The organism is Agrobacterium sp. B1(2019), from assembly GCF_008274755.1.
Taxonomy (GTDB): Bacteria; Pseudomonadota; Alphaproteobacteria; order Rhizobiales; family Rhizobiaceae; genus Agrobacterium; species Agrobacterium salinitolerans.
The window spans coordinates 2369796-2597967 of record NZ_VTPB01000001.1; the positions used below are offsets into that span (position 1 = coordinate 2369796).

The 228172-nt window shown below is 59.0% G+C and carries 226 protein-coding genes, 2 tRNA genes, 1 other RNA gene and 1 riboswitch (2 of these 230 only partly in view); of the genes, 127 read left to right on the top strand and 102 right to left on the bottom strand.

What is annotated here, in order from left to right; genetic code table 11:
• The 7 genes from AGR1_RS11850 to rsmI form a co-directional block, all read right to left on the bottom strand.
• On the bottom strand, positions 1-756 hold the 5' portion of the coding sequence (locus AGR1_RS11850; RefSeq protein WP_080791513.1) for a sn-glycerol-3-phosphate import ATP-binding protein UgpC. The gene continues 345 nt to the left of window position 1, outside the view; the window shows 756 of its 1101 coding nt (coding positions 1-756); the start codon lies at positions 754-756; its stop codon lies beyond the left edge, outside the window.
• A 10-nt stretch (positions 757-766) separates the two neighbouring features.
• Complete coding sequence (gene ugpE, locus AGR1_RS11855; protein WP_080791514.1) at positions 767-1609, bottom strand: sn-glycerol-3-phosphate ABC transporter permease UgpE; 843 nt, start codon at positions 1607-1609, stop codon at positions 767-769.
• Between the two features lie 11 nt (positions 1610-1620).
• Positions 1621-2589: an ABC transporter permease subunit gene (locus tag AGR1_RS11860; RefSeq protein WP_169538604.1), complete on the bottom strand. Its 969-nt coding sequence runs from the start codon at positions 2587-2589 to the stop codon at positions 1621-1623.
• An 82-nt stretch (positions 2590-2671) separates the two neighbouring features.
• Entirely contained in the window at positions 2672-3970 is a 1299-nt protein-coding gene (locus tag AGR1_RS11865; RefSeq protein ID WP_080791515.1) for an extracellular solute-binding protein, read from the bottom strand.
• A gap of 108 nt (positions 3971-4078) precedes the next feature.
• Positions 4079-4639, bottom strand: a complete 561-nt coding sequence (locus AGR1_RS11870) for a sugar O-acetyltransferase (RefSeq protein ID WP_149146982.1) — start codon at positions 4637-4639, stop codon at positions 4079-4081.
• A gap of 13 nt (positions 4640-4652) precedes the next feature.
• The gene (locus AGR1_RS11875) at positions 4653-5021 is read right to left on the bottom strand and encodes a YraN family protein (RefSeq protein ID WP_080791517.1); all 369 of its coding nucleotides are present in this window, start codon (positions 5019-5021) and stop codon (positions 4653-4655) included.
• Entirely contained in the window at positions 5011-5949 is a 939-nt protein-coding gene (rsmI, locus tag AGR1_RS11880; protein WP_080791518.1) for a 16S rRNA (cytidine(1402)-2'-O)-methyltransferase, read from the bottom strand. Before rsmI ends, AGR1_RS11875 begins: the two co-directional genes overlap by 11 nt.
• 267 nt (positions 5950-6216) lie before the next feature.
• On the opposite strand from rsmI, the gene dnaN reads away from it, so the two are divergent.
• From dnaN to AGR1_RS11910, 6 genes are all read left to right on the top strand, one after another.
• Complete coding sequence (gene dnaN, locus AGR1_RS11885; RefSeq protein WP_065654600.1) at positions 6217-7335, top strand: DNA polymerase III subunit beta; 1119 nt, start codon at positions 6217-6219, stop codon at positions 7333-7335.
• Between the two features lie 189 nt (positions 7336-7524).
• Positions 7525-8118, top strand: a complete 594-nt coding sequence (gene pmtA, locus AGR1_RS11890) for a phospholipid N-methyltransferase PmtA (protein ID WP_080791519.1) — start codon at positions 7525-7527, stop codon at positions 8116-8118.
• 95 nt (positions 8119-8213) lie between these two features.
• Positions 8214-8810: a histidine phosphatase family protein gene (locus AGR1_RS11895; RefSeq protein ID WP_149146983.1), complete on the top strand. Its 597-nt coding sequence runs from the start codon at positions 8214-8216 to the stop codon at positions 8808-8810.
• 4 nt (positions 8811-8814) lie between these two features.
• Complete coding sequence (gene pyrF, locus AGR1_RS11900; RefSeq protein ID WP_003503850.1) at positions 8815-9522, top strand: orotidine-5'-phosphate decarboxylase; 708 nt, start codon at positions 8815-8817, stop codon at positions 9520-9522.
• Between the two features lie 20 nt (positions 9523-9542).
• Positions 9543-9830, top strand: a complete 288-nt coding sequence (locus AGR1_RS11905; protein WP_080791521.1) for a DUF1330 domain-containing protein — start codon at positions 9543-9545, stop codon at positions 9828-9830.
• 121 nt (positions 9831-9951) lie between these two features.
• Positions 9952-10932, top strand: coding sequence for a complex I NDUFA9 subunit family protein (locus AGR1_RS11910; RefSeq protein WP_149146984.1), 981 nt, complete (start codon positions 9952-9954; stop codon positions 10930-10932).
• Between the two features lie 597 nt (positions 10933-11529).
• Here AGR1_RS11910 and AGR1_RS11925 read toward each other — a convergent pair.
• Positions 11530-12336, bottom strand: coding sequence for an undecaprenyl-diphosphate phosphatase (locus AGR1_RS11925; protein WP_149146985.1), 807 nt, complete (start codon positions 12334-12336; stop codon positions 11530-11532).
• 262 nt (positions 12337-12598) lie between these two features.
• On the opposite strand from AGR1_RS11925, the gene AGR1_RS11935 reads away from it, so the two are divergent.
• The 14 genes from AGR1_RS11935 (at position 12599) to AGR1_RS12000 (ending at position 27026) form a co-directional block, all read left to right on the top strand.
• Positions 12599-13291, top strand: a complete 693-nt coding sequence (locus AGR1_RS11935) for a glutathione S-transferase family protein (protein WP_003520121.1) — start codon at positions 12599-12601, stop codon at positions 13289-13291.
• A gap of 130 nt (positions 13292-13421) precedes the next feature.
• Positions 13422-14573 (top strand): tRNA epoxyqueuosine(34) reductase QueG, encoded by a 1152-nt coding sequence (queG, locus tag AGR1_RS11940; protein WP_149146986.1) that lies wholly within the window; start codon positions 13422-13424, stop codon positions 14571-14573.
• Positions 14574-14576: 3 nt separating this feature from the next.
• Entirely contained in the window at positions 14577-15449 is an 873-nt protein-coding gene (locus AGR1_RS11945; RefSeq protein WP_080791527.1) for an SDR family oxidoreductase, read from the top strand.
• Positions 15450-15876: 427 nt separating this feature from the next.
• A complete protein-coding gene (locus AGR1_RS11950) occupies positions 15877-16245 on the top strand; it encodes a septal ring lytic transglycosylase RlpA family protein (protein ID WP_077983751.1) in 369 nt (122 codons plus the stop codon).
• A gap of 61 nt (positions 16246-16306) precedes the next feature.
• Positions 16307-17596, top strand: a complete 1290-nt coding sequence (locus AGR1_RS11955; RefSeq protein ID WP_080791529.1) for an RsmB/NOP family class I SAM-dependent RNA methyltransferase — start codon at positions 16307-16309, stop codon at positions 17594-17596.
• A 155-nt stretch (positions 17597-17751) separates the two neighbouring features.
• Positions 17752-19029, top strand: coding sequence for an imelysin family protein (locus AGR1_RS11960; protein WP_149146987.1), 1278 nt, complete (start codon positions 17752-17754; stop codon positions 19027-19029).
• Between the two features lie 129 nt (positions 19030-19158).
• Positions 19159-20613, top strand: a complete 1455-nt coding sequence (locus AGR1_RS11965; protein WP_246669656.1) for a di-heme oxidoredictase family protein — start codon at positions 19159-19161, stop codon at positions 20611-20613.
• Positions 20613-21734, top strand: coding sequence for an imelysin family protein (locus tag AGR1_RS11970; RefSeq protein WP_149146989.1), 1122 nt, complete (start codon positions 20613-20615; stop codon positions 21732-21734). Before AGR1_RS11965 ends, AGR1_RS11970 begins: the two co-directional genes overlap by 1 nt.
• A gap of 4 nt (positions 21735-21738) precedes the next feature.
• The gene (locus tag AGR1_RS11975) at positions 21739-22833 is read left to right on the top strand and encodes a DUF1513 domain-containing protein (protein WP_149146990.1); all 1095 of its coding nucleotides are present in this window, start codon (positions 21739-21741) and stop codon (positions 22831-22833) included.
• A gap of 51 nt (positions 22834-22884) precedes the next feature.
• Entirely contained in the window at positions 22885-23337 is a 453-nt protein-coding gene (locus AGR1_RS11980) for a TspO/MBR family protein (protein WP_080791537.1), read from the top strand.
• A gap of 135 nt (positions 23338-23472) precedes the next feature.
• Entirely contained in the window at positions 23473-23922 is a 450-nt protein-coding gene (locus tag AGR1_RS11985; protein WP_080791540.1) for a PaaI family thioesterase, read from the top strand.
• Positions 23919-24557: a 5'-methylthioadenosine/S-adenosylhomocysteine nucleosidase gene (locus AGR1_RS11990; RefSeq protein ID WP_080791543.1), complete on the top strand. Its 639-nt coding sequence runs from the start codon at positions 23919-23921 to the stop codon at positions 24555-24557. The genes AGR1_RS11985 and AGR1_RS11990 overlap by 4 nt, the downstream gene beginning before the upstream one ends.
• Before the next feature lie 83 nt (positions 24558-24640).
• A complete protein-coding gene (gene guaA, locus AGR1_RS11995) occupies positions 24641-26218 on the top strand; it encodes a glutamine-hydrolyzing GMP synthase (protein WP_080791547.1) in 1578 nt (525 codons plus the stop codon).
• A 103-nt stretch (positions 26219-26321) separates the two neighbouring features.
• Positions 26322-27026, top strand: coding sequence for a 2'-5' RNA ligase family protein (locus AGR1_RS12000; RefSeq protein WP_149146991.1), 705 nt, complete (start codon positions 26322-26324; stop codon positions 27024-27026).
• A gap of 71 nt (positions 27027-27097) precedes the next feature.
• Here AGR1_RS12000 and AGR1_RS29575 read toward each other — a convergent pair whose 3' ends face one another.
• Complete coding sequence (locus AGR1_RS29575; RefSeq protein WP_003503889.1) at positions 27098-27265, bottom strand: hypothetical protein; 168 nt, start codon at positions 27263-27265, stop codon at positions 27098-27100.
• Positions 27266-27499: 234 nt separating this feature from the next.
• Between AGR1_RS29575 and AGR1_RS12010 the strand changes: the two genes are divergently transcribed.
• From AGR1_RS12010 to AGR1_RS12020, 3 genes are all read left to right on the top strand, one after another.
• Complete coding sequence (locus AGR1_RS12010; RefSeq protein ID WP_080791555.1) at positions 27500-27847, top strand: ArsC family reductase; 348 nt, start codon at positions 27500-27502, stop codon at positions 27845-27847.
• Positions 27848-27859: 12 nt separating this feature from the next.
• Positions 27860-28336, top strand: coding sequence for a Cys-tRNA(Pro) deacylase (gene ybaK, locus AGR1_RS12015; protein ID WP_080791557.1), 477 nt, complete (start codon positions 27860-27862; stop codon positions 28334-28336).
• 89 nt (positions 28337-28425) lie between these two features.
• On the top strand, positions 28426-29664 hold the full coding sequence (locus tag AGR1_RS12020; protein WP_149146992.1) for an aminopeptidase: 1239 nt from the start codon (positions 28426-28428) through the stop codon (positions 29662-29664).
• 7 nt (positions 29665-29671) lie between these two features.
• Here the strand turns inward: AGR1_RS12020 and AGR1_RS12025 are convergent, their stop codons facing one another.
• A complete protein-coding gene (locus AGR1_RS12025; protein ID WP_149146993.1) occupies positions 29672-30535 on the bottom strand; it encodes an EamA family transporter in 864 nt (287 codons plus the stop codon).
• A gap of 81 nt (positions 30536-30616) precedes the next feature.
• Here AGR1_RS12025 and AGR1_RS12030 point away from each other — a divergent pair, with 81 nt between their 5' ends.
• From AGR1_RS12030 to AGR1_RS12040, 3 genes are all read left to right on the top strand, one after another.
• Positions 30617-31117, top strand: coding sequence for a MarR family transcriptional regulator (locus AGR1_RS12030; protein ID WP_162927532.1), 501 nt, complete (start codon positions 30617-30619; stop codon positions 31115-31117).
• Positions 31118-31225: 108 nt separating this feature from the next.
• A complete protein-coding gene (locus AGR1_RS12035; protein WP_080791568.1) occupies positions 31226-31933 on the top strand; it encodes a FadR/GntR family transcriptional regulator in 708 nt (235 codons plus the stop codon).
• Between the two features lie 54 nt (positions 31934-31987).
• On the top strand, positions 31988-33190 hold the full coding sequence (locus AGR1_RS12040) for a mandelate racemase/muconate lactonizing enzyme family protein (RefSeq protein ID WP_149146994.1): 1203 nt from the start codon (positions 31988-31990) through the stop codon (positions 33188-33190).
• Here the strand turns inward: AGR1_RS12040 and xseA are convergent, their stop codons facing one another.
• Complete coding sequence (xseA, locus tag AGR1_RS12045; protein ID WP_149146995.1) at positions 33191-34789, bottom strand: exodeoxyribonuclease VII large subunit; 1599 nt, start codon at positions 34787-34789, stop codon at positions 33191-33193.
• Between the two features lie 189 nt (positions 34790-34978).
• Here xseA and AGR1_RS12050 point away from each other — a divergent pair, with 189 nt between their 5' ends.
• Entirely contained in the window at positions 34979-35221 is a 243-nt protein-coding gene (locus AGR1_RS12050) for a hypothetical protein (protein WP_080791578.1), read from the top strand.
• 12 nt (positions 35222-35233) lie between these two features.
• The gene (locus AGR1_RS12055; RefSeq protein WP_149146996.1) at positions 35234-35605 is read left to right on the top strand and encodes a hypothetical protein; all 372 of its coding nucleotides are present in this window, start codon (positions 35234-35236) and stop codon (positions 35603-35605) included.
• On the opposite strand, the gene AGR1_RS12060 is transcribed toward AGR1_RS12055, so the two are convergent.
• Positions 35602-36585: a Gfo/Idh/MocA family oxidoreductase gene (locus AGR1_RS12060; RefSeq protein ID WP_149146997.1), complete on the bottom strand. Its 984-nt coding sequence runs from the start codon at positions 36583-36585 to the stop codon at positions 35602-35604. The genes AGR1_RS12055 and AGR1_RS12060 overlap by 4 nt on opposite strands.
• 179 nt (positions 36586-36764) lie before the next feature.
• Here AGR1_RS12060 and AGR1_RS12065 point away from each other — a divergent pair, with 179 nt between their 5' ends.
• From AGR1_RS12065 to AGR1_RS12080, 4 genes are all read left to right on the top strand, one after another.
• On the top strand, positions 36765-37325 hold the full coding sequence (locus AGR1_RS12065) for an isochorismatase family protein (protein ID WP_080791588.1): 561 nt from the start codon (positions 36765-36767) through the stop codon (positions 37323-37325).
• Positions 37325-38308, top strand: a complete 984-nt coding sequence (locus tag AGR1_RS12070; RefSeq protein WP_149147345.1) for a GlxA family transcriptional regulator — start codon at positions 37325-37327, stop codon at positions 38306-38308. The genes AGR1_RS12065 and AGR1_RS12070 overlap by 1 nt, the downstream gene beginning before the upstream one ends.
• A 109-nt stretch (positions 38309-38417) precedes the next feature.
• Complete coding sequence (locus AGR1_RS12075) at positions 38418-39368, top strand: aldo/keto reductase (RefSeq protein WP_149146998.1); 951 nt, start codon at positions 38418-38420, stop codon at positions 39366-39368.
• A gap of 1 nt (position 39369) precedes the next feature.
• Positions 39370-39813, top strand: coding sequence for a GNAT family N-acetyltransferase (locus tag AGR1_RS12080; protein ID WP_080791596.1), 444 nt, complete (start codon positions 39370-39372; stop codon positions 39811-39813).
• Here the strand turns inward: AGR1_RS12080 and AGR1_RS12085 are convergent, their stop codons facing one another.
• Positions 39814-40704, bottom strand: a complete 891-nt coding sequence (locus tag AGR1_RS12085) for a LysR family transcriptional regulator (RefSeq protein WP_080791601.1) — start codon at positions 40702-40704, stop codon at positions 39814-39816.
• 117 nt (positions 40705-40821) lie between these two features.
• Here AGR1_RS12085 and AGR1_RS12090 point away from each other — a divergent pair, with 117 nt between their 5' ends.
• Positions 40822-41823, top strand: coding sequence for an aldo/keto reductase (locus AGR1_RS12090; protein ID WP_080791606.1), 1002 nt, complete (start codon positions 40822-40824; stop codon positions 41821-41823).
• Positions 41824-41881: 58 nt separating this feature from the next.
• On the opposite strand, the gene pheT is transcribed toward AGR1_RS12090, so the two are convergent.
• The 6 genes from pheT to infC form a co-directional block, all read right to left on the bottom strand.
• Positions 41882-44305 carry a phenylalanine--tRNA ligase subunit beta gene (gene pheT / locus AGR1_RS12095; protein ID WP_149146999.1) on the bottom strand — a complete coding sequence of 808 codons (2424 nt, stop codon included), beginning with the start codon at positions 44303-44305 and terminating at the stop codon, positions 41882-41884.
• 24 nt (positions 44306-44329) lie between these two features.
• Positions 44330-45412 (bottom strand): phenylalanine--tRNA ligase subunit alpha, encoded by a 1083-nt coding sequence (pheS, locus tag AGR1_RS12100; RefSeq protein WP_149147000.1) that lies wholly within the window; start codon positions 45410-45412, stop codon positions 44330-44332.
• Entirely contained in the window at positions 45405-46283 is an 879-nt protein-coding gene (locus tag AGR1_RS12105; RefSeq protein ID WP_080793267.1) for a lipopolysaccharide kinase InaA family protein, read from the bottom strand. Before AGR1_RS12105 ends, pheS begins: the two co-directional genes overlap by 8 nt.
• A 165-nt stretch (positions 46284-46448) precedes the next feature.
• Complete coding sequence (rplT, locus tag AGR1_RS12110) at positions 46449-46853, bottom strand: 50S ribosomal protein L20 (protein WP_003493358.1); 405 nt, start codon at positions 46851-46853, stop codon at positions 46449-46451.
• Positions 46854-46893: 40 nt separating this feature from the next.
• Positions 46894-47097: a 50S ribosomal protein L35 gene (gene rpmI, locus AGR1_RS12115; RefSeq protein ID WP_003493355.1), complete on the bottom strand. Its 204-nt coding sequence runs from the start codon at positions 47095-47097 to the stop codon at positions 46894-46896.
• 189 nt (positions 47098-47286) lie between these two features.
• A complete protein-coding gene (gene infC / locus AGR1_RS12120; RefSeq protein ID WP_077224822.1) occupies positions 47287-47823 on the bottom strand; it encodes a translation initiation factor IF-3 in 537 nt (178 codons plus the stop codon).
• Between the two features lie 187 nt (positions 47824-48010).
• Between infC and AGR1_RS12125 the strand changes: the two genes are divergently transcribed.
• Positions 48011-48799 carry an alpha/beta hydrolase gene (locus AGR1_RS12125; RefSeq protein WP_149147001.1) on the top strand — a complete coding sequence of 263 codons (789 nt, stop codon included), beginning with the start codon at positions 48011-48013 and terminating at the stop codon, positions 48797-48799.
• A 119-nt stretch (positions 48800-48918) separates the two neighbouring features.
• Entirely contained in the window at positions 48919-49533 is a 615-nt protein-coding gene (locus tag AGR1_RS12130) for a transglutaminase-like cysteine peptidase (protein ID WP_149147002.1), read from the top strand.
• Between the two features lie 57 nt (positions 49534-49590).
• Here the strand turns inward: AGR1_RS12130 and mbfA are convergent, their stop codons facing one another.
• Positions 49591-50574: an iron exporter MbfA gene (gene mbfA / locus AGR1_RS12135; RefSeq protein WP_080791614.1), complete on the bottom strand. Its 984-nt coding sequence runs from the start codon at positions 50572-50574 to the stop codon at positions 49591-49593.
• Positions 50575-50716: 142 nt separating this feature from the next.
• On the opposite strand from mbfA, the gene AGR1_RS12140 reads away from it, so the two are divergent.
• Both AGR1_RS12140 and AGR1_RS12145 read left to right on the top strand, forming a co-directional pair.
• The gene (locus AGR1_RS12140; RefSeq protein WP_149147003.1) at positions 50717-51187 is read left to right on the top strand and encodes a truncated hemoglobin; all 471 of its coding nucleotides are present in this window, start codon (positions 50717-50719) and stop codon (positions 51185-51187) included.
• 162 nt (positions 51188-51349) lie between these two features.
• Complete coding sequence (locus AGR1_RS12145) at positions 51350-52453, top strand: TRAP transporter substrate-binding protein (protein ID WP_149147004.1); 1104 nt, start codon at positions 51350-51352, stop codon at positions 52451-52453.
• A gap of 6 nt (positions 52454-52459) precedes the next feature.
• Here the strand turns inward: AGR1_RS12145 and AGR1_RS12150 are convergent, their stop codons facing one another.
• The gene (locus AGR1_RS12150) at positions 52460-53554 is read right to left on the bottom strand and encodes a helix-turn-helix transcriptional regulator (protein WP_162927451.1); all 1095 of its coding nucleotides are present in this window, start codon (positions 53552-53554) and stop codon (positions 52460-52462) included.
• A 143-nt stretch (positions 53555-53697) separates the two neighbouring features.
• Between AGR1_RS12150 and AGR1_RS12155 the strand changes: the two genes are divergently transcribed.
• Entirely contained in the window at positions 53698-54774 is a 1077-nt protein-coding gene (locus AGR1_RS12155; protein ID WP_149147005.1) for a dienelactone hydrolase, read from the top strand.
• Positions 54775-54779: 5 nt separating this feature from the next.
• Here AGR1_RS12155 and AGR1_RS12160 read toward each other — a convergent pair whose 3' ends face one another.
• The 3 genes from AGR1_RS12160 to AGR1_RS12170 form a co-directional block, all read right to left on the bottom strand.
• On the bottom strand, positions 54780-55307 hold the full coding sequence (locus tag AGR1_RS12160; protein ID WP_149147006.1) for a GNAT family N-acetyltransferase: 528 nt from the start codon (positions 55305-55307) through the stop codon (positions 54780-54782).
• A 20-nt stretch (positions 55308-55327) separates the two neighbouring features.
• Positions 55328-55906: a helix-turn-helix domain-containing protein gene (locus AGR1_RS12165; protein ID WP_187772181.1), complete on the bottom strand. Its 579-nt coding sequence runs from the start codon at positions 55904-55906 to the stop codon at positions 55328-55330.
• A 98-nt stretch (positions 55907-56004) separates the two neighbouring features.
• Entirely contained in the window at positions 56005-56406 is a 402-nt protein-coding gene (locus AGR1_RS12170; RefSeq protein WP_149147008.1) for a ketosteroid isomerase-related protein, read from the bottom strand.
• Between the two features lie 73 nt (positions 56407-56479).
• Here AGR1_RS12170 and AGR1_RS12175 point away from each other — a divergent pair, with 73 nt between their 5' ends.
• From AGR1_RS12175 to lepA, 3 genes are read left to right on the top strand one after another with little or no spacing between them, the layout of a single operon-like run.
• Positions 56480-57085, top strand: a complete 606-nt coding sequence (locus AGR1_RS12175) for a GNAT family N-acetyltransferase (protein ID WP_187772124.1) — start codon at positions 56480-56482, stop codon at positions 57083-57085.
• Positions 57082-57951, top strand: a complete 870-nt coding sequence (locus AGR1_RS12180; RefSeq protein WP_080791629.1) for a carbon-nitrogen hydrolase family protein — start codon at positions 57082-57084, stop codon at positions 57949-57951. The genes AGR1_RS12175 and AGR1_RS12180 overlap by 4 nt, the downstream gene beginning before the upstream one ends.
• A 60-nt stretch (positions 57952-58011) precedes the next feature.
• Complete coding sequence (gene lepA / locus AGR1_RS12185) at positions 58012-59850, top strand: translation elongation factor 4 (RefSeq protein ID WP_187772182.1); 1839 nt, start codon at positions 58012-58014, stop codon at positions 59848-59850.
• Between the two features lie 64 nt (positions 59851-59914).
• On the opposite strand, the gene AGR1_RS12190 is transcribed toward lepA, so the two are convergent.
• Positions 59915-60322: a DUF2000 family protein gene (locus tag AGR1_RS12190; protein WP_142780032.1), complete on the bottom strand. Its 408-nt coding sequence runs from the start codon at positions 60320-60322 to the stop codon at positions 59915-59917.
• A 94-nt stretch (positions 60323-60416) separates the two neighbouring features.
• On the opposite strand from AGR1_RS12190, the gene AGR1_RS12195 reads away from it, so the two are divergent.
• Positions 60417-61193 (top strand): AraC family transcriptional regulator, encoded by a 777-nt coding sequence (locus tag AGR1_RS12195; protein ID WP_187772183.1) that lies wholly within the window; start codon positions 60417-60419, stop codon positions 61191-61193.
• On the opposite strand, the gene AGR1_RS12200 is transcribed toward AGR1_RS12195, so the two are convergent.
• The gene (locus tag AGR1_RS12200) at positions 61194-62081 is read right to left on the bottom strand and encodes an NAD(P)/FAD-dependent oxidoreductase (protein ID WP_149147012.1); all 888 of its coding nucleotides are present in this window, start codon (positions 62079-62081) and stop codon (positions 61194-61196) included.
• Between the two features lie 154 nt (positions 62082-62235).
• Here AGR1_RS12200 and AGR1_RS12205 point away from each other — a divergent pair, with 154 nt between their 5' ends.
• On the top strand, positions 62236-62694 hold the full coding sequence (locus AGR1_RS12205) for an Rrf2 family transcriptional regulator (RefSeq protein ID WP_077984493.1): 459 nt from the start codon (positions 62236-62238) through the stop codon (positions 62692-62694).
• Positions 62695-62771: 77 nt separating this feature from the next.
• On the opposite strand, the gene AGR1_RS12210 is transcribed toward AGR1_RS12205, so the two are convergent.
• The gene (locus tag AGR1_RS12210; RefSeq protein WP_080791645.1) at positions 62772-63089 is read right to left on the bottom strand and encodes a hypothetical protein; all 318 of its coding nucleotides are present in this window, start codon (positions 63087-63089) and stop codon (positions 62772-62774) included.
• A 72-nt stretch (positions 63090-63161) separates the two neighbouring features.
• Positions 63162-64574 carry a PLP-dependent aminotransferase family protein gene (locus AGR1_RS12215; RefSeq protein ID WP_187772125.1) on the bottom strand — a complete coding sequence of 471 codons (1413 nt, stop codon included), beginning with the start codon at positions 64572-64574 and terminating at the stop codon, positions 63162-63164.
• A gap of 116 nt (positions 64575-64690) precedes the next feature.
• Here AGR1_RS12215 and AGR1_RS12220 point away from each other — a divergent pair, with 116 nt between their 5' ends.
• Positions 64691-65566: a DMT family transporter gene (locus AGR1_RS12220; protein ID WP_149147014.1), complete on the top strand. Its 876-nt coding sequence runs from the start codon at positions 64691-64693 to the stop codon at positions 65564-65566.
• Between the two features lie 27 nt (positions 65567-65593).
• On the opposite strand, the gene AGR1_RS12225 is transcribed toward AGR1_RS12220, so the two are convergent.
• The 4 genes from AGR1_RS12225 to AGR1_RS12245 form a co-directional block, all read right to left on the bottom strand.
• A complete protein-coding gene (locus AGR1_RS12225) occupies positions 65594-66682 on the bottom strand; it encodes a GH25 family lysozyme (protein ID WP_080791653.1) in 1089 nt (362 codons plus the stop codon).
• Between the two features lie 178 nt (positions 66683-66860).
• Positions 66861-67049 carry a YegP family protein gene (locus AGR1_RS12230; protein ID WP_059759498.1) on the bottom strand — a complete coding sequence of 63 codons (189 nt, stop codon included), beginning with the start codon at positions 67047-67049 and terminating at the stop codon, positions 66861-66863.
• Positions 67050-67107: 58 nt separating this feature from the next.
• Positions 67108-67833 carry a type 1 glutamine amidotransferase gene (locus tag AGR1_RS12235; protein WP_187772126.1) on the bottom strand — a complete coding sequence of 242 codons (726 nt, stop codon included), beginning with the start codon at positions 67831-67833 and terminating at the stop codon, positions 67108-67110.
• 138 nt (positions 67834-67971) lie between these two features.
• A complete protein-coding gene (locus tag AGR1_RS12245; RefSeq protein ID WP_142913755.1) occupies positions 67972-68421 on the bottom strand; it encodes a DoxX family protein in 450 nt (149 codons plus the stop codon).
• A 145-nt stretch (positions 68422-68566) separates the two neighbouring features.
• Between AGR1_RS12245 and AGR1_RS12250 the strand changes: the two genes are divergently transcribed.
• Together AGR1_RS12250 and AGR1_RS12255 are read left to right on the top strand one after the other, a co-directional pair.
• Positions 68567-68872, top strand: coding sequence for a SelT/SelW/SelH family protein (locus tag AGR1_RS12250; RefSeq protein ID WP_080791658.1), 306 nt, complete (start codon positions 68567-68569; stop codon positions 68870-68872).
• A gap of 119 nt (positions 68873-68991) precedes the next feature.
• Positions 68992-69078 (top strand) — tRNA-Leu (locus AGR1_RS12255).
• A gap of 185 nt (positions 69079-69263) precedes the next feature.
• Here the strand turns inward: AGR1_RS12255 and AGR1_RS12260 are convergent.
• Positions 69264-69674 carry a pilus assembly protein N-terminal domain-containing protein gene (locus AGR1_RS12260; protein WP_162927456.1) on the bottom strand — a complete coding sequence of 137 codons (411 nt, stop codon included), beginning with the start codon at positions 69672-69674 and terminating at the stop codon, positions 69264-69266.
• Positions 69675-70090: 416 nt separating this feature from the next.
• Here AGR1_RS12260 and AGR1_RS12270 point away from each other — a divergent pair, with 416 nt between their 5' ends.
• The 9 genes from AGR1_RS12270 (at position 70091) to AGR1_RS12310 (ending at position 78997) form a co-directional block, all read left to right on the top strand.
• On the top strand, positions 70091-70279 hold the full coding sequence (locus AGR1_RS12270; protein ID WP_080791662.1) for a Flp family type IVb pilin: 189 nt from the start codon (positions 70091-70093) through the stop codon (positions 70277-70279).
• A 112-nt stretch (positions 70280-70391) separates the two neighbouring features.
• Entirely contained in the window at positions 70392-70904 is a 513-nt protein-coding gene (locus AGR1_RS12275) for a prepilin peptidase (protein WP_136902983.1), read from the top strand.
• Positions 70905-71030: 126 nt separating this feature from the next.
• The gene (gene cpaB / locus AGR1_RS12280; protein ID WP_149147017.1) at positions 71031-71837 is read left to right on the top strand and encodes a Flp pilus assembly protein CpaB; all 807 of its coding nucleotides are present in this window, start codon (positions 71031-71033) and stop codon (positions 71835-71837) included.
• Complete coding sequence (locus AGR1_RS12285; protein ID WP_080791669.1) at positions 71834-73420, top strand: type II and III secretion system protein family protein; 1587 nt, start codon at positions 71834-71836, stop codon at positions 73418-73420. The genes cpaB and AGR1_RS12285 overlap by 4 nt, the downstream gene beginning before the upstream one ends.
• Positions 73421-73476: 56 nt before the next feature.
• A complete protein-coding gene (locus tag AGR1_RS12290) occupies positions 73477-74157 on the top strand; it encodes a CpaD family pilus assembly protein (RefSeq protein ID WP_080793286.1) in 681 nt (226 codons plus the stop codon).
• 34 nt (positions 74158-74191) lie between these two features.
• On the top strand, positions 74192-75475 hold the full coding sequence (locus AGR1_RS12295; RefSeq protein ID WP_080791671.1) for a CpaE family protein: 1284 nt from the start codon (positions 74192-74194) through the stop codon (positions 75473-75475).
• Positions 75476-75508: 33 nt separating this feature from the next.
• On the top strand, positions 75509-76981 hold the full coding sequence (locus AGR1_RS12300) for a CpaF family protein (protein WP_080791674.1): 1473 nt from the start codon (positions 75509-75511) through the stop codon (positions 76979-76981).
• Positions 76982-76996: 15 nt separating this feature from the next.
• Positions 76997-78001 (top strand): type II secretion system F family protein, encoded by a 1005-nt coding sequence (locus AGR1_RS12305; protein WP_080791677.1) that lies wholly within the window; start codon positions 76997-76999, stop codon positions 77999-78001.
• Between the two features lie 9 nt (positions 78002-78010).
• Positions 78011-78997, top strand: a complete 987-nt coding sequence (locus AGR1_RS12310; RefSeq protein ID WP_149147018.1) for a type II secretion system F family protein — start codon at positions 78011-78013, stop codon at positions 78995-78997.
• A gap of 74 nt (positions 78998-79071) precedes the next feature.
• Here the strand turns inward: AGR1_RS12310 and AGR1_RS12315 are convergent, their stop codons facing one another.
• The gene (locus AGR1_RS12315) at positions 79072-79782 is read right to left on the bottom strand and encodes a tetratricopeptide repeat protein (protein WP_003524462.1); all 711 of its coding nucleotides are present in this window, start codon (positions 79780-79782) and stop codon (positions 79072-79074) included.
• Between the two features lie 256 nt (positions 79783-80038).
• On the opposite strand from AGR1_RS12315, the gene AGR1_RS12320 reads away from it, so the two are divergent.
• Positions 80039-81433: a M17 family metallopeptidase gene (locus tag AGR1_RS12320; protein WP_149147019.1), complete on the top strand. Its 1395-nt coding sequence runs from the start codon at positions 80039-80041 to the stop codon at positions 81431-81433.
• 107 nt (positions 81434-81540) lie between these two features.
• Here AGR1_RS12320 and pncB read toward each other — a convergent pair whose 3' ends face one another.
• The 7 genes from pncB to AGR1_RS12355 form a co-directional block, all read right to left on the bottom strand.
• Complete coding sequence (pncB, locus tag AGR1_RS12325) at positions 81541-82845, bottom strand: nicotinate phosphoribosyltransferase (protein ID WP_003507389.1); 1305 nt, start codon at positions 82843-82845, stop codon at positions 81541-81543.
• A gap of 210 nt (positions 82846-83055) precedes the next feature.
• Positions 83056-83415, bottom strand: a complete 360-nt coding sequence (locus AGR1_RS12330) for a hypothetical protein (RefSeq protein ID WP_149147020.1) — start codon at positions 83413-83415, stop codon at positions 83056-83058.
• A 95-nt stretch (positions 83416-83510) separates the two neighbouring features.
• Complete coding sequence (locus AGR1_RS12335) at positions 83511-84362, bottom strand: NlpC/P60 family protein (RefSeq protein ID WP_149147021.1); 852 nt, start codon at positions 84360-84362, stop codon at positions 83511-83513.
• 17 nt (positions 84363-84379) lie between these two features.
• Positions 84380-84724 (bottom strand): MarR family winged helix-turn-helix transcriptional regulator, encoded by a 345-nt coding sequence (locus tag AGR1_RS12340; protein WP_080791700.1) that lies wholly within the window; start codon positions 84722-84724, stop codon positions 84380-84382.
• 357 nt (positions 84725-85081) lie between these two features.
• The gene (locus tag AGR1_RS12345) at positions 85082-86188 is read right to left on the bottom strand and encodes a DUF475 domain-containing protein (protein ID WP_080791707.1); all 1107 of its coding nucleotides are present in this window, start codon (positions 86186-86188) and stop codon (positions 85082-85084) included.
• Positions 86189-86467: 279 nt separating this feature from the next.
• Positions 86468-87394 (bottom strand): DMT family transporter, encoded by a 927-nt coding sequence (locus AGR1_RS12350; RefSeq protein WP_187772127.1) that lies wholly within the window; start codon positions 87392-87394, stop codon positions 86468-86470.
• Between the two features lie 113 nt (positions 87395-87507).
• A complete protein-coding gene (locus AGR1_RS12355) occupies positions 87508-88389 on the bottom strand; it encodes a LysR family transcriptional regulator (protein ID WP_149147022.1) in 882 nt (293 codons plus the stop codon).
• Between the two features lie 106 nt (positions 88390-88495).
• Between AGR1_RS12355 and AGR1_RS12360 the strand changes: the two genes are divergently transcribed.
• Positions 88496-89992 carry a CoA-acylating methylmalonate-semialdehyde dehydrogenase gene (locus tag AGR1_RS12360; protein WP_149147023.1) on the top strand — a complete coding sequence of 499 codons (1497 nt, stop codon included), beginning with the start codon at positions 88496-88498 and terminating at the stop codon, positions 89990-89992.
• A 73-nt stretch (positions 89993-90065) separates the two neighbouring features.
• On the opposite strand, the gene AGR1_RS12365 is transcribed toward AGR1_RS12360, so the two are convergent.
• Positions 90066-91115, bottom strand: coding sequence for a Fe(3+) ABC transporter substrate-binding protein (locus tag AGR1_RS12365; protein WP_246669640.1), 1050 nt, complete (start codon positions 91113-91115; stop codon positions 90066-90068).
• Positions 91116-91288: 173 nt separating this feature from the next.
• On the opposite strand from AGR1_RS12365, the gene rirA reads away from it, so the two are divergent.
• The 7 genes from rirA (at position 91289) to AGR1_RS12400 (ending at position 97562) form a co-directional block, all read left to right on the top strand.
• Positions 91289-91759 (top strand): iron-responsive transcriptional regulator RirA, encoded by a 471-nt coding sequence (rirA, locus tag AGR1_RS12370; RefSeq protein WP_080791722.1) that lies wholly within the window; start codon positions 91289-91291, stop codon positions 91757-91759.
• Positions 91760-91928: 169 nt separating this feature from the next.
• Entirely contained in the window at positions 91929-92975 is a 1047-nt protein-coding gene (locus AGR1_RS12375) for an AbrB family transcriptional regulator (protein ID WP_080793292.1), read from the top strand.
• A 142-nt stretch (positions 92976-93117) separates the two neighbouring features.
• Positions 93118-94029 (top strand): ABC transporter substrate-binding protein, encoded by a 912-nt coding sequence (locus AGR1_RS12380; protein ID WP_149147024.1) that lies wholly within the window; start codon positions 93118-93120, stop codon positions 94027-94029.
• 95 nt (positions 94030-94124) lie between these two features.
• Positions 94125-95291, top strand: a complete 1167-nt coding sequence (locus AGR1_RS12385) for an ABC transporter permease (RefSeq protein ID WP_162927457.1) — start codon at positions 94125-94127, stop codon at positions 95289-95291.
• Positions 95288-96226 (top strand): ABC transporter ATP-binding protein, encoded by a 939-nt coding sequence (locus tag AGR1_RS12390; protein WP_080791734.1) that lies wholly within the window; start codon positions 95288-95290, stop codon positions 96224-96226. Before AGR1_RS12385 ends, AGR1_RS12390 begins: the two co-directional genes overlap by 4 nt.
• Positions 96223-96963, top strand: a complete 741-nt coding sequence (locus AGR1_RS12395; protein WP_149147025.1) for an ABC transporter permease — start codon at positions 96223-96225, stop codon at positions 96961-96963. Before AGR1_RS12390 ends, AGR1_RS12395 begins: the two co-directional genes overlap by 4 nt.
• Before the next feature lie 110 nt (positions 96964-97073).
• Entirely contained in the window at positions 97074-97562 is a 489-nt protein-coding gene (locus AGR1_RS12400) for a gluconokinase (RefSeq protein WP_162520591.1), read from the top strand.
• Here AGR1_RS12400 and AGR1_RS12405 read toward each other — a convergent pair.
• The 7 genes from AGR1_RS12405 to AGR1_RS12435 form a co-directional block, all read right to left on the bottom strand.
• Complete coding sequence (locus AGR1_RS12405; protein ID WP_187772128.1) at positions 97559-98860, bottom strand: FAD-binding oxidoreductase; 1302 nt, start codon at positions 98858-98860, stop codon at positions 97559-97561. The two genes, AGR1_RS12400 and AGR1_RS12405, sit on opposite strands and share 4 nt — an antisense overlap.
• A 1-nt stretch (position 98861) precedes the next feature.
• Complete coding sequence (locus tag AGR1_RS12410) at positions 98862-100223, bottom strand: glutamine synthetase family protein (RefSeq protein ID WP_187772129.1); 1362 nt, start codon at positions 100221-100223, stop codon at positions 98862-98864.
• Between the two features lie 251 nt (positions 100224-100474).
• The gene (locus AGR1_RS12415; RefSeq protein ID WP_149147027.1) at positions 100475-101722 is read right to left on the bottom strand and encodes an FAD-binding oxidoreductase; all 1248 of its coding nucleotides are present in this window, start codon (positions 101720-101722) and stop codon (positions 100475-100477) included.
• A 99-nt stretch (positions 101723-101821) separates the two neighbouring features.
• Entirely contained in the window at positions 101822-103462 is a 1641-nt protein-coding gene (locus tag AGR1_RS12420; RefSeq protein ID WP_149147028.1) for an ABC transporter ATP-binding protein, read from the bottom strand.
• Positions 103463-103467: 5 nt separating this feature from the next.
• On the bottom strand, positions 103468-104613 hold the full coding sequence (locus AGR1_RS12425; protein ID WP_149147029.1) for an ABC transporter permease: 1146 nt from the start codon (positions 104611-104613) through the stop codon (positions 103468-103470).
• On the bottom strand, positions 104613-105707 hold the full coding sequence (locus AGR1_RS12430; protein ID WP_149147030.1) for a microcin C ABC transporter permease YejB: 1095 nt from the start codon (positions 105705-105707) through the stop codon (positions 104613-104615). The genes AGR1_RS12425 and AGR1_RS12430 overlap by 1 nt, the downstream gene beginning before the upstream one ends.
• Before the next feature lie 139 nt (positions 105708-105846).
• Positions 105847-107691 carry an extracellular solute-binding protein gene (locus tag AGR1_RS12435; protein ID WP_149147031.1) on the bottom strand — a complete coding sequence of 615 codons (1845 nt, stop codon included), beginning with the start codon at positions 107689-107691 and terminating at the stop codon, positions 105847-105849.
• A 204-nt stretch (positions 107692-107895) separates the two neighbouring features.
• Here AGR1_RS12435 and mepA point away from each other — a divergent pair, with 204 nt between their 5' ends.
• From mepA to dapB, 4 genes are all read left to right on the top strand, one after another.
• Positions 107896-108945, top strand: coding sequence for a penicillin-insensitive murein endopeptidase (gene mepA, locus AGR1_RS12440; RefSeq protein WP_080791758.1), 1050 nt, complete (start codon positions 107896-107898; stop codon positions 108943-108945).
• A 100-nt stretch (positions 108946-109045) separates the two neighbouring features.
• Complete coding sequence (locus tag AGR1_RS12445; protein WP_020812947.1) at positions 109046-109429, top strand: methylglyoxal synthase; 384 nt, start codon at positions 109046-109048, stop codon at positions 109427-109429.
• Positions 109430-109452: 23 nt separating this feature from the next.
• On the top strand, positions 109453-110475 hold the full coding sequence (locus AGR1_RS12450) for a glucokinase (protein WP_149147032.1): 1023 nt from the start codon (positions 109453-109455) through the stop codon (positions 110473-110475).
• Between the two features lie 131 nt (positions 110476-110606).
• Positions 110607-111434, top strand: coding sequence for a 4-hydroxy-tetrahydrodipicolinate reductase (gene dapB / locus AGR1_RS12455; RefSeq protein WP_149147033.1), 828 nt, complete (start codon positions 110607-110609; stop codon positions 111432-111434).
• A gap of 9 nt (positions 111435-111443) precedes the next feature.
• On the opposite strand, the gene phnF is transcribed toward dapB, so the two are convergent.
• Positions 111444-112181, bottom strand: a complete 738-nt coding sequence (gene phnF, locus AGR1_RS12460) for a phosphonate metabolism transcriptional regulator PhnF (protein ID WP_080791766.1) — start codon at positions 112179-112181, stop codon at positions 111444-111446.
• A gap of 82 nt (positions 112182-112263) precedes the next feature.
• Here phnF and phnG point away from each other — a divergent pair, with 82 nt between their 5' ends.
• The 16 genes from phnG to AGR1_RS12540 all read left to right on the top strand — a co-directional run bounded on the left by phnG (position 112264) and on the right by AGR1_RS12540 (position 126660).
• Positions 112264-112725 (top strand): phosphonate C-P lyase system protein PhnG, encoded by a 462-nt coding sequence (gene phnG / locus AGR1_RS12465; protein WP_080791768.1) that lies wholly within the window; start codon positions 112264-112266, stop codon positions 112723-112725.
• Positions 112725-113333 (top strand): phosphonate C-P lyase system protein PhnH, encoded by a 609-nt coding sequence (gene phnH, locus AGR1_RS12470; protein ID WP_187772130.1) that lies wholly within the window; start codon positions 112725-112727, stop codon positions 113331-113333. The genes phnG and phnH overlap by 1 nt, the downstream gene beginning before the upstream one ends.
• A gap of 1 nt (position 113334) precedes the next feature.
• A complete protein-coding gene (locus AGR1_RS12475; RefSeq protein ID WP_080791773.1) occupies positions 113335-114444 on the top strand; it encodes a carbon-phosphorus lyase complex subunit PhnI in 1110 nt (369 codons plus the stop codon).
• Positions 114445-114577: 133 nt separating this feature from the next.
• A complete protein-coding gene (locus AGR1_RS12480) occupies positions 114578-115480 on the top strand; it encodes an alpha-D-ribose 1-methylphosphonate 5-phosphate C-P-lyase PhnJ (RefSeq protein WP_080791776.1) in 903 nt (300 codons plus the stop codon).
• The gene (gene phnK / locus AGR1_RS12485) at positions 115477-116253 is read left to right on the top strand and encodes a phosphonate C-P lyase system protein PhnK (RefSeq protein WP_080791781.1); all 777 of its coding nucleotides are present in this window, start codon (positions 115477-115479) and stop codon (positions 116251-116253) included. Before AGR1_RS12480 ends, phnK begins: the two co-directional genes overlap by 4 nt.
• Positions 116254-116320: 67 nt before the next feature.
• Positions 116321-117028, top strand: a complete 708-nt coding sequence (gene phnL, locus AGR1_RS12490) for a phosphonate C-P lyase system protein PhnL (RefSeq protein ID WP_149147035.1) — start codon at positions 116321-116323, stop codon at positions 117026-117028.
• Complete coding sequence (locus AGR1_RS12495; RefSeq protein WP_149147036.1) at positions 117025-117636, top strand: DapH/DapD/GlmU-related protein; 612 nt, start codon at positions 117025-117027, stop codon at positions 117634-117636. The genes phnL and AGR1_RS12495 overlap by 4 nt, the downstream gene beginning before the upstream one ends.
• Before the next feature lie 237 nt (positions 117637-117873).
• Entirely contained in the window at positions 117874-118734 is an 861-nt protein-coding gene (gene phnC, locus AGR1_RS12500) for a phosphonate ABC transporter ATP-binding protein (protein WP_077984535.1), read from the top strand.
• An 85-nt stretch (positions 118735-118819) separates the two neighbouring features.
• The gene (phnD, locus tag AGR1_RS12505) at positions 118820-119725 is read left to right on the top strand and encodes a phosphonate ABC transporter substrate-binding protein (protein ID WP_149147037.1); all 906 of its coding nucleotides are present in this window, start codon (positions 118820-118822) and stop codon (positions 119723-119725) included.
• Positions 119726-119795: 70 nt separating this feature from the next.
• Positions 119796-120782 carry a phosphonate ABC transporter, permease protein PhnE gene (phnE, locus tag AGR1_RS12510; RefSeq protein ID WP_149147038.1) on the top strand — a complete coding sequence of 329 codons (987 nt, stop codon included), beginning with the start codon at positions 119796-119798 and terminating at the stop codon, positions 120780-120782.
• Positions 120782-122131 (top strand): phosphonate ABC transporter, permease protein PhnE, encoded by a 1350-nt coding sequence (gene phnE / locus AGR1_RS12515; RefSeq protein WP_080791790.1) that lies wholly within the window; start codon positions 120782-120784, stop codon positions 122129-122131. Before phnE (AGR1_RS12510) ends, phnE (AGR1_RS12515) begins: the two co-directional genes overlap by 1 nt.
• Positions 122132-122395: 264 nt before the next feature.
• Complete coding sequence (locus tag AGR1_RS12520; RefSeq protein WP_162520583.1) at positions 122396-123094, top strand: DUF1045 domain-containing protein; 699 nt, start codon at positions 122396-122398, stop codon at positions 123092-123094.
• The gene (locus AGR1_RS12525) at positions 123091-124227 is read left to right on the top strand and encodes an alpha-D-ribose 1-methylphosphonate 5-triphosphate diphosphatase (RefSeq protein WP_080791792.1); all 1137 of its coding nucleotides are present in this window, start codon (positions 123091-123093) and stop codon (positions 124225-124227) included. Before AGR1_RS12520 ends, AGR1_RS12525 begins: the two co-directional genes overlap by 4 nt.
• Positions 124224-124823, top strand: coding sequence for a phosphonate metabolism protein/1,5-bisphosphokinase (PRPP-forming) PhnN (gene phnN, locus AGR1_RS12530; protein ID WP_187772131.1), 600 nt, complete (start codon positions 124224-124226; stop codon positions 124821-124823). The genes AGR1_RS12525 and phnN overlap by 4 nt, the downstream gene beginning before the upstream one ends.
• A gap of 87 nt (positions 124824-124910) precedes the next feature.
• Entirely contained in the window at positions 124911-125951 is a 1041-nt protein-coding gene (locus tag AGR1_RS12535; RefSeq protein ID WP_149147039.1) for an AraC family transcriptional regulator, read from the top strand.
• 463 nt (positions 125952-126414) lie between these two features.
• Positions 126415-126660 carry a LuxR C-terminal-related transcriptional regulator gene (locus AGR1_RS12540; RefSeq protein WP_149147040.1) on the top strand — a complete coding sequence of 82 codons (246 nt, stop codon included), beginning with the start codon at positions 126415-126417 and terminating at the stop codon, positions 126658-126660.
• Positions 126661-126879: 219 nt separating this feature from the next.
• Here the strand turns inward: AGR1_RS12540 and AGR1_RS12545 are convergent, their stop codons facing one another.
• From AGR1_RS12545 to AGR1_RS12580, 8 genes are all read right to left on the bottom strand, one after another.
• Positions 126880-127869 (bottom strand): Ldh family oxidoreductase, encoded by a 990-nt coding sequence (locus AGR1_RS12545; RefSeq protein ID WP_149147041.1) that lies wholly within the window; start codon positions 127867-127869, stop codon positions 126880-126882.
• A gap of 132 nt (positions 127870-128001) precedes the next feature.
• A complete protein-coding gene (locus tag AGR1_RS12550; protein ID WP_149147042.1) occupies positions 128002-128925 on the bottom strand; it encodes a TonB family protein in 924 nt (307 codons plus the stop codon).
• Complete coding sequence (gene exbD, locus AGR1_RS12555; protein WP_149147043.1) at positions 128922-129398, bottom strand: TonB system transport protein ExbD; 477 nt, start codon at positions 129396-129398, stop codon at positions 128922-128924. The genes AGR1_RS12550 and exbD overlap by 4 nt, the downstream gene beginning before the upstream one ends.
• A 6-nt stretch (positions 129399-129404) precedes the next feature.
• Positions 129405-130601 carry a tonB-system energizer ExbB gene (gene exbB, locus AGR1_RS12560; RefSeq protein WP_187772132.1) on the bottom strand — a complete coding sequence of 399 codons (1197 nt, stop codon included), beginning with the start codon at positions 130599-130601 and terminating at the stop codon, positions 129405-129407.
• A gap of 192 nt (positions 130602-130793) precedes the next feature.
• Positions 130794-131531, bottom strand: a complete 738-nt coding sequence (gene hutC, locus AGR1_RS12565; RefSeq protein WP_149147044.1) for a histidine utilization repressor — start codon at positions 131529-131531, stop codon at positions 130794-130796.
• A gap of 27 nt (positions 131532-131558) precedes the next feature.
• Positions 131559-132344 (bottom strand): ABC transporter ATP-binding protein, encoded by a 786-nt coding sequence (locus AGR1_RS12570; protein WP_080791814.1) that lies wholly within the window; start codon positions 132342-132344, stop codon positions 131559-131561.
• Positions 132344-133117 (bottom strand): ABC transporter permease, encoded by a 774-nt coding sequence (locus tag AGR1_RS12575; protein ID WP_080791817.1) that lies wholly within the window; start codon positions 133115-133117, stop codon positions 132344-132346. The genes AGR1_RS12570 and AGR1_RS12575 overlap by 1 nt, the downstream gene beginning before the upstream one ends.
• 108 nt (positions 133118-133225) lie before the next feature.
• Complete coding sequence (locus AGR1_RS12580) at positions 133226-134167, bottom strand: ABC transporter substrate-binding protein (protein ID WP_149147045.1); 942 nt, start codon at positions 134165-134167, stop codon at positions 133226-133228.
• 206 nt (positions 134168-134373) lie between these two features.
• On the opposite strand from AGR1_RS12580, the gene AGR1_RS12585 reads away from it, so the two are divergent.
• Positions 134374-135084, top strand: a complete 711-nt coding sequence (locus tag AGR1_RS12585; protein WP_080791823.1) for a YoaK family protein — start codon at positions 134374-134376, stop codon at positions 135082-135084.
• 12 nt (positions 135085-135096) lie between these two features.
• Here the strand turns inward: AGR1_RS12585 and AGR1_RS12590 are convergent, their stop codons facing one another.
• Positions 135097-135615, bottom strand: coding sequence for a hypothetical protein (locus tag AGR1_RS12590; RefSeq protein WP_080791828.1), 519 nt, complete (start codon positions 135613-135615; stop codon positions 135097-135099).
• 77 nt (positions 135616-135692) lie between these two features.
• On the opposite strand from AGR1_RS12590, the gene AGR1_RS12595 reads away from it, so the two are divergent.
• Positions 135693-136331, top strand: a complete 639-nt coding sequence (locus AGR1_RS12595) for a trimeric intracellular cation channel family protein (protein WP_149147046.1) — start codon at positions 135693-135695, stop codon at positions 136329-136331.
• Between the two features lie 75 nt (positions 136332-136406).
• Here AGR1_RS12595 and irrA read toward each other — a convergent pair whose 3' ends face one another.
• Positions 136407-136826 (bottom strand): iron response transcriptional regulator IrrA, encoded by a 420-nt coding sequence (irrA, locus tag AGR1_RS12600; RefSeq protein WP_003507276.1) that lies wholly within the window; start codon positions 136824-136826, stop codon positions 136407-136409.
• Between the two features lie 317 nt (positions 136827-137143).
• Between irrA and fabA the strand changes: the two genes are divergently transcribed.
• From fabA to AGR1_RS12630, 5 genes are all read left to right on the top strand, one after another.
• A complete protein-coding gene (gene fabA, locus AGR1_RS12610; RefSeq protein ID WP_063949381.1) occupies positions 137144-137659 on the top strand; it encodes a 3-hydroxyacyl-[acyl-carrier-protein] dehydratase FabA in 516 nt (171 codons plus the stop codon).
• Positions 137660-137735: 76 nt separating this feature from the next.
• Positions 137736-138959 (top strand): beta-ketoacyl-ACP synthase I, encoded by a 1224-nt coding sequence (gene fabB / locus AGR1_RS12615; protein WP_149147047.1) that lies wholly within the window; start codon positions 137736-137738, stop codon positions 138957-138959.
• Positions 138960-138965: 6 nt separating this feature from the next.
• Positions 138966-139772 (top strand): enoyl-ACP reductase FabI, encoded by an 807-nt coding sequence (gene fabI, locus AGR1_RS12620; RefSeq protein ID WP_080791842.1) that lies wholly within the window; start codon positions 138966-138968, stop codon positions 139770-139772.
• 188 nt (positions 139773-139960) lie between these two features.
• Positions 139961-140557, top strand: a complete 597-nt coding sequence (locus AGR1_RS12625) for a TadE/TadG family type IV pilus assembly protein (RefSeq protein WP_149147048.1) — start codon at positions 139961-139963, stop codon at positions 140555-140557.
• Complete coding sequence (locus AGR1_RS12630) at positions 140554-141147, top strand: TadE/TadG family type IV pilus assembly protein (protein ID WP_121459710.1); 594 nt, start codon at positions 140554-140556, stop codon at positions 141145-141147. The genes AGR1_RS12625 and AGR1_RS12630 overlap by 4 nt, the downstream gene beginning before the upstream one ends.
• 39 nt (positions 141148-141186) lie before the next feature.
• Here AGR1_RS12630 and AGR1_RS12635 read toward each other — a convergent pair whose 3' ends face one another.
• The 3 genes from AGR1_RS12635 to AGR1_RS12650 all read right to left on the bottom strand — a co-directional run bounded on the left by AGR1_RS12635 (position 141187) and on the right by AGR1_RS12650 (position 150189).
• Positions 141187-142956 (bottom strand): sulfite reductase subunit alpha, encoded by a 1770-nt coding sequence (locus AGR1_RS12635; protein ID WP_149147049.1) that lies wholly within the window; start codon positions 142954-142956, stop codon positions 141187-141189.
• Complete coding sequence (locus tag AGR1_RS12640) at positions 142953-148454, bottom strand: glutamate synthase-related protein (protein WP_149147050.1); 5502 nt, start codon at positions 148452-148454, stop codon at positions 142953-142955. The genes AGR1_RS12635 and AGR1_RS12640 overlap by 4 nt, the downstream gene beginning before the upstream one ends.
• A 406-nt stretch (positions 148455-148860) precedes the next feature.
• Positions 148861-150189 carry an MFS transporter gene (locus tag AGR1_RS12650; RefSeq protein WP_080791852.1) on the bottom strand — a complete coding sequence of 443 codons (1329 nt, stop codon included), beginning with the start codon at positions 150187-150189 and terminating at the stop codon, positions 148861-148863.
• A gap of 248 nt (positions 150190-150437) precedes the next feature.
• Here AGR1_RS12650 and cyoA point away from each other — a divergent pair, with 248 nt between their 5' ends.
• The 9 genes from cyoA to AGR1_RS12695 all read left to right on the top strand — a co-directional run bounded on the left by cyoA (position 150438) and on the right by AGR1_RS12695 (position 159283).
• Positions 150438-151568 carry a ubiquinol oxidase subunit II gene (cyoA, locus tag AGR1_RS12655; RefSeq protein ID WP_149147351.1) on the top strand — a complete coding sequence of 377 codons (1131 nt, stop codon included), beginning with the start codon at positions 150438-150440 and terminating at the stop codon, positions 151566-151568.
• 76 nt (positions 151569-151644) lie between these two features.
• The gene (gene cyoB / locus AGR1_RS12660; RefSeq protein ID WP_149147052.1) at positions 151645-153648 is read left to right on the top strand and encodes a cytochrome o ubiquinol oxidase subunit I; all 2004 of its coding nucleotides are present in this window, start codon (positions 151645-151647) and stop codon (positions 153646-153648) included.
• 5 nt (positions 153649-153653) lie between these two features.
• On the top strand, positions 153654-154277 hold the full coding sequence (cyoC, locus tag AGR1_RS12665; RefSeq protein ID WP_080791863.1) for a cytochrome o ubiquinol oxidase subunit III: 624 nt from the start codon (positions 153654-153656) through the stop codon (positions 154275-154277).
• A complete protein-coding gene (gene cyoD, locus AGR1_RS12670) occupies positions 154277-154672 on the top strand; it encodes a cytochrome o ubiquinol oxidase subunit IV (RefSeq protein ID WP_003514416.1) in 396 nt (131 codons plus the stop codon). The genes cyoC and cyoD overlap by 1 nt, the downstream gene beginning before the upstream one ends.
• A 162-nt stretch (positions 154673-154834) precedes the next feature.
• Positions 154835-155596: an SURF1 family protein gene (locus AGR1_RS12675; protein WP_187772133.1), complete on the top strand. Its 762-nt coding sequence runs from the start codon at positions 154835-154837 to the stop codon at positions 155594-155596.
• A gap of 113 nt (positions 155597-155709) precedes the next feature.
• A complete protein-coding gene (locus AGR1_RS12680) occupies positions 155710-156930 on the top strand; it encodes a phosphopentomutase (protein ID WP_149147054.1) in 1221 nt (406 codons plus the stop codon).
• Entirely contained in the window at positions 156927-157904 is a 978-nt protein-coding gene (locus AGR1_RS12685; RefSeq protein WP_149147055.1) for an adenosine deaminase, read from the top strand. The genes AGR1_RS12680 and AGR1_RS12685 overlap by 4 nt, the downstream gene beginning before the upstream one ends.
• 93 nt (positions 157905-157997) lie before the next feature.
• On the top strand, positions 157998-158627 hold the full coding sequence (gene upp / locus AGR1_RS12690; protein ID WP_080791875.1) for a uracil phosphoribosyltransferase: 630 nt from the start codon (positions 157998-158000) through the stop codon (positions 158625-158627).
• A 134-nt stretch (positions 158628-158761) separates the two neighbouring features.
• Positions 158762-159283 carry a TIGR02281 family clan AA aspartic protease gene (locus tag AGR1_RS12695; protein ID WP_149147056.1) on the top strand — a complete coding sequence of 174 codons (522 nt, stop codon included), beginning with the start codon at positions 158762-158764 and terminating at the stop codon, positions 159281-159283.
• On the opposite strand, the gene deoA is transcribed toward AGR1_RS12695, so the two are convergent.
• From deoA to AGR1_RS12745, 10 genes are all read right to left on the bottom strand, one after another.
• Positions 159276-160592: a thymidine phosphorylase gene (gene deoA / locus AGR1_RS12700; protein WP_149147057.1), complete on the bottom strand. Its 1317-nt coding sequence runs from the start codon at positions 160590-160592 to the stop codon at positions 159276-159278. The genes AGR1_RS12695 and deoA overlap by 8 nt on opposite strands.
• On the bottom strand, positions 160589-161362 hold the full coding sequence (gene deoC / locus AGR1_RS12705) for a deoxyribose-phosphate aldolase (RefSeq protein ID WP_080791883.1): 774 nt from the start codon (positions 161360-161362) through the stop codon (positions 160589-160591). The genes deoA and deoC overlap by 4 nt, the downstream gene beginning before the upstream one ends.
• Before the next feature lie 2 nt (positions 161363-161364).
• Complete coding sequence (locus tag AGR1_RS12710; RefSeq protein ID WP_080791886.1) at positions 161365-162165, bottom strand: purine-nucleoside phosphorylase; 801 nt, start codon at positions 162163-162165, stop codon at positions 161365-161367.
• Positions 162165-162554, bottom strand: a complete 390-nt coding sequence (locus AGR1_RS12715) for a cytidine deaminase (protein WP_162927534.1) — start codon at positions 162552-162554, stop codon at positions 162165-162167. The genes AGR1_RS12710 and AGR1_RS12715 overlap by 1 nt, the downstream gene beginning before the upstream one ends.
• A gap of 19 nt (positions 162555-162573) precedes the next feature.
• The gene (locus AGR1_RS12720) at positions 162574-163545 is read right to left on the bottom strand and encodes an ABC transporter permease (protein ID WP_080791895.1); all 972 of its coding nucleotides are present in this window, start codon (positions 163543-163545) and stop codon (positions 162574-162576) included.
• Between the two features lie 6 nt (positions 163546-163551).
• The gene (locus AGR1_RS12725) at positions 163552-164655 is read right to left on the bottom strand and encodes an ABC transporter permease (protein WP_077984572.1); all 1104 of its coding nucleotides are present in this window, start codon (positions 164653-164655) and stop codon (positions 163552-163554) included.
• 7 nt (positions 164656-164662) lie between these two features.
• Complete coding sequence (locus AGR1_RS12730) at positions 164663-166168, bottom strand: ABC transporter ATP-binding protein (RefSeq protein ID WP_149147352.1); 1506 nt, start codon at positions 166166-166168, stop codon at positions 164663-164665.
• 83 nt (positions 166169-166251) lie between these two features.
• Positions 166252-167244 carry a BMP family ABC transporter substrate-binding protein gene (locus tag AGR1_RS12735; protein WP_080791900.1) on the bottom strand — a complete coding sequence of 331 codons (993 nt, stop codon included), beginning with the start codon at positions 167242-167244 and terminating at the stop codon, positions 166252-166254.
• 214 nt (positions 167245-167458) lie between these two features.
• Positions 167459-168109 carry a peptide-methionine (S)-S-oxide reductase MsrA gene (gene msrA, locus AGR1_RS12740; RefSeq protein ID WP_149147058.1) on the bottom strand — a complete coding sequence of 217 codons (651 nt, stop codon included), beginning with the start codon at positions 168107-168109 and terminating at the stop codon, positions 167459-167461.
• A gap of 76 nt (positions 168110-168185) precedes the next feature.
• The gene (locus AGR1_RS12745; protein ID WP_080793308.1) at positions 168186-168503 is read right to left on the bottom strand and encodes a hypothetical protein; all 318 of its coding nucleotides are present in this window, start codon (positions 168501-168503) and stop codon (positions 168186-168188) included.
• A 220-nt stretch (positions 168504-168723) separates the two neighbouring features.
• On the opposite strand from AGR1_RS12745, the gene AGR1_RS12750 reads away from it, so the two are divergent.
• Positions 168724-168813, top strand: a tRNA-Ser gene (locus AGR1_RS12750).
• Positions 168814-168815: 2 nt separating this feature from the next.
• On the opposite strand, the gene AGR1_RS12755 is transcribed toward AGR1_RS12750, so the two are convergent.
• Complete coding sequence (locus AGR1_RS12755) at positions 168816-169076, bottom strand: hypothetical protein (RefSeq protein ID WP_149147059.1); 261 nt, start codon at positions 169074-169076, stop codon at positions 168816-168818.
• 46 nt (positions 169077-169122) lie between these two features.
• Between AGR1_RS12755 and dnaK the strand changes: the two genes are divergently transcribed.
• Together dnaK and dnaJ are read left to right on the top strand one after the other, a co-directional pair.
• Positions 169123-171024 (top strand): molecular chaperone DnaK, encoded by a 1902-nt coding sequence (gene dnaK, locus AGR1_RS12760; RefSeq protein ID WP_077984580.1) that lies wholly within the window; start codon positions 169123-169125, stop codon positions 171022-171024.
• 90 nt (positions 171025-171114) lie between these two features.
• Positions 171115-172248, top strand: a complete 1134-nt coding sequence (dnaJ, locus tag AGR1_RS12765) for a molecular chaperone DnaJ (protein ID WP_077984581.1) — start codon at positions 171115-171117, stop codon at positions 172246-172248.
• Between the two features lie 66 nt (positions 172249-172314).
• Here dnaJ and AGR1_RS12770 read toward each other — a convergent pair whose 3' ends face one another.
• The 10 genes from AGR1_RS12770 to polA all read right to left on the bottom strand — a co-directional run bounded on the left by AGR1_RS12770 (position 172315) and on the right by polA (position 183998).
• Positions 172315-172866: a DUF924 family protein gene (locus AGR1_RS12770; RefSeq protein ID WP_149147060.1), complete on the bottom strand. Its 552-nt coding sequence runs from the start codon at positions 172864-172866 to the stop codon at positions 172315-172317.
• 13 nt (positions 172867-172879) lie between these two features.
• The gene (locus AGR1_RS12775; RefSeq protein ID WP_077984626.1) at positions 172880-173092 is read right to left on the bottom strand and encodes a SlyX family protein; all 213 of its coding nucleotides are present in this window, start codon (positions 173090-173092) and stop codon (positions 172880-172882) included.
• A 148-nt stretch (positions 173093-173240) separates the two neighbouring features.
• Positions 173241-174746 (bottom strand): tripartite tricarboxylate transporter permease, encoded by a 1506-nt coding sequence (locus AGR1_RS12780; protein WP_080791912.1) that lies wholly within the window; start codon positions 174744-174746, stop codon positions 173241-173243.
• Between the two features lie 9 nt (positions 174747-174755).
• The gene (locus AGR1_RS12785) at positions 174756-175217 is read right to left on the bottom strand and encodes a tripartite tricarboxylate transporter TctB family protein (RefSeq protein WP_149147061.1); all 462 of its coding nucleotides are present in this window, start codon (positions 175215-175217) and stop codon (positions 174756-174758) included.
• Positions 175218-175317: 100 nt separating this feature from the next.
• Entirely contained in the window at positions 175318-176301 is a 984-nt protein-coding gene (locus tag AGR1_RS12790) for a tripartite tricarboxylate transporter substrate-binding protein (RefSeq protein WP_080793310.1), read from the bottom strand.
• Between the two features lie 197 nt (positions 176302-176498).
• Positions 176499-177845, bottom strand: a complete 1347-nt coding sequence (locus AGR1_RS12800; RefSeq protein WP_149147062.1) for a sigma-54 dependent transcriptional regulator — start codon at positions 177843-177845, stop codon at positions 176499-176501.
• Positions 177842-179644 carry a sensor histidine kinase gene (locus tag AGR1_RS12805; RefSeq protein WP_162927467.1) on the bottom strand — a complete coding sequence of 601 codons (1803 nt, stop codon included), beginning with the start codon at positions 179642-179644 and terminating at the stop codon, positions 177842-177844. The genes AGR1_RS12800 and AGR1_RS12805 overlap by 4 nt, the downstream gene beginning before the upstream one ends.
• A 188-nt stretch (positions 179645-179832) precedes the next feature.
• Positions 179833-180018 (bottom strand): 50S ribosomal protein L32, encoded by a 186-nt coding sequence (gene rpmF, locus AGR1_RS12810; RefSeq protein ID WP_003507205.1) that lies wholly within the window; start codon positions 180016-180018, stop codon positions 179833-179835.
• A 185-nt stretch (positions 180019-180203) separates the two neighbouring features.
• Positions 180204-180929 carry a DUF1868 domain-containing protein gene (locus tag AGR1_RS12815; protein WP_080791936.1) on the bottom strand — a complete coding sequence of 242 codons (726 nt, stop codon included), beginning with the start codon at positions 180927-180929 and terminating at the stop codon, positions 180204-180206.
• A gap of 75 nt (positions 180930-181004) precedes the next feature.
• Entirely contained in the window at positions 181005-183998 is a 2994-nt protein-coding gene (polA, locus tag AGR1_RS12820) for a DNA polymerase I (protein WP_149147353.1), read from the bottom strand.
• A gap of 415 nt (positions 183999-184413) precedes the next feature.
• Here polA and AGR1_RS12825 point away from each other — a divergent pair, with 415 nt between their 5' ends.
• Complete coding sequence (locus AGR1_RS12825; protein WP_162927468.1) at positions 184414-184848, top strand: MarR family transcriptional regulator; 435 nt, start codon at positions 184414-184416, stop codon at positions 184846-184848.
• A 166-nt stretch (positions 184849-185014) separates the two neighbouring features.
• Positions 185015-186406, top strand: a complete 1392-nt coding sequence (locus AGR1_RS12830; protein WP_149147063.1) for a dipeptidase — start codon at positions 185015-185017, stop codon at positions 186404-186406.
• A 410-nt stretch (positions 186407-186816) separates the two neighbouring features.
• Here the strand turns inward: AGR1_RS12830 and AGR1_RS12840 are convergent, their stop codons facing one another.
• The gene (locus tag AGR1_RS12840; protein ID WP_003492998.1) at positions 186817-187026 is read right to left on the bottom strand and encodes a cold shock domain-containing protein; all 210 of its coding nucleotides are present in this window, start codon (positions 187024-187026) and stop codon (positions 186817-186819) included.
• 468 nt (positions 187027-187494) lie between these two features.
• On the opposite strand from AGR1_RS12840, the gene AGR1_RS12850 reads away from it, so the two are divergent.
• From AGR1_RS12850 to AGR1_RS12860, 3 genes are all read left to right on the top strand, one after another.
• Positions 187495-187953: a YbaK/EbsC family protein gene (locus AGR1_RS12850; RefSeq protein WP_080791947.1), complete on the top strand. Its 459-nt coding sequence runs from the start codon at positions 187495-187497 to the stop codon at positions 187951-187953.
• Between the two features lie 146 nt (positions 187954-188099).
• On the top strand, positions 188100-190394 hold the full coding sequence (locus AGR1_RS12855) for a transglycosylase domain-containing protein (protein WP_149147065.1): 2295 nt from the start codon (positions 188100-188102) through the stop codon (positions 190392-190394).
• 290 nt (positions 190395-190684) lie between these two features.
• The gene (locus AGR1_RS12860; protein ID WP_080791952.1) at positions 190685-191413 is read left to right on the top strand and encodes a sugar transferase; all 729 of its coding nucleotides are present in this window, start codon (positions 190685-190687) and stop codon (positions 191411-191413) included.
• Between the two features lie 92 nt (positions 191414-191505).
• On the opposite strand, the gene AGR1_RS12865 is transcribed toward AGR1_RS12860, so the two are convergent.
• Positions 191506-192081, bottom strand: a complete 576-nt coding sequence (locus tag AGR1_RS12865) for a cytochrome c family protein (RefSeq protein WP_080791954.1) — start codon at positions 192079-192081, stop codon at positions 191506-191508.
• A gap of 150 nt (positions 192082-192231) precedes the next feature.
• On the opposite strand from AGR1_RS12865, the gene AGR1_RS12870 reads away from it, so the two are divergent.
• Both AGR1_RS12870 and AGR1_RS12875 read left to right on the top strand, forming a co-directional pair.
• On the top strand, positions 192232-192987 hold the full coding sequence (locus AGR1_RS12870; RefSeq protein WP_149147066.1) for a 3-deoxy-manno-octulosonate cytidylyltransferase: 756 nt from the start codon (positions 192232-192234) through the stop codon (positions 192985-192987).
• Between the two features lie 11 nt (positions 192988-192998).
• Complete coding sequence (locus AGR1_RS12875; RefSeq protein WP_080791958.1) at positions 192999-193862, top strand: prephenate dehydratase; 864 nt, start codon at positions 192999-193001, stop codon at positions 193860-193862.
• Positions 193863-193877: 15 nt separating this feature from the next.
• Here the strand turns inward: AGR1_RS12875 and nudC are convergent, their stop codons facing one another.
• Both nudC and AGR1_RS12885 read right to left on the bottom strand, forming a co-directional pair.
• The gene (gene nudC / locus AGR1_RS12880) at positions 193878-194840 is read right to left on the bottom strand and encodes an NAD(+) diphosphatase (RefSeq protein ID WP_080791959.1); all 963 of its coding nucleotides are present in this window, start codon (positions 194838-194840) and stop codon (positions 193878-193880) included.
• Positions 194840-195268, bottom strand: coding sequence for an HIT family protein (locus AGR1_RS12885; protein ID WP_187772134.1), 429 nt, complete (start codon positions 195266-195268; stop codon positions 194840-194842). The genes nudC and AGR1_RS12885 overlap by 1 nt, the downstream gene beginning before the upstream one ends.
• A gap of 64 nt (positions 195269-195332) precedes the next feature.
• On the opposite strand from AGR1_RS12885, the gene ffs reads away from it, so the two are divergent.
• The 3 genes from ffs (at position 195333) to AGR1_RS12900 (ending at position 197732) form a co-directional block, all read left to right on the top strand.
• An RNA gene (gene ffs / locus AGR1_RS12890) (signal recognition particle sRNA small type) lies at positions 195333-195429 on the top strand.
• A gap of 80 nt (positions 195430-195509) precedes the next feature.
• A complete protein-coding gene (locus tag AGR1_RS12895; protein WP_149147067.1) occupies positions 195510-197384 on the top strand; it encodes a DNA polymerase III subunit gamma/tau in 1875 nt (624 codons plus the stop codon).
• A 24-nt stretch (positions 197385-197408) separates the two neighbouring features.
• Positions 197409-197732, top strand: a complete 324-nt coding sequence (locus AGR1_RS12900) for a YbaB/EbfC family nucleoid-associated protein (RefSeq protein ID WP_003507179.1) — start codon at positions 197409-197411, stop codon at positions 197730-197732.
• A gap of 57 nt (positions 197733-197789) precedes the next feature.
• Here AGR1_RS12900 and AGR1_RS12905 read toward each other — a convergent pair whose 3' ends face one another.
• Positions 197790-198425: an MOSC domain-containing protein gene (locus tag AGR1_RS12905; protein WP_162927470.1), complete on the bottom strand. Its 636-nt coding sequence runs from the start codon at positions 198423-198425 to the stop codon at positions 197790-197792.
• Between the two features lie 37 nt (positions 198426-198462).
• On the opposite strand from AGR1_RS12905, the gene recR reads away from it, so the two are divergent.
• Positions 198463-199068 carry a recombination mediator RecR gene (recR, locus tag AGR1_RS12910; RefSeq protein WP_003507177.1) on the top strand — a complete coding sequence of 202 codons (606 nt, stop codon included), beginning with the start codon at positions 198463-198465 and terminating at the stop codon, positions 199066-199068.
• 36 nt (positions 199069-199104) lie between these two features.
• Entirely contained in the window at positions 199105-200370 is a 1266-nt protein-coding gene (locus AGR1_RS12915; RefSeq protein ID WP_149147068.1) for a lytic murein transglycosylase, read from the top strand.
• Positions 200371-200390: 20 nt separating this feature from the next.
• On the opposite strand, the gene AGR1_RS12920 is transcribed toward AGR1_RS12915, so the two are convergent.
• Positions 200391-202019: an MFS transporter gene (locus AGR1_RS12920; RefSeq protein ID WP_004439071.1), complete on the bottom strand. Its 1629-nt coding sequence runs from the start codon at positions 202017-202019 to the stop codon at positions 200391-200393.
• Positions 202020-202305: 286 nt separating this feature from the next.
• Here AGR1_RS12920 and rimP point away from each other — a divergent pair, with 286 nt between their 5' ends.
• The 9 genes from rimP (at position 202306) to AGR1_RS12965 (ending at position 213579) form a co-directional block, all read left to right on the top strand.
• The gene (gene rimP, locus AGR1_RS12925) at positions 202306-202902 is read left to right on the top strand and encodes a ribosome maturation factor RimP (RefSeq protein WP_077983273.1); all 597 of its coding nucleotides are present in this window, start codon (positions 202306-202308) and stop codon (positions 202900-202902) included.
• Between the two features lie 63 nt (positions 202903-202965).
• Positions 202966-204582 (top strand): transcription termination factor NusA, encoded by a 1617-nt coding sequence (nusA, locus tag AGR1_RS12930; protein WP_080791972.1) that lies wholly within the window; start codon positions 202966-202968, stop codon positions 204580-204582.
• Positions 204579-205280 (top strand): RNA-binding protein, encoded by a 702-nt coding sequence (locus tag AGR1_RS12935; protein ID WP_080791974.1) that lies wholly within the window; start codon positions 204579-204581, stop codon positions 205278-205280. The genes nusA and AGR1_RS12935 overlap by 4 nt, the downstream gene beginning before the upstream one ends.
• Positions 205281-205382: 102 nt before the next feature.
• Positions 205383-208124: a translation initiation factor IF-2 gene (gene infB / locus AGR1_RS12940; RefSeq protein ID WP_149147069.1), complete on the top strand. Its 2742-nt coding sequence runs from the start codon at positions 205383-205385 to the stop codon at positions 208122-208124.
• 134 nt (positions 208125-208258) lie between these two features.
• Positions 208259-208675 carry a 30S ribosome-binding factor RbfA gene (rbfA, locus tag AGR1_RS12945; RefSeq protein WP_003507167.1) on the top strand — a complete coding sequence of 139 codons (417 nt, stop codon included), beginning with the start codon at positions 208259-208261 and terminating at the stop codon, positions 208673-208675.
• 3 nt (positions 208676-208678) lie between these two features.
• Positions 208679-209626 (top strand): tRNA pseudouridine(55) synthase TruB, encoded by a 948-nt coding sequence (gene truB, locus AGR1_RS12950; RefSeq protein WP_149147070.1) that lies wholly within the window; start codon positions 208679-208681, stop codon positions 209624-209626.
• Between the two features lie 164 nt (positions 209627-209790).
• A complete protein-coding gene (gene rpsO, locus AGR1_RS12955; protein ID WP_003492949.1) occupies positions 209791-210060 on the top strand; it encodes a 30S ribosomal protein S15 in 270 nt (89 codons plus the stop codon).
• 279 nt (positions 210061-210339) lie between these two features.
• Positions 210340-212487, top strand: coding sequence for a polyribonucleotide nucleotidyltransferase (pnp, locus tag AGR1_RS12960; RefSeq protein WP_149147071.1), 2148 nt, complete (start codon positions 210340-210342; stop codon positions 212485-212487).
• Positions 212488-212562: 75 nt separating this feature from the next.
• On the top strand, positions 212563-213579 hold the full coding sequence (locus tag AGR1_RS12965; protein WP_149147072.1) for a class I SAM-dependent methyltransferase: 1017 nt from the start codon (positions 212563-212565) through the stop codon (positions 213577-213579).
• Positions 213580-213596: 17 nt separating this feature from the next.
• Here the strand turns inward: AGR1_RS12965 and AGR1_RS12970 are convergent, their stop codons facing one another.
• Positions 213597-214541: an AEC family transporter gene (locus AGR1_RS12970; protein WP_080791980.1), complete on the bottom strand. Its 945-nt coding sequence runs from the start codon at positions 214539-214541 to the stop codon at positions 213597-213599.
• A 479-nt stretch (positions 214542-215020) separates the two neighbouring features.
• On the opposite strand from AGR1_RS12970, the gene AGR1_RS12975 reads away from it, so the two are divergent.
• Positions 215021-216013 carry an adenosine kinase gene (locus AGR1_RS12975; RefSeq protein WP_149147073.1) on the top strand — a complete coding sequence of 331 codons (993 nt, stop codon included), beginning with the start codon at positions 215021-215023 and terminating at the stop codon, positions 216011-216013.
• Here AGR1_RS12975 and AGR1_RS12980 read toward each other — a convergent pair.
• Positions 216006-216539 carry an SH3 domain-containing protein gene (locus tag AGR1_RS12980; RefSeq protein WP_169538602.1) on the bottom strand — a complete coding sequence of 178 codons (534 nt, stop codon included), beginning with the start codon at positions 216537-216539 and terminating at the stop codon, positions 216006-216008. The two genes, AGR1_RS12975 and AGR1_RS12980, sit on opposite strands and share 8 nt — an antisense overlap.
• Before the next feature lie 180 nt (positions 216540-216719).
• Between AGR1_RS12980 and AGR1_RS12985 the strand changes: the two genes are divergently transcribed.
• Positions 216720-217724: a D-glycerate dehydrogenase gene (locus AGR1_RS12985; protein ID WP_149147074.1), complete on the top strand. Its 1005-nt coding sequence runs from the start codon at positions 216720-216722 to the stop codon at positions 217722-217724.
• 6 nt (positions 217725-217730) lie between these two features.
• On the opposite strand, the gene AGR1_RS12990 is transcribed toward AGR1_RS12985, so the two are convergent.
• The 3 genes from AGR1_RS12990 to recF are packed head-to-tail and all read right to left on the bottom strand — an operon-like array spanning position 217731 to position 220118.
• Positions 217731-218207, bottom strand: a complete 477-nt coding sequence (locus tag AGR1_RS12990) for a GNAT family N-acetyltransferase (RefSeq protein ID WP_080791988.1) — start codon at positions 218205-218207, stop codon at positions 217731-217733.
• Positions 218204-218971: a molybdopterin-synthase adenylyltransferase MoeB gene (locus AGR1_RS12995; protein ID WP_149147075.1), complete on the bottom strand. Its 768-nt coding sequence runs from the start codon at positions 218969-218971 to the stop codon at positions 218204-218206. Before AGR1_RS12995 ends, AGR1_RS12990 begins: the two co-directional genes overlap by 4 nt.
• A 22-nt stretch (positions 218972-218993) precedes the next feature.
• Positions 218994-220118 (bottom strand): DNA replication/repair protein RecF, encoded by a 1125-nt coding sequence (recF, locus tag AGR1_RS13000; RefSeq protein WP_080791992.1) that lies wholly within the window; start codon positions 220116-220118, stop codon positions 218994-218996.
• 152 nt (positions 220119-220270) lie between these two features.
• On the opposite strand from recF, the gene AGR1_RS13005 reads away from it, so the two are divergent.
• On the top strand, positions 220271-221383 hold the full coding sequence (locus tag AGR1_RS13005) for an alpha/beta hydrolase (protein ID WP_149147076.1): 1113 nt from the start codon (positions 220271-220273) through the stop codon (positions 221381-221383).
• Between the two features lie 30 nt (positions 221384-221413).
• Here AGR1_RS13005 and nrdF read toward each other — a convergent pair whose 3' ends face one another.
• From nrdF to AGR1_RS13040, 7 genes are all read right to left on the bottom strand, one after another.
• A complete protein-coding gene (gene nrdF, locus AGR1_RS13010) occupies positions 221414-222388 on the bottom strand; it encodes a class 1b ribonucleoside-diphosphate reductase subunit beta (RefSeq protein ID WP_080791998.1) in 975 nt (324 codons plus the stop codon).
• 16 nt (positions 222389-222404) lie between these two features.
• Positions 222405-224591, bottom strand: a complete 2187-nt coding sequence (gene nrdE / locus AGR1_RS13015; protein ID WP_149147077.1) for a class 1b ribonucleoside-diphosphate reductase subunit alpha — start codon at positions 224589-224591, stop codon at positions 222405-222407.
• Positions 224579-224977: a class Ib ribonucleoside-diphosphate reductase assembly flavoprotein NrdI gene (gene nrdI / locus AGR1_RS13020; protein WP_080792007.1), complete on the bottom strand. Its 399-nt coding sequence runs from the start codon at positions 224975-224977 to the stop codon at positions 224579-224581. Before nrdI ends, nrdE begins: the two co-directional genes overlap by 13 nt.
• 12 nt (positions 224978-224989) lie before the next feature.
• A complete protein-coding gene (nrdH, locus tag AGR1_RS13025) occupies positions 224990-225211 on the bottom strand; it encodes a glutaredoxin-like protein NrdH (protein WP_149147078.1) in 222 nt (73 codons plus the stop codon).
• Positions 225212-225466: 255 nt separating this feature from the next.
• Positions 225467-225691: riboswitch (cobalamin riboswitch) on the bottom strand.
• A 133-nt stretch (positions 225692-225824) separates the two neighbouring features.
• Complete coding sequence (locus AGR1_RS13030; protein WP_080792010.1) at positions 225825-226454, bottom strand: nucleoside triphosphate hydrolase; 630 nt, start codon at positions 226452-226454, stop codon at positions 225825-225827.
• On the bottom strand, positions 226451-227233 hold the full coding sequence (locus tag AGR1_RS13035; protein ID WP_080792013.1) for an ATP-binding cassette domain-containing protein: 783 nt from the start codon (positions 227231-227233) through the stop codon (positions 226451-226453). Before AGR1_RS13035 ends, AGR1_RS13030 begins: the two co-directional genes overlap by 4 nt.
• Positions 227233-228172, bottom strand: partial view of an ABC transporter permease gene (locus AGR1_RS13040; protein WP_080792015.1) — the 3' portion only. It continues 143 nt past the right edge of the window; 940 of the gene's 1083 nt are visible here — the last part of the coding sequence; its start codon lies beyond the right edge, outside the window; the stop codon is at positions 227233-227235. The genes AGR1_RS13035 and AGR1_RS13040 overlap by 1 nt, the downstream gene beginning before the upstream one ends.

A 228172-nucleotide genomic window follows, 5' to 3' on the forward strand; every position in this document is an offset into this window, starting at 1 on the left:
GAGGCTATCACCATGCAACTCTGCGTTCAGCAGGTTCATGGCGGGAGAGCCGATGAAACTCGCAACGAAGGTCGAGGCAGGGGTGTGATAGACATCGAGCGGTGCGCCGATCTGTTCGATACGACCGCCATTCAACACCACAAGACGATCGGCCAGCGTCATCGCTTCCAGCTGATCGTGAGTGACATAAATCGAGGTGGTGCCGAGACGCTTTTGCAGACGCTTGATTTCGCCCCGCATGGAAACGCGCAGCTTGGCGTCGAGATTGGACAGGGGCTCGTCGAACAGGAAGGCCGCCGGTTTGCGCACGATGGCGCGGCCCATGGCGACACGCTGCCGTTGGCCGCCGGAAAGGGCGCGCGGCTTGCGGTCCAGATAGGGTTCGAGCTGCAGCATGCGCGCGGCTTCGGCCACACGCGCATCGATTTCCGCCTTCGGTGTCTTGCGGTTCTTCAACCCGTATTCCAGGTTTTCGCGCACCGACATATGTGGGTAAAGCGCGTAGTTCTGGAACACCATGGCGATATCGCGATCGGCCGGATCGGTCTGGTTGACGACCCGGTCGCCGATCTTCACCGTACCCTCGGAGATATCCTCGAGGCCGGCGACCATGCGCAAAAGCGTGGACTTGCCGCAGCCGGAGGGGCCGACCAGAACGATGAATTCACCGTCCCTGATGTCGATATCGACGTGATGCACGGCGCGCACGCCGCCATGATAATCCTTGCAGACCTGACTGATTTCTATCGCGGCCATTTCGGTCTCCTTATTTATCGCTTTCGGTCAGGCCCTTGATGAACCAGCGCTGGAAAATGACGACGATCAGCACCGGCGGCAGCATGGCCAGCACGGCGAGCGCGAAAGCTTCGTTGTAATCGGGAATTTGCGAACCGACCCAGACCTGCAGGATCGATTTGATGCCGCGCATCAGGGTGAAGAAGCCCTCATCCGTCGTCATCAGCATGGGCCAGAGATACTGGTTCCAGCCGTAAACGAACATGATGATGAAGATCGCCGCCATCATGGTGCGGGACAACGGGATGAGAATATCGATAAAGAATTTCACCGGCCCTGCGCCGTCAATGCGGGCAGCCTCCAGCAACTCCTCCGGCACGGATTTGAAGAACTGCCGGAAATAGAAGGTGCCCGTCGCCGAAGCAAGAAGCGGCACGATGAGGCCGGTATAGGAGTTCAAAAGGCCGAGTTTGCTCATCACCTCGTAGGACGGCATGATGCGCACTTCGAGCGGCAGAAGCAGCGTGGTGAAGATGATCCAGAAGGCGAGCGTTGCGAACCGGAAGCGGAAATAGACGATCGCATAGGCGGCGGTCATCGACAGCACGATCTTGCCGACGGCAAAACCGATGCCGAGGATCAGCGAATTCAACACCATGTTGAGACCCGTGATCTGGCCGGTGAAACCGCCCTTCTGGGTCAGGACCTTTTCATAGGTCTCGATGAAATTGTCGCCGGGAACCATCGTCAGACCACTGCGGTGAATTTCCGCAGCAGTATGCGTGGAGGTCATGAAGGCCACGATGACCGGCAATATCAAGAACAGCGCGCCGATGATCAGCACGAGATGATCGAGGGGTTTTGTTTTGTACATGGTCTTTTCCCTCAATTGTAATGGATGCGCTTTTCGATGAAGCGGAACTGGATGATGGTGAGAACAAAGACGACCAGCATCAGAATGACGGACTGGGCGGAAGACCCACCGATGTCATTGCCGCGGAAACCGTCCAGAAACACCTTGTAGACCAGGGTGATCGGATTATTGGCTGCCTTGTCCTTCACCATCACGTCGATGACGCCGAAAGTGTCGAAGAGCGCATAGGTGATGTTGATGATCAGCAGGAAGAAGGCCGTGGGCGCCAGAAGCGGCATGATCACCGTCCAGAACCGTCGAAAACCCGAGCGGCAATCGATGGCGGCGGCTTCCCGCACCGAAACCGGGACGCCCTGAAGCCCCGAAAGGAAGAAGATGAAATTGTAAGGAATCTGCTTCCAGACCGCGACGACGATCATGGCGAAGGCCGTATCGAAATAATTCAGGCCAACCTTCATGTCCCAGCCGAGAAACGCGGCCATTTTGACAAAGGGGCCGATATGCTGGTCGAAAAACATCATGCCGATGAGACCGGCGACAGGCGGCGCGATGGCATAGACGGAAATCAGCAATGTCTTGTATGTCGAGCTGCCGCGAATGACCGCATCCGCCTTGACGGCGAGCAGCAAGCCAAGCGCCAGCGAAAAGAAGGTGACCAGCACGGTGAAGACAACCGTGAATTTGGCGATGCTGAGATATTCGGGGCTGAAGATAGCATCCGAATAATTGGCAAGTCCGACGAAGGAAGCGCCAAAACCGAACGGGTCTTCAATATAAAAGGACGAATGTATGGCCTGAACCGACGGCCAGTAGAAGAAGATGAAAATCACCGCAAGCTGCGGCGCCAGAAACAGGTAGGGCACGTAGGACGAGGAGAACTGCACGCGCTTCATGCCGGCGTCGGCAGGTTTGGCTGGCTTTGCAGCCTTTGCGGACCAGCCGGACAAAAACCGACGCGGTTGAGACGATGTATAGGCCACGCTTGCGCTTCCTTATCCAAGAGCGAGCCCCCTTCCGTGGGAAAGGAGGCTCGGCAATGGTCATTGGTTTCGTAAAGATCGATCAGCCGGCCGTCTTGGCGAAACGGGCGAGCAGGTCGTTGCCTTCCTTCTCGATGATGTCGAAGGCGTCCTTCGGCGTGACTTCGCCGGAGAAGATGCGGTTGTATTCGCGTTCCATGACAGCGCGTATCTGCGGGTAGAAGCCGAGGCGGTAACCCTTGGACCATTCACCACCCGGCAGCGACAGCTGCTGAATACCGACTTCGGCGACCGGCTTTTCCTTGTAGTAGCCTTCAGCCTTCGCCTTTTCGTAAGCGGCCTTGGTGATGGCGACGTAGCCGGTTGCCTTGTGGTAGAAGACCTGGATTTCCGGCGAGGTCAGGAACTGGAAGAAGTCGGCCACGCACTTGTTTTCGGCTTCAGACTTGCCCGACATTGCAAAGAGCGCAGCGCCGCCGATGAAGGAGTTAGTGCCGGCGCCCTTGATGGAACCCCAGTAGGGAAGGAAGGTTGCCGAGAACGGCATGGTCGCCGTCTTCTGCAGGCCGCCGAAGGAACCCGAAGAACCGATCCAGAAGGCGACCTTGCCTTCTTCGAAGGGCTTCTGGTTGTCGTTCCAGCCGGCGCCGTAATAGGCGAACAGGCCCTTGTCCTTCCAGTCCTTCAGCTTGTCGAACATCATGACGAGGTTGGGGTCGGTGACCTTGAGCTTGGTGTCAGTGACGCTCTCATAACCGTTGTTGTTGGTGGCGAACTGGATGTTGTTGCGGGAGAAGAAGTTCTCCGTGAACTGCCAGGTCAGCTGCGACTGGACGAGCGGAATATAGCCGGCTTCCTTAAGCTTCGGCGCAACCTGCTCGAACTCTTCCCAGGTCTTCGGTGCTTCGACGCCGGCCTTCTTCAGGGCTTCGTCGTTGACGTACATGATAGGAGCGGAGGAGTTGAACGGCATGCCGACGAACTTGCCGTCAGCGGCAGCGTAGAAATAACGCACGCCGTTGATGAAGGCGTCGCGGTCGAACTTGTAGCCGGCCTTGTTGATGAGGTCTTCGGCAGGAATGACAGCGCCCTTGGCGTTGATGATGGTGGCGGCGCCAGCGTCAAAAACCTGGAGGATATTCGGCTGCTCGCCGGAGCGGAAAGCGGCGATGCCGCTGGCCAGGGCTTCTTCGTAGGAGCCCTTGGAAACCGGCGTCAGAGCACATTCTTTCTGGGCTTCGTTGAACTTCTGGGCGACTTCGTTGATGACTTCGCCATTGCGGCCGCCCATGCCGTGCCACCAGGTGATGTTGGTCGCAGCCATGGAAGACGTTGCCGACATGCTGACGGCCACCGCGGCCATGGAAATCTTCTTCAACATTACTAAATCCTCTCCACCATTTATTGGGGTGAGGATGCGAATAGAGACGTTCCATGACGCCTCTTTGACAGTTCCATGTAAGATTTATTACAGCGCCCGGGGAAAATCTTAGTCGGCCATGCGCTTTATGGGCCGAGCCGGATTTCCCACCACCGTCGCGCCCGGCGGCACATTGCGTGTCACCACCGAACCGGCGCCGACAATCGCTCCGTCACCGATGGTGACGCCGGCCAGAAGGATCGCTCCGCCGCCAATCCAGACATCGCGGCCGATCGTGACAGGCTTCGCGATTTCAATGCCTTGCGCTCGCAGCACCGGGTCCTGATGGTGTTCCGCGCAGTAAATCTGCACTGCAGGTCCCAGCATCGCTCCGTCGCCTATCGTGATCTTCGCAGAATCGAGAATGGTGCAGCCGGCATTGACATAGACATTTTTGCCCAGCGTAATGTTGAAACCGTAAGCGCAGTGAAACGGCGCTTCAAGAAATACGCCTTCCCCGACAGACGCAAAGAGCGAGCGCAGCGGCGGTGCGACAGCGCCGCGCTCATCCGGCGCCATCGTATTGTGCTCGTGGACGGCCCCTCTTGCCCGCCAGCGCAATATATCCAGCTCGGCATCCATGCAGCTGTACCATTCGCCTGCGGCCATTTTTTCCCGCTCGGTGGACATTGTTTCCCTCCCCTCAAAAGGCGTCGATAAAATGCTGCGGCAGGCGTCGCGGCAAAACGGCGATGATATCGAAACGCAGCGAGAACCGCGCGGCGTCCTTGCGGCGGGCGAGCCATAGATCGGCCGCCGCCCGAATACGGTGCTGCGAATGGAAACCGACGGCATCCACGGCACCTTCGCCGGACGTTCGCGCCTTGACCTCGACGATGGCGACGAGGTCCTTCTTGCGGGCGATGAGATCGATTTCCCCCAGCCGGGTGCGATAACGAATGGCGAGGATGCGATATCCCTTCAGCAGCAGATAAAGTGCTGCCCAATATTCCGCGACATGGCCGCGTCGCTCGGCCTTGCGCCTTTTGTTGCTTCGCCCGTCAGCGGCCATCCGTTTCCTTCATGTCCAGCAGCCTTTGATAAAGCTCCTTGCGCGGCATGCCCGTCAGCTTCGCCGCTTCACCTGCCGCCTTGGCGGCGGGCATGGTGGCGACGAGATCCTTCAACAGTTTCTCGACATCCTCGATATCGGGAATCTCGTCATAGGATGGCGGTTCCACCAGCAGCACGACCTCGCCCTTCACCACACGGTCGCCATCGTAATAGTCCGCAAGCTCGCCCAGCGTGCCGCGCCGGAACTCCTCGAAGGTCTTGGTCAGTTCGCGGCAAACCACGGCGCGGCGGTCGCGGCCTAGCACTTCGGACGCCACCTTGACGGAAGCACCGATGCGATGCGGCGATTCAAAAAAGATCAAGGTGGCCGGAATTTTCGCGAGTTCGGCGAAACGGTCGCGCTTGCCGCGATCCTTCACTGGCAGGAAGCCCGCAAACAGGAAAGCGTCGCTCGGCATTCCCGAACCCACGAGGGCGGCGAGCGGCGCGGATGCTCCCGGCACCGGCACGACACGATGCCCGGCCTCGAGCGCGAGCTGGCCGAGGCGGTAACCGGGATCGGAAACAAGCGGCGTTCCGGCATCCGAGACCAGCGCCACGGATTTTCCCGCCTCAAGCGCCGCGATGAGCTTCGGCCCCGCTTCGTTTGCATTGTGCTCGTGATAGGCGAGCGGACGTGTGCGGACGCCGTAACGTTCGAGGAGGATGCGAGTGACGCGGGTATCCTCGCAGGCGAGAACATCGGCCGAGGCCAGCGTTTCCAGTGCGCGGATGGTGATGTCACCGAGATTGCCGATGGGCGTGGCAACAAGATAGAGGGCGGGTTCCACCGGTCGCGCGGCAATGATGGCCGTGCCGATCCTGAAGCTCTTCGTATCTCTGCTGTCGCTGTTCGATATTTCTTCCGTCACACGGCTTCCAATCATTCTGGCCGATTATTCGCGGCCGGTCGCTCTGGTTTCCTCCCTTTATGGGCAATAGAAAACCGGGGAACAAGGTCCACGGACGCCCCCAGCCTGTGGATCATGCTGTATAGCAGCAAAATGACCCAGGGCAGATGCACTCGGCTCTTGCATTTCCCGCAATAACTCTGCCATTTTGCCGGTCCACATTATCCGGCTTTCTGGCCGGTGAAGACTCTTCTTGCCGATCCGGCGGTGGCCGGCTCGCAACGGTTGAAAGCGGTAGCGTCCATGCGTATTACTCTTGAGCGGTCGAACCTTCTGAAATCGCTGAACCACGTCCACCGGGTCGTCGAGCGTCGCAACACGATCCCGATCCTTTCCAACGTCCTCCTGCGCGCCTCCGGCGCCAATCTGGACATGAAGGCGACCGACCTCGATCTCGAAATCACCGAAGCGACGCCGGCCATGGTGGAACAAGCGGGCGCCACAACCGTGCCGGCGCATCTGCTATATGAAATCGTGCGCAAGCTGCCGGACGGTTCCGAAGTGCTTCTGGCCACCAACCCGGATGGCTCCTCGATGACGGTTGCCTCCGGCCGTTCGAAATTCTCGCTGCAATGCCTGCCGGAAGGGGACTTCCCCGACCTCACGGCCGGCACCTTCAGTCACACCTTCAAACTGAAGGCGACCGATCTGAAGATGCTGATCGACCGGACGCAGTTTGCGATTTCGACCGAAGAGACGCGTTATTACCTGAACGGTATTTTTTTCCATACCATCGAAAGCAATGGCGACCTGAAGCTGCGCGCCGTCGCGACCGACGGCCACCGCCTGGCCCGCGCCGATGTGGATGCGCCTTCCGGTTCTGAAGGCATGCCGGGCATCATCATCCCGCGCAAGACCGTGGGCGAACTACAGAAGCTGATGGACAACCCTGAACTGGAAGTGACGGTTGAAGTATCGGATGCGAAAATCCGCCTGACAATCGGCTCTGTCGTTCTGACCTCGAAGCTGATCGACGGCACCTTCCCGGATTACCAGCGCGTGATCCCGACCGGCAACGACAAGGAAATGCGGGTCGATTGCCAGACCTTCGCGCAGGCTGTCGACCGCGTCTCGACCATTTCTTCCGAGCGCGGCCGCGCCGTGAAGCTCGCGCTCACCAACGGCCAGCTAACGCTGACCGTCAACAACCCGGATTCGGGCAGTGCGACGGAAGAAGTGGCTGTCGGTTACGACAATGATTCGATGGAAATAGGCTTCAACGCCAAATATCTCCTCGACATCACCTCGCAGCTTTCCGGCGACGACGCGATTTTCCTGCTGGCAGACGCCGGCTCGCCGACGCTCGTTCGCGACACCGCCGGCGACGATGCGCTTTACGTTTTGATGCCGATGCGCGTTTGAAACGGGAATCTTCCGCAAATTTCATCGAAAAGCCGGTGGAACGCTTCACCGGCTTTTCTTGATTCGGCGGCGCTTTTTAAACCGTAGGCGAATTTTTCCAGTTACGACATTTTGCCTTGTTTTTGCGCCAAATGGGATCAACATTACGTAACAGTTTTTTGACAATGACCAAATGCATCTGAGGGAACTATGGCACTTAACCTGAAGCAACGGCTTGAACAGAAATTTGAGGAAGAAATCCGCTTTTTCAAAGGCATGGTCAGCCAGCCGAAAAAAGTCGGGGCCATTGTTCCGACATCGACAATCACGGCGAAAAAAATGGCGAGTGTCATCAATCCCCATTCCGGCCTGCCGGTTCTCGAACTCGGCCCGGGCACGGGTGTCATCACCAAGGCCATTCTGGCGCGCGGCATCAAGCCGGAGAACCTCACCGCCATCGAATATTCGACCGATTTCTACAATCAGCTGCTCAGGAGCTATCCGGGCGTCAATTTCGTCAATGGCGACGCCTTCGATCTCGATGCGACGCTTGGCGAACACGCGGGCCAGATGTTCGACAGCGTCATTTCCGCCGTGCCGATGCTGAATTTTCCCATGGCCGCCCGTATCAAGCTTCTCGACGAATTGCTGAAGCGCGTCCCCCATGGCCGCCCCGTCGTGCAGATATCCTACGGTCCGATTTCCCCGATCGTCGCGCAGCCGCATCTCTATCACATCCGTCATTTCGATTTCATCGTGCGCAATATTCCGCCGGCGCAATTGTGGACCTACACGCGGGCCTGATAGTCGACAGAGCGCCGGAACCCGTCACCTCCCGGTCGTGACGAATGGTTAGGGTATTGATTTGCCCTTTCCGCCGCACTTGAGGACCGATTGCCATGCATGCGCTGTACATTACCCACCCGCAGGTCAAGATCGATCCGGCCGTTCCCCTTCCCGAATGGGGGCTTTCGGACAGGGGCGCGGAGCGGACGCGCAAGGCAAGCCGCCTGCCCTGGGCAAGGTCATTGCGCCACATCGTTTCCAGCGCCGAGACCAAGGCGATCGAAACCGCCCGCATCCTGGCTGAAGTCTCCGGGGCGGACGTGGACATCGTCGAGGCGATGCATGAAAATGACCGGTCCGCCACCGGCTTCCTGCCGTCGCCGGAATTCGAAAAGGCGGCGGACTGGTTCTTCGCCCATCCCGAGGAAAGCTTTCACGGCTGGGAGCGTGCAATCGACGCGCAGGCGCGTATCGTCGGGGCGGTCAAAGCCGTTCTTGACCGGCACGACCCGCAGCAGCCGATCGCCTTTGTCGGTCATGGTGGCGTTGGCACGCTTCTGAAATGCCATATCGAAGGCCGAGGCATCAGCCGCGCCGAGGACCAGCCGCCCGGCGGTGGCAATCTCTTTCGCTTCTCCATCGCCGACTTTTCACTTGCAGCCGCGCCCCCCACATGCGACTGGACGGCAATGGAAACATGGCAGGGATAAGACAATGACCGCGCGCGAAAAACTCATCGTCGGGCTGGATGTTCCGACTGTGCAGCAGGCTGAAGACATCGTTTCGAAAATCGGCGATGAGGTTCTCTTCTACAAGATCGGTTATCAGCTGGTCTTCGCCGGCGGTCTCGAATTCGCGCGTGACCTTGTCCAGAGCGGCAAGAAGGTCTTTCTCGACATGAAGCTGCTCGATATCGACAATACCGTCGCCTCCGGTGTCGAAAACATCGCCCGCATGGGCATGTCGATGCTGACGCTGCACGCCTATCCCAAAGCGATGCGCGCTGCTGTCAAGGCCGCTGAAGGCTCCGGCCTTTGCCTGCTGGGCGTCACCGTGCTCACCTCGATGGACGACGTCGATCTCGCCGAGGCAGGTTATGCTTCTGACGCTCGTTCGCTGGTGCTGCGCCGGGCGGAGCAGGCACGCGAGGCGGGCATGGGCGGCATCGTCTGTTCGGCGGAAGAATCGACCGCCGTGCGCGAAATCCTCGGCCCGGACCTTGCCGTGGTTACCCCCGGCATTCGCCCGGCCGGAGCAGATCTCGGCGATCAGAAGCGGGTGATGACGCCTTATGACGCCATCAAGGCCGGCTCGAGCCATCTGGTTGTCGCCCGCCCCATCGTTAGGGCGGAGGATCCTAAAGCGGCGGCCCGCGCCATTCTTGACGATATGCTGCGCGCCAGCTTTCCAGCCAATCAGTAACCGCAACCGGAGGACATGAAATGGCAAAGGGATATTGGATCGCCCAGGTCGATGTGCGTGACAGTGAGCGTTACAAGGACTATGTCACGACGGCAAAGCCCGCTTTCGAGCGGTTTGGCGCGAATTTCCTGGCCCGTGGCGGCGCGCTGACCGAGCTGGAAGGCAAGGCGCGTGCTCGCAACGTCGTCATCGAATTCCCGTCGGTACAGCACGCAATCGACTGCTATAATTCACCCGAATATCAGGCCGCGGCCAAAATCCGCCAGGAAGTCGCGGATGCAGAGATGATGATCGTCGAAGGAATTTGACGGCCGTCACCCGTATTTCCCAAGCCGGCCTTTCGGCTCGCGACAACATCTCTTCACGCGCGCGCGGCTTTGGGATAAGAGACTGAAAAACGCTTTATCGACAGCTTCTGAGGAGCCTCCCATGACCTTGGCCAACCTTCCACCCCTCGTCACCGTATTCGGCGGTTCGGGTTTTGTCGGGCGGCATGTCGTGCGGATACTTGCAAAGCGCGGTTACCGCATCCGCGTCGCCGTGCGCCGCCCGGATCTCGCCGGTTTCCTGCAGCCGCTCGGCAATGTCGGCCAGATTTCATTCGCCCAGGCGAACCTGCGTTATCGCGATTCCATCGTCAAAGCCGTGGAGGACGCCGACCATGTGGTCAATTGCGTCGGCATCCTGACCGAAAGCGGTCGCAACACGTTTGACGCCGTCCAGGAATTCGGCGCGAAAGCCATTGCCGAGGCGGCCCGCGACGCGGGTGCGACGCTGACGCATATCTCCGCCATCGGCGCGGACGCCAATTCGCCGACCGGTTATGGCCGCACCAAGGGCCGCGCCGAGGCCGCCATTCATTCCGCCCTTCCTGACGCCGTGATCCTGCGCCCGTCGATCATTTTTGGACCGGAAGACGATTTCTTCAACAAGTTCGCGAAGATGGCCCGAAGCATGCCATTCCTGCCGCTGATCGGCGGCGGAAAAACCAGGTTCCAGCCTGTCTATGTGGAGGATGTAGCGGAAGCCGTCGCCCGTGGCGTCGATGGCAAGCTGAAGCCCGGCGCGATCTATGAACTCGGCGGTCAGGACGTGATGACGTTCCGTGACTGTCTCGAGGCGGTTCTCGCCGCGACCTATCGGGAGCGTCCTTTCGTCAACCTGCCTTTCGGCGTCGCGTCGATGATTGGCAAGATCGCTTCAATGGTACCTCTGATTGCACCACCGCTGACGCCCGATCAGGTAACCATGCTGAAAAAAGACAATGTCGTTTCCACTGACACCGAAAAGAACGGCTTGACGCTGGAAGGTATCGGCATCACCCCTGTTCGCGTTGCGTCGGTTCTACCTTCCTACATGGTGCAATATCGCCCGCACGGCCAGTTCTCCAATGCCGGAAAAGCGGCCTGAGGCCCGCCTTTGGCCTCATTGCTCATAAGTAAAAGCGGGAGCCATTCCCGCTTTTTTTGCGCAATTTAATCGCAACCAAACCGCTATTCGCGCATTTTCCCCTCAACTGCGGGGGAGGTGTTGAATGAACTAAGGCTGCTTTGCAAAGCTGGGTAAAAGTTAACGGTCGTCCGGGCTCCACAGGCAAGCGTGGCACAAGCGCAACTGTGGAAAAGACTTCGTATTAACCCGGTATTCAACAAGCTGCTTTATTGATATTCGCCACATTCCAAACATATCCCGAACCCTCAATTCACACACGGCGGCATGATCCGCGCGAACGAACGTCTGAAAGGCAATCATAAATGGGCAGATCTATCGCACTCTTTTTTGCGTGTGCGGCTTTGGTGGTTCTGGCGGGTTCTTTTATGGCGCCGGGAACGGTTGCAGCGGGCAAGAGCGGTTGCGCTCCAGCCTATGGCGTCGACCCCTGCGCAACGGCTTCGATCAGCACCAACTGATCGGACTTTAAAAGTTTCAAAGAAAAAGCGTCGCCGGTTCTCCGGGGGCGCTTTTTCTGTTCGTTCGTTGCGGGCGCAGATTATTGCCGCCCCTGGCTCACCCCAGCACAAGAAGCGCGATCAGTCCCAGCGAACCGATGACGATGCGCCACCATGCAAAGGGTGCAAAGCCTCGCCGCGATACGAAATCCAGCAGAGAGCGAACGACGAAGAGGCCTGAGACAAAAGCGGCGATGAACCCCACGGCGATCAGCGCGCCGTCATCGAAGCTCAGCGCATCACGGTTCTTGTAGAGATCGAGCGTGAAAGCACCGAGCATGGTCGGCATCGCCAGAAAGAACGAAAATTCGGCGGCGGAGCGCTTGTCCGTTCCCATCAGCAGCGATCCGACGATTGTGGCGCCAGACCGCGACGTGCCGGGAATCATCGCAAGGCACTGGAAGAGGCCGATCTTGAAGGCAAGCGACGGCGGATAATCCATGATGTCGGTATATTTCGGTTTCAGCGGCATGCGGTCGACGCCGAGCAGAATGATGCCGCCGATGATCAGCACCGCACAGATGAGCATCGGCGTTTCAAACAGCACGGTCTTGATGAAATCATGCGCCAAAGCACCGATTATCGCCGCCGGCAGGAAGGCGAGAGCGACGGCCAGCACGAAACGGCGCGCCTTGGCGTTGGTCGGCAAGGCCATGGCTATCGACACAAGCTTCTGGAAATAAACAAGAAGGATCGCAAGGATCGCACCGAGCTGAATAAGAACGGCGAAGGTGTTGCCGGGTGATTTGAAGCCTAGGAAATGCCCGGCCAGCAGCACATGCGCCGTTGAGGAGACGGGGATGAACTCCGTCAGACCCTCGATAATGCCCAGCAGAAGTGCGCTGATGATCGACTGGTCACCCATGAGGTATCCTTCTTTTCAGGGGGAAAGCGGCAATGGAAGGTAATAAAGCGCGACGCGTTCGACCGAACCGGTGCGACGCGCTTTAAATTTTTGTTTTTATGCACGTCTTTGCCCCAAAACCGCTGCACACTTTTGGGAGACGTGCCATAGCGTTAAACTTGTTTTAAAGTAGCCGAGTTCTTATAGCGTCTTGATGAAGCGAAACTGAAAAAGTTTTTCGGCAATGCCGATCATGACAACCAATCGTAAAAATTGAGTACCGATGCCAACTCTCTATCACTCTCCGATGTCGACCGCATCCCGGTTCGTTCGTCTGATCCTTGCGGAATACGGGTTTCAGACCGATCTCGTGGAGGAGCAGCCATGGGAAAGACGGCGAGAGTTTCTGGCGCTCAATCCTGCCGGCACCTTGCCGGTCTATCTGGACGACAATATGCGCTCGCTGAGCGGGCCCTATGTGCTTGCCGAGTTTCTCGACGAAACGCATGGCGTGTTGAAGCGGGACAGGCGGCTTCTCGCGGAAGACCCTTTTCAGCGCGCGGAAATCCGCCGCCTGACGGAATGGTTTCTGCAGAAGATGGAAAACGACGTGACCCGGCCGCTGGTGCGGGAACGGGTCTATAAATTGCAAATGACGGCGGCGCAGGGTGGCGGACCGCCAGATTCCAAGCTGCTGCGCACCGCCCGCAACAATATTCGCCAGCATATCAAATATCTGGAATGGCTGGCCGGCTCGCGCACCTGGCTGGCCGGCGACCGGTTGAGCTATGCCGATCTTGCCGCGGCTGCCGCGGTCTCGGTGCTGGATTATCTCGGTGAGATCAACTGGCTCGAAGCGCCGATTGCCAAGGAATGGTATCAGCGGGTGAAATCCCGGCCTTCCTTCCGGCCGTTCCTCAGCGAACGCATTCCGCGTCTTGCCCCTTCCTCCCACTACGCCGATCTGGACTTCTGAGGTCTGCCCATCCGGTTATTTGCTGCGGCGTGCGGCTGTATGTAAAGCATGTCGTTGTCCCGAAACCGCTGCACACTTTCGGGCGACATGCATTATATATGCCGCAGAATAACCCGCAGGAGAAACGACCATCGACGTCGCGAGCGAAAAGCAGCGAATACGCGCGCGTAAACTGACGGACTTCGTTCGCCAGGAAGCGCTTTCGCTTGGCTTCGATCTCTGCCGCATTACTGCCCCAGACAGCATTCCGCTCGCACCCGAACGGCTGAGACAGTTTCTCGACAATGGCTATCACGGCACGATGGCGTGGATGGAGGAAACCGAGGCCCGCCGGGCAGAACCGAGAACGCTCTGGGGAGACGTGCGCTCCATCGTCATGTTCGGGCTGAACTATGGTCCGGAAGAAGATCCGCGCGGCCTGCTTTTAAAACCCGACAAGGCAGCCATTTCGGTCTACGCCCGCAATCGCGATTACCACGACGTTATCAAGGGGCGGCTGAAAGAAATCGCTACCCGTTTTGCCGCGCGCGCCGGCGAGGATGTAAAGGTCTTTGTCGATACCGCACCCGTAATGGAAAAACCGCTTGCCGCCGCCGCTGGTCTCGGCTGGCAGGGCAAGCACACCAACCTCGTCAGCCGCACCCATGGTTCGTGGCTATTTCTCGGCAGCATGTTTACCACGGCCGAACTCTGTCTTGACGACGCTGAGAGGGACCATTGCGGCTCCTGCCGCGCCTGTCTCGATGCCTGTCCGACGGCCGCTTTCCCCGCGCCCTATCAATTGGACGCGCGCCGCTGCATTTCCTATCTCACCATCGAGCACAAGGGGCCGATCCCGCACGAATTTCGGCCGATGATCGGCAATCGCATCTATGGCTGCGACGACTGCCTTGCCGCCTGTCCGTGGAACAAATTCGCAGCCAGCGCCTCCGAGATGAAATTGCAGGCGCGCGAGGATCTGAAGGAACCTTCCATCGCTTTCCTGCTCACGCTCGATGACGCCGCCTTTCGCAGTTTCTTCAGCGGCTCGCCCGTTAAGCGCATCGGCCGCAATCGCTTCATCCGCAACGTGCTGATCGCGGCGGGCAACTCTGCCGACCGGCAATTCGTGGAACAATGCAAGGCGCTTGCCGAAACAGACCCTTCGCCGGAGGTGCGCGGCATGGCCGCATGGGCTTTGTCACGGCTTATGGACAGGGACGAATTCCGTACATACTCTGCCGGTCGCGCCCCGGAGCCTGATCCGGAGGCGGAAATGGAATGGCAACTGGCGGAGGCGTGACGCATGCATGTGATGATTTTCGGCGCGGGATATTCAGGAAAAGCCATCGCTAACGCGCTAAAAACCGAAGCAGCAAGCGTTTCCGGCACCACACGCAGCCAGAACAAGTTCCCAGACCTCGCCGCCGCAGGCATGACGCCGTTGCTCTTCGACGGTGTTCAACTCAACGACGAACTCGTCGCCGCAATGGGCAATGTTACCCATCTCGTACAATCCGTCGCGCCGGGCAAGGATGGCGATCCGCTGCTTGCGCTTCTGGGCGGCGATCTGAAAAAGTTCATGCCCGATCTGAAATGGGTCGCTTATCTTTCCACCGTCGGCGTTTATGGCGACCATGGCGGCGCCTGGGTGGACGAGACAACGCCCTGCCGCCCGGTCTCCGCGCGATCCGTGGAACGGGTGGGTGCGGAAACCGCCTGGACTGCGGCAGCGGAAAAGGCGGGGGCGCCGCTTTCCATCCTGCGCCTTTCCGGAATTTACGGCCCCGGACGCAATGCCTTCATGAATTTCGAGAAGGGAACGGCGCGGCGGCTAGTGAAGAAAGATCAGGTATTCAATCGCATCCGGGTCGAGGATATCGGTGCAGCACTTGCCTTTCTTGTAGCGAAAGACGAACGCGGCATCTTCAACGTGACCGACGATGAACCCTGCCCGCCGCAGGATGTGGTGAGCTTCGCAGCAGCGCTAATGGGGGTGGAACCGCCACCCGAACAGGCCTTTGAGACCGCCGATCTGACGCCGATGGCGCGCTCTTTTTATGGCGAGAACAAGCGCGTTTCCAACGCCAGAATACGCGATCTCGGCTTCGATTTCCGCTTTCCGGAGTACAGGCTCTCTCTCAGACAATTGTGGGAAAACGGCGTCTGGCGGGGCTGAAAAATCCCCTGTCGGAAAGTGATGAAAAATCCTTCCAAGCCCGCTTTTGCGGATGGTTTTCGTCTCATTTCAGCCAATTAGGATTTTATTAACCGCCCAAAAATCAGTAAATTCAGAGTAATTAGAAAAATATTTCACTTACATTTCGTGAACCAGATTCACGAAGTCGTGACCTGCAACAGCATTTCGATTAACTATTGATTCCGCGTCATTTTTTCCACTTTTTTCTCAAGACACGCTCTGACAGGCTCCCGACTAATGATCACGAATATTACAGGCCGTAACGGTTCGTGATTTGAGCTCAGCTTTTTTTCGCCATTTTTCCCTCGCCCTACAATCTCGCATCAAAAGGCGTTCAGGTCAGTTCATGGCCGTTTAGCAAGGGCACAATCAATCGGCGCGGGGCCGATTTTCAGGGAAGTACAGTTTGTTGAATATCCGTCGTATAACTTTCACCGCTGCAACTATCGCCGCCTGTTCCATCATTGCGCCTCTTCAGGCGAATGCGGCAAATGGTTGTGGAGGCGCATCGTGGTATGCGTTGACCTCCAAGACTGCTTCGGGTGAGCGCATGAACGCCGCCCACCTGACCGCCGCCCACCGCTCTTTGCGGTTCGGCACCAAGATCAAGGTGACCAATGCGCGCAATGGCAAGGCCGTTGTGGTGCGCATCAATGACCGCGGGCCGTTCATCAAGGGTCGTGTTCTCGATCTGTCCAAGGCGGCCGCCAAGAACATCGGCATGATCAATTCCGGCACTGCCAAGGTCTGCTACGAGATCGTCAAGGCCGATTGAGCCTTGCCCTCGCCGCCATTCGCGTCTACCAACCGGGCTTAGCACAAGAACGAGGTAGACAATGCGTTTGGGCGGGCGTTTGGCCGGAGCAATCGAAGTATTGGCGGATATTGAGGGACGCAGGCGTCCCGTCGCCGATGCTCTGAAAGATTGGGGCCTTGCCCATCGTTTCGCCGGTTCCGGCGACCGGGCCGCAATCGGCAACATCGTCTATGACGCGCTGCGCATGAAACTGTCACACGCCTGGCTGATGGATGACGACAGCGCCGCCTCTCTCGCCTATGCGGTTCTATTGCGGCAGTGGGGCAAAAGCTTTTCGGACCTTGAGGCGGAATTCGACGGCGACAAATTCGCGCCCACCGCACCCGATGCGGAAAGGCAGCAGGCCTTCCTTTCCCGTTCCCTCGGTGACGCACCGGCCTATATTCAGGGCGACATACCCGAATGGGTACAATCTTCCTTCGAAACCGCCTTCGGAGAGCGCTGGCTCAGTGAGGCTCAGGCGCTCAACGAGCGGCCTACGCTTGATCTGCGTGCCAACACCTTGAAGGCGACCCGCGACAAGGTGCTGAAGGCGCTGGAGGAGAGCGGCGCGGAAGCCACGCATATCGCCCGGCAGGGTGTGCGTATTCCCGCCGGCGAAGGCCCTTCCCGCCTGCCGAACGTCACCGCCGAACTGTCCTTCCAGAAGGGCTGGTTCGAAGTGCAAGATGAGGGCTCGCAGATTGTTGCCGATCTTGCCGGTGCACATGAAGGCGAACAGATCCTCGATTATTGTGCCGGCGGCGGCGGCAAGACGCTGGCCATGGCGGCCAGCATGAACAATAAGGGACAGGTCCACGCCTTTGACGCCGACCGCAAACGCCTTGCGCCGATCATAGAACGGCTGAAGCGGGCCGGCACGCGCAATGTGCAGGTGCACGACCGCGCCTCTGGCCTTACGCCGTTTCAGGAAAAATTCGATCGCGTTCTGGTGGACGCGCCCTGCACCGGAACCGGGACATGGCGCCGCCGGCCCGACACCAAATGGCGGCTGACGGCCCGCAATCTGGAGGAGCGCGTGCAGCAGCAAGGCGAGGCGCTTTCACAGGCCAAGGGGTTCGTGCGCCCGGGCGGAGAGCTGCTTTATGTCACCTGCTCGGTTCTGCCCGAAGAAAACGAACAGCAGGTAAGGCGTTTCTGCGCGGAAAATCCGGAATTTTCCATCGGCTCCGCACTGGAACGCTGGCAGACGACTTTCGGCGGTAACGCGAATAAACCGCATTCTTCCGACGGCAAGACAGTGACGCTGACGCCTGCAACCACAGATACGGATGGCTTCTTCTTCTGCTTGATGAAGCGCAAAGCATAGTACCGTCTGTGCAAGCACCGATTTTTCTTGGAATACGACGCCCGGTCTTGTTTCCAAGCATTCTAAACTAGAATGTTTGACACAAGTTTGTGATTGAGTCAGAACTCGCCTGCTGCGGCGCGAAGTCATTTCGTGCCTGTCGAAGGAGAGGGATCATGATCCGCAAAACCATTCTCAGCGCTTCTTTTGCGCTTCTTGCCGCATCTGCGGCTTTCACCGCGCTTCCCGCCCGGGCCGCCACTGATGCGGCCGCCGTCGTCAAGCATTACGCCGATGTCGCGCATGCGAAATATGAGGATTCGCTGACCACGGCAAAGGCGCTGGACAAGGCCGTCGATGCGTTGATCGCAACGCCGAGCGAAGAAGCCCTGAAAGCCGCCCGGGAAGCATGGATCAAGGCCCGCGTTCCCTATCAGCAGTCGGAAGTCTATCGTTTCGGCAACCCGATCGTCGACGATTGGGAAGGCAAGGTGAACGCCTGGCCGCTGGATGAAGGCCTGATCGACTATGTCGACGGTTCTTACGGAACGGAAAGCGACGAGAACGAGCTTTACGTCGCCAACATCATCGCCAATCCGAAGATCAAGATTAGCGGTGAAGAGGTCGACGCTTCCAAGATCACCCCCGAGCTGATCGAAAGCCTGCACGAGGCGGGCGATGTCGAAGCAAATGTCACGACCGGTTACCACGCCATCGAATTTCTGCTCTGGGGTCAGGATCTGAACGGCACCGGACCGGGCGCAGGCAACCGCCCCTACACCGATTACGACAAGGCAAAATGCACGAACGGCAATTGCGACCGCCGCGCTGACTACCTGAAATCCGCCTCGACCCTGCTGATCAAGGATCTTCAGGAGATGGTGGATGTCTGGGCGCCGGAAGGCGAAGCCACGAAAACATTGGAAGCCGATCCGAAAGCGGGCCTCACCGCCATCCTCACCGGCATGGGTTCGCTCTCCTATGGCGAGCTGGCGGGTGAGCGCATGAAGCTCGGCCTTCTGCTACACGACACGGAAGAAGAGCATGATTGCTTCTCCGACAACACCTACAATTCGCATCTTTACGACGCCATCGGCATCGCCTCGGCCTATACCGGTGACTACACCCGCGCAGACGGAACGAAGATGACGGGCGCCTCGCTGTCTGAACTGGTCGGCGCCAAGGACAAGGCTCTGAACGACGAGATGCTGGCGAAGCTGAACAAGACGCTCGACGCCATGCACGCGATGGAAAAGCGCGCGCAGACCGTCGAGGCCTATGACCAGATGATCGGCGAGGGCAACAAGGAAGGCAACGCCGTGGTTCAGACGGCCATCGACGGCCTGCTCGACCAGACGAAGACTGTCGAACGCGTCATTGCGGCGCTCGATCTCGGCAAGATAGAGCTTGAAGGCTCCGACAGTCTCGACAATCCTAACACCGTCTTCAAATAAGCGGTAAAGCGGGCCGTGGATCGCCGCGGCCCGCTATTCTCCATCCACCACCCTTGTTTCATGCGATTTTTGCCGCCGCCGATCCGCAAGCCATTCTTCTTCGCCGCGGCAGCCTGCCTTGCAGCGTCGATGGCGCTTGCCGAACCGCTGCGGGACGATCTGACGGAAAAAGATCGAAGTCGCGTACTGGCCGTGACCGCGCCAACGACGTATTTTACCAGACCGGAACCTTTCGAGGCCATGTCAGGCGGAGCGACGACCAGCGTCGGCAAGGCCGACAGCGGCGCGTTTTCACATCCTTCCGCCACCATGCCGCTCGAGCGAAAGCAGGATTTCAAGCTCGGCAATGCGCTGTTCCAGAAGCTCTGGGTCTCCTCCCCTTCTTCCACACAGGCCTCGGACGGGCTCGGGCCGCTTTTTAATGCCCGATCCTGCCAGACCTGCCATGTGAAGGATGGCAGGGGTCGACCGCCGCTTGCCGGAGAAGACGCCGTCTCGCTGTTTCTGCGGCTGGCGCGACCGGCCCGCAACGAAGCCGAACGACTGGCCATCGCCAGCCACCAAGTGCTGAATTTTCCCGATGAGACCTATGGCCGGCAGCTTCAAAACCTGGCCATTCCCGGTCTTGCCTCGGAAGGTAAGCCGATCATCACCTATACGGAAATACCGGTTCCGCTGGCGGGTGGCGAGGTGGTGATGTTACGCAAGCCCGACTATGCCGTGGCGAATCTGCAATATGGCCCGCTTGGCGCCGACACGGCGCTTTCAGCGCGCATTGCCATGCCCACCCTCGGGCTGGGCCTGATTGAGGCCATTGCCGAGGCCGATATTCTGGCCAAGGCCGACCCAAACGACAACGATGGCGACGGCATTGCCGGGCGTCCCGCATGGGTCAAAGACCATCGCACTGGCGAGGTGAAACTCGGGCGGTTTGGTTGGAAAGCGCAAAATGCGAGCGTGCGCGACCAGAGCGCCAGCGCCTTTTCCCACGACATCGGCATTTCCACACCGGATGCGCCGAATGCCTATGGCGATTGCACCGAGGCCCAGAAGGACTGTCTTGCCATGCCGACCGGCGTGCAGCCCAGGCTCGGGCCGGTGGAGGCGCCAGATCCGGTTCTTGATCTCGTGACCTTCTATACCGAAAACCTCGCCGTGCCGCGCCGCCGCAACGTCGATGATCCGACGGTCCTGCAGGGAAAGCAGCTTTTCTACGCCTCCGGCTGTACGGCCTGCCACACCCCGAAATTCGTCACCCGCCGCGACGTCGCCGATCCCATGCATGCTTTCCAGTTGATCTGGCCCTATTCCGATTTTCTGCTGCACGACATGGGCGAAGGACTTGCCGATGGCCAGCAGGTGGGCGAAGCCAGCGGACGGCAGTGGCGAACCCAGCCGCTCTGGGGCATAGGCCTCACCCAAAAGGTCAATGGCAACGGTTTTTATCTGCATGACGGCCGGGCGCGCAGTCTGCCGGAAGCGATATTGTGGCATGGCGGCGAAGGGCAAAAAGCGCGAAACGCCTTCGCCGCCTTGCAAAAATCCGACCGGCAGGCTTTGCTGGCCTTTCTGGAGTCCCTTTGATGAAAAATACCATGCGAAAAATTTCCGGCGTCATGTCCGTATTGCTGCTTCTGACCACGCCTCCGGCGAGGGCGCAGGATGTCGAACTGATGCCGCCGCCGCCGCTCGACCCGGTTAAGGTGCAGCGTGTGATGGAAAAGGCGGTGAACGGCTTTATCCGTCCCGGCTATGACCGCTTCCGGCAGTCGGCGGAGAGGCTGGAAGGCCGCATGAAAGCTTTCTGCACCGCTCCCTCGGAAACGACGGCGGCGGCTGCCAAGGCTGCCTTTGTCGATACAGTGTCAAGCTGGTCGACAATCGAGATCGTACGTGTCGGCCCTGTCATCGAGAAGAACCGTTTCGAACGGGTGCTTTATTATCCCGACAAGAAGGGTCTCGGGCTGAAACAGGTGCAGCGCTATCTCACCGAAAAGGATGAAAGCGTCACGAGCGCGGATAGCCTCAGCGGCAAGAGCGTTGCGGCGCAAGGGCTCGGCGCTCTTGAGTTCGTGCTTTACGGAACCGGAGCGGAAGAGCTGCTTGACAGGAAAGGTAATTTCCGCTGCCGCTACGGCGCAGCGATCGCCGACAATATCGCCAATGTGGCGGCGGAACTTTCCGACAGCTGGAATGCGCCCGACGGTGCGCAGAAAAACTGGACGGAGCCCGGAACGGACAACCCCGTCTTTCGTGATGAGCGCGAGGCGCTTGTTGCCCTGCTCGGTATTCTCGTCCACGGCTCCGAAGCCATCCGCGACCAGCGGATCGAAACCTTCTACAAGGGACCGGACAAGGCAGGTTTTCCCCGCACCGCCATTTATTGGCGCTCCGGCCAGACATGGCAAAGCATTTCCACCAATATCAAGGCGGTTCAGACCCTGCTGCACACGGCGGATATGGTCGAACTCGTACCGCCGGATCAGCGCTCCATCGTCAACTCCATCGATTTCATCGCCAAATCGATGATCCGTGTTGCCGGGACAATCGATACGGATGTGCAAAAAGCGCTGGATCAGGACGATCAGCGCGCCAAGGTGGATTATCTGCTGCTCAATGGCAAAGACCTGATCTACCGCCTGAACGATCAATATGGCGGCGCGATCGGCCTCAGTTCCGGCTTTTCCTTCGCCGATGGAGATTGAACCGATGATCTCCGGCGCCAAACGGATGCTGATAGATCGGCGCAGCTTCACCAAGGCCGCAGGAGTTCCCTTCCTCGCCGCGCTGGCTCCCCGTTCACTTTATGCACTCGAACGGGCGGACGCGGTCTTCGCTTCCGCCTTCCGCGCCCGTGACGGGTCCTACGGCATTGCGACCGTGAGCGAAGGCGGCGAGATCATCGACCGCGTCGCGCTTCCTGCCCGCGCCCATGGAATGGCGACGAGCCATGCGACCGGCATGACTGTGGCCTTTGCGCGCCGGCCCGGCACCTTCTTCATGGCCTTCGACCCCGCGCGACGCGGCGAACCGATTGTGATGCACACACCGGAAAACCGCCACTTCTACGGCCACGGGCAATTCTCACCCGATGGCGCGATCCTTTACGCCAGCGAAAACGACTTCGACGGCAATCGCGGCGTTATCGGACTCTATGACGCCCGCAACGGCTTTGCCCGCATCGGCGAATATGATGCGCATGGCATCGGCACACATGACATGACGGTAAGCGATGACGGCCGGCTGATCGTGATCGCCAATGGCGGCATCGAAACCCATCCGGATTTCGGCCGAACCAAGCTCAATATCGACAGCATGCGGCCGTCCCTCGTGCTTCTGGATGCGACGACCGGGCAGTTGATCCAGAAACACGCCATGCCGGAGCAGCTTCGGCAGCTTTCCACCCGTCATGTCGATCTCGGCGATGACGGCCGTATCTGGTTCGCCTGTCAATACGAGGGACCGCGCAACGATCTTCCGCCGCTTGTCGGCCATTTCTCCAAGGGTGAGGATGTGGCCTTCGTCGATCTGCCGGAAGAAACGACGGTGCGTCTCGCCAATTATGTCGGGGCCATTGCCGTCAACCGGCGCGATGGGCTGGTGGGCCTGACCTCGCCCAACGGCAACGCCGCCGTGACGCTGGATGCGAAAACCGGGCGCGTCGTTTCCGAGACGACCGTGCGAGAAGCGGCAGGCGTCGCGCCCGCCGCGAGGGGCATTGCGGTATCTTCCTATGACGGATTTTTTGAAACCCGGCGCAGCGACGTGGCGTGGGACCAGCACATCGTGCGTCTGTCCAGCTAAAATACTGAAAAGAAAGGGGAACAAAAGCCCGCCCGTTGCGTTGGACGGATTATGAGAAACCTTGCCGTCTATATCGTTTTTGTGGTTGTCGTTGTTGCCGTGGGGGCGCTGATTGGCGTCAACAATGTGCCCGGCGAATGGTATCAATCGCTGCAGAAGCCTTTCTTCAATCCGCCCAACTGGATTTTCGGGCCCGTCTGGACCGCGCTTTACGTGCTGATCGGCATTGCCGGCGCACGGACGTGGATCCGCAAGCCGATGGGGACGCGCATGCGGCTCTGGTTCACGCAGATGGTGCTGAACTTCCTGTGGTCTCCGATTTTTTTCGGAATGCAGAGCCCGGCAGGTGCACTCATCATTATCATTCCGATGCTGATCTGCATCGTCGCCTTTGTGGCGCTCACCTACCGCCGTGACCGCATATCCATGTGGCTTTTCGTGCCCTATGCCGTATGGGTCGCCTTCGCCACGGTACTGAATGTGAGCATCGGCATGCTCAACTAGACTGTTTTCGCGTTCCCGAAAGGAAACCGGGCTCCACTTTTTCTGGAAATGTTCTAATTCGCCGCACCGCCCTTGCCTTGCCTGCCGCCACGCGCCATGTCAGTTTGCGATGAGGCAGAAGCAGGCAGGTAGGCCATGGAGATCACGGATCCCGGCGATTTTCGTCAGCGGATAGAAAGAAGCTTTGCGCGACAGGGCGTGGTTCAGGCGATCAGCGCCGAGATCAGCCGTATCGAACACCGGCTGGTGGAAATCGAACTGCCTTTTCATGAAAAGCTGACGCAGCAGCACGGCATATTGCATGCGGGCGTCATCGCCGCGGGTCTGGATACGGCCTGCACCTATGCCGCTTATACGATCATCGAGCCGGAAGCCTCGCTGCTGACCATCGAATTCAAGGTCAACCTCATGTCGCCCGGGCGCGGCGAGCGGTTCCTGTTTCGCGGCGAGATCATCAAGCCTGGCAACAACCTGATCGTCGCCGATGGCCGCGCCTATGCGCTGTCCGACGGACCGGCGAAGCTGATCGCCTCCATGACGGGCACGATGATGGTGGTGAAGGGTCGCGAGGATATTACCGGATGAGATACCGGCTTTTGCATGTTGCGGATAAATCCGTCCTCTTCGTCATGGCGGCCTCCCCCGAATACGGTCCCCATCTTCAGGCACGCATTGCGCCGCTGATGACCGGTATTGGCCCGGTCGAGGCGGCGATTGCCGTCACGGCCGTTCTTGCCGGTCTCGATGCGGCCGATCACCTGCCGGACCTCGTCGTTTCGCTCGGTTCCGCCGGTTCGCGGACGCTGGAGCAAACCGGCGTCTATCAGGCCATTTCCGTTTCCTATCGCGACATGGATGCCTCCGCCTTCGGTTTCGAAAAGGGCTGCACGCCGCTGCTTGATCTGCCCGCCGAAGTGGCCTTGCCTTTGCGGATACCCGACATTGCAGAGGCGCGGCTTTCCACGGGCGCCAATGTCGTTTCAGGCGAGGCCTACGGGCTGATCGACGCCGATATGGTGGAAATGGAAACCTTTGCGGTTTTAAGAGCCTGCCAGCGCTTCGGCGTACCGCTCATCAGTCTGCGCGGCATTTCCGACGGCAAGGAGGATGTGAACCATGTGGACGACTGGACGGAGTACCTGCACGTCATCGATGAAAAGCTGGCTGATGCCGTCCACCGGCTCTGCCGCGCCATCGAGGACGGCGTGATTGCCCTTTAGAACCTTGCGATTTTCGCAAATTTCCGCCGTTTGACGCCCGCTTCCGGGTTGCCTAAAGCCCCGCTTTTCTTTAAAGGCTCGCCATGACCCAGATAGCCCATCCCGACAGCATTCTCATCATCGATTTCGGCAGCCAGGTGACGCAGCTGATTGCGCGCCGCATCCGCGAAGCCGGGGTCTATTGTGAAATCCATCCGTTCCAGAATGCCGCAGAGGCGTTCGAGAAGCTTCAGCCAAAGGGCGTGATCTTCTCCGGCGGCCCCGCATCCGTGACGGCGGAAGGAAGCCCGCGCGCACCGCAGGCGGTGTTTGACAGCAAGGTTCCGATCCTCGGCATATGCTACGGCCAGCAGACCCTATGCACCCAGCTCGGCGGTGTTGTCGAGGGCGGTCACGCGGCGGAATTCGGCCGCGCCGATATCGACATCAAGAAGGCCAGCCCGCTGTTCGACGGTTTCTGGGAACAGGGCAAGAGTTATCCTGTCTGGATGAGCCATGGCGACCGCGTCACGAAGCTGCCGGACGGTTTCGAAGTTATTGCAACGTCCGAGAACGCACCTTTTGCCATCGCCGCGGACGAGAAGCGTCACTATTACACCACCATGTTCCACCCGGAAGTGGTGCATACGCCTGACGGCGGCAAGCTGCTCTCCAACTTCGTGCACAAGATCGTCGGTCTTAAATCCGACTGGACGATGGCAGCCTATCGCGCCGAGATGATCCGCAAGATCCGCGAGCAGGTCGGCACCGGCCGCGTGCTTTGCGCGCTTTCCGGCGGCGTCGATTCCTCGGTCGCGGCTATTCTCATTCATGAAGCGATCGGTGACCAGCTGACCTGCGTTTACGTCGACCACGGCTTGATGCGCCTTGGCGAAAGCGAGCAAGTGGTCGGTATGTTCCGCGACCACTATAATATTCCGCTTGTTCACGTTGACGCCGCCGATCTGTTCCTTGGTGAACTCTCGGGCGTTTCCGATCCGGAAGTGAAGCGCAAGACCATCGGCCGCCTGTTTATCGAGGTCTTCGAGGCCGAAGCCGCCAAGATTGCTGCCGATGGCAAGGGTGCACCGAAGTTCCTGGCGCAGGGAACGCTGTACCCTGATGTCATCGAAAGCGTCTCCTTTTCCGGTGGCCCTTCGGTCACCATCAAGAGCCACCACAATGTCGGCGGTCTTCCCGAGCGCATGAACATGCAGCTCGTCGAGCCGCTGCGTGAGCTCTTCAAGGATGAAGTGCGCGCGCTTGGCCGTGAACTCGGCCTGCCGGACAGCTTCATCGGCCGCCATCCCTTCCCAGGTCCGGGTCTCGCCATCCGCTGCCCCGGCGCGATCACCCGTGAGAAGCTCGATATTCTGCGCAAGGCGGATGCGATCTATCTGGACGAAATCCGCAAGGCTGGTCTTTACGACACCATCTGGCAGGCCTTTGCCGTGCTGCTGCCGGTGCAGACCGTGGGCGTCATGGGCGATTACCGCACCTATGACTTCGTCTGCGCGCTGCGCGCCGTAACCTCGGTGGATGGCATGACGGCGGATTTTTATCCCTACGACATGAATTTCCTCGGCCGTGCCGCAACCCGCATCATCAACGAAGTGCGCGGCATCAACCGTGTTGTCTACGACGTGACGAGCAAGCCACCCGGCACGATCGAGTGGGAATAAGCGAAGGCGGAGCAATTCCGCCTTCCGTTCATCTTTTGTTCTTTATTTTATTACCTCATAATGATAGGTTTCCGGCCTTGGTATAAGGCTGTGGAGCATCGTCATGGAGCGGGAGTTGGCGGACGAAAGAGCCTTGAGGCAGCTTTGCTTTGATGGGCTGGAGCCGAAAAAAATACGGCGCGTCAATCCACGCTTTCGAAACAAGCTCCTGCTAATGCTCAAACCGCCACGGCAATTGGCGGAAAGAATGTTTGTCGATGCGTCGCATCATGCCATGGGTCGGACAACCCGTGAGGCATATCCCGCCGAGCTTCTGCACATGACCCTGTTGTGTTTGGGATGTTTCGAGACAATCCCTCACGGACTGACAAGCAGACTGAAGGCGGCAATGGGCGCGGTGAGCGCGCGGCCGGTTCCGGTGACGCTCGACGGAAGCGCGCTTTTTGGCAATCGCAACAGTTTGGTTCTACGAAACGGTGGTGATCAGCCGGAGATCAATGCTTTGGTCAGGTTGCTGCAACGGGCGCTTCGACAGGCGAACCTTCCCTATATCCCTGCACCATTTTCTACGCCGCATGTCACGATGATTTATGGCTGCGGGAAGATAGAGCCGATGCCGGCCGGAAAGCCATATAGCTGGCTTGCGAGTAATTTCGAGCTTGTTTTCAGCCATAACGGCGAAACGCGACATGAGTCCCTCGGACGCTTCGCACTCTCCGCAAAAGCGGATCGGTATGAGCCGCTCGAAAACCAGCTGCATTTACCGGATAAACTGATCGGTCCGAGAAAACGGCCGAACCGAAAATAGGCGAACGCTAAGGCCCGCCAAAATATACGCATGAGCGAGGCGAAGTCGCCTCGCTTCAAACGATAACCAGCTTAGAGCTGGACCTTGTCGAAAGCCTTGCCGTCGATGCCGAGAGCTTCGAGATCGGCACGGGCGGGCTTGCGATGTGCGCGAACAGCGGCCGAAACCGAGAGCGCTGCACCGAGAACGGCGAAAGTTTCGCCGAAGAAGTTACGCGATGTCTTTGCAACCTGACGCATTTTAATCTCCATCCTTGTTGTCCAGATAATGGGGATTTCAGGCCTCTTCTACAACTCTTGATGTAGCAGGGAAGCCATGCAGCTTTGCTCGCGCTCGTTTGGATGTCAGCTGCCTCAATTTTGCATAGCTCAAGCATGACGCTTGATCAATCGACGCAAGGCGCCTCAGGGGGCGGCTTGAATAAGATGGATATTTTGTTATGCCGGAAGGCTTGAAGACGAAGAGGCGATAGCATGACGGTCACGATTTACGGCATCAAGAATTGCGACACGATGAAGAAGGCCAGAAGCTGGCTGGAGACGAACAGCGTCGATTATTCTTTCCACGACTATAAGACAGCCGGCATCGACCGCGCCCATCTGGAAACATGGTGTGATGCCGCCGGCTGGGAAACGGTTCTCAACCGGGCCGGCACGACTTTCAAGAAACTCGACGACAGCCAGAAGGCCGATCTTACCCGCGAAAAGGCCATCGGGCTGATGCTGGCGCAGCCCTCGATGATCAAGCGCCCGGTGCTGGAGGCGAAGGGCAAGACAACCGTCGGCTTCAAGCCGGAAATCTACCAGACCCTTTTTGCCTGAACGCAACCCACCATGTCCAAAACGACCCGCGCCACCCAGATGCTGACGAAGGCCGGCATTGCCTTTACCACCGTCACCTATGATTACGACCCGAATGCCGACCGTATCGGCCTGCAGGCGGCCGAAGCGATCGGAGAGCCGCCGCATCTGGTGCTGAAGACGCTGATGGCGGAGCTGGACGGCAGGCCGGTCTGCGTCGTTGTCCCCTCCGACCGCGAAGTGAGCATGAAGAAGCTTGCCGCCGCCTTCGGAGGCAAATCGGCCACCATGATGAAACCCGCCGATGCCGAACGGGCGACCGGTTATCATGTCGGCGGTATCAGCCCTTTCGGGCAGAAGAAGCAGGTGCCGACAGCCATTGAAGCCAATGCCATGGCCCATGATTACGTCTACATGAATGGCGGGCAACGTGGTTTGCAGGTGAGGCTTTCGCCCCGCGATGCCGAGCGAACGCTGAAAGCCGTTGTCGCACCGCTGGTCGCCGAATGAGGTGCAAGGGACGGCCCCTGAAAGCATTTGGCTTTCGGAAGGAATGGGCTATGGTCGGCGCCTCCTATTGAAATAGACGAAGGCAGATCATGACCGTTTCCCCCATCGATCCCGTCAAACTCGAAAAACTCGCGGAAGTCGCCGTCAAGGTCGGCCTGCAATTACAGAAGGATCAGGATCTGGTGATCACTGCGCCGCTGGCGGCCCTGCCGTTGGTCAGGCTTTTGACCAAACATGCCTATATCGCGGGCGGCGGGCTGGTTACCACTTTCTATTCCGACGAGGAAACCACGCTTTCCCGCTACCGCCATGCGAGCGACGCGAATTTCGACCGGGCTTCCGGCTGGCTCTATGAGGGCATGGCCAAGGCCTATGCCAATGGCGCAGCGCGGCTGGCGATTGCCGGCGACAACCCCATGCTGCTGGCCGAGCAAGACCCCGCCAAGGTGGCGCGCGCCAACAAGGCTAATTCCACGGCCTACAAGCCGGCGCTGGAGAAGATTTCCAACTTCGATATCAACTGGAACATCATCTCCTATCCGAACCCCTCCTGGGCAAAACAGGTCTTCCCCGGCCTCACCGAGGATGAAGCGGTTCGCAAGCTCGCAGACGCCATCTTCGCCGCCTCGCGGGTGGATGTGGCCGATCCCGTCGCCGCATGGGCGCAGCACAATGCCAATCTCGCCAAGCGCTCCGCCTGGCTGAATGGCGAACGTTTTTCCGCGCTGCATTTCACCGGCCCGGGCACGGATGTGAAGATCGGTCTGGCGGATGGCCACGAATGGCACGGCGGCGCCTCCACGGCCAAAAACGGCGTGACCTGCAACCCGAATATTCCGACTGAAGAAGTGTTCACCACACCGCATGCGCTGCGCGTCGATGGCTACGTGTCCAGCACCAAGCCGCTGTCGCATCAGGGTACGCTGATCGATGATATCCAGGTGAAGTTCGAAGCGGGTCGCATCGTCGAAGCCAAGGCTTCCAGGGGTGAAGCGGTGCTGAACAAGGTGCTCGACACCGACGAGGGCGCGCGGCGTCTGGGTGAAGTGGCGCTTGTGCCGCATTCCTCGCCGATTTCGGCAAGCGGCATTCTGTTCTACAACACGCTGTTCGATGAAAACGCCTCGTGCCATATCGCTCTTGGCCAGTGCTATTCGAAATGCTTCCTTGACGGCGCTTCGCTGTCGCAGGACCAGATCAAGGCGCAGGGCGGCAATTCCAGCCTGATCCATATCGACTGGATGATCGGTTCCGACAAGGTGGATATTGACGGTGTGAAGCCGGATGGCTCCACGGTACCTGTCATGCGCAAGGGCGAATGGGCCTGACGGGCCTCTACCTCGGCAACTGGCTGCGCTGACTGAGCCAGATGCTGAAAAGCACAGCAATGAAACCGGCGATCTGCGCTGGCGCGAGGCTTTGACCGAGCGCCAGCCAGCCCAGCAGAGTTGCAACGACGGGGCTTAAGAAACCGAGCGATGCGGCCGCGGAAGGTTCGATGCGGGCAAGCCCACGAAACCACAGAAGATAGGTAAGTGCCGCGCCGATAAGGCCGAGATAGACCATACCGAGAACATTGGCCGCCGTTGGCGCCGGCAGGGCCGGCTCAAGAAGATAAGCGACCGGCAAAAGAAGAATGCCCCCCGCCGTTAATTGCCAGGCGGTGAAGGTGAGGTTCGAGACCGGCGGGCGCCATTTGCGGGTCAGCACCGTTCCGAAGGCCATGGAGACGGCACCGGCAAGACCTGCGGCAACGCCGATACCATCCAATGCCGCGCCGGGGGTCAGCACCAGAAGCGCGACGCCGGCAATGCCGAGAAAACCGGCGACGATGGCGAGCGGCCGCACCGGCGCAGCAAGAAACAGCCGCGACAGCCCGATGACGATGAGCGGTTGCACCGCGCCCACCGTCGCCGCGACACCGCCGGGCAAACGATATGCCGAAACGAAAAGCATCGCCCAGAAGAACGAGAAATTCAGCGCGCCGAGAATGAAGCTGCGCGGCCACCAGATGCCCTGCGGCAGCTTTCGGACGAGAAGCAGCAGCAGGAGGCCGGCCGGCAAGGCACGCAGCATGGCGACATGCAGAGGATATCCCTGCGGCAGGAATTCCGTCGTGACAAAATAGGTGGTTCCCCATATGGCGGGAGCAAGTGCTGTCACCAGCACATCGGCGGCATAGGTCGTACTTTTCTTCATTTCAAGAATCTCTATATCAAGATAAATTCAGCTTAGTCGATTTTATCTTGACGTCAAGATATCAATTGTTATGCCTTGATGATGAGCGAGGAACCCATGGACCACGTCGACCATATTCTGGCGCAATGGCGTAAGGAACGCCCCGATCTCGATGTCGGCCCCATGGGGCTGCTTGGCCGCCTGCACCGGCTCAGCACGCATCTTGGCCGCGAGGTGGAGGCGGTGCTCTTGAAACACGGCCTTTCCTCCTCCGCTTTCGACGTGCTGGCGACATTACGGCGCGCGGGCTCACCCTACAGGCTTTCTCCCGGCGATCTGCTGGCCATGACCATGGTCAGTTCCGGCACCATGACAAACCGGATCGACCAGTTGGAAAAAGCCGGGCTGGTGGAGCGCGTTCACAATCCGCAGGACCGGCGCAGCGTTTTGATATCGCTGACGGATCGCGGTTTTGCCGTCGTCGAGGAGGCGGTTGGCGCGCACGTCGAAAACCAGCATCGTCTTGTCGCCCATCTCAGCGAAGAGGAGCGCGCGGCGCTTGACGGGCTGCTGAAGCGGTTCCTGCAGAACTTCGAGGACTAATTTACGCTGCTGATGGGACCAGCAATCAAGCAGGCATGGGCGCTTGTTTCCGCAGAAAAAATCCTGTAAGCAATTTTCCATAAACCTGTACTACAGGTTGGAGGAAAAATGTTAAACGCCATTTCGCATGAATCCGGCCTTGTCAGCAGCACGATCGGCGCAATCACCCGCCATATCAGAGAGAACGAGCTGGCGCCTGGTGCGAAGCTGCCGAGCGAGCTTTCGCTCTCGCAACAACTCGGTGTCTCGCGCACGGTCGTTCGCGAGGCTTTCCGGTCCCTGTCGGCCATGCGGCTGATCGACGTCAGCGCCGGCAAACGCGCCACCGTGGCGACGCTGGATCATGGCGCGATGTCGCTGATGTTCGAACATGGCATTCATACCGAACAGATCAACATTCAGCAGATTTACGACGTGCGACGCACGATCGAAGTCAGAACCGTGACGCTCGCGGCACTGAGGCGGACGGATGCGGAAGCGCTTACCATCCTCGATCACGCCAACAATATGGAGCGAGATTTCGGCGACAATGACAAGGTGATGGAGCACGACCTTGCCTTTCATCTTGCTGTTGCCAAGGCCTCCAAGAACCCGGTTTTCGAACTCATTCTCGCCGCCTTCCAGAATGTGACGCGTCAGACCTGGCCGATCGGCTGGAAAAGCCGCACATCCGATGCGCAGCGCCACGCTGCGGGCGAGCTTCACATCGCCATCGGACAGGCGGTTGCCGCGGGCGACCCGCAAACCGCCTCAACGCTGATGGCGCGGCATTTCGATGAAAGCGTGCACGCGCTTCTGGCCGCCGGCATCGCCTGATTTTTCAAACACCGTTCCAGGCGGAACACGACCTGCTTCTGGAGGAGATACTTCATGAAAATCACGAAACTTGAGACCGTCCGTGTGGCGGAACGGGCAAACCTGCTCTGGGTTCTGGTCCATACGGATGAAGGTATTACCGGGCTTGGCGAAACCTTTTATGGCGCCGAGACGGTGGAAACCTATGTGCATGAATATATCGCACCCCGGGTGATCGGCCGCGATCCGTTGCAGATCGATCTCCTGGCGCAGGATCTCGTCGGGTATCTCGGTTTCCGCTCATCGGGGGCGGAAGTGCGCGGCAACTCCGCTTTCGATATCGCGCTGTGGGATATTTTCGGCAAGGCCACAAACCAGCCCATCGCCCAGCTTCTCGGCGGTTTCAGCCGCAAGGAAATCCGCACCTACAATACCTGCGCGGGCACCGAATATATCAAGAAGGCCACGGGGCAGCAGACGGCCAATTACGGCCTTTCCGGCGGCAAGGACTATGACGATCTGAACGGCTTTCTGCACCGGGCCGACGAGCTTGCCCATTCGCTGCTGGAAGACGGTATCACCGCCATGAAGATCTGGCCCTTTGATGCAGCCGCGGAAAAGACGCGCGGGCAATATATCTCGATGCCGGACCTGAAAAGCGCGCTCGAACCGTTTGAAAAAATCCGCAAGGCGGTGGGCGACAAGATGGATATCATGGTGGAGTTTCACTCCATGTGGCAGCTTCTGCCCGCCATGCAGATCGCCAAGGCGCTCACCCCCTACCAGACCTTCTGGCATGAAGACCCGATCAAGATGGACAGTCTTTCCAGCCTGACACGTTATGCCGCCGTGTCGCCCGCGCCGATTTCCGCGTCCGAAACGCTCGGCTCCCGCTGGGCTTTCCGCGATCTGCTGGAAACCGGTGCTGCCGGTGTTGTCATGCTTGATATCAGCTGGTGCGGCGGGCTTTCGGAGGCGCGCAAGATCGCCTCCATGGCGGAGGCCTGGCATTTGCCGGTCGCGCCGCATGATTGCACCGGCCCGGTCGTGCTCTGCGCCTCCACTCATCTGTCGCTCAATGCGCCGAATGCGCTGGTGCAGGAAAGCGTGCGCGCCTTCTACAAGACCTGGTATCGCGATCTCGTCACCGCATTGCCTGAGGTGAAAAACGGCATGATCACCGTCCCGCTGGGCGCCGGCCTTGGCATGGAACTGCACCCCGATATCGAAAAGACCTTCACTGTCAGCCGCCGTTTTTCGGATGCGGCCTCGATCTGATCAGAACAGGCTGCCCTGATTGCCCGGATCGGAAGAAGCCGGTTTCGCTGGCTTCTTTTTTGGCACCACAGGGTTATCGGGGGATAGCGAGCCCTCCCCCGTCGTGATGGCCGAGACGCGGCCATCGGCAAATTCCATCGAGACCACAGCACCTGAAGCAACAGCGGCAGCGCGGGTCAGCGGCCGGTTCTCCTCATCGCGGATCACGGCATAACCGCGTTTCAGCACGTTCTTGTAGGACAGCGATTGCAGGATACGATCATGGGCGGCGAGACCGGAACGGTTCTGCGCCATGCGATGCAACACGGCGGTATCGGCGCGGCGCGACGCGGTGACGACCCGCTCCTTCTGCCGCTCCAGCTGGCCGAGAAGTCGGGCGGGAAGCGAACGCAGCGCGGAATCGAAGGCATCGACGCGGCCTTTTCCCTGCAGCAGACGACGCTCCACCAGGGTCTCGGCCCGATGCATGCGCTCGGTAATCCGTTGCCTGTGCTGTTTGAGACCGTTCAGCAGGGTTTCCGGCCTGAGACCGGAGGCGGACCGCTCAAAAGCACGGCGCTTGTTGAGGGTTGTCATTTCCAACCCGCGACCGAGACCGTTTGCAGCCTCATCGAAACGGCGGCGCGGCAAAGCCATAAGCTGATCGAGCGACGGCAAAGCGCGCACCAGAGCGCGCACGCCCTGGCGGCGATTGTCCATCTGCCGCAAGACCGAACCGGAAAGGCGGGCAGCGAGGCCGGACAGCTGCGCTTCGAGTTCCGCACGCACCGGCACGGCCATTTCGGCGGCTCCCGTAGGCGTCGGGGCGCGCACGTCGGCGGCATAATCGATCAATGTCGTATCGGTTTCATGCCCGACGGCGGAAATCAGCGGGATTTCGCTTTCGGCAGCGGCGCGCACGACGATTTCATCGTTGAAGCTCCAGAGGTCTTCGAGGCTGCCGCCGCCGCGCGCAACGATCAGTACATCGGGGCGGGCAATCTCGCCACCGGGCTGAAGCGCGTTGAAGCCGCGAATGGCGTTCGCCACCTCTTCGCCCGAACCTTCGCCCTGCACCTTGACCGGCCAGACGACGACGTGGACCGGAAACCGATCCGAAATGCGGTGAAGGATGTCGCGAATGACAGCGCCCGTCGGCGAGGTGACGACGCCGATGACATGCGGCATGAAGGGCAGCCGGCGCTTGCGAGCCGCATCGAACAGCCCTTCCGCCGCCAGCCGCCGACGTCGATCTTCCAGAAGCGCCATCAGCGCGCCGGCACCGGCCGGCTCGAGGCTTTCGATGACGATCTGGTATTTCGAGGAGCCGGGAAAGGTTGTGACCTTGCCGGTGGCGATGACTTCCATGCCCTCTTCGGGGCGGAACTTCAGCCGCGAGAAGGTGCCTTTCCAGATCACCGCGTCGATACGGGCGCGATCGTCCTTCAGCGAGAAATAAGCGTGCCCGGACGAATGCGGACCACGATAGCCGGAGATCTCACCGCGTACCCGCACCTGTTCGAAAGCCGTCTCCACCGTGCGCTTGATGGAACCCGACAGTTCGGAGACCGAAAATTCGGCAAGATTGCTCAATGCTGCGTGGGAGAAGATATCGCTCATGCCCGTTTGTAACCAAAACCCGCCGATTCGGAAATGCCGGCGCCGACCAGCCTCATTTTAACGACGATGAAACCATATCCTCAACTAACGAGTTAGGAAAATGAGGATGGGAGGAGGAAACAAGGGTTCGTTAGGGAAAACGGCGGTAAGCCTTGCCTCAGGCCCGACAATCAAAGAGGAGGCGGCATCATGATTTTTCTTACCGCCACAGTGCTCGGCGTAACCGCAGTTGCGCTCCGTTCGGTTTTCAGCATCGTTTTCATCTGCATGATGATTATCACCGCCTATGGCGTTGCGACTGCACTTTCTTCCACGGCCGTGCCCTTGATGTCGCTGCTGCTGGCGCTCGCCGGTTACAATTTCGGTGTCGTGGGTGTCGTTATCAGCCTTCTGGTGCTGCAGCGCCCGCGTTCCACCCAGCCAACCCTCTAAAAGCACACGGCCTTGAGGCTTCCGCACTTTGCGCTGACCGAGATTTGCGGACTGGCCGCCGACCTTACCGTTACCTGTCTGCTTATTTTCTATCTCGGTGTCGATCCGCTCGCCGCCCGTTTGCCGGGCGCCGCAACGGGGCTTGCAACAAGCTGGCGGCTGAACCGTTTGAATGGTGAGGCATCCGCCAGGCTGAACAGCTTCCTGACAAATGCTGTCACGCTTACCTCACGGATCGTCAGCGTCGGGCTGTTTGCCCTGCTGCAATGGCGCAACCCGCTGGTGCAGAGGCTCGTCCCGCTTGCTTTTTCAGCACTCGCAGCATTTGTGCTGGCGCTTTACGGCTATTGGCGGCTTCAAAAGCAACGGCAGGATCTGGACTAAACCGTCTCCCAGCCATCCTTGTCCGCTGCTCGGTAGATAGCATCGATGAAAAGCTGGTTCTTTCTCGAGCTTTCCAGCGTCACGACGTCGCCCTCACCCTTCGCCGCACGGGCAAAGGCCTCCGCCTCCAGCTTATATTGGCGGCTATCCTGAAACCGGAAGATTTGCGACTGGTTGTGGGCCTGATTGGTCAGCTCGATCTCTTCCGCACCCCAGCGATTGGCGTTGAACGGAGACTTGACCTCGATGTACCCCTCAGTGCCATGGAAAACCATGAGCTGACGGGCGGCAAGCTGTGTGGCCAGATAAAAACTCAGTTCAAAATCACCAAAATCGGCCCTGACACTGGAATAGATATCCGTGCCGAATTCCTTATCGCGCTCGACGGTGGCCTGTACGCGCCGGGGTTCCGCGCCGGTAGCGAAGCGGGTAACGATGGTCGGGTAAACGCCGATATCCGGCAAGGCGCCGCCACCCAGTTCGGGAATATTGCGCATATTGCCGGGATCGCGGTTGAAATAGCTGAAAGCGCCCTGAATATGCTTCAGTGTCCCTATCGCGCCGGACGCCAGCAATTCCTTCACCTTCGCCCAGACGGGCGCATAGGTGACCATGAAGGCTTCCGAGATGATAACACGGTTGCGGTCACGCGCGGCGATGAGGGTATCGATCTCCTCGGCCTTCAGTGCAATCGGCTTTTCGCACAGAACATGCTTGCCGGCATCGGCGGCCTTGACGGTCCATTCCACATGCTGCGAGGTGGGAAGCGGAATATAGACGGCGTCGATGACATCCGAGGCCAGCATCTCCTCATAGGAGCCGAAGGCGTGGGGCACGGAAAAACGATCCGCCACCGCGCGGGCCTTGGCGAGGTCACGGCTGGCGATGGCGCTGACCACGCAGTTTCGCGCATCCTGCGTCGCCGGGATGACGTGATCCTGAGCGATTTTCGCCGTTGAGATTATTCCGAAACGCAGCATTCCATTCTCCCGTTCTGCCATCGTTGGAAACTTACCATCGTCACACGGCCTGGCAAGCCGCCCATGCATGACAGAGCAGTGTATGGCTGAATTTGTCCTGTCTTTGTCGGAATACCTGCTTTTCTCTAAGCTAGATAAGAGGAATTATGCTATGCATGAACCCAATGGAGAAACATGAAATGTCCTCTTCTCGTACAGCGCTGCTTGTCATCGACGTTCAGGAATCCTTTCGGCACGCCCCTTACTTCGAAGAAAGCGAGCTTGCCGCTTATCTGGAGAAGCAGCAGGTGCTGATCGACGGCGCCAAGGCTGCGGGCATTCCCGTCGTGCAAATCTTCCATGTCGATGGCGACAGGGCTTTTTCAAAAGACAGCGGCTATATCCGGGCGCTGGAGGGTGTGCGGATTACCCCAGATGTCACCTTTCACAAGAACCGCCATTCGGCTTTTGCCGGCACCGGCCTCGAAATCTGGCTGACGCAGAAGGGTATCAACCGGCTGATCGTCTCCGGTATCCGCACCGAACAATGCTGTGAAACCACCACCCGGCACGCTTCCGATCTTGGTTACAGCGTCGATTACGTCACCGAAGCGACACTGACTTTCCCGATGACACATGCTTCCGGCACCGTCTTCAGCCCGGACGATATCCGCAAGCGGACCGAGCTGGTGCTGGCTGGTCGCTTCGCGCGCATCGTGACCGTCGACGACGCACTTGCCACCGTGAAAGAGGCCGCATGATGGATAGAGGCGGCACGCGCACCATTCCCTTTTATACGCTTGTGCCGCCCCATGCGCTGTTGCTCGATATTGCCGGTCCGCTCGAAGTGATCCGTTATGCCAACGGGGAACAGCGGGACATCCATTTCGACTGCCGCTACATTGCTGCGACTGACAAACAACAATCCTCCATCGGCCTTGCGCTTTCAGGGCTGGAGAGCTTGCCCGCGACCCTGCCGGAAAATGCTTTCCTGCTGATCTCGGGCAGCACGTCACGCTTCGACAACGATCCGGAGACACGGCGAGAGCGGCAGGCGCTGGCGGCATGGCTGCGCCGCGCGGTGCGCCCTGATACGACAGTCATTTCCATCTGTTCCGGCGCGCTGCTGGCGGGCGAAGCCGGGCTTTTTGACGGGCGCAACTGCACGACCCATGCCGACTGCGTTGAAGGGCTGCGCCGCATCGCGCCGCTGTCCCAGGTCGCTGAAAACCGCCTTTTCGTCGAGGATGGCAACCGCTTCTCAAGCGCCGGCATTTCCACCGGCATCGACCTCATGCTGCATGTGGTTTCCCGGCTGACATCCCCGGCGGTCGCCGCGCGTATTGCCAAAACCATGGTGGTTTATCTCAGGCGCAGTGGCAGCGATCCGCAAATCTCCCCCTGGCTCACCGGCCGCAACCACATCCACCCCGCCATTCACCGGGTTCAGGACCGTGTGATGGCGGAGCCGGCGCAGGACTGGTCTCTGGAGCGGCTGGCCGATATTGCGGCGCTCAGCGAAAGGCATCTGTCGCGCCTGTTTCGCGAGCATACCGGCATCAGCGTCATCGACTATGTCAACCTGATGCGGGTCAATCTCGCCCGCGACATTCTTGCCAACAGCCGTCTCGATATGGAAGCCATTGCCGAACGGGCGGGTTTTGCCTCCGCCCGACATTTGCGGCGCGTGTGGCAACAGCATAATCGCCTTCCGCCCAGCCACTATCGCGGTTTTCAGTCCTGATAATCTCAGACCCCGCCGCTGCCTGATGAATGCCATCAAAGGAATTGAATGGTTATGCGGATGAGCAGTTGCTAACCTTGCCACCAAGACAGCAACAGGAGCATTCCCCGTGGAAAAACGAAGCCTCGGCCGCACCGGCCTCTCCATCGCCCCGATCGTCTTCGGCGGCAACGTGTTCGGCTGGACAGCGGATGAGAAGACTTCCTTTGCCCTGCTCGACGCCTTTTTTGACGCCGGGTTCAACGCCATCGACACGGCGGATGTCTATTCCGCATGGGTGGATGGCCATGAGGGCGGCGAGTCCGAGACGATCATCGGCAAATGGCTGAAGCAGTCGAGCGTCAGGCGTGAAAATGCAGTGATTGTCACCAAGGTCGGTTTCGACAATCGCGGCCAGAAGACAGGCCTCAGCGCCAAATGGATCGGGGAGGCCGTGGAGGCCTCGCTGAAGCGGCTGCAAACCGACTATATCGACCTTTACCTCGCCCATAAGCCGGATGCGGAGGTGCCGCTCGAGGAAACGCTTGCCGCCTTCGCAAAGCTGAAGGAGCAGGGAAAAATCCGCGCCATCGGCTGCTCCAATTATTCCGCCAGCCAGCTTCAGGACGCGCTGGACGCGGCCGCGAAAAATAATCTTCCCCGATATGACGTGCTGCAGCCGGAGTATAATCTCTATAATCGCGCGGATTTCGAAGGCCCGCTTGCCGAGCTTTGCCAGAAGGAAGAGATCGGCGTCATCAATTATTACAGCCTCGCCGCCGGTTTCCTGACCGGGAAATATCGTGCCAAGTCCGATACGGAAGGCGTCGCCCGCAGCTACCGTGTAGGCGAATATGTCAATACGCGCGGGCTTGCCATTCTGGGCGCCATGGATGCAGTAGCCGCGGAAACCGGGGCCAAGCTCGCCGATATCGCGCTCGCCTGGCTGTTGCGGAAGAGGGCGATAACCGCGCCGATCGCCAGCGCCACCAGCCTGTCCCAGCTCGAAAGCTTCAAACGCGCCGTCGAGTTAAAGCTGACGGACGAGATGATGACACTTCTCGACAAGGCGGGTGCGTAACATGTTGCTCAAAATTCGCGACGCGCAGCCGGCTGACCGGACAGAATGGCTACGCCTGTGGAACGACTACCTCGCCTTCTATGATGTTAATCTTGCCGATGAGGTAACCGAGCATACCTGGGCACGCATTCTCGACCCCGCATCTCGCGTCTCCATGCGCGTGGCCATGCTTGGCGACCGCATGGCCGGTTTCGCCATTCACCACTTCCATGATTCCACCTGGGTAAAGACGCCCGACTGCTATCTGGAAGATCTGTTCGTCGATGGCGAAATCCGTGGCAAGGGGACAGGTCGGGCGCTGATGGAGGATCTTATCGCCATCTGCAAGGCAAAGGGCTGGTCACGGCTTTACTGGAACACGGGCGAGGACAACCACCGCGCCCAGAAGCTCTATGACAGCTACGTGAAAAGCGACGGCCATATCCGCTATCGCATCACCTTCTGATCAACCCCGGAAACGGAAGAAATCCACAAAGGCCCTCAGCGCCGGACGCATCTGCCGGCGCGAGGGATAATAAATGTAAAAACCGTCAAAGGGCGCGCACCAGTCCTCCAGCACGCGGATCAGCCTTCCCTCCCTGATATCGTCCTCGACACGCTGCTCAAAAACGAAGGCAAGCCCTGCGCCGTCAATCGCCGCCCTTCGAATGAGGCTCTGGTCCGACAGGATCAGCGGCCCTTGGACATCGACCACCAATGGCTTGCCATTCTTCTCCAGTTCCCAGCGATAGATAAGGCCGCTGGCGAAACGCCGGCGAATGCAGCGATGCCGAATAAGATCCCTTGGATCCTGCGGTGGTCGATTTTCTGCGAAATAAGAGGGAGCGCCAACAATCGCGCCGCGCCATGCGCCGCTCGCCTTTACCGCAATCATGTCCGCATCGAGGTGCTCCCCGAGCCGCAGCCCGGCATCGAAACCCTTTGCGACAATATCCTCGAAGCGGTCGTCGGTTGAAATTTCGAGTGAAATATCGGGATAGAGCCGCAGGAATTCACCCAGCCGTGGCACGATGAGGTCCTCGGCGGCCAGTCTGGGCAGAGTGATGCGCAGGGGGCCGGCCGGTCTCCCGCCATGCTCGGCGAGCGTCTCGATGACCGCATCGATATCCGCAAGTGCAGGGCCAAGCGTCTCGAGAAGCCGCCTGCCCTCCTCTGTCGGTGAGACGCTGCGGGTGGTACGATGAAGCAGGCGTAGCCCAAGGCTCGCCTCCAGCGATGACACCGCATGGCTGACGGCGGAAGGAGCAATGGCAAGTTCGGCGGCCGCCTTGCGAAAGCTGCGGCCTTCGGCAACGGCGGCCAGAACGGCCAGCTGGGAGAGTTGCACACGGTTCATTGTTCTAAATGATAGAACAACCCAGACGGATTTGCAGCGATTATTTTTATCGCCATGAGACGCTATTTTCTAATCACGCCCCTAGCGATGGGCGGTTCCTTATGGAAGGACGTACAAATGAAAAAAAGAACCCTCGGAAACAACCTTTCCGTTTCGGCGCTTGGCCTCGGCTGCATGGGTATGACCCATGCCTATAGCCCGACCGGCGATGAGAGCAGCGCAATTGCAACGCTGCACCGCGCCGTCGAACTCGGCGTCACCTTTTTCGATACGGCGGAGGTTTACGGGCCTTACAATAACGAAATCCTTGTCGGCAAGGGTTTGAAGCCCTATCGCGACAAGGTGGTCATTGCCACCAAGTTCGGCTTCAAAATCGACAGCAGCAAACCCGTTGGCCAGATGATGGTGGGTACCGACAGTCGCCCGGAAAATGTGCGTGCCGTCGCCGAAGCCTCTCTCAAACGCCTTGGCGTCGATGAGATCGACCTGTTCTACCAGCATCGCGTCGATCCAAATATTCCGATCGAAGACACGGTGGGCGCCATGGCCGAGCTGGTGCGACAGGGCAAAGTGAAGCATCTCGGCCTGTCGGAAGCGAGCGCCGAAACACTTCGCAAAGCGCACACCGTTCATCCGATTGCGGCCATTCAGAGCGAATATTCGCTGTGGACCCGCGACGTGGAGGAAAACGGCGTGCTGGAAACCTGCCGTGAACTGGGTATCGGTTTCGTACCCTTCAGCCCACTTGGACGCGGCGCTTTGACTGGCGCATTGAAGACGCTCGACGGACTTGCATCGGACGACTTTCGCCGCGGCCTGCCGCGCTTTCAAAGCGAAAACTTCGACGCCAATCTGGCGCTCATCAAGCTTCTGGAGGACATGGCGACTGAGAAGGGCGTGACCGCCGGACAACTGGCGCTGGCTTGGGTTCTGGCGCAGGGAGACTTCATCGTTCCTATTCCCGGCACGACAAAAATCGCCAATCTGGAGAAGAATGTTGCCGCAGCGGAGGTATCGCTGACGGCAGAAGAAGCCGCCAGCCTCGGCGCGCTGCTTTCGCCCGCAAAAGTCGCCGGCGCGCGTTACCCAGAACAGATGTCACGGATGGCCAATCGCTAAAAACAAAAAGCCGCGGCAACCGCCGCGGCTTTTTTCATTCCGACAGATGCCCTCTGGCTCAGGCGCGCAGAACGCCGCCCGTCGATTTCTCGACATTGCCAACGATCTTGGCCGTCAGCGCCTCGAAATCCTCATCGGTCAGCGTCTTGTCGACCGGCTGGATCTGTACTTCGATAGCGACCGACTTGCGGTTTTCACCGAGCGATGCGCCCTCGAAAATATCGAAGACATTGACGCCGGTGATCAGCTTGCGGTCAGCGCTGGTCGCAGCCTTGATGATGGCGCCCGCTTCCACCGACTTGTCGACCACGAAGGCGAAGTCGCGCTTCACCGCCTGGAAGGGCGAAAGCTCAAGCGCAGGCTTGGTGCGGGTTGCCTTCTTCTTCGGCTCCTGCATGGCGTCGAGATAAATCTCGAAACCGCAATAGGCACCGGAGACATCCAGCTCGGACAGCGTTTTTGGATGGAACTCGCCGAAATAGCCGAGCACGACCTTCGGGCCCATCTTGATGGTGCCGGAGCGGCCGGGGTGATACCAGCCGGGGCCGCCGGCTTCGATCTGCACATTGGCCATGGGCAGGCCGCAGGCTTCCAGCACCGCCAGCGCATCGGCCTTGGCGTCATAGACATCGACCGGCTTACCGCCGCCCTTCAAAGCATTGGACCACATGCGGCCGCTGCCCGCCAGCGAGGCCGTGCCACGGCGAACACCGCCGGCAACCCGGCGCTGCTTATCAGGCGTATCACCCTCATAGGTGCCGGAAACCTCGAAGATCGCGACGTCACCATAGCCCTTGTCGGCATTGCGCTGTGCGGCGGTCAGAAGGCCGGGCAGCAGCGAAGGCCGCATGTCAGACATATCGGCGGCGATGGGGTTGGCGAGCTTCAACGCGGGTGAACCGCCGCCGAACAGCTTTGCCTGCGCTTCCGGGATGAAGGACCAGGTAACGGCCTCGAGCATGCCACGGCTTGCCAGTGCACGGCGCGCGGTGCGGGTGCGGATCTGCAGCGTGGTCAGGATGCGACCGTTGACGGCACCGAAGCTTTCCAGCGGTTCCGGCTTGATATTATCAACACCATGAATGCGCATGACCTCTTCAACCAGATCGGCCTTGCCATCGACATCAGGACGCCAGGACGGCACGGTGACGGATACGCGCTCGCCCGTTCCCTCGACGCCAAAACCGAGACCCTTGAGAATGGTGACGCTCTCCTCCGCCGACACTTCCAGACCTGTCAGGCGCTTCACCTCCGCCAGCGGGAAATCCACGACCTTGGGCTGATGGCCCTTATAACCAACGACCTTGGCTTCGCCGGCAACGCCGCCGCACAGTTCAAGAACCAGTTCGGTGGTGCGCTCCAGACCCGGAACCATATATTCCGGATCGACACCGCGCTCGAAACGATAACGCGCATCGGTGATGATGCCGAGCGAGCGACCGGTCTTGGCGATGTTGATCGGATCCCAGAGAGCGGATTCGATCAGCACATCGACCGTGTTTTCGTCGCAGCCGGAATGTTCGCCACCCATGACGCCGCCGATGGACTCGAGGCCTTTTTCATCGGCGATGACGACATTGTTCGGACCGAGCTTATATTCGCGCTGGTCGAGCGCGAGGATCGTCTCGCCTTCTTTCGCACGGCGCACGGTAAGATCGCCCTTGACCTTGGCAGCGTCGAAGACGTGCATCGGCCGACCCTGATCGAAGGTCATGTAGTTGGTGATGTCGACAAGCGCATTGATGGGGCGCAGGCCGATTGCCAGCAGGCGCTGCTGCATCCATTTCGGGCTGGGGCCGTTCTTGACGCCACGAACGATGCGCAGCGAAAAGCCGGGGCAGAGCGCCGCATCGTCCAGCTCAAGCTTCACATCGACCGGGGTTGCGCCCTCGATCTTGAAGGACGGCAGGGGTCTCGTTTTCAGCTTACCGAGACCGGAAGCAGCAAGATCGCGGGCAATACCGTAGATCGAGGTGCAGTCCGGGCGGTTCGGGGTCAGGTTGATTTCGATGACCGGATCGTCGAGCCCGGCATAGGCGGCGAAGGAGGTACCAACAGGCGCATCTTCCGGCAGATCGATGATGCCGTCATGATCGTCGGAGATGTTGAGCTCCTTTTCGGAGCACATCATGCCGTGGCTTTCCACGCCGCGAATTTTACCGACAGCAAGGGTGACATCGATGCCCGGGACATAGACGCCCGGACGCGCGAGCGCACCGACGAGGCCGGCGCGTGCATTCGGCGCGCCGCAGACGATCTGCACCGGCTTGCCGTCACCGGCATCCACCATCAGCACCTTGAGGCGGTCGGCCTCGGGGTGTTTTTCGGCGGAAATCACCTTGGCAATGACGAAGGGCCTGTAGGCCGCCTTGTCATCAACGTCCTCGACCTCAAGGCCGATTGCCGTCAGCCGCTCGCAAATCTCATCCAGCGTCGCATCCGTATCGAGATGCTCTTTCAGCCAGGAAAGAGTGAATTTCATGTCTTTGCTCCTTGGCTAACCGGATTAAACGCTCAGACCGCCGAACAGCGTCGGCATGTCGAGCGGGCGGAAGCCGTAATGGGTCATCCAGCGGACATCGGCGTTGAAGAAATCACGCAGGTCAGGCATGCCGTATTTCAGCATGGCAATGCGGTCGAGGCCCATGCCCCAGGCAAAGCCCTGATATTCATCCGGGTCAAGCCCGCCGGCGCGCAGCACATTGGGGTGCACCATGCCGCAACCGAGGATTTCCATCCAGTCCGTGCCTTCGCCGAACTTCACGATTGGGCCGGAACGGTCGCACTGGATATCCACCTCGAAGCTCGGCTCGGTGAAGGGGAAGAAGGACGGGCGGAAGCGCATGACGACGCTGTCGACCTCGAAGAAGGTCTTGCAGAATTCTTCCAGAATCCAGCGCAGATTGCCAACATGTGCCTTCTTGTCGATGACAAGGCCTTCGACCTGATGGAACATCGGCGAATGGGTGGCGTCGGAATCCTGGCGATAGGTTTTGCCCGGAATGACAATGCGGATCGGCGGCTTCTGGCTTTCCATGGTGCGGATCTGCACCGGCGAGGTGTGGGTGCGCAGCACCTTGCGCTCGCCGTTTTCATCCGGTGGCAAGAAGAAGGTGTCGTGCATTTCGCGGGCCGGATGACCTTCGGGGAAATTCAGAGCTGTGAAGTTATAATAATCGGTCTCGATATCAGGACCTTCCGCAATGGAGAAACCCATATCTGCGAAGATCGCGGTGATTTCATCGACAATCTGGCTGATCGGATGGATGCGGCCACGCTCCGTGGGCGACTGGCGCACCGGCAGGCTGACGTCGACCGTTTCGGCCTTGAGGCGTGCTGCGATGGCAGCGTCTTTCAACGCATTCTTGCGCTCGCCGATCAGGTCGGTGATTTCGGTCTTGAGCTGGTTGATGGCAGCGCCACGGGTCTGGCGCTCTTCCGGCGTCATGCTGCCAAGCGTCTTCAAAAGCTCCGAAACCGAGCCTTTCTTGCCAAGCGCGGAAACACGCACGGCTTCGATGGCCGGCTCATCGGCGGCCGTGGCGATCTCCGACATCAATTGCGATTTCAAGGTATCAAGTTCAGTCATCTTTTCCTGCCTTGCCGGTCTTTTTAACAGCGGCTTCGGGGTTCACAGCATTCATCAGATAGTCGGTCGCCATGATAAAGCGTCGCAGATCACTACCCATCCGCACGCGCCCGATCAACCGGGCAAGCGGTAAAAATCGCCCGAGAATGCCGGTCAGGCGGCTTAATTCTTCGACTGCCCGGGGCGGGGCGTTTTCAAGCCAGCGTGAAAAGGCTGCATCGCGGGTTTTAGCGGCGTCACAGGCACGGGTCGCGACCTGCAGAAACAGCAGCCAGATATCGCGGGCCTGCGCCGTTTCAAGCGGCATGACCTCCTGCGGGCGCTCCTCGAAATCCATGAAACCGACACGGCCGTCCTTCAAAAAGAAATCACGCACATGCGGGCGGCCGTGGCAGAGGCCCGCAGCATGCAGCTCGCCGAGCGCTTCTGCCGATTTCACAAGCAAGGCGTCATGCTCCACCGGATCGGACGACTTCAGCGCATCCATCCGCTCCATGAGCGTCGGTCCGACATCTCCCAGCACCACCGCCGTGCGTGAAGAATAGATCAGAGGCGGAACCGGGAAGCCGCGTTGCTGGAACTGTTGCAATGTTTCCAGTTCTCGCTGCATGAGGCCCGCACCGTCAAGCGGTTCGGAAGGACGAAGAAAAGTGTAGGGTAGAAGTTTCGACAGCAGCTTCTGCATTTTCATCCACCAGGTCACCCGTTCCGTGCCCTGCCGTTTGATCCACACCGTCAGCTGCGAAAGCTCGACCTTCTGAATGCGCCGGTCACTTTTCAGGAGGACGCGCATCACGGTTGCGATGTCATCGTCGTCGAGATGAACGCGAAAACCTTCCGCTTCCACAACCTCACTTTTATTGACCAGCATTTCCATCCACCAAGGGTTTCGCTCCAAACGGCGTGAATACTCCAACTCTTCTAAATTTCTAAATTAAAAAATACCGATGGAAATGTATCAGCAGCTCAAAACGAAAAACCCGCGCCGGTTTCCCGACGCGGGTTTCAAATGAACAACAGATTGTCCGCGCCGTAATTACTTTACAGCGGTTTCAAACTCGTTGGCCGTGCCGGCATCCTTGAGGTACTCAAGCGCCTTCTTCGCTGCTTCAACGAGCGCGCCGAATGCTGCCGGCTCATGGATAGCCATGTCGGACAGAACCTTGCGGTCGACTTCGATGCCAGCCTTGTTCAGGCCGTCGATGAAGCGGCCATAGGTCAGGCCGAATTCGCGAACAGCGGCGTTGATACGCTGGATCCACAGAGCGCGGAAGTTGCGCTTGTTGACCTTGCGGTCGCGGTAGGCGTACTGCTTGGAACGATCCACGGCAGCCTTTGCTGCGCGGATGGTGTTCTTGCGGCGGCCGTAGAAGCCCTTGGCTGCCTTGAGTGTCTTGGTGTGCTTGGCGCGGGAAGTTACGCCACGTTTTACGCGTGCCATGTCATGATCTCCTTAAAGTGTCCAAAAGTGCGGAAAAGTCTCAGAGACCGTTCGGCAGGTAGTTCTTGACGACCTTCTTGCCGTCAGCTTCGGCGAGAACCATGGTTCCACGCGCGTCGCGAATGAACTTGTTGGTACGCTTGATCATGCCGTGGCGCTTACCGGCGGCGGCTGCAACAACCTTGCCGGTTGCGGTGATCTTGAACCGCTTTTTTGCAGCGGACTTCGTCTTCATCTTGGGCATTTTGCTACTCCGTTTTTGTATCGAAACAGGCAGACGAGGCCTATTTCAAGCTATTCAGGAACGGCCTCGGCATGCCCTGCCGGACCGTTCGGACGCGCGCTTATAACCGCAGTCGGCTAAAAGCGCAACGGGGAAAGCAAACTTCCCCTTGCGATGGCTATTCATGCGGCCAATAAAGCCTGGCGCAAGTTATTTCGGGGCAAGAACCATCATCATCTGACGGCCTTCCAGCTTCGGCTCGGCTTCAACCTTGGCAATCGCCTGGGTGTCTTCCTTCACCTGGAGGAGAAGCTTCATGCCGAGTTCCTGGTGGGCCATTTCACGGCCACGGAACTTCAGCGTCACCTTCACCTTGTCACCTTCGTCAAAGAAACGGTTCATCGCCTTCATCTTCACGTCATAATCATGCGTGTCGATGTTGGGGCGCATCTTGATTTCTTTGACTTCGACGATCTTCTGTTTCTTGCGCGCTTCAGCGGCCTTTTTCTGGGTCGAGTACTTAAGCTTGCCGAGATCGAGGATCTTGCATACCGGCGGCTCTGCGTTCGGCGAAATCTCGACGAGATCGAGACCGGCCTCTTCCGCCATTTTCAAAGCCTGATCCGTCGGCATGCTACCGAGGTTCTGGCCCTCTTCATCAATAAGCTGAACTCTGGGAACCCGAATTTCCCGGTTGGAGCGCGGCCCCTCCTTGACGGGGGCATCGGCTTTGAAAGGTCTGCGAATGGTCGTATTCTCCTGATCTGTTTCTGGATCACGTCAGCAAAAAACAGCTTGTTTGGTACAAGCGGCGGAAATGTCGTTATTGCCGCAGCGAAGTCAATAGCATATCTGCCCGAAAAGATCACCTGTTGCCACGGATTTTGCAAATACGCCGCCGATATTGCAGGAAAATCAGGAGAATTGCATATACATGACCGAACAAGCCATTGAATTTCTGCATATAGGAATGGGCGACGACGCCCGCAACATTGCTTTCCTTCATCGCCGCGCAACATCGCAACAGGACGCGCCCATGCTCGTCTGGTTGGGCGGATACCGTTCCGATATGACGGGCACCAAGGCAATTGAGCTTGACCGCTTCGCCGCGGAAAACGGCCTTGATTGCCTGCGGCTCGATTATTCCGGGCACGGGGCTTCCGGCGGCGATTTCAACAAAGGCACGATCTCGAGATGGCTCGAAGAGGCACTTGCGGTGGTGCGCGCGAAGGCGCCGTCGCGTGTCGTTCTCGTCGGCTCGTCGATGGGCGGATGGATCGCGTTGCGCATGGTCGAGGAGCTGCGCAAGGCGGGTGGCGCACCCTCCGTCGCCGGCCTGGTCCTCATTGCGCCCGCGCCGGATTTCACGCAGGAACTGATAGAGCCGAGCCTCACGGATGCGGAAAAGACCTCTCTCGCAGAACGGGGTTATTTCGAGGAACATTCGGACTATAGCCCCGAGCCCAACATCTTTACCCGCGCGCTGATGGAAGACGGAAAGCAGAACCGCGTGCTTACCGGCATCATCACCACCGGCTGCCCGGTTCATGTTCTGCAGGGCATGCGCGACCCCGATGTTCCCTATCAGCATGCTCTGAAGCTCATCGAACATCTTCCCGCCGACGATGTGGTGCTGACGCTGATCCGCGACGGAGACCATCGGCTTTCCCGGCCACAGGATATCGAGCGGATGCTGGCTGCCGTCAAAGCCCTTGCAATATAGGCATTTGCGCAACGCTCTTAACCATATTGAGCGAGTCTTGCGCACCGCCGATTGCTAATGATTGACTCCTACCCCACATCCCTCTTAACTTTTCATTAAGAATTTAAGGGACGGGTTTCATGATGAACGCACCGCTGGCGCGTGCGCTGCTGTTTGCAGTTGCTGCCGGGCTAATGACTGCTGCCTCCGCCATGGCGGAAATCAAAGGAAGCCCTTCCATGGTGACGGGCGGGATCACGTCCCAGCCGATTGGCCATTACGAGTTCTGTCAGAAATATGCCGACGAATGCAACATCCGTAGCAAGGCGACACCGCCGCCGCGCGTAACGGATTATGGCTGGGACGTCATTCGAGAGGTCAATACGTCCGTCAACACCACAATCGTGGCGATGACCGACCAGGAAATCTACGGCAAGGACGAAGTCTGGGAATATCCGACGACCGCCGGTGACTGCGAAGATTTCGTGCTGCTGAAGCGCAAGAAGCTGATCGAGCGCGGTTTTTCCGTGGCCGATCTGCTGATCACCGTCGTGCGCAAGCCTGACGGCGAAGGCCATGCCGTGCTGACGCTCCGCACTACGGACGGTGATTACATTCTCGACAACCTCACCGACGGCGTTAAGCTCTGGACCGACACCAACTACACCTATCTGAAGCGACAGGCGTCCTTCAACACGGGCCGTTGGGTCTCCATCGAGGATGGCCGCGACGTTCTGGTTGGCGCATTGCGCTGACGCTTAAAGTTCCGCGTCTGAGCGATTGGAGCCCGCAGTAGCGGGCTCTTTCTTTTCTCACCCATTGCCGATGATAATACCCGCCGCGAGCACCAGCGAACCACCCAGCACCACCTGAAATACGGCGCGAAGAAACGGCGTTTCCATGAAACGGTTCTGAATGAAGGCGATGGCCCAGAGTTCCACGAAAACAACGATGGCGGCAATCGCCGTTGCTGTCCAGAAATGCGGAATGAGATAAGGTAACGCGTGGCCGAGACCGCCAACGGCCGTCATGATACCCGAGGCCAGGCCGCGCTTCAGCGGTGATCCACGGCCCGAAAGCTTGCCATCGTCGTGGGCGGCCTCGGTGAAGCCCATGGAGATACCCGCACCGACGGAGGCGGAAAGACCGATGAGAAAGGTCTGCCAGGTATCCTGCGTTGCAAAGGCGGCCGCAAAGATTGGCGCGAGCGTCGAAACGGAACCATCCATCAATCCCGCGAGACCGGGCTGCACATAGGTCAGAAGAAATTGCCGTCTTGCGGTTTCCGCCTCTTCGGTCTTGCCATCCTCATCGAGATGTTTCTCTTCCAGCATCTGCGCGATGTCTTCATGCCCCCGCTCAGCCTCGGCCAGATCGCCGAGGAGCTTACGCGTCGAGGCATCGCTGGTGCGTTTGACGGCCTCATCGTAAAAACGGATTGCCTGGGCTTCCATCAATTCGGCCTGGTCGCGGATTTTTTCCAGCGACAGATTCTTCACCAGCCAGTCCGGGGTACGCTCGTAAAAACCACGTACATGTTCGCGACGGATGAGCGGGATCGTCTCTCCGAAACGGCGACGATGCATGTCGATCAGGACATTTCGATGCTGCTGCTCGACCTCCGCCATATCGTCGAAGACTTTGGCCGATTGCGGATATTGCGCGCGCAGGTGATCGGCATAGGAACGATAGATGCGGGAATCGTCTTCTTCGGACGAGATGGCGAGAGCGAGGATTTCCTGTTCTCCAAGCGAGGAAAAGGGGCGTTTGGACAGGGAAAAAAGACTGCGAAACATGGCTGAAACCTTTTTTTAGAATAATTCTAAATACATCCCTGCCGCGACAGGATCAAGTCATTTTAGAATAATTCTAACAAGGCAAGAGGTCGCATTGCGGGTCGCATCGCAGCAGGGTAAATTCGCCCAAAAAGGAAACACCATGCAGGACGACATTGCGGCCAGAGCCGCCCACAGCGCGGAAATTCAGGACAGGGCGGAAAAAGCCATGGCTGCGATCGGCGTGGATGCCGGATTTATCGATGTGTTGGTGGAAACATTTTACGGACGCGTTCTCGCCCATCCCACGCTCGGCCCGGTTTTTGATGCACGGCTTGACGGGCGCTGGCCGGAACATATGACAAGGATGAAACAGTTCTGGGCGGCAGTGGCCTTCAGGAATGGCGGTTACGGCGGCAAGCCCGTGCAGGCGCATCTCGGCGTAAGGGGTATGTCGGCGGAGCTTTTCCCGCAATGGCTTGCGCTTTTTTCAACCACGCTCGACGATATCGCGCCGAGCAGACAGGCCCATGACTGGTTCATGGAAACGGCCGAACGCATCGCCAGAAGCCTGACACTTTCGCTGTTTTACAATCCTGCACTGGACGACCCGGCGTTGATGCGCAGCAAATGATTTGGAAAGACGTGAAGAAGCAACATTTGCCAAGCATTACCGACCATCACGCAAGTTTCGAACATTCCCTCTTGATGACCGCAAGGATAAATGATTAGTAGCCAGCGGGAGGCGTACCGTACGGTTCGCCCGTCATATGTAGACATAGCAGGGCTTATCGACATGGATCGCAGATCATTTATCCGCAAGGCGGGCGCTCTTAGCGCCGGTGTTACAGCAACGGCGCTTGCCGCTCCGGCCATCGCACAGGAAAACCCCAAGATCACCTGGCGCATGACATCGTCCTTCACCAAGGGCCTCGACATTCTTTTCGGCGCGGGCCAGATCGTCGCCGACCATGTCAAGGAAGCCTCCGGCGGCAACTTCGTCATTCAGCACTTTGCCGGTGGTGAAATCGTGCCGGCGCTGCAGGCGGCGGATGCGGTAACGGCCGGCACCGTCGAGATGGCGCATACCTGCTCCTATTATTATGTCGGCAAGGATCCGACCTTTGCACTCGGAACCTCGGTTCCCTTCGGTCTCAATGCACGCCAGACGAATGCCTGGTTCAACCAGGCCGGCGGCAACGAGCTGCTCAACGAATTCCTTGCCCAGCACAATATCTACTCGATCCTGCTCGGCAATACCGGCGCCCAGATGGGCGGCTGGTTCCGCAAGGAAATCAACACCATAGACGACCTCAAAGGCCTGAAGATGCGCATTGCCGGCCTGACTGGCCAGGTGATGCAGAAGGTCGGCGTGACCCCGCAGCAGATCGCCGGCGGCGACGTTTATGCCGCGCTGGAAAAAGGCACGATCGACGCTACCGAATTTGTCGGCCCCTATGACGACCAGAAGCTCGGCTTCTACAAGGTCGCAAAATATTACTACTATCCGGCATGGTGGGAAGGCGGCCCGGCCGTTCATGCCTTCGTGAACCTGCAGAAGTTCAACGAGCTGCCCGAAAACTACAAGCGCATTCTGAAGGATGCCTGCGCCGCCGGCAGCGCCAGCATGCTGGAACGTTACGATGCGCGCAATCCGCAAGCCCTGAAGGAACTCGTGGCGCAGGGCGCTATCTTGCGCCCGTTCAGCCAGGAAATCCTCGATGTCTGCCATAAGGCGGCGCAGGAAACCTACGCGGAGATTTCGGCCAAGAACGAGAGCTTCAAGAAAATCTACGAGAGCCAGCAGGCCTTCAAGAAGGACGCTTATCTCTGGGCGCAGATCGCTGAATACACCTACGACACCTACATGATGATCCAGCACCGTAACGGCACGCTCTGATTCCCATCATTTCCCGACGATCTTCAAACGGTCATCCGGCATCTGCCGGGTGGCCGTTTTGTTTGGCGAGACCAGCTTCCATACCTGCCGCTCACGCCAGTCCACCGGGCTCATGCCGGTGACGCGGCGGAATTCCCGGTTGAAGTTGGACTTGGTCTGGAAACCCGAGGAAAACATGATCGCCGTTACCGATTGCTCCGTCTCCTCCAGCAGCCGGCACGCTTCGCGGATACGAAGTTGGTTGACATATTGCGAGACATTGATGCCGAGGGAACGATTGATGGCCCCGGAAATCTGCCGGCTTGGCAGGCCGAGGCGTCTGGCCAGCCGCGTCAGATTGAGGTTCTCGTCACGGTAAAGCGCCTGTGTTGTCATCAGTTGGTCGAGGCTTGCCACAATGTCTCGATCCTGTTCCGATGGTTCCACCGAAAGCGGCGATTCCTCAGCAAGCTCTATAGCCGCTTGCGGTGCTTTGCTTTTTCCAGCCATAGCGGCCATCAGACCGATCAACAACAGCCCGAAAAGATTGGCATTGCTGACGAGTGCGGCGACATTCTCTCCGTGCGCCCCTTCAAAATCGAGAAACACCAGAAGGTCGAACAGTGCCGAAACGCAAAGGGCAATGGCAGCAATGATGAGCGCCCCATGCGCCGAACTGACACTGGCGAATTGCGCCTCGTCCAGCCCATCCGGCCCCCTTCCTCCAAGAAGAAGCAGTGCGGCGGCATGGCCGACAAAGATGAGGATCAAGGCAAGATCGATCGCCACCGGCAGGGCGAACTCCAGAACGATAATCAACAGAGGCGAGAGCACAAGACCTGCCAGCATCGTTCTTCTGCTGTCTGCCCCGACCCTCATCAAGCCGCGAAAGGCGATATAGACAAGTGGTGGCAGGCAGGCGGCGAGAACCGGCAGGACATAACGCACGGCATTAACGCCATACCCCCAGCGCAAGCCGACAAGAACCGATTGCGCCGCACAAAGCGCGATCAGGGCCAGAAAGGCGCGGTTTGTCCGCACATCGTCTCCGCTTCGGAAAAAGACGATAAACATGACGACCAGCAGAAGCGCCACGACGAATGGCAGGGGAATGAAAAGCACGAAAGAATATCCCGGATCGACGATCTATTGTCCTGTCATGGACCAGATCGCGTTTCGGTACGACCTCAAACGCGATCAAGGACGCATTTATGTGTCCAAAAGAGAGAACGGGAGCATCCACCTTGTCAAACGGAGAAGCTCTCATGACACTGAAAAACACCCTCGTCGCACTTCTGGTATGCGCGGCGTTTTCCTCGCAGGCATTGGCTGCTGATGACGTTGGACTTCTGAACGTCCCGGTGTCCTCCAAGGCGCGCAACACGGACCTTGATGTGACAATTTGGTATCCGGCCAAAAGCGGGACCGGCACGCCCGCTCTTTCTGGCGATAACCGCATATTTCAGGGGATGGCAGTGCGGAAGGACGCGTCCATCAAGGACGGACATTTCCCACTCGTGCTGATCTCCCATGGTTCCGGCTCGCGCGCGGAGGCCATGGCCTGGATTGCGGCGAAGCTCGCTAGCGAAGGCTTCATCGTTGCTGGAACCAACCATCCCGGTACGACCAGCGGCTATTCCACACCTGCGGACACGCCGAAAATCTGGGAACGGACAGACGATCTTTCCTCGATTCTCACGGCGCTGACGACGCAAGGCAAATGGTCGAGCGTCATTGACGCGCAGAGGATCGGCGTCCTTGGCTTTTCGCTGGGCGGCAGTGCGGCAATGGAGATTTCGGGCGCACGCGCCGATCTCAACGCGTATAGGCGCTACTGCGAGGATTATGCGGCGATGATGGATTGCCAGTGGTTTGCCGGCGGCCGGGGTTATGTCAATAACGAGCCGGTCAGCGTGCCGAAGCTCGACCTCAGAACCATCGATAAGACGCAGTTCGAGCAGCAGAACCGCGATCCCCGCATCCGTTCCGCCGTGCTCATTGATCCCGGCCTGGCGCTCGCTTTCCAGCTGGAGAGCCTGAAACAAATCGATATTCCACTGACGTTCATTAATCTCGGCGGCAAAGGGAAAATACCGCCGGCTGTGCTGGCTGACAAACTCGCAGCCGAGGTGCCCGGTTCAACCTATCAGCAGGTGGATGCGGCTAACCATTTCAGCTTTCTGCCCCTTTGCAAGCCGGAAGCCGACGCGTTTCTCAAATCCGTCGGTGAGCGCGATCCGATCTGCGAACCGGCCGGGCCGCGCGACCGTGCAGATATTCATGCTGAACTGGAAAAGATGATTGTTGCCGCCTTCAACCGCACGCTGAAGCCGGGGCAATAAGCAGCCTAAACGCTCTGGCCGATCCGCTTGTAAAACAGGGTCGTGCCGCAATAACGTCCATCGGGAAACAGGGCGTAGTCAGGAATGACGCCGACCCGCTCCCACCCGAGACGGGGATAGATCGCCTCCGCATCGCTGCCCGTGGCCGTATCCAGCACCAGAAGGGTGCGGCCACGCTTCGCCGCCTCTTCTTCCACCTTCTGCATGAGCCCGCGGGCAAGCCCGAGACCGCGCGCTGAGGGATGCACCAGAAGCTTCATCAGATCGCCGCGATGCGGCTGGTTGGGTTTGGAGGCGAGGCCCACCTGTACGGTGCCCACCACCATGCCATCCACTTCCGCCACCACATGAATTGTGCCGCCTGTTTCCACGGCAGCTGCCACATCCCGCCAAAATGACTCGGCGTCCTGCGGGGAAAAGGGCAACATGAAACCAACGGATGCGCCGCCGTTCACGCAGGCAGCCAGAACCTCACAGAGTTCGGGCAAGACATCGATGGTCTCTTGCCCGTTCAGCACGCGAATGGTGGTCATGATAACTCCTGTCGGGAAAATCAGCGCTGTCTTCGATCCAGCACGACAGCGTAGCGGGCAGGTTTTTCGGAAGGATTGTGGAAAACATGTCCGTCGCCGACCGGCATGAAAAGGCAATCGCCGGGCTCGAGCCGGTGAACGTCTCCACCGCTCGTCATTTCCAGCACACCTTCGAAAAGCCAGACATATTGCGTCATTCCCCGGCTTGCCGCATGCGGCGGAAAACCGACCCGCGCGCCAGCGGGAAATTCGACTTCGACGATATCGACATCGGATCCCACACGCGGCGGCGAAATGGCGCGGCGCACATAACCGGTCTCCGGATCTTTCCAGAGCTGCTGGTCGCGTTTTCTCACCAGCGGGGAAACAGCCTCTTCGTTTTCGGCGAAGAAACCGGAGAGCGATAGGCCAAGAGCTGCGCAGATACGGGCCAGCAGCGAGGCCGTGGGGCTCGCCTCCCCGCGCTCGATGCGGGAGATCATGGCGCGGCTGACGCCGGATTCGGAAGCGAGCCGGTCCAGCGTCAGGCCGTTTTCAGCCCGTAATGTTTTGATCCGCTCGCCGATAGAGCGTTCAAGAATATGATCTTCGTTTTCCATCATATGAGAATTGCGCTCTCACATGATGGAGTCAATATCCACGATAATGGAAATTATCATCTTCTTTGCCGCTGGTCACTTTGCGGCTAAAGGGCGTCTCAGGCGCCGACCTGCGCAATCCAGTCGTTCAGATTATAGTAGTTCGTTACTCGACTAACTTTTCCGTCCTTCAGGTCGAAAAAGGCACCGGCCGGCAGCACATATGTCTGACCATTCGCCTCGGGCAACCCCTCGTCAGTCTTGAGATATTCGCCATTGACGATGAATTCGGCGGAAGCGCGCTTCCCGTCGTCACTCGCCATGATCACCATGTCGGTGAGGTTTTCCCTATAGCAGCGGTTCATGTGGTCCATGAAGGAGGTAAAGGCGGCCTTGCCGGTCTGGCGCTCGCCCTGATTGATGTCATGCACCACTTCATCGTGAAGCAGCGCCAGGAAGGCATCCATGTCCTGACGGTTGAAGGCATCATAATAGGCGCGGATGGTCTCGGCAGCGGTCATCGTCTTCTCCGTTCAATGCTTGCGCGGGTTTTCCATGACGGTATAACCAGTGCAAACGAGAGTGAAAATGCCCATGACCGTCGAAATCAAGTCTCTTTCCGGCATCGACGCCGCGCATCATTTCGATGACCTCGCGCGCCTGCGGATCACCGTCTTCCGTGCCTTCCCCTATCTCTATGACGGCTCGCTGGACTATGAGCGCAAATATCTCGCGACCTACGCCGATACGGACGGTGCTGTCTTCGTTCTGGCGCTCGACGACGGCAAAGTTGTCGGAATGTCCACCGGCATGCCCATGGCGGCGGAGACCGATGAGGTGAAGGCGCCCTTCGTCAAGGCGGGTTACGATCCGGAGCGGATATTTTACTTCGGTGAAAGCGTGCTGCTGCCCGGCTATCGCGGCCATGGCGTCGGCGTGCGCTTCTTCGAGGAGCGGGAGGCGCATGCAAAGAGGCTCGGCTTCGATCGCTGCACCTTCTGTGCGGTCGAGCGGCCCGCCGACCATCCGCGTCGCCCAGCGGATTACGTGCCGCTCAATGCCTTCTGGGAAAAGCGCGGCTATCGCCATCACCCAGAATTGCGCACCAGCTTCACATGGCAGGACCTCGACGAGGGCAGCGAAAGCGCAAAACCGCTGTCCTTCTGGATGAAGAACATTGCCGGAGACGGAAACGAATGACCCGGTTAGCCGCCAGTCAATATGCCATCGAACTGATCGAAACATGGGAGGCCTATGCCGCGCATCTTTCCGCCATCGTTCGCGAGGCGAAGGAAAGAGGCGCTGAGTTGCTGCTGCTTCCTGAATATTCAGCCATGGCGCTGACCGGACAGTTGCCGCCCGACGCCCGCTCCGATCTGCATCGTTCCATCGAAGAGATACAGCCATTGATCCCTTCCTGGGTGGAGCTTTGCGAAGAACTGGCAAGGCAACATCAAATCCTCTTCCAGCCGGGCAGCGCGCCGGTGAAGGATCCGGACGGCAAGTTCCGCAACCGCGCATGGCTGTTTGGCCCGGATGGCCTGATCGGATATCAGGACAAGCAGATCATGACCCGCTTCGAGCGGGAGCAATGGAACATTCATGCTGGCGTGGAGGGCCTGAAAGCCTTCGAGACCCCGATCGGCAGGCTCGGCATCCTTGTCTGTTACGACAATGAGTTTCCGATGCTGGGCCGCAGGCTGGCGGAGCTCGGCGTCGAACTCGTTCTCGCCCCCAGCTGCACCGACACGCTGGCGGGCGCCTACCGGGTTCGCATCGGTGCGCAGGCCCGGGCGCTGGAAAACCAATATGCCATCCTCTCCTCCCCCACTGCGGGCGAGGCCCCGTGGTCTCCCGCCGTCGATGAAAATCGCGGCCGCGCCGCCCTTTATGTGCCGTCAGACTACGGCATGCCGGCATCCGGCATCATTGCGGAAAGCGAGCACGATGCGGTCACACAAAGCACGTTGCTGATCGCAGATATCGATCTTGCCGCCGTTGCAAGACTGCGCACCGAAGGACAGGTGGCCACCCGGCGTGACTGGCCGGAGCAATTTGCGATCTGAAAGCCCATTTTAAAGGGCTTTTAACCAAATTCCCGCTTTGCGGCATGACAAGCCCCTGCTATAGCGCGGGACATGAGCACAAATTCGACCCGCACGCCCCTGGACCATATCCGCAACTTCTCGATCGTTGCCCACATCGATCATGGCAAATCGACGCTGGCCGACCGGTTGATCCAGTCGACGGGCGGCCTTGCCGAACGCGACATGTCGGAACAGGTCCTCGATTCGATGGATATCGAGCGCGAGCGCGGCATCACCATCAAGGCGCAGACCGTGCGCCTGCATTACAAGGCGAATGATGGCGAAACCTATGTGCTGAACCTCATCGACACGCCCGGCCACGTCGACTTCGCCTATGAGGTGTCCCGCTCGCTTTCGGCCTGCGAAGGTTCGCTGCTGGTGGTCGACGCATCGCAGGGCGTGGAAGCCCAGACGCTCGCCAACGTCTATCAGGCGATCGACAATAATCACGAGCTGGTCACGGTGCTCAACAAGATCGACCTGCCGGCAGCCGAACCCGACCGCATCAAGGAACAGATCGAGGAAGTCATCGGCATCGATGCGTCCGACGCCGTGATGATCTCGGCCAAAACCGGTCTTGGCATTCCCGATGTGCTGGAAGCCATCGTCAACCGTCTACCGCCGCCGAAGAGCGATGTCGGCGAAAACGGGCCGCTGAAGGCGCTGCTGGTTGACAGCTGGTACGATACCTATCTCGGCGTTATGGTTCTGGTGCGCGTCATCGATGGCGTGCTGAGCAAGGGCCAGCAGATCCGCATGATGGGTTCGGGCGCGAAATACGGCATTGAGCGTGTTGGCGTGCTGACTCCCAAGATGGTCACTGTCGATAGCCTCGGCCCCGGCGAGATCGGCTTCATCACCGCCTCGATCAAGGAAGTCGCCGATACGCGCGTCGGCGACACCATCACCGACGACAAGCGCCCGACGGCGCAGGCCCTGCCTGGCTTCAAGCCCGCGCAACCCGTTGTGTTCTGCGGTCTCTTCCCGGTTGATGCGGCCGACTTCGAAGATTTGCGGGCGGCGGTGGGCAAGCTTCGCCTCAACGACGCCTCCTTCTCCTTCGAAATGGAATCGTCCGCCGCTCTCGGCTTCGGTTTCCGCTGTGGCTTCCTTGGTCTGCTGCATCTCGAAATCATTCAGGAACGCCTCGAGCGCGAATTCAATCTCGATCTCGTCGCCACTGCCCCGTCGGTCGTCTATGAAATGACGCTGACCGATGGCACGGAGAAGGAACTTCACAACCCAGCCGACATGCCTGACGTGGTGAAGATCAAGGAAATCCGCGAGCCCTGGATCAAGGCGACGATCATGACGCCGGACGAATATCTCGGCGGCATCCTGAAACTCTGTCAGGACCGGCGCGGCCTGCAGACGGAGCTGACCTATGTCGGCAACCGTGCAATGATCACCTATGAACTGCCGCTCAACGAAGTGGTGTTCGATTTCTACGACCGCCTGAAATCCATCTCCAAGGGTTACGCCTCATTCGACTACAACATCATCGACTATCGCGCTGGCGATCTCGTCAAGATGTCGATCCTCGTCAATGGCGATCCGGTGGATGCGCTCTCCATGCTGGTGCACCGCTCGGCGGCTGACCGGCGCGGACGCGGCATGTGTGAAAAGCTGAAGGAACTCATTCCGCCACACATGTTCCAGATCCCGATCCAGGCGGCCATCGGCGGCAAGGTCATCGCCCGTGAAACCGTGCGCGCGCTGCGCAAGGACGTGACGGCGAAATGCTATGGCGGCGACGCGACGCGCAAACGCAAGCTTCTGGACAAGCAGAAGGAAGGCAAGAAGCGCATGCGCCAGTTCGGCAAGGTGGAAATTCCGCAGGAAGCCTTCATCGCCGCCCTGAAGATGAACGACGAATAAGCAGCAAAATCATATTGCCATCGCTATTGAAGGGAGGCCCATAGCCTCCCTTTTGCGTTTAGGGTCACGCGTGCAACTTGGCACCCTTGGTGATCTTGTCGACGATCTTCCTGTCGGCCCTCAGCGCCATGCCGACTACCTTGGCGTTGTCAGGAGAAAATTCCGAAAATACCTGGCGATTGGCGACATCGTGCCCGGTGGCGAACATTTCCTCGATATAAAGCGATGTCGTGACGTCGCGTTCGAGGGATCGCTGGTGGATTTTGCGCAACGCCTCCTGATCCGTAGCCATGACGACAATCGGCTGGATGGACAGGGGATTATAGACGTTGCCCGCCCCGTCGCGGTATGGTTCGCCGATGATCTCTCGTGTCTGGGCGACGATCCCGGACATGAGGAATGCGGTAACGTTCAGTTTTTGCCACACGGCAAGGTCATCGCGAAGGATGACAGCGATCTTGGTATCAAACATGCGAACTCAATCTGGCTGTGGTTACGAAAGAGAAGCGATCCTAGCGCCTCGGGGCGTCGGCGATCTTGAACGTTCGTGCAAATTCGAAGGGATCGTGCAGGCGCCCTCCAGCGAAGGCATAGAACGCATCGAAGCGCGCTTTCATGGCAATGCCTATGCGCCGCACCGTCATGATACCTATGCGCTGGGTGTCACGCTTTCCGGCGTACAGACCTTTTCCTACCGGGGGAAATCGCATTTCAGCATGCCCGGAAAGGTAATCGTGCTGCATCCGGACGAAGTTCACGATGGCGGCGCAGGCACCGATGACGGACTGCGCTACCGTATGCTTTATCTTCCGCCTGAAAAAACGACTGAGGCGGGATATAATGCGCTGCCCTTCGCCCAAAATCCCGTCATCGAGGATGAGGAATTCCGGCAATGCCTCATTGAGGCGCTTGGCAATCTAGAAGGCGAGCCTGACAATCTGCTTCTCACCGACTGGCAGTCGAGACTGGCGGACTTGCTCTGGAAACATTCAAACGGAAGCGCCAGAACCATCAAACGAATCGACCGTATTGCCGTTTTACGGTGCCGGGACTATCTGCTGGAGAATAGCGCCGGCACCGTCGGCTCTGAAGAGCTGGAACGGATAAGCGGGCTCGACCGCTTCACGCTGTTTCGGCACTTTCGTTTCCTGTTCGGCACCAGCCCGCACCGCTATCTCATCATGCGCCGACTGCAAAAATGCAAGGACATGATGCGTGCGGGTGCGGGACTTGCGGAAACGGCATTTGCCTGCGGTTTTGCGGATCAGGCGCATTTTACCCGACACTTCAAAAATGCCTTTGGCATGCCGCCGGGACGCTGGCTCAACCTTGTTTCGAATTGATCATTCCGGAAACAGGATCGACCGGTGAGCCGCAGCACCTGCCATGGCGCCGTCTCCCACCGCAAGGGCGACCGAGCCGGCGGGCCTTGCCACATCACCGCAGGCGAAGATGCCGGGGACGGTGGTCTGTTTCATCTGGTCTGTCACGATGCTTGATCCCATCGGCCCCTCCTCCACGGTGCAGCCAAGTTTTTCCAGCCAGTTCGAGGCGATACGCAATTTCGGCTGGGTGAAAAGGCCAGCCAATGCGATGCTGCGTCCATCCGCCAGAACGACATCCGCATGCCCCGTAATTTCCCGGATGCGGGTTGTTTCCACCCGCACGCGCCGGGCCGCCAACAGTGCCTGCTGATCCCCATCCGGCTCGAAGACGCCATTGGTGAAAAAGGTCGTCTCGCCCCAGTCGGGCAGCATCAATGCGTGGTGAATGGCCAAAGGTGAAGCGGCGATAACGCCGATCTTTTCCTGATTGAGCTCGTAACCATGGCAATAGGGGCAATGGAAGACCGAAGAGCCCCAACGCTCTTTCAGCCCGGCAATAGCAGGCAATTCATCGGTGACGCCCATGGCGAGGATCAGCCGGTCCGCTGTCTCACGGCGGCTGCCGTCGATCTCGACTACAAAATCGCCGAAGGAGCCTTCGGCATCGGTCACCCTGCCCTCAGCCCAATCTATGGTCGGGTAACGTTCGATCTGGCGGCGCGCCTCGGTGATAATTTCACCCGGCGCCTTTCCATCCTGGCCGAGAAAACCGTGGGAATGGCTGGCGAAACGGTTTCTCCGTTCCCCAGCGTCCACCACCAGAATGTTTTTTCTGGCGCGTCCAAGCTGCAGGGCGGCTGAGAGGCCGGCATAGCTGCCGCCGATAATGATGACGTCGAATTTCATGATGCACCCATCGTTTCAGGAAAGAGGCGGAAGTGCCCGTTCATTTCACGATACTTATATTGTTACGTGATTTTCGGAGTCAATAGTCACGCAACTTATATTGTTACGTCACATCGAAAGTGGTAGCGTCGTTTTAAACAGGCGGGTTTGGACAATGAGACACGACACGCGCCTTTCACGGGTGCTGCATATTCTGATCCATATGGAAAATCATAAGGGTGCAGCGACATCCGAGAGCATCGCAGCGATGCTTCAGACCAATCCGGTGGTGGTGCGCAGGACAATGGCGGGCTTGCGCGAGCATGGTTATGTCTCGTCGGAAAAAGGCCATGGCGGTGGGTGGGTACTGGCGCGGCCGCTCAGCGAAATCACGCTGCTCGATATTTACCGGGCGCTTGGCGCGCCGGAACTGTTCTCGATCGGGCTGGCTGGCGACAACCCGAACTGCGTTATCGAACAGGCTGTCAATGCAGCACTTTTTGACGCCATGAAAGAAGCGGAAAACATTCTGCTGTCCCGTTTCGGAGGCATTGCCCTTTCCCAGCTGGCGCAAGAGTCCATCAGCCGCTGGTCCAGGGTTTCCAACCACCCTTCCGCAATGGAGCAGCTTTAGGGGGCGGAAAAGGGCCCATCTCGCAAAGAAAAACCGCCTGCCCTGAGGCAGACGGTTTTATTGTATGAGTAGGCTCGTTACGGCTGGGTCTGCGTGCCGCCCGTATTCGGGCTTGCCGGTGCAGTATCGTTCGCAGGCGGTGTTGCCGGAGCGGTCGGAGCCATGGGGGCCGGTGCCTGATCCGTTGCCGCAGGCGGCGTGGTGGAGGATGTCGTGGCCGGATCGGTGGTCGGGCCGCTCATCTGCGACCAGGCGAAAACGCCCACCAATACGACGACGATGATCGCCAACCACGGCACCCAGGACGACGACGTGCGGGCACGCGGTTCATTACTGATATTCACTTCCGGACGAAGATCGCGGTCCGGACGCGGGTTGTTGGGATCGAATGTCATGGTGTTTCCTCCTCTTCATTCTGCGGAGAAAACGGCGTTCACGAGATTTTGTTCCGATTTGGCCCAGAGCGCTTACGACCGACGAGGCTCAACCGCCTGCTGAAGCGCCTCCGCCAGCACCGTCATGACCTGTGGACCTGCCATTTGCGACACGTTGAAACGCATGAAACCGGACGCGCTCTGCGAGGAACTGAACACATTGCCGGGGGCCAGCACCACCTGCTGCGAAAGGGCGCGGCGCGCCACATCGGCGGCATCAACCCCGTCCGGCAGGCGGCACCACAAAAACATGCCCGCCTGCGGTTCGATCCACGGCACACATCCAACCGACCTGAGACGCGCCGCCACCTCCGGCATCGCCGCCGCAAGACGCTGCCTGAGCGCCTCGACATGTTTGCGGTAGCTGCCATCGGTCAAAAGCGAGAGGATGAGCGCCGCCGAAAAATGCGTGCCGCCAAAAGTGGTGGCGATCTTGAGATCGGTTAGGGGGTCCACCCATGCCATGGGTGCTGCGATGAAACCGCACCGTGCGGAGGCCGACAGGGTTTTTGAAAAACTGCCTATCTGGACGACGCGGTTCAGACCATCAAAAGCAGCCAGGCGGGGCGCTGCCTGGGTTTCGAAATCAGCAAAAATATCATCCTCGATGATGGTCAGCCCCACCTGTTCGGCGAGCATTAGCAGGCGATGGGCGGAAACGGCGGAAAGCCTTGCGCCTGTCGGATTATGGATTGCGGAATTGGTGATGTACAGCCGGGGCTGATGGTCTTTCAGCGCCTGCTCGAAAAGCACAAGATCCGGTCCGGTCGGCGTATAGGGAACACCGACGATCTTCACGCGATGCGCCCGCAAGAGAGCGTGGAAATTGAAGTAACACGGGTCGTCGACAACAACCGTATCCCCCGGTTGCAGCAGGAAACGGCACAGAAGATCGATCGCCTGTGTGCCGGAGTCGGTGAGCATGATCTGGTTGAGGCCCGCCTGCACCCCGTGTTCGGCCAACCTGCGCGAGAGAAGCTGGCGCAGCGGCAAGAGCCCCATCGGGCCACCATAATCCGTCAGCAGGGCTGCGTCGGCGCGGGTAAGCCCGCGCATGGCTCGCCTCAACGCCTCCTGCGGCATCCACGACGTGGGAAGCCAGCCGCAACCGGGTTTGGCAAGAACGGAACTTTCATCCAGCGCCTGCCGTGAAACCCACAAAGGATCCACCGCCCTGTCAAGCTGCGGTTCGATATCGGCGAGCGACAGGGGCGCAAGCGGACCCGAAACAAAAAAACCGGAGCCGGGGCGCGAGCTTATCGTACCATCCGCCACCAGCCGATCGTAGGCCTCGACAATGGTGGAGGTGGAAACCTGCATGGTTTTCGCCAGCGCCCTGACCGACGGCAGGCGCGCGCCCGGCACGAGGCTGCGCGAGGCGATGCGTTGCCGCACACTTGCCATCACCTTTTCTATGCGCGTGCCCGCAACGACCGGTCCGTCCACACTCTCCTCCAACTGTACCGTTTTTGATACCATAACAGTTTGTTGAAATTGTATATGATTGTCGCTGTTCCTGCCAGCCGTTCCAGATCAAGAAAGGCAAAACGCAGGAGTTGACGATGGACAAGATGACGAGCGGCTGGCTGAGCGGCCTGACAGGCGTGGTGATATTCAGCGGGTCGCTGCCCGCGACGCGCATTGCGGTAACGGGTTTCGATCCGGTGTTCCTGACTGTCGCCCGCGCCAGCATTGCCGGCCTGCTGGCGCTGACGCTGCTGTTTCTGTTCCGGCAAAGGCGCCCGGCGCGCGATGACCTGACATCGCTTTTCATCGTCTCACTGGGTGTCGTGGTGGGCTTCCCGCTACTGACAGCGCTGGCCCTGCGGCATGTTACCTCGGCGCATTCCATCGTTTTCGTGGGGCTCTTGCCGCTCGCAACGGCAATCTTCGCGGTGCTGCGCGGCGGAGAACGCCCACGCCCGGTATTTTGGCTCTTTTCCTGCCTTGGAAGCGCGCTCGTTGCGGGGTTTTCCCTGTCGAATTCGTTTACCGCCGGGATTGAGGCCTCACTTGCCGGCGATCTTCTGATGCTCGGGGCAATCATCGTCTGCGGGCTTGGCTATGCGGAAGGTGCTGCCCTTTCCCGCAAGCTGGGCGGCTGGCAGGTCATTTCCTGGGCGCTGGTTCTTTCCCTGCCGGTCATGCTGCCGCTTGCTTTCTTTACCGGGCCGGAAACGCTTGCCGGCATCGACCCGCAGGCCTGGGCCGGCCTTGCCTATGTTTCCCTGTTCAGCATGCTGATCGGCTTCATCTTCTGGTATCGCGGACTGGCGCTTGGCGGCATTGCCGCCGTCGGCCAGCTGCAATTGCTTCAGCCCTTCTTCGGGCTCGCACTTGCCGCAACCCTACTGCATGAGGAGGTGAGCCCGGCCATGATCGCCGTTACGCTTGTGGTGGTTCTCTGTGTTGCAGGCGCGCGGAAATTCGCGCGCTGACGGCTGCCATCCTCAGCTCGAACGATGTCAGCTCGAACGACGCTCCACCCAGCGATGCCATGCGTCCTCGCTGCCGTTGAAGACGTTGAGATCGATGCGGCCATCGACGCCATGCGACAGGCCGGAACCGGAATATTGCCAGAACAGCCACTTGCGGCCGGGATACACCACGGACGGATGCTGGGCGACGGCGCGCAGCCAGAAGGGATAATCCTGGAATTCGCCCTTGAGGTTGTCCTTGTAAAAATCGGGCGCCGTATAAATGATCGGCCGCTGGCCGTAATGGCGCTCGAGCTTGTCCATGAAGACGCGCATCTTTTCCAGAACGCGCTCACGCGAATGGCGCATCTTGCAGCTCGATTCGCCGTTATATTCCACGTCGATCACCGGCGGCAGCGCGTCCGGATCGCGCGGTACATTGCGAATGAACCAATCCGCCTGTTCGCTGGCGTTACGGCACCAGTAGAAGAAGTGGTAAGCGCCGCGGCGAATACCGGCTTCCTTCGCGCGCTGCCAGTTGGTGCGGAACATCGGATCAAGATGATCGCCGCCATCCGTCGCCTTGATGAAGGCGAAATTGGCGCCGCGCGTGCGCAGCTGCGGCCAATTTATATTGGCCTGCCAACGGGATACATCCACCCCGTGGACCTGGAAATGACGCGGCTGGACCCTGCCGAAATTGATCGGCTTGGCATCGCTGAAGCTGGAGCGGAAAATGCGTGAACGAACCTGCGCGCCGGCGCTCGCCGCCGGGGCCGCCGCCATGGCCAACTGTACCGGGCGCTCCGTCGGCCGCACCATTCCGGCCGACTGTGCCGGAACCGGCAAACGGACTTCAGGCGCATCCTGCGTCAAGGACGCTTTGGGGGTGACAGCGGAAAAGGCCTTGGGTTCGTCAGGCACCGGCCCACCCCATGCCAGAACTTCCTGCCGTGGCTGAGCGGCGATGGCCTGGGTACCGACGCCTGCCTGCGGCACCGGTGCGGATGGCGTGACCGAACTCGTCGTTTCCTTTGAAGGCAAGCCGACCATCAGGCTTTCCGGCCCGGAACTGGACGTGCAGCCTCCAAGCAGGAAGCAACCGAAGAAGAGTGCTGGCACAGCCGATGAACGCATGAGAACCCGTACGCAAAACAAATCGGGGGCGCTCTGATGCCGCCCGGAGACCTCGAAATACAAATGCTAACGGAAGATTATCAAAAAAGACTGAATCTTATCTTTACGTCGGCACCCGCCAATGCGCCCGTCATTTCTGGCAGGCGAAACGGATCGAATTCTCGCGCGGCGGCGGGGTTCAGGCCGTCATGGCGGTCAGATCAACGGTGTCGGCACCGGGGGAGTTTCTCTTGATCGATTCGATCGCATGGATGGCCGAAGCCTTTGCCTTGTATCCTTCCGACGAGAACATTGTTTCCCCGTTGGATGCCTTGAAGCGGAACCGGTATTCGCCGGCCTTGTCCTGATAGATTTCAAATTTGTACATGATCTTTGCGTCTCCTTTCGCGCGGTAGTCCATCAGCCGCAACTCTGTTCGGCCTCGATCACTTTCGCACCGGAAAATCGGCGATCTGGATGAGCCGTACCCAGGCTCGAGCGATTTCCAGCCCGGCTGCATCCGCCATTTCTGCGCGCGGGCCACGATTGTCACGATAATTCCCCAGCCAGCCTGGGGACATTCTTTCGACGGAAGCAGGAAACGCCGCGCACCAGCCATCAACCACGGCGGTCGAGGCCTCAAAATGGAATTGCGTGCCATAGACTGCCCGGCCGATGCGAAAGGCCTGATTTCGTGTCGCGCCATTGGTCGCAAGCCGCGTGGCGTCCGGCGGAAGCGTAAATGTATCGCAATGCCACTGAAAAATGGGGAAGGTCTTTTCCAGCCCGGCCAATAGCGGATCGGACACGCCCTCTTCCGTCAGGGAGACATCCTGCCAACCGAATTCCGGCGGCCCCGAGAGAATATTCTCTCCGCCATAGGCACGCGCCAGCAACTGACTGCCGAGGCACACACCCATGACCGCCTTGCCAGCATCGCCAAAGGCTTTCATGAGAAGGGAAAGATCGGCAAGATAGGGATAAAGCGCATCGTCAAGCGCATTCTGTTCACCGCCCAGAACGACAAGCGCATCATGGTCGGCGGCATCCCTTGGGAGAGGCTCACCCGCATAGGCGCGGATGACGTGGATTTCCGCCCCCGCTTCTTGCAGCGCGACACCGAGCTGCCCATGCGGCGTACCCGCCATATTTTCTATAATTGCGACGCGCATGAAACCTCGTGGAGACGGCAATGGATTCAACCGGCCAAAAGTGCCGATCGAATCCAGCTTCACCACGAGAAAAATCTATTTTCAAGAGCCGCAGTAACGTCAGAACGACAACTGGCGGATGACCCGACCTGATCCGCCTTAGAATTCACGCGCCAGCTTGGCGTCTACCGAATGCCGGTTGCCGCCGCGCACGGCGAAGAACAGGAAAATCGCAGCCCACAGAATCGATTTTTCCGCGCCGCCCAGACCTTCCGCCTTCACGATGCCATGAAAATAAACCGTTACCAGAAGAACGATCATGGCAGCAAAGGACGCAGGCCGTGTAAACAGGCCGATAGCGACCAGAATTCCTCCGAAAAATTCCGTGGCAGCAAGCAGCGGCGACCAGAAGACGCCTGGATAAAAGCCGAGGCTCTCCACCATGCCGACTGCGCCAAAAGGATTGACGATCTTGCCGAACCCATGGGTAACGAGAAGAAGTCCTGCCGTGACGCGCAGGATCGTCTCCACCAGATCATGCGTCGCATTGTAAAGCGGTGCGACCGCCGGAACGAAAAGACGCTGACGATTATTCTCGAACTGGGCCATAGGATCTCCACGTTTCAGCCTTCAACAGCTTCTCTGTTCGCAAAGCCGCATGGTAAGGACAAGCATGCGCCCGGTAAAAACATGAGTGTTATAGTTGACATTATCGTGAACATTATTTCTGGCAGGCAGCGAAGGAGACGTGAGGATGACCGAAACCAAACCCCGCATAACCATCCGCTATTGCACACAATGCAACTGGCTGCTTCGGGCAGGCTGGATGGCGCAGGAAATCCTGCAGACCTTCGCTTCTGATGTCGGCGAAGTCAGCCTCGTTCCCTCAACCGGCGGTCTGTTCGAGATCACCGTTAACGGCACAACCATATGGGAACGCAAACGCGATGGCGGTTTTCCCGGTCCAAAAGAACTCAAACAGAGAATCCGTGACATCATCGACCCGGAACGCGACCTCGGCCATGTGGACAGAACGAAGCACGAAGGCCTCGACAACTGACCCGGCGACATGTTTCAACAAGGCCAACCAAGTTTTTTCCCTTTAAAATCAATGATCGTCATAAAAGTTCAAAAAGTCTGTTGACACCGGGCGGCTGCCCTCGTACATCGCTCTCCGTCGCCCAGATGGCGGAATTGGTAGACGCGCCAGCTTCAGGTGCTGGTACTCGCAAGGGTGTGGAGGTTCGAGTCCTCTTCTGGGCACCATTCCATTTTTGATCTTAGCCAGATCAAATACTTAGCCAAAAAAACAGCAACATATAGCCGACCGGCAAACGCCGGGGAGCATGTTGTTTTTTGCCTTCCCACCGATGGGAAAACCCGAAAAAAGGCCGTTCCCGTGTTAGCGGAAGGCTGCCATCCTGTCAGAATCTATGATTGATGTTGCGGCGTTACGGCTGAGCGTCCTTGTCACCGCTATTTTGCGAATGCTGTTCGCAATTCGGCGTACAGGACAGAACGGTCCGCTCCGTCTGGCGGAAAACACGCACCGTATTGCCCTCGTCGATGGAGACGAGAATCCGTTCATCCACGATAGGATTGCCATCGGCATCCAGAAGCACGAGATTGGTCGTGCCAAAACTGCGGCCTGTCAGAACAATCGTGGTGGCATCGGCAACCGTGGCGTCTGCAACCTTGGAATTGCCGACGATAACCTTGCTCACGGGACGGTCGAGACGGAGAACACGGGCGTGATTCATCGAAACGCGTAATAAATCTTCCTGAGCAAAAACAGGCAGCGCCGCTGCTCCAAAAATAGCGGACAAGCCGACCACGATTTTCGTCAGTTTTCCGGATGTCACGCTTTTGGCCCTTGCTCATTATCCGCACATTTTCTTGCGCTAGAGAATGCGTGGTTTTAGTGAATGAAGCGTTAAATTGCTGAAATCCTCTAAGCAGACCATGGCCGTGTGTAACAAGATGATATTTTCATGTCTCTTGACACGCTCCAAAACCGAACATGTGCGCCCCTGTGAAACGACACTTGCAGGGAAGAGATAACCGGACAGGCTCAAAATACATTTGTTTATCAGCAAATATAAAAATACAGAAATTACTTTTCTTGTTTGTTTACCAAGAGAAACTCATCCTGCCGTTTACTTTGAATTAATCGTTTTTTTTAAGCGCTTGGAAATCGCTCGGCTGTAGTTTGAAGGCAACCGAACAACGGAGAACAGTTGTCGGCGTGCTGAACCAAACAAGATTTAGGAGAGACCTCATGACCAAGATTTTCGCTCGTTTCCTCAAGGACGAATCCGGTGCGACCGCCATCGAATACGGCCTGATTGCTGCGCTTATTTCCGTTGCGATCATTGGCGGTGCAACGACTGTCGGCACCCAGATCGGCACGCTGTTCACAAACCTTGGCACTAAGATGACGACGGCCGCCACGGCGTCTGGCAATTAAAGGCTAAGAAATTTCGAGATGGCTGCCCTACAAAGGGCGGCCATCTTTCGTATTTTTAGTCATCTGAATATCAGTCATCACCACTACACCGATATTCTGGGAAGGCGAATTTATGGTCGTCGCAGCAATCTTTTTAACTTTGCCTTTGTGCCTGACGTTTGCTGCGCTGAACGATCTGTTCAACATGACAATACCTAACCGCATACCGCTGGTGTTGTTGCTAGGTTTTATAGTAGTTGCCCCCTTCACCGGCATGGGATGGCAGACCTTGGCAATGAGTCTTTTGGCCGCCGCCATCGTTTTTTTTGCCTGTTTTGCGCTTTTTGCCGCCAATGTCATGGGCGGAGGCGACGCTAAGCTCCTGACAGCTGCGGCATGCTGGTATGGTTTCAACATATCGCTCATAGAATTCTTGCTCGGTGTCGCCTTTCTTGGCGGCTTCCTTACAATCGGCATTTTGCTTCTGCGCTCCCGTTCACAACAAATCATGGCAGCTGGTATGCCCATCCCGGATTCGCTGCTGGTCGCGAAAAAAGTTCCCTACGGTATCGGCATCGCCGCCGCCGGGCTGATGACCTATGGCGAGGCACCGCTTGTTAAAGCCGCGATTGCCAGTCTTTCCTAGATAATTGCTACTCAGCCTAGCTTTAATAGCTCTTTAACCACAAATCCAAGCACACTATTAACCATAATTATACCAATCACACGCCATCCTCGGGGAAGAAGAATCTGATTCCCTCAAGGATCGAGCATGAAACCGTCGCGTATTGTCATTCTTTCTGTCGCTCTTGTAGCCGCCGGTCTTGCCGGCATTGTCGCCATGCAGATTTCCGGTGCCAAGCAGGTCATCGAGAAAGCGGAAACGATCATCCAGAAAGAACCGACGGTCAACGTTCTCGTCTCTTCGGCCAACCTGCCCGTCGGCAGCCGCCTGAACGACAGCTCCGTGCGCTGGACACCCTGGCCACAGGGCAATGTGGTCGACAGTTTCATCACGGAAACAAAAAGGCCTGACGCCATCACCGAACTCGCGGGCGCAGTCGTGCGACTGCCTTTGTTCGAAGGTGAACCGATCCGGCCGGAAAAAGTGGTCGATTCCAGCACGCGCATCATGTCCTCCCTTTTGCCGGCCGGAAAACGCGCCGTCGCCACCGAGATTTCCGTCTCGACAGGTGCAGGCGGTTTCGTACTGCCGAACGACCGGGTCGATGTGATCATGGTCCGCAAGGGCGAAAACAATAACTTTCTGACCGAAAACGTTTTGAACAATGTCCGCGTCCTGGCGATCGATCAGCAGATCAAGGAAGGCGAGGACGGAACGTCGGCGGTCGTCGGCGCAACCGCTACACTCGAACTGACCCCGGAACAGGCAAAGATCATCACAGTGGCGCAACAGATGGCTGATCGTCTCACGCTCGCCTTGCGCTCCGTCGCCGATGCACAGGAAAACGATACGCTTTCGGCCGGCCATCTTCTCAGCGGAAGCTCCGGGCAGCCGGAAATTCAGGTAATCAAATCCGGCTCGATCGTGAAGAGCGGTCAAGGAGCTTCACAATGACCGGGGGGCTCATGACAAACCGTCTCAAACAACGCCTGCGTTCATCGATGGCGGGTGGGCTCGCATTCTGCCTTGCCTTTTCAGGCATCCCCGGGCAGCACTCCCCCAAATTTCTGCGTTTCAGCGAAGCAGAGGCGCAAAGCGCAAGCGTCGTGCGGATCACCGAAAGCGGTGCCGGCACTCGCAAACGCTTGAAACTGGGTTTAAACAAGGCGCTGGTTATCGACCTGCCTGAAGATGCTCACGATATCCTTGTTGCCGATCCGAGCCTTGCCGATGCCGTGACCCGCACGTCCAGACGAATCTATCTCTTCGGTAAAACGGTCGGTCAGACCAATATTTTCATTTTCGGTGACGGCGGCAGGGAAATCGTCAGCCTCGATCTGGAGGTGGAGCGCGATATTTCCGGGCTTGAGGCCAATATTCGCCGCTTCATTCCCGAGTCTGACATCAAGGTGGAAATCGTTTCGGACAATATCGTTCTGACGGGATCGGTGCGCACACCGCAGGACTCCGCACGCGCCGTGCAACTGGCGGACGCCTTTCTAAAGGGCGGTGAGGCCACCACACGCAACATATCGCTGACGGGCGGCGACAATGGTGGCGATGCGGCGATTTTTGCCGAGCGCCGGCAGGTATCGCAAATCGTCAACATGCTGACGATTGAGGGTGAAGATCAGGTAACACTGAAGGTCACCGTTGCCGAAGTCAGCAGGCAGGTTCTGAAACAACTCGGCTTCAATGGGTCGATCGGCAGTACAACGAGCGGCAATGGTTTCGAATTCGCAAATCCGTCCAATCTCGGCAACGCAATCGATGGAGCGTCCCGGATCGCCAGTGGTGCGATTGGTTCTGGCTCCCTCAGATTCGCTTCCTACCTCAACGCCATGGAGCAGGCCGGCGTCATGCGCACCCTGGCAGAGCCGAGCCTGACAGCCATTTCCGGCGAGCAGGCCAAATTTTACGTGGGCGGTGACTTCCGACTTGCCGCTACACAAGAAATCGAGATTGATAACGAGACGAAACAGCCGAGCAAAGTCATACGCGAGACACAGACGGTAGACTACGGCATCACCTTGAACTTCAAGCCGGTGGTGCTTTCACCGGGCAGAATAAGTCTCAAGATCGAGACAAATGTCTCCGAACCCACCTATGAAGGGAATGTCGTCACCGGTAATTACGGGCGGGGCGTTCCAGGCTCGACCTATATGTCCGTGCGCAAGCGCGAGACCTCCACGACGGTCGAACTTCCCTCGGGAGGATCGATCGTGATCGCGGGCCTTGTCCAGGACAATGTCAGGCAAGCTATGTCCGGCCTTCCGGGTATCTCGAAAATTCCGATCTTCGGTACGCTTTTCCGCAGCAAGGACTTCCTGCGCAACGAAACGGAACTGGTTATCATCGCGACGCCCTATCTGGTACGGCCCGTCGCGCGCAACCAGATCGCCCGGCCGGATGACAACTTCAACCCGGAAAACGACGCCGCCATGTATTTCATGAACCGCGTCAACAAGGTCTATGGCCGCAATGATCAGGTTAAGGCGGCGCCCTATCAGGGATCAGTGGGGTTCATCTACAAATGACGACAGGTGCACGAAATCCCATCTTCACAACAGGCCCGGACCGCGCAGGTGACATCATGCACGCAAACACTCACCGCCCTTTCGCAAAACAGATCGGCCTTGCGGCTGTCGTCGCTGTTGTTGCGGGGTTGCTACAGGGCTGCGCCCGTGACCCCATGACGACCAACGCGATCCCCGATGACTATCGCACCCGCCACCCGATTACGCTGTCCGAAGCCGAGCACTCGCTCGACATACCCGTTTCTGCCGGCGATAGCCGCTTGACCACTGCGATGGCAGATAATGTTCGTGGCTTCGCCCAGAACTATGCATCCATGTCGACAGGCATAGTCAATATTCAAATACCTTCCGGCTCCGCCAACTCCGCGGCAGCATCACGAATGGCAAAACAGATTCGCTCAGCGCTTTCAGGCGCGGGTGTCGCGCCAGGAAAAATCATGCAGACGAACTATGCCGCCTCCCCGAATGGCGACGCCGCGCCCATCCGGCTGAGCTATGTCGCGGTTACCGCCATGACTGGCCAGTGCGGCCAATGGCCCGAGGACCTCTCGGATAATACCTTCGCCAACAAGAACTGGTACAATTTCGGATGCGCGTCCCAGAGCAATCTCGCGGCGCAGATCGCCAACCCCATGGATCTCGTCGGCCCGCGCGGCATGAGCCCGATCGATGCCGAGCGCCGCGCGGTCGTCATCGACACCTATCGCGGTAAGACTTCGACCGCGTCAACAGATTGATGCGGATCCAACATTTGTCACGGCAGGAAAGACGATGAGCGCTGTAGAATACGATATCAAGCCAAGCGGCGGCACAGAAGCCGAGCCGCCCGTGCGCGCTTCGGATATGGACCACCTGCGGCCCCTGCCCCGCATTTCCGTTCACGCTTTCTGCGTCAGCGACAATATGCAAGGTGTCATGGACGCATTGTCCAGCGACCGGCGCATGAGCAAGGTAACCCTGCGGGTGACCAAGGGTGACATCAATGCGGCAGCCACGATGTTTTCCACGTCACCCACGCCCAATCTCATCATTCTCGAAACAGCAAGCGCACCCGCCTCGCTGCTGGACGATCTCGCCCCTTTGGCGGAGGTTTGCGATCCTTCCACCCGCGTCATCATCGTCGGCCGGCACAATGACATAACGCTCTATCGCGATCTCATCCGCAACGGTATTTCCGAATATCTCGTCGCCCCGGTCAATATGGCCGATCTTTTGGGTTCGATCGCCGCGATCTTCGTCGATCCGGAAGCGGAGCCGCTCGGCCGCAACATCGCCTTCATTGGCGCCAAGGGCGGTGTGGGCTCGTCCACCATCGCGCATAATTGCGCCTTCGGTATTTCGAGTCTTTTTTCCACGGAAACCATTCTGGCGGATATGGACCTTGCCTATGGAACGGCGAATATCGATTTCGATCAGGATCCTGCCCAGGGCATGGCTGAAGCGGTCTTTTCGCCGGAGCGACTGGACGAGGTGTTTCTCGACCGTCTCTTGACGAAATGTTCCGATCATCTGTCGCTTCTGGCAGCGCCGTCTCTTCTCGACCGCACCTACGATCTCGATCGTCAGGCCTTTCTGCCGATCCTCGAAGTTTTGCAGCGCAGCGCCCCGGTTGCGGTTCTCGATCTTCCCCACCAATGGTGCGACTGGACGCGGGCAGTCCTTGCGGAAGCCGACGAGGTGGTCATAACGGCCGTTCCCGATCTGGCAAACCTGCGCAATACGAAGAATCTCTTCGACGCGCTGATAAAGCTGAGACCCAACGATAAGTTGCCGCATCTCGTTCTCAATCAGGTCGGCATGCCCAAACGGCCGGAAATCGCGCCGGCGGATTTCCTTGAGCCGCTTGAAATCGAACCGATCGCGATCATCCCGTTCGACGCATCATTATTCGGAAATGCCGCCAATAGCGGCCGAATGATCAGCGAGATGGATGAAAAATCGCAAATAGCGGAAACCTTCTCGCAGATCGCCCACACCATCACAGGCCGCTCCGTGTTGCGCAAAAGCAGGCGCGGCGGCCTCGAAAAACTGAAGAATATTCTCAAGCGCAAGTAGGTCTTTTGCCTGCGCCCTTAGACGGAAACGCCGATGTTCGGAAAACGCGGGCCTGAGGGCCCAGCCAGAAGCACGAAGCCGGAACCTGTTGCACCTGTACATATGCAGGCGGTGACGGCGCCTGAACCTCGTTCTGCTGCGATTGACACTCTTGAACCCGGCCAATCGCCGGCAATGCGTCAGGCGACCGCAAACGTACCGCCGGCACAGAAAAAACGCGCCCGCACGGAAGATTACTACAATACCAAGAGCCAGGTATTTTCCGCACTGATCGATACGATCGACCTTTCGCAACTCGCCAAGCTCGACGCGGAGAGCGCACGCGAGGAAATTCGCGATATCGTCAATGATATTATTACGATCAAGAATTTCGCCATGTCGATCGCCGAGCAGGAAGAGCTGCTCGAAGATATCTGCAATGACGTTCTTGGTTACGGGCCGCTGGAGCCACTCCTCGCTCGCGATGATATCGCCGATATCATGGTCAACGGTTCCGGCCAGACCTTCATCGAAGTCGGCGGTAAAACCATCGAATCCGATATTCGTTTTCGTGACAATGCGCAGTTGCTTTCCATCTGCCAGCGCATCGTCAGCCAGGTCGGCCGACGGGTGGATGAGTCGAGCCCGATATGCGACGCGCGCCTACCGGACGGATCGCGTGTCAACGTCATCGCGCCGCCGCTCGCCATCGACGGTCCGGCGTTGACGATCCGAAAATTCAAGAAGGACAAGCTGACACTCGACCAGCTGGTGCGCTTCGGAGCGATCACGCCGGAAGGCGCGACATTGCTCAAGATCATCGGTCGCGTCCGCTGCAATGTCGTCATTTCGGGCGGCACCGGCTCCGGCAAGACCACGCTTCTCAATTGCCTGACGAGCTTCATCGACAGGGATGAACGCGTCATCACCTGCGAAGACACCGCCGAACTGCAGCTTCAACAGCCGCATGTGGTGAGGCTCGAAACCCGGCCGCCGAATATCGAAGGAGAAGGCGAGATCACCATGCGCGATCTCGTCAAGAACTGCCTTCGCATGCGGCCCGAACGCATCATCGTCGGCGAAGTGCGCGGACCGGAGGTTTTCGACCTTCTCCAGGCCATGAACACCGGTCACGACGGTTCGATGGGCACGCTGCATGCCAATACGCCACGCGAGTGCCTCAGCCGTATCGAATCAATGATCGCCATGGGCGGCTTCACCCTGCCCGCCAAGACCGTGCGCGAAATCATTTCGGGATCGATCGATGTCGTCATTCAGGCGGCGCGTCTGCGCGACGGCTCGCGCCGGATAACGCAGATCACGGAAGTGATCGGCATGGAAGGTGATGTCATCGTCACCCAGGATCTGATGCGATACGAGATCGAAGGCGAGGATGCGCAGGGCAGGCTGATCGGCAGACACGTATCGACCGGTATCAGCAAGCCCAACTTCTGGGATCGTGCACGCTATTATGGCGAAGAAAAACGCCTGGCGGCTGCGCTCGATGAGATGGAAAAGACATCCTAAGGGAAAGCGACTGCCATGGACCCGACAATAGTGTTACTGGCCGTACTCGTCGCCATCTCGGCAGGAGCGCTCGCTTATGCGTTTCTTTTCCAGCAGATAGAGGTCGAAAAGAAGACCACCAGTCGTTTCAAGCGGGTGCGGGCCGCAGAGACGGATCACGCAAATATCAAAGCTGCGCGCGATCGGGTTCAGGAGCTCAGCAAGCGCCGCAAGTCCATGCAGGACAGCCTGCGGGACATGGAGAAGAAACAAAATGAAAAGGCGAAAAAAGCAAAGAATGTCAGCCTGCGCGATAAACTGGTGCAGGCTGGGCTGGTAATTTCCGTTCGGCGGTTTCACCTTCTGAGCCTCGGCGCGGCAGCTTGCGCCGCTTTTATTGCACTTATCTATGGTCTGTCGTTAACGACAGCTCTCCTCGCCGCCGCCGTTGCTGCCTTGGGATTGCCACGCTGGGTATTGGCGTTTCTCCTCAAGCGCCGGCAGAAAAAATTCCTCGAGGAATTCCCCAATGCGCTTGATGTCATGTGCCGCTCGATCAAGTCGGGTTTGCCGTTGAACGACGCGGTACGCCTGATCGCGTCAGATGGTCAGGAGCCGGTAAAGACAGAGTTTCAGCGAGTTGTCGATGCGCAGCAGGTTGGCATCGGGATTCCCCAAGGAATAGAGCGCATGATGCTGACCATGCCGCTTTTCGAAGTGAGTTTCTTCAGCATTGTCATCAATATCCAGGCACAGGCAGGCGGCAATCTGTCGGAGGCGTTATCCAACCTTTCAAAGGTGTTGCGCGACCGAAAAAAAATGCGCGCAAAAGTGAACGCCCTATCCATGGAGGCAAAAGCGTCTGCCGTCATTATCGGCGCATTGCCTTTCATCGTTATGTTGATGGTGCACTTTACGTCACCTGACTATCTTTCAGTCCTGTTCACGGATATGCGCGGGCACATCATTCTGGGTGCATCTGGACTATGGATGCTCATAGGAATTTTCATCATGCGTCAAATGATCAATTTCGATATTTGAGGGTCATCAATGACAAGGAATTTCCTTTCAGACCTGACGAATCCGCAGACCATTATTGCGATTCTCGTAACAGTGGCGGTTTTCGCCACTCTTTATACGCTCATTACGCCTTTCTTCGAGCGAAAAGACTTTGCCAAGCGCATGAAAGCCGTATCGTCGGAGCGAGAACTCATTCGCAGCCGCGAGCGCGAGCGACTGGCGACAGCAACCAGAGACGGTAAGACCTCCCTGCGTGGCAACAACAATAAGTCCGCACGTCGAATTGTCGAAAAATTCAACCTCCGGGAAGCACTTGCCGACAAGAACACAATGAACAAGCTGCGTGCAGCCGGTTTTCGTTCGCAAAATGCGCTTAATACGTTTCTCACCGCCCGGTTCATCTTCCCGTTCATTTTCCTGGCCGTGGCATTCACCTGGGTTTTTATTCTCGGAAACCTGGCTGATCAGGCTTTTGTCATTCGACTGATGGCGGTGCTTCTTTTCGGCTATGTCGGCTTTTACGCCCCCAATATCTATGTTTCGAACCGCATGACCAAGCGACAGGCCTCGATCAAACGGGCATGGCCGGATGCGCTTGACCTGATGCTGATCTGCATCGAATCCGGTGTATCGATGGAAGCCGCCATGCGCCGCGTAGCGGAAGAGATGGGCGAGCAGTCACCTGAACTTGCAGAAGAAATGATTCTGACGACAGCGGAATTGTCCTTCCTTCAGGACAGGCGTGTCGCGCTTGAGAATTTTGGTATGCGCACACAACTGGACGGTGTCAAAAGCGTGGTGCAGGCCCTTATCCAGGCGGAGCGGTACGGCACCCCGCTCGCCCAGGCCCTGCGCGTTCTCGCGCAGGAAGGCCGGGACGAGCGAATGAATGAAGCCGAGAAAAAGGCCGCAGCGCTGCCGCCCAAACTGACTGTACCAATGATAGTATTCTTCCTGCCGGTTCTGATCGCCGTCATTCTCGGGCCTGCCGGCATTCGTGTCGCCGACACATTCTGACGATGGAAACGCGCAGGAGCGAAACCGGAAATCATTCTATAAGGGCGCAACCCTTCTATACCTGCAAAAGCGTATCAGCCGGCCGGTTTACCGTCCTTTTTCGCCAGTTGCTGCCAGGAGTTCTGCTGCGAAAGCATTGCGCGCAGATAGGTGAGGTTTGCCTGCGCCTGTTGTGGCGAGAGTTCCTGAACCGCGATGCGCTCGGCTTCGGCAAAGCGGCCCTGTAGGCCGACCACGAGCGCAAGGTTCTGGCGAACGCGGCTATCGGCGCCCGGCTGGGCGATGGCGGATTGCAGATATGTTTCGGCCGTACGCGGATCGCTCGACAGGACATAGGACATGCCGAGGTTAGACAACACGCTCGGGTCGTTCGGCTTCAGGTCAAGCGCCTGCCTGTAGCGGGAACGCGCCTCGTTCGAGCGCCCAAGCTGATCAAGCACGGCGCCCTCGGCGGAATACAGCCGCCAGTCGGGCCGGTCCGGCGTCTGTGCTCGCTGGATGGTCGAAAGCGCCTGTTCCAGCTGGCCGGCGGCGGCCTGCGATTTGCCATAGGCGGCAAGGACATCGCGGTCGGCCGGATTGGCGATGGCGATCTGCTGCATGACGGCGAGAGCCTGTGTGTTCTTGCCGGTCATCATCAGCACGCTGGCATAATTCATGCCGACCGATTTGTCCTTGGGGCTGCGTTCATAAGCTTTGCCGGCGCTCTCCTCCGCCTGCCGAAGCTGCTCCATGTTCATGTGATCATAGGACCGTGTGGCGGCGGGAATGGAGCCGGTGGACATGCGATCGGGCTTGTTGGTGCCCGCGCATCCTGAAACCGCAAGAACCAATGCGGCAAGACATGCTCCCCGCAGCAACCCTGTCCGACCTGTATCGCCCAAAGAAAATGCAGTCATGGCAGCGCCCCCGCCCAAGAATGATCGATCTTGCGCCCGACACACGACAGACTCACATGACGCAACTTTCGCTTAAGCAATAATCTGTTAACCCTAACAGAGCGTTAATCGCACCGATTCTCGACATTTACGGAAGCATATAATGGCGCCCTATCAGTTCATCGAACGCCCGACCCCTTTCAGCTCCAAGGCCGGCAGCACATTGCCGGTTTTCGCCGTCACGCCGGCCCATATCGAACAGGGCGCCATCGATCCCGTCGCTCTGGACTGGGCGAAGAAGGCGGGGTTCAAGGCGGAGACGGGCGCCATCCTCCTCGTTCCTTCCGCCGATGGTTCGCTGGGCGGCGTTCTTCTCGGCCTCGGCGGCAATCCCTCAGAAATCCCGTTCATCACCGGGAAACTCGCCCGTGAGCTGCCGGAAGGTGAGTGGCACATCGAGACCGCGCCACTGACGGCCAATCGCCTCGCTCTCGGTTTCGGCCTCGGCAGCTATCGTTTCGACAAATACAAGGCCACCAAGACGAACGGGGCAAAGCTCCTCATTCCGCAAGATGCCGAGGACGGCGAGATCAAGCGCGTTCTGGCCGGTGTTTTCCTTGCGCGCGACCTCATCAATGTTCCGGCCAACGATATGGGACCGGATGAGCTTGAGATTGCCTTCCGCGCGCTTGCCGCCCATTACAAGGCAAAGGTGAAGGTCACCACCGGCGATGATTTGCTCAAGGAAAACTTACCCCTGATCCATGCGGTCGGCCGGGCCAGCGAAAGCGCGCCGCGGCTTCTGGAGATGAATTGGGGCAAGAAGGGAAATCCGCGCCTCACCCTTGTCGGCAAGGGCGTCTGCTTCGATACAGGCGGCCTCGATATCAAACCTGCCGCCTCCATGGCGCTGATGAAGAAGGATATGGGAGGTGCGGCCAATGTTCTCGGCCTTGCGCTGATGATCATGGATGCGAAGCTGCCGGTCGATCTTCGCGTGCTCGTTCCCGCCGTCGAAAACTCCATCTCCGCCAATGCCTTCCGCCCCGGCGATATCTACCGCAGCCGCAAGGGGCTGACGGTGCAGATCGACAATACCGATGCGGAAGGCCGTCTCGTTCTGGCGGATGCGCTAGCCTATGCGGACGAAGATGCGCCGGACCTGATGATCGACATGGCGACGCTGACCGGCGCGGCGCGTGTCGCGCTCGGCCCGGATCTGCCGCCCTTCTACACCGATGATGAGGATCTGGCGCATGACATCGCGGAAGCCAGCATCGATACGGACGATCCGTTGTGGCGCATGCCGCTCTACATGGGCTACGATAAGGATATACGCTCACGCGCAGCCGATATCACCAACGCGCCTTCGGGCGGCATGGGCGGATCGATCACCGCCGCCCTGTTCCTGAAGCGTTTCGTCACCAATACCAGGCGCTGGGCGCATTTCGATATTTACGGCTGGTCTCTGAGCGAGAGGCATCATTCATCGATCGGTGGGGAGGCGCAGGGCATCCGCGCACTCTTCCATTACATCGCACACCAGTTCGCGAAGTAATCTGCTGATAGGTGCAGGCTTCCACGGGCGCTTCCTCAACGGGGCGCCCGTTCTCAATTCGGAGCATTCCGGATGGAAAACCGGGCTCCAAGTTTCCTGGAAAAGCTTTAAACCAGAACTTTCTGTTCCTTGTGGTCCTCTTCACCAAAGAACTTCAGGTAACGCTCCACTTCGGCCGGATCGCCCGTCGCCTTCTGTGGATTGTCCGAGAGTTTCACGGCCGGCCGGCCATTGGCGTCACTCACCTTGCAGACGATGGAGATCGGCTTGAGGCTGGCGATGGTTTTTGGCGCGCAGCCGGCAAAATCATTCGTCAGATTGGTGCCCCAGCCAAAGCTCATGCGAACCCGCCCTTCAAAGTGCCTGTAGGTGTCGATGATGGCGTCGACATCGAGACCATCGGAGAAGATCAGCATCTTCTTGCGCGGGTCACGGCCCATCTTCTGCCACCACTCGATGATCTTTTCCCCGCCTTCGATCGGCGGCGCGCTGTCAGGGCGGAAACCCGTCCAGTCTGCCACCCATTCCGGCGCATTGCGAAGGAACGCGGCGGTTCCGAAGGCGTCAGGCAGCACGATCAGCAGGTTGCCGCCATAAAGCCGGTTCCAGTCCTTCAGGACCTGATAGGGAGCTGCGGCCAGTTCCTCATTCGTTTGCGCCAGCGCCGCGACCACCATCGGCAGTTCATGCGCGTTCGTGCCCACAGCTTCGAGATCGGAATCCATGGCGAGCAGGACATTGCTCGTACCGGTAAAGGCAGGACCGATGCCTTCCTTCAGCGCTTCCACGCACCAGCGCTGCCAAAGGAAACTGTGGCGGCGGCGGGTACCGAAATCGGAAATGCGCAGGCCCGGCAGTTCCCGCAGCCGCTCGACCTTCTCCCACATCTTGGCCTTGGCGCGGGCATAGAGCACATCGAGCGTGAAATAACCGAGCGAACGCATGGCGCTGCGCGAGCGCAACTCGTTGATGATGGCGAGCGCCGGGATTTCCCAGAGCGTCGTATCCATCCAGCGTCCGTGGAAGTTCAGCTCATATTGACCATCGCGCTTGAAAAGCTCGTATTCCGGCAATTGATAGCTGGACAGCCAGGAGAGGAATTCCGGCTCGAAAATCTGCGAGCGGCCGTAAAACGTGTTACCCGCAAGCCAGATGTTTTCCTTCTTGGAAAGACGAAGGGTGCGCGCATGATCGAGCTGTTCGCGCAGCTCCATCTCGTCGATCTCTTCCGCCAGTCGCACCGTCTTCGTGCGGTTGATCAGGGAGAACGTTGCGTCGACTTCCGGATAGAGTTTCCAGATCATCTGCAACATCAACAGCTTGTAGAAATCCGTATCGATCAGGCTGCGCACGATAGGGTCGAGTTTCCAGGTATGATTATGGACACGCGTGGCTATATCGGTCTTCGTCATACTCGCATTCCCCAATATCGGCCAAAGGTCAGAATAGCCGATGTCACTCCGCACCCCGGCAGGTATCAACCTGTCATGCGGAAGATTTATCTGAAAAAGCGACAACAAGTCCAGAGCACGCGCCAGGCAAATGCCTGCCGCCACAGCTCACGCATCGATTTTCCGAAGACCGCAAAGGGGTTTTCGGTCCGGTGTTCAAACCATGCGGCTTCAGAAGGTCGGGTCGACGGGGTTTATGCCGGGATACCAGTCCTTGGAGACCGGATTTCTGCCGCCGAAACTGGAAATGCCGTTTTCGTCGGTACAGCGATACCCCTGAACGGGAAGCCCACGGCTGCCGAAAACATCCCGGTAGGGACCTCGGGAATAACCGGTCACACCCAATGCGCTATGGCAGTTGTAACGGACCTTTGGCTGCAGCGTGCGCGGATCCTTGACGCCGGGCAGGTTCGCATAGGCATCCGGCGCGGGGGCAAAACCGTTCTGGAAAACAGTCTGCGCCTGCGCAGACGCGCTCAGCAAAGCCACCGCGAGGATCGCTGCCAACCGTGTCGCCGTTCTTGTCTTCATCGGTGCCCGTCCAGAACCATCATCCACCCGATGTAGGCTGTCGGGGGCTCTCGCACAAAGGGCTGCACGGGAACAATTTCGTGAAAGCCGCTGTCTCAGCCTTCCAGGCGACGGAAAGCCGTCGGCTTTTCATAAAGCCAGCCGATGCGCTCGATGGCCGCGTCGAGGTTTTCCCGTGCGACATTCATCGTATGGCCATTGGCATGCAGCAGCGTTTCCTCGTTTTCCATGAGGCCAACATGGCCCTTCCAGAAAACGAGATCGCCGCGGCGCAATTCATCACGCTCGATTTCCACGCCGAGCGACTTCACCTGCATGTCGGTATCGCGCAGAACCCGCCGGCCCGTCATGGCCATGGAAAGCTGCACGAGGCCGGAACAATCGATACCGAAGCCGGAGCGGCCGCCCCAGAGATAGGGCGTTTCGATAAAGCGCAGCGCCACCGCCACATAATCTTCGTAAAGCGCCGCGTCGACGGCCTGGCAATGGGCGGCGATGATGCCTTCGCCTTTTTCGGTCAGCAGGTAACGGGTACCGCGTGTCTCCGCCTCGCCTACAATCTGGATCAGGCTACCCATGGACAGTGCTGCGACCGGCGGTTTGCGCAACTCAGCAGCTGGATAGAGAAAAGTGCGCGGCGCAGTCACCCGATGGGTGGCGACAACGACATCGCCAATCGCCGTTTCCGGCACATAGCCGGCATAACCATCTGCATCCGCCTGCACCCATGCCCAGCCGTTCGCCCGGTCGAAAACACGGATGGTTTCGCCAGACAGCAGCTCGGTATCGATGCCGACGGCAAGGTCCGGCGTCGGCCGCAGGCCAATAACCGGCACCGCGATCTGGGCAGGCGAGCCGCTGACAAAACGTTCGGCCTGCACCACGCCCTGCAACTTTTCATCGGCGAGATCGGAGCGGAAGACATTCAGGCGACGGTCGAGCATCATGGGTTCACATCCAGGGGTTAGATCTTGCGCGCCTGATCAATAATCATATCGCCGAATTTTTCCAGATAAAGCGCACCAGCCACCGTACGTTTTATCACGACATTGCGCTTGTCCCGCTCATCCCGAACCCGATCGACGAGCCCGAGAGCGCCGAGGCTGTCGAGGGCGCGGGTAATGACCGGTTTGGTGACTCCCAGCGTTGCCGCAAGACCCCTGACGGTGTGTGGTGGCGTGACGAGATAAATCTGCAGCAGGATGGCGGTTTGACGCAAGGTCAAATCCGGCTGATCGTCAATGACCTGCGTCGTGGACACACGATGCCAGAGGCCAAGCGCCTCCGAGGGCGACAATTGTGCAGGCAAACCTTGCCCCTCCAGTCGTTTTCTTACCTTTTTCATTCAAGAGAACGGAAAACTCAAGAACCATCCCGCACAAACAGAACCGCCGCACGGCGCAGATCAGAAGATCGCGCGGCGCGGCGGTATTTGTTGACCCGTTTTCGGGCCATGATGTCCCCTCTGGACTTGCAGAATGATATGCAGGAAGCGTGCCAGTTTTGATGCGCCGCACAAATACTCGTAAAAACAGTAACTTAAGGAAAAAATTCATCTTGTGGCGAATTTTTTCGCAAAGGATAAACAGCAATAAAAATAGGCAAAAATAACTCAATGCTTAAAAACCGCCTTCCGCCGCGACAGCGGAAGGCAAGGATACGCAGATCAGATCTCCGCGCCGCGCGCGGCATCGACCGCATCGGCATTCTGTCGCCGGTTATAGCGGATCGACGACCAGAGCGAGATACCGATCAGGCCCGCGCCGCCAAGGCCCGTGATGACCTCCGGAATATGCACCATGGTCTGCACGTACATGATGACGGACAGGATGAGGATCGCATAAAAGGCGCCGTGCTCCAGATAGCGATATTCGGCCAGGGTTCCCTTCTCGACCAGCATGATGGTCATCGAACGCACATACATGGCGCCGATGCCGAGGCCGATGGCGATGATGAAGAGGTTCTGCGTCAGCGCGAAAGCGCCGATAACGCCGTCGAAGGAGAAGCTGGCATCCAGCACTTCGAGATAAAGAAACGCACCGAAGCCGCCTTTAGCAGCACCTTCCAGCATTTCCTGGCTGCGGTCGAGAATGCCGCCGACAACTTCCACCAGCAGGAAGGTCAAAAGGCCCCAGATCGCCGAATGGAAGAAGGTGTTGGCCGCGACCGGACCAAGTTCCGGATTGTCGCTTGCGCCGATGATGCGGGAAAAGATCAGCATGACGACCAGCACGAAGGCAATCTCGATGCCTTTGACGGAGGAATAGATTGCAGCCTTTTCCTCGATCCAGCGTACCCAGTGCACATCCTTTTCATGGTCGAAGAAGAAGTTGAGGCCGACCATCATCAGGAAGGTGCCGCCGAAAGCCGCAATCGGCAGATGGGCGTCCCGCATGATTTCCGCGTAACGTTCCGGCTGCGTGGCCGCCATTACGATTGCCGTCCACGGGCCGACATTGGCGGCAACGACGACAATCAGCAGCGGGAAGACGATACGCATGCCGAAAACGGCAATCAGGATACCCCAGGTCAGGAAGCGGTGCTGCCAGACCGGCGTCATATCCTTGAGCTTGTTGGCGTTGACGATGGCGTTGTCGAAGGAGAGCGAAATTTCCAGCACCGCCAGAACGACGCAGATGAAGAAGATGGTCGCCGTGCCGCCCACCGTTCCGGTCATTTCCCAACCGAGATAACCGCCGAGGATCAAACCGACCACGGTGACGATAAAAGCCCATTTGAAGTAGGAAAGCGTTTTTTTCTGGGTGGCGCTCATGTCCGGTCACCTCCCAAAACGAGGGCGTTTGCGGACGGACGCGGGGCATCAGGCCGCACGCAGAAAGCACGCGCGCGAAGCACATTCAGGTTTTTCATAGTTTTTAATCCGCCGGCCAATTTTGCAGGCGGTACCGACATCACGAGAGCGCCGTAAAACTCTCGCCAGAGGGGCCCGGCACCTTTGTTTCCTCTGCCCATGCGAGACAAATCATCGCAGGACCCCTTCTTACTTCCTGAAGATCACGCCTTCGTCAAGTCCCGTGATTGTGACCAAAGATCAAACCTGCTCCGCAGCCAGTCTTTCGGCGGTTTCAAGGCGGCGCTTGAGCGTATTTTCACGAAAGAAGATGTAAAGACCAGAAAGAACGATCAGGCCCGCGCCGACGACGATACTCGTCTGCGGCACATCACCGAAGAACAGCCAGCCGAAAATCACCGCCCAGAGCAGCAGAGTATATTGCAGCGGCGCGACGGTGGCGGCATCGGCAAGTTTAAGCGCCCGGTTGACCAGCACATGCGCCGCCATGGCGACGACGCCGAGCAGGCCGAGGAAGGCCAGATCGAAACTGGACTGAACCGGCAGCCAGCCCGATGGCGTGAGGAACACCGCGACAACGCCCGCAAGTGCCGCACCAATGATCTGCCAGAAGGCGAGCACCGTATCCGGCGTATTGCGCAGCTGGCGGCCGGACAACATCATGAAGGCGAAGGCGGCACTGCCGAGTATGGAAAAGAGCGCAGCGGAAGTGAGGCTTGCCGAGCTGGGTTTGAGCGCGATGAGAACACCGACAAAACCGATGGCGATTGCCGTCCAGCGACGCCAGCCGACCTTTTCTCCGAGCAGAAACGGCGAGAGCGCCGCCACGTAAATCGGAGCCGCGAGCCAATAGGTCATGACGTCGGCCAGCGGAAGAGACGCGACCGCGAAATAGAAACAGAAAAGCTCTGCGGTGGAGAAGAAGACACGCGCCACCTGAAGGCCGGGCCGCTCGATTTTCACGAGGCCAGAAAGACCGGCTCTCCAGACGATGGGAACAAGGATGACAAGCGCTGCGGCGCTACGGATGAGGATAACCTGACCCTGGCTATAGGTAGAGACGAGCCATTTTCCCATGGCGTCGTTCAACGCGAATAGCAGCATTCCAAGCAGCATGACGGCCACGCCGAGGCCCGTCGGCGAAAGCTTTCGTATCATAGTCGACATGTCAGTTCCGATCTCCCAATGGTTGCATTGGTCGTCCAACCAGCCATCCTTTGTCAAGCCCCGAACGGCTGGCCCCACGCAATTAATAGTACTAATATATTAGCACGCCGATATCAGGTGAAGATGCGTCGCTCTTCGGCCACGAGTTCCTGGAGAAAATCGACCACCGTTCGGACCCGGACAAGTTGTCGGGCGGATTCATGATAGGCCGTCCAGTAGGATCGGCTTATGGTAAGATGGGGCATGATCCGCAGAAGCTCGGGATATTGCCCGGCGATATAATTATGCAGGATGCCGATACCGGCCCCCGACCGCACGGCCTCGGTTTGCCCGGTGGCGCTGGAAATTTCAAAAGCGGCATCCCAGTCGCGCATGATCTCGCCGGTATAGTTGAGCGACGGCGAAAAGATCAGGTCCTCCACATAGCCGATCCGCCGGTGGCGTTTCAGCGCCTCGACATCAGCAGGCGTTCCGTAGTCGGCCAGATAATCCGCCGAGGCATAGAGGCCCAACGAATAATCGGTGAGTTTCGAAAACATCAGTCTGCCCTGCTCCGGCCGCTCGATGGTGATGGCGATATCGGCCTCGCGCTGCGACAGGGAGAAGGAGCGCGGCACCGGCACGAGCTGAATTTTCAGGTCAGGATAACGGGCCGTCAGTCTGCCAAGCCTTGGCGCAAGGAAGGATACGCCGAGGCCATCGGGTGCGCCGATGCGCACCGTTCCCGCCACAGCCGTATCAACACGACCGAGATTTGCCTGGGCATTCAGCATTTCGGTCTCCATGCGCTCGGCTCCGGCAAGAAGCCGCTGGCCCTCTTCCGTCAACTCGCAGCCATTGGTGCTTCTCAAGAAGAGCTGTGTGCCGATGGCCGCTTCCAGTGCGGAAATGCGCCGGCTGAGGGTGGAATGGTTGACGCCAAGCTTTCTGGCCGCCGAAAGAAACTGGCCGCTTCGCGCGACGCTCAGAAACAACCGCACATCATCCCAGTTCACGGCGCCCTCCTTATGTCCATTTTTGCACAATGGATGCTTATTTCAGGTGATTGATTTGTGCAAATCGAAAGGTAATGCTGCACCATCATATTCTGGAGGAACACCCATGAAGGAAATCGGTCATTTTATTAACGGCAAGCATGTGCCGGGCACCAGCGGCCGCACATCGAATGTCTATAACCCGGCGACCGGCGAAGTGCAGGCGACCGTTGCGCTTGCCAGCGACGCCGAACTGCGCGCCGCCGTCGAAAGCGCCAAGGCGGCACAGCCGAAGTGGGCCGCTACCAACCCGCAGCGCCGTGCCCGCGTCTTCTTCAAATTTGTCGAACTTCTGAACCGCGACATGAACGAGCTGGCGGTGCTGCTTTCCAGCGAGCATGGCAAGACCGTCGAGGATTCCAAGGGCGACATCATCCGCGGTCTCGAAGTCTGCGAATTCGTCTGCGGCATTCCGCATCTGCAGAAGGGCGAATTCACAGAAGGCGCAGGCCCGGCCATCGACATGTATTCGATCCGTCAGCCGGTCGGTATCGGCGCGGGCATCACCCCATTCAACTTCCCCGGCATGATCCCGATGTGGATGTTCGCGCCGGCAATTGCCTGCGGCAACGCCTTCATCCTCAAGCCTTCCGAGCGCGATCCGTCGCTGCCGATCCGCCTTGCTGAACTAATGATCGAAGCCGGTCTTCCGGCCGGCATCCTGAACGTTGTCAACGGTGACAAGGGCGCCGTCGACGCCATACTGACCGATCCCGATATTGGCGCGGTCTCCTTCGTCGGTTCGACGCCGATCGCCCGCTATGTCTATGGCACGGCCGCCATGAACGGCAAGCGTGCGCAGTGCTTCGGCGGTGCGAAGAACCACATGATCATCATGCCGGATGCCGATCTCGACCAGGCGGTAAACGCGTTGATGGGCGCAGGTTACGGTTCCGCCGGCGAGCGCTGCATGGCGGTTTCCGTTGCGGTTCCAGTCGGCGAAGAAACGGCAAATCGCCTCGTTGAAAAGCTCATCCCGCAGATCGAAGCGTTGAAGATCGGCCCTTATACCGACGACAAGGCCGATATGGGTCCGCTCGTCACCAAGGAAGCGCAAACGCGCGTCAAAGGCCTGATCGACAGCGGCGTCGCACAGGGTGCGAAGCTCCTGGTCGATGGCCGCGACTTCAAGCTGCAGGGCTATGAAGACGGCTATTTCGTCGGCGGCTGCCTGTTCGACCACGTCACCCCTGACATGGACATCTACAAGACGGAGATCTTCGGACCGGTTCTGTCGGTCGTTCGTGCCAAGAATTACGAAGACGCGCTGGAACTGCCGATGAAGCATGAATATGGCAACGGTGTCGCGATCTACACCCGCGACGGCGATGCCGCCCGCGACTTCGCAAGCCGCGTCAATATCGGCATGATCGGCGTCAACGTTCCGATCCCGGTTCCGCTCGCTTACCATTCCTTCGGCGGCTGGAAAGCTTCGAGCTTCGGCGACCTCAACCAGCACGGGACGGATTCGATCAAATTCTGGACAAAGACCAAGACGATCACCTCGCGCTGGCCGTCGGGCATCAAGTCGGGTGCCGAATTCGTCATGCCGACAATGAAGTAAGCAAGTCGACAAACCTAAAAAGCCCCGCCGTGTTTTCACCGCGGGGCTTTTTGCAATCCAGTTGTCGCGAAGATCAGTTGGTCGGGCCGTCGTTGAAACCCACTTCATCAACCAGTTCGGACGCCTGCTTGCGATGGGCGGCTATGTCCGTCAGCGGCAGCTTGTCCGGATTGATGGGGCCGAAGCCCTTCACGACATCGGAGGGCTCCGCGCCGGGCAGCACCGGATATTCGAAGACCTGCCTGGCGTAAATTTCCTGCGCCTCGCGCGAAGCCAGGAATTCCATCAGCTTCAGCGCATTGTCTTTGTTGGGGGCGTATTTCGTCAGCGCCATGCCGGAAATATTCACATGTGTGCCGCGATCGCCTGCGTTGGGGAAGATCACCCGCACCGATCCGGCCCATTCCTTTTCTTCCGGCTCGCGATCATTGGTCAACATAAGGCCGACATAATAGGTGTTGCCGAGCGCGATGTCGCATTCACCGGAAAAGATCGATTTCGCCTGGCTGCGGTCGGTTCCATCAGGCTTGCGAGCGAGATTATTCTTCAGGCCCGTCAGCCATGTACGGGTATAATCGACGCCGTGATGGGCGATCATCGAGGCGATCAGCGCGATATTATAGGAATGCTGGCCGTCGCGAATGCAGATCTTGCCCTTCCATTTTGGATCGGCAAGCTCCTCATAGGTAATGTCCTTCTGGGTCACCCTTTCCTTCGACGCATAGACAACCCGGCCTCGCGTGGTGAGCCCAAACCATTCGCCCTCGGGATCGCGCAGATTGGCGGGGATATCCTTTTCGATGACGGGATCGTTGAGGACCGGCTGGGTAACCTTGCCCTCCTTCGCCTCGACGAGACGGGCAATATCGACCGTCAACAGCACATCCGCAGGTGAATTGACGCCCTCGGCCTGAATGCGTTCCACCAGCCCCTTGTCGAGAAAAAGCACATTCGCCTCTATCCCGGTTTCCTTCGTGAAAGCATCGAGCAGCGGCTGGATCAATTCAGGCTGGCGATAGGAATAGACGTTAACCTCCCCCTCTGCCAAAGCGACGGGCGCGGCGACAAGGATCGTCAGCCCTGAAAAAACGGCAGCGGAAAAGTATGATTTCAAGCTTGCCATTATGAACGCCTCCATTACATTCAGATTCTTGACTTGTTTGTTCATGAATCATCCGGACGGTCAACAAGGCTGTTCGAGAAATATCGGATGGGGACCAGTTTTTTCAGTTTCTGGAATTGTTCTAAACTGAAAAAGAGACTATATAACTCCACATTGAGAGTTAGGAGACCAGCATGCGCTTGACCAAACAGACCAACTATGCCGTTCGCATGTTGATGTATTGCGCCGCCAATGAAGGCCATCTGAGCCGCATTCCCGAGATTGCCAGGGCCTATGGTGTTTCGGAGCTGTTCCTGTTCAAAATCCTGCAGCCGCTCAACAAGGCAGGTCTGGTGGAGACCGTGCGCGGCCGCAACGGCGGCGTGCGTCTTGGCAAACCCGCCGACAAGATCAGCCTGTTCGACGTGGTGAAGGTGACCGAAGACAGTTTCGCCATGGCCGAGTGCTTTGAGGATGGTGCGGTGGAATGTCCGCTTGTAGATAGCTGCGGCCTCAACTCGGCGCTTCGCAAGGCGCTTAATGCCTTTTTTGACGTTCTGGCGGAATACTCAATCGATGATCTCGTCAAGGCGCGGCCCCAGATCAACTTCCTGCTGGGCCTGGACACGGAAATGCCGAAGGTCGCTCCCCTTCCGGCTGCCTGATCATTCCATTGTCCCATTGAGAATTGCCATAGCCCGTGCCCGATAGGCCACGGGCTTTTCTTATGTAAATAAGCAAGAAATGTAATATTTCTGGTCCTGCGTGTTGACGTCTTGAACGGAAGCGGCGCATTTGGTCGCAAGCTTTTTCAAGCAAACACTCAGCGTCGCAATGATCATCAAGCCTGAACTCCATACATTCGCGCTCACCGCGCTCGTCGGCAGCATTGGTGCGCTGCTCGCCAGTCTCATCGATATCCCAGCGCCTTTTCTTTCCGGCCCGGCGCTTGCCGTGACGATTACGGGACTGGCCGGTGTAAGGCTTGGTATTCCCGCCTTCATCCGCAACGCCTGTTTCGTCGTCGTCGGCATTTCGATGGGAACGAGCGTGACGCCGTCCGTGATCGACGCCGCAAAGACCTGGCCCCTGAGCTTCGTCGTCGTGCTCGTCGCCGTCGTCATCATGCTCTATGTAGCCTACTGGATCCTGCATTACGGCTTCGGTTACGACCGGACGACAGCGATGCTAGGCGCCTCTCCCGGTCATCTCAGCTATATCATCAGCCTCGGCGCCGAAACGAAAAGCGACCTTGCGACCGTCAGCATCGTGCAAAGCGTGCGGGTGCTGGCGCTCACGCTTTCCGTGCCGCTGATCGTCGAATATTTCGATCTTGTCAGCAGGGAACCGCTTGTGGCCAACCCGCCAATGGGCCTTTTTACGTTGGCGCTGACCATCGGTGCATCGCTTCTGACCGGCTGGCTCTTCCTGCGCTGGAAGTTTCCGGCCGCCCTGCTGCTTGGAGGTGTCGCCATTTCCATCGGCACCCACATTACCGGCCTTACCGAAGGCGGTGTTCCCACCTGGCTCAGCCTGCCCGTCTATGTGCTTATCGGCTGCCTGATCGGCACGCGCTTTTCGAATGTCTCATTGATGGACGTGCGGAAAGGCTTTCTGGCGGGCTTCGTCGTCACCATCGCCGTGATGGTTATAGCTGGCAGCATTGCCTGGATGATTTCCGGTGTGACCGGCGTTCCTCTCAATGCCGTCATGATCGCCTATTCGCCGGGCGGTCTGGAAACCATGGCGGCGATGGCGGTGATGATGCATGCCGATACCGCCTATGTCGGTTCCCATCACGTCATCAGGCTCTTGTTTCTGTCCGTTCTCATGCCGCTCGTCATGGGCAGGGATGCGCGCAAGCGTGACGGCGAAACCTGACTATCGGCGTCCAGCCGGAGCCATCGACGCAAAAAAAAGCAGATGGCATGCAACCATTTTTCCGTCCGGCTGTTTATGTTGGGCCGCAATTGCGGCGGCGATCTTTCGCCTGTTCGCAGACTGACCCACCGGAGGAACATTCATGAACCGCTTGATGACGTTGACGGGCGCCGGACTTGCGCTTGCCCTTTCTGTTTCCATCGCGCAGGCGCAGGTGGTCGTGTCGTCTAAGATCGACACGGAAGGCGGTGTTCTCGGAAACATCATCCTCGCCGTCCTCAATCAGAACAAGATCGAAACGACGGATCGCATCCAGCTCGGCGCGACGCCGGTTGTGCGAAAAGCGATCACAGCCGGCGAGATCGACATCTATCCGGAATATACCGGCAACGCCGCCTTCTTTTTCTCCAAGGCGGACGATCCGCTCTGGAAAGATGCAGCCAAGGCCTATGAAGAAGCAAAAACACTCGACTTCGACGCCAACAAGATCGTCTGGCTGACACCATCGCCGGCCAACAACACCTGGGCTATTGCGCTGCGCAAGGATGTCGCCGACAAGAACAATCTCAAGACGCTTTCCGACTTCGGCAAATATGTTGCCGATGGTGGCGAGGTGGTTCTTGCCGCTTCTTCCGAATTCGTCAATTCCGCCGCTGCGCTGCCTGCATTTCAGAGCACCTATGGCTTCACCATGAAGTCTGACCAGTTGATCACGCTTTCCGGCGGCGACACTGCGGCCACGATCGCCGCCGCCGCCAACCAGACGAACAACGCCAATGCCGCCATGGTCTATGGCACGGATGGCGGCATCGCGCCTTCAGGTCTCGTGGTGCTGGAGGACGACAAACATGTGCAGCCGGTCTATCAGCCAGCGCCGATCATTCGCGAAGAGGTTTTGAAAAAGCACCCGAATATCGAAGAGCTGCTGAAACCAGTGTTCGAAAAGCTCGACCTGGCGACGCTGCAGGATTTGAACGCCCGCGTGCAGGTGGGCGGTGAACAGGCCAAGACCGTGGCGCTGGACTTCCTGACAAAGAACGGTTTCGTCAAGTAACCGCTCGCGACGCGGGAGCGGGTTGCGGAAGCCGGTACGTTCCCATGATCCGGTCCGAATCCAGAGTAGGCGAGACAAAAGGCAGGGAGCAGGATTTGACGAAGTGGCCTGACAAAGTTGGCGTGGTGATTTCGTCCCTGCTTCTTTATGCGCTTTTTGCGTTGCCTTTCATGACATTGCGTGCCAACCGGATCGTTCAGGGCGAGACACGCACGGTCTTCGAAGCGCTTCCGGGTTCAGCTGCAACTCTTCTCGTCACCATCGTTCTTGTTTCAGTCTTCATCGCCTTTTTCCGCTTTCCCACGCGATTGAAACTCGCAGTCGCGCTGGTCGGTCTTGCGGCACTGGCGGTTTTCATCGGGCAGGCAGCATCTTTTCTCACGCCAGAGGGTAACAGTTTTGCCCGTGTTTCACCCGCCAGCGGCTTCTGGTTGATGTTTGCCGGTCTGGCTCTGCTCGCTACGGATTGTATTGCGCGTCTTGAACCGAAGCCCGCTGCCCGAATTTTGTTGCTGCTGGCGGCCATTGCCGCACTCGCGGCCGTGCTGACAAGCGGCCTCTGGAACGACCTCTCCATCATCAAGGAATATACCGGCCGGGCCGATACGTTCTGGACCGAGGCTTTGCGGCACGTGGAACTTGCCATAGGCTCGCTGATCGCGGCGACCGTAGTGGGTATTCCCCTGGGGATACTCTGTTACAGGGTCGAGTGGTTGCGCGCGGGTGTACTGAATGGCCTCAATATCGTCCAGACCATCCCTTCCATCGCCCTTTTCGGCCTTTTGATCGCCCCGCTGGGGTGGATCGCTGCCACTGTGCCGGGTGCGGCGAAGATCGGTATTGCCGGCATCGGCATGGCGCCCGCCTTCGTGGCGCTGTTTCTCTATTCGCTGCTGCCGGTCGTTTCCAACACGGTGGTCGGTCTTTCCGGCGTTTCGCAGGCGGTCCGGGAAGCGGCGCGCGGGCTTGGTATGACGCCGGTGCAACGGCTGCTGCAGGTGGAATTTCCGCTGGCCATGCCGGTCATCCTCACCGGCATCCGCATCGTACTGGTGCAGAATATCGGCCTGGCGACGATCGCCGCCCTGATCGGCGGCGGCGGTTTTGGGGTTTTCGTATTTCAGGGCATCGGGCAGACAGCGATGGACCTCGTGCTGCTCGGCACCGTACCGACCGTCCTTCTCGGCTTTGCCGCAGCAATAACACTCGACGCCCTCATCGACAGCAATCTCTTCAGCGCAGGCGGAAGGCAAAAGGCATGATCGAAATCGACACCATCACGAAACGATATGGCGATGCAGCCGTCGTGGATCAGGTATCGTTGACTGTCGCGCCGCGCACCGTCACCGTCATCGTCGGCACCTCCGGCTCGGGAAAAACCACCCTGCTGCGCATGATAAACCGGCTGGTGGAGCCCACCTCCGGCACGATCCGTATCGACGGTGAGGATGTCAGCGCCATACCCGGCTTTAAGCTGCGCCGCCAGATCGGCTACGCCATTCAGGGCCATGGCCTTTTTCCGCACCGGACGGTGGCCGAAAATATTGCGACCGTTCCGCAGTTGATCGGCTGGGATCGCAAGCGGATCGATGCGAAGATCGACGCGCTGATGTATCTCTTCCAGCTTGATCCCGCGCTTTATGCCGACCGTTTCCCGCATGAACTCTCAGGCGGTCAGCAGCAGCGTGTCGGCGTAGCGCGTGCGCTGGCCGCCGAGCCGAACATTCTCCTGATGGACGAACCCTTCGGCGCACTTGACCCGGTGATCCGCGCCAAGGCCCAGAACGATCTTCTCGATATCCAGAAAAAGCTCGGCGTGACCGTCGTTCTCGTCACACACGATATGGACGAGGCTTTTCATTTGGCGGATCGTATCGCCGTGATGGACAAAGGCCGTATCGTCCAAGACTGCCCCCCGGCCGAACTGGTGCTGAAACCGGCGACGGATTTCGTGCGGACCATGATCGGCGAAAACGAACGGGCGCTGAAACTGCTGTCCGTTCTCTCCGTTGCCGATGTCGTGGAGCCGGGAAATGCTAAGGGCGAACCGCTCACCGAACATACAAGCCAGCGCGACGCCCTGTCGGCGATGTTATGGGCGGGCTGCGATGCCTTGCCAGTCGTCAGGGACGATGGGCAACCCGCCGGCCGGGTGCGGCGTGACGTTCTCCTCCAGCGCGCCGCCGGAGCCCTATGAAAAACGCATTGTCCTTCTTTGCTCTCGGGCTACTGCTACTGGTGCTGATCATCTTTCTGGCAGCGCCGCAGGTCTTCGCACCGGTGTTCCGCCCTCTCGTGCAGGCCAATGCACCCGCAATCTACACGCAGGCCAATCTGCTTTCCCTCACCCTGTCGCATCTAACTATCGTGGCGATTGCCACGGGCCTGGCCACGCTCACGGCGGGGGCCCTTGCGGTCCTCGTCACCCGGCCTTTCGGGGCGGATTTCCTGCCGCTGTCGCGCAGCATCGTCAATATCGGCCAGACCTTTCCGCCCGTGGCGGTGCTGGCGCTGGCCGTGCCGCTGATCGGTTTTGGCGAAAAACCAACGCTCATTGCCCTGTTTCTCTACGCGCTTTTGCCGGTATTCGAAAATTCGCTGACGGGTCTTACGACCCTGCCCGCCGCGGTGATGGACGCCGCGAGAGGAAGCGGCATGACCGGCTGGCAACGCCTTGTCAAAGTGGAGTTGCCCCTTGCCCTTCCAGCCATTCTCGCCGGCATCCGGCTTTCGGCGGTCATCAGCCTTTCGACCGCGACCATCGGCTCGACAGTCGCGGCGCGCACCCTCGGCGAAGTGATCATTGCCGGCCTGCAATCCAACAATCTCGCCTTCATTCTTCAGGGCGGGCTGATCGTTGCGGCGCTGGCGATCCTGATTCACGCAGTCTTTTCCGCCATGGAAAAGACTGCGGCGCGCAAAACCGGGCACTGACACAGGCAAGCCCCCCGCATTTTTATATTCCGGATGCCTGCCGCACATGATAGGGGCTGACGGTCGAAACAGAAACATTCGAGGTGCGGGTGACACAGGCAATTGTCGTGATGGGAGTGAGCGGCTCCGGCAAGTCCACAGTCGCGGAAGCAGTGGCGGAGAAACTGGGCATTGCCTTCATAGAGGGCGACAAGCTGCACCCGAAATCCAATGTCGAAAAAATGTCCGAAGGTATTCCGCTGACGGACGAAGACCGTTGGCCCTGGCTCGATCTGATCGGCGCGGAACTGCGCAAGGGCAGCGAAAGCGACGGTGTCGTCGTTTCCTGCTCGGCGCTTAAGAAAATCTATCGCGACCGCCTTCGCAAGGCCACCGGCGGCCCGCTGGCTTTCGTTTATCTGGATGGCAGCCTGGAGCTTCTCAGCCGGCGCATGGGTGAGCGCAAGGGCCATTTCATGCCGCTTTCGCTGCTGCAGACCCAGCTTGCCACGCTGGAAGTGCCGACCGGCGAACCGGGCGTCGTGACCGTCAGCATCGATGCCACACCGGAGGATATTGCGAATAACGCACTTTCCGGTTTGAAGACGGTAACGTTCTAAAATCCGAGCCTGTCGCGCAGGCCGTACCACCATGCGCCAAGCACGGTCAGCGGCACCCGGAAGGTCTTGCCGCCTGGGAACGGATAGTTCGGCAGCGAGCTCCAGACATCGAAACGTTCGGCGTGGCCGGCAACGGCCTCGCCCAATATCTTGCCGAGCAGATGGGTTGTCGTAACACCGTGGCCGCTATCGCCATGCGAAAAATAGATATTGTCTGACAGCCTGCCCATATGCGGGATGCGCGTGAGCGTCAGCGCAAAATTGCCGCTCCAGGCAAAGTCGATCTTCGTCTTTTCCAGTTGCGGAAAGGTCTTCAGCATATTCGGCCGGATCACACCCGTCAGATCGGCTGGATCGCTGCCGCCATAGCCGATGCCGCCGCCATAGAGCAGGCGATTGTCGGAGGTGCGGCGGTAATAATCGAGAATGTAATTGGCGTCCTCGACGCAATAATTGGCGGGCAGAAGCTCCTCGATCAAATCGGCATCAAGCGGCTCCGTCGCCATGACCTGGCTTGAGACCGGCATCATCCGCTCGCCGATTTCCGGCAGCAAAGTGCCAAGATAGGCGTTGCCGCAGACGAGAACATATTTCGCCTTCACGCTGCCCGTTGCCGTGCGCACGATGGGATTGACGCCCTGCTCCACCGCGATGACACGCGAATTTTCGAATATGCGGGCTCCAAGGCTTTCGGCAGCCGCCGCCTCGCCCTGCACCAGATTGAGCGGGTGGATATGGCCACCGAAGCGGTCGATCATGCCGCCAGCATAACGGTCGGTCTTCACATAGTGGCCGACATCCGCCCTGGAGACCATTTCGAGGCCGCCATGACCGTGTTTTTCCCAATGGGCTTTGTGAGCTTCCATCTCGCGGATTTGTTTCGGTGTGAAGGCGGCAAAGAAACCGCCATCGACGAGATCGCAATCGATGGCGTAGTTGGCGATGCGGTTGCGGATGATCGCACCGCCTTCAAGCGACATTTCGCCGAGTTTCACCGCCTTGTCATGCCCGTAGCGACCGGCAATGGTTTCGAGATCGCGGCTATAGCCGTTGACGATCTGGCCGCCATTGCGGCCTGAAGCACCGAAGCCGACGCGGACGCCTTCCAGAACAATGACGGAATAACCACGTTCACTGAGTTCCAGCGCGGCGGAAATGCCGGTGAAGCCACCGCCGATGATGCAGACATCGGTGTCCAGCGCGCCTTCGAGTGTCGGCCGCACGGTTTTGACATTGGCGGAGGCCGCATACCATGACGATGTGTGGCCGGGATTGGGAATGTTCGTTACCTCAGCCATTTCACACCGTCCTGATATAGGCGTCATATTCGACGTCGGTTACACGCAGGGAAAATTCGGAAAGCTCCTGCTGTTTGCAGGCGGAAAACAGCGTGCGGTACTTCTGGCCGAGCGTCGCATAGGCAAAGCTCGAGCGCGTGAAGCGCTGCAACGCGTAGTCCCAGTTGGTGGGCAGCGGCTCGTGATTGATCGCGTGGCTGTCGCCGGCAATTGCACCGCCCGGCTGGCGCTTCTCCTTCATGCCTGCCAATGCGGCGCTCAGGATCATCGCGACAACGAGATAGGGGTTGGTATCAGCGCCCGCGACCCGATGTTCGATGCGCGTCGCCGCCTTGCTGGCGACGATGACTCGAACCGCTGCCGAGCGGTTGTCGATGCCCCAGGAGGCGTAGGTCGGCGCATGTTCGCTGGGTGTCAGGCGGCGATAGGAATTGGCATGGGGAGCGAAGATCGCCATGCTTTCACCCATGTTTTCCAAGAGGCCGCCGACCGAATGCATCAACGCATCGGACGGCCCATCTTCCCCGGCGTAGATATTCCTGCCGTCCCTGTCGAGAACGGAAAAATGCACGTGCATGCCGTTGCCGGCCTGCAACCCGTAGGGCTTGGCCATGAAGGTGGCGTCAAGGTCATGCCGCCGCGCCACGCCCTTGACGATGCGTTTCAGGAAGACGGCGAAATCGGCCGCCTGCAATGCATCCGGCACATGGTTGAGGTTGATCTCATATTGCCCGGGGCCGTTTTCCCGCAGCGTCGTATCGGCAAGGACGCCCTGTGCGCGGCAGGCCGTGGCAATATCATGGAAAACATCCTCGAAATCCTGCAATTCGGAAATCGACAGAACCTGTGTCTGGCCCGTGTGCCATCGGCCCTCGCGGCTGCGCGGCGGGCGGACTGGATCGAGCGCGGAGCGGACAGGATCGATCAGGTAAAATTCAAGTTCGGTCGCCACGACCGGCGTGAGGCCCGCCTTTTTATAGGCGCTCAGAACCTGCGCCAGAACATGGCGCGGATCGCCATAAAAGCCGGTCCCATCCGGATTTTTCATTGCCAGCAGAACCTGTGCCGTCGGGCGGCCAAGCCATGTCACCCGCGACAGCGTGCCTGGAACGGGGAAACAAAAACCGTCCGGATCGCCCGTGCCTTCCGCAAGACCTGCGGCATGCACATCCCGACCCCAGATATCCAGCGCATAGACCGAGCGGGGAATAGCCATTCCCTTTTCAAGAACGTCGATTGCCCGTTCGCGCGGAATCCACTTGCCGCGCGGCACGCCGTTCGCATCTATGACGAAAGCTTCGAGAATTTCGATATCGGGATTATCGGCGAAAAATTTCTTTGCGTTTTCAATATCATCCATCATGCACCAGCAAGCCGTTTCCATCTCGTTTCATGCGCAGCGAGTTGCGCTAACGAAAGTCGTCCTGCTGCTGATAGATGAGAAACCTCGCCACCATGATGACGTTTTGCCCCTTTTCCCTTTAGATCGTCACATGATCTAAATTATAGTTAGAACGGGATTTCAGGCGAAAACCGCTCACACTTTTCGCCATCCCGCTCCAGCACGCGACCATGTTACGTGGCCTGTCCCCGGAAGGCCAGCGGATTTAGCTATCAGGGATTGAACCTTTCCGGGCGATAGGCGTCGATGGCGATAACCGGCGTTTCGCCAAGCATGGTTTCCGCCAGCACACGGCCGGTGATCGGCCCAAGTGTAAGGCCATGGTGGGCGTGGCCGAAAGCAAACCACAATGTTTTATGGCGCGGCGCTTTACCGATGATCGGCATCATATCCGGCGTACAGGGCCGCGCACCCATCCACGGTTCCGCATCCAGCCTGCCGCCGAGAGGAAAGACGGTACGCGCCACCCGCTCCGCCCGCTCTATCTGCACGGGAGATTTCGGTGCATCGCGTTCGGCGAATTCCGCGCCCGTCGTCAGGCGGATACCCTTTCGCATCGGCGCGAGGAAATAACCGCGCTCGGCGTCGATCAGCCAGTTATTGAGCTTCGCGCCCTCCTGCGGCGCATAATGCATGTGGTAACCACGTTTCACGCCAAGTGGAAAGCGGTAACCCAGCCGTTCCGTAACTGTATCCGCCCAAGGGCCTAGCGCCACCACAGCATGTTCGGCCTCGACCGCGCCGGTTTCGGTGCGCACCGTCCACCCGCTCACCGTCTGGCTAAGGGTGGAGGCATCACCGCGGACGAAACTTCCGCCAAGGCTCTCGAACAGCCGGACATAAGCAAGCGTCAGCGCATGCGGATCACGTACCGACCAGGGATCGTTCCATTTCAGGCCGCCGACGAAATCATGGCTGAGATGCGGTTCGGCTGCGGCAAGCTCCTCGGCGTCGAGTTTCGTATGGGAAATACCGTGGTCGCGCGCCAGACGCTCGGCGAAAGCAAAATCTGCATCCCGCCTTACGGCGGTCCTGTAGGCCTCCATCCAGCCGTTCTTGACGATCAGATCACCGGCTTTCGCTTCCTCGATCAGGATGTTGTGTTCCGAAACCGAATGCTCGATCAGCGGCGCATAGGCGCGGGCAATTACCGCGTGGCGCGAGGCTGCGGAATTGTACCAGTAGCGACCAAGAAAAGGCGCGATCTTCGGCAGTGCGGAGAGGTGATAGCGGGCATCGATGCTGTTGTTCAAGGAATAGCGCAGCAAAAGGGCGAGATCCTGCGGGAAGGCATAAGGTACGACGCCTTCTCTCTGGATCAGCCCGGCATTGCCGAAGGAGGTCTCCTCACCCGGTCCGCGCCGGTCGACCAGCACCACCGACCTGCCCCTGCGGGCCAGTTGCAGGGCGATGGAGACCCCGATGATCCCCGCACCCAAAACGATCACATCCGCTGCCATGGCAATCAATCCGTTTCCGCGTCACTGCCCCTCAACATGGGTCGGCATTTTCCGCGAAGCAACAGAAAAATCATCGTCTTAATGGAAAGGTGATGCGTCTTACTGGCTGACCGCTTTCGTTTTCACCGCCTCAATTTTGAAGGCGGCAGCCAGCAGCGCTTTGGTGTAGTCCTGCTGCGGATTGGCGAAAATCTCCGCCGCCGGGCCGCTCTCCACCACCTTGCCGTGGCGCATGACGATCAGGTCGTTGGCGAGCGCCTTCACCACTTTCAGATCGTGGCTGATGAAGAGATAAGCGAGTTCGTGCTTCGACTGCAGATCGCGCAGCAGATCGACCACCTGCGCCTGCACGCTCATGTCGAGCGCGGATGTCGGCTCGTCCAGCATGACGAAACGCGGTTTCAGCACCATGGCGCGGGCAATGGCGATGCGCTGGCGCTGGCCGCCGGAAAATTCATGCGGATACCGCCAGCGGGTGGCCGGATCGAGACCGACCTCTTCCAGCGCTGTGGCGACACGCATATCGCGCTCATCGGCAGACAGAGACCGTTCATGCACCTTCAAGCCCTCGGCGACGATCTCGCCTACCGACATGCGCGGGCTGAGCGACCCATAAGGATCCTGAAACACCACCTGCAAACGGTTTCTGAGCGGCTTCATCATTTCATAGGAATAGTGGTCGATCGACTGGCCGATGAAGCTGATACGACCCTCAGATGCGATCAACCGCGAGAGCGCCAGCCCGAGCGTCGTCTTGCCGGAGCCGGATTCGCCCACAACGCCCACAGTCTGCCCGGCGCGAAGGGTGATATCGATGCCGTCCACCGCCTTCACATGATCCACCACCCGGCGCATCAGCCCCGCCTTGATGGGGAACCAGACCTTGATATCGCCACCCTGCATGACCACCGGTTTGGTTGCGTCAGAATGGGGAGGCTCGCCCTTTGGCTCTGCCGCCAGGAGATGGCGCGTATAGGCGTGTTGCGGATCGGTAAACACCTGCTCCACCGTACCGGTCTCGACGATCTTGCCCTTGGTCATGACGCAGACGCGATCGGCAAATTTGCGGACGATGCCGAGATCGTGGGTGATGAACAGCATGGACATGCCGTGCTGCCTTTTCAGATCGCCGAGTAGTTCCAGGATTTGCGCCTGCACCGTCACGTCGAGCGCGGTGGTCGGCTCGTCGGCGATCAGCAGTTTTGGCCGGTTGGCAAGCGCCATGGCGATCATTACACGTTGCCGCTGGCCGCCGGACAATTCGTGCGGATAGGCCTTCAGGCGCTTTTCCGGTTCACGTATGCCAACCTGCAGCAACAGTTCCAGGGTGCGCGACCGCGCCTCCGCCCCGGTAATTGCCTGATGCAGTTCCAGAATCTCGCCGATCTGCCGTTCAATGGTGTGGAGCGGGTTGAGCGAGGTCATCGGCTCCTGAAAAATCATGGTGACGTCGTTGCCGCGGACCGCGCGCAGGGAGCGTTCCGGCAAAGTCAGCATATCCTTGCCGTCGAACAGGATTTTTCCCGAAGGATGGCTCGCTGCCGGATAGGGCAGCAATTTGAGAATGGAATTTGCCGTGACCGATTTGCCGGAACCGGACTCGCCGACGAGGGCGACGACCTCGCCCGGCATCAGATCGAAAGAGACATGATCGACGGCGATGCTCGTCGCGCCGCCCTGATGGAAGGCGACGGAGAGATCACGGACGGAGAGAAGCGGCTGGATATTTGTTTCCGTCATGGCGATCACCGGAACGTCTTGCGTGGATCGAAAGCGTCGCGCACCGCTTCACCCACGAAGATCAACAGCGAGAGCATGATGGACATGGTGAAAAACGCAGTGAGGCCGAGCCAGGGGGCCTGAAGGTTGTTCTTGCCTTGCGCGATCATCTCGCCCAGCGACGGCGACCCCGGCGGCATGCCGAAGCCGAGGAAGTCGAGCGAGGTGAGCGTCGTGATCGACCCTGAGAGAATGAATGGCAGGAATGTCAGCGTCGCCACCATGGCGTTGGGCAGAAGATGGCGGAACATGATCGTCCAGTTGCCGACGCCGAGCGCGCGGGCAGCCCGAACATATTCGAAGTTTCTGGCCCGCAGGAATTCCGCACGCACGATGCCGACGAAGCCGACCCATGAGAAGAGCAGCATGATGCCGAGCAGCACGAAGAATCCCGGCGGCAGGATGGCCGCGATGATGAGCAGGATATAAAGCACCGGCATGGACGACCAGATTTCGATGAAACGCTGCAACAAAAGGTCAGTCCAACCGCCGAAATAACCCTGGATCGCACCGGCGGTGACTCCGACAAAGGCCGACGCGATGGTCAGCGTCAGGCCGAAAAGCACGGAAATGCGGAAACCGTAGATCATCCGCGCCGTGACATCGCGCGCCTGATTGTCGGTTCCAAGCCAATTGAGATTACCGAGCGTGCAGCCGGGATCGGCATCGCCCTGTGGGTAAGCCGAGCAGCGATCCTTTTTGTCCATCAGCCAGAAGGGCGCAGTCGGCGCCGAATGGGGAATATTGGAATTGACCGTCTGATAGGAATAGCGGATCGGCGGCCAGATCATCCAGCCATTGGCGTTGATCTCATCCTGAATGAAAGAGGATTTATAGTCGGTCTGGGCCAGGAACCCGCCGAATTTTTCTTCCGGATAATCCACCATGACCGGCACCAGCAACTCGCCCTTGTAGGAAGCGAGAATGGGTTTGTCATTGGCGATGAATTCCGCGATCAGGCTCAGGAAAAACAGGACCAGGAACAGCCAGAAGGACCAGTAACCGCGCCGGTTCGCCTTGAAATTCTGCCAGCGGCGCTTGGTCGTGGGCGAAAACCACGGGCGCTTCGGCTTTGCCGGCATTTCTGTTTCGGCGGTATGGACAAGTGTCATCACACGTCCCTCCGCTCGAAATCGATGCGCGGATCGATCCATGTATAGATCAGGTCGGAAATCAGGCCGACCACGAGACCCATCAGCGAGAAGATGAAGAGCGTGCCGAACACGATCGGGTAATCGCGATTGACGACCGAGAGATAACCGAGGCGTCCGAGACCGTCGAGCGAGAAGATATTCTCGATCAGCAGCGACCCGGTGAAGAAGGCCGAGATGAAGGCGCCTGGAAAACCGGCGATCACGATCAGCATCGCGTTACGGAAGACATGCCCATAAAGAACCCTGCGTTCGGTGAGGCCCTTGGCGCGAGCGGTGATGACATATTGCTTCTTGATCTCGTCGATGAAGGAGTTCTTGGTCAGCAGCGTCGTTGTCGCGAAGGCCGAGAGCGAGAGCGCGATCAGCGGCAATGTCAGGTGCCAGAAATAGTCGATGATCTTCTGCCACCAGTTCAGCTGATCAAAATTATCAGACACCAGACCGCGCAGCGGAAACCAGTCGAAGAAGGATCCACCGGCGAAGAGCACGATAAGCAGGATACCGAACAGGAAGCTCGGCACGGCATAACCGATGATAATGATGCCGGAGGTCCACACGTCGAAGGTCGAGCCGTCGGATACGGCCTTCTTGATGCCCAGCGGAATGGATATCATGTAAGAAATGATCAGGATCCAGAAGCCGAGCGAGGCCGAGACCGGCAGCTTGTCAATGATGAGATCGATCACCGAGGAATTGCGGAAGAAGCTGTCGCCGAAATCGAAGCGGATATAATTCCACATCATTTCGAGAAAGCGGGTGAGCGGCGGCTTGTCGAAACCGAACTGTTTTTCGAGCTTGGCGATCAGTTCCGGATCGAGACCCTGCGCACCACGGTATTTCGAACCGCTGTCATCGAAACCGCCGGACTGGCCCATAGGATCGCCGCCGCCCGATAGCCGGTCGGAGGCGCTGTCGCCCTGCCCCGTCAATTGCGCGACGACCTGCTCCACCGGCCCGCCCGGCGCGAACTGGATGACGAGAAACGAAATGCCCATAATGCCGATGATGGTCGGGATCATCAACGCCAGACGTCTGAGGATATAGGCGCCCATCAGCCTCTGCTCCCGGCCGATACGTCAGCGGTTTTCGTTTCTTTCAAACCCTGTCCCTTCCTGAAAGCGCTGCCTGCGCTTTGAGCGATTCGTCTCGCCCTATGTGAATCAAGCCTTCGCCATGAAAGCAAGGCCGGCGTCAGTTTCCGGCCTGGCTGGACCACCATGCCTCGGGAAAACCGACGCCATATTGGGGCAGGTTTTCCGGACGGATAAGCGTGTTCCAGTAAGCGATGAACATCTCGCCGCGGTAAAATTGCGGGATGACATAGCTGTTCGCCAGCAACACGCGGTCAAGTGCGCGGGCGGCGGCCACCTGCTCATCTCGGTTGGGCGCGAATATGACCTTCCTTACCAAAGCATCGACTGCCGGGTTCTTGATGCCGGCAAGGTTGTTCGAACCCTGCCGGTCGGCTGCCGCCGAACCCCAGAAATCCGCCTGCTCGTTTCCGGGATTGGCGGATGTCGCCCAGAGCTTGACAGTTACGTCGAAATCAAAGCTGCGGGTGCGGTTGGTATATTGCGAGGCGTCGACCGTGCGGATCGTCGCATTGATACCGATTTTCTTCAGATTCTGGACATAGGGAAGAATGGTTCTTTCCATGCCGGAGGAATCGATCAGAAACTCCATATCGAGCGGCTGTCCGGTTTTGGCATTGACCATGCGGTTGCCGCGCAGCTCGTAGCCGGCTTCCTTCATCAGCTTGACCGCCTCGCGCAGATTGTCGCGCTGCTTGGCCGGATCACCCGCGACCGGATTGCGATATTCGGTTGTGAAAACCTCCGGCGGAACCTGATCCTTCAGTTCCTGAAGAATTTCCAGCTCGCGACCGGTCGGCAGGCCGGAAGAGGCCAGTTCACTGCCCATGAAGAAGCTGTTGATGCGCTGGAACTGGCCGTAAGCCAGCGTCCGGTTCAACTCCTCGAAATCGAAAGCATAATTGAGCGCCTTGCGCAGTTTCGGGTTCTGGAACTTCTCCCTGCGCATGTTCGGCACGAAGGCCTGCATGATACCGACGGAGCGATAGATGTTTGGCAGCTCTTCCTTCTTGACGCGGCCTTCCTTGACCGCCGGAAAATCATAACCCGTGACCCAGCGGCTGGAGGAGGCTTCCTGACGGAAATCGACGGTGCCGGACTTGAAGGCCTGAAATTCCACATCCTGATCGGCAAAGAAAGTGTAGGCGATGATTTTGAAATTGTTCATCCCCACATTCACATTGACGTCCTTGCCCCAGTAGTCGTCGCGGCGTTCATAGGTGATTGTCGAGCCGGGAGAGACTGAGGCAATCTTGTAGGGGCCGGAACCCATCACCGGTTCCAGCGTGCCACGCGATATATCGCGCGGCTTGCCATCCGGGCCGGAAGCTTCCCACCAGTGCTTGGGAACGATCAGCAATTGCCCGACGATCTGCGGCAATTCGCGATTGTTCTTTTCGTCGAAAGTGAAGGTGATGTCCCTTTCGCCGCTCACCTCCGCCTTGGTGACGTGGGTGTAATAGGTCGCAAGCTGCGGGCTCAAATCCTTGGCTTTTTCGAAGCTGAAGACGACATCCTCCGGCGTCACCGGCTTGCCATCGGCCCATTTGGCCTCTGCACGCAGCCGGAAGGTGGCTTTCGAAATATCGTCCGGATAGCTTACTCCCTCGGCAAGAAGTCCGTAGGAGGCCGACAACTCCTCTTCGGTTGACTTCATCAATGTATCGAAAACCAGCGAAAGGCCGGTCGCCGCCTCGCCCCTGGCGAGCAGCGGATTGAGGGTATCGAAGGTGCCCGCCGTCGACAGGCGAAGGGTGCCGCCTTTCGGCGCCTTGGTATTCACATAGTCGAAATGATCGAAGCCATCGGGATGTTTCAGTTCCCCGACCGTAGAAATCCCCTTCCGCCATACATCGGCCGATTGTGCGGAGGCCGCCGCCGGTATCAGCAGGGCGGATGCCGCAAGAGCAATGAGGAGACGGGATTTCAGTGGTGCCAATATCATCGGGGAATGTCCCTGTTTTCGCGTTTGTTGAAGAGAGCATAAAACAAAGATTGGCAAAAAACAGATGTACTGGCTCACAAGCTCTTTATCGGCGCCTTTATCCTTCCGCTTTGCAAGATGCGGGGCGAAACATGGTTTCAACAAAATCCCGTTCCAGTTTATCTTGAGGGGAAGAGAATCATCTGATCGGACGGGCGCGACTATATGACGGCGGGATCATCGAGAGTTTTCAAGGCGGCCTTGCTGGCGATTTCGGTCGTCTCTGCGTTGCAGTTGCAGATGGAAACCGCATCGGCCGAAGACAGGCCGGCGAAAGAGGTGTTCGGGCACATGGCCCTGCCTTCCGCCACGGGCTCGCAGCCGATCGGCTCCTATGCCAAGGGCTGCCAGTCCGGCGCCATCGCCATCCCGACGGACGGTCCCGGCTGGCAGGCCATGCGCCTTTCCCGCAACCGGCGCTGGGGCCAGCCGCAGATGATTTCGTTCCTCGAGCAATTTTCGCAGGATGCCCAGAAGATCGGCTGGCCGGGCCTGCTGCTGGGCGATATTTCCCAGCCGCGCGGTGGGCCGATGCTGACCGGTCATGCGTCACACCAGATCGGCCTCGATGTCGACATCTGGTGGCGGCCGATGCCGACCCCGCGGCTGAGCGTGGAGCAGCGCGAAACGGTGCCTTTCATCTCCATGCTGGACAAGAGCAAGTTCCTGACGGTCGATGACCGCAAATGGTCGCCGCTCAACGCCCGGCTGGTGATGATGGCGGCAAGCTATCCGCAGGTGGAGCGCGTCTTCGTCAACCCGGCGATCAAGCAGAAGCTCTGCCAGACATGGACCGGCGACCGCACCTTCATGGGCAAGATCAGGCCGATCTACGGCCATGACGAGCATTTCCACATCCGTCTCGAATGCCCGCCCGGCGCCCCCAATTGCAAACCGCAGGCGGCCGTGGGCAAAGGTGACGGCTGCGACAAGTCGCTCGCCTGGTGGTTCAGCAAGGAACCATGGGCGCCGCCGAAAAAGAACCCGAATGCCAAGCCGGTGAAACCGCGCCCGGTCATGGTTTCCGATCTGCCCTCGGCCTGCGCCGCCGTGGCTGCCGCTCCTTCAGCCAACCCCGAAGGCATTGCGGCTCAGGCCTATTCGCCTGCTCCGGCAACGCGCCAGCAAAGTGTGGAGCAGGTCATTCAGGCAGCCCCCGCCCTACAGCCGCCTTCGGATATTCCGCTTCCAACCCAGCGCCCGACATTGAACTGAAACAGAAATGAGGCATTCAACAGCTTCCCTTTTCAAATGGCGGCAAGCTGTTATAGAAGGCTTCAAATCGATTTAATTCTTGATGGAACGGGCTGGGACCATGGAAGAACAACGCTGTATCGCGCTCATCGCTCACGACGAGAAAAAGGACGATATGGCGGATTTCGCCCGTCATCACCAGAAAGCGCTTGCCGGTTTCAGGATCGTCGCCACCGGCACCACCGGCGGAAGGGTACAGGAAGCGTGTCCGGGTCTTGAAGTCATCCGCCTCAAGAGCGGTCCTCTCGGCGGCGACCAGCAGATCGGCGCGATGATCGCCACAGGCGAGGTGGATATGCTGATCTTCTTCACCGACCCGCTGACGGCCATGCCGCATGATGTGGACGTGAAGGCGCTGACGCGGCTTGCTACGGTTTACGATATTCCCATGGCGCTCAACCGCGCTACCGCAGAAAATCTCATCGACTTCCACGTCGCCAACTGAACCTCCCCAACATGGAACAGGCAATGCCGAAGACGTCCGATACCGAATATCTGTCCTTTCCGATCCTTCTTGGCGACATCGGCGGCACCAATGCCCGCTTTTCCATCCTGATCGATTCCTTTGCCGAACCGGTGCACCTCACCACGGTAAAGACGGCGGAATATCCGACGATCGACGACGCCATCCAGCAGGCGGTTCTGGACAAGACCTCGCTTCAGCCGGTCTCGACCATTCTTGCCATTGCCGGCCCGATCGAAGGTGACGAGATACCTCTCACCAACTGCCATTGGGTCGTCAAGCCGAACGACATGCTGAACAATCTCGGCCTGAAGGATGTCATCGTCATCAACGATTTCGAAGCGCAGGCTCTGGCGATTGCAGCACTTGACGACGACAACCGCGAATCCATCGGCTCCGGCCGCAAGGATGTGCTGGCGTCGCGCGTCGTTCTTGGACCGGGCACGGGGCTTGGCGTCGCCGGGCTGGTTTATGCCCGTCATATGTGGTTCCCGGTGCCCGGCGAAGGCGGCCATATCGACATCGGCCCAAGAAGCGCGCGTGACTATGCGGTTTTCCCGCATATCGAAACCATTGAAGGCCGTGTCGCCGGGGAGCAGATCCTGTGCGGGCGCGGGCTGGTCAATCTTTACCGGGCGGTCTGCACCGCCGATGGCATCGAGCCTGTCTTTGCCGATCCGGCCGACATTACCTCGCAGGGGCTTTCGGGCGAGAACCCGCAGGCGAAAGAGACCCTGTCCCTTTTCAGCACCTATCTCGGCCGTGTAGCGGGTGACCTCGCGCTGATCTTTATGGCCAAGGGCGGTGTCTATCTGGCCGGTGGCATTTCGCAGAAGATCATTCCGGCGCTCAAGAGCCCGGAATTCCGGGCCGCTTTTGAAGACAAGGCGCCGCACAGCGCGCTGATGCGGACCATTCCGACCTTCGTGGTCACCCATCCGCAGGCGGCGCTTTCCGGGCTTGCCACCTATTCGAGAACGCCGTCCGATTTCGGCCTGTCTCTGGACGGGCGGCGCTGGAGGGCTTGATCGTTTCCAACGACCAGCCCTTTGTGATGCCTTGCGAAGCGGACGGGCGGTCTTTAACGTCGCCGTTGCAAACGGCAATCGTCCGATACCGGCGGGTTCCAATCCGCCCGACATGAAAAGTGAGTGAAAGCATGGGTAGCAGCGGCATGAAACTGGTGGTGGTCGGCGCGGCAGGCCGCATGGGACAGGCGCTGATCCGCCTCATTCACCAGACCCCCGGCGTCCAGCTGCATGCCGCCGTCGCGCGCGAAGGCTCCGCCTTTGTCGGCCGCGATGCCGGCGAGATCGCCGGTCTCGGCCCGATCGGCGTCGAGATCACCTGCGATCCGTTGCAGGCATTTCTCCATGCGGAAGGGGTGATCGATTTCACTTCGCCGGCAACCAGCGTCACCTTTGCGGGCCTCGCCGCACAGGCACGCATCGTGCACATCATCGGCACCACGGGCTGCTCGGCGGAAGACGAGGAAAAATTCAAGGCGGCGTCGCGCCATGCGCGCATCGTCAAGTCGGGCAATATGAGCCTCGGCGTCAACCTTCTCAGCGTTTTGACGCAGCAAGCGGCACAGGCGCTGGATGCGCAGAACTGGGATATCGAAATTCTGGAAATGCACCACAAGCACAAGGTGGATGCGCCTTCGGGCACCGCACTTCTGCTTGGCGAAGCGGCGGCGGCCGGCCGCAAGATCGATCTCAACGCCTCTTCCGTGCGCGTACGCGACGGACATACGGGTGCGCGTGAAGCCGGGACCATCGGTTTTGCCACGCTGCGCGGCGGTTCGGTAATCGGCGAACATTCGGTGATTTTTGCAGGCGAAGGCGAGCGCGTCGAGCTCTCCCATTATGCCGGTGACCGCTCCATCTTCGCACGTGGGGCAATTGTCGCAGCGCTCTGGGCCTTCGACAAAAAGCCTGGCTTCTATTCCATGCTGGACGTGCTTGGATTGTCGCAGTCGGAATAATCCCGCAGTCTAATTTTCAACCGTGAATTCGACCGTATCAGCCGAGAAGCGGCTGACGGCATATTGCACGGGCACACCATCCATATCGGCATTCAGCGCCTGTGTGACGAGCAGAATTGCGCCCGGCGACAATTCGAGATCGGCCAGATCCTGCGTATCCGCGTGGCTGGCGGAAATGACGGTGGAGATGCGCACGTAGTCCGCTACACCCAGCGCTTTGAAGGCTGCGGTGATCGAGCCGCTTTTCTGATAGGCCTCGCCTATTCCGGCAAACCGATCCGCCGGAAACCATGTGGTCGAGCGGGACACCGGCCGGTTATCGGCCTTGCGCAGCGTTTCGAGACGTGTGAGCGGCGCACCCACCGGCAATTGCAGCCGTGCTGCGAGATCGGCACTTGCCGGCTCGGTCGTGTGGGAAAGAAGCAGCGCTTCCATTTCCTTGACCTGATCGGCAATGCCCGCCGTGAACCGTGTACGCCGTGAAATCGGAAAACTCAGGCGCTCCTTGCGGGCGATCATCGTGCCGCGCCCCTGCATCGGCTCGAGAATACCTTCGCTGGCCAGCGCCGCAATGGCGCTTCGGACAGTATGACGGTTGACGCCGAATTTTTCGGCCAGCATCATTTCCGGCGGCAACATGCCGGTTTCATCGTGATCGCCAGCCGCAATCTCGCCTCTGATCCGGTCGGCAATCTGCCGCCAGAGCGCCACGCCGTTCTTTCTTTTCATCGCTGCCGCAGGGCTCATGTCACACGCTTGTCATTCATCGTCGTTAATTATAACTTATATTGTATAGTTGTCTACACCAATAGACATTTGAGGTCAAGCGATGAAAAACGAAGGTGCGAATATAGATAGTGAAAGGAAACGGGTGGCAGCGCTTCTTGCCCGCGCCACCGTTCTGGAACTTGAAACGTTCTGGAACCGGCAAGATGCCAGCCCGCAGACGGAAAACGTGCGCGGGCCTGAAACCGGCCTCGTCATGGTCAAGGGCCGTATCGGCGGCGGTGGCGCGCCCTTTAATCTCGGTGAAACCACCGTAACCCGCGCAACCGTCAAGCTTGCCTCGGGAACCGTCGGCCACGCCCATGTTCTCGGCACCGGCCGCAAGAAGGCCTGGTATGCCGCCGTTTTCGATGCACTCTGGCAGGAAAGCCCGACCCGGGACTTCATCGAGAATGAGCTGCTTTCACCGGTCGAAAAAAGACTGCGCGAGGAAAAGGAACGGAAAACAAGGGAAACCGCCGCCACGCGGGTCGATTTCTTCACCATGGTTAGAGGAGAGGATTGATGGGTGTGAAAGCCGAAGCATTGACGGGCGGCTTTTCCAGCGCCGTGTTCGATTCCCAGCGTATTTTCAAGAAGCTGATGGACGGCATGGCCCGTCCCGGCACGCCGCAGACAATCGAAACGGCTGTCGCCCCGCCGCTGCCGCTGGCCGCTGCCACCGGTGCGGTCCTTCTGGCGCTCTGCGATCACGATACGCCGGTCTGGCTGAGCGGCGCATTGCGAAAAACGACCGTCCCCAGCTGGATCGGATTTCATACCGGCGCAGTTGCGACGGACGAAAAGAGCGTGGCGCATTTCGCCGTCATCGAAGCGGGCAGCGCCATAGCCTCCTTCGGCCTCTTCGCGCAGGGAAGTCAGGAATATCCCGACCGCTCCACGACGCTCATCATCGAGTTGCCTGATCTGGATGGAGGGCGGGAACTGCTGCTCTCCGGCCCCGGTATCCGCCACGTCAACGTCATCAGCCCCACCGGCCTGCCGGACATATTCCCGAGGCTGTGGGCGGAGAACAACGCCATCTTCCCGCGCGGCGTCGACGTCATCCTGACATCCGCCGACAGATTTGTCTGCCTGCCGCGCACGACGCGCATTCAACCCGTGGAGGCATAAGATGTATGTTGCTGTCAAAGGCGGGGAAACCGCCATTGCCAACGCCCACCGGCTTCTGGCCGACAAGCGGCGTGGAGACCGCGACATGCCCGCGATGACGGTGTCGCAGATCGTTTCGCAGCTATCGCTCGCCGTCGACCGCGTGATGGCGGAAGCGTCTCTTTACGATCAGTCGCTTGCAGCCCTCGCCGTCAAGCAGGCGCGCGGCGACATGATCGAAGCCATCTTCCTGCTGCGCGCCTACCGCACGACGCTGCCGCGCTTCGGTTATTCGGTTCCGCTGGATACCGCTGCCATGACTGTGCAGCGGCGCGTTTCCGCGACATACAAGGATTTGCCGGGCGGACAATTGCTGGGGGCCACCTTCGATTACACCCACCGACTGCTCGATCCCTCGCTTCTCGAAGACGAGGCTGTCGAAACGGCTACCCAGCGGGAAGGCGAGCCGGAATATGTCATGCGTGTTTCCGATATCCTCGCCCAGGAAGGGCTGATTGAAAGCGACGGCGACATGCCGGATGACCATATTGCCGGCGACCTGACGCGGGAGCCGATGGAGTTTCCGATGCCGCGTGACCTGCGCCTGCAATCGCTGGCACGCGGCGACGAAGGTTTCCTTCTGGCGCTCGCCTATTCGACGCAACGCGGGTATGGCCGCACGCACCCCTTCGTCGGCGAAATCCGTATTGGCGAAGTAGAGGTCGAGCTTGATGTCCCGGAACTCGGCTTTTCCGTCTCGCTTGGCGATATCCAGGTCACCGAATGCCAGATGGTCAACCAGTTCAAGGGCTCGGCCAAGGCGCCGCCGCAATTCACGCGCGGCTACGGTCTGGTGTTCGGCCAGAGCGAGCGCAAGGCAATGGCCATGTCGCTGGTCGACCGGGCGCTGCGCGCCGGCGAATTCGGCGAAGATGTCGTCGCACCGGCACAGGACGAGGAGTTCGTCATTTCACATGCCGACAATGTGCAGGCGACGGGTTTCGTCGAGCATCTGAAATTGCCGCACTACGTGGATTTTCAGGCCGAACTCGGTCTGGTGCGAAAGATGCGCGCAGATTTCGAGGCGATCAATGCCAATGGCGCGGAGTGGGTGGGCGATGCGGCCGAATAGCTCAACGGCTGCGCTGCTCGCCGAACCAAAGGGCGCAAAAGACGGTCGATGCTGCAAACACAGCAAAGAACACGGCTGCAAGAATTCCAATCTCCATGAGCTTGTACTCCTTTTTTCACAAGGCTAACGCGCAATGCTTGAAGAAGTTTCATTTGACGACGGGCTCGCTGCCTACAACTTCGCCTATCTGGACGAACAGACCAAGCGGATGATCCGCCGGGCGATCCTGAAAGCCATCGCCATTCCCGGTTATCAGGTCCCCTTCGCTTCCCGCGAAATGCCCATGCCCTATGGCTGGGGCACCGGCGGTGTGCAGGTGACCGCCTCCATCCTCGGTCCTGATGATGTGCTGAAGGTGATCGACCAGGGCGCGGACGACACGACCAACGCCGTTTCCATTCGCGCCTTCTTCCAGAAGGTCGCGAATGTGGCGGTCACCACCCGCACGAAGGATGCAACGATCATCCAGACGCGGCACCGAATCCCGGAAGAGGAGCTGCATTCGGGCCAGGTGCTCGTTTATCAGGTTCCCATTCCCGAACCCCTGCGCTTTCTCGAACCGCGCGAGACCGAAACCCGTGTCATGCACGCGCTCGAAGAATACGGCCTGATGCACGTCAAGCTTTACGAGGATATTGCCCGCAACGGACGCATCTCCACCACCTATGCCTATCCGGTGAAGGTGGCCGGGCGTTACGTGATGGATCCGTCGCCGACCCCTAAATTCGACAATCCGAAAATGCATCTATCTGACGCCCTGCAGCTGTTCGGCGCAGGGCGCGAAAAGCGCATCTATGCCGTGCCGCCCTATACCGATGTCGTCAGCCTCGATTTCGAGGACCATCCTTTTGAAATCCAGCGCTTCGACAAGCCCTGTGCGCTGTGCGGCGCCGAGAATGTCTATCTGGACGAGGTGGTGCTGGACGACAGGGGCGGACGCATGTTCGTCTGCTCCGATACCGACCATTGCGAGGACCGCCGCGCCCATGGCCACAAGGGCCATCTGCTGGCAGATGTGAAGGAGGCCGCAGAATGAGCGACGCATCGCTTCTGAAAGTCCGGGACGTTTCCAAATATTATGGCGACCGCGCCGGCTGCCGCAACGTGTCCTTCGACCTCTATCCGGGCGAGGTTCTGGCAATCGTCGGTGAATCCGGCTCCGGCAAAACCACGCTTCTCAACTGCATTTCCACCCGTCTCATGCCAACGGCGGGCAGTGTGGAATATCGCATGCGCGACGGCTCGGTGCGTGACCTCTATCATATGGGTGAGGCCGAACGGCGTTTCCTGATGCGCACCGACTGGGGTTTCGTGCACCAGAACCCGGCAGATGGGCTGCGCATGGCGGTTTCCGCCGGCGCCAATGTCGGCGAGCGGCTGATGGCCGTCGGTAACAGGCATTATGGCAATATAAGGCAATCGGCCAGCGAATGGCTGGAGCGGGTGGAAATCGGCACCGACCGTATCGACGACCAGCCGCGCGCCTTTTCCGGCGGCATGCGCCAGCGCCTGCAGATCGCCCGCAACCTCGTCACCTCGCCGCGTCTCGTTTTCATGGATGAGCCGACGGGCGGCCTCGATGTCTCGGTGCAGGCACGCCTGCTCGATCTGGTTCGCGGCCTCGTCAACGATCTCGGTCTTGCGGTCGTCGTCGTCACCCATGATCTCGCGGTGGCGCGACTTCTCTCTCACCGCATGATGGTGATGAAGGGGGGGGACGTCATCGAGCACGGTCTGACCGACCGGGTGCTGGATGATCCGCGCGAGCCCTACACGCAATTGCTTGTTTCCTCCATTTTGCAGGTCTAGCCGCGTCGCTCCGAAAAGTGGTCCCCGGTTTTCGGAGAAAATCACGCGCAGAAAGAAAGAACCCACCATGACGACGCCTCTCATCGTTTCGGAAGTCTTCAAAAGCTTCACCATGCATCTTCGCGACGGTCTGGAGCTGCCAGTCGTCCGCGATGTCAATTTCTCCGTCTCGGGCGGCGAATGCGTCGTTCTCGGCGGCCCGTCCGGTATCGGCAAAAGCTCGATCCTGAAAATGCTCTATGGCAACTATGCCATCGACAGCGGCCAGATCCTCATCCGCCACGAGGGTCAGGTCATCGATATCGGCAGCGCTTCGCCGCGTACGATCCTCGAAATACGCCACCGCACGATTGGTTATGTCAGCCAGTTCCTGCGCACCGTGCCTCGCGTTCCAGCGATAGACGTCGTCGCCGAACCGCTTTTTGCGCGCAAGGTTGCGGTCGAGGAGGCGCGAGAGCAGGCAGCAACGCTGCTTTCGAAGCTCAACCTGCCGAAGGAATTGTGGTCGCTGCCGCCGGCAACCTTCTCCGGCGGTGAGCAGCAGCGTGTGAACATTGCGCGCGGTTTCATCACCGATCACGACATCCTGCTTCTCGACGAACCCACCGCCTCACTGGATGCCGCCAATCGGCGGGTCGTCGTTGAGATGATCGCCGAAAAGAAGCGCAAAGGGACCGCCTTGCTTGGCATTTTCCATGACGAAGAAGTGCGCGAAGCCGTGGCCGACCGCATTCTCGACGTCTCGCAGTTCTCTCCGCGAAAGGCCGCAGCATGAATTCCAGAGTCGGTCTCGAACCCGTCATCCACGACAGTGCCCGCGTCATCAATTCCTCTATCGGCCGCTATACCGAAATTTCGGAACGCTGCCGCATCGAGGAAGTCGAAATGGGCGATTATTCCTATGTCATGCAGGATGGCTCTATCTGGTGCGCCAGCATCGGCAAATTCGTCAATATCGCCGCTTCCGTCCGCATCAACGCCACCAATCATCCGATGTCACGGGCCACGTTGCACCATTTCACCTATCGCGCCCACAACTACTGGGACGACGCCGAGGATGAAAAGGACTTCTTCGCCGCCCGCCGCGCCAAGCGCGTTGTCATCGGCCACGATGTCTGGATCGGCCACGGCGCAACCATCCTGCCCGGCGTAACCGTTGGAAATGGGGCGGTGATCGGCGCAGGTGCGGTCGTTTCGAAAGACGTTGCCCCTTATACCATCGTCGGCGGCGTGCCCGCCAAGCTGATCCGGGAACGCTTCCCGGCTGAACTGGGCTGGCAAATGGATGATCTGAAATGGTGGGACTACGCAACTCTGCGCCGCGCTCTGGACGACTTCCGCAATCTGGCGGCAGAGGATTTCGTCGCGAAATATGGCGGATGAAACCTCCCTTTTCTGAAACAGCTAAAAATCCCGGAGCAAAACTCCGGGATTTTTTGTCTCCAGGCCCTTGGGAGATGTGCGGATTTCAGCGCACCGAGATACCTCCTGAAAGCTTTGTCGGCGAACAGGCGCAAGCTGCACTCCGGAAATCTGTAATATTTTATTCATCAAACTGACACCGGCGCTTCACGCACCGCTGTTACGTGGAACCCCGTCAAAAGAAGATTGGACGGGGAAATGAGCTTTCACCTGAAGCAAGTCACGCGCCGTTTCGGCAACCACACTGCGGTCGATTCCGTAAATGTCGAGATACCGCAGGGTCAGATGGTCGGCGTGATCGGGCGCTCCGGTGCGGGAAAATCGACGCTGCTGCGCATGATCAACCGCCTCGTCGACCCGTCCTCGGGTTCCATTCATTTCAACGATACCGAAGTGTCTGCACTGAAGGGTGCGGCGCTGCGCAACTGGCAGCGCGACTGCGCCATGATCTTCCAGCAGTTCAATCTGGTGCCCCGCCTCGATGTGCTCACCAACGTCATGCTGGGCCGCCTCAACCACCGTTCAACCGCGCTCAGCCTCTTCAACATCTTCACCCATGAAGAGCGGCTGATGGCAATCGCCGCGCTGGAGCGGCTCGGCATCGAGCATGTGGCCATGCAGGCTGCGGGCACGCTTTCCGGCGGCCAGCAGCAGCGTGTCGCCATTGCGCGCGCACTGATGCAATCTCCGAAGATGGTACTGGCCGATGAGCCGATCGCGTCGCTCGATCCCCTCAATGCCAAGATCGTGATGGACGCGCTGCGCGACATCAACGAGCGCGAAGGCATCACCGTCATCACCAACCTGCACACGCTGGATACGGCGCGCAATTATTGCGAACGCATCATCGGCATGTCGCAGGGCCGCGTCGTCTTCGACGGAACCCCTGCCGAACTGACGGCTGCGGCCGTCACGGAGATTTACGGAACGGATTCGCAGGGGTCGGGCATCGACGAGACCATGACCTCAACCAGCATCAATATTCCCGGCGCGCAGCTTGCCGCGCGTCCGGTGCAGCAATCTGCCGGCCCTGAACCGCTCGCTCTCGCCGGGCTCTGAGGAACCGCTCAGCATCGTTTGCGCCCGCGTCAAGGGCCAATATTTCACAACAAACTCCGGCTCGCCGGGAAACAGGAGAAAGTCCATGTTGAAGAAAGTCCTTCTTTCGGCAGTCGCCCTTGGCGTTCTGGCCGGTTCCGCCATGGCTCAGGACGTCAAGGTTCTGCGCATCGGTCTCGACGGCTCCGAAAACGAAGCCGACCAGATCCGCAACACCAAGTGCGTTGCCGATGGCCTCAAGGCTGCAACCGGCGTTTCCGAAGTTCAGGTTTTCCCGTCGCCGGACTATAACGGCGTCATCCAGGGTCTGCTCGGCGGCACCATCGACATCGCCTCCATGGGCGCTTCTTCCTACGCCAAGATCGCTATTGCCGATCCAAAGGCCGTCGATCCGATCCTGACCTATACGGGTTCCGACGGCTCCAGCGGCTACTACACGATCATGGTTGCCCGCAAGGATAGCGGCATCAAGACGCTGGCGGACGCCAAGGGCAAGAAGATCGGCTTTGCCGACCCTGACTCCACCTCCGGCTTCCTAATCCCGAACGTCGCCATCCCAAAGGAAACCGGCACGCCGATCAAGGAATACTTCTCCGAAACCGGCTTTGGCGGCGGCCATGAAAACCTCGTTCTCGCCGTTCTCGACAAGAAGTTCGATGTCGGCACCACCTTCGGTTCGGGCGTTGGCAAGTGGGAAGAAGGCTACTCCGGTGGCAACCTTCACCAGATGGTCAAGAAGGGCAACCTCGACATGGACGATATCGTTGAAGTCTGGAAGTCGCCGCTGATCCCGAACGGCCCGCTTCTCGTTGCCAACAAGATCGGCGACAGCATGAAGCAGAAGGTCGAAGACTTCTTCATGGAACTGCCGAAGAAAGACCTCGCCTGCTTCCAGGGCTTCACCCAGGGCAAGAACACTGCCTACATCAAGGTTGATCCGTCCTTCTACCAGACGATCATCGACGCCCGTAAGTCCGTCATCGGCGGCTGATCCTCAGCTCACATACGGAAGCGGCGGTGCCTTGCGGCGCCGCCGCTTTTGCCAATAAAGGAAAAGCGGCATGGCGACCACATTGCACAATGGGACCCTCGCGCCCGAGGGTTTGAGCGCATCGTCCAAAACGGTCATGCGTCATTATCAACAGCAGCTGAAGACACGACGGATTTATACCGTCCTTTCACTCGTGATCTTCCTCATCGTCCTTGCCGCCTCCCTGAATTTCGCGAACGAAGCAAATTCGGGCAAATTCTTCGAGCGCCTTCCCTATTTTTTCGACTTCATGAAGACCTTCGTGCCGGATAGTCCCCTGGAAGTCTTTCGGGCGATGTTCGATCTGCCGTCACCCTACGCTAACGGTTCGCTGAAATACAACTATGTCGCGGATCGGGTTTACATCGCCGACGGCTTCTACATCCCGCACTTCATCTACCAGCTGATCATCACGCTCAATATTGCGCTGGTCTCAACAATCATCGGCACAAGTTTCGCCTTCGTGCTCTGCTTCTTCGCCTCCACCAACCTCGTCGGCGCCGGCCTCGTGCGCTGGGTGGTGCGCCGGGTGATGGAAGTGCTGCGCGCCTTTCCGGAAATCGTCGTCGCCGGACTGTTGACCGCCATCCTGTCGATCGGTCCGATCGCGGCCATCATCGCGATTTCGGTCCATACGATCGGTGCGCTGGGCAAGCTCTTCTTCGAGGTCGTGGAAAATGCCGACATGAAACCGGATGAAGGCCTGCGTGCCGCCGGCGCCAACTGGCTGGAGCGGGTGCGTTTCGCCATCGTGCCGCAGGTTCTGCCCAATTTCGTCTCTTATGCGCTGCTGCGCGCCGAAATCAACGTGCGCGCCTCCACCATTATCGGCGCTGTGGGCGGCGGTGGCATCGGCGAGGTCTTCCGGCTGTCGATCGGTAACGATCACGCGTCAAAGACCTATGCCATCATCATCCTTCTGCTGATCACAATCATTGCCGTCGACCAGTTTTCCAGCTGGCTGCGCCGCAGGCTGATCGGCCAACAATCCTTCGAATTCGGACGGGGAGCGGCCTGATGTCGTCCAGCTTCATTCTCAACACCGCCGACCGCGAGAGGCTGACGGCCGCGCATCCGCACGTGTTCAACCGCAGTTTCATGCAGCGATATGGCCTGCTCGTCGGCCTTCTCGCCGTCACCGCCTATCTCATCGGCTGCTTTTTCTTCTTCAATGTCGGCCCGGCCTTCATGCAAGGCCGGTGGGATCGCGCCTCCAGCTATATTCAGGACTGGTATTCCTGGCGCGCCCAACCGCGCCTGCGTTTCGAAGACGGCAAGGTCTTGGCCCAATGGTCGAGCCGCGGTCAATATCCAGACGGTGCAAAGATCGACTGGCTGCAGCCCCTGCCGGGTGGTGGTTACAGCGTCGTTTATAAGGGTATGGAAAACCGCCTCGACGTGACCCCGACTCAAGTGGATGTCTATATCGACGGCAGGAACTATCCAATTATCATCAACGACGACGGGGCTGTCGCACCACAGGGGATACCCGACGAAATCCAGCAGGACGGCAAGAAGGTCCTCGTCCATTATGGCTTTGCCGGTCAGGCAGAAATCCGTACCAGCCAGGTCTATGTCCAGCGCCGGTTCCTCGGATGGGCGAATTTCCTGTTCGACACCAAATCGGAATTCTGGGGCAAAGGCTATGGTGAGCTGGCCGCTCTGGCGCTATGGGGAGAAAGGCTCGATCCCGCACGCTCCAATATCGGCCACATGGTGGATGATTTCCTCGACAACAGCGTCTGGCAACATGCCGATATTCTTTCCAAGCTGATGCAGACACTGGTCATGGCCTTTGTGGGCACGCTGTTCGGCACGCTCGTCGCCCTGCCGCTCGCCTTCATCGCCGCGCGCAACATCACCGCCAACAGGGCCGCAAACTGGGGCATGAAGCGGCTGTTCGACTTCCTGCGTTCCATCGACATGCTGATCTGGGCACTGTTTTTCACCCGTAGCTTCGGTCCCGGACCGATCCCCGGCATTGCCGCGATCTTCTTCACCGATACCGGCGCACTCGGCAAGGTCTATGCCGAAGCCCTAGAAAATGTTGACGACAAGCAGCGTGAGGGCGTCAAGTCGGTCGGCGCATCCCCGATTGCCGTCAACCGCTTTGGCGTGTTGCCGCAGGTCCTGCCGGTCTTCATTTCCCAATCACTGTATTTCTGGGAGAGCAACACCCGCTCCGCCACGATCATCGGCGCCGTGGGCGCCGGCGGCATCGGCCTGAAACTGCTAGAGGCGATGGGTACGAATGCCGACTGGGACAAGGTCGCTTATATGGTCCTGCTCATCCTCTTTGTCGTTTTCCTCTTCGACCACATCTCCAATTCTCTGCGTTCGCGGCTGATCGGCAAAACACAACACTAAGTCTGAAGGGATGGAATGGCGAACATCGTAACGATGTTCGTCCTCTCCGCGGAACACCCGCGCAGTCCCGATTTATGCCAGTCGTCATCATCTCCGTCTGTGTCTTCAGCACATTCCGAAGCCTGCCGCATTTCCAATACGCTTTTTTCCCTCCGCATCATCATTCTGTCACGGAAACCAATTACCTCGCACTCCTGACCTTGCGGGAAGCTGGCGAGTCACGCCAAATAGCTTCTCATCCCTGGTCTCCCATGACACTTAAGAGTGCTTGCCGTGCGCTATGCCATCTATTTCTCTCCGGCTAAAGATCACCCGCTGACTGAGACAGCATCACGTTGGCTCGGCCGCAATGCATTTTCCGGCACGTTGCATGACGACAACGACGACTATGCCGACATGACGGAAGAGCCCCGCCGTTACGGTTTCCACGCGACCCTGAAGGCTCCTTTCGAACTTGCCGAAAAATATAGCGAGGCGGATCTGCTCTCGGCCTTCGGAGATTTCGCGGCCAGCCAGTCCGCCTTCGAAATTCCGCGCGTCGTCGTCGGTGCGCTTGGCCCCTTTTTCGCATTGGTCCCGGACCGCACCTATCAACCGCTGCAGGATTTTGCCGCCGAGATCGTTGATTATTTCGACCGGTTTCGCGCGCCCCTGTCCGAGACAGATATTGCCCGTCGGCGGCCACAGATGCTGACGGAGAGCCAGCGGCAAAATCTGTCTCTTTGGGGTTATCCGCATGTCATGGATGATTTCCGTTTTCACATGACGCTGACCGGCCGCATCGGCGAGAGCGAGCAGCCCGCCATGCGCGAGGTGCTTTCGGCGCGGTTTTCCGAATTCACCGATCGACCTCTCAGCATTTCCGGCCTTGCCTTGTTCATTGAAGAAACGCGCGGCGCGCCATTTACCGTTCATAGCTGGCGCCCCCTTGGCCAGCCACCAAAGAAAGATGCGACCCCATGACCGAGCACGCCCTTTCCAATGCCCGTATCGTTCTGGAAGACGATATTATTCTGGGCTCCGTCCTGATCCGTGACGGCAAGATCGCCGATATCAGCGAAGGCGCCTCCAAAACCGGCGAAGACCTGGAAGGTGATTATTTGATCCCCGGTCTGGTGGAACTGCATACCGACCATCTTGAGCAGCATTATTCGCCGCGCCCCGGGGTAATCTGGGACAAGATTGCCGCCATTCAGGCCCATGATGCACAGGTGGCAGCTTCCGGCATCACCACTGTATTCGACTGCCTGCGGCTCGGTTCGGATGAAGACGGCGGCTTCAAGAAGGGCGAAATGCGCGAAATGGCTGACGCCATCGAGGCCGCGGCCGATCAGAATCGCCTTCGTTCGGATCATCTGCTGCATCTGCGCTGTGAGGTCGCCTCCTCGGATGTGCTGGAACATTTCGAAGACTTCGAAACCGATCCGCGCGTGCGGCTGATTTCCCTGATGGACCATTCCCCGGGGCAGCGCCAGTTCCAGTCGATGGATCAATATATATTCTATTACCAGAAGAAGCGCGGGCTGAGCGACGAGGCTTTCGCCGAGTTCGTGCGGCGTCGGCAGGCGGCGTCGGCCGAATATTCCGCCAAGCACCGCGATTATCTGGCCGCCCGCTGCGCCGAGCGCGGCATTACCGTTGCGAGCCATGACGACGCTACCGAAGCGCATGTCGGCGAGGCTATCGGCCACGGCGTGAAACTGGCGGAGTTCCCCACCAGCGTCGAGGCCGCAAAAGCTTCGCACAGCGCCGGCATGAGCGTGCTGATGGGCGCGCCGAACATCGTTCGCGGCAAGTCCCATTCCGGCAACATCGCCGCCCGCGATCTTGCCGAGATCGGCGTGCTGGATGTTCTTTCTTCCGACTACGTGCCTTTCAGCCTGCTCTTTGCGCCATTCCTGCTCGCCGATCAGGTGGAAGCCATCAGCCTTCCGGAAGCGCTGCGCATGGTCACCGCCACGCCGGCGCGCACCGTCGGCCTTCTTGATCGCGGTCGTATCGCGGCGGGATTGCGGGCCGATCTGGTCCGGGTTCACCGCGAGGACGGTGTGCCGGTCGCCCGTTCCGTCTGGCGTCAGGGCAAGCGCGTGGCATGAACGATGATGGGCAGGATAATCGGCGCGAGCAATCGCCCGGTACGATGATCGTGGTTGTCGGCCCCAGTGGGGCCGGCAAGGACACGCTGATGGAGTATGCAGCAGCGCGATTGTGTGGACGGCCGGGTTTTCATTTCACCCGCCGCGTCATTACCCGCAGCGGCGATGCCGGGGGTGAAAGCCACGATGCCGTTTCGATGCACGAATTCACCCGGTTGGAAGATGCGGGCGCCTTCGCGGTATCCTGGCAGGCGCATGGGCTGAAATACGGCATCCCGGCCACTGTCTATCATCATCTCAATGCGGGAGACGTGGTCATCGCCAATGGTTCGCGTTCTGCCCTGCCGCATTTCGGTACCGCCTTTTCCCGTCTTAAGGTCGTGAACATCGTTGCCCGGCCGGATGTGCTGGCAAGGCGGTTGGAGCAGCGCGGACGGGAAAGCCGGGACGATATACTCCGGCGGCTGGAACGCAGCTCGCTGACGGTCATTGGAGATTTCGACGTCACGACCGTCGATAATAGCGGCGCTATCGAAGATGCCGGCCAAGCCATCATGCAGGTGCTGGAGCAAAGCGCAGACACCAATCGCACTTAAAATCCCGAAGCCGGGCTGCTCGACAAACGCTCTCTCAAGGCTTACCATCAGACGACAATTTCCAAACATGGTACGCCAAGGCGAGGGATGCCCGAAAAGAGGGTCAGCGACGAGATAACTGTGGTGGCCGGTCTGGCTGCCGGCGTCAGCAATTATGCCCGGTCCCGGGGCATCGATATCGTGCCGATATGCGCGGCTTTGGACATTGATCCAGCCACATTCAGCAGCCTGACGGAACGCATCAGCCTCGATAGGTTTTCCCGCCTGCTCGAAACCTGCGCACTGATTTCCGACGACGACGCCTTCGGTCTGCAATGCGCCTCCAGTTTTCCGCCGGGTGCGTCCGGCGCGTTCGGATATGGGCTGATCAGCGCACCGACGGTACGGGCGTTCCTGCGTTTTCTTCAGGACCATGTTTATTACGCCACCAACAACAGCAATTTCACCATGGTAACGGATGCCACGCAGGTAACCCTGTCATGGTCCTTCGCGCCGGTTATCGCCAAACGTGATCAATATGTGGATTTGTCCCTTGCCGTCCTAGTGCAGCGTCTGCGTGATATTCTCGGAGACCGTATCAACCAGATAGAGATCGGTCTGGAGCGGCCGAAACCGAATAATATTCAGCTATTTAAAGAAAGAATGACCAGGCGCGTCAGTTTTTCCCAGCCGCTCCACACCATGCGTCTTCCGATATCGCTTCTCGATGTGGTCAATCCGAATGCGGATGAGCGGCTGTTCGAGTTAATGAACCTACAATGCCGCATGTTGCGACCGGAAACATCGGCGGATGCGACCCATTTCATTGATCAGGTAAAGCGGTACATGCAGATGCGCCTCTCGGATACCGAGCTTTCACTCGGTGAGATCGCTCCTTATTTCAACCTGTCGGAACGCAGTTTTCAACGGCGGCTCGCAGAGCTCGGCACCAATCTCAACGAGATAAAGGACGCCATTCGCAAAAATGCCGGTTTCAAGCTTCTCGTGGAAAGCGATCTTCCTGTCTCCGACATTAGTTACAGGCTCGGTTATTCGACACCCGGTGCGTTTTCGCGTTCTGTCTCCCGCTGGTTCGGGGCGACACCGACCGATATTCGCAAGAAACACGCACATCATTCCGTCGGATAATACATGTTGACGGCATCAATATTTAGCAATGACGCATTAAGCTTAAGAAATATGTCGGCCCTCATCGCAATATGTGCCGAAACATAACAGTAAAACGAAAAACTTGGCGCGCGATGTTATTCTGTCGGTGCGGCTCATCGCCTATTAGAGCGCCGCATATCCTTCTGGTGTGACGAAAACATTCCAGGGCCTTGAAGCTGCATTTTTCGCCAGATCGATTTTGTCTCTGGCGATATCGGTGTCGCAGTTCCTCTCAATGCCCAGAATAGAGCGTCCGCGCCGGGATCGGCTGGCTGCGAAACTGGCTTTTATTGCATAATTCCCGATGCCGGATGAAACCTATTGGCGAATTTAGCGTTTCTGTTCGCGTATAGACAGAGCGGTAAACGAGTTGGTTTCGGGGGAATGACTCATTGACTGATCGTGCCCCGGGAAGGCCAATCTCTTTTAAGGCTGAAAGAAAATGTCTTCAAATACGCCGCATGAACATCGCCAGACGCGTGAAATCATCCTTTCGGAGCGTGAGCGGCATTATCTGGGGCTGGTCGCGCGGGGTAAGCATCCGTCCCATATCGCCTTGATAACCGGCGCGGACGAAGCGGACGTGAAGGAAACTCTTGAAAGGGCGCGCCAGAGGCTGGGCGCCACCAATCTGCTGAATGCCGTCAGCATCGCCCTGTTGCGTGGCCTGATCGAGCAGGACGCGTAATCGCCACCTGATCAATCCAAGCTTACGCGAAATGTCCCCTCTCGTAAGCTGAAAACCGAATGAGCGGCTTTCTGCGTCAAAATCCTTCCATATCAATGGCGGGATGGCGGACCAAAGCGGGCCGGAGATGATGTCCGGCCCTATCGACGCAAATGCAAAGCAGCCCTTTACGGTTTGCCCGGCGGGTCATATTCGACCCGCCGGGTTTTTATTATCACGTCAGAGCGATTGAATTTCGGCCAGAATATCGCTTTCGATCACGATGCCGCTTTCCAGCGCCTGTTTGCGAATTCCCTGACTGCGGCGGCCGGGCAGACGCACATTTTCCTGCTTTTCTATCTCACCGGCGATAAGCGCCAACCGCTCGGTAAAGGTTGCGCCGCCTGACGATACCGGGTCTATGGCGATGATCGTGTGGCCAAGAGAGGGTGGCGCTCCCTTGTCGTCCAGAAGGGAAGAAGCCTGGAATGCGAAGTTTCCACCGGTAATCGCAGCGGCCATGATCTCCACCATCAACGCCAGCGCAGCGCCCTTGGCCTCGCCCGCGGGCACCATGGTTCCCTCTATTGCCTCTTCGGGATCGGTCGTCGGTCGGCCGTTTCGGTCAAGCGCCCAGTCGCCGGGTATCGTTTCACCCTTCTGGCGGGCGGCCATGATCTTTCCGCGAGCGACCTTGGAGAGCGCGAGATCGATGACCAGCGGATCGGTGCCTCCGACAGGGGTGGCGAAGGCAATTGGATTGGTTCCATAAAGCGGCTTGTTGCCGCCCCAAGGCGCCATGGATGCCGGAGCGTTGGCGAACATGAGCGCGACGAAACCCATTTCGGCAAGCCGTTCGACGGTCAGCGCCATAACGCCCGCATGATGGGAGCGGTGGATCGCTGCAAGCGCGATGCCCTGCTGCCGGACCATTTCAGGCAATTCCTCGAGGGCGCAATCGATCGCCGGATAGGCATAACCGTGGTTGGCGTCGATGGAGAGCAGACCCGGCTTCACGCGCGCCGCCACCGGACGCGCCTTGCCATCAACCTTTCCAACCCGCGCCTGACGAACATAAACGGGGATGCGACGAAAACCGTGGCCACCCTGACCAGCCGCCTCGGAGGCGACAAGCGCCTTTGCCACCGAACGGGCGTTTTGCGGCAGAACGCCATTGCGCTCAAAGATAGAGGATACGAGATCCTCCGCCTCTGCGATTGAGAATTTCATTCCGGAATGCCTCTGCTTTTGAAGTCGATAAGACCTACACCATCAAAAACATTCGTGAAATGTTATTCATGCCCAAACGGGCCGCGCATGAGGAATAGTGAGCATAGCCAAGGAGTGACTTAAGCAGACGGCCTAGCGGATGCTGATCGGCAGTGTGATCGTTTTGTTTGCGTCCGGAGGTGGAGCAGGCACAGGTGATGCGCTCTGAATCCATGCCGCGATCTGCTGGTCGATAGAGGAATCGCCTGTGGACTGCACAACGCTGACCCCGCTGATGGCGCCAGCATCGTTGACCCGGAAGCGAACCGTCGCGGTCATAGCATCACTACGCAGAGACCGGGGCTTGCGCCGTTGAATATGCGAGCGGACCTTCGACCCCCATTTCGCCGGTGAGGCGGACGATGACGAGAAGAAGCCGGCGTTGCTGCGCGATGCCGCCGTCCGGTCGGACTGCTGCGCTTCAGCTTTTGCCGTTTCGCGAAAGTCCGATGCCTGCTGCGGTTTGGGACGTTGGCGCTCGACTTTCTTTTTCTCTTCCGGCTCTTTCTTTTCCACCTTCTTTTCAACAGGTGGCGGCGGAGGACGCATGACGGGCAACGGAACCTCGATATTGTCGAGTTCCGCCATCATCTGCTCCTGAACGGGATCGATCGGCTCCACCGGCTCGGGAATTTCCTGCGGTTCGACGATTTCCTCGACCGGCGGTTCGGGCGGCTGTACTGGCTCCGGCGGAGGCGTTTCCGCAACCGGCTCCGGTGGCGGCTCTTCCGGAGCGGCTTCCTCCACCGGTTCGATGCTGTCGCTCTTTACCTCTTCGGCGTCTTCGACATCCTGCGCCTGCGTCGTTTCTTCGGTGTGGACGGCTTCCGGTATCGCCGCCATTTCGATCATGATCGCGGCAGGCGGTGGCCCACCGGCATCCACCTCCTCGGGCTCCTGCATCAGATAATAGGCAAAACCGGCGTGAACGCCCAGCATGAGCAGCGCCGCGGCAGACCACAGCGTCACTTCCCCGAGACGGGAATGGCGGGCCTGCGGGTAGCCGTTTTCACTCATGGCGCGGTTCCCGGCGCTGCGGGTTGGCCAACGGCAGCGGGCTGCGATGCGGCAGCCGCGTTTTCCAGCCCTACAAGGGCGATCTTCAGATAGCCGGCATCTCTCAGCAGGTTCATGATTTCCATGAAGTGGCCGTAGTCGACGGCCTTGTCGGCCCGCAGGAAGATGCGCGTATCCTTCTTGCCGCCGGTCTGCCGGTCGATGGCGGACGCCAAGGCTTCGCGGGCAACCGCATCATTTCCGAGATTGAGCGACAGATCGTCCTTGACCGTCAGATAAAGCGGCTCTTCCGGGCGCTCCGCCGGTTTGGCAGTGGATGCCGGCAGATCGACATTCACGTCAACGGTGGCAAGCGGTGCGGCCACCATAAAGATGATGAGCAGAACAAGCATCACGTCGATGAAGGGCGTGACGTTGATCTCGTGGTTTTCGGAGAGATCGTCTCCGCTATTTTCGCGAATGCCGCCAGCCATGACCGATCACCGTCCAACCAGCGACACGGCGGGCTTGCTGGCGCTGCCCGGCGGAATGCGGCGGAAATCGAGGTCGCGGCTGACAAGGCGTTCCACGCCGGCTGCGGCATCCGCCAGCAGATGGCGGTATCCGGTGATGGAGCGGGCAAAGACGTTGTAGATGACGACAGCCGGAATAGCGGCGACGAGACCGATGGCGGTGGCGAGCAGTGCCTCGGCAATGCCCGGCGCAACAACGGCGAGATTAGTGGTCTGCGATTCCGAAATGCTGATGAAGGAGTTCATGATGCCCCAGACGGTGCCGAACAGGCCGACGAAGGGGGCGGTGGAACCGATGGTTGCCAGAACACCCGTTCCGCGCGACATGCGGCGGCCCGCATGGGTTTCGATACGCGACAGGGCCGAAGAGACACGTTCCTTGATACCGCCGCCATCGGTATGTTCGACCACCGCATCGGAAAGCTGCATTTCATGGGTTGCCATGCGCAGCATCAAGGCTGCCGGGCCGCCCTTCTTCTCGACGGCCTCGGTGGCCTCGGTCAGGGTTTTTGCCCTGCGAATGACCTTGAGTGTCGAGCCGGCGCGCACCCGCGCACCTGCAAGCTCGATAGACTTCGCGACCCAGACCGTCCACGTGACCAGCGATGCGAAGGCAAGGCCGATCATGACACCCTTCACGACCCAGTCGGCCGCCATGAACATGCCCCAGGGAGAAAGGTTGTGCGGGATATCCGCACGATGTTCAGCGCTCGCGGGCTCGGTGCTGAGAGGCTCTATCGGGGTCGCGGCTTCATTCGGCGCGGTCGTCTGGCCCGTCTGTGCGGGTTGCTCGGTTTGCGTCGACTGCGGCGCCAGGCCTTCGGCTCCCGGTGCGGTATTCGTCGCAGGCTGAGCGGGTGCAGGCTGGACCGCTGCGGGCTGAGTTGACTGAGGCTGCGCGGGTGCGGTGGCAGCCGGCTGATCCGGTACAGTTGCGGAGGGCTGGACGGGCGCGGCGGCCGGAGCGCTCGGCGTTACAGGAGTTGTCGGCTGAACCGCTTGCGTTTGCGGTGCGGGCTGTGTCTGGGTTTCCGATGCCGTCTGAGCGAAAACCGCGCCGGCACTCAAGCCGGCCAGCAAGGTGACAGCCAAGGCAAGCGAGATATGCCTAGTTGTGTTTGCCTTGTTGAAGGATGCGGAAGAAGTTGAGGTCTCAGCTGACATAATTTTATCCCGGATTTCCGTCGATGAACTCATCCGCAGATTGACCGGTTCCTGAAAACCGGGGCCTTGAACGGATGCCGTCGTGAAAGCTTGACGTTCCGATAATAAACCTGAGTTCTTTTGACAACTATTATATTGTCAAAAGACGACTCGTAAACTCTTCTTTACAAAAAATTGACCGATCGACGGCCCTCAGCTGTTCTGCGAGGGCGAAAACTGTGCGACGAGCGCATGGCGGTCACCCGGATAGGTGACACGGACGCGGGTGACATAATCCGCCCCATGCCAGGTCCGCCGATCGATGACCAGACAGGCAGCACCGGCGGCAATACCAAGCGCCGCCGCAATTTTACGGTCGGCGGAAACGGCGCTGATGCGGTGTTCGGCAGCGCTCCAAGGCACCATTTTCAGCAGCCACGTCCCTGGCCCGATCTGTGAAAAATCCGCAGCTTCCGCATCCGGAACGGCGGTAACATTGATGATGCGTTCCTCAAGGCAAAAGGGAACGCCGCCAGCGAAATGCGTGCAGGTGAGTTCCAGGATCTGGGCGTCGGCGGCAAGCGCCATGGCCGCACCGTCTTTTTCCCCCGCGGGGCGCAGCCGCCGTTTGTCGAGATGGTAACCGTAGACCAGACCCAGCGCCTGCACCTCCCGTTCAATATCGTGTATTTCCAGAACGGCGGATTGCGCATGGGGTTGGCGAACGAAGGTGCCAAGCCGGCGGCGTCTTTCGATGAGTCCGCGCTGCACCAATTCACCGAGAGCCTTGTTCACCGTCATGCGTGAACAGGCATATTGCCGGGTCATCTCGTGTTCGAAGGGAATGCGATAACCCGGCGGCCATTCGCCCGACATGATGTGGCGCTCGACATCATTGCGGATGCGCTCATGCAACGATTTTTCTTGAAGATCGGCGCCAGCACTCCTCATCCCGATGCCTTTATCCTCCCCTTTCGCCTATCCATGGGCCGCAGCGGCAATCGCCTCACTGCGGATTTCCTCCGTAAGCTTCGCGCGCAGCTGCGAAAATTCCGGACTGGCCTTGATGGTGTAATGACGCGGATGCGGCAGGTCGACCGGCGTGATCGACTTGATGCGACCCGGCCTTGCGGACATGGTAACCACACGCGACGCCATGAAGACCGCCTCTTCGATATCATGGGTGACGAAAATGACTGTCTTCTGCTCACGCTCCCATATGCCGAGCAGCAGCTCCTGCATCAGGCCGCGTGTCTGGTTGTCGAGAGCGCCGAAGGGCTCATCAAGCAGCAGAATTTTCGGGCCGTTCGCGAGCGCACGGGCAATGGCGGTTCTTTGCTGCATGCCGCCGGACAATTGTTTCGGCCAATGGTTTTCGAAACCGCGCAGGCCGACCTTGTCGATATAGCTATCGACGATCTCCCATTTTTCCGTCTCGGCGACGCCGCGTTCGCGCAGGCCGAAGGCGACGTTTTCGCGGATCGTCAGCCAGGGAAACAGGGTGTAGGACTGGAACACCATGCCGCGATCCGCGCCCGGGCCCGTCACCGCCTTGCCGGACAGCAGGACTTCGCCGGTTGTCGGACGGTCGAGACCAGCGATGATGCGCAGCAAGGTGGATTTTCCGCATCCCGACGGGCCGAGGATGGTGACGAAATCATTGCGGGGGATTTCCAGATCGGTGGTCTGCAAGGCCAGCGTCGGCTGTCCGCCCTGCACGCCCGGAAAAGTGCGGCTGACGCCCTTGATAACGAGTTCGTTCATCAGGCAAGCCTCCAGGCGAAAAGCTTCCGGTTCAGCGATTTGAACGCGAAGTCCGAAATAAGACCGATAATGCCGATGACGATGATGCCGAAGATGATCTGCCCGGTCGCCATAAGCGCCTGGCTGTTGATGATCATATAACCGATGCCCGAGGAGGCGCCGATCAGTTCCGCGACAATGACATAGGTCCAGGCCCAGCCGAGAACGAGACGGAGGATTTCCGCGATATCGGGCGCATTGGCAGGAATGAGAACACGGCGAACAACACCCCGATCCTTCGCACCCAGCGTATAGGCGGCCTCCACCAGATCACGCCGCGTGCCGGCGACAGCCACGGCCACCATCAGGATGATCTGGAAAACTGCGCCAATGAAGATCACCAGCAGCTTCTGCATCTCGCCGATGCCGGCCCAGAGAATGAGGAGCGGCACAAAGGCTGAAGCCGGCAGATAGCGCGCGAAGGAGACGAAAGGCTCCAGCAGCGCTTCGATCGGCTTATAAGCCCCCATGGCGATGCCAACAGGCACGGCGACGAGGGATGCCAGCACAAAACCGCCCACCACGCGCCAGATCGTCATGCCTATATCACTGGCAAACCCCTGATCGGTGAGCAGGTAGATGCCGTCCTTCAGCATGGTGATGGGGTCAGCCAGAAAGGTCGGCGATACGAAACCGCCCAGCGTGGCAAAGCCCCAGGCGGAAAAAAATAGCACGAAGAACAGGATGCCGAGAGCAATTCTCGTGCTTTTCCTGATGGGTTGAAGAGGTTGCATCTGTCGCCTGTCCGGAAAACCGGCGCGGCACCTTTGCCGCGCCATTAGAACGCCGTGCGCGTTTCGTGACGCACAATATTCCCTGCAGGGAAACGGCCGCCTTTTCTGTTACTTGATGAAGGACGTATCCGCGAGGGTCGAAAGATCAGGTTTCGATTTTATCACGCCGATTTCCAGCAGCAGGTCGGCCGATTTTTCCGAGAATGTCTTGAATTCACCCTCGAAAAACTTCTGGTTGGCGGCCTTGTCCTGCCATTCAAGGAACTTTGCCGAGGCGGCAAAGGCCTCGCCGGTCTGCTTCACATCCGCCCCCATCGTCGCATAGGACTTTTCGGGATCGGCCTTGATGAGCTCAAGGGCCTGGAAGTAGCTGTCCGCCAGGGCTTTCGCCGCCTGCGGATTGGCCTTCAGGAAATCCGGGGTACAACCGAACGTATCCATGACGGCGGGATAATCCAGCGTCGTGGCGAGGATTTTACCCTTGTCAGGGGCGGCGCGGACGGTGGACAGATAGGGCTCGTAGGTCATGGCCGCGTCATTTTGACCGGCAACGAACGCCTGCGCGGCCGGCCCCGGTTCGAGGTTGACAACCTTGAGGTCCTTCAGGGTGAGGCCGTTTTCCTTGAGGATCCAGGCAAGGAAGAAATAAGGCGAAGTGCCCGGCGCGGAAGCGGCAACCGTCTTGCCTTTCAGGTCTTCGACCTTTGCCACATCACTGCGCACGGCAATGCCATCGGCGCCATGCGATTTATCCATCTGGAAAATCTGGGTAGATTTCACGCCATTGGCGTTCCAGGCGATCCATGTCTCCACCGTGGTGGCGGCGCACTGGATATCACCTGATGCAAGGGCAAGATGGCGGCTCGCCTGCGGTATTTTCTTGATATCGACTTTCAGACCGTTCTTTTCGAAAATGCCGGCCTGTTTAGCGAGCGTCAGCGGCGCAAAACCGGTCCAGCCGGACATGCCGATCGTCACCGACGTCTCGGCATAGGCGGAAGCGGATGAAAAGAGCGCGGCGACTGTGGCGAGAACCCATGTTTTCTTCATGATCTGAACCCCTTTTGATTTATTTTTGTGCGATGTTGTTTATCGCTTTATTTGAGGCATGGTAGGCAGGGATTTTGTATTTGTCTAGACAAAATAGAAGCTTCTGAAGGCCTTCCAGAAAGATTGCAAATATACCATCCGGCATTTTAGACATAGGATAACACGGCCCCACCCACAGGCCCGCGTTTTTCCATATCGAGCGCTCCATGACCAGACAAAGACGCCGCAGTATCATCAGGGCAAGGCGAACCGGAACCGGAATTGCGCTGGTTGCCGCCATTTCCTTCATCGCCGGCATGACGGATGCGGTGGGCCTGCATATTTCAGGTGACTTCGTGTCCTTCATGACCGGCAACACCACGCGCGCCGCAGTCTCGATGGAGGCGGGTCTCTATTCCCATGCCGCAAAACTGCTTTTTGCGGTCGTTGCCTTCGTGGCGGGCAACGCCGGCGGCATCGTGGTGGCGCATAAGTTCGACCGGCGCATCTTCGCCGTTCTGATGGCGGTGGGATTGCTGGTAACAATTGCCGCGCTGCTTAGCCGCGAGACGTCCGCTCTTGCGCAGTTTTACCTCGTCGTCTTCGCGATGGGCATGGTCAATGCCGCTGTCGAACACATAGAGGGACTGCCGATCGGGCTTACCTATGTTACCGGCGCGCTGTCCCGCTTCGGTCGCGGCATCGGTCGTTTTCTTCTCGGCGAACGGAGCCTCGACTGGGGCATTCAGATCGTGCCCTGGCTCGGCATGATCTGCGGCGCGATCTGCGGTGCCGTTCTCGCCGCCACGCTGCAATCGAATGCCCTTTGGGTGGTTGCCGCCACGGTTTTCGCCGTTGCCATCGCCACCTTCATCATTCCGCGCTCGCTTCGCCAGCGCTACAATCAACGGGTCAAAATCCGGCGGATTGCGCCCTGAAAATCGCCGCCGTCACTTTCGCGAAATGGTGACGAATTTCGTGCCGCGCACCCGCACCGTCATCAGGCAGGGTTCCTTGTCGGTACGCTCGCAATAACGCGGATGCATCTTCAGCACGAAAACCATGTTGCCGAACCGCTTGATGAAATCATAACCGTAAATCCGGGCGGTCGCGATCATCAGATAGCCGCCCTCTTTCACCTGGACATAGAAATTATAGGGGCATCCCTCGTCGTCGCAGCTGCGGCCCTTTTCGCCGTCGCAATCCAGAACGCCATGATTGACAACGGCATCCATCAGCCCGTCATTGTTGATATCCAGCCGTGTAACGAAATCGTCGCCGAAGGCCGCCACCTTGCACTCGTTGCGGAAATGATCCTTCTCGTAAATCTCCGGATCGTTCACCAGCTGCTGCTGCGCCGCGAGCGCCACCGGGAACATCAAGAGAACCAGCGCCTGAAGAGCGGCAACGAGAGCGATTCGCACGGCATTTTCCTTTGCATCCGTTTGAGTTATGGATGTTGCGATCATCCGGGCGCCCAGCCTAGAGTTTAGTGCTTGCGCGACACTGACGTGTTCGCTGCCCGTGTTCCGGGGGGAACCTTTTCATGACACTTCTGGGTTTTCTCGATTATGCCGGCGTCGCCGTCTTCGCCGCAACCGGTGCACTCGCCGCCTCACGCAAACAGCTCGACCTGATCGGCTTCCTGTTTTTCGCAGCCGCGACCGGCATCGGCGGCGGTACGGTGCGCGATCAGGTACTGGGCAGAACGCCGGTGTTCTGGGTGATAAACCCCACCTATATTCTCGTCTGCGTCTCGGTCGCGGTGCTGCTGTTCTTCACCGCGCATCTTTTCGAATCCCGTTACCGGGTACTGATCTGGCTCGATGCGCTCGGCCTGTCCGCCTATTGTGTCATGGGAGCAGCCAAGGGTCTTGCGGCCAGCGGCTCGGCAACCGTCGCCATCGTCACAGGCGTTCTGACGGCGACATTCGGAGGGGTGCTGCGCGATATTATGGCCGGGGAGCCTTCCGTTCTGTTGCGCCCGGAAATCTATATCACCTGCGCGCTTCTGGGTTCCTCCACCTTCATTATCGTTTATTTCTTCGGCGTACCGCTTTATGCCGCATCCGCCGCGGGTTTCCTGACAGCCTTATCCGTGCGCTCCGGCGCGTTGCTGTTCGGCTGGACTTTCCCACCCTATAAGGCCAAGCCCGGAAGACGGCCGGAAGACGTGATGAAGTGACCTGTCGAAAGAGACGCTGAAAACAGAAATGGCGCCCTTCGGCGCCATTTTCATATCCGTCATCAGATAGAAGCTTCAGCCGCGCTTGCGGCGAAGGCGGATCACCACGTCCACATGGGCGATTTCCATGCCCTCGGGCGCTTCCGGCAGATTGTCGATCTGAAGATTGTTGACGGGAATATCGAGAACCTCGTTCTCACCTTCCACGAAGAAGTGATGGTGATCCGAGACGTTAGTATCGAAGTAGGTGCGCGCACCTTCGACGGCGAGAACACGGATGAGACCGGCTTCGGTGAACTGGTGCAGCGTATTGTAGACCGTGGCGAGAGAAACGGGCACGCCGGCGGTGACCGCCTCATCGTGCAGTTCCTCGACCGTCAGGTGGCGATCACCCTTTGCGAAAAGAAGATCGCCCAAAGCAACGCGCTGGCGCGTGGGGCGCAGCCCCGAGCGCCGCAGCCTCGTTCCGATATCCAATGTGGCGTCAAATGCCATGCAATCCCATTCCAAACAGAGGTATGAAACTTACCAATTGCATTAGCATATATCTTTTGCGGCGAGTGCTTTCAATAGTTTCGGCGTCGCTTAGACGCGGCAAATGGCGGCAAACCGGCCATTCCTGCAAATTTCCTCTGGTTCCAGCCGTACGGTTCCTGTATGCGGACGGCATATTGAGGTAATGACTTCTGCGAAGAAGGTTCGAAGATAAAGAATGGGGGCGGAGCGGCCTTTGCCCTTGCAGCGCTTCATTTTGAACCTAACTTGCTCTAGTGAAGTCGATCAACACCAGTAATTGGGGAAGTGAAAGCGGTATGGCAACGAGGCAATCAAGTTACAATTACGAGGAGATCCTGTCCTGCGGTCGCGGCGAATTGTTCGGCCCGGGAAATGCACAGCTCCCATTGCCCCCCATGCTCATGGTCCATCGCATTACCGAAATTTCCGAAACCGGCGGCGCCTTCGATAAGGGTTTCATCCGCGCCGAATACGATGTCAGCCCCGACGACTGGTATTTCCCCTGCCATTTCCAGGGCAACCCGATCATGCCGGGCTGCCTCGGCCTTGACGGCATGTGGCAGCTAACCGGCTTCTTCCTGGGCTGGCTTGGCGAAGAAGGCCGCGGCATGGCGCTTTCCACCGGCGAAGTGAAGTTCAAGGGCATGGTTCGCCCTCACACCAAGCTCCTGCAATATGGTATTGATTTCAAGCGCGTGATGCGCGGCCGTCTGGTGCTTGGCACCGCCGATGGCTGGCTGAAGGCGGATGGTGAAACCATTTATCAGGCATCGGATCTGCGGGTCGGCCTGTCCAAGGAAAAGGCTGCCTGAGGCAGACGAAATAGTCCAGACAAACGCCGGACGGCCTTGAGTCGCCCAGCCGAAATCTAAAGAAAAGGTCCCTTTGATGAGACGAGTTGTTGTCACCGGCCTCGGTATTGTTTCCTCCATCGGCGGTGATGCCGCTGAGGTCACCGCGTCGCTGCGCGATGCAAAATCCGGCATTTCATTTTCGCCGGATTTTGCCGAACACGGCTTCAAATGCCAGGTCTGGGGCAAGCCCTCTCTCGACCCGACCGATCTGGTCGACCGCCGCGCCATGCGCTTCCTGTCGCAGGGCGGCGCGTGGAACCATGTGGCCATGAAGCAGGCGATCGCCGATTCCGGCCTCGAAGAGAACGACATCAGCGGCAATGAGCGCACCGGCATCATCATGGGTTCGGGTGGACCTTCCACCCGCACCATCGTCGAGGCCGCAGACATTACGCTGAAGAACAACAGCCCGAAGCGCATCGGCCCCTTCGCCGTGCCGAAGGCGATGTCCTCCACCGCTTCGGCCACACTCGCGACCTGGTTCAAGATCCACGGCGTCAACTATTCCATCTCGTCGGCCTGCTCCACCTCGGCGCACTGCATCGGCAACGCCGCCGAAATGATCCAGTGGGGCAAGCAGGACGTGATGTTCGCCGGAGGCCACGAGGATCTCGACTGGTCGATGTCGAACCTTTTCGACGCCATGGGCGCCATGTCGTCCAAATACAACGAAACACCCGACGTCGCCTCGCGCGCCTATGACGTCAACCGCGACGGCTTCGTCATCGCCGGAGGTGCGGGCGTTCTGGTTCTCGAAGAGCTGGAGCATGCGAAGGCACGCGGTGCAAAAATCTATGCCGAAATCGTCGGTTATGGCGCGACCTCGGACGGTTACGACATGGTTGCCCCGTCAGGCGAAGGCGCGATCCGCTGCATGCGGCAGGCGCTTTCCACCGTGAAGGGCGATATCGACTACATCAATACCCATGGCACCTCGACGCCGGTTGGCGACAGCAAGGAAATCGGCGCGATCCGCGAAGTTTTCGGCGACAAGATCCCGCACATCCAGTCGACAAAATCTCTCACCGGCCATTCGCTGGGTGCGGCCGGCGTGCAGGAATCGATCTACGGCCTCTTGATGATGCAGGAACGCTTCATCGGCGAGAGCGCGCATATTTCCGAGCTTGATCCGGAATTTGCGGGCGTTCCGATCGTTCGCAACCGCATCGACAACGCCAGGATCGACACCATCCTTTCCAATTCCTTCGGCTTCGGCGGCACCAACGCCACGCTCGTCTTCCAGCGTCATAACGGATAATTGCCCATGAACGGCATCATGCAAGGTAAGCGCGGCCTCATCATGGGCGTCGCAAACAATCATTCGATCGCCTGGGGTATCTCCAAGGCGCTTGCGGCACAGGGCGCGGAACTCGCCTTCACCTACCAGGGTGAAGCGCTTGGCAAGCGCGTCAAGCCGCTCGCTGCGGAACTTGGTTCCGATTTCATCGTGCCTTGCGATGTCGAGGATATCGCTTCCGTGGACGCGCTGTTTGCGACGATCCGCGAAAAATGGGGCTCGCTCGATTTCGTCGTGCACGCCATCGGCTTCTCTGACAAGAACGAGCTGAAGGGCCTCTACGCGGATACGACGCGCGAGAATTTCAGCCGCACCATGGTCATTTCCTGTTTCTCCTTCACGGAAATCGCAAAGCGCGCCGCGGAGCTGATGACCAATGGCGGCTCCATGCTGACGCTGACCTATAATGGTTCGCAACGCGTCATTCCGAACTACAACGTCATGGGCGTCGCCAAGGCGGCTCTCGAGGCGTCCGTGCGTTATCTCGCCGCCGATTACGGCCCGCGCGATATCCGCGTCAACGCCATCTCGGCCGGCCCGGTCCGCACGCTGGCGGGCGCCGGCATTTCGGATGCGCGGGCGATCTACGCATGGAACCAGAAAAACGCACCGCTTCGCCGGACGGCGGATATCGATGATATCGGCGGATCGGCGCTTTACCTGCTGTCCAATATGTCGCGCGGCGTGACCGGCGAATGCCATTACGTGGACTGTGGTTATAACATCACCTCCACACCCACGCTGGAGGTTCTCTCCAAAGCGGATGCGGAATAAGCGTCTGTACTTAACTTCGACAAAGCCCGGCCATGTGCCGGGCTTTTATATTGCGAGCCGTATCAATTTCGGAAATCACTAAAGTATAATTTATTGAAGTAACTGAATTTAAATATCGGGGTGGTTATGGTCCGCAACAAATTAAACGGTTGCGCTTGCCGCATATTCTTAGAGATCGACATCGCCTCATGCGACTGGCCAGACTGAAGCCATTGCTGGAAAAATTCGGAGTCTCGCGCGACGGGACAGCGGCTATCGAATTCGCGATACTCGCGATCCCCTATTTCCTCGTCGTCTTTGCGATCATCGAGACCTTCGTCGCCCTGATGGCGGAACAGGTCGTCGCCAACGCCACCGAGACCATGGCGCGGCGTTTGCGCACAGGGCAAATCAGCAGCTCGATTTCGAAAGAGGATTTCCGCAAGAGTTTCTGCGACGAAGTTTCAGTGATGATTACCTGCTCGGCGGATGAGATCGATAAAGAACAGAAGCTCTATATCGACCTTCGCTCCTTTGCCGCCTTCAAGGATATTCCGACCACGATACCGCTGAAGGCCTATGGCGAATATTACGATCTTGATACCGCTCAATTCGGCTTCACGCCGGGCGGCCCGGAAACCATCAACATGTTGCGTGTCTATTATCGCTGGCGTGTCGTTGCCGATATCATCCGGCCATATCTCACAAAAATACGTCCGGCCGATGGATCGATGCCCTCACATTTCCTCATCGTCGCGACAAATGCGTTCATGAATGAGAAATACATCACAGGCGGGGGCTCATGATGGCAGGGCTGGTGTCCGTTGCGGCAAACGGCAAACGACGCCTTGTGGCGCTCGTTTCACGCTTTGCCAAAGATCGCCGTGGCGTGGGCGCGGTGGAGTTCGCGATCCTCTTTCCGATATTGCTTGCGCTTTATCTAACCTCTTTCGAATTGACGATCGGATACAACACCTACAAGCGTGCAAGCACCGCCGCAGCCTCCATCAACGATCTGATATCGAAAACAGGTTCCGTCGATAAGACCTACCTCGCGGGCATGCAGGACGTCGCTGCCGCCGTGTTTGCGCCGTACAGCACCAAGGGTCTGCAGCTAAAGATCAGCGGCATCAAGATCGATGCGCAAAAACAGGCGAAAATCACCTGGTCCTGGGATGAGAAAAATCTGAGACCCTATGCGGTGGGTTCCCCGGTTGCCGTTCCGACGCGCCTCCTTGTGGAAAACAGCTTTCTCATCCACGTCGAACTTTCCATCCCGCATGAATTGCTGATGTTCATGCCCGACATTGCCTCGTCCGGGGTAAAGTCGATCACGATCGGGCGGGAGTATTTCTTCAAGCAGCGCGACGCCGAGACCGTCTGCACCAATTGCTGAACCAATCGGTGCGTCAGGACGGTCCCGTCATGGCAATAGTTAATAGACGTCGCGCAGATAACGTTTTTCGCGCTTCAGCCGGTTCACATACTCGCTTGCCGCCTCGGCGGAGATGCCGGCCTCTTCGCTGACGATGCCGCGCAAGGCATCATCGACATCCTTCGCCATACGGGTCGCATCCCCGCAGACATAGAAAAAGGCACCCTCTTCAAGCCATTGATAGAGCGCCTTACCGTTCTGCCGCATGCGGGTCTGGACATAGATCTTCTCCGCCTGATCCCGCGAGAAAGCGAGGTCGAGGCGGGTCAGAACGCCATCGCGACTCATGTCGCCAAGCTCGTTTTCATAGATGAAATCCGACTGCCGGTGCTGATCACCGAAAAACAGCCAGTTTTTGCCCTTTGCGCCTCTGGCTTGCCGTTCCTGCAAAAATGCCCGGAATGGCGCGATGCCCGTGCCCGGCCCCACCATGATAACAGGCGCGTCATTGTCCTGCGGCACGCGAAACGCCTTGTTCGGCGAGACGAAAATCCCGGCGCTCTGCCCGACCTCCACGCGGTCTGCGAGATAGGTGGAGCACACGCCGCCTCGCTCACGACCCTCGGCGCGATAACGCACGCTGGCGATGGTCAGATGCACGCTGTTTTTTGCAACCAGCGGGCTGGAGGAGATGGAATAGGCGCGATGTTGCAGCGGCTTCAGGAATGTCAGGAATTCCGCAACGTCAAATAGCGGCTTTTCGCCGAGATTGATGAGGTCGAGAATATCCTTGCCCCAGAGAAAGGCGGCGAGCTGCTCCCTGTCTCCGTTTGCAAGAACATGGCTGAGTTCGTCATGCCCAGCCCGCTTGCCGATCTCGGCGACGAGTTCGCGCGAGGGCGTCGATATCTCGAACATGTTGAGAAGCGCATCGCCGACCGGCCGATCCAGTCCGGCGATTTGGCTGTCCGCAGCCGCTCCGAAGTGTTCCAGCAGCGCGCCGACCAGTTTCGGGTCGTTGAGGGGAACGACGCCAAGAGCGTCACCCGCCTCATAGTCCAGACCGCTTTCGCCGAGGTCGAATTCGTAGTGGCGAATTTCCTTGGACGAGCCGGGACCGGAGAGGCGACGATTGACGCTTACCTCAGCCGAATAGGGATTTTTGCGGCTCCAGCCCTGTTTTGCCCGCACGGGCGGCTCGGCGACATCGGGCATGGTGACAGATGCCGCATTGCCGCCATCGACAGCAACCGCGAGCGGCAGCGTCTCGCCGATCCATGCGGCGGCGGCGTCCTCAAAGTCGATATCGCAGTCGATACGCGTCTTCATACGCTTGCCGCCGAGTTGTTCGAACCGCGTATCGATGAGCTTGCCTGCCTGGCAGAAGCCGTCATAGCCGGTATCGCCCAGCGCGAGGACAGCAAAATTCATCCCGTCCAGACGCGGCGCGCTGTCAGCGGCAAGTGCTTCCCAGAAAAGCTGGGCATTATCAGGCATTTCACCTTCGCCATAGGTCGAGGTGACGACGATGACCCGTTTCATGGCCCCGAGACCATCCATCGAGACATCATCAAGCGCTGTCACCACCGGCTGCATGCCCTGCGCGCGGGCGGCGCCGGCAATATCCATCGCCAGCGCCTCCGCATTGCCGGTCTGGGTGCCGAAGAGAATATTCAGCACACTCGCCGCCGCCTTTGGAGCAGCGGCGGCAACCGAGGTCTCCAGGCCGATGGCGGCGCGCGAATGAAGCCCCGCCAGAAAACCGGAAAGCCATGCGCGCTGATCACCGTTGAAGGGCGCGTCTTCGGGAATATAAGGTATCTTCATCATGCTGCCCTATGGCCAGATGCGATGGCGAGGTCGGGAATTGCGCGGGCTGCGAAAAGCTCCTCAAAGCCCGGCAGGCGGCCGATCTTCTCGATGTTTTTCCGGTTCTGCTGAATGATCCAGCCATAGGTGCCGGGGCTGTCCACCGACCAGATGTTCCTGCGCGCCAGCGCCTGCTTGTAATCGTCGAGACGCTTGGCGGCGATCATCACCGCAAGTTGTTCATCGCTATGGTTTGAAAGTGCCTCGCGCGCATATTTCAGCAGCCTTTGCATTAGCGCATAATCTTCCGTGAGGATGAGATTGCGCACGGCTTTTTCAATAGCGGGATCGGAGGGGCCGGATGCTGTCGGCAACCTTTGCAGGGCGACGGCTTGCGCCATGCTCAACACGGTATAATTGTTAAGCAGCGCATACATCTCCTCCGTATCCGTCTCGCCATAACCCGGCACCGTTCCATTGAGAACGGCCTTGCGGTCGCGATAGGCGAGCTTGAACTTACGCAGCTGATGGGCGGCAAGCGCGGATGCCAGTTCCTCCAGCAGTTCCTTGTGGGGCTTCGCCTTCAGAATCTCGTCGCTATCCTGATAAAGCAGCAGGGCGCGTGGCATGCCATAGACGAAATTATGCTGTTCGCTTTCCCAGTTTTCCAGAAGCCATGCCGCCTTGGCCGAGCCGGTCTCCACGGCATGCCAGGTCAGAAGCTGGTGGACGGCCTTATTATGAATGGCGGCCTGTTCATCCTCACCGGTGATCGCGCCGAGCAAGATGGAATCATGGCTGATCTTCTTCGGCAGATCGCCATAGGGATCATACTGGTAGACAAAACCACCGCTCATGCCGTTGCCAAAACCTTTGCCGAAGCTGCCAAGGTTTAGCACCGCGCCGTTGGTCATATATTCGCAGGCGAAATCACCCACGCCTTCGACCACGGCGGTGGCGCCGGAGTTACGCACTGCGAAACGGTCTCCCGCTTGCCCTTCTACGAAGGTGCGGCCGCCGGTGGCGCCGAACAGCGCGAAATTGCCGACCAGCACATTACCGCCCGCCTCTTCGGATCCGCCGCCGGGTGAGCGCACGACGATGGTGCCCCCGCAGGCGCTTTTGCCGACACCGTCATTGCAGGTGCCGGTATGGACGATGACCATGCCGTCATTGCAGAAAGCGCCGAAGGACTGCCCGGCGGAACCTGATGTCTCGATACGCACCGAACCCGCCTCCAGGAACCGGCGGCCACGGCTGTCCCGCTTCACCGCAGGCAGCGCATCCGCCTCTTCCTCGGAAAGTTCATGGTTCAGCATGCGCTCGATATCGACGGCAAGCTGGCCGCCAACGCTCTTGTTGCAATTGTTGAGGAAACGATTGCCGCCGAGCTCGATGTTCTCTCGGCGGCTGTCGACAAGGGCCGAGCGCACAAGTTCGATGAAGGCGTCGTCCAGCGCAAAATCCTTTTCCATATAGACAGGGCTGTCGATCTTCACCTCTTCGACCACGGCAAGCATTGCCCGGAGGTCAAGCTGGCCGACGCTTGCCGGGTGATCGAGGAGGTGAAGAAGATCGGAACGGCCGCGTGCTTCCCGCAGCGAGCGCAGCCCGAGTGCGGCCAGAATCTCACGCGTTTCATGGGCGATGTTCATGAGATATTGCGCCAGCGCGCGCGGATCACCGTTAAAGGCTTCCTGATTGGTGGTGAGACCGGCCGGGCACTTGATGTTGCAGTTCTTCGCCATGACGCATTTCAGCATCATCAGCGCCGTCGTGCCGAACTCGAAACTGTCGCCGCCAAGAAGTGCGGATTTCACCACGTCGCTCGCTGTCTGGTGCGCGCCGGAGCAACGCAGCAGCACCTTGGCGCGAAGACCCGTGGCGCAGAGCGCCTGATGCACTTCCGCGATACCGATTTCCGCCGCGCGGCCGGTATATTTGAGGCTGGTGACGGCCGCCGCACCCGTGCCGCCGGTATTGCCGGCGACATTGATGACATCCGCCCCAGCCTTGGCGACGCCAACCGCAATCGTGCCGATGCCTTCCGACGAGACCAGCTTGACGATGACGCGCACGCGCGCTGCCTTGGCGTCGTGGATGAGCTGGGCCAGATCCTCAATGGAATAGGTATCGTGATGCGGCGGCGGTGAGACAAGCTCAACACCTGGCGTGCCGCCACGCGCAGCGGCGATTTCCACCGTCACCTTGGGAGACGGCAACTGCCCGCCTTCGCCAGGCTTTGCGCCTTGGCCGATCTTGATCTCGATCTCTTCCAGCATCGGATCGGCAAGATAACCGGCCCAGACGCCGAAGCGGCCGGAGGCGAACTGCTTGATGCGCGAGGCACGGATGGTGCCGTAACGGGAAATATGCTCACCGCCCTCGCCCGAATTCGACATGCCGCCGACCATGTTGACGCCATGGGCGACCGCCTCATGGGCGGCGGCTACGAGCGCGCCATGGCTCATGGCACCCGATGCGAGGGTCTTGGTGATCTCGCTCGCCTTCTGAACGGCATGGAGCGGAATGCTTTCCGGTGCAGTTCGGATGAGCGAGAGATAGGCGGAGGCTTCGCCCTTCGCCTGAACCAGAAGTGCACCGCCTTCCAGCCAATGGCCGGGAATATCCGCGCCGAAACGGTCGAGCAACGACTGGCCGAGTGCAGCAAGCCGGGCAAGCTCATGGCCCTGCGAGCCGGTCAATTGCAGCCGGAACGCGCCGTCTCCCGCCTCTTCACAGCGTAATCCGCGCACCATGAAGCTGTTATTGCCCTGCCGGGAAAAACGGCCCATTTCCCGACGGAATTCTTCCGCGGAACCGGCGAAGGTCACATCGGCCGGCAATTCCAGAACGTCGCGCAGAGCGGCCGGGCGGCGCGCCCTTTCTTCCGTCATCATGCGTGCAAAGGCGCGGTAGCCGGGCGTCACCTCGAATGCGTCGATCGCCTCCGGGGTCAGCCGGTCGAAGCTGTTGTGATAATAGGCCGCATCGTTGAGACCGAAGGCGTCTTCGAGCCGGTGGAGCGGCAGGAGGCGCACGGCGTCCTCGTTTTCGGTTCCCTTGTCGAAACCGATCTTTTCCTCGGTCATATCCACGAAACCGCGAACAGCCGTCGTGCCATAAGAATGGCCAGCACCTTCCGCACGCTCCTTGAAAAGACCGAGCAGCGGAATGTCGTTTTCACCTTTTACCGACAGCGCCTTGCGATGCCAGTCTGCTACCGCCTGCGCGATGACGGCGAAGTTGACGCCACCAACCGGGGTCTTCACGTTGGGGAAATAACGCTTCAGTACCGGATCGTCGGTATCGAGGAAGTTCGGTTCGAAGAACTCGCCGCCGATATAGCTTTCCGCCGTGCACAGGCCCACCTTGCCCATGGTCTTCATAAGCGACTTTTCAGCCGCCTTGGCGAAGCGCTTGAAGGCCTTGTCGGCATCGGCACCGAATTTCTCCTCGGCACGGAACTGCACGCCGAGTGGATAGACAGCCGAAGCGCCAAAACCGAGGCCGGCTGCGATGTGATGCGAGGAGGAAAACTGCCCGCTTTCGACGATCAGGGACACGCGCAGCCGCAGTCCTTCCTCGATCAGCCGCTGGTTGATGGCGGAGACGACCATGATCATCGGCAGGGCGGCGCGGCTTGCCGAAACGTGCCGGTCGGTGATGATGGCGATGCCGCCTTCCTCAGCCGCAAAAGCCGCAACTTCATCGCAGAGCCCATCGATTGCCTGCCGCAGCGCAGCTTCGTTGGCCTCCCCAGCATCGAAGACCGGCGAATAGAGCATTTCGAAACGGCGACGGGGCATCTCAGACTGTTCGCGGATGCGCAGCATATCGAGATGGGTGAGGATCGGGGAGCGCACGACGATCTGGCGGGCCTTCTTCGCACCGCTGTTCGGCTTCGCACCGAGGGCGACACGCAACGTCATGCCGTCGGCCTCACGAATACTGTCGAGCGGCGGATTGGTGACCTGCGCGAAGCGCTGTGAGAAATACTTCGCGACGCCGCCTTCCTGATCGGACAGCGCGTTGATGGCATTGCCATAACCCATGGCCGAGATTTTTTCCGCGCCCGACGCCAGCATCGGGTCCATCAGGAACTTGAAGCTTTCCTGATTGTGCGAATAGGCGACATAACGCTGGTGGCGTTCCAGATCGCCGTTGTAGCGCAGCGGCGATCCCTGCTTTTCGGCCGGCACTTCCGGCAGATCCTCCAGCATGACACGGGCTTCGCGCAGCAGGGATGAATAATCGCGGCGCGAGGCGAGAAGCTCCAGCGCCTCGACGGTGGAAAAGGCGCGGCGTTCTGCATGGTCGTAATAAAGCATGCCGCCCGCCTCGATGCGGCCGCGGCGGATGACGCTTTCGGCCGGGAAGGCAATCTGCCCCGCCTCCGACATGACACAGAGATAATCCTCCGTCTCGACGGTGCGCAGCGGGCGCAGGCCGAGGCGATCGAGACGGGCGCCGATGATAGTGCCGTCACCGAAGATCAGCGCGGCCGGACCGTCATTCTTCTCCTCATAGAGCGAGAAATATTCCAGCATCGCCTTGACGCCCGGCGAGAGAGTATCGTCGTTTTCCCATGCCGGCGGCATCATCGAGACCACGGCAGTGACGAGGTCGAGACCATCCTCCATTACCCGCGCCTGCAATGTCTGGTCCAGACGGCAGCTGTCCGACTGGCCCTTGGGCCTGACGATGCTGGCATTCTTCGCCAGCGCCACAGCCGCTTCAGACAGCCGGTTCTTCTTGTCGGTGTTGAGCTCACCATTATGCGCCATCAGGCGGAAGGGCTGCGCCATGGAGGGATGCGGATCGGTATTGGTGGAGAACCGCGTGTGGAAATACATCGTATGCACTTCATGGCGCGGATCGGTCAGGTCACAGAAATAGGGCATGACCTCGTGCGAATTCAGACGCCCCTTGAGCACCTGCGTGCGCGCGCTGAGAGACAGCGGATAAAAGCCGGCAAGATCCGGAACGGTATAGGCGAGCGCCTCAATGGCGAGCAGCGCCTTGTGAATGCGCCAGTCGAATTCGGCAAGGGTTGCGCATTCCGCTGGCGCGGAAAACACCCATTGCCGGATCGGCAACTGGTAAGGGATGGCAGCCGGGCGGATGGCCGCGTCATTTACTGGCACATCGCGGACGAGAAGGACCGAAAAGCCCTGTTCCCGCAACGCGCTGCCGATGATGCCAACCGCCTCTGCATGGAAAGCCGGATTCTGCGGCAAAAAGAAATTGCCAACACCGAACCGGCCAGCCTTCAAACCGCCTTCGCGGGTCAATTCGCGAAAGAAGGAGAGCGACAGATCCATCGACACGCCCGCACCGTCACCGACACCTTCCGCCGACATGCCGCCGCGATGCGGCACGGCACAGAGCGCTTCGTTGCCGCGCTTCAGCACATCATGCGTCTGCACGCCGTCCTTGCGGGTGATGAAACCGACGCCACAGCTGCTTTTTTCAAAAGCCGCATCGTAAAGGCCGAATTTTTGCTCCGTCACGCTCAAGGCACTCTCCTCTCGTTGCGCATTTCGCGCGGCATCGCCCTCTTTCCCGAAACCCGGCGCGGCAGCCGGCACTCTGCGGGCGGAGCCGCAGGCGACCTGGCTGCTCCTCATTCTTTTGCTTATCGGCGTTTAATGGCGCGAACGGTCGTTTTGCGGCCGGCAAACGGCTTGGCGGCGATGGCCGCTTTTTCGCAAATAATGATCGTCGTCGTTCGCATCGCGTTCCCTGATGGCCGGCTTTCCGGCGGTGAGATACACTGAATTATGTCAGCATTGCTTACATAATATTTCATGATCGACCGAGTCAAGATTAAAATCGATCCAGCGCAATAAAAAAACAAAAACGCCGCGAAATCCGACAGGATTCCGCGGCGCGATGGCTGCAGAGATTTTTAAATTGCCCGGATCACTCCGAAGGCATGTCCAGCGTGCGGCTAAACCAGAGGGCGATCAGCGTGCAGAGCGCACCCGACATCAGGTAAATGCCGACGGCGAAAAGGCCGAATTTGGACGAAAATCCGAGCGCGACGAGCGGTGCGAAACCGGCGCCGATCAGCCAGGAAATATCCGAGGTGAGCGACGCGCCGGTATAGCGGTACTCACGGCTGAAGCGGGAAGCAAGCGCGCCGCCCGCCTGACCGAAGGACAGGCCCAGTAACGAGAAGCCGATCAGCACGAACAGATATCGACCGATATCGCCCGAATTCAGGAGAACGGGAGCCACGAGGCTGAAGAGCCCGATCAGCACCGCCGCGACAGCCAGAAGCTTCCGCCGTCCGATCCGGTCGGCCAGAATGCCGGAGATCACGATCATCCCGCCGGCGATGATGGCGCTGACGAATTGCACGAACAGGAAGTCCGACACACGCTGGCTGGTGTTGAGCGAAACCCAGCTCAGCGGAAAGACCGTGACGAGATGGAAGAGCGCGAAGCTCGCCAGCGGCACGAAGGCACCGGTGACGACCACCGGAAACTGTGACCGCAGCATCTTGAACATTGGGCGCGGTTCCAGCTCGTGCTGCTCCAGCATGGCCTGGAATTCCGGCGTCACGATCATGCGAAGGCGGGCAAAGAGCGCCAGAACATTCAGCGCCAGCGCCACGAAGAACGGGAAACGCCAGCCCCAGGCGAGGAATTCCGCATTGGAAAGCTGCGTGACGAAGACGATGAAGAAGGCGCTGGCGAGACCGAACCCCATGGCCGCACCGATCTGCGGCATCATGGCGTACCATCCGCGCTGCTTGTGCGGTGCATTCATGGCGAGCAGCGAGACGAGGCCATCCCACGCGCCGCCAAGACCAAGACCCTGGCCGATACGGAATACCGCCAGCAGGACAGGCGCGAGCATGCCCGCTTCCGCATAGGACGGAAGAAAGCTGATCGCCATCGTGGAACCACAGAGCGTGAAGAGGGCAGCCATCAACTTAACGGCGCGCCCGAATTTTCGGTCTATCTGGAGGAAGATCAGCGAACCGATCGGCCTTGCGATAAAGGCCAATGAGAAAACCGCGAAAGAATAGAGCGTGGCCGTTAGCGGATCGACGAAGGAAAAGAAGACGTGGGGGAAAACGAGCGCGGAGGCGATGGCGTAGATAAAAAAGTCAAAAAACTCCGTCATTCTCGCGAGAATGACTGCAATCGTGATGCGATCCGGATCGACCTTGACGGGACCGGCCCCATGTCCGTTCGCTTCCGGCGCCTGCCCAAAGGATGGAGCAGCATTCGTATAACTCATAATATCCCTCCTGCGTCATGGACGAACCATTTCCTGTAACGCGCCGGCTCCTCATCCGTTGCGTTACGATGCGACGGATTGTCACACGCACCCTACGTAACGTCAATTGAAGTTTGGCAATAAAGGGTTGCCCAGTCAGCCGACCATGCGATAATGCACGGGCTCCGTCCTAAACGCAGCTCTGCCCGAGACATGGTGCATCGCGAAGGTTTCGCTGCACCGCGACAATATACCTCATTCTAAAAATGATGTTCGGCAATTATTCGCGGCATAATCCAAACTGTACGAGTTCAAAGAACGTGCGCACGATCAAAAAAATCCTATCCGCCCTTCTGGCAATCCCGGCTCTGCTGCTGCTCAGCGGCTGCAACCTCGTCGTCATGAACCCTTCGGGCGACATCGCGATCCAGCAGCGCGATCTTATCATCACGTCCACGGTTCTGATGCTGCTGATCATCGTCCCGGTCATTGCCCTGACGCTGTTCTTCGCATGGAAGTATCGCGAATCGGCAAAGGCCGAGGACTACGATCCCGAGTGGCACCACTCCACCCGCCTGGAAATGGTGATCTGGTCGGCTCCGGTCGCCATCATCCTGATGCTCGGCACGGTGACCTGGATTTCCACGCACCGTCTCGACCCCTATCGCCCGCTGGAGCGTATCGACGAGAACCGCCAGGTGACCGCCGAAACCAAGCCTATCACGGTGGAAGTGGTGGCCATGGACTGGAAGTGGCTGTTCTTCTATCCCGAACTCGGCATTGGCAGCGTCAATGAATTCGCCGCTCCGGTCGATGTTCCGATCAATTTCAAGATCACCGGCACGACGGCGATGAACTCCTTCTTCGTTCCCGCGCTCGCCGGCCAGATCTACGCCATGGGCGGCATGCAGACCAAGCTGCACGCGGTCATCAACAAGGAAGGCGTTTATGACGGCTTCTCGGCCAATTTCTCCGGCCCAGGTTTCTCGCACATGCGCTTCAAGTTCCATGGCCTGAGCCAGCAGGGCTTCGATCAGTGGGTGGCGAAGGCGAAAGAAAGCGGCAAGGGCTTCGGCCGTCAGGAATATCTGGAATTCGCCAAGCCTTCCGAACGCGAACCGGTACAATATTTCGCTTCGGTCGATCCCGAACTCTACAGCGCCATCCTCAACCGCTGCGTCGAGCCCAACAAGCTCTGCATGCGTGACATGATGCATATCGACGCCAATGGCGGCGGCGGCAAGGAAGGCATCGACATCGCCAAGGCGCTGAATTCCGTCGTCTGCACGCCGCTTGCGCCCTTTGGCGTCGCCAGCGGCCCCCAATCCACTCCGGCTGCGCTCGAAGGCCAGACTTTCGAACCTGCGGCGCTGCCGGAAACGAAACAAGTCGCTGGCTGACGGATACGTCCCGGCATTATGCGGCGCGGCCAATGGCTGCGCCGATCTTATGTCTTAGAATCGCAAGAGGCTAAAAATGATCGTCAATTCCGATCAAACGTCGTTCCTGTTCGGGAAGCTGACATGGGAGTCCATCCCGCTTCACGAGCCCATTCTTGTCGCGACCTTCGCGGCCGTGGCTCTGGGCGGTATCGCCGTCGTCGGCGCCCTCACCTATTTCCGCCTCTGGGGCTATCTCTGGAACGAATGGTTCACGAGCATCGATCACAAGAAGATCGGTATCATGTACATCATTCTGGCGCTGGTCATGCTGCTGCGCGGTTTCGCCGATGCGATCATGATGCGCGTCCAGCAGGCGATCGCGTCGGGCGGATCGGAGGGTTACCTTCCGCCGCACCATTACGACCAGATCTTCACGGCCCACGGCGTCATCATGATCTTCTTCATGGCCATGCCGATGATCACGGGCCTGATGAACTTCGTCGTGCCGCTACAGATCGGCGCCCGCGACGTTTCGTTCCCCTTCCTCAACAACTTCTCCTTCTGGATGACCACGGCCGGCGCCGTCATCACCATGATCTCGCTGTTCATCGGTGAATATGCGCAGACCGGCTGGCTGGCCTATCCGCCCCTCTCCGGCATCGATGGAAGCCCCGGGGTCGGGGTCGATTATTATATCTGGGGTCTGCAGATCGCCGGTGTGGGAACGACGCTATCGGGCATCAACCTGATCGTGACCATCATCAAGATGCGCGCGCCTGGCATGACCATGATGCGCCTGCCGATCTTCGTGTGGACATCGCTGTGTTCGAACATCCTGATCGTGGCCTCCTTCCCGATCCTGACCGGCACGCTGGCGCTTCTCACCCTCGACCGTTACGTTGGCACGAATTTCTTCACCAACGATCTCGGCGGCAATCCGATGATGTATGTCAATCTCATCTGGATCTGGGGTCATCCCGAAGTCTATATCCTGGTGCTGCCCGCCTTCGGCGTCTTCTCGGAAATCGTCTCGACCTTCTCCAACAAGCGCCTTTTCGGTTACGCCTCGATGGTCTACGCCACGGGCGTCATCACCATCCTCGCTTATATCGTGTGGCTGCATCACTTCTTCACAATGGGTTCCGGTGCAAGCGTCAACGCTTTCTTCGGCATCACAACGATGATCATCTCGATCCCGACCGGCGCGAAGATTTTCAACTGGCTCTTCACCATGTATAAGGGCCGCATCAAGTTCGACGTTCCGATGCTCTGGACGATCGGCTTCATGATCACCTTCGTTATCGGCGGCATGACCGGCGTTCTCCTTGCCGTTCCGCCGGCGGACTTCGTGCTGCACAACTCGCTGTTCCTCATCGCCCACTTCCACAACACCATCATCGGTGGCGTCGTTTTCGGTGTGCTTGCGGGCATCGTCTACTGGTTCCCGAAAGCCTTCGGTTACCGGCTCGATCCGTTCTGGGGCAAGCTGTCCTTCTGGTTCTGGTTCATCGGCTTCTATTTCGCCTTCATGCCGCTCTATATCCTCGGCCTGATGGGCATCACCCGCCGCCTCAGCCAGTTTGAAGACAATTCGCTACAGATTTGGTTCGTCATCGCCGCCTTCGGCGCCTTCCTGATCGCGCTCGGCATCGCCTCCTTCGTCATCCAGCTCATCGTAAGCTTCCTCAATCGCGAAAAGCTGCGTGACGTGACCGGTGACCCCTATAACGGCCGCACGCTGGAATGGTCGACGTCTTCGCCGCCGCCCGCCTACAACTTCGCCTTCACGCCCGTCATCCATGATGTGGACGCCTGGGCGGATATGAAAAAGCGCGGTTACAGCCGTCCCAAGGAAGGTTTCATTCCGATCCATATGCCGAAAAACACCGGCGCGGGCGTGATCATCAGCGCCATCAGCGTGGTTCTCGGCTTCGCCCTGGTATGGCACATCTGGTGGCTTGCGGCTCTGTCCATGCTCGCCATCATCGCGGTCTCCATCGCCCATACCTTCAACTACAATCGCGATTATTACATTCCGGCTTCCGACGTTTCGACGGTCGAGGCGGAACGTACGAAGCTGCTTGCTGAACAGGCGTAACGAATATGGCTCATACACCTGCACAAAGCGTCGACGGCGCTGAACCGGTCTTTTACCTGAAGGAAGACCACCACCCGGAGAACGGCACGTCGCTGGGCTTCTGGCTCTACCTGATGAGCGACTGCCTCATCTTCGCGACGCTGTTTGCCACCTATGCCGTTGTCGGCCGCAGCTATGCGGCCGGTCCTTCGGGTGCGGACCTGTTTGATCTCAAGCTGGTCGCCATCAATACCGGCTTCCTGCTTTTCTCCTCCATCACCTATGGCTTTGCCATGCTGGAAATGGAAAAGCAGAAGGTAAAGGCCACGCTGGTCTGGCTGGGTGTGACCGGCCTCTTCGGCCTCGCCTTCCTCGCCGTCGAACTCTACGAGTTCCATCACCTGATCGCGGAAGGCGCCGGCCCGCAGCGTTCAGCGTTCCTGTCGGCCTTCTTCGCGCTGGTCGGTACGCACGGTCTGCACGTCACCTTCGGCATCATCTGGCTCGTCACGCTGATGTTCCAGGTCGCCAAGCACGGCCTGATCGCGGCAAACAAGCGCCGCCTGATGTGCCTGTCGATGTTCTGGCACTTCCTTGACGTCATCTGGATCGGCGTCTTCTCCTTCGTTTACCTCATGGGAGTTCTTTGATGAGTTCCGAAGCACACGCACATCACGACGCGCATGGCGACGACCATCATCACCATGATGGTGCAAGCCACGGCACGTTCAAAAGCTACATGATCGGCTTCGTCCTGTCGGTCATCCTGACGGCGATCCCCTTCTGGCTGGTCATGGGCGACGTTCTTGAAAACAAGACCCTGCTGGTCATCGCCATCATGGGTCTCGGCGTCATCCAGATCTTCGTTCACATGATCTACTTCCTGCACATGGACACCAAGTCAGAAGGCGGCTGGACCTTCATGGCGCTGATCTTCACCGTCGTGGTGCTCCTGATCACGCTCTCCGGCTCGCTCTGGGTCATGTACAACATGAACAAGAACATGATGCCGCTGCACATCGAGGATGTGAAAAACCTGCCCTGAGCAGCATAGACCAACGGCCTGCCGGGTTTCCGGCGGGCCGCTTTCGCGCCAACACATAACCCCATGAATCGTGGTGCGATTTATGGGGTTATTTGCTGGAGGATGCCCCGGTGGACGCCAGATGGTCTTTGCCGCTCGCCGCGGCTTCCCAAGGACTGTGAGATGAGTGAAACCACACCAAATAACCGGCGAATCCGCCCTGCTGCGATCGTCGTCCTGCTCCTGACCATTGTCCTGACGGGACTGCTGCTGGTCCTTGGCACATGGCAGGTCAAACGCCTTTCCTGGAAGCTCGATCTCATCGAGCGCGTCGAAGCCCGCGTCCATGCCGATCCCGTCGACGCCCCTGACGCCAAAGAATGGCCGGCGCTCGGCGATCCGGCGGAATACGAATATCGCCGTGTGAAACTGTCCGGCACCTTCCTCAATGACAGGGAGGTTCAGGTCTATACGGTCACGGATCTCGGCCCCGGTTACTGGGTGATGACGCCGCTCCAGCGCGACGATGGCTCCAGCATCATCGTCAATCGCGGCTTCGTGCCGTCCGACAGGCGCGACCCATCCTCCCGCCAGGAAGGCGAACCGGCCGGAAACGTCGAGATCGTCGGGCTGATGCGCGCGCCCGAAACCGGCGGGCTTTTCCTGCGCACCAACGATCCGGCAAATGGCCGCTGGTATTCCCGCAACATTCCGCAAATCTCGCAGGCATCCGGCCTGTCCGATGTCGCACCGTTCTATGTCGACGCCGATGCGACACCCAATCCGGGCGGCCTGCCGGTCGGCGGCAAGACCATGCTCACCTTTCCCAACAACCACCTCTCCTATGCCGTTACGTGGTATATTCTGGCGGCGATGGTGGTGGCCGCGGGGTGGTATGTCCTGCGCAACCTCAACGCCCCCAAACCGAAACGGGACGAGGACTAAGCAGCCGGTTTTACCGGATGGTTCACAAAAGCACTTCCTTCTTCACGTTTTGCTGATCTATAACGACAGTTCGGCCTGACATTGCCCGTCGGCGCATTTTGTTTCGGTGAGTTATGGCAAGAGCATTTCTTCTCGTTCTGGATTCCTTTGGCGTCGGCGGCGCACCCGACGCGGAACGCTATGGCGATCTTGGCGCAAACACAGTCGGCCATATCGCGGAATTCTGTGCAGCGGGCGCTGCCGATAAAGCGGGACTTCGCTCCGGGCCGTTGAAGCTGCCGAATATGTGTTCGCTCGGCCTGCTGGAGATCGCGAAACAGGCAAGCGGTGACATTCCCGCCGGCATGGAACCGCCGGAGCGCATTTTCGGCCTGCACGGCTCTGCCAGCGAAATCTCCAAGGGCAAGGACACCCCTTCAGGCCACTGGGAGATCGCGGGCACGCCGGTGACTTTCGACTGGGGATATTTCCCGACGGAGGGCGACGCATTTTCTCCTGATTTGGTGGAGGCCATTTGCAGGCAAGCCGATATTCCCGGTATTCTCGGCAATTGCCATGCTTCCGGCACTGAGATCATCGCTGCGCTCGGCGAGGAACATATCAGGACCGGTAAACCGATCTGCTACACCTCATCCGATTCCGTTTTCCAGATCGCCGCGCACGAAACGCATTTCGGTCTGGAGCGGCTCATCTCGCTCTGCGAGACGGTGCGCAAGCTGCTCGATCCGCTGAATATCGGCCGCGTCATCGCCCGCCCCTTCATCGGCGAAACGGTCGCGACCTTCGAGCGCACCGGCAACCGCCGCGATTTCTCCGTTCTGCCGCCTGAACCGACCCTGCTCGACAGACTTGTGGAGGCCGGCCGAAAAGTGCACGCCATCGGCAAGATCGGCGATATCTACGCCCATCAAGGCGTCTCGCGCGTCATCAAGGCCAATGGTAATGCCGCCCTGATGGATGCGACGTTGCAGGCCATAGACGAGGCTGAAAATGGCGATCTCGTCTTCACTAATTTTGTCGATTTCGACATGCTTTACGGCCATCGCCGCGATGTCGCCGGTTACGCCGCCGCCCTTGAGGCCTTCGATGCGCGCATCCCCGAAATCCATCGCAAGATGGCGCCGGGTGACATCGCCCTTCTGACCGCCGATCACGGCTGCGACCCCACATGGCGGGGCACGGACCATACACGCGAACGGGTGCCGATCATGGCATTCGGGCCGGGCATCCGGTCCCGGGATGTCGGCATCCGCTCAAGCTACGCCGATATCGGCGAAAGTATCGCCCACCATCTTGGCATCGAGGCCGGTTCTCACGGCAGGAGCTTCATTTGACATCGCATTTGCTGAAAGCGGAAATTCACTGCCACATCGAAGGTGCGGCTCCGCCCGCCCTTGTCGCTAAACAGGCGGAGAAATACGGCATCGACACCAGCGGTTTTCTGCGGGACGGCCAATATGTCTGGTCGGATTTTGCGCAATTCATCCGTTGTTACGATGCGGTGGCGCAGGTGTTCAAGACGGATGAGGATTATGCCGTTCTGACTGAAACCTATCTGACCGAACTTGCGCAAGCCAATACGATCTATAGCGAACTGATCATTTCGCCCGATCATGGCGACCGCATCGGGCTTGGCGCCGACGCCTATCTGGCCGGCATTGCCGAAGGCATCCGCATCGCAAGGGAAAAGACGGGGATCGAAACCCGCATCATCGTCACCGGTGAACGCCACTTCGGTCCAGAACGGGTGATCGCAGCGGCGGAATATGCAGCACGCGCCCGGCATCCGCTGGTAACGGGTTTCAACATGGCCGGCGAGGAGCGCATGGGCCGCGTCGCCGATTATGCGCGCGCCTTCGATATCGCCCGCGATGCGGGTCTCGGGCTGACCATTCACGCGGGCGAGGTTTGCGGACCGGAAAGCGTTACCGATGCGCTCGACCTCGTCAAACCGTCGCGTATCGGTCATGGCGTGCGCGCCATCGAAGATGCCGCTCTCGTCTCCCGGCTGGTCGAGACGGGAACCGTTCTTGAAGTCTGCCCCGGCTCGAATATCGCGCTCGGCGTCTATCCGGATTTCGCCAGCCACCCGCTGAAAGCTCTGAGCGATGCCGGTGTGCGGGTCTGCATCAGTTCCGACGACCCGCCGTTCTTCTTCACCTCGCTTGCGCGGGAATATGCGCTGGCTGCGGAGGCTTTCGGTTTCAGCGATGCCGAGATCAACCGCATGACCCGCACCGCGCTCGAATGCGCCTTTGTGGACGAAGCCACCCGCGCACGGCTGCTCGCCCGGATCGATCAGTCCTGAGCTGTTGTTGACAGGGTAAAACCGCGAAGAAGGCTTGCGAAAAACGTGCTTTCGGTGAATTACAGGGCATAAGATAAAAGGAAGGCCAGTTTCATGGACGGCGTCACAGTCATCGAACATCCGCTGGTGCGGCACAAACTTACCATCATGCGCAAGAAGGAAACTTCCACGGCCGGCTTCCGCCGTCTGCTGAGAGAGATTTCAACGCTGCTCTGCTATGAAGTGACGCGCGATCTTGAAATGACGATGGAAACCATCGATACGCCGCTCGAGACCATTCAGGCACCGGTGCTGGAAGGCAAGAAGCTGGTTTTTGCCTCCATCCTGCGCGCCGGCAACGGCCTTCTGGAAGGCATGCTCGAACTGGTGCCTTCGGCGCGCGTCGCCCATGTCGGCGTCTATCGCGACCATGATACGCTTGAGGCCGTCGAATATTATTTCAAGGCTCCCGAAAGCCTCGATGCCCGTCTGGTCATCGTTGTCGACCCCATGCTAGCGACCGGAAACTCCTCCATCGCAGCCGTTGAAAAGCTGAAGGAACGCGGTGCAAAGAACATCCGCTTCCTGTGTCTGCTGGCGGCGCCCGAAGGCATTAAAAACTTCCGTGAAGCGCATCCCGATGTGCATATCTACACAGCCGCCATCGACAGCCATCTGAACGAGAAGGGCTATATCGTTCCCGGCCTCGGCGATGCCGGCGACCGCATGTATGGCACCAAATAACGCCGTTCATCATCGCTTAACCGTTTGAGCCATTCGCCGCCTCCACCAGCGGCGAATGGCTTTTTATTTTAAGGTTTCAGCATGTTTTGCGTCTATTCTGGGCGAGAATAACCTGCCCCTGGAGGAGCAAAGACTTGCTGACGCGCGCCATTTTTCTGCTTGTTGGTCTTTCGCTCGGTGCCACGCAAATTCCGGCGCTGGTGGAAAAATTTCAGCCGCGCCCGGAAGCAGGCATTGAGAAAGCGGAAGTCAGACCCGAAGCAGCCAAACCGGAGTCCGTTTCGCTGGGCGGCGTCAATCTGAAAGCGGATGCCCGCGGCCACTTCAACGCCACCTTCCGCATCAATGGCAAATCCTTCGACGGCCTTGTCGATACCGGCGCTTCCATGGTGGCCATCAACGAGACGATTGCGCGCCGACTCGGTTACGGGGTCAATAGCCTCGATTTTAAGTATGCGATTTCAACGGCCAACGGCCAGACCATGGCCGCCTATGTGAAGCTCGACCGGGTGGAAATCGGCGCTATCCGGGTTCAGAATGTCGACGCCATGGTGCTGAAGGACAATGCGCTTAGCAACATGCTGATCGGCATGAGCTTCCTCAAGCAGTTGTCGTCATTCAAGGTATCGGGCGGCGAAATGCGGCTGGTCAGGTGATCCTCTCAAGAACCACGTTGCCGGTCTCTGTCGCAGCGTCATCAATCCCGTAACAAGCCGCAATCATTTCGGCGGCGCGTTCCGCTTCTTCTTTCGAAGCCGCATGGACTATGGCGACAGGCTCGCCCTTTTCCACTTTTGTGCCGAGCGGCAGGATGTCAGAAATACCGACCGCAGCGTCAACGGTATCCGACGGCTTTCTTCTGCCGCCGCCAAGCTCCACAACCACCATACCGAGATCGCGCGTCGCGCAGGATGAGAGCCAACCGCTGCGCGGAGCCGAAACCGGGAGAGTGACCGGCGCGGACGGCAGGTAATGGGACGGGCGTACAACGAAATCCGAAGGCCCGCCGAGTGCTGAAACCATCCGCGCAAAGACCTCCATGGCCCGGCCGGAGGAAAGAGCGGCCAGCGCCAGCACCTCGCCTTCATCAAGCGTAGTCGCGCTCCCGGCCTGCGCCAGCATTTCCGCAGCGAAGGTGAGCACGACCTTTTCGAGACGGGTTCCCGCTTTGCGACCAGCCAGAAAATCCAGGCAGTTAACGATCTCGACCGCATTGCCAGCTGCATCGCCAAGCGGCTGGTTCATGTCGGTTATCAGCGCCGTCGTCGGCAGGCCCGCGCCATTCGCCACATCGACCAGTGCGCGAGCCAGATTGCGGGCATCCTCCACACTCTGCATGAAGGCGCCGTTGCCCACCTTCACATCCAGAACCAGCGTCTGCAGCCCGGCCGCAAGCTTTTTCGACAGGATGGAGGCCGTGATCAGCGGTATGGAATCCACCGTCGCGGTCACATCGCGAATGGCGTAAAGACGTTTGTCGGCTGGGGCGAGATCACCCGTCTGGCCGATGATGGCGCAGCCGACCGTCTTTACCGTCTGGCGAAACAACACCTCGTCCGGCATGACGTTGTAACCGGGGATCGCTTCCAGCTTGTCCAGCGTGCCGCCGGTATGGCCAAGGCCCCTGCCGGAAATCATCGGCACGGCGAGACCGCAGGCGGCAACGATGGGCGCGAGCATCAGGGAGACATTATCGCCGACGCCGCCGGTGGAATGCTTGTCCGCCACCGGCCTGCCAATATCGCACCAGGACAGGACATCACCGCTGTCGCGCATGGCAAGCGTCAGCGCCACCATCTCATCGCGGTTCATGCCGCGAAAGAACACCGCCATGGCAAAGGCGGCCGCCTGCCCTTCCGAGATGCCGTCTTTTGAAAGCGCCTCTATGAAAGCGGCAATCTCCCGAGGCTCAAGTGACAGGCCATCGCGTTTGCGACGGATGATTTCCTGCGGGATCAAGCTCAATATCCGCTGGCGGCCCTGGCGGGCTCGCCGCCTGCCAGCACGTTCAACACATCATCGAGAACACCCGACGCGCCGAAACGGAAGGTGGACGGCATGGCCCAGTTGGGCGCCATTATGGTTTCCGCAAGCCTCAAGTAAAGCGTTGCGTCCTCCACCGTGCCGATGCCGCCGGCGGGCTTGAAACCCACCTTCTGCCGGCTGTCGCGGATCGCCTGCAACATGATGTCGGCGGCCTCCAGCGTGGCATTGATGGCAACCTTGCCAGTCGAGGTCTTGATGAAATCGGCCCCTTCGGCAATGGCGAGTTCGGATGCGCGACGGATCAGCGCCTTGTCCTTCAACTCGCCGGTTTCAAGAATAACCTTGAGCAACACAGGTGCCGCGCAGGCTTTGCGAACGGCAGCCACCATGTTCGAAACCGCCGTTTCATCGCCTGCTATGAACTTTCGATAGGGAATGACCAGATCGATTTCGTCAGCGCCGTCGCGGATCGCCGCTTCGGTTTCCGCAACCACGGCCGCAACCTCGAGATCGCCCGAAGGAAAATTGACGACCGTGGCGATGCGGATCGCATGGTCTTTTCCGAACGCTGCACGCGCCTGCGCCACGAAACGCGGCCAGATGCAGATTGCGGCCGTATTGCCGTATTCCGTATGCGCCCGCTGGCACAGAGCGGCGATCTGCTCAGGCGTGCAGTCTTCCTTGAGATTGGTCAGGTCCAGCAAGGACAGAGTGAGGGCAGCCGCTTCGCGCGGACGCTGGAGTTCCATGGTCACGCTCCTCCTGCGATCATTTCCTTCAAAATGGCGGCAAGCCTCTTGCCACCCACGGGAGCCATATCCTTGGTTTCTTCATGGCTCAGTTCCGCGCCGGTCATGCCGGCACCGTAATTGGTAATAACCGATGCGGCGGCGACGCGCATCCCGAAAAAGCGGGCGAGGATGACTTCCGGCACGGTGGACATGCCGACGGCATCCGCCCCCAGCAGCCGCGCCATGCGGATTTCCGCCGGCGTTTCGAAGCTCGGGCCGGAAAACCACATATAGACGCCGCCAAACAAAGGCACCGTCGCGCGGATGGCGGCGTTGCGCATGGCAAGCATCAGATCAGGATCGTAAGCGGTGGTCATGCCAACGAAGCGACGGTCGCTTTCCTCGCCGATCAGCGGGTTCATGCCGGAATAGTTGATGTGATCGGTGATCTGCATGACTGAACCGGGCGGTATATCCTGCCTGACCGAGCCTGCCGAATTGGTGAGGATGAGCGACTGCACGCCGAGACCAGCCAGCGCTTCGATGACAACCCGCATCGCGGACGGATCGCCCTTTTCGTAAAAGTGCACCCGACCGGAGAGCATCATGACCGGCTCCCCACCGAGATAACCGGCCACCAGCTCGCCCGCATGGCCGGAAACACCGCTTGCGGGAAAACCGGGAAGCTCGGCATAGGGCACGCGGATCGGATCGCTGACCTCTTCCACCAAAGAACCCAAACCCGAGCCGAGGACGATGGCTACGCGCGGCATTAGGCCGTTCAGGCGCTCCACCAGAATATCGATCAGCGTATCCGGCATCAGGGCAGCTCTGTCTTAAAGCTGAAGGGCAAAAGCTCTTCCATGGTCATGACCTTCTGGACGCCGGTTTCGTCGCACAGATAGACTCGCGTTTCCGGCGTGGCGAATTCGGCGATCTTTTGCCGGCATCCGCCGCAGGGAGGGCAAAGAGCAAGTTTTTCGGCGATGACGGCGATTTCGCTGATCTTCTTTGCCCCACCCATGATCATGGCGCTGATGGCGGAAGGTTCGGCGCACCAGCCTTGAGGGAAGGAGAGATTCTCGATATTGGCGCCCTTGTAAATCTTCCCGTCTTCCGCGCGGATCGCCGCGCCGACCGGAAATTTCGAATAAGGCGCGTGGGCAAAGGCCATGGCCTCCACCGCCGCCTCGAACAGGGCATGGGACATCGGATCTCGGGACATGGGTTTAACGCTCCTTCGCATAGGCAACGCCACCGGCCTTGGGGGGCTTGGCGACGCCGATGAAACCGGCAAGCAGAATGCAGGTCAGAATATAGGGCATGGCCTGGAAAATCTGCACCGGCACTTCGCCGATACCGGGCACGGATTTGCCCTGCATGAAGTTGGCGAAGGCGTCCAGAAAACCGAAGAGCAGGCAGGCGAACATGACCGGCACCGGCTTCCATTTCGCGAAGATCAGCGCTGCCAGCGCGATATAGCCCTTGCCCGCCGACATGTTGGCGATGAAGGCCGCCGATTGCGCAACGGCAAGATAGGCGCCTGAGAAACCGCAGAGAAAGCCGGCGACGATGACGGCGCGGTAACGCATCCACGTCACCGAAATGCCCGCCGTATCGACGGCACCCGGGTTTTCACCGACGGCGCGCAGGCGCAGGCCGAAACGGGTCCGGTAAAGCACCCACCAGGACAGCGGTACCGCCAGAAATGCCAGATAGGTGAGGATATTGTTGCCGGAAATGACATTGGCATAAAGCGGGCCGATGAAGGGCACCTCACGTATCGTGTCCGCACCTGGCAGGATGATCGGCGCAAAACGGCCCTCTGCCGACAATTGCGGCGTGCGGCCGCCCTGCCCGAACCAGGCCTGCCCCAGAACAACCGTCAGGCCGGCGGCGATGAAATTCAGCGCCACGCCGGATACGATCTGGTTGCCACGGTTGGTGATGACGGCAAAACCATGGGTCAGCGAGAACAGAATGGAGATGGTGATGCCCGCCAGCAGACCGGCCCAGGGATTGGCCGTGATATAGGCCACACAGGCGGAAGCGAAGGCCGCCGCCAGCATCTTGCCTTCAAGGCCGATATCGAACACGCCGGCGCGCTCGGAAAAGAGCCCGGCGAGCGCGGTGAAGAGCAGCGGGATAGTGAGACGGACGGTCGAGCCGAGGATGCTGACCAGCATATCGAAAAAATCCATATCAACTCACCCCTTTGCCAAACGCTGGTAGATGCGCACAACCGCCGGCCGGTACATATATTCCAATGCGCCTGCGAAAAGGATCACCAGGCCCTGGATGACAACGATCATCTCACGGGTGATGTTCGGCATCTCGAAAGAAAGATCCGCACCGCCCTGATAGAGAATACCGAACAGCAATGCCGAAAAGATGATGCCAAGCGGATGGCTTCGCCCCATCAGTGACACGGCGATGCCGACGAAACCCGCACCGCCGACGAATTCCACCTGCAGGCGGGCGGAAGCGCCCATGACCGGGTTCAGCGCCATCATGCCCGCCAGACCGCCGGAAATCAGCATGGCGATGATGACAGTGCGCGCATAGGGAATGCCGGCATAGACGGCGGCCGACGGGCTGATGCCGAGCGTGCGCATCTCATAACCGAGCTTGGTGCGCCAGATCAGAACCCAGACGAGGAAACACATGACCAGCGCGATGATGAAGGAGACGTTGAATGGCGCCGGCCCGAGCTTGAGGCCGAACAGCGCCATCAGCCAGTCAAGCTTCGGCAATTGCCCGCCCGGCAGAAAGGTGCGTGTTTCCGGCGCCATTTTGCCCGGCACGATCAGCACATTCACCAGCAGATAGACCATCAGCGCAGCCGCGATGAAGTTGAACATGATGGTGGTGATGACAACGTGGCTGCCGCGTTTCGCCTGCAGCCAAGCCGGAATGAAAGCCCAGGCCGCGCCGAAAACGGCAGCGCCGATGACGGCGAATGGCATCGTCACATACCACGGCACGTAACGATCAAGCGCCAGCGCCACCAGCGCAGCACCCAGCCCGCCAATATAGGCCTGACCTTCGGAGCCGATATTGAACAGGCCGGCATGGAAAGCCACGGCGACGGAGAGACCGGTGAAGATGAAGCTCGTCGTGTAAAACAGCGTGAAGCCGATGGCGTCGCCGCGGCCGAGCGCTCCTTCGATGAGCAGGCGAAGCGCCGCCAGCGGATTTTCACCAATCGACCAGACAACGAGGCCGGAAATCAGAAAGGCGGTGACGACGTTCAGCAACGGCAAAAGGCCGTAGCTGATCCAGTTTGGTAGGGGAACGGAAGCGGTGCTCATTCATGCCTCATGCGGCGATGCCGGCCATCATCAGGCCCAGCGTCTGTTCTTCGGCTTCCGCCGTTTTCTCTCCAACGATACGGCCGGCGAACATGACCATGATCCGGTCCGAAAGGGAACGGATTTCATCGAGTTCGACCGAAACCAGCAAAATCGCCTTGCCGGCATCGCGCATTTCGATGATGCGGCGATGGATGAATTCGATGGCGCCAATGTCCACGCCGCGGGTCGGCTGGCCGATGATCAGCATCTTCGGGTCGCGTTCGATTTCGCGGGCGACGACGATCTTCTGCTGGTTGCCGCCGGAAAAATTGGCGGTCTTCAGCTGCGGGTTCGGCGGGCGGATATCGTATTTCTCGATCTTTTCGACCGCATCCCTGCGGATGGCCTCGGGGTTAAGGAAAGGCCCTTTGCCGTATCGCTCATCATGGTGATAACCGAGGATGGAGTTTTCATATTCCTCGAATTTCAGCACCAGCCCCATATGGTGGCGGTCTTCCGGAATATGCGCGAGGCCGAGCCTGCGCAAAATTGCCGGATCGGGGCGGTCTACCTTCTGGCCATCCACCCATATCTCGCCCGAATAGGGCTTGCGGATGCCGGCGATGGCTTCGAGCAATTCCGACTGGCCATTGCCCGCCACACCGGCGATGCCGACGATTTCACCGGCGCGGACATCAAGAGAGACATCATCCACCATGGTAACGCCACGGTTGTCCTTGACCGTCAGATTGCGGATGGAGAGCAGAACATCGCCCGGCGTCGTCTCACCCTTTTCCACCCTGAGCAGCACGCGACGGCCAACCATCAGTTCGGCCAGCTCCTCGACGCTGGTTTCTGAGGTCTTGCGGGTTGCCACCATTTCGCCGCGGCGCATGACGGAGACTGAATCCGTGATGGCCATGATCTCGCGCAGCTTGTGGGTAATAAGGATGACCGTCTTGCCCTGCTCGCGCAGGACACCGAGGATTTTGAAAAGGTGATCGGCCTCAGCCGGCGTCAGAACACCAGTCGGCTCATCGAGGATCAGGATTTCGGCGCCACGATACATGGCCTTGAGGATTTCGACGCGCTGTTGCAGACCGACCGGCAGTTCCTCGATGACCGCATCCGGATCGACTTCCAGACCGTAGTCGTCCTCGAGGCGCTTCAACTCCCTGCGGGCCGCCGCCCGCCCCTTGGCAAGCGATGCGCCGCCTTCTGCACCGAGCATGACGTTTTCCAGCACGGTGAAATTTTCCACCAGCATGAAGTGCTGATGCACCATGCCGATGCCGGCATTGATGGCCGCCTGGCTGTCACGGATCGCGACGGGCGCGCCATTCACCCGGATTTCACCGGCATCCGCCTGGTAAAAGCCGTAGAGGATCGACATCAGGGTCGACTTCCCGGCGCCGTTTTCCCCGATGACGCCGTGGATCGTACCCTTGGCGACGGTCAGATTGATATTCTTGTTGGCGTGAACGGCACCGAATTTCTTGTCGATGCCCACGAGCTCGATTGCAGGATCCATATTCAAACCGAAACCTCTCCGAAGGCTGGATATGAAAAGGGCGCAAGGTGAAAAATCACCATGCGCCCCAGTCAGATATCATATCATTTCGGGCAGGAATTGTCCGCCATATAGTCATGGACCTTGACGGCGCCGGAAATGATATCGGCCTTGGCCTTATCCACGGCGGCAGTCATTTCAGGTGTGATGAGCGCCTTGTTGTTGTCGTCGAGCGCATAAGCGACGCCATCTTCCTTGACGCCGAGCGCAACAATGCCGGGGGTGAACTTGTCGTCCTTGGCATCCTTGTAGGCGTTATAGACAGCCAGATCGACCCGCTTGACCATGGAGGTCAGAACGGAACCCGGATGCAGATGGTTCTGGTTGGAGTCAACGCCGATGGAGAGCTTCTTGTTATCGGCGGCAGTCTGCAGAACGCCGAGACCAGTCGCACCGGCTGCCGCATAGATCACATCAGCGCCCTGATCGATCTGGTTCTTGGTGAGTTCACCGCCGCGCACCGGATCGTTCCAGGCTGCACCTGTCGTTCCGGTCATGTTCTGGAAGACTTCGATCTTGTCGTTTGCGGCCTTCGCGCCCTGCGCATAACCACAGGCGAACTTGCGGATCAGCGGAATATCCATGCCGCCGATGAAGCCGACCTTGCCGGTCTTGGAGGCCATGCCGGCCAGAAGACCGACGAGATAGGAACCTTCATGCTCCTTGTAGACCACGGAGCGGACATTCGGCAGCTCGACGACGGAATCGACGATCACGAACTTGGTGTCGGGGAATTCTGCTGCGACCTTTTCCATGGCCGAGGTCCAGGCGAAAGAAACGGCAACGACCGGGTTGAAGCCCTTGCTCGCAAAGTTGCGGATGGCTTGTTCGCCCTGCGTGTCGCTGGTCGGTTCGAAATCGCGGAATTCGATGCCCGTTTCCGCCTTGAACTTTTCAGCGCCGGCCGCAGCGGCTTCGTTGAACGATTTGTCGAACTTGCCGCCCGTGCCATAGACCAGCGCCGGCTTGATATCGGCGGCCAGCGCGGAAGCCGACATTGCGGCGAGCGCAAAAAGCGTCAGAAGGGATTTTTTCATTGTGCAGCCCTGTTGTTGCAATTGATATTTTAAGGGTCCTCCCGCAATCCCGTTTACCGGGAATGTCTGCGGAACCGCCAGCCGTTATCCCGGCTGTGCTTGCCTCATATCCTTGCATGGCTCAATGAAAAATTCATCCGGTTTTTTTGACCCGGTGGAAAAACTTTATTCTGGCGCTTTTTTGGTCTTTCCACCGGGGCGACTTGCAAAAAATCTAGTCGATATTGCAGCTTACGCCAGTTCCCCTTAAGCCGCAGTAGCCGCCAGGGTTCTTGGCAAGGTATTGCTGATGGTAGTCTTCAGCGTAATAAAACGTCTCCAGCGGCCCGATCTCGGTGGTGATGGCGCTGCCATGACCGGCCTCGTCCAAAGCTTGTTGAAAAGCATCGCTCGCCTTCTGCGCCTGCTGCAACTGCCCTTCCGTCGTCGCGTAAATGGCGGAACGGTAGGTCGTGCCGACATCGTTGCCCTGCCGCATCCCTTGCGTCGGATCATGCTCCTCGAAGAATATCTTCAGCAGGCCCGAAAGCGGGATAACCGCCGGATCGTATACAACCTTGACCACTTCGGCGTGGCCCGTCTGGCCGGTCGTCGTCTCCTGATAGGTGGGGTTGCGGGTGAAGCCGCCGGCATAACCAACCGCCGTCAACCAGACGCCCGGCGTTTTCCAGAACAGCCGTTCTGCACCCCAAAAGCAGCCCATGCCGAGATAAATGGTTTCAAGTCCCTCAGGATAAGGCCCTTTCAAGGGCCGGCCATTGACGAAATGGGCTTCCGGCACCGCAATCGCCTCTTCACGGCCGGGCAAAGCGGTTTCTTCAGTCGGCATCGTGGTTTTTTTTGAAAGCGTATCGAACAGAAACATTCGGTCCTCCATGCGGCCAGTTCCGCCGCTTCTTATGGTTCACATCTGCGGGCGCATCCTTTCGACAGACACATAGTCAGACCGATAAACGCCTCATCGCCTTGTGTTTGCTGTAACCCGCCATCCAGCAGAGCAGCGAAAGCGCCAGGGAAACGGCAAATGCGGGCACCGCCGACAGGGCATTTTCAATGAAGCGCCACGCTTCAGGGTGAATATAGTGAGCCATGGCCGCTTCCACCATGGTGCGGGAAGCAGGAAGAAGATAGTTCCAGACGGACAGGACGCCAGCGATGTTGACCGAGGATGTGGAAACCGAGCGGATCGAATCGAGCACGCCCAGAAAAACCGCCGCAACGAGGAAAAGAAAGCTCAAAAACCGCAAAAAAGCTTTCATCAAAGACACCTCGCTTACGATCTGTCGGTCAGACAGACATATTTTCAAATCTATAATGCATCGATAAAGGCGGGAAAACCGGTTTGCAATCGCATCGGAACACAGGAAATTGCCGACATTTCAAAAAACTGTCAGATTCGTGTTGATCCCTGCGAATTCATCGGTATATATCGCGCCGTTCCAGTGATTTGCATTCTTCAAAACATGCAGATTTGAAAAAGGACAGGTGGCCGAGTGGTTTAAGGCGCACGCCTGGAACGCGTGTGTGCGTGAAAGCGTACCGTGGGTTCGAATCCCACCCTGTCCGCCATTTCACCCCACCCCGATACCGTTAAAATCCAGTCTCAACGGGTCGCTCGCCGCGATGCCGACCGGCAACGCCGCGTAGAGCCCGAGCCGCGTTTTCCCGCTTCCGCAAGCCGTGATGGCTATGCTTCTGCACAGACAGGTGTTTCTTGCGCTTTTTTGCTGCGCTTCCCCCTGTCTTGCGCCTTGCAGCAGGAAAAATCGCTCCTTATATACGCCGCATAACAGCAGCGAAGGCTGCAAATCCAAGTCAAGGAGTTGCCACAAGAATGCCTCACGGGGTTCCGGCAGCTCGCTTCAAGGAGAGAAGAGCATGGCAAAAGTAATCGGTATCGACCTTGGCACGACCAATTCCTGCGTCGCAGTGATGGACGGCAAGGACACGAAAGTAATTGAAAACGCGGAAGGCGCGCGCACCACGCCGTCCATGGTGGCATTTTCCGACGATGGCGAGCGCCTTGTCGGCCAGCCGGCCAAGCGCCAGGCGGTCACCAACCCGACCAACACCCTGTTTGCGGTCAAGCGCCTGATCGGCCGCCGTTACGAAGACCCGACCGTCGAGAAGGACAAGGCTCTTGTTCCCTTCGAGATCGTCAAGGGTGACAATGGCGACGCATGGGTGAAGGCGCAGGACAAGCCCTATTCCCCTTCGCAGATTTCCGCGATGATCCTTCAGAAAATGAAGGAAACGGCTGAATCTTATCTCGGTGAAAAGGTCGAGAAGGCCGTCATCACCGTTCCCGCGTACTTCAACGACGCGCAGCGCCAGGCAACCAAGGATGCCGGCCGCATTGCCGGTCTGGACGTCCTGCGTATCATCAACGAGCCGACTGCGGCAGCGCTCGCTTACGGTCTCGACAAGAAGGACGGCAAGACCATCGCCGTTTACGACCTTGGCGGCGGCACCTTCGATATTTCCGTCCTGGAAATCGGCGACGGCGTCTTCGAAGTGAAGTCCACCAATGGCGATACCTTCCTTGGTGGTGAAGACTTCGACATGCGTCTGGTCGAATATCTGGCCGGCGAGTTCAAGAAGGATCAGGGTATCGACCTGAAGAACGACAAGCTCGCCCTGCAGCGCCTCAAGGAAGCTGCCGAAAAGGCAAAGATCGAACTGTCTTCCTCGCAGCAGACCGAAATCAACCTGCCGTTCATCACGGCGGATGCTTCCGGTCCGAAGCACCTGACGCTGAAGCTGACCCGCGCCAAATTCGAAAGCCTGGTTGACGATCTGGTGCAGCGCACCGTCGCACCGTGCAAGGCGGCGCTCAAGGATGCCGGCGTTTCCGCTTCCGAGATCGACGAAGTCGTTCTCGTCGGTGGCATGAGCCGCATGCCGAAGGTGCAGGAAGTCGTCAAGCAGTTGTTCGGCAAGGAACCGCACAAGGGCGTAAACCCGGATGAAGTGGTTGCCATGGGCGCCGCCATCCAGGCTGGCGTTCTGCAGGGCGACGTCAAGGACGTTCTGCTGCTCGACGTGACCCCGCTGTCGCTCGGCATCGAAACGCTGGGTGGCGTCTTCACCCGTCTGATCGATCGCAACACGACGATCCCGACGAAGAAGAGCCAGACCTTCTCGACCGCCGAAGACAACCAGTCGGCCGTGACCATTCGCGTCTCGCAGGGTGAGCGCGAAATGGCGCAGGACAACAAGCTGCTCGGCCAGTTCGACCTCGTCGGCCTGCCGCCGGCACCGCGTGGCGTTCCGCAGATCGAAGTGACCTTCGATATCGACGCCAACGGCATCGTGCAGGTTTCGGCGAAAGACAAGGGCACCGGCAAGGAACAGCAGATCCGCATCCAGGCCTCCGGCGGTCTCTCTGACGCCGACATCGAAAAGATGGTGAAGGACGCCGAAGCCAATGCCGAGGCCGACAAGAAGCGTCGTGCGGGTGTGGAAGCCAAGAACCAGGCCGAAAGCCTCATCCACTCCACCGAAAAGTCGGTGAAGGAATATGGCGACAAGGTTTCCGAAACTGACCGCAAGGCTATCGAAGACGCCATTGCCAGCCTGAAGACCGCCGTCGAAGCCGCTGAGCCGGATGCAGACGACATTCAGGCCAAGACTCAGACCCTCATGGAAGTTTCCATGAAGCTTGGTCAGGCCATCTATGAAGCGCAGCAGGCCGAGGCCGGCGACGCTTCCGAAGAAGGCAAGGACGACGTTGTCGATGCCGACTACGAAGAAATCAAGGACGACAAGAAGTCCGCTTAATCGCGTGACTTTCCGTCTCCTGACAATTTATGCAAGACATCCGGCTGCCGACGTGCAGCCGGAAATCCATTTGCGAGGCTTGTTAACTGAATGGCGAAAGCAGACTTTTACGAAACACTTGGCGTCAGCAAGACTGCGGACGAAAAAGAGCTGAAAAGCGCCTTCCGCAAACTCGCGATGAAATACCATCCGGACAAGAACCCGGACGATGCCGATTCCGAACGGAAATTCAAGGAAATCAACGAAGCCTATGAAACGCTGAAGGACCCTCAGAAACGAGCGGCCTATGACCGTTTCGGCCACGCCGCATTTGAAAATGGCGGCATGGGCGGCGGCGGCATGGGTGGCGGCGGTTTCGCCAATGGCGGTTTCTCGGATATTTTCGAAGACATCTTCGGCGAGATGATGGGCGGCGGCCGTGCGCGCCGCTCTTCCGGCGGGCGCGAGCGGGGCGCCGACCTTCGCTACAATATGGAAATCACGCTCGAAGAGGCCTTCACCGGCAAAACGGCGCAGATCAGGGTTCCGACCTCGATCACCTGCGATGTCTGTTCCGGCTCGGGCGCAAAGCCTGGCACGCAGCCCAAGACCTGCGCCACCTGTCAGGGTTCCGGCCGCGTGCGCGCCGCACAGGGCTTCTTCTCGGTGGAGCGCACCTGCCCGACCTGCCACGGTCGCGGCCAGACGATTTCCGATCCATGCGGCAAGTGCCACGGTCAGGGTCGTGTGACCGAAGAGCGTTCGCTCTCGGTCAATATTCCCTCCGGTATCGAGGACGGAACCCGCATTCGCCTGCAGGGCGAAGGCGAAGCTGGCATGCGCGGTGGTCCGGCTGGCGATCTTTACATCTTCCTGTCCGTGCGTCCGCATGAATTCTTCCAGCGCGACGGCGCCGACCTTTATTGCACCGTGCCGATTTCGATGACGACGGCGGCGCTCGGCGGCACTTTCGATGTGACGACGCTCGACGGCACCAAATCGCGCGTTACGGTTCCGGAAGGAACCCAGCCGGGCAAGCAGTTCCGTCTGAAGGGCAAGGGCATGCCGGTGCTGCGTTCGGCGCAGACGGGCGATCTCTACATCCAAATCCAGATCGAGACGCCGCAGAAACTCAGCAAGCGCCAGCGCGAGCTGTTGCAGGAATTCGAGCAGCTCTCCTCCAAGGAGAATAATCCGGAATCGACGGGCTTCTTTGCCCGGATGAAGGAATTCTTCGACGGCTGATCGCTGCCGCTTCCCCCGTTTAGAACGCCGCCGCCATCAGGGACTGGCGACGTTTTCGTTTCTGGCTCAACCGGAAAAGCCGCCTTCATCCAGATATTGCCGCTCCTCCGGTGTCGTTTCTCGCAACAATATCTTGTTACGATGCGGAAAGCGGCCGAAACGCTGGATGATATCGCGATGTTCTTCGGCATGGTGAAGATAAAGCCCGCCAAGCGGATGGTTCAGCACGCAGGCACGCTGCTGGGCCTCAATATCCTCCGCGTGAGAAAATGGCAGATAGAAGAAAACCCGCAAATCTTCACCCACCGCCTGATCATGCCCGCGCCGGATGGCTTCATCGGCCAGTCGCCGCGCTAGAGGATCGGTCGCATACATGTGTGCCGTGTCGCGAAAGCAGTTGCGCGGAAACTGATCCAGCAGAAGCATCAGCGCGAGGCTGCTTTCCGCCTCCTCCAGCCACTTGTCCAATTCGCGTCTTGCGGCCGCAAAATGGTCATCGCGGAAACGGTCGTGAAAGTGGTTATCGAAGGCGGCGTCCTTGTCGAACCACTTCTCCGGTCCGGCCTTCTTCCAGAAATCGACGATATCGGCGGCCAGCGCGGCGGTGTCGTTTTTCATTGGCTCTTCCCTGTCAATAATGCGGCGGCCGGGTAATTGCAGGCGCGTCCAGCGATTGCTCTTCGAGGCTCAGAAACCTCTCCGTCAGGCGGTCCAGCTTGGCACGGGTCTGCTCCACCACCTTCCACTGCTCCGCCAGCTGATCAGAGAGTTCTTCTATCACCTTCGCCTGATGCGCGGCCGTTTCCTCGAGTATGATGATGCGTTTTTCGGTTTCCGACGTCATATCGACCTCTCTTTCCCGCCCTTCCTTGGGCTTAAAAGCGCCAGAGTCAACCATATGTCGCTTTCGTGAAGCGAATTCGTCACGACCGATCCAGGCACAAAAAAGCCGGCGATGTTTCCATCGCCGGCCTCTCACGTTTCGAGATTGCTCAGTCTTCTTCTACGAAAACCTCTTCGCGTTTCTTCTTCACGCTGGGCAGAAAGACGACGATCAGCACGGCCAACGCGATGAAAAGCAAGGTGGCGCTGATCGGCCGGGTGACGAAGGTCGATGGATCGCCACGCGACAGAATCATGGCGCGCCTCAGGTTCTCCTCCAGCAGCGGACCGAGCACGAAGCCCAGCAGCAACGGTGCAGGTTCGCAGCGCAGTTTCACCAGCACATAGCCAATGAAGCCGAAGAAGGCGACGGCATAGAGATCGAAGACGTTGGAATTGACGCTGTAGACCCCGATGGCGCAGAAGGCCATGATGATGGGGAACAGCACATAATAAGGCACCGTCAGAAGCTTCACCCACAGCCCGATCAGGGGCAGGTTCAGGATGACGAGCATCAGGTTGCCGATCCACATGGAGGCGATGATGCCCCAGAACAGCGCCGGCTGTTCGGTCGCAACGTTCGGACCCGGCACGATACCCTGAATGATCATCGCGCCAATCATCAGCGCCATGACCGGATTGGCGGGAATGCCGAGCGTGAGCAGCGGGATGAAGGATGTCTGCGCACCCGCGTTGTTTGCGGATTCCGGACCGGCCACCCCGGCCACCGCGCCATGCCCGAATTCTTTCGGGTTCTTGGAGACGCGTTTTTCAACCGTATAGGATGCAAATGCCGCAAGGATCGCCCCGCCGCCCGGCAGAATGCCCAACGCCGAACCAATGGCGGTGCCACGCAGCACTGGTCCGACCATGCGCTTGAAATCCTCCTTTGACGGCATCAGGCTGCTTACCTTGGCGATCAGCACCGAACGGGTCCGCTCGTTTTCGAGATTGCGAAGGATTTCGGCGATACCAAAGACGCCAACGGCCACAGCCACGAAGTTCAGACCGTCGGCATATTCGCGAATACCGAGAGTGAAGCGCGGCGTGCCGCTGTAAATATCCGTGCCGACCAGACCGAGCAGCAGGCCGAGCACGACCATGGCCAGAGCCTTGACGATGGAGCCATGGGCGAGCGCAATGGATGAGACGAGGCCCACGACCATCAGCGAGAAATATTCCGCCGCGCCGAACTCCAGCGCGATCGCCGTCAAGGGCGGTGCGAAGATCGCCACAAGGAAGGTAGATACCGTACCGGCAAAGAACGAGCCGATGGCGGCGATGGCGAGAGCGGCACCCGCCTTGCCCTTGCGTGCCATCTGATAGCCATCGATAGCGGTGACGGCAGAAGAGGATTCGCCGGGCATGTTGATCAGGATGGCCGTGGTCGAGCCGCCATATTGCGCGCCGTAATAAATGCCGGCGAGCATGATCAGCGACGAAACGGGCTCCAACTGGAAGGTAATCGGCAGCAGCATGGCGATGGTCGCCGTTGCACCGATGCCGGGCAGCACGCCGATCAGAGTGCCGAGCAACACGCCGATAAGGCAGAAAAACAGGTTTGCCAGCGAAGAAGCCGTGACGAAACCGAGAGCGAGATTATCGAGCAAATCCATCACGGCACCTCAAAATTTAAGCCAGGGACCGAAGCGCTGGAACGGCAGGCCGAGACCGTAGTTAAAAACAGCGACGGAAAAGACCGTGATCGCCGCGGAAAGAATGACCGCCATGACCGGGCTCATCTTGTGCGAGGCGAAGGAAGCGATGAGGGCGCTGAAAAAAAGCGCCGGAACGAAACCGAGGCCCCGGACAGTGAGGCCGAAGAAGATCGGCGCGGGCAGAATGAAAAATATCCCCCGCCAGGCAATCGCGCCAATAATCTCACCCTGTATGCGCGTGGACCGCATGAATATCACCCCACCGAGCAGGACCAGAATGATCGCCAAAACAAGCGGGAAATAGCCGGGTCCCATTCGGAACGCGGTCCCAATCTCCAGCCCATAGGACTGCAGGGCAAAAAATGCGCCGAGCCCCATAAAAATTGCCCCGCAGACTGCTTCGGCAGGGTCAATAAAAAACGACTTCATGAAAGATGCCCCTCCACTGCGGCCGGCAACCCACCGTCCCGCGCGTTAAACCGATGGCAAAAAACCGGCGGCATGACGCCGCCGGTAATTCTTTCAGCCATCAGTCGGCATATTGGCCGGCAGCTTCGATCACCGGCTTCCAGCGGGCGATTTCGCTTTCAAGCTTGGCCTTCAGCGCCGCAGGCGTCGCATCGCTTTCAGTGGAGGGCGTGGTGCCGAGTTCAGCAAAACGAGCTACGACATTCTCATCCTTCAGCGCGGCCTGCAGCGACTTGGAGAGCTTTTCGTTGATTTCAGCAGACGTGCCCTTCGGCGTATAGATGCCGTGCCAGATACCCACTTCGAGCTTCGGCAGGCCTGCTTCGACAACCGTCGGCACATCCGGAAGCACGTCCAGCCGCTTGGCCGTGGTTACGGCATAGGCCTTCACGGTTCCGCCCTGAATCTGCTTGGTGGTGTTGGTGGTCTGATCGCACATGATGTCGACCTGGCCGCCGAGCAGATCGGTCATGGCCGGACCGGTGCCCTTATAGGGAACGGTGACGAGCGGTGTCTCTATGGCGCTCATGAACAGCATGCCGCACAGATGCGAGGCGGCGCCGATGCCGGCATTGGCGACGGTCACCTTGTCCTTGTTCGCCTTGGCATAGTCGATCAGACTTTTCAGATCCGTCGTCTCGAGGGTCTTGCGCGACAGGATGGTCATCGGCACTTCGGTGACCAGACCGACATATTCAAAAGCGTTCAGTGTGTCATAGGCGAGCTTGCGGTAGAGCGTGGCGCTGGTCGCCATGCCGATATGGTGGAGAAGAACGGTATAACCGTCCGGATCGGCCGACGCCACGCGACCAGCACCCAGCGTGCCGCCTGCGCCGCCGACATTTTCGACGATGATCTGCTGGCCGAGGTCCTTCGACATGGATTCAGCGACAAGACGCGCGACCGTATCCGTGGGGCCGCCAGCGGAAAAGGGCACGACCATGGTGATGTTGCGCTCTGGATAGTTCTGAGCGGATGCGGACAGCGCAAAAAGGGAAACGGCAGCGGCAGCAGCAAGGCCGGTGACTGTCTTCAGTATTTTCATCGATTCCTCCCGGATGAAAATGTTCGCCACTTCAGCCGCGCATGCTCCTCCATGGCGACCGGGGTGAGATATTTGCGATCTGGGATCACCGTTCAGCAATGGCGGTCTTGTCGTGCGGTGCGCTTTTATTGCCATCCCCGACGGCAATGGGTGGATTTCTACCCATAAGGAATGATTTATGGGTGGAAATCCACCCATCAGACCTCGGTCATGTGCCGGTGCAGGCCGTATCTCTGCATTTTTTCGTAGAGCGTTTTGCGCGAAATGCCGAGATTTTCATAAACGGATTTCAGATTTCCGCCGTGCACGGCGATTGCCTGTGCGATCAGGCTTTTTTCATAAGCCGCAACCCGTGTGGCAAGGGCCGCTTTTCCGTCATCATGAAACGGCAGGGAGGCTTCGGACACATCGCTTTCCAGACCGAGAACGAAACGGTCTGCGGCATTGCGCAGCTCACGCACGTTGCCCGGCCACTCACGCAGGGAGACAGCCGAAAGCAGACTTTGCGGCACCTCCATGTCTTCCCGCCCGTAGCGGGCAGCGGCTTCCCGCACGAGGTGAAGGAAAAGTAACGGTATATCTGCGCTGCGCTGCGAGAGCGACGGAACGAGAAGTGTCGCCACGTTGAGCCGATAAAGAAGATCCGCACGGAACCGGCCGGCCGCGACTTCCTGTTCCAGATCGACCTTGCTGGTGGCGATGAAACGGACATCGAGTTCGACCGTTTCATTCGAGCCGAGACGGGTAATCATCCGTTCCTGCAAGACACGCAGGAAGCGGCCCTGCAATTCGAAGGGCATGGAGCCGATCTCATCCAGCAATATGGTGCCGCCGCGAGCATGTTCGAACTTGCCGTAGCGCGGGCGCAGCGCGCCGGGGAAGGCGCCGGCCTCATGGCCGAATAGTTCACTTTCAATCAGTGTCTGCGGAAGGGCGGCGCAATTGATCGCTACGAAGGGCCGGTTGGCCCTGGCGCTGATATCGTGAAGCGCACGCGCCACGACCTCCTTGCCGGCGCCCGTGTCACCGACGATCAGCGTATCGGCGTCCGTCGCACCGATGGCGCGGATACGATACCGCAGATCGACCATGACCTGGGTTCTGCCGGGCAGGCGTGTTTCGAGATCGTCATGCTTGCCTGCTACCGCCTTGAGGCGGCGGTTTTCCAGCACCAGCGCCCGCCGATCATTGGCCCTTTTGATGATGCCGGCGAGATATTGCGGCGTGAACGGCTTTTCGATGAAATCATAAGCGCCGTTGCGCATGGCGTTGACCGCGAGCTGCACATCGCCATGGCCCGTCATCAGGATGACAGGTATCTCCGCATCAAGCTCCCGCACCTTTTGCAGCAGCGTCATGCCATCCATGCCGGGCATTCTGATATCGCTGACGACCACGCCGTCGAAGCTGTAGCCAATGAGTTCCAACGCATGTTCGGCGCTTGCGAGCGTGGTGACGTCAAAGCCTGAGAGCTCCAGCGCCTGCGCCGTGGAAAAGCGCAGCTCTTCCTCATCGTCGATCAACAGAACCCGCGACATGGTCATTCCGCAGCCGCCTCCACGCGCCAGGCGGCGGCTGGCAATTCGATCTCGAACTCCGCTCCGCCGTCTTCATGGTTTCTGACGCGCAGCTGGCCGCCAAAATCCTTGATGATGTTATAGGAGATGGAAAGGCCAAGGCCGAGGCCGCGCCCCACGCCCTTGGTGGTGAAGAAGGGATCGAAAATGCGTTCTGAAATAGCCGCCGGCACGCCCGGACCGCGATCGCGAATGAAAATCGACACCGACTGGCCGTGCTGCACGGCCCGCAGCGCAATGCGGCGTTCCTCGCGTCCCTCCACCGCATCGGCAGCATTGGATATGATGTTCACGAGCACCTGCTGCAGCCGCACCGGGCCGGCTTTCACGGCAAGCGGAACCCGACCGAGATCCACATCCAGCACCGCATCGGCGGCCTTCAGCCGCGCGCCGACGATTTCGAGCGTATCGCGAAGGACGGCTTCCAGACTTACCGCGGCCGTTTTTTCATTGGGTTTACGGGCAAAATTCCTGAGATGCTTGCTGATGGAGGCCATACGGTCGATAAGGCCCGAAATGCGTCTGAGGTTTTCTGTCACCTCCTCCAGCCGTCCCCGTTCCACGAGAAGCGAGGCGTTTTCGGCATAATTCTTGGCGGCTGCGAGCGGCTGGTTAAACTCATGCGACAACGCCGCCGACATCTGGCCGAGCGCTGCGAGCTTGCCCGCCTGCACCAGATCGTTCTGCATCTTGCGCAACTGTTTTTCCGTCTGGCGGCGCTCGGCGACTTCGTGTTCGATCTCCTGATTGACCCGCGCCAGATCGGCCGTGCGCTCCTCCACCCGGCGTTCCAGCTCCGCCTGCGCCTCCGCCTGATGGGTCAGGCGTTCCCGCAGACGACGACGCCTTTGCAGCATGGCGGCAATCAGCGCGGCAGCAAGACACAGGCAGAGGATGATGGCTATCATCGCCGTCTTCACCTGCGTTCGGAGGGAACCTGTGTCCATCAGCACACTGACTGTCCAGCCCGCGTCCGGCATCGGCTGCGACAAGAGCATATATTCCCTTTCACCGTCATTTTGGGTGATTGTCATCAGTTGATGGGAGCCAAAATTGCCGTTTTTCACCGGCAGCTCCTTCAGCGTTGCATTGGCGTAGCGGCGAGAAGTCTCCGTGCGCGCCAGCCTCTCGGGCGTCAGCGGCATCAGGCCGGAATAAAGCCATTGCGGCGTTCCGGTCATGAAGATGATGCCTTCCGGGTCCGATACCAGAATTCGGTTCTCGCCATTGCCGAAGGAGGCTTCTATGCCTTCAATGTCGACCTTAAAGACGATGACGCCCTTGATCTCCTCATTAAAAAGGATGGGCGCCGAAAAATAATAGCCACGCTTGTGGGAGGTGGTGCCAAGCGCGAAGAACCGCGACTGGAAACCTTTGGCGGCATCCTGAAAATAGGGACGGTAGCTGAAATTCTCACCGACGAAGCTGGTCGGACCATCGTAGTTGCTGGCGGCGATTGTCTCCCCATCCAGCGTGATGATGTAAATATCGGAGGACTCCAGCAGGGTGTTGATGGATTTGAGATAGACATTGGCGCGCTGGCGCAGTTCGGCATCCTTGGGATGTGCGACCAGTTCCTCAATGTCGTCATGATCGGCAATCAGCGCCGGTAGCGGCTCGTAGCGGCTTAAAAGCCCGCCGAGGGCGGAAACGGCCAGCCGGAGAGTGGTGCGGCCCTGATCGGACATTTCGCCGAAATAGCTTTCCGCAATGATGCCGCCACCTCTGGTCACGGCGCCATAACCGAGGCCCAGGCTGAGAAGCATCAACAAAATCCAGCGATATTTCACCGAAGCTCCCCTCCTGTTGCAGGCATCGAAACCTGCTCTCTCTAAAAGAGTGTAGGAGGAGTGGCCGAATTTTCCAAGTGAGCGGAAAAGACAGCAGAACGGCCCTCAAAACAAAAAAACCGGCCACGAGGGCCGGTTTTTTGCATAGATGCTTTCAGAAAAGCTTATGCGCTTTCCTTCGGCGTCAGAACCTGACGGCCGCGATACATACCGGTCTTCAGATCGATATGGTGCGGACGGCGCAGTTCGCCGGAGTTCTTGTCTTCAACGTAGGTTGCAGACTTGAGACCGTCAGCCGAGCGGCGCATACCGCGCTTGGACGGGCTTGTTTTTCTTTTTGGTACAGCCATTTTTGTTACTCCACTTAAGCGGCGAAACAACGGAACCGGCCAGAACCAAAGGCCGAATGTCGGATGTCTCGATATCGGAAATTTGGCGCGCTTATACATGCCCAAACGGGCTTTGACCAGCCCTGATGCGCATTTTTTCCGATTCAGGGAAATCAGCGCGGCAGGCCTGTCTCAGATATCGGAAATCAGAGGTGCGGTTTATCGAAAACAACGAGTTCCTTGAAGTGGTTCATATCCTTGAATTCACAGAAAGCTGGCGGTCGCATCTCGATAACAGGCGCGGCAGCGCGCAGTTTTTCAAGTTCTTCGTCCAGCATCGCCTGCCAGCGCGGCAAGGATTCCGGCTCGAACCAGCTGATGATGTAAGACAGGGTGATGTGAAATTCGTAGGTTTCATGATCCGGGTGGCGATAGCCGAACAACTTGGCAAATTCATCCCGCCAGAGAGCCACGATCCGGTCATCCTCGGCCGTAGCACCCTTCATGACAAGGCCCGTCGGACGCAGGCCTGTCACCTGCATGTTGAATGCCGGCAGGGCCGGAAAGGCGGAGAGCCGGTCGCGATAATAATCGGTCATCACCTCAATCGGCGTATCGAGAGGAATGTTTTCCGGCCAGTAGGGCAAGGCACGACGGAACTCGATGATGCCCTGAAACACGGTCATATGCAGGCTGGAAATCGGCGTGAAGGCAAGCTGCGACGCCTCCGGCATGTCCAGAAAGCGCTGGCGGGTTGCGATGATCGCTTTTTCGGTCTGCGATCCGCTGACGAGATGGCTTACAACGGTATTGCCGGGCTCCGGCAGAAACTCGCCATCCGCATTGAAGCGGCTGCCGAGATGGCGCGGCGGCTGATCATGGTTGGCGGCGGAAATATAGTCGAGATCTTTCGAGACGAGCGGGGCGTGCATGGGAAACTCCTTGTGAGACGTTTCCCCTAGTCCCAGCACGCGACAAAGCAATGACATCCGCCGCTCATTGACCGATCAATGCGCCTCATCCCAATTGTCCGCCGCGCGGGCGTCCACTTTCAGCGGCACCCTCATGGAAATCGCCGGCATGGCCGCATTTTCCATGACGGAGACGACGACCGGCAGGGTCTTTTCGATTTCCGCTTCCTCGACTTCGAAGATGAGTTCGTCATGCACCTGCAACAGCATGCGGGCGGAAAGCTTTTCCGCCTCCAGCGCCGGCTCGATGCGGACCATGGCCCGGCGGATGATATCGGCGGCCGAACCCTGGATCGGCGCGTTGATGGCCGCGCGCTCATTGAAGGCTTTTACCGAAGGGTTGGAGGAGCGGATTTCCGGATAATGGGCGCGGCGGCCAAAAATCGTCTCGACATAGCCGTTTTCGCGCGCGAAGGCTTTGGTCGCTTCCATGTAATCGCGAATGCCGGGAAAACGCTCGAAATATTTCTTGATATAGTCGCCGGCTTCGGAGCGGGCGATGCCGAGCTGATTGGCGAGACCAAAAGCGGAAATGCCGTAGATGATACCGAAGTTGATGGCCTTGGCGCGGCGGCGCACTTCCGATGGCATGCCTTCAACCGGCACGCCGAACATTTCCGATGCCGTCATGGCATGAATGTCGATGCCGTTTTCGAAGGCCTTGCGCAGCTGCGGAATATCGGCGACATGGGCGAGCACGCGCAGTTCGATCTGGCTGTAATCGGCCGACAAAAGCTTGTGACCGGGCGTAGAGATGAAAGCCGTGCGGATCTTGCGGCCTTCAGCCGTGCGAACCGGGATGTTCTGAAGGTTCGGCTCCGAGGAGGACAGGCGTCCCGTGGTGGTGGAGGCAAGCGCATAGGACGTGTGCACCCGCTTCGTCTCGGGATGGATATATCCCGGCAGTGCATCCGTATAGGTCGATTTCAACTTCGTCAGCTGCCGCCAGTCGACGATCTTGCGCGGCAGTTCGGCACCTTCCGCCGCAAGATCTTCCAGAACCTGCGCCGAGGTCGACCATTGGCCGGTCTTTGTTTTTGAGCCGCCGGGCAGACCCATCCTGCCGAACAGAATATCGCCGAGCTGCTTTGGCGATCCGATATTGAAACGCTCGCCCGCCAGCTCGTAGATTTCTTCTTCGAAGGACGCGGCCTTCTGGGCGAGTTCGCCGGAAAGACGCGAGAGAATCTGCCGGTCCACGGTAATGCCGCGCTCTTCCATATGTGCCAGAACCGGCACGAGGGGGCGTTCCAGCCGCTCATAAACCTTGGTCAGCCGTTCCGAGACAAGCCTCGGCTTCAGCGCCATCCAGAGCCGCAGGGTGACATCGGCATCTTCCGCAGCATAAGCGGTGGCCTTGTCGATATCGACAAAATCGAAGGTGACGCTCGACTTGCCCGATCCCGCCACGTCCTTATAGGCGATCGGCGTGTGGCCGAGCCAGCGTTCGGACAGCGAATCCATGCCATGCGTGGCCTTGCCGGCCTCAAGGACATAAGAAATCAGCATCGTGTCGTCGAAGCTCCGCATGACGACGCCATGGCGCTTCATCAGCAGATAATCATATTTGAGGTTCTGCGCGACCTTCAGAACGGCTTCATCCTCGAGCAGATCCTTCAGACGCTCCAGCGCTCCGGCAAAGGGCACCTGCCCTTCTGCCAGTTTGATGCCGTCGCTGAAGAGATCGCCGCCGGACCCGGTCTTGTGCGTCAAAGGAACATAGGCGGCGCGGATATCGGTGCCCGTGGCATCCTTGCCGTTATCGGCAATGGCCAGAGAAAAACCGACAAGTTCCGCCTGCATCGGGTCGAGCGATGTCGTTTCCGTATCGAAGGCGACAACGCCCGTCTCCCGGGCCGCCGCGATCCAGCGGTCGAGCGTCGCGATATCCCTGATCGTCAGATAGGCGGTCGTATCGATCTTGGCCGCGGAAAAAAGCGCCTGTCGCGCTGTGGCGAGATCAGCGGGCGCGCTGCCCTCCCCCGCCCTTGCCTGAGCGGCGGGCGCGGTCGTAGCGCCAGCTGTGTTCGTGGCCGCTTCCCCAGCCTGAAAAGCAGGAGCCTGCGCATCAAGATCAGGACCATGGGCATCGGCGCCCCATTGCACCGGCACATTGGCAGGGTCGATGGCGGAAGCGTCGGTTTCAGTCGCCTCGGCAACCCGGCGTGTCAGCGTCGTAAACTCCATCGCCTTCAGGAAGGCGATCAGTTTCGGCCCGTTCTGCGGTTCGAGCACCAGCGCTTCGAGAGACTGATCGAGCGGCACATCGGTCCTGAGCGCCACAAGCTGCCTGGAAAGGCGGGCAAGCTCCGCATTGGCGATGATATTCTCCCGGCGCTTCTGCTGCTTGATTTCGCCCGCTCGCGCCAGCAGCGTATCGAGATCGCCGTATTCCTCCAGCAATTGCGCCGCCGTCTTCGGCCCGATGCCGGGAATGCCAGGAACATTGTCAGTGGAATCGCCCGTCATCGCCTGCAGGTCGATCATCTTTTCCGGGCCTACGCCCCACTTCTCGACAACGTCCGGAACGCCGATCTGCTTGTCCTTCATGGCGTCGTACATATGTACATTAGCCGTGACGAGCTGCATCAGATCCTTGTCTGAGGAGATGATCGTGACATCGGCTCCGATCGCCTCGGCCTGCCGGGCATAGGTGGCGATGATATCGTCCGCCTCGAAGCCTTCCGTCTCAATGCAGGGAAGGTTGAAGGCGCGCGTCGCCTCACGGATCAGGCCGAATTGCGGCACCAGATCTTCCGGCGGCGCGGTACGGTTGGCCTTGTAGAGATCGTAAAGCTCGTTGCGGAAGGTCTTCGATGAATAATCGAAAATCACCGCAAAATGGGTCGGCGTCACACCGACATCGGTGTTGCGGGCATCCTTCAGAAGCTTCCACAACATGTTGCAGAAGCCCGAGACGGCGTTGACCGGCAGACCGTCCGACTTGCGGTTCAGCGGCGGAATTGCATGGAAGGCCCGGAAAATGAAACCGGAACCGTCAACGAGAAAGAGATGATCGCCTTTTTTCATGGGTAGCATGGATAGCGCGGGGCCGTTTTGGCGTCTACCGAAACTTCGCACAACGCACCGTAAAGAGCGGGGAATGAGGCCTTGCCAAAGGCCTTCAAAATTCACCTGAACGTTACCGATTTGTAATCCGCATTTCCCTTGAAAAGCCGCATTTGGAGACACATTTCATAGAGGACGGCGCCTGATCACGCCGTAGTCTGATAGCTGGCTCGTCCCCCGCCGCGTCAGACCGGACAAAGGCCTTTCCCCCTCTCCGGGCCTTTGTCCTCCAATATGACCGCCATGGCCGACCCCTCCCGGCCATGGCGGTTTTATTTTATGCGCTATTTCGGGCTGGCTTAAACATACCATGCGATATATATCGCGCTATTGAATTGCCGGGCGGAGCCGGCCGTGATGCTTTATGGGCGGAAGAATGGGTTTTTCCCGGGACGAATCGGCAATCTATCTCGCCTCGAGAATGGCGCGGGAATTCACGATGGCGCTGCAGAAAAGAGCCGCCGCCCTGGGTTTCTCGCCCGGGCAATTCCCCATCCTCATCGAACTCTGGCATGAGGACGGCCTGACGCAGCGGCAATTGCTCGATAGAATCGATGTCGAACAGGCAACGCTCGCCAATACGCTCTCGCGCATGGAGCGCGACGGGCTGATCGTCCGCAAATCCCATCCGAGCGACCGCCGCGCCCAGATCATCGAACTGACCCAGCGCGGTAGGGATTTGGAAGCCAACGCCATTGCCGCCTCCGAAGCCACCGAAGGTGCGTTACTCAAGGATTTCCGGCGTTTCGAGAAACAGCTTCTGCTGGAATATATGCGCCGGGCGATCGAAAGCGCCAAAAAAGCGAAATAGCATTTACAGCCCGAAACCGCTTCGCACTTTCCCTGAACTGCTCTATCGTTCCGGCGGCCGCACGTCTGCCGATTCACGACGTGCCGGCCCCCTTGTTTCCCGCGATGCGCGATGCCCGGATGTTTCATCTTATCGCCGGGTCACGACAGACATGACAGGATCAGCGATGACAGACGTTTCCCCCATTCTTTCCACCGCCGACGACAATCTCACCTCCAGCCTTGAGCGACTGTTCGAACTCGTGCGCATTCCCTCGATTTCGACGGACCCTGCCTACAAGGCGGAATGCCGCAAGGCGGCGGAATGGCTGGTCAGAACGCTTTCAGCGCTCGGCTTTACGGCCTCCGTGCGCGACACCGCTGGCCACCCCATGGTGGTCGCGCACCATGACGCCGCCACCAAGGACGCGCCGCATGTGCTTTTCTACGGCCATTATGACGTACAGCCGGTCGATCCGCTCGAGCTCTGGGAAAACGATCCGTTCGAACCTGCTATCAAGGATATCGGCGCCGGCCGTAAGGTGATCACGGGGCGCGGTACGGCGGACGACAAAGGCCAGCTGATGACCTTCGTGGAAGCCTGCCGAGCGTACAAGGCTGTCAATGGCGGCCTGCCGGTGCGCGTTACCATTCTTTTTGAAGGCGAAGAGGAATCCGGCTCGCCTTCACTGAAGCCGTTCCTCGACGCCAATGCGCAGGAGCTGAAGGCCGATTACGCGCTGGTCTGCGATACCGGCATGTGGGACCGGGATACGCCCGCCATCGCCGCTGCCCTTCGCGGCCTGGTTGGCGAAGAGATCACCATTACTGCGGCTGATCGCGACCTGCATTCCGGCCTTTTTGGCGGCGCCGCCGCAAACCCGATCCACATCCTCACCGATGTCCTCGCCGGACTGCATGACGAGACGGGCCGCGTGACGCTTGCCGGTTTTTATGACGGTGTGGAAGAAACCCCTGCCAACATCAAGGCCTCCTGGGAAACGCTTGGCCGCACGGCGGAAGCCTTCCTCGGTGAAGTCGGCCTTTCGGTCCCCTCGGGCGAAAAGGGCCGCTCCGTGCTGGAGCAGACCTGGGCGCGGCCGACGGCGGAAGTCAACGGCATCATCGGCGGTTATACCGGCGACGGTTTCAAGACCGTGATCGCCGCGAAAGCCTCGGCGAAGGTGTCGTTCCGCCTCGTCGGCGAGCAGAACCCCGCAGCCATTCGCGACAGCTTCCGGGCCTATGTGCGATCCAGAATTCCGGCCGATTGCTCCGTGGAGTTCCACGAACATGGCGCATCACCGGCCATCCAGCTGTCCTACGATTCGCCCGTGCTCACCAAAGCCAAGAATGCCCTTTCGGAAGAGTGGCCAAAACCCGCCGTTGTCATCGGCATGGGCGGCTCGATCCCGATCGTCGGCGATTTCCAGACGATGCTGGGCATGGATTCGCTGCTTGTCGGGTTCGGCCTTACCGACGACCGCATTCATTCACCGAATGAAAAATACGATCTGCAGTCCTTCCACAAGGGCATCCGCTCCTGGGTCCGCATTCTGGACGCGCTCGCGGCAAAATGACAAAAAAAGAGGAAGCACCGGTTACCCGGCGCTTCCTCCCTTTCCGTTTGCTCATCGCAAAAACAAAAAGGCCGGGCAAGCCCGACCTTTCCATCCGTTTTCCGCCAATGCCAGTACATCCGTGGTCAAAGCGTTCAACGGTGATGTTCCAGAGCGCGTCCACTTCCATGGCCGCTGCATTTCACCATCAGGATCGGCTGCTTCGGTTAATCTTTGGTTAACACGATAACAGCGGCACTTTCAAAATGCCCGCCTGACAGCTCTCATCCGAAACACTGTTGAACCCTATATTGGTATGCACTTGCGCCTTTTCAAGGCCCGCCTGTTCGCCGCGTCTTTCAAAAGAAAAAAGGCCGGAAAAATCCGGCCTTTCCATTCATGCGAGTGACCCTTTCGGGCCAAAACGCTTATCAGGCAGCAACGAGGTTGCCTGCGGACATCTTGCCCGAGCGGCGGTCCTGCATCAGCTCGTAGGAGAGCTTCTGGCCGTCGTTGAGAGCGGTAAGGCCCGCACGCTCAACAGCGGAGATGTGAACGAATACGTCCTGCGAACCGTCGTCAGGCTGAATGAAGCCGTAGCCCTTGGTTGCGTTGAACCACTTTACTGTACCAGTCGCCATAACGATTTCCTTCCGTTGGCAATTGTATTTGCACTGCAAGCAGTGCGGACTTGGGTCGAATTTGAAGGAAAAGATCGTCGTGAGCGTCTAAAAAGACGCCGAAGCTCTGGTCGTCAAACAAATATCGATGGCGAAGTACGTAGGTTGGAAGGGGCTCAAAGTCAAGTTTCTTTGAACAGAGCAGTCGCCGAGAGGAGACGGGCGAGGCGACAACCAAATCGCCAAAAAGCAAAAACCCGGCGCGGGAGGAGGTGCGCCGGGTTCTTGAAACTGACTGACAATTGGGAGGAGGAGTATTGTCAGTCCAATCGGGCGACGCTGGGAGGAGGAGTGCGTCGCTTCGATGATTTGAAGATACAGGATCGCCGCTTAAAAAACAGACGTTTCATCGCAGCGCAGCATTGCGTATATTGCATAGCTATTCCGGGGCGACTTGAAGCTTCTCCGCGTAACGCCTAATAAACACGCATGTCTATCGAATCCGTCAGAGCTTTTTTCACCGAAAAGTCACCCGAAATTGTCGTGATTGAAACGGAAACGAGTTCGGCGACCGTCGCCTTGGCCGCCGAAGCGCATGGTGTCGACCCTGACCAGATTGCGAAAACCATTTGCCTGAAGGCGGGTGAAACCATTCTTCTCGTCGTCGCCGCCGGCATGAAGCGGCTCGACAACCGCAAATTCCGCGATCATTTCGGCGTAAAGCCGCGTATGCTCGGACCGGAAGAGGTTGTTGCCGTGACCAGCCATCCCATCGGCGGCGTGTGCCCTTTCGGCCTGCCTTCCCGGCTTCCGGTGTTTTGCGACATATCGCTGAAAAACTACCGCGAGGTGGTTCCCGCGGCCGGCGCCACCAATGCGGCGGTGAAGATTTCGCCGGAGATTATGGCCGAATTGACTGGAGCGGAATGGGTCGACGTCTGCCAATGACGCCGATTTGATCCGGCCAAGACTTAACCCCGCCTTAAATTGCCGCATTTAAACTCTTCATCCTGGATTAAGAATCGCGCAGGCATAGACGCCTTAAACCCGAACGGGATGTGCGCGGTTTCGCAAATAGGAGCGACTTCGGCTGGATGGCAGGCAAAGGTAAATCACGCGAACGGGTAGAACCCTCCTTCGGGGATTTCCACGAGTCCGGTGATGACCTGCGTCTTGACGCCAGCGAGCGCATCAGCGGAACCACAAAGCATCAAGCCAGAAAACCCAAGCCGACATCCGGCCGCACAAAATCCAGAAAAAAAGAAAAGCACACCCGCAGTTTCGGCCGCGGCGCAGCAGGTTTCATTCGCTCCCTCGTTTATTGGTGCATCGTACTCGGCATCTGGGGCGGCATCGGTGTCGCAGGTCTTGTTCTCTATTACGGCGCGCGCATGCCGAGCGCCAGCAGCTGGTCCATTCCCGAACGTCCGCCGAATGTGAAGATCGTTTCGGTCAATGGCAGCGTGCTGGCCAATCGCGGCACCACCGGCGGTGAGGCGCTCGCGCTGGAAGATATGTCGCCCTATATTCCGCAGGCCGTCATGGCGATCGAGGATCGGCGGTTTTATTCGCATTTCGGGGTCGATCCGCTCGGCCTCGGACGCGCCATCGTCACGAATGTGCTGACGGGGCGGGCCGTGCAGGGCGGCTCGACTCTGACGCAGCAGCTCGCGAAAAACCTGTTCCTTTCGCCGGACAGGACGCTGGAACGCAAGGTTCAGGAAGTGCTGCTGTCCTTCTGGCTGGAGCACAAGTTCACCAAGGATCAGATTCTCGCGATGTATCTCAATCGCGTCTATTTCGGCTCCAACGCCTATGGCGTCGAGGCGGCGTCTAGGCGCTACTTCAACAAATCCGCGCGCGACGTCAATCTGGGCGAGGCGGCCATGCTCGCCGGGCTTCTCAAAGCCCCTTCACGCCTTTCACCGGCGCGCGATCCGCAGGCGGCAGAAGAACGGGCGCAGGTCGTGCTGCAATCCATGCGCGATGTCGGTTTCATCACCGATGACGAAATCAAGACCGCCATGTCGCAGCCCCCGACCAAGGCGAAACGTTTCTGGTCGGGCGCCGAGCATTACGCCGCCGATATGGTGCTGGAAGAAGTGCGCAGCCTGGTCGGCGAGGTCAAGCAGGACATCGTTGTCGATACCACCATCGACCCCAATCTCGAGCGCGACGCCGAGAAGGCGCTGACCCATGTGCTGCAGGGTGACGGCAAGAAGCAGGGCGCTTCGCAGGCGGCGCTGGTTTCCATCGATGGTACGGGTGCGATCCGCGCGGTCGTCGGTGGAGCGGATTATGCGGAAAGCCAGTTCAACCGCGCCGTGAAGGCAAAACGGCAACCCGGCTCGGCTTTCAAGCCCTTCGTTTACGTCGCCGCACTCGAATCGGGGCTTACCCCCTACACGATCCGCAATGACGCACCGGTGCGAATTGGCAACTGGACACCGGAAAATTACGAGAAGAAATATCGCGGCGAAGTCACGCTCGCCACTGCGCTTGCCAATTCGCTGAACACGATCGCCGCACAACTGGTGATGGAAGTCGGCCCGGAACGGGTGACACAGGTGGCCCATCGCATGGGCATCGAATCCGAGCTGCAGAACAATGCTTCCATCGCGCTCGGCACCTCGGAAGTGTCGCTGATGGAGCTGACCGCCTCCTATGCTCCCTTCATGAATGGTGGCTACAAGGCGACACCACATATCGTCAAACGCATCACCGATGCCGACGGCAAAGTGCTTTACGAAAACAAATACGACAATCCGCCGCGCGTGCTGAGCGAAGAGATCGCCGCGACCATGAACAGCATGCTGTCGCGCGTCATCACCGAAGGCACCGGCAGGGCGGCACGGCTGAAGGGCTGGCAGGCGGCAGGAAAATCCGGCACGACCCAGTCCTTCCGCGACGCCCTTTTTGTCGGTTATACAAGCAACCTGACCACAGGCGTCTGGTTCGGCAATGACGACGGCACATCAATGAAGAAGGTCACCGGCGGTGGGCTTCCCGCAAAGGCCTGGAAAGACTTCATGACCGCCGCCCATTCGGGGCTTTCGCCCTCGCCGCTCTTCGGGCTTGGCGCAGGCGGCGTGCCGCCGCTTGGGGAAATGCAGCAGCCGGCACCGGAAAACGCACCCTCCTCCATCGGCGATATCATTTCCAATGCGCTTGGAGGCGGTACTGCGGATACCCGTGCCTATCCCCAAGCCCCGGTTGCGCCGAACCCGAATCAGCCGGGTATGCCGATGCCGCCGGCAAATATCCCTTCCCGCGATATCGAGCCTGGCTATTCAGCCGGCAACGGGCCTGTACCTCCCGCCGATATCGGCGGTCAGGCGCCATCCGGACCGAAGCAGACGACCCTGCTCGATATTCTGATGGGAAACTGACGGCTTAGAGTGACCGAAAGGCGCTGCTCTCAGGGCCGATGGCGATTTCGCCAGCACTGCATGGAAACTCCCGATTTTGCAGGATTTGGTTCCATGCGACTGGCCGTCTCCGCAGCCACGAGCGGAGATGATGCCAGCGCCGCAACATCCGCGTGTAGTCGTATTAACCGTAGATTGCCATTTCCGCCGTGGCGGTTACATTTCGGATGACTTTTTACGGTAAATGAATTATTAATCGTTCATATAAATTAATTTTCTTCTATCAAAATAACTTTTCAGGGCTTTATATTATGCTGGGTACTAAAGGCTCATCGCATGCCGTTTTTTACGGTGCCTCCTATTCCGCAGCCACAACTTTCGAATCGCCGGAAACGCAACCTTCCTCTTCGGAAAAAACCGTCTCCGCGTTCCTGCGCGGCCAGTTCGCGCTCAAAAGAACGATGGATATTGCAGGGGCGTCCATCGCCCTTGTCGCGCTCGCGCCGGTGTTGCTCACTGTAGCAGTGATGGTCAAACTCGACAGCAAGGGGCCGGTCCTGTTTTCGCAGGTCCGGTGGGGCATGAACGGGCGGAAAATCCGTGTCTATAAATTCCGCTCCATGAGGACCGACCTTTGTGATGCCACCGGCGTGGCGCAAACGGTGAAGAACGATCCCAGAATAACCCGGATCGGCGCAATTCTTCGCCGCACCAATATCGATGAACTGCCGCAGCTTCTGAATGTGCTGAAAGGCGATATGTCACTGGTCGGGCCTCGCTGCCATGCCATCGGCATGCTGGCGGCCGGTCGTCTTTATGAAGAGCTTGTGCCACACTACCATATGCGGCACAGGGTGCGACCGGGCATTACCGGCCTAGCCCAGATGCGAGGATTGCGCGGCCCGACGGATCGCAGCGACAAGGCCCGCGCCCGAATCGTCTCCGATCTTTATTACGTCGACAATTTTTCGATCTGGCTGGATATCAAGATCATGGTCGGAACGGTGATTTCCGAATTGCGCGGCGGCAAGGGCTTCTGATTCATCAGGCGCCATTGCCGCATTAGCAACCCGCACAAAAATAAAAGCCCGGCAGCGATGCCGGGCTTTTATCCATGAAACCATCATGACCATCAGTTCATCGGTGCGGGCGCCGCATTCGGATCCGGAAGCGGTGCCGGGTTTGCCGACAGCGAGCGCAGATAAGCGATGAGATCGGCTCTTTCGGTTTCCTTCTTCACGCCTGCAAAGCCCATGGCCGTGCCGGGAACGTGTTTCTTCGGAGCTTCGAGGAAGTAGTTGAGATGATCGTAATCCCAGTGAACGGAACCGCCTTTGGAGAAATCCTTCATCCCCGCAGAATAGCTGAAACCTTCGTGGCTGGCGATCGGCCGGTTGACGACATCGAAGAGATTGGGGCCGACCTTGTTTGCACCACCACTCTCTCCGGTATGACAGCTCGTACATTTCTTGAAGACCGTCTCGCCTTTGGCGGCATCGGCGCTCGCAAGCAATTGCGCGATCGGCGTCGCGGCTGCCGCGGCTTCTCCGCCGGCTGCTTCGCCGCCACCCTCTGCCGCAGCAATGGCGTAACCTTCCTTCTCGGGCGCCGGCGCATGAAAAATGCCCTCAGAGGCAATCGACACCGACATCAGAACGAAAACCGTGCCCAGCAACGCCCCAACGCCCATATTAACATAAGAATTCATCTATATGCGCTCCCTCGCATCCGCTCCATATAACCGGGCATCTTGAAATTACTCGAAAGCTATGGCTTTTGCACAGCCTGCGCAACTTGAATAATGGTCCCCACACCGTGACGTTTTGACACTTTTCGGGCGGGATTTGAAGGGTGTCGGATGAAGAATCGGGAATTCGAGAAAGCTGTCGTCCTCATACCGGCGCGGATGGCATCCACGCGCCTGCCGGGCAAGCCGCTCGCCGACATTGGCGGCAAGCCGATGATCGTGCAGGTGGCCCTTCGGGCGCGCGAGGCAGGCGCCGAACGAATCGTCGTTGCGGTCGATGACGAACAGGTATTTTCCGCGGTTCAGAATGCCGGTTTTGACGTGATGATGACTCGCGACGACCACCAATCAGGGTCGGACCGGATTTTCGAAGCGCTGCAGAAAGCCGACCCCTACGGCAATGCGGAATATGTCATCAATGTCCAGGGCGATCTTCCGACCATCGAAGCGGAGACGATCCGCGCTTCGCTGCGTCCGCTGGAAAATGCCGCCGTCGATATTGCGACACTGACGGTCGAAATCACCGACGAGGAAGAAAAAACCAATCCGAACGTGGTGAAAGTCGTTGGCAGCCCGCTTTCCGACACACGGCTGCGGGCGCTTTATTTTACCCGCACCACCGCCCCATATGGCGATGGTCCGCTTTATCATCATATCGGGCTTTACACCTATCGCCGTGCAGCACTTGAGACATTCGTGAGCCTGCCGCCTTCGCCGCTGGAAAAGCGCGAAAGGCTGGAACAGCTGCGCGCGCTGGAAGCGGGCATGCGCATCGACGCCGAAATCGTCAGTTCCGTGCCGCTCGGTGTCGACACGCCACACGATCTGGAAAAAGCCCGCAAAATCCTCGCAAGCAGAACTCTCTAACGGAAAGTCCCATGACCTTGAGCACAAATCGCATTGCCTTCCAGGGCGAATTCGGTGCGAATTCCGATATGGCCTGCCGTGACATGTTCCCGGATATGGAGCCCTTGCCTTGCCCGACATTCGAGGACGCCTTCAACGCCATTGAAAACGGCGAAGCCGATCTCGGCATGATCCCGATTGAAAACACGCTGGCCGGCCGCGTTGCGGATATTCATCACCTGCTGCCGGAATCGCGTCTGCACATCATCGGCGAATATTTTATGCCGATCCGCTTTCAGCTGATGGTGATGCCGGGCGTGAAAAAGGACGAGATCCGAACTGTCCACAGCCACATTCACGCGCTGGGCCAATGCCGGAAAATCATCCGCTCGAACGGCTGGAAGCCCGTCATCGCCGGCGACACGGCGGGCTCCGCGAGACTGGTATCTGAAAAGGGCGACCGCAGCATGGCGGCACTTGCGCCGCGCCTTGCCGCCAGCCTCTACGGCCTCGATATTCTCGCTGAAAACGTCGAGGATTCGGAAAACAACGTCACGCGTTTCGTTGTGCTTTCCCGCGATGAAAACTGGGCCAAGCGTCAATCGAGCGACGAAATCGTCGTCACCACCTTCGTTTTCAATGTTCGCAATATTCCGGCTGCGCTCTACAAGGCCATGGGCGGTTTCGCGACGAACGGCATCAACATGACGAAGCTCGAAAGCTATCAGCTCGGCGGTAAATTCGTGGCGACGCAGTTTTATGCCGATATCGAAGGCCATCCCGATGACGAGCCGGTGCGGCATGCGCTGGACGAGCTGCGCTTCTTCTCTGAAAAAGTCCGCATTCTCGGCGTCTACAAGGGCCATGCGATGCGCGGCAAGCTCAATCAGGGTTGAGCCTGCCAAACGCGATTATTTCGTCCATTCCACCCAGTCGCGCATCAGCCGGTGCGCGATGGCGCCGCCGGGAGGCGCGGAAAAGCCCTCACCCGTTGCAGTCTCCAGCATCTTTGCGACGTCCGCCCGTGTGAACCAGCGGCAATCCTCCAGTTCGATCTCATCGCGGGCAATATCGAAAGACAGCGCCTCTGCATAACAGCCGATCATCAGTGTATGCGGCATCGGCCAGGGCTGCGACGCGTGATAACGCACGCGACCGACTTCAACACCGGATTCCTCATGCGTTTCGCGGCGGACGGCCTGCTCGATGGTTTCGCCCGGCTCCACAAAGCCGGCAAGACACGAATACATGCCCGGTGCAAAATGCGCACCGCGGCCGAGCAGGCAGAGATCACGCTCGATATCGATCGTCATCATGATGACGACAGGATCCGTGCGGGGAAAAATCGTGTGGTTGCAGGCGGCGCAGATACGCTTGTAGCCACCGATGCGCAGCTCCATGGCACCGCCGCACTTACCGCAAAATCGATTGTCGGCGTTCCAATGGGTGAGGCTGACGGCCTGGGCAACCTCGCTCAGCAATTCCTCATCGAGAAGATGATCGCGATAAAGGGTACGGGCGTCGGCGAGTTTATAGTGGCTCGCCAGCTGATCCTCGGCCACGGCGACCGGCACCGCAATTCTCGGCTCGCCGGTTTCGCGATATCCGAGCAGCACGGCATTGTCGAAATCCGGCTGCAACTCGGCCAACTCATAGGCGGAAAACAGGGGATCGATGACCTGCTCGTCATGTTTCAGGACAAGCCGGTTTCCCGAGAAGGCAAAAATATGAGTGCCATCGACTTTGAGCGCATCGGCAACGCACTCTTCCGACCGTTTTTCGGCAAAACGGTCGAGGGCGTTCTTGGAAAAGGCTGTCAGCAGGCTTGCTTCGGGATGGGGGGCAGTGGTTTCAAAAATTTTCATGGAAATCATCAGAGCGCGCCGGAGATCTTTTTCATCAAAACTTCCTTTTCACCCGCCGCGTAAGGCACCGCCGTTCCGTGACCCCAGATGGGACCCGGCCAGCAGGTATCGCCTTCATTACGGGCGATTATATGGACATGAAGCTGCCGGACGATATTGCCCAAAGCACCGACATTGATCTTGGTGGCTCCGGTGATTTCTTTCAAGGCAGAGGCGACGAGATTGGTCTCGAATGTCAGCACCGCCTGGTCAAGCGGGGTGAGATCGAACAATTCGCTGACGCCGTCCCGCTGCGGCACCAGCACCAGCCAGGGCCAGCGTTTGTCGTTTTGCAAACGCAGTTCACATAGTCCCAAACGCGTCACAAGCACGCTGTCGCGCGCCAGTCTGTCGTCCAGCCGGAATGTCTCCAAGGTGTCCTCCATGTTTGTTTTCATTGTGATAGCAGTTTTTTGAAGGCTTGGCTTGCATTTGCTTTCGATATTGCCGATATGTGGCCCGGGAGGTTGGTGGTGGACGAGCCACTCGCCAACCGGGTCAGGTCCGGAAGGAAGCAGCCCTAACGAGCCCGGCACGGGTCGCCGTGCCAGCCTCCCACCTTTTTTTAAAAGACGTGCTCAGCTTTCGCCGGGCCAGTTCAGCGCCCCAAGATAACTGGCAAAACAAACTGGCGAGGCGATGAGCGACACCGTACCCACCACAACAAGCGAATCCCAGGTCGGGACCGGCTACCGGGTACTGGCGCGCAAATATCGCCCCAAGGATTTTTCCGATCTGATGGTCGGCCAGGAGCCGATGGTCCGCACGCTGACCAACGCGTTCGAGACCGGACGCATCGCTCAGGCCTATATGCTGACCGGCGTTCGCGGCGTGGGCAAGACAACCACGGCCCGTATTCTCGCCCGCGCGTTGAACTACAAGACCGACACCATCGACAAACCGACCATCGACCTTCGTATTCCCGGCGAGCATTGCCAGGCGATCATGGAAGGTCGGCATGTCGACGTCATCGAAATGGACGCCGCCTCCCATACCGGCATCGACGATATTCGCGAGATCATCGAACAGGTGCGCTATCGCCCGGTCTCGGCGCGCTACAAGGTCTACATCATCGACGAAGTGCACATGCTGTCGACGCAGGCTTTCAACGGTCTTCTGAAGACCTTGGAAGAGCCGCCGGAGCATGTGAAATTCATCTTTGCGACCACCGAAATCCGCAAGGTTCCGATCACCGTGCTGTCGCGCTGCCAGCGTTTCGACCTGCGCCGCATCAGCGCCGCCGATCTGGTCGGCCTGTTCACCGCCATTGCGGGCAAGGAGGGTTTCGAAGCCGATTCGCAGGCGCTGTCGATGATCGCCCGCGCCGCCGAAGGTTCCGCGCGTGACGGCCTTTCCCTGCTCGATCAGGCTATTGCCCATGGCGGAGGCCGCGTGGAGGCCGAAGCGGTGCGCGGTATGCTCGGCCTTGCCGACCGTGCCCGCATCGTCGATCTCTTCCAGCATGTCGTCAAAGGCGATGTCGCAGCAGCCCTTTCGGAATTCAACGGACAATATGAGGCGGGCGCGAACCCCGTCGTCGTATTGAACGATCTTGCCGATTTCACCCATCTCGTCACCCGCATGAAATATGTGCCTGACGCGGCGGAAGACCCCTCGCTTTCCGAGATCGAACGCGTGCGTGGCGCGGAGTTTGCCGAAACCATCGCGGTGACGGCGCTGTCGCGCATCTGGCAGATGCTGCTGAAGGGCATTCCGGAAACGGAAAACGCCTCACGCCCGGCGGGTGCGGCCGAAATGGTGCTGATCAGGCTTTCGCACGCCGCCAATCTGCCCGCACCGGAAGATGCCGCGCGGCGCTTGGCGGAGCTTTCCAGTGGCGAGGGCGGTTACGCCAATGGCGGGCCTTCAGGCGGCGGCAATGGTGGTGGCGCGCGCGCCTATTCGTCGGCGCAGACCGTGGCAGCGGCAAGACCTGCAGAATTTGCCGCCCCGAGGCAGGCCGGTCTGCAGCCCTCCACGATGCTGCGCGCCGTTCCAGACAGCCGCCCACAGGAAATGCAGGTTGCAGCCCCGAAAACCGAAGATCGCCCGGAGCCAAAGGTTCCTGTCAATTCGGTGCAGGATATTGCCGATCTCTGCCAGAAGAACCGGGATCCCGTCATGCGGGCGAAGGTGCGCAACTTTGTGCGGCTGGTGCGGCTGGAGCCCGGCCGACTTGATATGCGCCTCGGCGAAGGCGCGCCCGGCTCTCTGCCCGGCGAGCTTGGCGTCAAGCTCAAGGAATGGACCGGTATCCACTGGATCATAAGCCTCAGCAAGGAACAGGGCGAACCGACCCTCGTCGAAGCTGAAGGCAATGCCCGGGATGCCCGTCTTGTCGATGCGCGCCAGGATCCTGACGTCGCCGCCATTCTGGCGCAGTTTCCCGGTGCAAAAATCACCGACGTGCGCATCCGCGCCGCCGCACAGGATGAGGCCGAAGAGATCGCGCCGCCATCGGTCGCCGAATCGAGCGAAGGCGACATCCTTCCCGGCGACGACATCGAATTTTAAGCAAGAAGAACAGGAGTTTGGCACATGCGTGACATCATGGGCATGATGGGCAAGGTCAAGGAAATGCAGTCCAAGATGGAGAAGGTGCAGGAAGAAATCGCCGCCCTTGAAGTCGAAGGCAGGGCCGGCGGCGGTCTGGTGACCGTCATTCTCAACGGCAAGGGCGAAATGCGCGGCCTGAAAATCGATCCTTCGCTGTTCAAGGAAGACGAGGTAGAAATCCTCGAAGACCTGATCGTGGCTGCCCACAAGGACGCCAAGGAAAAGGGCGAAGCGCAGGCGCAGGAAAAGATGGCCGGCCTGACCGCCGGTCTGCCGCTGCCGCCCGGCATGAAATTCCCGTTCTGATATAATCCGACCGAAGAGGATGGCGTGACGCACGCCATCCTCGCGTCAAGACAGGGTCTAGGCTTCCAGCATCGCGCGGAACCGGCTTGCAAGCGGCGTTTCGAGATAGGCCCTGCGTTCGGCTGCACCGAGTTGCATGGGGCGGAAGCGCTGCAGAATAGTCGGTATCGGCAGTTTCGTTCCCCGATAGGGTTCGAAGGCGATATCCTCTCCGGCCGTGAGCATTCCGCCTTTCAACACCCGGCAATAAAAACCTGGCTGACCAGCCTGCCGGAAGCGCGGTGCGAAATCGGGATCGCCGATGTGGGCCGACAGCGTGGCGCAGGGAATACGGGCGGCGGTCACCTCCAGCACGACTTCGCTGGCCGAAAACCTGTCGCCGACATGGAGTTTTGCGCTGTCGACATCCTCCAGCACGAGGTTTTCACCGAAAAATCCCGGTTCGACCACAAAATCCAGAGAGCGGGACCAGAAGTCGAGATCGACGGACCCCATGACGTAAATCGCCTGATCCGGCCCGCCGTGATGTTTGCGATTGCAGACGGCGTCACTGACGATACCTTCCGCGTCAACCATGACCGGGCCCTGCACGGCGTGTTTGAAGATGCCTGTCTTCGTCGTCTTTCCCGGCAGGCTTTTTGCCTCGCCGCGGCATACCGCCCTAATTTTCATGGTTTGCCCCTTGAGCTTCATGATTCCCGTTTCCCGATTTATGCAGTAGAAAGCGCTCATGGCAAAACGAGTCACCGGTCCCGAAATTGAAAAACTGATCCAGCTTCTGGCAAAAGTGCCGGGGCTCGGCCCCCGTTCGGCGCGGCGTGCGGCGTTGCATCTCATCAAGAAGAAAGAGCAACTTCTCGGGCCGCTGGGTCATGCCATGGGCGAAGCCTATGACAAGGTGAAGATTTGCTCCTGCTGCGGCAATGTCGATACGATCGATCCCTGCACCGTCTGCGCCGATGACCGGCGCGACCAGTCAGTCATCATCGTGGTGGAAGACGTGTCGGATTTGTGGGCGCTGGAACGCACGGGCGCGATGAACACAGCCTATCACGTTCTGGGCGGTACATTGTCGCCGCTTGATGGCGTCGGACCGGAGGACCTGAATATCAAGGGCCTGATCGACCGTGTCAGCGCCGGCGGTATCCGCGAGCTTATCATCGCCGTCAATGCGACGGTGGAGGGACAGGCAACCGCCCACTACATCACCGACCGCCTTTCCGGTCTCGACATCAAGATCACCCGGCTTGCGCATGGCGTGCCGGTGGGCGGCGAACTTGACTATCTCGATGAGGGTACGTTGACGGCGGCGCTTCGGGCGCGAACGACGATCTGAAGTCTCTATACTCCCCGTCATTCAAGAGGAGACCAAATGCGACACCATTTCGCCTCGAAGGCACTGGCTGCACTTCTTTCCATTTTTTCCGCAACGACGGCCCTGGCGCAGTCGGTGCCGACAGGCGCAGCGGCAGCCCGATATGACTCCGAATTTAACGCGTGGCTGAAAAAGGAAATCTGGCCGGAAGCCCGTAAGGCTGGCATTTCCCAAAAGACGCTTGAAGCCACGCTCAGCGGTCTCTCCATCAGCTGGAACCTGCCCGATCTCGTCATTCCCGGTCAGAAGCCGCCAAAGGAGCAGAGCCAGAGCCAGGCGGAATTTTCATCGCCCGGCGCTTATTTCTCCGAAAAGCGACTGCAGGGGCTTGCCAGCACCGGTCGTTCGCTTGCCGCCACGCACGCCGCGACGCTGCGGCGGATTGAAGCGGAATATGGTGTGCCCGGCGAGATCATCGTTGCGATTTGGGGCCGCGAATCCGGTTTCGGCCGGGCAAAACTGCCGCATTCCGTGGTCGATGTGCTGGCCACGAAAGCCTATATGTCGACCCGCAAGGAGATGTTCCGCGCCGAGCTGATCGACGCGCTGAAGATCGTCGAAAGCGGCGATATCGCGGCCTCGCGCATGATGGGTTCCTGGGCCGGCGCGCTTGGCCAGCCACAATTCATGCCGTCGAGCTACCTCAAATATGCCGTGGATTTCGATGGCGACGGCCACCGCGATATCTGGAGTTCCGTGCCGGATGCGCTGGCATCCATAGCGAACTATCTTTCCCAGCGCGGCTGGCAGCGCAATCGCGATTGGGGTTTTGAAGTTGCGATCCCCGCCAATGTCTCCTGCGCGCAGGAAGGCCCTGATCTTGCCCGGCCGGTGGCCGACTGGGCGAAGATGGGCATTACCCGCATTTCCGGAAAAGCTTTTCCGGCCAATGACCTGACCGCCGACGGCATGATGCTGGTGCCGGCCGGGCGGCACGGGCCGGAATTTGTGGTGACGCCGAATTTCTACGTCATCAAAGAATATAACAATTCCGATCTCTACGCGCTGTTCATCGGCAATCTCGCTGACCGCATCGCCCATGGGGCGGGACCTTTCAAGGGTGAGTGGGGCAATGTCGGATCGATGCTGCGCTCGGATGTTCTCGCCATGCAGAAGGCGCTTGTGGCCAAAGGTTACGATGTCGGCAAGGCGGACGGGCTGGCCGGTTTCAAGACGCGCCGGTCGCTCGGGAACTGGCAGGTGAAGAACGGCCTGTCGCCGACCTGCTTTCCCGATGCGACGCTGAAGGCGAAACTGAGATAATCCGCCTTAGCCCTCGCCTCTCAATGTTGATCGGTATGGGGCTTGTGAAAGATATCGTCGGTCGGTGGAATGGTCTGCCGCTCGATCATCCGATGAACCCGGGGTCGCGTCTTGCCACGGTGAAGCTCGAGCAGCCGGTCCCAGGCCTCCGCATCCGCCTGGGTGCGGCGGTGGTTGTGGCGGACATACTCCACCCATGTCGGCACATGGTAGCTTTCGGTCCAGATGTCGGGGTTTTCCAGATCGCGCATCAGGTTCCAGTTGCGGGCGCCGTCCCGGATGCGGATACGGCGGCGCTCGGCCATCAGCGGCAGGAATTCGCCGAGATCCTCGTCATGGATTTCGTAATCGATCAGAATGGCGATCGGCCCGCTGCGCGGTTTGATATCAAGTCTGAGCGGCGGCTCCACGAAGCGGTTGAGCGGATCGAGGTTGAGCGAGGCGAAAGCCGGCATGGCGAGCTTGAGACCGACGACGACGCCAAGCAACATCAGCGCGCAGGAACAGAGCAGCGAATAGGAAATGCCGTAATCTTCCGCCAGCTCGCCCCACAGCCAGCTGCCGACCGCAATGCCGCCGAAGGTGAGCGTCTGGTAAAGCGACAGCGCCCTGCCCACCACCCATCGCGGGGTGGAGAGCTGGACGATGGTGTTGAAGAGCGACAGCGCCAGAACCCAGCAGGCGCCAGCAACGGTCAGCACCAGTGAAGTGATGATGGCGCTCGTGCTCACCGCCGTCACACCGGCGCTGAAGGCGAAGCCTAAAAAGGCAACGCGCACGATCCATTCGCTGGACAGAACCTCGCGCAATCTGGCGCTGATCAGCGCGCCGCCGATGGCGCCGACGCCGAATGCACCCAGCATGACGCCGTAGGTCAAGGGGCCGCCCTCGACCAGATCGCGGGCGACGATGGGCATCAAGGCAAGGATGGCGCTGGCGGAAAGGCCGAATAGGAAGCCTCGCACCAGCACCTTGCCGATATTGGGCGACATCGCCACATAGCGCATGCCGGCCGATATGGCGGCCAGAAGCTGCTCGCGTGGCAGCGTCGAGGCATATTTGGGCGGCTGCCAGCGAAACAGGGCGTAAATCAGCGTGAAATAGCTCAGCGCATTCACGAAAAAGGCGGCAGCTGCGCCGGCGGCCGCGACGATGATGCCGCCGATGGCCGGGCCGACACTGCGGGTAATATTGAAACCGACGCTGTTCAGCGTCACGGCGGCGGGCAGATCCTCGCGCGGCACCATCTCGCCGACGGATGCCTGCCAGGACGGATTGTTGAGCGCGGTGCCGCAGCCGATCATGAAGGTGAAGAAGAGAAGCAGCCAGGGCGTGAGCCAGCCGGACCAGGCAAAGACGGTGAGCAGCACGGAGGCCGTCAGCATCAGGAGCTGCGCCGAAATCATGATGCGGCGGCGGTCGAAACTATCTGCCAGCGCGCCTGAAATCAGCGAGAACAGCATGATCGGCAAAGAGGTGGAGGCCTGCACCAGCGCGATCATGTTTTCCGAACTTGAGAGCGACGTCATCATCCATGCGGCGCCCACCGCCTGGATCAGTCCGCCGAAATTCGAGGCGAGGCTGGCGATCCAGATTCGTCTGTAAGTCAAATGCCTTAAAGGCGCGAGTGGCGATTTACGGTCAGGCACGCTCTGTCCACTTGATGCAACTGCGATTTGTCAAACGGCAACTATAGACAGCGCCGGCGATCATGCCAGCCTTTCCGGCATGGTAAGGGTGAAAATGTGGCCGGACCGTTACCGAAACACAGACGCCTGCGAAAACCTTGCAATCCTGCCCCAATAGGTCTATATGACCTTTGAAATTCTTGATCGCTTGATGAAGAGTGGGGCCGCAAGGCTCCGCTCTTTTTCGTTAGGCGAACCGGAAACCACGGGCTGACTGCCCGATGAACATCAAAGACCGGAAGGCCAGATGGCAGATACCGCACAAGAACCGCGACTGATAACCGAAACAGGCATCGACCAGCGCATTGCCGAGATCATCGAGCCTGTTCTGACGGGCATGGGATATCTCCTGGTGCGCGTGCGGCTCTCCAACCAGAACGGCATGACGCTGCAGGTGATGGCCGAGCGCGAAGACGGAACCATGACCGTTCAGGACTGCGAAGCCATTTCGATGGCGATTTCACCGGTTCTTGATGTGGAAGATCCGGTCGATAAAGCGTATCATCTCGAAGTTTCATCGCCCGGTATCGACCGGCCGATGGTTCGCAAATCGGATTTCACCCGCTGGCAGGGCCATCTGGTGAAGGTCGAAACCTCCATTCTGGTCGAGAACCGCAAGCGGTTTCGCGGCAAGATCGTTGAGGTTGATGCTGACGGCTTCAAGCTGGAACGCGACCAGATCGCTTATGGCGAAGAGCCGACAGTCATTGTTCCGTTCACCGCGCTTTCGGATGCAAAGCTCATTCTGACGGACGACCTTATTCGTGATGCGCTTCGGGCAGACAAGGCGGCCAAGGCCGCTGCCGCAAACCAGAACGACGAAAACGAAGCAGACGAAGACTAATTCCAACGTAAAGCCCGGAAAACGGGCGATCCCCGCAATTATGCGACTTACGGAGATATAAAAATGGCAGTGAGTGCTAACCGGCTTGAGCTTCTGCAGATCGCCGATGCTGTGGCGCGCGAAAAGGTCATCGACCGCGAAATCGTGCTTGCCGCAATGGCCGACGCTATCCAGAAAGCCGCACGCTCGCGCTATGGTTCGGAAACCAACATTCGCGCCGACATCAACTCCAAGACCGGCGAAATCCGCCTGCAGCGTCTTCTGGAAGTTGTCGAAGCGGCTGAGGACTATTCGACCCAGATCCCGCTGGAGCTTGCCCGCGACCGCAATCCGGACGCCAAGCTTGGCGATTTCATTGCCGATCCGCTGCCGCCGATGGATTTCGGCCGTATCGCCGCGCAGTCGGCCAAGCAGGTGATCGTGCAGAAGGTGCGTGAAGCCGAGCGTGACCGTCAATATGACGAGTTCAAGGACCGCATCGGCGAAATCGTCAACGGCACCGTCAAGCGCGTCGAATACGGCAACGTCATCGTCGATCTCGGCCGTGGCGAAGGCATCATCCGTCGCGACGAGATGATCCCGCGTGAAAACATGCGCTACGGCGACCGCGTGCGCGCTTACGTCTACGACGTTCGCCGCGAACAGCGCGGCCCGCAGATTTTCCTGTCGCGTACGCATCCGCAGTTCATGGTGAAGCTCTTCACCATGGAAGTTCCGGAAATTTACGACGGCATCATCCAGATCAAGTCGGTGGCCCGTGATCCTGGTTCGCGCGCCAAGATCGCCGTGATCTCGAACGATAGTTCGATCGATCCGGTCGGCGCCTGCGTCGGTATGCGCGGTTCGCGCGTCCAGGCAGTTGTCGGCGAACTTCAGGGTGAGAAGATCGACATCATTCCGTGGAGCCAGGAGCCGGCGTCCTTCATCGTCAACGCCCTGCAGCCGGCGGAAGTCGCCAAGGTCGTTCTGGATGAAGAATCCGAGCGTATCGAAGTGGTTGTTCCCGACGAGCAGCTGTCGCTCGCCATCGGCCGCCGCGGTCAGAACGTGCGTCTGGCATCGCAGTTGACCGGCTGGGATATCGACATCATGACCGAGCAGGAAGAATCCGAGCGTCGCCAGAAGGAATTCAACGAGCGCACGGCCCTCTTCATGGAAGCGCTCGACGTCGACGAAATGGTCGGCCAGGTTCTGGCTTCGGAAGGCTTCGCGCAGGTTGAAGAGCTCGCTTATGTCGATCTCGACGAAATTACCTCGATCGATGGCTTCGACGAAGATACCGCCGACGAAATCCAGACCCGCGCCCGCGAATATCTGGAGCGCCTGGAAGCCGAAATGGATGCCAAGCGCAAGGAACTCGGCGTTTCCGACGAGCTGCGCCAGATCGACGGCCTGACCTCGCAGATGATGGTTGCGCTCGGTGAAGACGGCATCAAGACCATCGAGGACTTTGCCGGCTGTGCAGCGGACGATCTCGTTGGCTGGAGCGAGCGCAAGGACGGCGAGACGAAGAAGTTCGAAGGCATCTTCTCCAAGCTCGATGTTTCGCGCGTCGAAGCAGAGAACATGGTGGTGCAGGCTCGCCTTCTGGCAGGCTGGATCACCGCCGAAGAGCTCGCTTCCGAGCAGGAAGCCGATGTGGAAGCTGCCGAGGAGGCGGATACCGCCGAGCAGGAATGACATCGCAGGCGCATGAGCCGGACGACCTGCCCGAGACTGACGATGACGGGCGGATCAAGGGCGACGTCAACGGACGTATGTGCATTGTGACACGGCAGAGCGGATCGCCAGATGAACTGATCCGCTTCGTCGCAGGACCGGACGGCAACGTCGTGCCGGACCTGAAACGCCAATTGCCGGGGCGCGGTTGCTGGGTGACACCCGAGCGCGCCCTGATCGAGAAGGCAATCGCGAAGAAGTTCTTCGCGCGGGCTCTCAAACGCGACGTCAAGGCCGGGCCCGAGCTTCTTGCTCTTCTCGACCGGCTGATGGCGCAGCATGTGGCTGGTATGATGAATATGGCGCGCAAGGCGGGCCAGTTCATCAGCGGCGCGACGAAGGTCGATGCTGCCGTCCGGTCCGGGAACGCGATCGCCGTGTTCCATGCGACCGATGCTGCGGCCGATGGCGTCAGAAAACTGGACCAGGCCCGCAAGGCCTGGGCGCTCGGCAGCGATGCCGGCAGTGAAATTCCGTCCTTCCGGCTCTTTAGCGAAGCCGAAATGGACGAGTTGATGGGCCAGAATGCTTTTATCCATGCCTGCGCGCTTGCAGGGCAGGCGGGTGAGGGTGTAGTGAAGCGCGCAACGATGCTTGAGCAGTACCGCCTTGGCGGCCAATCTCAGGCGGAACGCGACGCTGCCCGGACAGAACAATGACGCGGTTAACCGACATCAACGGTCGCCGCGTTCCGATGCAGCAATTGAACGACGAGACCTGATGGACGTCATCCGGTTCTCGTCCGAAGGAACGGGAACGGAATGACCGACAACAACGACGACAAGACACTTAACGCACAGCCTAAGAAGACTCTCACCCTCAAGCCGGGCGGGATGAATCAGGGCACCGTGCGGCAGGATATGGGTCGAGGTCGCACGAACGCGGTTGTCGTGGAAACACGCAAGCGCCGCCCCCTGCGTCCGGAAGACGAGAAGCAGGTTCATTCGACCGCAGCGCCCGCTCCGAAGCCGGCCGCCCCTGCCCCCGCGGCAGCACCGCGTCCGCAGGCTCCGCAGCAGCGCATCCACCAGCCCAGCAGCCAGCAGCAGCGTCCGGGTTCCTCCCAGTCGCAGCAGCGTCCCGGCTCGTCCGCACCGCAGCAGCGCCAGCCTGAGCGTCCCCGCGGAAACGTCCTGCACGATCTGTCCGCAGGCGAGATGGAAGCCCGCCGCCGCGCGCTGATGGAAGCGCAGGCTCGTGACGTGATCGAAGCCAAACAGCGGGCCGAAGACGAAGCCCGCCGCAAGGTCGAGGAAGAACGTCGCATTGCCGCCGAAAAGGAAGAAGCTGCGCGCCGTGCCGCCGAGGAAGCCGAAGCCGCCAAGGTTGCGGCAAGCCAGCCGGCCGTGGAAGCGAAATCCGAACAGGCCGCTGAAAAGCCGGCAGTCGCCACTCAGCCAGCGCCGCGCTCGGAGGCTCGCCCTCAGTCCGCCGCTGCCGCACCTGGTCGCGCAACTGCGGAAACCGTCGCTCCGCGTGGGCGTCGTACTGATGGCGACGATGAGGACGATCGCGGTGCCGTGCGTCGCGGCAGCAATCTTCCGGCTCGCGGCAAGGCCCCTACTCCGGTTCCGGCCAAGCCCGCTGCCCGCCTCAAGACCGAAGAAGAGCGTCGTCGCGGCAAGCTCACCGTCACTTCCAATCTGGAAGAAGACGGCACGCAGCGCGGTCGCTCGATGGCATCGATGCGCCGCCGCCAGGAGAAATTCCGCCGCAGCCAGATGCAGGAAACCCGTGAAAAGGTTATGCGCGAAGTGATCCTGCCGGAAACCATTACCATTCAGGAACTGTCGCAGCGCATGTCCGAACGCGCCGTCGACGTCATCAAGTTCCTGATGAAGGAAGGCCAGATGATGAAGCCGGGCGACGTGATCGACGCCGATCTGGCGGAACTGATCGCGGTCGAATTCGGCCATACCGTCAAGCGCGTTTCTGAATCCGACGTCGAAGAAGGCATCTTCAACCAGACGGACGATGAAGGCGAGATGGTTTCCCGCCCGCCCGTCGTCACCATCATGGGTCACGTCGACCACGGCAAGACCTCGCTGCTCGACGCCATCCGTCAGGCGAATGTGGTTGCCGGTGAAGCCGGTGGCATTACCCAGCATATCGGTGCCTATCAGGTCGAGAAGAACGGTCAGAAGATCACCTTCATCGACACTCCCGGCCACGCCGCCTTCACGGCCATGCGTGCCCGTGGTGCGCAGGCAACAGATATCGCCGTTCTCGTGGTCGCCGCTGACGACAGCGTGATGCCGCAGACGATCGAGTCCATCAACCATGCCAAGGCGGCGGGTGTTCCGATCGTCGTTGCGATCAACAAGATCGACAAGCACGAAGCAAACCCGGAGAAGGTTCGCCAGCAGCTGCTGCAGCACGAAGTCTTCGTGGAATCGATGGGCGGTGAAGTTCTTGACGTGGAAGTCTCCGCCAAGAAACAGCTTGGTCTCGACAAACTGCTTGAAGCGATCCTGCTGCAGGCTGAAATTCTCGACCTCAAGGCGGATCCGAACCGTACCGCAGAAGGTACCGTCATCGAAGCGGAACTCGACCGCGGCCGTGGCGCCGTCGCGACAGTTCTCGTGCAGAAGGGTACGCTGAAGCCTGGTCAGATCATCGTGGCCGGCGACCAGTGGGGCCGCGTTCGCGCCCTCGTCAATGACAAGGGTGAACACGTCAAGGAAGCCGGTCCGGCTATGCCAGTCGAGATTCTCGGTCTTTCCGGCACGCCATCTGCCGGTGACCGTTTCGCGGTTGTCGAAAACGAAAGCCGTGCTCGCGAGATTTCCGAGTACCGCCAGCGTCTGGCACGCGACAAGGCTGTCGCCCGTCAGACGGGCCAGCGCGGTTCGCTGGAACAGATGATGAGCCAGCTTCAGACCTCGGGCATGAAGGAATTCCCGCTGGTCATCAAGGCAGACGTGCAGGGTTCGGTCGAAGCCATTATCGCTTCGCTCGACAAACTCGGCACCGACGAAGTCCGCGCTCGTATCGTTCACTCGGGTGCTGGCGCCATCACGGAATCGGATATCTCGCTTGCCGAGGCCTCCAACGCCGCGATCATCGGCTTCAACGTTCGCGCCAACGCACAGGCACGGACGGCTTCCGAACGCGCCGGCATCGAAATCCGCTACTACAACATCATCTACGATCTGGTGGATGACGTGAAGGCGGCGATGTCGGGTCTGCTTTCGCCGGAGCGTCGCGAGACCTTCCTCGGCAATGCCGAAATCCTCGAGGTGTTCAACATCACCAAGGTCGGCAAGGTCGCGGGTTGCCGCGTCGTCGAAGGCAAGGTGGAACGTGGTGCGGGCGTGCGTCTGGTACGCGACAACGTCGTCATCCACGAAGGCAAGCTCAAGACCCTCAAGCGCTTCAAGGACGAAGTCAACGAAGTGCCGGTCGGTCAGGAGTGCGGTATGGCCTTCGAAAACTACGAAGACATCCGCGCCGGCGACACCATCGAGTGCTTCCGCGTCGAACACATCACGAGATCGCTCTAAAGCACTTCCAGGAAAATTGGACCCCGGTTTTCCGTCCGGAAATGCGATAGAACAAAGAGCGTTCTCGCCGCAAAACAGGACTTTACTGTCGGGCGCCGGCTTAACCGGCGCTCGCTCCGTTTGAGGCATTACCAATGGCAAAAGCTACATCATCGGCCCCTTCCCAACGCATGCTGCGCGTCGGCGAACAGGTGCGCGCCGCACTGACGCAAATTCTCCAGCGCGGCGAAGTCCGCGACGACCTGATCGAAGGCACCGTCATTTCCATTTCGGAAGTGCGCATGTCTCCCGATCTGAAGATCGCAACCGCTTATGTGACGCCGCTTGGCGTTGCCGATCACACCGACATCATCACGGCACTCAACCGCCACGCCAAGTTCATGCGCGGCCGCCTCGGCCCGCAGCTTCGGCAGATGAAATATATGCCGGAACTGCGTTTCCGCGACGATACGAGTTTCGACAATTACCAGAAGATCGACGCGCTTCTGCGCTCACCCGAAGTGCAGCGCGATCTTGGGCCTTCAAACGAAAAAGACGACGAACAGAACTGAAGCATGTCCAAACCACGCAAACAGCACAACCGCAAACCCAAGGGCCGCCCGATTTCCGGTTGGCTCATCCTCGACAAACCGCTCGATTTCGGCTCCACCGAGGCCGTTTCCAAGATCAAGTGGCTGTTCAACGCCCAGAAGGCCGGCCATGCCGGTACGCTTGATCCGCTCGCGTCCGGCATGCTGCCAATTGCGCTCGGTGACGCCACCAAGACCGTGCCTTACGTCATGGACGGCCGGAAGATCTACGAATTCACCGTTACCTGGGGCGAGCAACGCGCGACCGACGATCTGGAAGGCGAGGTGGTCGATTCCTCTGATCGGCGCCCGGACGAACAGGCAATCCGCGATATTCTACCCCATTATACCGGCGTGATCATGCAGACGCCGCCGCAATTTTCCGCCATCAAGATCGCCGGCGAGCGTGCCTATGACCTGGCGCGAGACGGCGAGACCGTGGAAATTCCCGCACGCGAGGTGGAAATCCATCGCCTGACGCTGCTGGCCTGCCCCGATGCCGATACAGCGCATTTTGAAGTGGAGTGCGGCAAGGGCACCTATGTGCGGGCGCTGGCCCGCGACATGGGCCGCGATCTCGGCTGTTTCGGCCACATCTCGGAACTGCGCCGCACCATGGTCGCACCCTTCGGCGAAGACATGATGGTGCCACTGGAAACGCTGACGGCACTGGAAGCCATAGAAGACCGCGACGAGCGGTTGGAAGCACTGGATGCCTATCTGATCGACACGGCGGAGGCGCTTTCCGCCCTTCCCCGCCTCATCATCAACGACGACCAGGCGCACCGGCTGAAGATGGGCAACCCCATCCTGCTGCGCGGGCGCGATGCGCCTGCCAACCATCCGGAAGCCTATGCCACCGCGCATGGCAAGCTCGTCGCCATCGGCGAGATCGGCGAAGGCGAGTTCAGGCCGAAGCGGGTTTTCGGCTGAGCCGGGCGGCGCGGGTGGGAATCAATCGCCTCTTTCCATTGCACCCGGAATAGTTTATAGGCAGCGCCAGCTTAGGCTTTGCCTGCGCTACTGAATGGCCAGAGCTGGACGACATCCCGGCTCTTTGGCGTCCCATTTTTCCTTAAAATAGAAAGGATCGTCCGATGTCGATTACTGCAGAGCGCAAAGCCGCCCTCATCAAGGAATATGCCACGAAGGAAGGCGACACCGGTTCTCCGGAAGTTCAGGTCGCTATCCTGACCGAGCGGATCAACAACCTGACCGGTCACTTCAAGGACCACAAGAAGGACAACCACTCCCGTCGTGGCCTTCTGACGCTGGTTTCGAGCCGTCGTTCGCTTCTCGACTATCTGAAGAAGAAGGACGAAGCCCGTTACTCCAAGCTGATCGGTGCTCTCGGCATTCGCCGCTAATAACTTCTCCGGCGGGTTTCGCAACGATGCCCGCCGGTTTTTATATCCGGTCTTCTGAGGCCGCATGAATTTCCGGGCGCTTGCCGCTGATGTGGCCCCCGGACGATAAGGGTGACCCGGATGGGCCGGCGCCGCCTTTTTCAACCGCAGACCTGTCATGGGGCAGGATTGCCGGATGCTTGCTTGTCGAAAGCCTCCCGCTGTCTTGCCCGTGATTGAGTCACCGCGCTGCCACCGCCGGCACGATGCCGGTGCGGCAGCCACAACCAAGGACAAGATATGTTCAATCAACACTCCGTGGAAATCGAATGGGCAGGCCGCCCGCTGAAGCTCGAGACCGGCAAGGTTGCCCGTCAGGCTGACGGCGCCGTCATCGCAACCTACGGCGAGACGATGGTTCTCGCGACTGTGGTTTCCGCAAAGTCTCCGAAGCCGGGCCAGGACTTCTTCCCGCTGACGGTCAACTACCAGGAAAAGACCTACGCAGCCGGCAAGATCCCCGGCGGTTACTTCAAGCGCGAAGGCCGCCCGAGCGAAAACGAGACCCTCGTTTCGCGCCTGATCGACCGCCCGATCCGCCCGCTCTTCCCTGAAGGCTACAAGAACGACACGCAGGTTGTCGTCACCGTTATCCAGCACGATCTGGAAAATAACCCGGACGTCCTGTCGATGGTTGCGGCTTCCGCAGCGCTTACGCTGTCTGGCGTTCCCTTCATGGGCCCGGTTGGCGGCGCGCGCGTTGGCTACATCAACGGTGAATATGTCCTCAACCCGCATCTGGACGAAATGGACGAGTCTGTTCTCGATCTCGTCGTTGCCGGTACGCAGGACGCCGTTTTGATGGTTGAGTCCGAGGCCAAGGAACTCAACGAAGAAATCATGCTCGGCGCCGTCATGTTCGGTCATCGCGGCTTCCAGCCCGTTATCGACGCGATCATCAAGCTCGCCGAAGTTGCCGCCAAGGAACCGCGCGAATTCGAACCGGAAGATTTTTCCGCTCTCGAAAACGAAATGCTCGGTCTTGCTGAAACCGAACTGCGCGCCGCCTACAAGATCACCGAAAAGGCCGCCCGTTACGCCGCCGTCGACGCCGTCAAGGCGAAGGTAAAGGCGCACTTCCTGCCGGAAGAAGGCGAAGCCAAGTACACGCCGGAAGAAATCGGCGCTGTCTTCAAGCACCTCCAGGCGAAGATCGTTCGCTGGAACGTTCTCGACACCAAGAGCCGTATCGACGGCCGCGACCTGTCGACCGTTCGTCCGATCGTTTCGGAAGTTGGCCTGCTGCCGCGTACCCACGGTTCGGCTCTCTTCACCCGCGGCGAGACCCAGGCGATCGTTGTCGCAACGCTCGGCACCGGCGAAGACGAGCAGTATGTCGACAGCCTGACCGGCATGTACAAGGAACGCTTCCTGCTGCACTATAACTTCCCGCCCTACTCGGTCGGTGAAACTGGCCGCATGGGTTCCCCGGGCCGTCGCGAAATCGGTCACGGCAAGCTCGCATGGCGCGCTATCCGCCCGATGCTGCCGACTGCGGAGCAGTTCCCATACACGCTGCGCGTCGTTTCCGAAATCACCGAGTCCAACGGCTCCTCGTCGATGGCAACCGTTTGCGGCACCTCGCTTGCACTGATGGACGCCGGCGTTCCGCTGGCCAAGCCTGTTGCCGGTATCGCCATGGGCCTCATCCTCGAAGGCGAGCGCTTTGCGGTTCTCTCCGACATTCTCGGTGACGAAGACCACCTCGGCGACATGGACTTCAAGGTTGCGGGTACGGCCGACGGCATCACTTCGCTGCAGATGGACATCAAGATCGCCGGTATCACCGAAGAGATCATGAAGATCGCTCTGGAGCAGGCACAGGGCGGCCGCAAGCACATTCTCGGCGAAATGGCCAACGCCATCACCGAGAGCCGTGGCCAGCTCGGCGAATTCGCACCGCGCATCGAAGTGATGAACATTCCGGTCGACAAGATTCGTGAAGTCATCGGTTCCGGCGGCAAGATTATTCGCGAAATCGTCGAAAAGACCGGCGCGAAGATCAACATCGAAGACGACGGCACCGTCAAGATCGCCTCTTCTTCTGGCAAGGAAATCGAAGCGGCCCGCAAGTGGATCCACTCCATCGTTGCGGAACCGGAAGTCGGCGCCATCTATGAAGGCACTGTTGTCAAGACAGCCGACTTCGGCGCTTTCGTCAACTTCTTCGGCGCGCGTGACGGCCTCGTCCACATCTCGCAGCTCGCTTCCGAGCGTGTTGCCAAGACCTCCGACGTCGTCAAAGAAGGCGACAAGGTCTGGGTCAAGCTGATGGGCTTTGACGAGCGCGGCAAGGTTCGCCTGTCCATGAAGGTTGTCGACCAGGCGACTGGCAAGGAAGTCGTTGCCGACAAGAAGAAGGAAGACGGCGAAGCCGCTGCCGAATAAGGCAGCCCCGCCAGACCCTATCGAGGCGCGGGTTTTGCCCGCGCCTTTTTTCTATTTGACCTTGAGGATGCTCCCATGAGCCGTGACGCCGTGAAAACCCTTTTCCACCCCTTTGCCTCGGACATGCTTTCCATGCCGAAGGAGGGCGAACGCGTTCTGTTTCTGGGAGCGGAAGCCGGTCCTCGGCTGGATGGATTCGACGCGGAGATCGTCGCGGTTCAACATCTACGTCCGCTTTATCGTGCTCTGCAGGCTCAAGGCGCAGAAGTGACTCCTGATATTTCGGGCGAAGATTACGATGTAGCTCTGCTGCTTTGCGGCAAACATCGCGGCGAGAATGAAAACCGCGTCGCCGAAGCGCTTTCGCGCGTAAAGGCCGGCGGCCTCATCGTCGCAGCCGGATCGAAGGAAGACGGTATCGTGACGCTGCGCAAGACGCTGGCAAAGCTTGGCATCGAAGCGGAATCGACACCCAAATACCATGGCGTCGCACTCTGGTTCAAACGACCGGACGATGTTGCGGCCGTCGTATCGAAGCTCGCCCAGAAGCCGGTAACGGTTGAAGGCCGGTTCACCGCCCTCCCCGGCATGTTTTCCCATGACCGCGTGGATGACGGCTCGGAACTGCTCGCATCGCGCCTGCCGACCGATTTTGACGGCAACGCCGCCGATTTCGGCGCGGGCTGGGGTTATCTCTCCGTCATGCTGGCCGAGAAATCGCCGCGCACGGCCCGTATCGATCTGTTCGAAGCAGACTGGAACGCGCTGGAATTTGCAAAGACCAATCTTCTCGAAAACAATCCGCGGCTGACGGCGCGCTTCTTCTGGCAGGATCTGGCAAACGAGCCGCCGAAAGAAAAATACGACCTCATCATTATGAACCCGCCTTTCCATGCGGCGGGACAGGCAGCAGAACCTGCCCTCGGCCAGGCCTTCATCAAGGCTGCCGCCGGCGCACTGCGCAGCGGCGGCAAGCTGCTGATGGTCGCCAATCGCGGCATGCCCTATGAGCCGGTGCTCGCGGCTGAATTCCGCACCAGCACTGAAGTGTGCCGCAACGCCCGCTTCAAGATTCTGAGTGCCCAGAAGTAATCAACACAGCGGAATAATCAGCTCAACAGCCATGCCCATAGCGACACGGAAAGAACGCCGGTCGCTGTGGAAATGCTGATGGTGGAGGCGGCCACGCTGTGGCCGATGCCGAAGCGGTTGGCGATAAGCCAGGCATTCACCCCAGTCGGCACCGACGAGGTGAGCACGAGCGCCGCCGTCCATTCCCGGCTGAGACCGAGCGCATGACCCATTGCCCAAACGCAGGCGGGCAGCAGCAGCAGCTTGAACACCGTCATAGTGACGGCAATGCCCATATTGCCGCGAATGGTGTATTTGGTCAGCGCCATGCCAAGCGAAATCAGCGCCGCCGGCCCCGCCATAGACGCGATCTGATCGACCACGGTTTTCAAAATGGGCGTTAATGCAACGCCGGAGACATTGGTCGAAAGCCCGATGACAAGGCCGATCACCAGCGGATTGGTGATGAGATTGCGGCCCACCTGCCTGAACACCGCAGCCATGCTACGCCTTTCGCCGCCGACCGCCTTGTGTGTGGCGTTTTCCATGAGGATCGTGCCGGCGATCATCATCACCGGCAGGTGGATGGCGAGCAGGATGGAGAGAGCCACCAGCCCCTCATCCCCGACGGAGCGTCCGACCAACGGCAGGCCGATGAAGATATTGTTGGCAAATGCCGAGGAAATGCCGGCAATGACGGCGATGCGCACATCCTGCTTGAAGACATAACGGGTGACGATATGCCCGACCGTCCAGGTGATGGCGACGCCGGCGAAATAGGTGATCCAGAGCCGGAACGGCGATGCGCCGTGAAAATTCGCTTCCGCAAGGGTGCGGAAAATCAATGTCGGCACCGCGATCTTGAACACGAAGTCACTGAGAATATCGCCGGCATCGGCCCTGAACAGACCGGCCTTGACGGTGAGCCAGCCGATAAGGATGAGAATGAAAATCGGGGCGACATTCGCGGCAACGGCAGACATGGAGGGAAAGCTTTCGCGGCTTTTGCGGGAGATAATCCGCTTTAGAGCGTTTTCCACGGGAATGGAATCGCGAAAACGCTCCCACTCTTTGTTTTCTCCACATGGTGCCCAAGAAAGACAAAACTCTTGAGCCGCTTTGGGTAGAAAGCTCATCTTGGCCCGTAAAATCCGCAAGGCCTAACGTTACTAAAAAAGAAAAAGCGGGGTCTCCCCCGCCTTTTATGTCCGTTATATGCCGCCAGTACATCCGTGGCGGAGATAACGGTTGAGCCAGAAGACCATCATGTCTTCCATTCCGATATGCATTCACACACCTTTTGCTCTGACAAATGAAATAACCTACTTACATTACAGTCAGATGACGCGTTTTCGCTCCTCGCGCAGAACCGCATATTTTCTGTTTGGGCTTTTCTTGCCGCCAGAAATGTTTAAGACCTTTCGAAAAAATACGCACACCCCGTGCGAAACGGATAGGGCCTATGACGAAATTCGACGTACTGACTGTCGGCAACGCCATCGTCGACATCATTTCCCGCTGCGACGATCGCTTTCTCAACGACAATGCCATTACCAAAGGCGCGATGAACCTCATCGATGCGGAACGGGCCGAGCTGCTTTATTCGCTGATGGGGCCGGCTCTCGAAGCCTCCGGCGGCAGTGCTGGCAACACAGCGGCGGGCGTGGCGAATTTCGGCGGCAGAGCCGCTTATTTCGGTAAGGTGGCCGAAGACCAGCTTGGGGAAATCTTCCAGCACGACATCCGCGCGCAGGGCGTTTATTTCGAAACCAAGCCGGAAGGCACGTTCCCGCCGACCGCCCGCTCAATGATCTTCGTGACCGAAGACGGCGAGCGTTCGATGAACACCTATCTCGGCGCCTGCGTCGATCTCGGCCCGGAAGACGTGGAAGAAGACGTGGTGGCTGAGACAAAGGTTACCTATTTCGAAGGTTACCTGTGGGACCCGCCGCGCGCCAAGGACGCCATTCGCGAATGCGCCCGCATTGCGCATGAGAATGGCCGTGAAGTCTCCATGACGCTTTCCGACAGCTTTTGCGTCGGCCGCTATCGCGACGAATTCCTCGACCTGATGCGTTCCGGTACTGTGGACATTGTTTTCGCCAACAAGCAGGAAGCGCTTTCGCTTTACGAAACCGACGACTTCGAGCTTGCGCTGACCAAAATCGCCGCCGACTGCAAGATCGCCGCGGTGACGATGAGCGAAGAAGGCGCCGTCATCCTGCGCGGAACGGAACGTGTGAAGGTTGAAGCCTATCCGGTGCATGACGTTGTCGACACGACGGGCGCCGGCGATCTTTTCGCCGCCGGTTTCCTCTTCGGTTATACGCAGGACCGGTCGCTCGAAGATTGCGGCAAGCTCGGCTGCCTTGCGGCTGCAGCCGTCATTCAGCAGATCGGCCCGCGCCCCATGTCATCGCTCAAGGCGCTTGGTGAAAAGCACGGCCTTATTTAAAGGCTTCGCCCGGGTAAGCACCCCAGATTTCACCCTGCGAAACCCAGCCCGAGGCCTGACCGGCCTCGGCGCGGCACCAGTCGCCATTGCATTCGCCGATCCTGAAGACGACGCCCGGCTCAAGCCGCGCCACAACGGCAGCGCCCGACTGCGCCTCGCGGCGCATGTTCACATAAACTTCCTTGCCCTTGCCACGCATCCACGGGGCCGCAACGGCCGTTCGCTCACCGGAGAGCAGGGCCTGATTGACCCAGCCTTCCGTACCATCGGCATCGCGGATACGCCGCCAGTTTTCATATTCCTGGATGATTTCGACCGGCATTCCCGATTTCAAATACATCCAGGACACGGCATAATCCGTACTCGGGCCGATGCGCATATTGACGCGCTTTGATTTCAGGCTGACAAAACGCGGCAGCGGCAGGCCGCTTGCGCCTTTGGCGGCGCCCTGCGCCATGACTTCGGTTGCCGCACCGAAGAGGCCCAAAGACAATGCAATGCAAACGATAGAAACCACACTGCGCATGCCCATTTCCGTTTCCCGCCTTCTGCAAACCGGATGATATTTAAGGAGGCTCGTTTCCACATGCCTCAAGCTTCAGCGAGTTTTGTTTGTCTTCGCCGGTGGGTCTGGTAGAAACGCCCTGATTGAAAGAAATTATCGCTCTTTCTGGTTAATGACTTCTGAACAAGGCAGCGGCAAACGATGACCCACAAGAAGAGACCGACAGTCTATATAACCCGCAAATTGCCTGACGTCGTCGAAACCAGAATGCGCGAACTCTTCGATGCCGAACTGAATATAGACGATACGCCGCGCAGCGAGGCGGAGCTTGTCGCCGCCATGCAAAGGGTGGACGTGCTCGTGCCCACCGTTACTGACCGCATCACCGCGGCGATGATCGAGCAGGCAGGGCCGCAACTGAAACTCATCGCCAGCTTCTCCAACGGTATCGACCATGTGGATGTGGATGCTGCGGCCCGAAAGGGCATTACAGTCACCAACACGCCCAATGTGCTGACTGAGGACAGCGCCGACATCACCATGGCTCTCGTGCTCGCCGTGCCGCGCCGCATGATCGAAGGCACGCGGGTGCTTGCCAATGGCGCGGACGAGTGGCTCGGCTGGTCGCCGACATGGATGCTGGGACGGCGCATTTCCGGCAAGCGCATCGGCATTGTCGGGATGGGCCGCATCGGAACGGCGGTGGCGCGGCGCGCCAAGGCCTTTGGCCTCTCCATTCATTATCACAATCGCAAACGCGTCAATCCGGCAACGGAAGCAGAGCTTGAAGCGACCTATTGGGACAGTCTCGACCAGATGCTGGCGCGGGTGGATATCGTCTCCGTCAATTGCCCCTCGACGCCCGCGACCTATCACCTGATCTCGGCCCGGCGGCTGGCCCTGATGCAGCCCACCAGCTACATCGTCAATACCGCGCGCGGCGATATTATCGACGAGGCGGCGATGATCCAGTGCCTGCGCGAAGACAAGATCGCAGGCGCCGGTCTCGATGTCTATGAGAACGAGCCTGCCGTAAACCCCAAGCTCATCAAGCTCGCCAAGGAAGGCAAGGTCGTGCTGCTTCCGCATATGGGCTCTGCAACAATCGAGGGCCGTATCGAGATGGGTGATAAGGTCATCATCAACATCCGCACGCTATTCGACGGCCACCGCCCGCCGAACCGGGTGCTGCCGGGGCGGAACTGAGCCGGTTCAGCCGAGGAATTTGGTCATTTCGACCGAGGTCGTGCGATTATAACCGGCATGGGCGTTTTCGGCGGTCTTGACGAAACCCCAGGCGGCGAATTTGGTATGATTGGCGATAAGCTCGATACGAGTTTCCAGCCGCAGCGCCGGTAACGCCAATTCGCGGGCGAGCGCTTCGGCCTGCTCCAGAAGCATTCCGCCTATACCCTTTCCCTGCGCTTTTGGGAAAACGCAGAGTTTGCCGACATAAAGACAGGCCGGCGGCTCCGGTCGGCAAAATACGCAGCCCACAATCTCATCGCCATCAAGCGCCACGAAAGCGATCTCCACCCTCGCCTTCTCGGCAAGATTTTCCAGCGTCAGGCGATGAGCCGACGACGGCGGGTCGATGACGCCATCCATATAAGCGAAGGAGGACATGATGAGCGCCAGCAATTCCTGCCAGCGATCGAAATCCTCCCCGATCCTGACAATCTCCGTCATGGTTTTTTCCCTTCTGGCCGCCGCCTGTATCGCACGGTTTCGAAACGGGCCGACAGGGCGTCATAGAGGAGCAGGCGGCCGATCAGCGGCTCGCCGGCACCGGTGATAACCTTGATCGCCTCCATGGCCATAAGCGTACCGATAACCCCCGTCAGCGCGCCGACAATGCCTGTTTCCGCGCAACTGGGAATGAGGCCCTGCGGCGGCGGTTCCGGAAACAGGTCACGATAGCCGGGCAGCCGAGCGCCCTCGGTATTTGTCTCATAGGGTTTCAGCACCGTCACCGAACCATCAAAACGGCCGACAGCTCCCGTTACCAATGGTCTTTTCGCAGCTTCCGCGGCATCGGCGGCCGTATAACGCGTATCGAAATTATCCGATCCATCTATAAGGAGATCGAAGGATTGCAGATGGTCATGCGCCCAGACCTGCGAAAAGCGCTCTTCATAAACAAGCGTTCGGACATGCGGATTGAGCCGGGCGACGGCCTTGCGCGCGCTCTCCGTCTTCAGCTCCCCAATCGTACCGGTATCGTGGATGACCTGTCGCTGCAGATTGGACAGGGAAACCACATCGTCATCGATCATGCCGAGCGTGCCGACACCGGCAGCGGCAAGATAATGCAGCACAGGAGCGCCGAGACCGCCGGCCCCGATAACCAGCACGCGCGCCCCCTTCAACCGCTGCTGGCCCACGCCGCCGATTTCCGGCAACAGGATATGGCGCTTGTAGCGCTCGATTTCTTCCGGGCTCAGCGGGTCCATATCGCCCTCCATTTCTTAGCCGTCATGCGGTGATGCTCCCGTGGGATACGTTGAAGAATTGCGCCCTGTCGCCGAGGGCGGAGAACATCGCCGTATCCGTTCCGGTCATAAAACTCTGGCCGCCAAGGGCATGAATGAGATCGAACAGAGCCGCCCGCCTGCCTTCATCCAGATGGGCGGCGATCTCGTCCAGCAGCAGGACCGGCGCGTGGCCGGTCATGTTGGCGGTCAGTTGCGCATGCGCAAGCACCAGCCCCACCAGCAACGCCTTCTGTTCCCCGGTTGAACAGCGCTCGGCCTCCATATCCTTTTCCGCATGGCGCACGAACAGATCGACGCGGTGCGGCCCATCCAGTGTGCGGCCGGCAGCGGCGTCACGATACCGGCCATCACGCAGCATAAGCCTGTATTCATCCTCCAGATCGACGGCGGGACGATTGAGCCCATCGTCCATGAAACCGGAGAGAGAAAGCGCCGCAGAAGGGAAAACGGCATTGCCCGCCCGCCCCTCGATCAGGCTCTTTAAAAGGCCAAGCATCTCAAAACGTGCAATCGCCATTGAGATGCCGAGTTCGGCCATCTGCTTTTCGATACCGTCCAGCCAGACCGGATCGAAACGGCCTTCCGAAAGCAGGCGGTTGCGGCCGCGCATGGCTTTCTCGAAATCGCTTGCCCGCCTTCCGTGAGCGGGATCGAGCGACAAGACCAGCCGATCGAGGAAGCGCCGGCGGTCCGTGGACGAACCAGTGAAGAGACCGTCCATGGCGGGCGTCAGCCACAATACCCGCAGATGGTCGGTCAATTCATCGACGGATTTCACCGGCGTCCCGTTCAGTCTCAGGCGACGCGACACCACCTCGCCATCGCCTTCAATTCCCGTGCCGATGGCGACTTCGCCATCCATACCCTCGACATCGGCGAAGATCGAGAAGCCGGCTTCGGCCCCTACCCGCGTCACGTCAGACAGGGTGGCGCGGCGCAGCCCCCTTCCGGGAGAGAGGAAAGAGACAGCCTCCAGAAGATTGGTCTTGCCGGAACCGTTGTCGCCCGTCAGCACGACATGGCGGTCATCAAGCGTGAGCGCAGCCGCCGCATAATTGCGGAAGTTCGTGAGTTTCAGCCGTAAAAGCGACACCTTGTTCGTCATCTTTACGGCCTAAAACGAACGTAGATGGATAGCAAGGCGGCGAACGTCCCGCGACCATCAGCGAGCGTCAAAACCAGGCATATTATTCAGTAGTGGCAACTTTTTTAGCGGACGGCTATTTATGGGCGGTTCGTTGTCACCGGTAACCATCCATGCGCTTCTTTATTTCCCTGCTTCTCACGGTCAGCCTTCTTTCATCCTGCGCCGGACGGCCGGGAGCGGAAGTGCTGCAAGCCGTCAACACCCAGGTCGAAGATACAAAAATCGTGACCGCCTATGTTGCCAGCACCCGTGAGAAAAACGAAGAAGCGAAAAAGGGGTTCAGCACCCTGCGGGCTACCGACCCAAACTATGCCCGCTTCGATATTTCGATACCGCCGACCCACAAGAGCGGAAAAATCGAATGGTCGACCGGAAAACCGGATGCCAAGAAGGATTTCGTCGTCACGCAGGCGCAGATGCTGGACAGGGCGAATTTCAACAGCGACCTTGGAGATATTACGCGATCCGGCAAGCAGATCGCGCTTTTCGTGCATGGTTATAATTACAGCTATCAGGAAGCGCTCTTCCGCGCAGCGCAGATGGCTGCCGATGCCAATCTGAATGGTGTTCCGCTGGTTTTTTCCTGGCCATCGCAGGCCAATGTCACAGGCTATGTGGCGGACAAGGAATCGGCGACCTATTCGCGCGATGCGCTTGCCAATCTCCTGACGGATCTAACACGCCGATCTCCGCGCAAGAACATCGTCGTCTTCGGGCACAGCATGGGTGGCTGGCTGGTCATGGAGGCGTTGCGACAGTTGCGCTTCGAGGGCAGAAACGACGTCATCGCAAAGCTGCAGGTGGTTCTGGCCGCCCCAGATATCGATGCCGATGTCTTCCGCAAGCAGATCGATGTGGTTGGACGCCTAACCCCACCACTCACAGTCCTCGTGTCCAAGGACGACCGCGCCCTGAAAGCGTCTTCTATACTGGGCGCAGACGTGACACGGATTGGCGCACTGGATGTCACCGATCCAAAGGTCCAGGAAGCCGCCCTGAAAGAAGGGGTTCAGTTCGTGGATATCTCCAACCTCAAGGCATCTGACCCGCTCAACCATGACCGCTATGCCGCGCTGGCGTCGCTGGTGCCGCAGCTGGAAGCAAGCCGGAACGGCAACGGCCAAAATGGCATCGGCCGCGCAGGCGCCTTCGTGTTCGATGCGATCGGCGCCACCGTCGCCAGCCCCTTCCGCCTTGCGAGCCAGGTGGTGAACCCGCAATAGCTTTTGCGGGCTCCTGCCGACAAACCGGTTTCAGAAATCCCAGTCTTCGTCTTCGGTCGCAACCGCCTTGCCGATGACGTAGGACGATCCGGAGCCGGAGAAAAAGTCGTGGTTCTCGTCGGCATTGGGAGAGAGCGCCGACAGGATGGCCGGATTGACCCGGCAGGCCTCGGCCGGAAACAACGCCTCGTAACCCAGATTCATCAGGGCCTTGTTGGCGTTGTAATGCAGGAACTGCTTGACGTCTTCTGTCAGACCGACGCCGTCATAGAGGTCCTCCGTATATTTCGCCTCGTTGTCATAAAGCTCTAAAAGCAGGTCGAAGGCGAAATCCTTGATTTCCTGCCTTTCCTGCTCGCCGAGACGATCCACCGCCCGCTGGAACTTGTAGCCGATATAATAGCCATGCACGGCCTCGTCGCGGATGATGAGGCGGATGAGATCGGCTGTATTGGTGAGCTTGGCGCGGCTTGACCAGAACATCGGCAGGTAGAAGCCGGAATAGAACAGGAAGCTCTCCAGAAACACACTGGCTATCTTCTTCTTCAGCGGATCGCCGCTGTCATATTCCCGCATGACGAGTGCCGATTTGCGTTGCAGGAACTCGTTTTCCTCCGACCAGCGATAGGCGTCGTCCACGTCAGGGGTGAGGCACAGCGTCGAAAAGATCGACGAGTAGGAGCGCGCGTGCACGGCCTCCATGAAGGAGATATTGGAAAGCACCGCCTCCTCATGCGGTGTGGACGAATCCGCCATCAGACGCACCGCGCCGACACCGTTCTGGATGGTGTCCAGCAATGTCAGCCCGGTGAAGACGCGGATCGTCAGTTTCTGTTCTTCCGGCTTCAGCGTCCCCCAGGAGGGAATATCGTTGGAGAGCGGCACCTTTTCCGGTAGCCAGAAATTCGAGGTCAGGCGGTTCCAGACTTCGAGGTCCTTGTCGTCTTCGATGCGGTTCCAGTTGACCGCGCGGACGCGGGACGCGGGTTTTACGGCGATGTTCATTCTCTTGTCCCTCAAATCAGAGCGTGCAGGAAACGCAGCCCTGAACCTGCGTGCCTTCCAGCGCCATCTGGCGCAAACGGATGTAGTAGATGGTCTTGATGCCCTTCTTCCAGGCGTAGATCTGCGCGCGGTTGATATCGCGCGTCGTCGCCGTATCGCGGAAGAACAGCGTCAGCGACAGGCCCTGATCGACATGCTGGGTGGCCGCCGCATAGGTATCGATGATCTTTTCAGGGCCAATTTCATAGGCGTCCTGATAATATTCGAGATTGTCGTTCGAGAGATAGGAAGCCGGGTAATAAACGCGGCCGATCTTGCCCTCTTTACGGATTTCGATCTTCGAGACTATCGGATGAATGGAGGAGGTGGAGTGGTTGATGTAGGAAATCGAGCCTGTCGGCGGTACAGCCTGCAGGTTCTGGTTATAGAGACCTGATACCATGACCTCCTGCTTCAAAACCTTCCAGTCCTCCTGTGTCGGAATGGCAATGCCAGCCTTTTCGAACAACTCACGGACCTTTTCCGTCGCGGGCAACCATTCCCGGTCGGTATATTTGTCGAAATAGTCGCCCGAGGCATATTTGGAGTTTTCAAAGCCCTTGAAGCTCTGGCCCCGCTCCGCGGCCAACCGGTTGCTGGCGCGGATGGCGTGATAGGTGACGGTGTAGAAATAGATATTGGTGAAATCGACGCCTTCTTCCGAGCCATAGAAAATGCGCTCGCGCGCCAGATAGCCGTGCAAGTTCATCTGGCCAAGCCCGATCGCGTGGCTCGCATCATTGCCCTTTTCGACCGATGGCACGGAGGAAATATGGCTCATGTCCGACACGGCCGTCAGCGCCCGGATGGAGGTCTCGATCGTCTTGCCGAAATCGGCCGAATCCATTGCCGAGGCGATGTTGAGCGAGCCGAGATTGCAGGAGATATCCTTGCCCATATGGCTATAGGAGAGATCGGCGTTGAACTCACTCGCTTCGCTGACCTGCAGAATTTCCGAGCAGAGATTGCTCATGCTGATACGGCCGGCAATCGGATTAGCGCGGTTCACCGTATCTTCGAACATGATGTAGGGGTAACCGCTCTCGAACTGGATTTCGGCGATCACCTGGAAGAATTCGCGCGCCTTGATCTTCTTCTTACGGATGCGGCTGTCGGCTACCATTTCATGATATTTTTCGGTGACCGAGATTTCAGTGAAAGGCACGCCATAGATCCGCTCCACATCATAAGGCGAAAACAGATACATATCCTCATTATTGCGGGCGAGTTCGAAGGTGATATCGGGGATCACCACGCCGAGTGACAGCGTCTTGATGCGGATTTTTTCGTCGGCATTTTCGCGCTTGGTATCGAGGAAGCGCATGATATCCGGGTGGTGGGCGTGCAGATAGACCGCACCGGCACCCTGGCGCGCGCCAAGCTGGTTGGCATAGGAAAAGCTGTCTTCCAGCAGCTTCATCACGGGAATGACGCCGGATGACTGGTTCTCGATCTGCTTGATCGGCGCGCCGGCCTCGCGAATATTGGTCAAGGACAGGGCCACGCCGCCGCCGCGCTTGGAAAGCTGCAACGCCGAATTGATGGAGCGGCCAATACTTTCCATATTGTCTTCCACACGCAGCAGAAAACACGAGACCAGCTCGCCGCGGCTCTTCTTGCCGGCGTTGAGGAATGTCGGCGTTGCCGGCTGGAAGCGGCCTGAAATGATTTCATCGACCAGATTGCGGGCAAGCTGCTCATCACCGCGCGCAAGGGCCAGCGCCACCATGCAGACGCGATCCTCATAACGCTCGAGATAACGTTTTCCGTCGAAGGTCTTCAGCGTGTAGGAGGTGTAATATTTGAAGGCGCCGAGAAAGGTCGGAAAACGGAATTTCCGGGCATAGGCTTCGTTATAGAGGTCGCGAACGAAATTGAAGGAGTACTGATCCAGCACCTCCTGTTCGTAATATCCCTCGTTTACCAGATAATCGAGCTTTTCCCGGAGGTTATGGAAAAAAACCGTGTTCTGGTTGACGTGCTGGAGGAAATATTGCCGGGCGGCAAGGCGATCCTTGTCGAGCTGGATTTTCCCGTTCTCGTCATAAAGGTTCAGCATCGCGTTCAGCGCGTGATAGTCCAGAGCCGCATCAAGCGGCTTCTGGGTAACGGCGGCCGGCTGTTTGGCGTCCTTGCGCAGCGCGCTTGAGGTCAGCGTGTCCAAAATCGTTCCAATCCATGTTTGACGTTGGCGACATCTTCTTCCGTGCCGAGAAGCTCGAAGCGATAGAGAAACGGCACCGCGCATTTGCGCGAGACGATATCTCCGGCGGATGCGAAAGCTGCGCCAAAATTCGTGTTGCCCGCCGCGATGACGCCGCGAATGAGATTGCGGTTGGAGGGCTCGTTCAAAAACCGGATCACCGGCTTCGGCACGGCCCCTTTGGTGCCGCCGCCCCCATAGGTGGGGGTGACGAGCACATAGGGCTCGGACATTTGGGGAACATCTTCCTCAACGCCAAGCGGCAGACGAAACAGACGCCGTCCCAGTTTCAGAAGGAAACGATGGGTGTTTTCAGAACGGCTGGAATAATAGACGATCAGGCCCACCGCCCTGCCGCCTCAGCTAATCGCCCCGATCATATCAGGCCGGAAACCCGCCCAATGGCGTTCGCCGGCAACCACCACGGGCACCTGCATATAGCCTAGGCCACGGACATGATCGAGCGCATCCGCATCTTCGGAAATATCGATGATCTCATAGGGAACGCCGATGCGGTCGAGCGCACGATAGGTGGCGGAGCACTGGACGCAGGCGGGCTTGCTGTAAACGGTGACGGTCATGATTTCCTCTCTCGAAGCCGGTTTCGGACACGGCTCAACATTGCCGATTGCAATCGCAATCGGGCGGCGATGGATCTTTCATTCGGGTGGGCGTGCGCAGCTTTTAGCCGCGTAAAATCACTCTCTACGCCGACGAGCGCAGCAACTCAAACAAATGCACTGGCATGACTTCACCCCGAAGCTTGTTCTGGAGGGGGCAGAAAAGGGCGCACGCAAATCATTTGCGTCATACACCTTCCTCCGGACACCCCGCCCGTGGACGTTTGCGCTCAAGGCAGGTCTCCTGACTTGCGGGTCACAACATCTATTCCAGCCTTCCCGGAGCTTTTGGCTCCAGTGACCCAAATCGGAACGATGCTCGCCGCTTACAGTTGCGGGGGCAGTTTCGGCATTGTTCCGCCATGATGGCGTTGCGCACCGAATTCCCGTCTTAGCTCCCAATCCTTGCGAATCGGAAGAACCTCGAACACCACATATAGTATATGAGGAAATTTTCTCGTCAATAAATAGACATACGAAAGCCCCACCCTGTGGATCAAAAAGATTCAACACATGGCTAACAATGGCTTAACAGCGCATGCGCGCCGTCGCTCAAAGAGAGAAAAGCGTTAATCTATTCCCAGATATCGATGCGAATATCGGCGGGACGGGCGTTTTCGATCACCCTTTTTCCGTTAGGAAGATCGTTTTCGAAAAGCTTGGCGTGGATCTCGGCCGCATCGAGACCATAACCCTGCCATCTGTTCCGCAGCCTCTCTTCCAGCACGGCGAAGGACGGGCCCACGAAGATGGTGAGGTCAAAGCTTTCCGAAAGGCTTGTCCAGGGCGCTTCGTTCAGCAGCAGATAATTGCCCTCCGCGAGGATAAAGCGTGTTTCCGGCGCGATCGCCCGAGCAGACGCTATGGCGATTTCACGGGATCGGTCGAAAACCGGAACAAGGACCTCCTGCCCGCTCTCGCGGACAGCGGAGACGATATCGAGAAAACCGCGCACGTCGAATGTTTCCGGCGCGCCCTTTCGCGGCAGCAGCCCCCGTTCTTCAAGGATGCCATTATCCATATGGAAGCCGTCCATGGGCAGGACAGCGGCCGTTTCGCCTCGTGCGAGCAAAGCATCGCAAAGCGCATCTGCCAGCGTGGATTTGCCGGCCCCAGGAGGACCGGCAATAGCGACGATAAAACGGGATTTACCTTCTGCCCGCCGAAGAACGTCTTCGGCGATCATTTCAAGCTTCAGCGTCATGCAGCAAGCGTTTCCTTCGGCGCCTCCTTGGCCCCCGTCATGAAGGCGACCGCATCCGACATGGAATAGTCCTTCGGATTGATGACGCAGAGGCGCTTGCCGAGCCGATGGATATGGATGCGATCCGCAACTTCGAACACATGCGGCATGTTATGCGAGATGAGGACAATTGGCAGGCCGCGAGAGCGCACGTCGAGGATAAGCTCTAGAACACGTCGGCTTTCCTTGACACCAAGTGCCGCCGTCGGCTCGTCGAGGATGACGACCTTGGAGCCAAAGGCTGCCGCACGCGCCACCGCCACACCCTGGCGCTGACCCCCGGAAAGGGTTTCGACCGCCTGATTGATGTTCTGGATCGTCATCAGGCCGAGTTCCGACAGTTTCTCGCGGGCGAATTTTTCCATGGCCGGGCGGTCCAGCGCCCGGAACAAACTGCCCTGAATGCCGGGTTTACGGATTTCCCGCCCGAGAAACATATTGTCGGCTATAGAAAGCGCCGGCGAAAGCGCGAGGTTCTGATAGACCGTCTCGATGCCGGCCTTTCGCGCCTCGATTGGCGAGCGGAACTGGACGGGCTGGCCTTCCAGTCTGATCTCCCCTTCATCGGGTGTCACAGCACCGGAAATCGCCTTGATGAGAGAGGATTTGCCGGCGCCGTTGTCGCCGATCACGGCCAGGATTTCTCCGGGATAGAGATCGAAATCGGCATGGTCGAGGGCGGTCACACGACCATAGCGCTTGACGAGACTGCGTGCTGTGAGAATGGGTTCTTTTGCCATCAGCCTGCTACCTTTCTGATCCACTGGTCGATTGCTACAGCCATGATGATGAGGACGCCGATCAAGAGATAGGTCCATTGTGGATCTGTTCCGATAAGCCGGAGGCCGAGCGAAAAGACGCCGACGATCAACGCACCGAAAATCATACCCATAATCGAGCCGCGCCCGCCGAACAGTGAAAGGCCGCCGATAACCACCGCAGTGATGGATTCGATATTGGCGAACTGGCCGGCCGTCGGTGAAACCGAGCCGATGCGCCCGATCAAGGCCCAGCCGGCGAAGGCGCAGATGAGGCCGGACAGGGTGTAAACGGTCGTCAGCATGCGCTTTACGTTGACACCGGCAAGTTCGGCGGCATCCGGATCGTCACCCACCGCATAAAGATGGCGACCCCAGGCGGTACGATTTAGCACATACCAGAGCAGTGCGACGAGCAGAACCATGGCGATGACGCCATAGGTGAAGACCGCACTGCCGAAGCGGACGCTGCTACCGAAAAATTGCAGGATAGGCGCTTGCTGGGCAATGTCCTGGGCGCGGATTGTTTCGTTGGCGGAGTAGAGAAAATTGGTGGCCAGCACGATCTGCCACATGCCGAGCGTGACGATGAAGGGAGGCAGCCGCATGCGCGACACCAGAATACCGTTGATGAAACCGCAAAATGCGCCGACTGCAAGGCCACAGAGAATGGCGAATTCCGCCGGCAAGCCGTAACGGAAGGTGAACTGCCCCATGATGACGGAGGACAGGACCATGATCGCGCCAACCGACAGATCGATGCCCGCCGTCAGGATGACCAGCGACTGCGCCGCGCCGACAATACCGACGATGGCGACCTGCTGCAAAATAAGGGTCAGCGTGAAGGCCGAGAAAAACTTGCCGCCGAGAAGCAGGCCGAAAACAATCAGCGACAGCACCAAAACGATAAGCGGAACGGCC

Bases quoted from the DNA above. Each gene is read 5' to 3' on its own strand.
- ugpE (WP_080791514.1), bottom strand. From the start codon at position 1,609: ATGTACAAAACAAAACCCCTCGATCATCTCGTGCTGATCATCGGCGCG.
- AGR1_RS11865 (WP_080791515.1), bottom strand. From the start codon at position 3,970: ATGTTGAAGAAGATTTCCATGGCCGCGGTGGCCGTCAGCATGTCGGCA.
- AGR1_RS11870 (WP_149146982.1), bottom strand. From the start codon at position 4,639: ATGTCCACCGAGCGGGAAAAAATGGCCGCAGGCGAATGGTACAGCTGC.
- AGR1_RS11875 (WP_080791517.1), bottom strand. From the start codon at position 5,021: ATGGCCGCTGACGGGCGAAGCAACAAAAGGCGCAAGGCCGAGCGACGC.
- rsmI (WP_080791518.1), bottom strand. From the start codon at position 5,949: ATGATTGGAAGCCGTGTGACGGAAGAAATATCGAACAGCGACAGCAGA.
- dnaN (WP_065654600.1), top strand. From the start codon at position 6,217: ATGCGTATTACTCTTGAGCGGTCGAACCTTCTGAAATCGCTGAACCAC.
- pmtA (WP_080791519.1), top strand. From the start codon at position 7,525: ATGGCACTTAACCTGAAGCAACGGCTTGAACAGAAATTTGAGGAAGAA.
- AGR1_RS11895 (WP_149146983.1), top strand. From the start codon at position 8,214: ATGCATGCGCTGTACATTACCCACCCGCAGGTCAAGATCGATCCGGCC.
- pyrF (WP_003503850.1), top strand. From the start codon at position 8,815: ATGACCGCGCGCGAAAAACTCATCGTCGGGCTGGATGTTCCGACTGTG.
- AGR1_RS11905 (WP_080791521.1), top strand. From the start codon at position 9,543: ATGGCAAAGGGATATTGGATCGCCCAGGTCGATGTGCGTGACAGTGAG.
- AGR1_RS11910 (WP_149146984.1), top strand. From the start codon at position 9,952: ATGACCTTGGCCAACCTTCCACCCCTCGTCACCGTATTCGGCGGTTCG.
- AGR1_RS11925 (WP_149146985.1), bottom strand. From the start codon at position 12,336: ATGGGTGACCAGTCGATCATCAGCGCACTTCTGCTGGGCATTATCGAG.
- AGR1_RS11935 (WP_003520121.1), top strand. From the start codon at position 12,599: ATGCCAACTCTCTATCACTCTCCGATGTCGACCGCATCCCGGTTCGTT.
- AGR1_RS11945 (WP_080791527.1), top strand. From the start codon at position 14,577: ATGCATGTGATGATTTTCGGCGCGGGATATTCAGGAAAAGCCATCGCT.
- AGR1_RS11955 (WP_080791529.1), top strand. From the start codon at position 16,307: ATGCGTTTGGGCGGGCGTTTGGCCGGAGCAATCGAAGTATTGGCGGAT.
- AGR1_RS11960 (WP_149146987.1), top strand. From the start codon at position 17,752: ATGATCCGCAAAACCATTCTCAGCGCTTCTTTTGCGCTTCTTGCCGCA.
- AGR1_RS11965 (WP_246669656.1), top strand. From the start codon at position 19,159: ATGGCGCTTGCCGAACCGCTGCGGGACGATCTGACGGAAAAAGATCGA.
- AGR1_RS11970 (WP_149146989.1), top strand. From the start codon at position 20,613: ATGAAAAATACCATGCGAAAAATTTCCGGCGTCATGTCCGTATTGCTG.
- AGR1_RS11975 (WP_149146990.1), top strand. From the start codon at position 21,739: ATGATCTCCGGCGCCAAACGGATGCTGATAGATCGGCGCAGCTTCACC.
- AGR1_RS11980 (WP_080791537.1), top strand. From the start codon at position 22,885: ATGAGAAACCTTGCCGTCTATATCGTTTTTGTGGTTGTCGTTGTTGCC.
- AGR1_RS11985 (WP_080791540.1), top strand. From the start codon at position 23,473: ATGGAGATCACGGATCCCGGCGATTTTCGTCAGCGGATAGAAAGAAGC.
- AGR1_RS11990 (WP_080791543.1), top strand. From the start codon at position 23,919: ATGAGATACCGGCTTTTGCATGTTGCGGATAAATCCGTCCTCTTCGTC.
- guaA (WP_080791547.1), top strand. From the start codon at position 24,641: ATGACCCAGATAGCCCATCCCGACAGCATTCTCATCATCGATTTCGGC.
- AGR1_RS12000 (WP_149146991.1), top strand. From the start codon at position 26,322: ATGGAGCGGGAGTTGGCGGACGAAAGAGCCTTGAGGCAGCTTTGCTTT.
- AGR1_RS29575 (WP_003503889.1), bottom strand. From the start codon at position 27,265: ATGCGTCAGGTTGCAAAGACATCGCGTAACTTCTTCGGCGAAACTTTC.
- AGR1_RS12010 (WP_080791555.1), top strand. From the start codon at position 27,500: ATGACGGTCACGATTTACGGCATCAAGAATTGCGACACGATGAAGAAG.
- ybaK (WP_080791557.1), top strand. From the start codon at position 27,860: ATGTCCAAAACGACCCGCGCCACCCAGATGCTGACGAAGGCCGGCATT.
- AGR1_RS12020 (WP_149146992.1), top strand. From the start codon at position 28,426: ATGACCGTTTCCCCCATCGATCCCGTCAAACTCGAAAAACTCGCGGAA.
- AGR1_RS12025 (WP_149146993.1), bottom strand. From the start codon at position 30,535: ATGAAGAAAAGTACGACCTATGCCGCCGATGTGCTGGTGACAGCACTT.
- AGR1_RS12030 (WP_162927532.1), top strand. From the start codon at position 30,617: ATGAGCGAGGAACCCATGGACCACGTCGACCATATTCTGGCGCAATGG.
- AGR1_RS12035 (WP_080791568.1), top strand. From the start codon at position 31,226: ATGTTAAACGCCATTTCGCATGAATCCGGCCTTGTCAGCAGCACGATC.
- AGR1_RS12040 (WP_149146994.1), top strand. From the start codon at position 31,988: ATGAAAATCACGAAACTTGAGACCGTCCGTGTGGCGGAACGGGCAAAC.
- xseA (WP_149146995.1), bottom strand. From the start codon at position 34,789: ATGAGCGATATCTTCTCCCACGCAGCATTGAGCAATCTTGCCGAATTT.
- AGR1_RS12050 (WP_080791578.1), top strand. From the start codon at position 34,979: ATGATTTTTCTTACCGCCACAGTGCTCGGCGTAACCGCAGTTGCGCTC.
- AGR1_RS12060 (WP_149146997.1), bottom strand. From the start codon at position 36,585: ATGCTGCGTTTCGGAATAATCTCAACGGCGAAAATCGCTCAGGATCAC.
- AGR1_RS12065 (WP_080791588.1), top strand. From the start codon at position 36,765: ATGTCCTCTTCTCGTACAGCGCTGCTTGTCATCGACGTTCAGGAATCC.
- AGR1_RS12070 (WP_149147345.1), top strand. From the start codon at position 37,325: ATGGATAGAGGCGGCACGCGCACCATTCCCTTTTATACGCTTGTGCCG.
- AGR1_RS12080 (WP_080791596.1), top strand. From the start codon at position 39,370: ATGTTGCTCAAAATTCGCGACGCGCAGCCGGCTGACCGGACAGAATGG.
- AGR1_RS12085 (WP_080791601.1), bottom strand. From the start codon at position 40,704: ATGAACCGTGTGCAACTCTCCCAGCTGGCCGTTCTGGCCGCCGTTGCC.
- AGR1_RS12090 (WP_080791606.1), top strand. From the start codon at position 40,822: ATGAAAAAAAGAACCCTCGGAAACAACCTTTCCGTTTCGGCGCTTGGC.
- pheT (WP_149146999.1), bottom strand. From the start codon at position 44,305: ATGAAATTCACTCTTTCCTGGCTGAAAGAGCATCTCGATACGGATGCG.
- pheS (WP_149147000.1), bottom strand. From the start codon at position 45,412: ATGACTGAACTTGATACCTTGAAATCGCAATTGATGTCGGAGATCGCC.
- AGR1_RS12105 (WP_080793267.1), bottom strand. From the start codon at position 46,283: ATGCTGGTCAATAAAAGTGAGGTTGTGGAAGCGGAAGGTTTTCGCGTT.
- rplT (WP_003493358.1), bottom strand. From the start codon at position 46,853: ATGGCACGCGTAAAACGTGGCGTAACTTCCCGCGCCAAGCACACCAAG.
- rpmI (WP_003493355.1), bottom strand. From the start codon at position 47,097: ATGCCCAAGATGAAGACGAAGTCCGCTGCAAAAAAGCGGTTCAAGATC.
- AGR1_RS12125 (WP_149147001.1), top strand. From the start codon at position 48,011: ATGACCGAACAAGCCATTGAATTTCTGCATATAGGAATGGGCGACGAC.
- AGR1_RS12130 (WP_149147002.1), top strand. From the start codon at position 48,919: ATGATGAACGCACCGCTGGCGCGTGCGCTGCTGTTTGCAGTTGCTGCC.
- mbfA (WP_080791614.1), bottom strand. From the start codon at position 50,574: ATGTTTCGCAGTCTTTTTTCCCTGTCCAAACGCCCCTTTTCCTCGCTT.
- AGR1_RS12140 (WP_149147003.1), top strand. From the start codon at position 50,717: ATGCAGGACGACATTGCGGCCAGAGCCGCCCACAGCGCGGAAATTCAG.
- AGR1_RS12145 (WP_149147004.1), top strand. From the start codon at position 51,350: ATGGATCGCAGATCATTTATCCGCAAGGCGGGCGCTCTTAGCGCCGGT.
- AGR1_RS12155 (WP_149147005.1), top strand. From the start codon at position 53,698: ATGACACTGAAAAACACCCTCGTCGCACTTCTGGTATGCGCGGCGTTT.
- AGR1_RS12160 (WP_149147006.1), bottom strand. From the start codon at position 55,307: ATGACCACCATTCGCGTGCTGAACGGGCAAGAGACCATCGATGTCTTG.
- AGR1_RS12165 (WP_187772181.1), bottom strand. From the start codon at position 55,906: ATGGAAAACGAAGATCATATTCTTGAACGCTCTATCGGCGAGCGGATC.
- AGR1_RS12170 (WP_149147008.1), bottom strand. From the start codon at position 56,406: ATGACCGCTGCCGAGACCATCCGCGCCTATTATGATGCCTTCAACCGT.
- AGR1_RS12175 (WP_187772124.1), top strand. From the start codon at position 56,480: ATGACCGTCGAAATCAAGTCTCTTTCCGGCATCGACGCCGCGCATCAT.
- AGR1_RS12180 (WP_080791629.1), top strand. From the start codon at position 57,082: ATGACCCGGTTAGCCGCCAGTCAATATGCCATCGAACTGATCGAAACA.
- AGR1_RS12190 (WP_142780032.1), bottom strand. From the start codon at position 60,322: ATGTTTGATACCAAGATCGCTGTCATCCTTCGCGATGACCTTGCCGTG.
- AGR1_RS12200 (WP_149147012.1), bottom strand. From the start codon at position 62,081: ATGAAATTCGACGTCATCATTATCGGCGGCAGCTATGCCGGCCTCTCA.
- AGR1_RS12205 (WP_077984493.1), top strand. From the start codon at position 62,236: ATGAGACACGACACGCGCCTTTCACGGGTGCTGCATATTCTGATCCAT.
- AGR1_RS12210 (WP_080791645.1), bottom strand. From the start codon at position 63,089: ATGACATTCGATCCCAACAACCCGCGTCCGGACCGCGATCTTCGTCCG.
- AGR1_RS12220 (WP_149147014.1), top strand. From the start codon at position 64,691: ATGGACAAGATGACGAGCGGCTGGCTGAGCGGCCTGACAGGCGTGGTG.
- AGR1_RS12225 (WP_080791653.1), bottom strand. From the start codon at position 66,682: ATGCGTTCATCGGCTGTGCCAGCACTCTTCTTCGGTTGCTTCCTGCTT.
- AGR1_RS12230 (WP_059759498.1), bottom strand. From the start codon at position 67,049: ATGTACAAATTTGAAATCTATCAGGACAAGGCCGGCGAATACCGGTTC.
- AGR1_RS12235 (WP_187772126.1), bottom strand. From the start codon at position 67,833: ATGCGCGTCGCAATTATAGAAAATATGGCGGGTACGCCGCATGGGCAG.
- AGR1_RS12245 (WP_142913755.1), bottom strand. From the start codon at position 68,421: ATGGCCCAGTTCGAGAATAATCGTCAGCGTCTTTTCGTTCCGGCGGTC.
- AGR1_RS12250 (WP_080791658.1), top strand. From the start codon at position 68,567: ATGACCGAAACCAAACCCCGCATAACCATCCGCTATTGCACACAATGC.
- AGR1_RS12270 (WP_080791662.1), top strand. From the start codon at position 70,091: ATGACCAAGATTTTCGCTCGTTTCCTCAAGGACGAATCCGGTGCGACC.
- AGR1_RS12275 (WP_136902983.1), top strand. From the start codon at position 70,392: ATGGTCGTCGCAGCAATCTTTTTAACTTTGCCTTTGTGCCTGACGTTT.
- cpaB (WP_149147017.1), top strand. From the start codon at position 71,031: ATGAAACCGTCGCGTATTGTCATTCTTTCTGTCGCTCTTGTAGCCGCC.
- AGR1_RS12285 (WP_080791669.1), top strand. From the start codon at position 71,834: ATGACCGGGGGGCTCATGACAAACCGTCTCAAACAACGCCTGCGTTCA.
- AGR1_RS12290 (WP_080793286.1), top strand. From the start codon at position 73,477: ATGCACGCAAACACTCACCGCCCTTTCGCAAAACAGATCGGCCTTGCG.
- AGR1_RS12295 (WP_080791671.1), top strand. From the start codon at position 74,192: ATGAGCGCTGTAGAATACGATATCAAGCCAAGCGGCGGCACAGAAGCC.
- AGR1_RS12300 (WP_080791674.1), top strand. From the start codon at position 75,509: ATGTTCGGAAAACGCGGGCCTGAGGGCCCAGCCAGAAGCACGAAGCCG.
- AGR1_RS12305 (WP_080791677.1), top strand. From the start codon at position 76,997: ATGGACCCGACAATAGTGTTACTGGCCGTACTCGTCGCCATCTCGGCA.
- AGR1_RS12310 (WP_149147018.1), top strand. From the start codon at position 78,011: ATGACAAGGAATTTCCTTTCAGACCTGACGAATCCGCAGACCATTATT.
- AGR1_RS12315 (WP_003524462.1), bottom strand. From the start codon at position 79,782: ATGTCCACCGGCTCCATTCCCGCCGCCACACGGTCCTATGATCACATG.
- AGR1_RS12320 (WP_149147019.1), top strand. From the start codon at position 80,039: ATGGCGCCCTATCAGTTCATCGAACGCCCGACCCCTTTCAGCTCCAAG.
- pncB (WP_003507389.1), bottom strand. From the start codon at position 82,845: ATGACGAAGACCGATATAGCCACGCGTGTCCATAATCATACCTGGAAA.
- AGR1_RS12330 (WP_149147020.1), bottom strand. From the start codon at position 83,415: ATGAAGACAAGAACGGCGACACGGTTGGCAGCGATCCTCGCGGTGGCT.
- AGR1_RS12335 (WP_149147021.1), bottom strand. From the start codon at position 84,362: ATGATGCTCGACCGTCGCCTGAATGTCTTCCGCTCCGATCTCGCCGAT.
- AGR1_RS12345 (WP_080791707.1), bottom strand. From the start codon at position 86,188: ATGAGCGCCACCCAGAAAAAAACGCTTTCCTACTTCAAATGGGCTTTT.
- AGR1_RS12350 (WP_187772127.1), bottom strand. From the start codon at position 87,394: ATGTCGACTATGATACGAAAGCTTTCGCCGACGGGCCTCGGCGTGGCC.
- AGR1_RS12360 (WP_149147023.1), top strand. From the start codon at position 88,496: ATGAAGGAAATCGGTCATTTTATTAACGGCAAGCATGTGCCGGGCACC.
- AGR1_RS12365 (WP_246669640.1), bottom strand. From the start codon at position 91,115: ATGGCAAGCTTGAAATCATACTTTTCCGCTGCCGTTTTTTCAGGGCTG.
- rirA (WP_080791722.1), top strand. From the start codon at position 91,289: ATGCGCTTGACCAAACAGACCAACTATGCCGTTCGCATGTTGATGTAT.
- AGR1_RS12375 (WP_080793292.1), top strand. From the start codon at position 91,929: ATGATCATCAAGCCTGAACTCCATACATTCGCGCTCACCGCGCTCGTC.
- AGR1_RS12380 (WP_149147024.1), top strand. From the start codon at position 93,118: ATGAACCGCTTGATGACGTTGACGGGCGCCGGACTTGCGCTTGCCCTT.
- AGR1_RS12390 (WP_080791734.1), top strand. From the start codon at position 95,288: ATGATCGAAATCGACACCATCACGAAACGATATGGCGATGCAGCCGTC.
- AGR1_RS12395 (WP_149147025.1), top strand. From the start codon at position 96,223: ATGAAAAACGCATTGTCCTTCTTTGCTCTCGGGCTACTGCTACTGGTG.
- AGR1_RS12400 (WP_162520591.1), top strand. From the start codon at position 97,074: ATGGGAGTGAGCGGCTCCGGCAAGTCCACAGTCGCGGAAGCAGTGGCG.
- AGR1_RS12405 (WP_187772128.1), bottom strand. From the start codon at position 98,860: ATGGCTGAGGTAACGAACATTCCCAATCCCGGCCACACATCGTCATGG.
- AGR1_RS12410 (WP_187772129.1), bottom strand. From the start codon at position 100,223: ATGATGGATGATATTGAAAACGCAAAGAAATTTTTCGCCGATAATCCC.
- AGR1_RS12415 (WP_149147027.1), bottom strand. From the start codon at position 101,722: ATGGCAGCGGATGTGATCGTTTTGGGTGCGGGGATCATCGGGGTCTCC.
- AGR1_RS12420 (WP_149147028.1), bottom strand. From the start codon at position 103,462: ATGACGGAAACAAATATCCAGCCGCTTCTCTCCGTCCGTGATCTCTCC.
- AGR1_RS12425 (WP_149147029.1), bottom strand. From the start codon at position 104,613: ATGACACTTGTCCATACCGCCGAAACAGAAATGCCGGCAAAGCCGAAG.
- AGR1_RS12430 (WP_149147030.1), bottom strand. From the start codon at position 105,707: ATGGGCGCCTATATCCTCAGACGTCTGGCGTTGATGATCCCGACCATC.
- AGR1_RS12435 (WP_149147031.1), bottom strand. From the start codon at position 107,691: ATGATATTGGCACCACTGAAATCCCGTCTCCTCATTGCTCTTGCGGCA.
- mepA (WP_080791758.1), top strand. From the start codon at position 107,896: ATGACGGCGGGATCATCGAGAGTTTTCAAGGCGGCCTTGCTGGCGATT.
- AGR1_RS12445 (WP_020812947.1), top strand. From the start codon at position 109,046: ATGGAAGAACAACGCTGTATCGCGCTCATCGCTCACGACGAGAAAAAG.
- AGR1_RS12450 (WP_149147032.1), top strand. From the start codon at position 109,453: ATGCCGAAGACGTCCGATACCGAATATCTGTCCTTTCCGATCCTTCTT.
- dapB (WP_149147033.1), top strand. From the start codon at position 110,607: ATGGGTAGCAGCGGCATGAAACTGGTGGTGGTCGGCGCGGCAGGCCGC.
- phnF (WP_080791766.1), bottom strand. From the start codon at position 112,181: ATGAGCCCTGCGGCAGCGATGAAAAGAAAGAACGGCGTGGCGCTCTGG.
- phnG (WP_080791768.1), top strand. From the start codon at position 112,264: ATGAAAAACGAAGGTGCGAATATAGATAGTGAAAGGAAACGGGTGGCA.
- phnH (WP_187772130.1), top strand. From the start codon at position 112,725: ATGGGTGTGAAAGCCGAAGCATTGACGGGCGGCTTTTCCAGCGCCGTG.
- AGR1_RS12475 (WP_080791773.1), top strand. From the start codon at position 113,335: ATGTATGTTGCTGTCAAAGGCGGGGAAACCGCCATTGCCAACGCCCAC.
- AGR1_RS12480 (WP_080791776.1), top strand. From the start codon at position 114,578: ATGCTTGAAGAAGTTTCATTTGACGACGGGCTCGCTGCCTACAACTTC.
- phnK (WP_080791781.1), top strand. From the start codon at position 115,477: ATGAGCGACGCATCGCTTCTGAAAGTCCGGGACGTTTCCAAATATTAT.
- phnL (WP_149147035.1), top strand. From the start codon at position 116,321: ATGACGACGCCTCTCATCGTTTCGGAAGTCTTCAAAAGCTTCACCATG.
- AGR1_RS12495 (WP_149147036.1), top strand. From the start codon at position 117,025: ATGAATTCCAGAGTCGGTCTCGAACCCGTCATCCACGACAGTGCCCGC.
- phnC (WP_077984535.1), top strand. From the start codon at position 117,874: ATGAGCTTTCACCTGAAGCAAGTCACGCGCCGTTTCGGCAACCACACT.
- phnD (WP_149147037.1), top strand. From the start codon at position 118,820: ATGTTGAAGAAAGTCCTTCTTTCGGCAGTCGCCCTTGGCGTTCTGGCC.
- phnE (WP_149147038.1), top strand. From the start codon at position 119,796: ATGGCGACCACATTGCACAATGGGACCCTCGCGCCCGAGGGTTTGAGC.
- phnE (WP_080791790.1), top strand. From the start codon at position 120,782: ATGTCGTCCAGCTTCATTCTCAACACCGCCGACCGCGAGAGGCTGACG.
- AGR1_RS12525 (WP_080791792.1), top strand. From the start codon at position 123,091: ATGACCGAGCACGCCCTTTCCAATGCCCGTATCGTTCTGGAAGACGAT.
- phnN (WP_187772131.1), top strand. From the start codon at position 124,224: ATGAACGATGATGGGCAGGATAATCGGCGCGAGCAATCGCCCGGTACG.
- AGR1_RS12535 (WP_149147039.1), top strand. From the start codon at position 124,911: ATGCCCGAAAAGAGGGTCAGCGACGAGATAACTGTGGTGGCCGGTCTG.
- AGR1_RS12540 (WP_149147040.1), top strand. From the start codon at position 126,415: ATGTCTTCAAATACGCCGCATGAACATCGCCAGACGCGTGAAATCATC.
- AGR1_RS12545 (WP_149147041.1), bottom strand. From the start codon at position 127,869: ATGAAATTCTCAATCGCAGAGGCGGAGGATCTCGTATCCTCTATCTTT.
- AGR1_RS12550 (WP_149147042.1), bottom strand. From the start codon at position 128,925: ATGAGTGAAAACGGCTACCCGCAGGCCCGCCATTCCCGTCTCGGGGAA.
- exbD (WP_149147043.1), bottom strand. From the start codon at position 129,398: ATGGCTGGCGGCATTCGCGAAAATAGCGGAGACGATCTCTCCGAAAAC.
- exbB (WP_187772132.1), bottom strand. From the start codon at position 130,601: ATGTCAGCTGAGACCTCAACTTCTTCCGCATCCTTCAACAAGGCAAAC.
- hutC (WP_149147044.1), bottom strand. From the start codon at position 131,531: ATGAGGAGTGCTGGCGCCGATCTTCAAGAAAAATCGTTGCATGAGCGC.
- AGR1_RS12570 (WP_080791814.1), bottom strand. From the start codon at position 132,344: ATGAACGAACTCGTTATCAAGGGCGTCAGCCGCACTTTTCCGGGCGTG.
- AGR1_RS12575 (WP_080791817.1), bottom strand. From the start codon at position 133,117: ATGCAACCTCTTCAACCCATCAGGAAAAGCACGAGAATTGCTCTCGGC.
- AGR1_RS12580 (WP_149147045.1), bottom strand. From the start codon at position 134,167: ATGAAGAAAACATGGGTTCTCGCCACAGTCGCCGCGCTCTTTTCATCC.
- AGR1_RS12585 (WP_080791823.1), top strand. From the start codon at position 134,374: ATGACCAGACAAAGACGCCGCAGTATCATCAGGGCAAGGCGAACCGGA.
- AGR1_RS12590 (WP_080791828.1), bottom strand. From the start codon at position 135,615: ATGATCGCAACATCCATAACTCAAACGGATGCAAAGGAAAATGCCGTG.
- AGR1_RS12595 (WP_149147046.1), top strand. From the start codon at position 135,693: ATGACACTTCTGGGTTTTCTCGATTATGCCGGCGTCGCCGTCTTCGCC.
- irrA (WP_003507276.1), bottom strand. From the start codon at position 136,826: ATGGCATTTGACGCCACATTGGATATCGGAACGAGGCTGCGGCGCTCG.
- fabA (WP_063949381.1), top strand. From the start codon at position 137,144: ATGGCAACGAGGCAATCAAGTTACAATTACGAGGAGATCCTGTCCTGC.
- fabB (WP_149147047.1), top strand. From the start codon at position 137,736: ATGAGACGAGTTGTTGTCACCGGCCTCGGTATTGTTTCCTCCATCGGC.
- fabI (WP_080791842.1), top strand. From the start codon at position 138,966: ATGAACGGCATCATGCAAGGTAAGCGCGGCCTCATCATGGGCGTCGCA.
- AGR1_RS12625 (WP_149147048.1), top strand. From the start codon at position 139,961: ATGCGACTGGCCAGACTGAAGCCATTGCTGGAAAAATTCGGAGTCTCG.
- AGR1_RS12630 (WP_121459710.1), top strand. From the start codon at position 140,554: ATGATGGCAGGGCTGGTGTCCGTTGCGGCAAACGGCAAACGACGCCTT.
- AGR1_RS12635 (WP_149147049.1), bottom strand. From the start codon at position 142,956: ATGATGAAGATACCTTATATTCCCGAAGACGCGCCCTTCAACGGTGAT.
- AGR1_RS12650 (WP_080791852.1), bottom strand. From the start codon at position 150,189: ATGAGTTATACGAATGCTGCTCCATCCTTTGGGCAGGCGCCGGAAGCG.
- cyoA (WP_149147351.1), top strand. From the start codon at position 150,438: ATGTTCGGCAATTATTCGCGGCATAATCCAAACTGTACGAGTTCAAAG.
- cyoB (WP_149147052.1), top strand. From the start codon at position 151,645: ATGATCGTCAATTCCGATCAAACGTCGTTCCTGTTCGGGAAGCTGACA.
- cyoC (WP_080791863.1), top strand. From the start codon at position 153,654: ATGGCTCATACACCTGCACAAAGCGTCGACGGCGCTGAACCGGTCTTT.
- cyoD (WP_003514416.1), top strand. From the start codon at position 154,277: ATGAGTTCCGAAGCACACGCACATCACGACGCGCATGGCGACGACCAT.
- AGR1_RS12675 (WP_187772133.1), top strand. From the start codon at position 154,835: ATGAGTGAAACCACACCAAATAACCGGCGAATCCGCCCTGCTGCGATC.
- AGR1_RS12680 (WP_149147054.1), top strand. From the start codon at position 155,710: ATGGCAAGAGCATTTCTTCTCGTTCTGGATTCCTTTGGCGTCGGCGGC.
- upp (WP_080791875.1), top strand. From the start codon at position 157,998: ATGGACGGCGTCACAGTCATCGAACATCCGCTGGTGCGGCACAAACTT.
- deoC (WP_080791883.1), bottom strand. From the start codon at position 161,362: ATGGAACTCCAGCGTCCGCGCGAAGCGGCTGCCCTCACTCTGTCCTTG.
- AGR1_RS12710 (WP_080791886.1), bottom strand. From the start codon at position 162,165: ATGCCGGATACGCTGATCGATATTCTGGTGGAGCGCCTGAACGGCCTA.
- AGR1_RS12715 (WP_162927534.1), bottom strand. From the start codon at position 162,554: ATGTCCCATGCCCTGTTCGAGGCGGCGGTGGAGGCCATGGCCTTTGCC.
- AGR1_RS12720 (WP_080791895.1), bottom strand. From the start codon at position 163,545: ATGGATTTTTTCGATATGCTGGTCAGCATCCTCGGCTCGACCGTCCGT.
- AGR1_RS12725 (WP_077984572.1), bottom strand. From the start codon at position 164,655: ATGAGCACCGCTTCCGTTCCCCTACCAAACTGGATCAGCTACGGCCTT.
- AGR1_RS12730 (WP_149147352.1), bottom strand. From the start codon at position 166,168: ATGGATCCTGCAATCGAGCTCGTGGGCATCGACAAGAAATTCGGTGCC.
- AGR1_RS12735 (WP_080791900.1), bottom strand. From the start codon at position 167,244: ATGAAAAAATCCCTTCTGACGCTTTTTGCGCTCGCCGCAATGTCGGCT.
- msrA (WP_149147058.1), bottom strand. From the start codon at position 168,109: ATGTTTCTGTTCGATACGCTTTCAAAAAAAACCACGATGCCGACTGAA.
- AGR1_RS12745 (WP_080793308.1), bottom strand. From the start codon at position 168,503: ATGAAAGCTTTTTTGCGGTTTTTGAGCTTTCTTTTCCTCGTTGCGGCG.
- dnaK (WP_077984580.1), top strand. From the start codon at position 169,123: ATGGCAAAAGTAATCGGTATCGACCTTGGCACGACCAATTCCTGCGTC.
- dnaJ (WP_077984581.1), top strand. From the start codon at position 171,115: ATGGCGAAAGCAGACTTTTACGAAACACTTGGCGTCAGCAAGACTGCG.
- AGR1_RS12770 (WP_149147060.1), bottom strand. From the start codon at position 172,866: ATGAAAAACGACACCGCCGCGCTGGCCGCCGATATCGTCGATTTCTGG.
- AGR1_RS12775 (WP_077984626.1), bottom strand. From the start codon at position 173,092: ATGACGTCGGAAACCGAAAAACGCATCATCATACTCGAGGAAACGGCC.
- AGR1_RS12780 (WP_080791912.1), bottom strand. From the start codon at position 174,746: ATGGATTTGCTCGATAATCTCGCTCTCGGTTTCGTCACGGCTTCTTCG.
- AGR1_RS12785 (WP_149147061.1), bottom strand. From the start codon at position 175,217: ATGAAGTCGTTTTTTATTGACCCTGCCGAAGCAGTCTGCGGGGCAATT.
- AGR1_RS12790 (WP_080793310.1), bottom strand. From the start codon at position 176,301: ATGAAAATACTGAAGACAGTCACCGGCCTTGCTGCTGCCGCTGCCGTT.
- AGR1_RS12800 (WP_149147062.1), bottom strand. From the start codon at position 177,845: ATGACCATGTCGCGGGTTCTGTTGATCGACGATGAGGAAGAGCTGCGC.
- AGR1_RS12805 (WP_162927467.1), bottom strand. From the start codon at position 179,644: ATGCTTCTCAGCCTGGGCCTCGGTTATGGCGCCGTGACCAGAGGTGGC.
- rpmF (WP_003507205.1), bottom strand. From the start codon at position 180,018: ATGGCTGTACCAAAAAGAAAAACAAGCCCGTCCAAGCGCGGTATGCGC.
- AGR1_RS12815 (WP_080791936.1), bottom strand. From the start codon at position 180,929: ATGCACGCCCCGCTCGTCTCGAAAGATCTCGACTATATTTCCGCCGCC.
- polA (WP_149147353.1), bottom strand. From the start codon at position 183,998: ATGAAAAAAGGCGATCATCTCTTTCTCGTTGACGGTTCCGGTTTCATT.
- AGR1_RS12825 (WP_162927468.1), top strand. From the start codon at position 184,414: ATGGGTTTTTCCCGGGACGAATCGGCAATCTATCTCGCCTCGAGAATG.
- AGR1_RS12830 (WP_149147063.1), top strand. From the start codon at position 185,015: ATGACAGACGTTTCCCCCATTCTTTCCACCGCCGACGACAATCTCACC.
- AGR1_RS12840 (WP_003492998.1), bottom strand. From the start codon at position 187,026: ATGGCGACTGGTACAGTAAAGTGGTTCAACGCAACCAAGGGCTACGGC.
- AGR1_RS12850 (WP_080791947.1), top strand. From the start codon at position 187,495: ATGTCTATCGAATCCGTCAGAGCTTTTTTCACCGAAAAGTCACCCGAA.
- AGR1_RS12855 (WP_149147065.1), top strand. From the start codon at position 188,100: ATGGCAGGCAAAGGTAAATCACGCGAACGGGTAGAACCCTCCTTCGGG.
- AGR1_RS12860 (WP_080791952.1), top strand. From the start codon at position 190,685: ATGCTGGGTACTAAAGGCTCATCGCATGCCGTTTTTTACGGTGCCTCC.
- AGR1_RS12865 (WP_080791954.1), bottom strand. From the start codon at position 192,081: ATGAATTCTTATGTTAATATGGGCGTTGGGGCGTTGCTGGGCACGGTT.
- AGR1_RS12870 (WP_149147066.1), top strand. From the start codon at position 192,232: ATGAAGAATCGGGAATTCGAGAAAGCTGTCGTCCTCATACCGGCGCGG.
- AGR1_RS12875 (WP_080791958.1), top strand. From the start codon at position 192,999: ATGACCTTGAGCACAAATCGCATTGCCTTCCAGGGCGAATTCGGTGCG.
- nudC (WP_080791959.1), bottom strand. From the start codon at position 194,840: ATGATTTCCATGAAAATTTTTGAAACCACTGCCCCCCATCCCGAAGCA.
- AGR1_RS12885 (WP_187772134.1), bottom strand. From the start codon at position 195,268: ATGAAAACAAACATGGAGGACACCTTGGAGACATTCCGGCTGGACGAC.
- AGR1_RS12895 (WP_149147067.1), top strand. From the start codon at position 195,510: ATGAGCGACACCGTACCCACCACAACAAGCGAATCCCAGGTCGGGACC.
- AGR1_RS12900 (WP_003507179.1), top strand. From the start codon at position 197,409: ATGCGTGACATCATGGGCATGATGGGCAAGGTCAAGGAAATGCAGTCC.
- AGR1_RS12905 (WP_162927470.1), bottom strand. From the start codon at position 198,425: ATGAAGCTCAAGGGGCAAACCATGAAAATTAGGGCGGTATGCCGCGGC.
- recR (WP_003507177.1), top strand. From the start codon at position 198,463: ATGGCAAAACGAGTCACCGGTCCCGAAATTGAAAAACTGATCCAGCTT.
- AGR1_RS12915 (WP_149147068.1), top strand. From the start codon at position 199,105: ATGCGACACCATTTCGCCTCGAAGGCACTGGCTGCACTTCTTTCCATT.
- rimP (WP_077983273.1), top strand. From the start codon at position 202,306: ATGGCAGATACCGCACAAGAACCGCGACTGATAACCGAAACAGGCATC.
- nusA (WP_080791972.1), top strand. From the start codon at position 202,966: ATGGCAGTGAGTGCTAACCGGCTTGAGCTTCTGCAGATCGCCGATGCT.
- AGR1_RS12935 (WP_080791974.1), top strand. From the start codon at position 204,579: ATGACATCGCAGGCGCATGAGCCGGACGACCTGCCCGAGACTGACGAT.
- infB (WP_149147069.1), top strand. From the start codon at position 205,383: ATGACCGACAACAACGACGACAAGACACTTAACGCACAGCCTAAGAAG.
- rbfA (WP_003507167.1), top strand. From the start codon at position 208,259: ATGGCAAAAGCTACATCATCGGCCCCTTCCCAACGCATGCTGCGCGTC.
- truB (WP_149147070.1), top strand. From the start codon at position 208,679: ATGTCCAAACCACGCAAACAGCACAACCGCAAACCCAAGGGCCGCCCG.
- rpsO (WP_003492949.1), top strand. From the start codon at position 209,791: ATGTCGATTACTGCAGAGCGCAAAGCCGCCCTCATCAAGGAATATGCC.
- pnp (WP_149147071.1), top strand. From the start codon at position 210,340: ATGTTCAATCAACACTCCGTGGAAATCGAATGGGCAGGCCGCCCGCTG.
- AGR1_RS12965 (WP_149147072.1), top strand. From the start codon at position 212,563: ATGAGCCGTGACGCCGTGAAAACCCTTTTCCACCCCTTTGCCTCGGAC.
- AGR1_RS12970 (WP_080791980.1), bottom strand. From the start codon at position 214,541: ATGTCTGCCGTTGCCGCGAATGTCGCCCCGATTTTCATTCTCATCCTT.
- AGR1_RS12975 (WP_149147073.1), top strand. From the start codon at position 215,021: ATGACGAAATTCGACGTACTGACTGTCGGCAACGCCATCGTCGACATC.
- AGR1_RS12980 (WP_169538602.1), bottom strand. From the start codon at position 216,539: ATGCGCAGTGTGGTTTCTATCGTTTGCATTGCATTGTCTTTGGGCCTC.
- AGR1_RS12985 (WP_149147074.1), top strand. From the start codon at position 216,720: ATGACCCACAAGAAGAGACCGACAGTCTATATAACCCGCAAATTGCCT.
- AGR1_RS12990 (WP_080791988.1), bottom strand. From the start codon at position 218,207: ATGACGGAGATTGTCAGGATCGGGGAGGATTTCGATCGCTGGCAGGAA.
- AGR1_RS12995 (WP_149147075.1), bottom strand. From the start codon at position 218,971: ATGGACCCGCTGAGCCCGGAAGAAATCGAGCGCTACAAGCGCCATATC.
- recF (WP_080791992.1), bottom strand. From the start codon at position 220,118: ATGACGAACAAGGTGTCGCTTTTACGGCTGAAACTCACGAACTTCCGC.
- AGR1_RS13005 (WP_149147076.1), top strand. From the start codon at position 220,271: ATGCGCTTCTTTATTTCCCTGCTTCTCACGGTCAGCCTTCTTTCATCC.
- nrdF (WP_080791998.1), bottom strand. From the start codon at position 222,388: ATGAACATCGCCGTAAAACCCGCGTCCCGCGTCCGCGCGGTCAACTGG.
- nrdH (WP_149147078.1), bottom strand. From the start codon at position 225,211: ATGACCGTCACCGTTTACAGCAAGCCCGCCTGCGTCCAGTGCTCCGCC.
- AGR1_RS13030 (WP_080792010.1), bottom strand. From the start codon at position 226,454: ATGACGCTGAAGCTTGAAATGATCGCCGAAGACGTTCTTCGGCGGGCA.
- AGR1_RS13035 (WP_080792013.1), bottom strand. From the start codon at position 227,233: ATGGCAAAAGAACCCATTCTCACAGCACGCAGTCTCGTCAAGCGCTAT.